This is a genomic window from Ensifer sp. R-19 (assembly GCF_049905105.1).
In the GTDB taxonomy this organism is placed as follows: domain Bacteria; phylum Pseudomonadota; class Alphaproteobacteria; order Rhizobiales; family Rhizobiaceae; genus Ensifer.
The window spans coordinates 2,577,270-2,802,775 of the sequence record NZ_CP184569.1 but is presented as its reverse complement, the minus strand read 5'-3'; the positions used below and the strand labels follow the sequence as shown (position 1 = coordinate 2,802,775).

The following is a 225,506-nucleotide window of genomic DNA, read 5'->3' as shown; positions in this document are numbered from 1 at the left end:
AACGCTTTTGCTCGCAAGCGACATTCAGCTCATCTCGCAGTATTCGCAGAAGCCGGGTTGAGCGTCCGCCCGCACTCGCCCAACGGGCACGAACGATCGATTTGAGATCTGCATCGGACATCCGCACACCGGCCTTGGCGACGGGACGCCTCCATGTGGACATCTCTGCTTCTGCGAGGCTTCGGTGGTCGTCGGTAGAAGCGGTCGGGGCCTTTGCGAGCACTTCTTCAGCGAAATGGCGTGCTGCACGGGAAGCGAAATCTGCTTTTGTCCCCGGTAGCGGGCTGTCAGGCCCATCAAAACGATCGTCATAGGGAAGCCGAAAGGCTTCAAGGCGCGGGTCCAAATCTGGAACGTCACGGCCTCCGACAATCCTCAGCTTGTTGCAGAGGTCATCCGAAAGAAGCGCCAAGGTCGGTGCGATCATTCGCAGATAGGGAGACGGAAGACCGATAATGACAATTGGGCTTGCCTTTTTGATCACCTGAAGAAGCGGATCAGGGCCGCCTAGCGCTCCCCACCAATCCGCCTCAGAGCACTCGCCATTAAGTTTGCTCAAAACGCAGTCGGCCGTCCCTTTTGAGACGGTGAGGTTGTAGGATGGCACATTGACATCGCCGGGAACGAGGCCAAGACCGGCTGATACGATGTGAAGTTCAGCCTGGATATTTTGAGCTGCCTTGACAGCCTCGGAGAAGGATCGGCCGCAATAGAGGTCCTTCGCTGGGCAGGTAGTCGCCGCCTGGCTCAGGCGATCGGCCCATGTTCCCGCCACGTCGGAAAGCTTACCCTCAGGTAGATGTCTCGCGCAGAGCAATGGGTTGTGGGAAACCCGCTTTCTCTGAGTGCAGGCTGTGAGGATCGCGGTCATATTGGTTGTCTCTTTGGTCGAAAACGGGTTACTGGAGCAACCAAATTTTAAGCACTAAATAACTGCACGGAGGCGTTTCGGTCAATACAGAAACTGCAGATCTCGGCGCGGAATCCCCAAATAACTGCAGTCTACGATGCTAATGGTACGCAGTTGTTTTTACTCTTACCAGTTGCCGACTTTGGCCTAATTTATCGGAGCAAGAATGGTGTTTGATGCGGTCGGAAAGGCCGTCACGGCTGCATGCATAACGCTCCAATGGACGATAGCGACAAGGGCGGCCTCTTGCTGCCGCTGGCTTTGAAAGAGGGATTCGATAAAGAAACGCGAGTTGCGATTTCAGATGGCAAACTCGTTTATTCGCGCGAACTTTGAAGGGGATGACGGTGGTGGAGTTGAAAGATGCGATCAAGCGATTGGTCGTGTAACGCGCGACCGGCGGGAATGAGTTCAGCACTCGGTGGTCGCAAGTGGAGTTTCCTGGCGGCTGACAATTAGGCCAACTGCCTTCATGCTTTGCTGCGGTCAACAGCGAAGCTTATTGTTTCACTCATCTTGCCAAGAGCGCCGTCCTTACGAAATCGCCTACCTGATATTGTAAACATAACACGTTCGTCAGTGGAGGAGAGCGAAACTGATTCCGCCGAAACACGAACGAGCGCACCATTCTGCTGTGCGGCAACGATGTCGCCTAACTTTACGCCGAGTACCGCTTGCGCCAACTGTGATCGCTCGGCCTCGATCTCCTGTTCCCAGCGTTCCAGATCTGTCTGGATATGGGCAAACGCTTCGCGGGCAGCCTGAAACGGCCGGTCAGCCCCAAACCAAATTCGATCAGCCATTGCCAAGATCTCGTTTGGAACTGACCTGTCCATCGCATAGGCAGCATTCGTGATCATTTCGTGGACGCGTTCAGCTTCATCGAGTGCCTGTAAACGTGACTGGTACGGTTTGATTTTCGCCTCGGGAATGGCTGGAGGCAGAAGCTTGCTCTCTTCCCCATCGAGAAAGTCGATTGGCATGACGTCACGCAATTTGATTTTGTTCGTCGAGTGCCGTTCTGGAGGGTTGTCCTCGCGCCACGATGGCCGATACCATTCGATCCAAGCGGCATCCGGCGATATGCATAGGTAGCTACTCAGAATGAAGTCTGATTCCGGTTGGTAGAGATGGGTGCTCGACCATGCGTGATCTGCGGCCGACAGTGGCTGCGCCACGTAACTGAGATCTTGATTCCGGGCGATCGCGGCGATCGCCGCGATTCTCGCCTGTAGTTCTGCCGTCCATCGAACGAATACGAGCGGACCTGCCGCCGAGAAGGAATGGCGTTTGCCTTCTGTCTCGAAGGCCAGCAACTGTGGACGGGCAAGCGGCATCAATCGCTCGACGAGTTTTCCGATGCTTGCCCTGACCGACGTCCCCCAGTTGACGGCAACCCGACCACTCTCCGCCCACTTTTGTGCTTGCCCCTGAATCAAAAGTAGCACCTGTGCGGCGACATCCTGATTGAGGGTCGAGATATGCTTCATGCGCGAAGTATCGGCCGAGTGGTCGACGCCGCGTTTGCGAAGTTCGTCGAGTGCAGCATTCAGGAATTTCGATTGAAGTTCCGTGAAATGTCCGGCTGTTCGGGCTTGTATTTTGCTTTTGCGTTGCGCTTCCAGTTCCTCTCGAAAGGCCTTCAAAGCCGGGCGCCGCGGCGTCTGACCTGCTTCCACGCGCGCCCAATAACCGCGAGGAGGCTTTGGAACTTGCATTTTCTCACAAAGCTTACCGACTGCGACGTCGGAGACGCCGAGTTCGATTGCAATCTCGCTGGTTGGGCGCTCCCATACCAATGCGAAGAGTTCTTCTCTCGACATCTCGCCCTTAGCCATTCGAAAATCCTACCAATCAAACTTTCGGATGGCAGCGGGCGCCTTCCCTGGGACCACGAACTCGTATGATTCGCACTACCGGCATAGGCCATCCAATACTAGCATCGCCTCATCCAGGGTCTTTATGCCGAGTCGGGCGATCGGCCTGGTTACAAACTGCGTGTATCCAGACAGGTTGCTGTTCGTATGGTCGAACTCTATGCCAATAGCCCGACGGCCACGCTTGCTTTCCCAAACTTCAAGATGCGCTCTCCGGCTTGTGTCGCGGGCGCTTGGCACTTCAGTGAAATCGCGGCGCAGGCGGGCACGCAAAGCGCCCTTAAGGTTCTCGATCTCGGTCTCAGACATATCGATCCGTTCTTTAGCGTGACTAGGAGAGAGTTAGGGTAAGGGTAAGGGTAAGGGTAAGGGTAAGGGTAAGGGTAAGGTGATAGGCGGAGCGTCCCGGCAAAGTCTGCCGAGGGGTGTCAACCAGAATATGTATTTTATGTGTGCCCCATGCCCTAGGGAGCATGGCAACGCGAACGATTCTACTCATTTTGCGCTGCTTTCCCAGCTTCATCCTCGGCATCAATGAGCCTATCATACGGCTCCATAAGCTCGCGAAAATCCTCCGGCTTGATGACGAGGTACTGGTTGCCATTCGGCCAAGCGACCCACTGCCCCTTGTTCAGCATAGCCATGAGGGCGTCGTACATCCCCAGCTTTGCTTCTACGACTTTATTCAATGTCTACTCCTTGGCACCACGGAGTTGCCATCCCGCCACCAGCTAATAATCCGAGGCGCTCGGTGGCACCGAGCACGACCGGGTCTTATTCTGCACAATGGTCTGTTGTGGTGTAAGCGGAAACTGTCAGCGCTCGGACGGCTTGAGGCTGAGATTTTACAAGTCTCCGTGGACTCAGGCCCCCGCAACCAAACATCCAAAAAGCCCGCGCGGAGAAATCCGCCGGGCTTTTGGCGTTCTAGCGCTACCCGGAGAGAACGGGCGAGGGCACGTGACCTGCCCCTGAGAATTCCCTCCAGAATGGATTAGAGTCCGGCCTATTAAAGGACGGACGAATGAAGAAGCAGCGATTTACGGAAGAGCAGATTATTGCGGTGCTGAAGGAGCAGGAGGCTGGCGCGAAGGTGGCCGACCTCTGCCGCAAGCACGGAATTTCAGAAGCAACGTTTTATAACTGGAAAGCCAAGTACGGCGGCATGGAGGTCTCCGAGGCGAAGCGGTTGAAGGCGCTTGAGGACGAGAATATCAGGCTAAAGAAACTGCTGGCCGAGCAGATGCTGGATGCAGCCGCACTCCGCGAGCTTCTTGCAAAAAAATGGTAGGGCCTGCCGCCAAGCGTGAAGCCGTCACGCATCTGAAGGCCGTCATGGGTCTTTCGGAGCGTCGGGCCTGTCAGATCATATCCGCCGACCGCAAGACGATCCGTTATCGGTCCCGTCGACCGCCGGAGGTCGATCTGCGAGCGAAGCTGCGCGACCTGGCCAACCAGCGGCGGCGTTTCGGCTACCGTCGCCTGTTCATCCTGCTTCGGCGAGATGGAGAGCGGTCGGGCGTCAATCGCATCTACCGTCTTTATCGCGAGGAAGGGCTTTCCGTTCGCAAGCGAAAAGCCCGGCGGCGTGCTGTCGGCATGCGTGCACCGATCCTGGTCGAAGCGAAGGCCAATGCCCGCTGGTCGCTGGATTTCGTCCACGACCAGTTCGCCTGCGGCAGGCGATTCCGGGTCCTCAATGTCGTTGATGACGTGACGCGCGAATGCCTGGCAGCGATCCCGGACACGTCTATCTCTGGTCGACGTGTCGCCCGAGAACTGACGACGCTGATCGAACGGCGAGGCAAACCCGGAATGATCGTCTCCGACAATGGCACCGAACTCACCTCGAATGCCATCCTTGCCTGGTCGAAGGATCACAAGATCGAGTGGCACCACATCGCGCCGGGAAAGCCGATGCAAAACGGCTATGTCGAGAGTTTCAACGGTCGGATGCGCGACGAGTTGCTCAACGAGAGCCTGTTCTTCGGCCTCGATCATGCCCGCAGCGCCATTGCTGACTGGGCTGCCGACTATAACCATTTCCGGCCACACTCGTCGCTCGGATACCAAACCCCGGCAGGCTACGCCGGGATCATCGCCGCAACCGGCTCCAACGCTGCGCAAGATGAAAGCTTCGCGTTTCCGCCGGTTGCTCCCGCCGCGCCATTTGGCGTATTCAAACCCGCCGAGACTCTAATCGCCGCCGGATGAAACTTTGGTGGCAGGTCACACGAAGCACAGCGAATATCAGGCGACGTCGGCGGCCTTGGCCCCTTCGCCATCCTCCGCCAAAAGCCAGCCGCGCGTCGCCTCGAGGATCTCGTTCGACATGGCCGGATCGTCGGTCATCCTGGCCAGGATCAGCGCGCCGATCATGCTCGCCGAATTGCCGATCGCGGCACGGCGCCGCTGCTCTTCGTCCAAGCCCGGCGCTATTTTACCCAGGCGCTCGAACTGACGTTTGAGAAACGCTGTCATTTCCGTGCGTGCTCCCTGGGGTTGCCGGCTCACTTCCGACGCCAGGGCGGCAAGCGGGCAGCCATGTGCGAAATCGTCTCGATGCTCCGCTGAAAGATAGCGCTGTGCGACGGCGGCCAAGTCCGTCGACTTTGGCTCGGCTTCTCCCCGGAGTCCGGCCAGGGTCTGGGCAATCAGATCATCCTTGGACTTGAAGTAGCCGTAGAAGCCGCCGTGGGTGAGCCCGGCCGACTTCATCACATCCGTCACTGTGACGGACTCGAAACCACGCTCCCGGAACAGCCGACCAGCCGCCTCCAGAATGGTTCGCTTGTTGTCTTCGACCTGCTGTCGGCTCACGCGCATCACCGTCTCCTAAATTTCGATTGACATTATACATGATGGCTGTCATATATCCAAATACATGATTACTATCATGAATAAATCAAAGGAGCACACCCGATGAGCAAGAAGCCTGCAGTCCTCGTAACCGGTGCTTCCACCGGTATCGGCGCCGTCTATGCGGAGCGATTTGCGCGCCGCGGTCACGATCTCATTCTGGTCGCACGCAATGCGGTGCGCATGGCAGAGACTGCCGAGCGGCTGCGGAGCGAAACCGGCGTGAATGTCGACGTTGTGCCCGCCGACCTGACGGACGAGCAGGATTTGGCCAAGGTCGAGCAGCGCCTGCGCGAGGATGAGCGCATTGGTGTTCTGGTCAACAATGCCGGCACATCGATCCCGCGCGGCTTCCTTCAGCAAAAGGGCGAGGACATTTCGAAGCTCATCTCGCTCAATATTACTGCCGTCACCAGGCTGGCCCATGCCGTAGCGCCGCGTTTTGCCGAGAGGGGTGAGGGGGCGATCGTCAACATCGCTTCCGTCGTCGGCCTTGCGCCGGAGATGGGTGCTACTGTCTATGGTGCGACGAAGGCCTTCGTGCTGTTCCTTTCCCAGGGGCTGAACGTCGAGCTGGCGCCCAAGGGCGTCTATGTGCAGGCGGTGCTGCCGGCTGCGACGCGCACCGAGATCTGGGATCATGCGGGCGTCGATGTCGAAACGCTTGCGGGCGTGATGGAGGCCGGCGATCTCGTCGATGCGGCACTAGTCGGCTTTGATCGCCGCGAGTTGGTGACGATCCCGCCGCTGCCGGACGCCGGCCAGTGGCATACGTTCGACGCCGCGCGCCAGGCGATGCTGCCGAATTTCGCACAATCCGAGCCGGCTGAGCGTTATCGGTCGGCTGCCTGATCAAACCGCTGGTCGTGGGCCGGGCGATCCTGTCGGCTCCCACGACAATAGGACAACAGCAAAGCGCTAGCGGGCAACCCGGCGCATTGCTCGTCTTCGCTACTCGCTTCGCACGATCGTCAACAATGCCCGAGGCGTTTGCCAAGCGCCCTCGGGCTGGTAGAGATTGAGGATCAAAGATTCGCTTCCGCAGCCAGTTGCGCCTGCGGGCGGAAATCCTCCTTCGAAACAATGTTGACGGTGCGAGCGTAATCCGATGAAAAAATTCAATCTGGGAACAACCGACCTCTCCGTTTCATCCGCCGTTCTCGGCCTGATGCGGATCGCCGATCTCAGTGATGACGCCATTGCCCGGCTCTATGGCAAGGCGCGGGACGTCGGCATCAACGTCTTCGATCACGCCGACATTTATGGCGGCGAACTGCATGCCTGCGAGCGTCGGTTCGGCGATGCGTTGCGGCTGAAGCCTGCCGAGCGTGAACAGATCGTTATCCAGAGCAAGTGCGGTATCCGGCGCGGCTATTTCGATTTCTCCCGCGACCATATCCTCCAGTCCGTCGACCGCTCACTTGCGGCGCTGAAGACCGACTATCTCGATCTTCTGCTGCTGCATCGCCCAGATGCCCTGGTGGAGCCGGAGGAAGTGGCTGACGCCTTCGACAAGCTGCAGGCGGGCGGCAAGGTCAGGCATTTCGGCGTGTCGAACCACACGCCACGGCAGATCGATCTCCTGAAGACGGCCGTTCGCCAGCCGCTCGTCGCCAATCAGATCCAGCTGAGCATTGCCCACGCCCCCTCGGTCGCGTTTGGGATTGCCGCGAACATGGCGGGTCTCGAGCAGTCGATCGACCGCGACGGCGAGGTGGTCGTCTATTCGCGGATCAACCGCATGACGCTGCAGGCCTGGTCACCGTTCCAGCAGGGCTTTTTCGGCGGTGTCTTCGTCGGCGACGAGACGAATTTTCCCGAACTCAACCGGGTGCTCGACGAACTCTCCGGCAAATATGCGGTGTCGCCGTCGGCGATTGCCTATGCCTGGATCGCGCGGCATCCGGCCAATATCCAGGTGGTCCTGGGAACGACGAGCCCGGAACGGCTGGCAGACATCGCGCCCGGCGCGGATATCACGCTGTCGCGCGAAGACTGGTACCGCCTCTTTACTGCGGCCGGGCACGTGCTGCCCTGACGGCAATCTGGGTAGACATACAAAAGGCCCGCTCGGATGTGAGCGGGCCTTTTCGTTTTTGGTGTCTGGTGCCGATCGATCAGGTGCGCGGCTTCAGGTTCTCGGGGTCGTAGAGCGGCTTGTAGCCGATACCGACGACTTCGACCGGATAGGTCTCGGCGAAGTATTCGACGTTCAACTTGCGGCCGACCTGGCAATGGGACCAGGGCAGATAGGCAAGCGCGATGTTCTTGCCGATCGTCGGCCCGAAGGCGATCGAGGTGGTGTAGGAACGGCGGCCGAGTTCGTCGACCAACACCGCGCCGGTTTCCGGGTCCATGACCGGCAGGCTGCCGACCGGGTATCGCTTCACGCCGTTTCTATCGGTGTTCTCCGTCAGAACGAGCGTGCAGAGCATGGCGGGCTGGTGTTCGCGTGCCTTGTATTCGAGGTGCTTGGCCTTGCCGCGGAAATCGACGTCCTTGACCTTCGGACGGGCAAGATCGGCCTCGATCAGGTTGTACTGGGTGAGAAGATCGGCGTTCTGCAGGCGCAGGCTCTTTTCCATGCGGCGCGAGTTGGCATAGGTCTCGACGCCGAAGGCCATGACGCCGGTTGCGCGCAGCGCGTCCCAGACGGCAAGGCCGTCCTCGTACTTCATATGCAGTTCCCAGCCCTGCTCGCCGACATAGGAGATGCGGAAGGCGGTGACTTTTTTGCCGGCGATTTCGATCGGCTTGATGGCGGCGAAGGCGAAGTTCTCGATATCGAGGCCAGCCGGATCGGCAACCACCTTCTTCAGCGTCTCGCGAGCGTTGGGCCCCCAGATGCCGATGGTGATGAACTTTTCCGAAACGTCGGTGATGGTGACGTCAAGGCCTCGGTCTTCGGCGACACGGCGCATGTACTGGAAGTCGCGCGGGCCGGCATCGGCGCCGTTCACGAGGCGGCAGCGGTCAGCCATGCGGAAGACGGTGAAGTCGGCCCGCACCATACCCTCGTCGTCGAGGAAGTGGGTGTAGATGCCCTTGCCGATGTTGCCGTCGCCGCCGACCTTGGCGGCGCAAAGCCATTCGAGAAGCTCGACATGATCAGGGCCTTCGATGTCGACCATATGGAAATGCGAGAGATTGACGATGCCGCAATCCTCGCTCATCGCCAGATGTTCGGCGTTGGACACGCGCCAGAAATGGCGGCTGTCCCACTCGTTCTCGCGCACCGGAACGCGGTCGCCGTATTTTTCGAGAAGATGTTCGTTGGCGGCGTAGCCGTGGGCGCGCTCCCAGCCGCCGAGTTCCATGAAGTAGCCGCCGAGCTCCTTCTCGCGCTCGTAGAAGGGCGAGCGCTTGACGTTGCGGCCGCTCGCATAGGGTTCGCGCGTGTGCACGGCGGGGTAATAGATCTTCTGCGCCGCCTCGAAGCAACGGCCCTCGATGAACTTCTCTTCCAGCTGGTGCGGGTAGAAGCGGGAATAGTCGATCGAGGCATGGTCGATCTCGGTGCGCCCGTCGGTCATCCAGTCGGCGATCAGCTTGCCGTAGCCGGGGCCGTCCTTCACCCAGATGGCGACGCAGTACCAGAGGCCGCGCACCTTCTGGCTCTCGCCGCAGGAGGGGCCGCCGGCGGCCGATACCTGAAGCAAGCCGTTGAACGAGTGGCTCTCGTTATAGCCAAGCTCGCCGAGGATCGGCGTCAGCTCCATGGCGCGCTCGAGCGGCTCGATGATCTGCTCCATCTCGAGGTCGCGCTGTGACGGCGACAGGCGCGCTTCGTGCTTTTCGAGAATATGCCGGGGATGGCAGAGGCGCGGATTGGTGGTCTCGTAATAACCCCACTCGATCTGGCCGCCTTCGGTGGTCTTCGGGTCGCCGGTGTCGCGCATATAGGCCGAGTTGCCCTGGTCGCGCAGCAGCGGGAAGCCGATCTCCTTGCCGGTGCCTTCGAATTCGTTATACGGGCCGAAGAAGGTGAGCGGATGGTCGACCGGCATGACCGGCAGATCCTCGCCGACCATTTCGGCGATCAGGCGGCCCCAGATGCCAGAGCAGACGATGACGTGGTCGGCCATGATCGTGCCGCGGTGGGTGACGACGCCCTTGATGCGGCCGTTCTCGACGATAAGCGACTTTGCTGGCGTGTTGCCGTAGACCTGCAGCTTGCCGGACTTTTCGGCCGCATCGACCAGCTTGCCAGCAACCGTCTGCGAGCGCGGGATGACGAGGCCGGCATCCGGGTCGAACATGCCGCCCATCACCTGATCCTCTTCGATCAGAGGGAACATCTTCTTGATTTCGGCCGGCGAGACATAGTGTGCGCGGGTGCCGAAGGCCTTGGCGGAAGAAAGCTTGCGCTTGATCTCCTCCATCCAGACATCATCGCCGGTGCGGGCGACTTCCAGGCCGCCGATGCGGGCGTAGTGGCCCATCTTCTCGAAGAAATCGATCGAATACTGCGTCGTCCAGACCGAAAGATAATCGTGGCTGGTGGTGTAGCAGAAGTCCGAGGCATGCGCGGTCGAGCCGATATCGGTCGGCACGCCTGACTTGTCGATGCCGACGATATCGTCCCAGCCGCGCTCGATCAGGTGGTGCGCGATCGAGGCACCCACTATGCCACCCAGCCCGATGATTACGACTTTCGCCTTTTGCGGAAACTCTGCCATTGATTGCGACCCTAGTTGGATTGGATGCCGGATTTTAGGGCGTGAGACGCGCCGACTAGAGCCTGTCTACGACATAATCATCAAACTGCACGACCAGAGCCGAGCAATCTGTGGATCGTAGAACGAGAGCTAGCGGGACGGTCATGCCACTGATTTCGTGAGAAAAAGCGTCGAAGAGCATCGAAGCGATTTCTCTTAGCATACAGAAGACGCGGGCGCATTCGAATGCGTCATCGCATGGGGCACGAATGTCGGTTTTGCGGCGACGCCACGATGCAGGCGATCTGCGACATCGTGCGGGCGGCTTGCTGCTTCACGATCACGGTGCCGCGCCGAAGAAGGCAAGGCGGGTGAAGAGCACGTAGTGCGATTCCGAGACCATCAGAGCGACGAAGACCAGCACCAGCAGCGGTGGCAGCAGGATCGCGTAGATCAGCGCCAGCCGCTCCCAGGCCATGTGCATGAAGATCGCGACGATGAGGCCGGCCTTCAGCACCATGAAGAGCAGGATCAGCGACCACCTGAGATAGCCCTGCAGCCCGACATAGTCGACGAGATAGGAGAAGGTGCTGAGCACGAACAGCAGCACCCAGACGACCAGGTAGAGGCCGATCGGATGCTGCTGGTGTTGTTCATGCGCCGGTGCCCGCGACCCTGCCTGCGGTATCGTGTCGGTGTGTGCCGTCGTTTCGGTCATGGCCATGCCTCACCACAGATAGAAGAATGCGAAGATGAAGACCCAGACGAGGTCGACGAAGTGCCAATAGAGGCCGGTGATCTCGACGATCTCGTATTGCCCCTTGCGGCTCGTGAAGAAGCCGCGCCTGCCGGTGTCGAAGTCGCCGCGCCAGACCTTGCGGGCGATGATCAGCAGGAAGATGACGCCAATCGTGACGTGTGTGCCGTGGAAGCCGGTAATCATGAAGAAGGTCGAGCCGAATTGGGCAGCACCCCAAGGGTTGCCCCAGGGGCGTACGCCCTCAGTGATCAGCTTGGTCCACTCGAAGGCCTGCATGCCGACGAAGGTGGCGCCGAAGAGCGCCGTCACCACCATGAGCAAAGCGGTTTTCCTTCGATCCTGGCGGTAGCCGAAGTTGACGGCCATGGCCATTGTGCCGCTCGAGGTGATCAGCACGAAGGTCATGATGGCGATCAGGATCAGCGGCACGTCGGAACCGCCGATGTGCAGCGCGAAGACCTCGCTCGGATTGGGCCACGGAACGGCCGTCGACATGCGCGCAGACATGTAGGCGATGAGGAAACAACCGAAGATGAAGGTGTCGCTGAGGAGGAAGATCCACATCATCGCCTTGCCCCAGGAGACGTTCTTGAACGTCCTTTGATCCGAAGCCCAGTCGGCGGCGAAACCGGCAAGTCCCGCCGGGCGGTGGAGCGGTTCTCGGACAGGCGAATGTGTCTCGACGGACATCCTTTGGCTCCCTCAAGTCAAGAGTTGCCGGCAGAGCTCGACGAAGTCGTTGGCCCAGCCGGAAAAGAGCGCGAAAAGCACCAGCCAAACGGCCAGCATGAAATGCCAATAGGTGGCGCAGAGCGTGATCGACAGCACGGCCCTCTCGTCCATCGGGCCGGCGCGCGTTCTCACGATCACTCGGGTGAGCGCGAAAAGGCCGCCGAGGATGTGCAGGCCATGCATGCCTGATATCATGTAGAAGAAGCTGTTGGCCGGGTTATCGGCGATGAGAAAGCCGGCATCGGTCAGTTCGCGCCAGGCGAAGACCTGGCCCGCGAGGAAGGCGAGCCCCACGGCAAGCGCGGCGATCAGGGCCGTGCGGCTTGCCTCGTCATGATGGCGCTCCGCGGTGACGCGCGCCGCATGCAGAAGCAGGCTGCCGAGCCCGAGGATGGCGGTGTTCAGCCAGAGGACTTTCGGCATTGGCGTCGACCACCAGTCGGTGGATACCATGCGCATGAAATAGGCGCTGATGAAAAGCGAGAAGAGCGCGGCGACGACGGCGAGGAAGACGCCGAGGCCGATTTTTGCGGGTGGGATCGAAGGACGACCATCTGGACGCGGGTCAAACGCGTGACCGATCTCCAGCCAGGGTTTTGAGAAGAGCCGCTGCCGGCTGAGCCACCAGCCGGCGATTGTGAGAATCACGGCCAGTAGGATCAAGGTGACATTCATGAGGCACCCTCCGGCGCATGACCTGCGGAGCCCGGCTGGTTCTGCGGAATGAAATCCTCGGCCGCTCCCGGCACGCTGTAGTCATAGGGCCAGCGGTAGACGACCGGCAGTTCCTTCCAGTTGCCGTGGCGCGGCGGCGTCTCCGGTGTCTGCCATTCGAGCGTTGTTGCCCGCCAGGGATTGCCGCCGGCCTCACGACCATGGCGAATGCTCCAGATGAGATTGAAGAGGAAGAGGAGCTGAGCGGCGCCGACGACCAGCGCCATGATGGTGATGAACTCGTTGAGCGTATGGGCAGAGGCCGGGACGAAGGCGGTTTCGCCCATTTCATAATAGCGCCGCGGCATGCCGATGAGGCCGAGATAGTGCATCGGGAAGAAAATCAGATAGGCACCGACGAAGGTGACCCAAAAATGGATCTGGCCCATCACCTCGTTGAGCATGCGGCCGGTGATCTTCGGATACCAGTGATAGATCGCGCCGAAGATGACGAGGATCGGGGCCACGCCCATGACCATATGGAAATGCGCGACGACGAACATCGTGTCGGAGAGCGGCACGTCGACGACGACGTTGCCGAGGAAGAGGCCGGTCAGCCCGCCATTGACGAAGGTGACGATGAAGGCGAGCGCAAACAGCATCGGCAGCGTCAGGTGGATATCGCCGCGCCAGAGCGTCAGCACCCAGTTGTAGACCTTGATCGCCGTTGGCACGGCGATGATTAGCGTGGTCGTCGCGAAGAAGAAACCGAAATAGGGGTTCATGCCGCTGACATACATGTGGTGCGCCCAGACGATGAAGGAAAGCGCGCCGATGATGACGATCGCCCAGACCATCATGCGGTAGCCGAAGATGTTCTTGCGGGCATGGGTGCTGATGAGATCGGAGACGATGCCGAAGGCAGGCAGCGCGACGATATAGACCTCCGGGTGGCCGAAGAACCAGAAGAGGTGCTGGAACAGGATCGGGCTGCCGCCGCCGTGCTGCAGCTGCTCGCCCATCTCGACGATCGCCGGCATGAAGAAGCTGGTGCCGAGCACCCGGTCGAACAGCATCATGACGCAGGCGACGAAGAGGGCGGGGAAGGCAAGCAGCGCCATGACCGTCGCGGTGAAGATGCCCCAGACGGTGAGCGGCATGCGCATCAGCGTCATGCCGCGGGTGCGCCCCTGCAGCACGGTGACGACATAGTTGAGGCCGCCCATGGTGAAGCCGATGATGAAGAGGATGAGCGAGGAGAGCATCAATATGATGCCCCAGTCCTTGCCGCCGGGCGTGCCAGAGAGAACCGCCTGGGGCGGGTAGAGCGTCCAGCCGGCTCCGGTCGGGCCTCCGGGGGCGAAGAAGCTTGCGACGAGCACGAGCACCGCGAGCAGATAGAGCCAGTAGCTCAGCATGTTGGCATAGGGGAAGACCATGTCGCGTGCGCCGAGCATCAGCGGGATCAGGTAATTGCCGAAGCCACCAAGGAAGAGGGCTGTCAGCAGGTAGATCACCATGATCATGCCGTGCATGGTGATGAACTGGTAGTAGCGCTCGGCGTCGATGAAGGCGAAGGCGCCGGGAAAGCCGAGCTGCAGCCGCATCAGCCAGGAGAGCACCAGGGCGACCATGCCGATCGCGATCGCGGTCGAGGCATATTGCACGGCGATGATCTTGGCATCCTGGCTGAAGACGTAGCGCGTCCACCAGCTATGGGGATGATAAAGCTCGACGTCCTCCACTTCCGCGGGGCCTATCGGTTCGCCCGTGCTATGCCGGATGTCGACCATCTGCGAGAACCTCCCAACACCGGATCATTTCGATCCAACGCTTTGAACCACGCAATTCCGGACGATTAACCGTGGAATTGCTTTCGCTCACAAGCGGGATGCGAGCGGAAAACCGCAAGCACTTTTCCTCATCCCGCTTTGGCCGTCGGGGCGCTTCTTACTGCGCCGGGGCGGCATTTCCTGCCTGCGCCGTTTCTTTCGTCCCTGCCTTTGCCTGCAATTGCGAGAAGGTCTGCTGGCTCGAAAGCCAGGTCTGGTAGTCGGCCGCACTGTCGACGATGACGGTGCCGCGCATCTGTGGGTGGCCGACGCCGCAGAGTTCGGCGCAAAGAACCTCGAACGTGCCAGTGCGTGTCGGCGTCAGCCAGAAGTAGGTGACCATGCCCGGCACCATGTCCATCTTGGCGCGGAACTCCGGCACGTAGAAATCATGCAGAACGTCGACCGAGCGCAACAGGATCTTGACCGGCTTGCCGATTTCGAGATGCAGCTCACCGCCTTCGATGACGTAATCGTCAAGCGCCGCTGCGTCATTGCGATTGAGGCCGAGCGAATTTTCCGGGGTGATGTCGCGGGTCTCGGAGGTGCCGAGCTTGCCGTCCGCGCCTGGGAGCCGGAAGCTCCACAACCACTGCTGGCCGACGACCTCGACCTCCGTTGCGCCATCCGGCACGGTCACGAACTGGTGCCAGACGAAGAGGCCGGGGGTCAGCATGGCGGCGACCCCGAGCGTCGTGCCGCCGGCAAGCCACCCTTCGAGCTTCCTGTTTTCCGGTTCATAGGCCGCTCGGTTTCCCGGGCGATGCCGAAAACGCAGGACGCAATAGGCCATGAAAAGCACCACGGCGACGAAAACGACGCCAGTAATCCAGAAGGTGATGATGAGCGTATTGTCTATGTAATTCCAGTTGGACGCGATCGGCGTCCACCACCACGGGCTCAACAGATGGAACAACACCGACCCAACGGCCAACAAAACCAGAATAACTACCACGGCCATTTCTGTCCCTCCTCGCCGCTGGCGGCTGTGGGCATGAATACGCAATCCGTAGAGCCAGCTGCATGTTTCCTTTGATCGTCTCCGATTAAAGGACAAAAACATGCAGGAATTCAAAGTTCTACAGCGACCTTTGCGCGTCTGATACGACGCGCGGCGCTGTACCTGCAATTATTGCACGAACGTCGAATAGTCGCAATTCGCCGTCTCCGTGCGGACGGCGCTTGCCTTTAGTCTTTTCAGCCTACTGCGAATACTGCTTGAGGTAGGCAATGAGGTTGGAGATATCCGTGTCGTCCTTCAGCCCGGCAAAGGCCATTTTCGTGCCTTTCACCTTGGTCTTTGGATTGTGCAGATAGTCGCGCAGATGCGCCTCGTCCCAGACGAGCCCACCCTTGCCGGCATCGATCATCGCCGGCGAGTAGCTGAAGTCGGCGTGGGTGCCGGCCGTTCGCCCGAACAGATGGTTGAGTGATGGTCCAACCTTGTTGGTATCGCTGTCGGCAACATGACAGACAGCGCATTTCTTGAAGACGGTGGCTCCGGCTGCGGCATCGCCCTCTTGCGCGAGGGTTGCGAACGGACAGAGCATCGTTGTCGAAAAGGCAAGGGCAACAACAAGAATTCGCATGACACTTCCTCAAAATCGCCGGGCGCAGGCAAGGAAGGCTATCGTCAATCTGTCGTTTTGGCGGTGCTTGCTTCTCTTAAGTTGGCGCCACGGCGGTTGATACTTGCGACAGGACGACCGTACGCCTCGCCTTGTGGAAGTCAACCGGCGCAGCCGGCAGGTCGCCGGTTGCGCCTAAATTTTCACCAGGGACGGTGCGCGCGATTAGACCCGATTGCCGGCGGCGTCGAAGAAATGCAGCCTGTCGACCGGCAGGCGCACGGCAAGCGAACCCGAAGCGGTGAGGAACCGGCGGTCGTTGGTAAAGGCCTTGAAGCCGGCGTGGCCGAAGGAGAGATGCAGGATGATGCCGAACCCGGTCGGCTCGACCAAGTCGACATTGGCGCTCAGCACATCCGGCCCTTCGACGCCGATTTCCACATGTTCCGGGCGAATGCCGAGGGTGGCGCGGGCGCCGTCGGCGAGCGCCGGATGCGGTTGTGCCGGGATGACAACGCCGCCTTCCGTCTCGAATCGCGGGGCGGTGCCGTTCAGGTAGGTGCCCTCGAAGAAGTTCATGCCGGGCGAGCCGATGAAGCCGGCGACGAAGAGGTTTGCGGGACGGTCGTAGAGATCGAGCGGGCTGCCGACCTGCTGGACGAAGCCGCCGTTCATGGCGACGATGCGGTCGGCAAGCGTCATCGCCTCGATCTGGTCGTGGGTCACGTAGATCGAGGTGGCGCCGAGGTCCTTGTGCAGCTTCTTGATTTCGGCGCGCATCTGCTCGCGCAGGCGGGCGTCGAGGTTCGACAGCGGCTCGTCGAACAAAAAGGCCTTGGGTTCGCGCACGATGGCGCGCCCCATGGCGACGCGCTGGCGCTGGCCGCCTGAGAGTGCTCGCGGCCGGCGTTCGAGCAGCGGATCTAGGCCGAGCTTGGCGGCGGCCCCTGAAACGATGCTCGCGATCTTCTCCTTGGCCGTCTTCCGGAGCCTGAGGCTATAGCTCATGTTCTTGGCGACCGACATATGCGGATAGAGCGCATAGGACTGGAACACCATGGCGATGTCGCGGTCCTTCGGCGCCAGCTCGTTGACGCGCTTTCCGGCGATGCGGATCTCGCCCGAGGTGACGCTTTCAAGCCCGGCGATCATGCGCAGCAGCGTAGATTTGCCGCAGCCGGATGGGCCGACGAGCACCACGAACTCGCCGTCGCCGATCTTGAGATCGACATCGTGCAGTACCGGGTGGATGCCGTAGGATTTCTGGATGTTGGCGATATCGATGGAAGCCATGAGAGCAATCCTCAGCCTTTGACCGCGCCGGCCGTGAGGCCCTGGACGAGATAACGTTGAATGAGCAGGAAGAAGAGGCAGGCGGGGATGAGTGCGAGCACGCCGGCCGCCATCATCTGCCCGAAGTCGACGGAGAACTTCGATACGAAGGACAACAAGCCGACAGGGAAGGTCGCCTGGTCGTTGCCGGAGATCAGCATCAGCGAGAACAGAAGTTCGCTCCAGGCGGCGGTAAAGACGAAGCCGAGCGTTGCGGCAATGCCGGGCAGCGTCAGCGGCAGGATGATCTGGCGGAAAGCGACGAATTGGGTGGCGCCGTCGATCATCGCCGCCTCTTCCAGATCCTTCGGGATGCCGTCGAAGAAGGACTGCATCAGGAAGGTGGCGAAGGGCACGTTGAAGGCGGTGTAGACGATGACGAGGCCGGTCAGGCTGTTGGTGAGGCCGAGCGGTGAGAGGATCTTGAAGATCGGCGCCACCAGCATCACCAGCGGGAACATCTGCGTCAAAAGCATCAGCGCCACCAGCCAGTACTTGCCGCGGAAGTTGAAGCGCGACAGCGCATAGCCCGAGAGCGAGGCGAGGATGGTGACGATAACGGCGGTGGAGCCGGATACGATCAGGCTGTTTTTGAAGAACACCGGAAAGGCGCTGTGGCGCAGCACGAAATCGAAATGTTCGAGGCTGGCGCGCGACGGCCACATTCGAATGCCTTCCGAGTAGAGCAGGTCGTTGGGCGTGACTGCAACCTTCAACAGCCAATAGAGCGGGAAGAGCGCGAAGGCGATGTAGGCAAGGATGGCCGATCGGTGCGCGATCATGAGGAAAAGCGGTTTGGCGCGCATCGGTCTCAATCCTTGCTCAACAGCCATTGCCGCAGGATGACGATCAGCATCGAATAGGCGAGCAGCAGTGCCAGAAGCACCAGCGCGATCGCCGAGGCGTAACCGAAATCCAGCCGCTTGAAGGCCTGGGTGAAGATATAGCTGGCGACGATCTGGGTGCGGTCGGCCGGTCCGCCATTGGTCATGACGATGATCAGGTCGGCGAAGTTCGAGATCCAGACGGTGCGCAGGAGGATGGTGATGGCGATGGTCGGCGCCAGGAACGGCAGCGTGATCGAGAGAAATCGCTGCACCGGGCCGGCGCCGTCGATGCTCGCGGCCTCATAGAGGTCGCGCGGGATCGCCTGAAGCGCTGCGAGCAGGGTGATCGCGAAGAAAGGAATGCCCCACCAGACATTGGCGATGATCGGCCCCCACATGGCAAGCTGCGGGTCCGAGAGGATGTTGTTCGGCTCACTCATGATGCCGAGCGCATAGAGCCAATGCGGCAAGGGACCAACGACCGGATTGAAAAGCCAGGCCCAGTTGAGGCCGGCAAGGAAGCTCGGCACCGCCCAGGGCAGGAAGACGAGCGCCTGGGCAAGGCCGCGGCCGTAGAAGGGCTTGTCGAGCAGCAATGCCAGGATCAGGCCAAAGACGAACTGAAAGAAGACCGAAGCGCCGGTCCACCAGAGCGTGTTGCGCAGCGCCCGATAGAAGGCCTGGTCCTCGGCAAGCGCGCGGAAATGATCAAGGCCGATATAGGCACCGGAGAACGGGTTTAAGAGCTGGATGTCGCGGAAGGCGTAGGAAACGCCAAGCACCAGCGGCACCAGCATGACGGTGACGATCAGGATCAGCGCCGGCGCGCTATAGAGATAGGGCGCGGCGCCGTCGGCGATGCGCTTCTTCAGCGGCGTCCTGCCTGCCGGCAGGCCGCTTTGGCGGGCGACATGGTCCATCGATCGAAATTTCCCCTGTGCGGCCGCCGGTTTTTTCGACGTGCCTCGTTTTCGTTCAGTCGGAGCGGGATGCGGGCGGAGACCGCGCCCACGTCATTCCGCTCAATGTCACGAGGGCCGGCGGCGGCGAACCGCCGCCGGCCGAAGGCTTACTTCTTGCTGGCGAGGAACTTCTGCTGCGCCTTGGTCAGGTAGTCGGCCCACTGGTTGGCGAGCTCTTCCGGCGTGATGTCGCCGAGCAGGGCTTCCTGAGTCGTCTTGATGGCGAGCGAATCCTTGAAGAAGGCGAATTCCTCGAGGTAGCTCGGCATCACCGTCAATACGACGTCCTTGTCGGCAAGCTCGTCGAACCAGCCCTTGAACTGCGCGCTCGCATAGAAGGGATCCTTCTCGGCCGACTTGTGCACCGGCAGCGCGCCCGTGCGCTTGTTCCACTCGATGTTGCCTTCCGGCCCCTCGAGCGTCTCGATCAGCTTCCAGGAGAGATCCTTGTTCTGACTTGCCGACAGCATCGACCAGCCGGCAAAGCCGATGGTGGTAAACGCCTTGCCGCTCGGACCCTTCGGCATGGTGGTGACGCCGAAATCTTCCGACTTCATGCGCTCGGCAATGGCGATCAGCGCATCCGGATCCTGGTCGAGGAAGGCGCAGGTGCCGCTGTAAAAACCGGCGACGATTTCGTTAAAGCCCCAGTTGACGCTGTCCTTCGGCGCCAGCCCCTTCTTGTAGAGGTCGATCACCCAGGTCAGGCCCTTGACCCAGCCTTCGCTGTTCATGGTCGAGGTGCCATCCTCATTGAAGAATTTGTTGCTGCCGGCCATGGTGGCGCCGAACATCACCCAGCCGTTGAGACCACCCGGTCCCCCGCGCAGGCAGTAGCCGGATTTGCCCGGAAGCTTGGATACGGCTTCCGATGCCTTGACGAAATCGTCCATGGTCTTCGGCGGTTCGCTGACGCCGGCTTCCGACAGAAGCTTCTTGTTGTAGAACATCGCCCGCAGATAGAAGCCGTAGGGCAGCATGTAGGCGGTGTCGTTGACGTCGCGGCCGAGTTCGAGCGCGCGTTCGGTCAGGCCGCCCGTGTGTTCCCACTTGGCGAGGTAGGGCTCCAGGCTTTCGAGCATGCCGTTGTTGGCATAGAGCGACAGCCAGGTGTCGGGCATTTCCATCACGTCAGGCAGTTCGCCGGCCGAAACCATGGTCGCGAACTTTTGGAATGCTTCGCCCCAGGGCAGCGAGATGATCTCGACCGTGGTGCCGGGGTTGGCGGCTTCGAACTTGGCAACGATCGATTTCAGCGTCTCGGTGCGCTCGGGGCTGGTGATGACCTCGACCAGTTTCAGCTTGGTATCGGCGAGTGCGCTTCCGGCCATCAGGCTGGCGAGAAGCGTGGCAGTGATCAGTTTCTTCATTCTTGTTCCCTCTTTTCTTCGTTGGTTTGGTTCAAAGTGGGGAGAGCGGGATGCCGGCGGAAAACCGCCTGCAGCCGCTCCTGTCAGCCAGTCGAAGCGACGGCGAGCGCCGCTTCAAGATCGCTCCAGAGGGCCTCCGTTCCCTCCAGGCCGACATGGAGCCGTACCGACCGCGGCGAGATGCCGAAGGCGGCCGCGGAATTGGGCTGGGCTTTCTGCGACAGCACGACTTCGCCCGGCACGATGAGGCTTTCATGTCCGCCCCAGGAAACGCCGAGCTTGAAGAGTTCGAGATGATCCGCAAAGCGCCTGACATCGACGCCCTCGCGGAAGATGAAGGAGAACAGGCCGGATGTGCCCGAAAGGCCCGGCGGCAGGGTGTTGCCGAGGCCGGGGTGGCAGACGGTCTCGACCAGCGGATGGGCCTGCAGCCGCCGCGCGACTTCAAGCGCCGAGCGCTCATGCGACTTCATGCGGATGGGCAGGGTGCGTAAGCCCCGGATCAGGAGCCAGGCGTCGAAGGGCGAGAGCTTGCCGCCGAGATAGGGATAGGCTTCGGAGCGGATGCGGCCGATCAGTTCCTTCGAGCCGGCAACCACGCCAGCAACCACATCGCTGTGTCCGCCGAGATACTTCGAAGCGGAATGGATGACGAGGTCGACGCCGAGCGAAATCGGCTGCTGGAAGATCGGGCTTGCCCAGCTGTTGTCGATGGCGGTGATGATGCCCTGGTCCTTGGCAAGGCGGGCGAGGGAGGCGACGTCGTGGGTGTCCATCACCCAGCTTGTCGGGCTTTCCATGTAGAAGAGCTTGGCGCCGGGAAGGGCCTTGGCAACTGCTTCCTCGTCGCGACCGTCGACATAGGTCACCTCGATCTTCATGCGCTTCAGATGCGTGCCAAACAGGCGGAAGGCGTCGGGATAGACATGATTGACGGCGACGATGCGGTCGCCCGGCTCGACGAAGGACAGCACGGTCGAGGAGATCGCCGACATGCCGCTGGCAAAACCGATCGCGTCTTCGCCGCCTTCGAGCTTCGCCAGCATCTCCTCGAACATGCGCACGGTCGGGTTGAGACCGCGGGTATAGATCGGTCGCACACGCTCGCCCCGGTAGGACGCGACCATGTCGTCATAATCCTTGAAGGTGAAAAGCGAGGTCTGAACGATCGGCGGCACGACGGCATCGAAGGCGTGGCCTTCGTCATGCGCGACGGTCAGCGAGGCGTGGTCGAACGGATCGAGGCCGTTGGTCATTTGGACATTTCCTTGATATCTTCCTCGACGATCGCGAGGATTTTCAGCGTTTCTTCGCGCGCGGTGTCAGGATCCTGGGCTGCGATCGCGTTGAACAGGGTACGGTGGAACGGGAAGGAGCGGCGGGCGAAGTCCGACCGATCGAACGGCTCCTCCCAGAAGCGCTCGAAGGCTTCGCGCATCTGTTCGAGGAGCTGGCGGAAGAGCGGATTGTGGGTGGCATCGTAGATCGCCAGATGGAAGGCAAGGTCTTCCGGACCTGACGTGCCCTTGGCGATATGCACCCGCTCCATCTCGTTGAGCTTCACTTCGATGATATCAAGGTCTTCGTCGGTGCGCCGGCGGGCCGCGACCATATTGGCCTCAACCTCGATGCCGCGGCGGACCTCGAGCGTCATCAAAAGCACGTCGCGCAGATGCGCAGCGTCGAGGGTGAGCGGCATATGGACGGTGGCGCCCGTGATCATGCGCAAGAGATAGGTGCCGCTGCCCTTGCGCGCCTCGACGACGCCGAGCGCCTGAAAGTGGCGGATGACTTCGCGAATAGTCGACCGACCGACGGCAAGCGCCGTCATCAGTTCGCGTTCAGCTGGCAGGCGTTCGCCGGGTCTAAGCCCCGATTGTTCGATGTAGTCAGCCAACGCGGCAATGACCTGCTGGGCCCGGTCGGCGGGCGGCAATGGCAGAAGCGCGGCTCTGGCTTGTTCAGTCATTCAGCCTCCCCCTCGGCGCCAAATTGGTCTGACATCTCACCACTATGGATAAGGCGCGAGAGGTCGTCAAGCAGGAACTGATGGAACTCGAAGGTGGTTGACCTCGCACGCTTCCGGCGTAGACAGGAGGCAAGGAGCTTGACGATGTTGAAATCGGGATATCTGTTTGCCATCGCCATGGTGGGCGCGGTCTTTGCCGTGACGAGCGTCGCGGGCGATGCGGAAGCGCAGATGCGCACCAGAAAGGGCGAGTATTACGAAGGCGTCCAGCGCAAGCCCTATGGCTATTACTGGATCTGGCCGCCGGTCGAACAGCGGCAGCCAGCCTACAGGCAACGTCCCGGCCAGGATGGTCCAGCCGGCAACACGACGACGAAACCCCGCAAGCGGCCGACCCAATAGGCATTGCTGTGCTGCCAAGCGAACCGGACAAAGAGAAGCGGCGCCAGAAGGCGCCGCAACTTTGATCAGATCTTGTTTGATCAGGCCTTGGCGACGTGAACGTCGCGGGGAAGGGAAGAGAGAACCTCCGGCCCGTCCTCGCGCAGGATGACGATGTCTTCCAGCCGGATGCCGAAGCGGCCGGGCAGATAAATGCCGGGCTCGATCGAGAAGACCATGCCTTCTTCCAGCACGGTTTCCGAAGTGGCGGTGATGTAGGGCGGCTCATGGCCGTCGATGCCCATGCCGTGGCCGGTGCGGTGAACGAAGTATTCGCCGTAGCCGGCATCGCTGATCACCTTGCGGGCGGCCGCGTCGACATCCTTGGCGAGCACGCCGGGACGGGCCGCCTTCAACGCTGCCTGCACGGCCCTTTCCACGATGGTGTGGATCTGGCCGTATCCCTCAGGCGCGCGGCCGACGATTGCCATGCGGGTGATGTCGCTCGGGAAACCCTGCTTGCGGCCGCCGATATCGATGACCACGGCATCGCCTTCCTCGATCACCCGCTCGCTCGCCGAGTGGTGCGGGAAGGCGCCATTGCCGCCTGCGCCGACGATCCAGAAGGCCGGTGCCGCACCTTCCGAGGAAAAGTGTCCGCGGATCTCGGCGGCCAGCTCTTTTTCGGTCATGCCCGGACGGATCTTGGAAAAGGCCGCTTGCATGGCGCGGTCGGCAATGCCGGCATTCATCTTCAAAAGGGCGTATTCGCTCTTGTCCTTGCGCATGCGAAGGCTTCCAAGCGTTGCCGGGGTGAATTCGCGCGCGGTATCCTCCGGCAGCGCATCGATCAGCAGCAGGGCGAAATCGGCGCGCATGGTCTCGTCGAGCACGACGCAGCCAGGTGCAGTCGCGCCGACATTGGCGAGGGCTGCGTTCAGGGCATCGGCCGGACCGGCATCATCGGCCCAGTTGTGGAAGGCGATGTCGGTATGTTCGCGCGTGCCCTCGGCGTTGAGCGCCGGCATCAGGAAGGCTTCCTTTTCCGGGCCGATCAGAAGCAGGCAGGGGCGCTCGTCCGGATGCGGATGGTAGCCGATCAGCCAATCCATGTGCGATCCCGGCGCGAGCGCGACGAGGCCGGCTTTGCTTTCGGCCATCTTGCGGCGGAGCGCAGCAAAACGGCTCTTGGTGAGTTCGTTCATGATGTTTCCAGTTCTGGCTTGAGGAAATGGGATGCGCTCGCCATTCACGCGACTGTAGCGCTCATCGACGGGCGGATGGGGTGGCCGGGCGGACCGGCGTGATGTGGCGGTTTTGGGGAATGCTATAGGCCGGCGCAGGTGTTACCCCAGGCTGAAAATCTTTGGCTCTTCAAGCGGACTCCTCCCCCTCGAATGCGCGGGCATTGGGCCGGAAGGCTCGCGCCTCCCGTCGCTATGCATCTGTATTTTCACGACTTTGGTGCCGTGCCTGAGCGTTGTCAATACGGAATTTTAGTCACACTAAAATTTATGAGGCCGTGGCCTGCCGTCGGCTCAGGCCGCCAGCCGCAGAAGGCGCGCGACCGCCTGCTGGTCGAAGCCGCCGATCCCTTCTCGGATGTCGGCGGCGATCGCATCGGCAACGGCATCTTCGTCGCGCCGCCGGAGGGCCTCGATCGCCTCGCGGTGCCGATCCACGACATAGAGTTCGGTGACGTGCTCCATGGCGATGCCGAGGATGGGCCCGAGTTGCAGCCACACGCTTTCGATCAGCGGCATGGCGACCGGATCCGGATTGGCCGTGTAGATCATCCGATGGAACGCCTGGTTGGCAATCAGCGCTGCCACCTTGTTCCCCTTGCGGATCTCCGTCTCGATACTGTCATCGATTGCCGTGATTTTCTCGATCTGGCGCTCGGAGAGATGGGCGACAGCCCGGCGGGCGGCATGGCTTTCGAGCGCGATGCGGAGCAAGATCAGTTCCTCGAACCGCGCGGGCGTGATGTGCGGCACGACGATACGGCGGTTTTCCAGGAACTGCAGCGCGCCGATCGACGTCAGCTGACGTAGCGCCTCGCGTACCGGCGTCGGGCTGCTTTCGAGCGCTTCGGCAAGGCCGCGGATGGTGACGGATGTGCCGGGGCGGAAAGCGCCGACCATGATCGCCTGGCGCAGCCGGTTGAAGGCATAGTCATGCGTGGTCATGCCGTCGGGTCGGGCAAGTGGCGGCAAAACAAGGGGTTTCACGATCGCATTCCTTCTGCCTGGCGTCCTTCATGCGCCTGATACCATTGCCGATGCTTGACTCCAATTCCTGAATTATGTCAACTATCACAAAATGTGATCACAAAAAGAGATTTGCGATATGTCGCTCGACGCGGAAGACCCCAGCGCATTCAAGGCATGGCTCGAGCAGAACGGGCCGATCGAAAGTATCCAGGCGGTGGTCTGCGACCTCAACGGCATCATGCGGGGCAAACGCGTGCCGGTGGAGCAGGCGGCGAAGGTGCTCGGCGGCGGCATCCGCATGCCGCTCTCGATCGTCGGGGTCGATGTCTGGGGCGAGGATATCATCAACAGCGAGCAGGTGTTCGCCAGCGGCGACCGCGACGGTATCTGCGGTGTCACCGGCCGCGGCGCGCTGCCGGTCAACTGGACTTCGCGACCGAGCGCGCTGGTGCCGCTCTGGCTGCAGCTTGAGGACGGCAAGCCGTTTCTTGCCGATCCGCGCCAGGCGCTGGCGGCGGTCGTGCGCGAATATCAGGAACTCGGTCTTCGCCCCGTCGTTGCGACCGAACTGGAGTTCTACCTGATCGATCCGGAGCCCGACAGCGCGGTGCCGCCGATCTCGCCCTATACCGGCAAGCGCCTCGATTCCGATGCGATCCTGTCGATCGACGAGCTCGACGATTTCGGCGAGTTCTTCTCGGACGTCTACAAGGAATGTGCCCGGCAGAACGTGCCGGCGGATGCGGCGATCGCCGAGAACGGCATCGGCCAGTTCGAGATCAATCTACTCCACACCGACGACCCGCTGAAGGCGGCCGACGACGCCATCTTCTTCAAGCGCATCGTCAAGGGTGTCGCGCGCAAGCATGGCCTCGCCGCCACCTTCATGGCCAAGCCCTACGGCACACGGTCGGGCAACGGCATGCATATCCATTTCAGCCTGCTCGACGAGGAGGGCAACAACGTCTTCAACGACGGCAGCGACGAAGGTTCGCCAATGCTGAAGAACGCCGTTGCCGGCCTCTTGCGCGGCATGGCCGAGACGACGCTGCTGTTTGCGCCGCATTTCAACTCCTACCGGCGGCTCAGGCCGGACACGCACGCGCCGACGGCCGTCTGCTGGGGCTATGAGAACCGCACCTCGGCAATCCGCATTCCAGGCGGCAATCCGGCCGCGCGCCGCATCGAGCATCGCGTCGCCGGAGCCGACGCCAATCCCTATCTCGTCATCGCCGCGATCCTCGGCGCTGCCCTCGTTGGCATCCGCAACAAGTGGAAGCCACCGGCGCCTGTTTCGGGTCGGGCCTATGCAGCGGAGAAACTGCCCAAAATTCCCTCGGAATGGGGGCAAGCGGTCGATAGCTTCGAGGCAGGACCGATTGCCGCCGAAATTTTCGATCCCGTGCTGCGCTCGATGCTGATCGCCTGCAAACGCCAGGAGATTGCAGGCTTTGCCGAGCAGGTCACGGATTACGAATTCAGCGCCTATCTGGAAATTGTCTGATGGTCACGAAACAGAACTCCTATGCCGGCGACGGCAGCTACCCGACCAGCTACTACGCCGCATCCCGCAACATCATCCGCACGCCGGTCCGACTTCAGGGCCGCGTCGAGACCGACGTGTGCGTTGTCGGTGCCGGTTACTCCGGCCTGTCGACGGCGATCCACCTTGCGGAAAAAGGCTACAAGGTCGTCGTCGTCGAGGGCGCCCAGGTCGGTTGGGGTGCTTCCGGCCGCAACGGCGGCCAGGTGGTCAACGGCCTCAACGCCAGCCTATCGACGATCCAGCGCCGCTACGGCGACGACGCCGCGCGCTTCATCGGCGGGCTGGTGCAGGAAGGCGGCAAGATCATCCGTCGTCTCGTCAGCCAGTATCAGATCGACTGCGACCTGAAGCCGGGCAACATCTATGCCGCCTATACGCCGGCGCATATGAAAGAACTCGAAGCCAAGCAGGCGCTCTGGCGCAAATACGGCATGGATGATCACCAGCTTCTCGATCGTGACGCGCTTCGCAAGCTCGTCACGTCGGATGCCTATTGCGGCGGCATGCTCGACACGACCGGTGGGCACATGCATCCGCTCAATCTCGTGCTCGGCGAGGCGCGCGCGCTCGAAAGCATCGGCGGCACGATCTACGAACAGTCGCCCGTGACGCGCGTCGACCACGAGGCGGCGCGGCCGACCGTCTATACCGAAGGCGGCGAGGTTTCGGCACGTATTGTCGTGCTTTGCGGCAATGCCTATCTCGGCGACGCGGTGCCGAAGCTCATCTCCCGGGTCATGCCTGTTTCGACGCAGATGATCACGACGGCGCCGCTCGGCGAAGAGCTGGCGCAATCGCTGATCCCGAGCGACATGTGCGTCGAGGACGTGCGCTATATTCTCGACTACTTCCGACTTTCCGCCGACAAGCGGATGATTTTCGGCGGCGGCACCGTCTATGGCGGCACCGACCCGGCCGATGTCGTCGCCAAGCTCAAACCCAATCTCGAAAAGGTATTCCCTGAGCTCAAGGGCGTGAAGATCGACTATGCGTGGAGCGGCAATTTCGCGCTCTCCTTCACGCGCGTGCCGCAGATGGGCCGGATCGGCAGCAACACCTATTTCGCCCACGGCTACAGCGGCCATGGGGTCACCGGATCGCATCTCTTCGGCCGCACGCTCGCCGAGGCGATCGATGGCGACACCACGCGCTACGACGTCTTCGAAAAGCTGCCCTGGTATCCGTTCCCGGGCGGGCGCATGTTCCGGGCGCAATATTCGACGATCGGTTCCTGGTGGTACCAGTTCAAGGACGCGGTCGGATTGTAGGGCAAAAGGCCGATGCTCTATGATGGGGTGGCTTGCCATAAAGGCGGCCACGCCCTTTGCGCGCGAGTCGAATGGTCGATTTCCCGCGGAGTGTAATTCCGCCTTGCCGGCTGATGCGCTAGTATTAATCCCCTACTGCACGGTTCCTCAAATCGTCGCCGATTTGAGGATCAGAAAATCAAAAGTGCTACAGCGACCTTTGCGCGTCCGATAAGACGCGCGGCGCTGTAGGGCATCGGTTCGCCCGTTCGAAGGGCCCGTTGCATCTTTGGCATGCGGCCAGTCTGTGGGAGCGGCTTTCGTATGCAAACGGATATACCAAAGAGGGCCCGCATTTCTGCGGGCAAGGCAGGCGGGGAGCATATGACTCCCGATTGATTTCCTGGAGGCCTCGAGATGTTCGTGCGCTTTGGCTATGAAATCGGCATTCGTTGCCCGCAGCCGACCCCGATGATGACCTATCTTTCCGTCGTGCCGGAACGGCGCGCAACTCTTCGGCGCGAACATGGGCCGGTTTCCATGCCAATCGTGAAGATGGAAGAGATCACCGATCCGCATGGCAATACATGTTTCCGGATGACCGTGCCCGAAGGCGACTTCAAGCTCTCCTATGACGCGGTGATCGAGGATGACGGCAGGCTCGACGCCTCCGATCCGCTGGCGGATGCTGTGCCGGTCGAAAACCTGCCGGCCGCTTGGCTACCCTATCTCGCGGCCAGCCGTTACTGCGAAACGGATCGGCTCGGTACCCTCGCGTGGCGACTGTTCGGAGATGTGCCTGCCGGTTGGCAGCGCGTGCAGGCGATTTGCGACTATGTGCATGAGCGCCTGGTCTTCAGCTACGGCTATGCCCAGGCAATGCGCACCGCGCTCGAAGCCCATGAGGATCGCGTCGGCGTCAGCCGCGACTATGCGCATCTGGCGATCACCTTTTGCCGCTGCATGAACATGCCGGCGCGCTATGTGAACGGCTACATGGCCGACATCCCGAAGAGCGATCATCCGGCGCCGATGGATTTCAACGCGTGGTTCGAAGTCTTTCTTGGAGATCGCTGGCATACGTTCGACGCCAAGAACAATCAGCGACGGGCAGGGCGGATTGCGGTCGCTCGCGGCCGTGACGCGGCCGACATTCCGCTGATCCAGACTTTCGGTAAACACGAACTGACCGCCTTCACCGTCTGGACCTGTGTCGAGGCCGACAGTGCGCTTACGCGCTCGCATCACGGCTCCGATGTTTCGTTGCTGACCCCGTGGTTCAGCGAAACCTGGTCGAAACACCTCCTGGACCGCGACCGCAATCGCCATTAACGACGGCGGTTTCGCCGAACCGATTTTTTACGACATGCGCATTTAGCGGAAAATAATATCTATAAACTCAATCGATAATATAGGAGAACAAGAGAGAAGGCGGACTAAATCCCGCGAGTGAATGACGGAGAGACGCGATGAACGCTTCGAGGCCGATGGTCCAATCCCGATACGCGGCTTATGCATCAGCACCCCAGCGCCGGTCGTTCGTCCACCTTGTCCCGCACGCAATTGCGATCGTGGCCGCATTCTCCTTCGTCAGCGCCGTCGTCGTGGGCGCTTTCTGATCTTTCTTGATTCAGCTTTGGCGAGACAGATGTTCGTGCACGGCGATCCAATCGCCTGACGATGCCCGCCGGAACACGATCGTTTCCCGTTCGTCCGCCGTCGCCGGTTCGCCATTGAATTCCAGTTCCGTCTCGACGCGGTGCGTGAAGACCGCGACATCACCCACCGCCTGCACATGCCGTTCGCTCGAACGGCAGGCGCGCACCCGAAAACCATCCCGTTCCTCCCAGAGGGCCCATTCCGCCTCATAAGCCGCACGGCTCAGAAGCGGCCGGTCCAGCGTGTGGAAGATGAAGGTGGCATCCGGCGCGAAGGCCGAAAAATAGGAAGCGCGGTCGTGCCGCGCGAAGGCGGCAACCAGCCGGTCGGCGGCGGAAAGCACCGACTGTTCGAGATCCTGCATCGTGTTTCCTCTTTTTCCGGGCGCAGATTTGCTCCGGTCGTGTTTTTGTGATGGTCAGCGGGCCGAGATCAGTGTCGCGAGCGGACGGTTCTGGCGGGAAACGCGGGCTTTCAGGTCGTCGAGCGTCATTGGTTCGCGCTTGGCGAACTCGGTGAACATCATATTGAGATTGTTGAAGAACATCTCGCCGACCGCCTCGGCGTCGATATCGAGCGCGACGACACCCTTGGCCTTCAGCTTGAGGATCAGGGTCGAGATCTGATCGCAGAGCCGGCGGTCGAGTTCCGTATAGCGCTTGCTGAACGGGCCATCGGGCTGCTGGATGGCAATTGCCATGGCGGTGCGCCACATCTCCTTGCTGAGATAGAAGAGCGAGTGGTCGTAGTATTCGCCGATCAGCGCGTCCAGGGCACCCATGACGGAGGCGGGCGGGTTGTCGACGATCGAGCGGCCGGCAGTGAGCACTTCCTCGACTTCCATCGACACGGTGGCAAGCAGGATGTCGCCCTTGTTTTCATAGTAGTTGTAAAAGGTCCCGACCGAGATCTCGGCGCGCTCGGCGATGTCCTCGATGCGCGCGCTGTCATAGCCGACTTCGCGAAAAAGCACGGCGGCGGCGTCAAGAATCCGCCGGTTCCGATCGGCTTTTTGCCGTGCGCGCAGTCCCGTCATCTGATGTTTCCCCGAATTATGAATTGGTTCAAAATTGAGATTGACTTAAAAAATGAATTCATTCAATCTTTTTTTGAAGACGCCGAAACGAGCGTCAAAGCCATGAGGGCAACAGCATGATGCAGTCAGTTCGTGACGGTGCGCCCCTGCGCCGTTTTCTCTCCTCCAGCGCCGCAATCGCGATCACCACGCTGTCGGCGGTTGCAGCGCCTGCACCCGTCTTCGCCCAGGAAGAGCTCAATGCGCTCGTCTGGTGCGACCACACCGATCCGGCGCTGCTCGAGCCGTTCGAGAAGGCCAATGACGTCAAGGTCAACGTCAAGGTCTATGAGGGCACCGGGGCAGGGCTCTCGATCCTCGACCAATCGCAGCCCGGCGACTGGGACGTGCTCGTCATCGACGGCGTTGATGTGCACCGCGCCATCGATCTCGATCTTCTCGCCGAAATGCCTGCCGATGCGCTGCCGACCGCCGACATCTTCCCGGAAGTCCGCATGGAGGCCAACAACACCAAGGACGGGAAGACCTACGCCGTCACCGAGAAGTTCGGCTACAACACGATTTCCTACGACAAGACCAAGGTCGACCCGAAGGACATGCAGGACCTGTCGGTCATCTGGTCGGACAAGTACAAGGGCCGCATCGCGCTTTATGACTACTATCTGCCGATGATCGGTCTCGTCGGGCTTGGCCTCGGCAAGAAGACCTCCGAGCTGACCGAAGCGGACATGCCGGCGATCAAGGAAAAGCTTGCGGCGATGCGCGCCGTGTCGAAACAGGTGAGCGACGTCGTGTCCTCGCAGACGGCGCTTGCGACCGGTGAAGTCGACATTCTCGTCGGCGGCGGCGAGTGGATCACCGCGGTTCTCTCGGCCGACAAGCCGAGCCTCGACTGGACCATTCCGGAGCAGGGTGCGGTGCGCTGGGCGCAATCGATCGGCGTCATGAAGGATTCGACCAAGCAGGATCTGGCGCTGAAATTCGTGCAGTACATCTTGAGTCCGGAAGGCCAGGCGCGGCTTGCGACCTCGTCCTGCTACTGGGCGATGCCGGCCAACGCCAAGGCGGGTGAATTCCTGAACGACCAGCAGAAGACGGCGCTGCGCTTCAGCGAGCAGGCCGAATACCTGAAGAAGACGCAGCTCTATCCGATCCCGTCGGCCGAACTCGACCAGCAGTTCCAGGACGCCTGGACGGAGATGCTGCAGCAGTAACGACAAGGGCGGATGCGATCGGCATCGCGTTCGCCTGATCAACGCCGCCTTGGCGGCGAACGAGGGCAAACCATGCCCCGCAACCCTTGAGCCCCGGGATAGCCATGGCAGACGCCGGAACCCTGACATCAGCGACAGCGCTCGAAGACGCCGACCGGCGCAAGGCCTGGGGCTTCGTTGCCCCGGCGCTGCTCTGGACCGCCGCCTTCTTCGTCGTGCCCTTCGCCTTCATGGCGGCGATGAGCCTCTGGAAGCGGGAAGGGCGGGAGCTCGTCCGCGTCTGGAACTTCGACAACTACGCGCGCTTCTTCTCCGAGAACGCGCTGTTCCAGGGGCTGGTCAATTCGCTGGAAATCACCGTCATCGTGACGGTGATCTCGGTGCTGCTTGCCTATCCGCTCGCCTGGATCATCGCCGAGCGGGTGCCGAAGCGGCTGCAGCGCATGGCGCTGATCCTGGCCATCCTACCGTTCTGGACCTCCTACGTGGTCCGCTCCTATTCCTGGCTGCTGGTTCTGTCGAAGAACGGCGTGATCAATCAGATGTTCATGAACATCGGGCTGATTTCCGAGCCGCTGGAGCTTGCCAGCACCCGCACGGCGACGGTCATCGGCTTCGTACATTTCTTCGTCATGCTTTTGACGCTGACGATCTATTCCAACCTGATCCAGCTGTCGCCCAACTACCGCCGCGCGGCCGCCGACCTTGGCGCCAATGCCTTCCAGACCTTCTGGCACGTGGTGCTGCCCTTGACCCTGCCCGGCATCATGACCGGCGCGTTTCTCACCTTCGTGCTCTGCATCGGCGACTATGTCACGCCGCAGATCCTCGGCGGCAACAACGAGCTGGTGCTGCCGCAGATCATCATGCTGCAGCTTGGGCGCAGGGCGGATTTCCCGATGGCCGCGGCGCTGTCGATCGTGCTGATGCTCGCCGTCACCGTCGCCTACGTTGCCTGCGCCCGCTGGCTGAAGATCGAGAGGGCCTGACGATGTTGCGCAAGATCTCCGCAAGCGTTCTGTCCTGGACCTATCTCGTCCTCGTCTACGCCTTCATCTTCCTGCCGGTTGCCGTGCTGGTGCTCTTTTCGTTCCAGGACGGCCGGCTGCCGGTGCCGCCCTTCAACGGCTTTTCGCTGCAGTGGTACGAGGCGGTTTTCGCCGACCGCAAGCTGATGGCAGCGCTCGGCAACTCAATGGTCGTGGCGCTTGCCTCCTCGGTCATCTCGGTGCTGCTCGGCTTCCTCGCGGCCTATGCGCTGGCGCGCTACAAGCTGCCGGGCTCGGCCCTGCAGCGCGGCTTGCTGATCGCGCCGATGACGGTCAGCTACCTGATCATCGCGCTTGGGCTGCTGTCAGTGCTCAATGCACTGCACGTTCCCTTGTCGCTGATGACGGTCGGGATCGGCCATGTGGTGATCAACCTGCCGCTCTGCTTTGCCATCATCTACGCCTCGATGGGCGACCATCACATCAACATCGAGCGGGCGGCGCGTGACCTCGGCGCCAACGATTTCAAGGTGATGGCGTTGGTGACGGCGCCGATGCTGATGCCGTCGATCCTCGCCGCCTTCTTCCTCTCCGTCACCTTCAGCTGGGACGAGTTCATCATTGCCTTTCTCTTGTCGCGCTTCGACGTGACGTTGCCTGTCGAGATCTGGAGCATGCTGCGCTCGGGTCTCAACCCCAAGACCAATGCCATCGGTTCGCTGGTGTTCCTGGCCTCTGTCGCCGTGCTCCTCATCCTTGAGCTTTCCCTGTTCGGAAGGACGAAAAAACAATGACCGCTTCCGTCACGATCGAAAACGTCAGCAAGATCTTCGGCGCCTTCACGGCACTGGACAACGTCTCGCTCGATATTCGGGCAGGTGAGTTCATCGTCCTGCTTGGACCGTCGGGCTGCGGCAAGACCACGCTGCTCTCGATCCTCGGCGGGTTCCAGTCGCCAAGCGCTGGCCGTGTGACCATCGCCGGCAAGGACATGACCTATGTGGCGCCGTCTAAGCGCCCGACGACGACGATGTTCCAGGACTATGCGCTGTTTCCGCATATGCGCCTCGTCGACAATGTCGGCTTTGGCCTCAGAATGCGCGGCCTTGCCAAGGCCGAGCGTGACGAAAAGGCACTGGGCTTCCTCGACCTCGTGGGCTTAAAGGCGTCCGCCGGCAAAAGGCCGCATGAACTCTCGGGCGGCCAGCGTCAGCGCGTGGCCCTTGCCCGTGCGCTGGCGGTCGATCCGGACGTGCTTCTGCTCGACGAACCGCTTGGCGCGCTCGATCTCAAACTCCGCCGCCAGATGCAGGACGAACTGAAGGCGATCCAGAAGCGGGTCGGCACGACCTTCGTGCACGTGACCCACGACCAGGAAGAGGCGATGGCGATCGCCGACCGCATCGTCGTGATGAACCAGGGGCGGATCGAGGATTTCGGCCCGCCCTCGGAGGTCTACATGCGGCCGCGTTCGCTGTTTTCCGCGGGCTTCATGGGCGAGGTCAACTTCGTTTCCGGCCGTGTTGCGGCGGCGGATGCGAGCTCCGCCCGGGTTGAGACCGCGCTCGGCAGCCTGGCGCTGCCTGCTCAGAATTTCACGGCATCGTCGCCGAAGGCCGGTGACCGCATCACGCTCACCATCCGGCCGGAGCATTTCCGCGCCGACGACCGGGCGGAAGGACCGACCGTGGCGCTCGGCGAGGCACGGGTCGCCGGCAGCGCCTTTTTCGGCACCCATTATCGCTGCCATCTGCAGCCCTGTGCCACGGATACCAGGGCGCTGGTGGCGCATCTGCCGCAATCGGCAAGCGTGCGCGAAGGCGAGATCGTGCCACTTGCAGTGCGCGCTGCCGACGTCGTAGCCTTGCCCGCCACAGGCGGACATGCGTAGCACCATGCAGAGAATTGCCCCCAAGGACTGGTATCGCGTGCGGCGGCTCGACGACGGCGTCACCGCCATCGACGAGCCCTACATCCAGGAGTTCTATCGCTGCAACATCTGGCACGTGCGCGGCCGCGACCGCGACATGCTTGTTGATAGCGGCATGGGCGTGGTGTCGCTGAAGGAATGGGTGCCGCTCGTCACCGAGCGTCCGCTGACCGCCGTCGCCAGCCACACCCACTTCGACCATATCGGCTGCCATCACGAGTTCGACTGCCGCTGCGTGCACGCGGCGGAAGCGCAGCTTCTCGCCCATCCGACGCGCAAGAACACGCTCGCCGACCCTTACGTCGCCGACGAGATCTTTGACGCGCTGCCGCCCGAACCCTATGCCTCCACCACCTACGCGGTGAAGGCGGCGCCGGCGGCGCGGCTTTTGGAAGACGGCGATCATATCGATCTCGGCGACCGGGTCTTCGACGTGATCCATACGCCTGGCCATTCGCCCGGCGGTATCGCGCTCTTCGAGGCGAAGACCGGCATCATGTTCTCCGGCGACATCGTCTACGATGGGCCGCTGATCGAGGACACCTATCATTCCAATGCCGACGACTACCTGGCGTCGATGGAACGGCTGCTGAAGGTACCCGCGCGTATCGTTCACGGCGGACATTTTCCGAGCTTTTCCGGCGAGCGTTACAGAGCGCTTATCCGCGACTGGCTTGCTGAAAAACAAAAGACAAACTGACGGGAAGGAGGAGCGAATGCTCGACAAACGCAAGTTCTACATCAATGGCGCCTGGGTGGATCCCATCGTCGCCAACGACCTCGAGGTCCTGAACCCGGCGACGGAAAAGCCTGTTGCGGTGATCTCGATGGGCACGGCCGAAGACATTGACCGGGCCGTGGCCGCCGCCAAGAAGGCCTTTGTCACCTATAGCCAGACAAGCGTCGAAGAACGGCTGGCGCTGCTCGAAAAACTGCTCGCCGTCTACACGCGCCGTTATGACGAGATGGTCGACACCATCACCATGGAACTCGGCGCGCCGAAGACCATGACCCGCGAGCAGCAGGCCGATGTCGGCGTCGGCCACCTGCAAGGCTTCATCGATGCGCTGAAGCGCCTGAAGACCCGCGACCGGCTGCCGAACGGCGACGTGATCCTGCGCGAGCCGATCGGCGTCTGCGGCCTGATCACGCCGTGGAACTGGCCGATCAACCAGATCGCGCTGAAGGTGGTGCCGGCGCTTGCGACCGGTTCGACCTGCGTCTTGAAGCCGAGCGAATTCACGCCACTCAACGCCATGCTCTATGCCGAGATGATCGATGAGGCGGGCTTCCCCGCCGGCGTCTTCAACCTCGTCAACGGCGACGGTATCAATGCGGGTGCTGCCCTTTCCAAGCACCGCGACATCGACATGATGTCGTTCACCGGCTCGACGCGCGCGGGCATCGCCGTCAGCAAGGATGCGGCCGAGACCGTCAAACGCGTGACGCTGGAACTTGGCGGCAAGTCGCCGAACATCGTCTTTGCCGATGCCGATCTCGAAGATCGCGTGACCGGCAGTGTGCTCGAATGCTTCAACAATTCCGGCCAATCCTGCGACGCGCCGACCCGCATGCTGGTCGAGCGCAGCGTCTACGACCAGGTGGTCGAGATCGCCAAGCGCGTCGGCCGCGAGGCAAATGTGGGCGATCCGACCAAGGAAGGCAGCCATATCGGCCCGCTCGTCAGCCACGTCCAGTTTGGCCGGGTGCAGGCGCTGATCGAGGCGGGCATTGCCGAGGGCGCGCGTCTGCTCGTCGGCGGTGCCGGCAAGCCGGAGGGCTTCGAGACCGGCTACTTCGTCAAGCCGACGATCTTTGCCGACGTCAACAATGACATGCGCATCGCCCGTGAGGAGGTCTTCGGGCCGGTGCTTGCGATCATCCCCTTCGACACCGAGGAGGAAGCGATCGCCGTTGCCAACGACACCAATTACGGTCTCGCCGCCTATGTGCAGACGGGCGACCCGAAGCGGGCGGAGCGCGTCGCTGCACGCCTGCGGGCCGGGATGGTGCATATCAATGGCGGACCGCACCGCTACGGCAGCCCATTCGGCGGCTACAAGCAGTCGGGCAATGGTCGTGAGGGCGGCATGTTCGGTCTTGAGGACTTCCTCGAAGTGAAGACCGTGCACGTTCCGGACGCTGCCTGAGCGGCGGTGGAGCGCCACGCATTGAAAATCGGCCGTCGCATCCAGCGGCGGCCGTTTTTTCTTTCGGGCTTTGTGGTAGCAGGGGTTGTCGCCGGCCGCGCCCATCTGATAGCTGCGAAGCGCTCAGGGCCTCTTGCCTCTGGCTACCAAGCCCCTTCCGGATATCTCCCGTGACCCACGCATCGCATTCCACAGCCCACAATCGCGTTGCCATGGCGGCACTCCTCATCGGCGGCGCTGCAATCGGCGGTTCGCCGATCTTCGTGCGGCTGTCGGAGGTGGGGCCGATGGCGACCGCTTTCTGGCGGGTGGCGCTGGCGCTGATCCCGCTGCTCGCGTGGTCGTGGTTTCGCGGGGAGAGTGCCAATGACCGGCGCCCGCAAAAGCTCTCGGAATATGCGCTGCTCATTCTGCCCGGCGTGTTTCTCGCGATCGATCTTGCGGCCTGGCACTATGCGCTGACCAAGACGTCGGTCGCCAATGCCACGCTGCTTGCCAACCTCGCGCCCGTCTTCGTGACGCTCGCAAGCTGGCTTCTGTTTCGGGCGCGTATTAGCACCGTCTTCGTCATTGGCCTCGTGACGGCCGTTGCCGGGGTGGTGACCCTCAAGGGTGGCCCGATGGCGCTGGGCGAGGGCAACCTCGTCGGCGACGGCGTCGCCGTCGTCGCGGCGATGTTCTATGCCGGCTATATCCTGGCGATCGGCCGGCTGCGCAGCCTCTTTGGCACCGTGCGCATCATGATCTGGAGCACCGCTTCGGCGGCGATCTGCATGCTGCCGATGGCGGTTGTCTTCGAACAGTCGCTGTTCCCGGTGACGGCCTTCGGCTGGGCGATGCTCTTCGGACTCGCCTTCGTCAGCCATGCCGGCGGGCAGGTGGCGATCACCTATGCGCTCGCGTATCTGCCGCCTGCTTTTTCGTCGCTAACCCTGCTCTTGCAGCCGGTGGTGGCGGCGATCCTCGCCTGGATACTGCTTGCCGAGCCGGTCGGCCTGATGCAGGCGATCGGCGGGGCGATCGTATTGATCGGCATCCTCATTGCGCGGCGCGGATAACGCCGCGCGCTTTCTGCTGACTTCTTAGAGGCCCGGCGGTGTGAAATTTGCCAGCCGCTCTTCGAGCTTGCGGATCGTCTCGGCGTCCGCATTGGCAAAGGCGAAGCGCAGGTAGTTCTCTTGGCCTTCGCCGAAATAATCGCCCGGTAGGCAGACGACGCCGGCGAGCTTTGCGAGCTTCTCGGCAATGAACTGTGAGTCGATATCGGGGAAGGGGTGGCGGACGTAGGCGAAATAGGCGCCGACCGCCTGCAGCTTCCATTTCGGCAACCGGCTCATGACATCGCGCAGCGCATCGGCGCGCGCGGCAATCTCGGCGCGGTTGGCCTGGCGCCAGTCGGCAAGCGCGGGGATGGCCTTGGCGACGGCGGCCTGGGCCGAGCGCGGCGCGCAGATCTGCAGGTTGTCCATGATCTTCGTCACCTGCTCGATGACAGCAGGGCCGGCGGTGATGGCACCGAGGCGATGGCCGGGTATGCAGAAGGACTTGGAGAAGCTGTAGAGGCCGATGAAGCTCTCCTGCCAGCCTTCGCTCGAAAGCAGGCCGTGCGGCGCGACGGACGCGTCGGGCAGGAAGTCGCGATAGGTCTCGTCGAGGATCAGCCAGACACCCTTGGCGCGGCAGGCCTCGTGGATGCGGGCGAGCAGCTCCGGCGGATAGACGGCGCCGGTCGGGTTGTTGGGCGAGACCAGCGCAAGTGCCCGGATGCCGGGGCGAAGCACTGCAGAAATCGCGTCGACCTCGGGCAGGAAGCCGGCACCGGCGTCGCAGGGTACGAGCTCGACATTGATGCCGAGCATCGAAAGCGTGGTTTCCTGGTTGAAGTAGTAGGGGTTGGTCATCAGGATCGTATCGCCCGCGCCGGCAATCGCCATCGCCGTGCAGATGAAGGCCTGGTTGCAGCCCGAGGTGATGTGAATGTTGTCGGCCGTCACCGCCGCGCCATAGAGCCCGGCGACATGAGCCGCATAGGCTTCGCGCAGCACTGCTTCGCCCTCGATCGCGCCATAGCCGGTATAGGCGGTGGAGGCGGCGGTCTCGCCGAGCCATGCCAGCATATCCGGATGCGCAGGATAGCCGGGCACGGCCTGCGACAGGTCGATCAGCGGGCCACGGGAGCCGTCGTAGGACTTCGCCCAGGCCAGCACCGAGGGCACGGGCGGCGGCGAGAGCTTTTCGACGAGCGGGTTGAAATGCGGCATGGCGGGTGTTCCTGCGTTAGATCACGATGGTTTGAAGCAGGATGCGGGCGGAAAACCGCGTACATTTTCCTCATCCTGCCTCAGGCCTTGGCTTTACGTTTCTGCGGGCGATCGGCGCGGCGGGCGCGGCTCGGCGCCGAGACCGGCTGAAAGCTGTCCTTGCCCGATTTACGATCTGTTGGCTCCAATTTCGAGGCCCGGCTGCGAATAATCGTGCGGGCCGAAGTCTGCAGTTCCGGCATAGGGTCGCTTTCGAGCGTCGAAAACATCCAGTCGATGAAGATGCGCACGATCGGGGCGGCCAGCACCTCGTTGCGGCAGGCGACGAAGAAGGCGTCGTTGGCAGGCACGGTCAGGTCGAAGGGGGCGATCAGTTCGCCGCGCGCGATCAGGCTGCCGGCGGTGATAGTGTCGCCGAGTGCCACGCCCTGATTGTGCAGCGCGGCTTCGGTCGAGAGCCGCGCATCGCTCATGAAATGCTGCCGCCCGCGCTGCAGGTCACTGGCATCGGCTGCGGCGAGCCAGGTGTTCCACTCGCGGCCGTCGTCGCCATGCAGCATCACGTGGTCGCGCAGATCCCGCACGGAGCGCAGCGGCCGCATGTTGAGCAGTGTCGGGCTCACGACCGGAAAAAGCTCCAGCCGACTCCAAAGCTTCGCCCACGCGCCCGACCAGTTGCCGTCGCCATAGATCAGGCAGACGTCGACATCGGGCGAATGCAGATAGGCCTCGTCATTGGAAGCGATCAGCGTCAGGCGCACGTCCGGATACTGTTCGGTGAAGAGATGCAGCCGCGGGATCAGCCAGAAGGAGAGAAGTGCGGGAACGCAGGTAATGCGCAGTTCGCCGCTCGTCGTCGGACGCGTCATCGCCGCCGTCGCCGCGGCGATCTCGGCAAAGGCATGGGTGACGGCCGGCAGGAGCAGCGCGCCCTGCGGCGTCAGCTTCAGCCGCTTGCCGCCCCGTTCGAAGAGGGCCGCCTTGACCGAGAGTTCAAGCGCGCGGATCTGGTGGCTGATCGCACCGTGAGTGACGTTCAGCTCACGCGCGGCAGCCGATACGGAGCCCCGTCGCGCCGTCGCTTCGAAGGCTCGCAAAGGGTTCAAGGGCGGCAGGCGGCTGGACAAATCGAGCGGTTCCGGCAATTGCTGTTATGTGAATTTTTCTCACACGAAACGCTATAACAATGTCAATTGATTTTCTAGGGGAATTGCCGCCTAATAATCGTCAACAAAGGCGAAAAAGCCTGGGGAACATGATCGCGCCGGACGAGCCGGCCCCATCCGCAGACAAAATTCTGTGGCGCCTCGCGCGCATGCCTCGGGCTATGGATGACGGAGGATTGAACCGATGGCCAGGGACGACAACAAGCTTGCCGAACTGAAGGCGAAATACGGCGAAAGCCATGGCGGCGAGCTGTTCGACCCCACCTTCCGCAAGGTTGCCGACAAGATCTTCAACAAGAGCGGAACGCGGCTTGCGCCTTACTCCGGCATCCCGACCTTCCTGACCGCGCCGCATATGCCGGTCGATGCGGAGAACCCGGATTTCGGCAATCTTCAGGTGGCGATTGTCGGCATTCCCATGGATCTCGGGGTCACCAACCGTCCGGGCTCGCGGTTCGGACCGCGGGCGCTGCGTACGATCGAGCGCATCGGCCCCTATAACCACGTGCTTGGCTGCACCCCGGTGCAGGAACTGCGTGTCGCCGATATCGGTGACGTACCGTTCCAGAGCCGCTACCGGCTGGAGCTCAGCCATGAGGATATCGAAAAGCGCATCAACCAGATCGTTGATGCCGGCGTTCTTCCGCTTTCGGTCGGCGGCGACCACTCGATCACCCATCCGATCCTGAAGGCGGTCGGCAAGAAGCGTCCGGTCGGCATGATCCACATCGACGCCCATTGCGACACCGGCGGCGCCTACGACCTCACCAAGTTCCACCATGGCGGCCCGTTCCGCAACGCCGTTCTCGACGGCGTGCTCGACCCGACCCGCGTCGTGCAGATCGGTATTCGCGGCTCGGCCGAATATCTCTGGGAGTTTTCCTACGAGTCCGGCATGACCGTCATCCATGCGGAGGAAGTCACAGGCCTCGGCATTCCCGCAATCATCGAAAAGGCGAAGAAGATCGTCGGCGACGGCCCGACCTATCTCTCCTTCGACATCGACAGCCTCGATCCGAGCTTTGCGCCGGGCACGGGCACGCCGGAAGTGGGTGGTCTCACGACCCGCGAGGTGCTGGAACTGATCCGCGGCCTCAAGGGCATCAATCTCGTCGGCGGCGACGTCGTCGAAGTGGCGCCGCAATACGATTCGACGACCAACACGGCCCATGCCGGCGCCCAGGTGCTTTTCGAGATCCTGAGCCTGATGGTCTATAGCCCGGCCATTACCGGCAAGTCCGCCTGACACAAACGTTTGTCGGCTGCCGGACCGGAAACGGCGGCCGACCACCAGACTGCACAACCACAAAGCTTCCGGGTAGGGGAATAACCATGACGATCCATTCGAAACTGAAGACAGCCTTCGCTGCCGCTTTGATGCTCGGTGCGGCCGCCGGCATCGCCAAGGCCGATACGCTTGCCGACATCAAGTCCGCCGGCCAGATCAATGTCGGCATCTTCTCCGACTTCCCACCCTTCTCCTCGGCCAGCGCCGACATGAGCATCAAGGGCTATGACGTCGACGTCGCGCAGCAGATCGCCGACGACCTCGGCGTCAAGCTCAACCTCGTCAGTGTCACCGGCCAGAACCGCATTCCCTATCTCAACGACAAGCGCGTCGACATCCTGATGAGCGTCGGCTTCTCCAAGGAACGCGCCGAGGTGATCGACTTCGCTGCGGCCTACGCGCCTTACTACATCGCCGTTATCGGCCCGGCCGAGCTGAAGGTCGCCGGCAAGGAAGACCTCGCCGAGAAGACCATTGCCGTCAATCGCGGCACGCTCGAAGACACCTCGCTCACCGAGGCGGCTCCCGCCAACGCCGACATTCAGCGCTTCGACAACTACAATGCCGTGATCCAGGCCTTCATCTCCGGCCAGGCCCAGCTGATGGTCGTCGGCAACGACGTGGGCGCCCAGGTGCTTGCGCGCCAGGAGGCGCTGAAGCCGGAGCAGAAGTTCCAGCTTTTGACCTCGCCGTCGCATATCGGCCTCAACAAGAACGAAGACGGCCTGAAGAAGGCGGTTAACGACGTGGTCGCCAAGATGCTTGCCGATGGCAAGCTGAACGCGAGCTCCGAGTCCTGGCTGAAGACGCCGCTCAACCCCGACAACCTCAAGGACTAACTAGAGCCTGATGGCCGCGAGGAGCCCTGCTTCTCGCGGACCTGTTGGAAAGGTTGCGACGATGGGCTACGGCCTCAGCTTCGGTTGGCTCAAGGACGCCGCGGGCGCAATCGCCCATGGCGCGGCCATGACCGTGTTCCTGATCGCCTGCACCACGGTGCTCGGCATCCTGATCAGCATTCTCTTCGCGGCCGCCCGCCGCAGCCGTTACGGTGTACTGCGCAAGGCCGTGGCCGTTTACGTCGAGGTCGTCAGGAACACGCCGTTTCTGGTGCAGCTGTTCTTCATCTACTTCGGCCTGCCGAGCCTCGGCATCCGCCTCGACCCGATCATCGCGGCAATCGTCGCGATGACGCTCAACATGGCCGCCTATACGACCGAGATCGTCGGGGCGGGGCTCGACGCGGTGCCGAAGGGGCAGAGCGAGGCGGCATTTGCGCTCGGGCTGAAACCGCGACAGGTCTTCATCAAGATCATCCTGCCGCAGGCGCTGAGGGTAATCTTCCCGGCGCTCACCAGCCAGGTCATCATCATGATGCTGGAATCGGCGGTCGTCTCGCAGATCGCGGTGCGGGAACTGGCGCACGAAGCGGATCTCCTGCAGGCGCGTACCTTCCGCTCGTTCGAGACCTATTTCGTCGTCACGCTGATTTACCTCGCCCTCTCGATGGCCGTCCGGCGGCTCTTCGTTGCCGGTGGCCGGCGTGTGCTGGGAGCCGGCGTGTCATGATCGAATTCACCTTCTGGGACATCCTGCGCAACCTGATCTTCGCCACCCGCTGGACCGCTCTTCTGTCGGCCGTCGCCTTCACCGGCGGTGCCGCGGTCGGGCTCGCGATCCTAGCGGCGCGCATCTCGGAACGTCCGTGGCTGCGCCGCTTCGGTTCCGGCTACATCGCGCTCTTCCAGGGCACGCCGCTCTTGATGCAGCTCTTCCTCATGTTCTTCGGCCTGCCGATGCTGGGCTTCCGCATCGAACCCTGGACGGCGGCCGCCCTCGGGCTCACCTTCTATGCCAGCGCCTATCTTGCCGAGATCTGGCGCGGCGGCGTGGAAGCATTGCCGCGTGGTCAGTGGGATGCCGGTGCAAGCCTCGGGCTGCATCGGCTTCAGGAACTGCGCCTCGTGATCCTGCCGCAGGCCTTTGCCATTACCCGACCGGCCGCCGTCGGCTTCCTCGTGCAGTTGATCAAGAGCACGGCGCTCACCTCGATCATCGGCTTCGAGGAGCTTCTCAGAACCGCCAATGCGATCAATAATGCAACCTTCGAACCTTTCACGGTCTATGGCCTGGTTGCGGTGATCTTCTTCGTGCTGTGTTATCCGCTGACGCAATATGCGCGCATGCTCGAGCGGAGGGCGCCGGCGCACTAGGCCACGGATTTTGGGACGCATCCTGATCGCGCCCCGGACTGAAAACATGTAAGGAATCAAATACAACAGGGAACGAGGCGGGCAACGCCGAAACAAAAAGGAGAACGAGAATGATCACCACTCCCATCAAGCGCCGCACGCTGCTTGGCGCCGGTCTTGCCGGCGCTTCCATGCTGGCGATGCCGTCGATCCTGCGGGCGCAGGACAAGTCGCTGAAGGTCGGCGTCTATGGCGGCTACTTCAAGGATTCGTTCGACAAGAACATCTTCCCGGAATTCACCAAGGCGACCGGCATCGCGGTTGAATCGATCGCCGAACCGACCGGTGAAGCCTGGCTGGTCCAGCTCGAACAGGCCGCCCGCGCCGGCCAGGCGCCGGCCGACGTCTCAATGATGTCGCAGGTGGCAATGCTGAAAGGCCAGTCGACCGATCTCTGGACGCCGATCGATACGGCGAAGATCAAGAACGCATCGGACCTGCTCGATCGCTTCGTCAACAAGTATCCGGACGGCCGCATTGCCGGCATCGGCGCCGTCTCCTGGTACATCACGCTGGTGACCAACACCGACGTCTACAAGGAAGCGCCGACTTCCTGGTCCGCCTTCTGGGATCCGGCGAATGCCGACAAGCTCGGCCTTCTGGCGCTCGTTTCCAACTCGTTCCTGCTCGAAGTGACGGCCAAGACGTTCCTCGGCGGCACCAATGCGCTCGACACGGAAGAGGGCTTGCTCAAGGCATTCGACAAGCTTGCCGAAGTGAAGCCGAACGTCCGCCTGTGGTACCGCGACGAGGCGCAGTTCGAGCAGTCGCTGAAGTCGGGTGAAATCCCGATGGGCCAGTACTATCACGACGTGACCGGCCTTGCCGCCGCTGATGGCCATCCTGTTCGTTCGACCTTCCCGAAGGAAGGCGGCATCCAGGATTCCGGTTGCTGGGCGCTGTCGCGTGCCTCGCAGAAGTCGGAAGAGGCCCATATCTTCATCGACTATATGTGCCAGCCCTCGATCCAGGCGACGCTGTCGCGTAAGGTCGGGACGTCGCCGACCGTCAAGCGCGAGGTCACGGATCTCACCGACAAGGAATTCGCAGCCGTCTCGTCGGATATCGAGCCGATCGTGCCGCGCTACGACCTCTACCAGACGAAGTCGGATTGGCTGAACCAGAAGTGGACCGAGCTGATCGTCGGCTGATCCTGCCTGCTCTCCGGTCATCGGGGAGAAACACCGACCTAACGACGGGGAGGGGCTGCCGGCCGCTCCCCGCCTGAACCCCTCCCATGAGGCGGAGGGGACTTTTCCGCGGAGAAACAATGTCCGGACTTGCCCTTCAAAACGTCGTCAAGGAATTCGGAACCTTCAGGGCCGTCAACAATGTCGACCTGACCGTGCCGCACGGCACCTTCGTCTGCATGCTCGGACCCTCCGGCTGCGGCAAGACCACGCTTCTCCGGATGATCGCCGGCCTTGACCTGCCGACCGGTGGGGCGATCCGGCTCGACGGCGAGGACATCACCCGGGTACCGACGCACAAGCGCAATCTCGGCATGGTGTTTCAGTCGCTGGCGCTATTCCCGCATCTGACCGTCGGCGAAAACATCGCCTATCCCTTGCGCATCCGCGGTGCGGCAAAGGAAGACCAGAAGAAGCGCGTCGACGAACTGTTGTCGATGATCCATCTGACTGGTTATGCCGACCGTCCGGTCGCCAAGCTCTCGGGCGGCCAGCGCCAGCGCGTGGCGATCGCGCGCGCACTGTCGATCTCGCCGAAACTGTTCCTGCTCGACGAGCCGCTGTCGGCGCTCGACGCCAAGCTGCGCGAGGCGATGCAGGTGGAACTTCGCCAGCTTCAGCAGAAGCTCGGCATCACCACCATCGTCGTCACCCACGACCAGCGCGAAGCGATGACCATGGCCGATACCGTCGTCGTCATGAGCGGTGGCGAAATCCGCCAGGCCGCGTCGCCGATCGAGATTTATCGCCGACCAGCCGACAGCTTCGTCGCCGACTTCATCGGCCAGACGAACCTGCTCGATGTTACGGGCGACAGCTCTGGCCGCGCCGTCGTTCTCGGCCAGGCGGTCCCCGGCCTTGAATTGCCGGCCGGTGCCGCCAAGGGCACCCTGTCGGTGCGCCCGGAAGACGTGCACCTGACTGCCCCTGGCGCCGGCGCGCTCACCGGCAAGGTCACCTTCGTGCGTGATCTCGGCGGCACGATCGAAACCTTCGTCGACATCGCCGGACATCAGATCGTCGCCGTCTCCACGCCGCGCGCCCGGCCCGACGTTTCGGTCGGCCAGGAGGTCGGCATCGCGCTTACTCCCGATGTCTGCGTGGTGCTGAAGAAATGAGACGCGAACCGCCCCAGACCCTCGGCGACTACGCGCCGCTCCTCTTTCCTGCAGCGATGCTGACGATCTTCTTCGTCGTGCCCTTCGGCACGATGATCGCCGTCAGCTTCTTCCAGCGCCAGCAGGGCGGCTTCTACACGCCGGCCTTCGTCTTCGACAATTACGCCCGCTTCCTCTCCGTCTTCTTCGGCGGGGTGCTCGGCTTCTCGCTGATGCTCGCCATCATCGTGGCGATCTGTTGCGTCGTGCTCGCCTTGCCCTTCACTTACATGCTGACGCGCATGGCGCGGAAGGTGCAGGTCGTCTGGCTGGTGGCGCTTCTGTCGATCCTGTCGCTGTCGGAAGTCATCATCGGCTTTGCCTGGTCGACGCTGTTTTCGCGCACCGCCGGCATCACCAATATCCTGGTCGCGCTCGGCATAATGGCCGAGGCCAAGGCGTTGACGCCGAGTTTTGGTGCGGTGCTGACCGGCATGGTCTACCAGGCCTTCCCCTATACGGTGCTGGTGCTTTTCCCGGCGCTTGTGCGTCTCGATCCGACCCTGACGGAAGCGGCGCGCACGCTCGGCGCCTCGCCGCTCAAAGCCTTCTTCACCGTGGTCGTGCCGGCGCTTCGCAACACCATCACAGCCACCTTGATCATGGTCTTCATCTTCGCGCTCGGCTCCTACCTGTTGCCGCAGCTTCTCGGCCGGCCGCAGCACTGGACGTTGTCGGTGCTGATCACCGACCAGGCGATCTACCAGTCGAACATGCCGTTCGCCGCCGCCATGGCCGTTTTCCTCGTGCTCGTGACGCTCGGGCTCGTGGCACTCACCGTGATTGCCGGACGCAAGGGAGAAGCGGCATGACCTCGATCTTCCGCAAGGCCTATTTCTTCCTGATTGGCCTGTTCCTGTCGTTGCCGCTGATCGTCGTTGCCGGCGTCTCGGTCAATCAGAAGCAGACGCTCGCCTTTCCACCCCAGGGCTTTTCGCTCTCCTGGTACGGCGAGATCTTCCTCAATCCGGAATGGCGCAACGCCCTTTTTGCCTCGGTGACGCTGGCGATGCTTTCGGCAGCCCTTGCGGTTGCGATCGCGCTGCCGCTCTCCTGGTTCCTGTGGCGGCGTATCGCGCCCTGGGCGAACATCTTCCAGCTTCTCGGCGTCGCACCCTTTACCCTGCCGCCGGTCATTACCGCGCTTGGCATGCTCACCTTCTGGGCGACGGTCGGCTTTTATGGCCAACCCTGGACGGCCGTGGTCAGCCACGCGATCTTCTTCGTGACGCTGCCGCTGGTGACCCTTTCGCTCGGCTTTACCTCGATCGACCGTTCGCTGGTCGAGGCAGCCTCGACCATGGGGGCCGACGAGCGCACGATCTTCCGCACCGTCGTGCTGCCGCTGATCCTGCCCTATATCGTCTCCGGCTATGCTTTCGCCTTCGTGCTGTCGCTCAACGAATACATCGTTGCCTACATGACGGTCGGCTTTACCGTGGAAACGCTGCCGATCAAGATCTTCAACGCGCTTCGCTACGGCTACACGCCGACCATGGCTTCGGTGACGGTTCTCTTCGTCACGACGGCTGCGGTGATCTTCGGTCTCGTCGCCCGCTTCGGCGACCTGCCGAAGCTGCTCGGTGCCATGTCGTCGGATGGAAAATGATGAAGCTCGCCGCTCTCCAGATGCAGTCGGCGGCGGGTGACGTCGTCGCCAATCTCGACCGCATCGCGCGCGCCGCCAAGGATGCTGCGGCCGAAGGCGCGACGCTGCTGCTGACGCCGGAGCTCGGCGTCACCGGTTATGGCGCCGGTGAGGCGCTGACGGCGCTCGCCGAGCTCGCAGACGGTGCGATCGTTCAGCGTCTCAAGGCGATATCGGCGGAGACCGGCATTGCGATCATCGCCGGCTTTGCCGAGCGCGACGGCAACGACGTCTACAACAGCGCCGTCTACGTCGACGGCGAGGCAACACCGGTCATCTACCGCAAGTCCCATCTCTACGGCGATTACGAGCGCGCGATCTTCCGGGCGCCGGAACCGTCGACCCGGCTCTTCGTGCACCGTGGCGTCACCTGCGGCATGCTGATCTGCTACGACGTCGAGTTTCCGGAGAACGTGCGACGGCTGGCTCTGGCTGGTGCAGAGGCCGTGCTGGTGCCGACGGCGCTTCCGGCCGGCTGGTCCGGTAATTTCATCGCCGAGCACATGATCCAGACGCGCGCCTTCGAAAACCAGGTGTTCGTCGCCTACATCAATCATCACGGCTCGGACCCGCTGTTTTCCTTCGCCGGCCTGTCGCGCATTGCCGCACCCGACGGGCAGTTGCTCGCCAAGGCGGGGGCAGGGCAGGAAACCATGCTGCTGGTCGAGATCGACCCGCGGGCCTATGCAATCTCCCGCCTTGAAAACACCTATCTCGGCGATCTCAATCGGCGTTGAGGGTGTGCGGGTTGCGCCCGATCTCACTGGTGGCAACCATGAAGTCGGTGCTTTTTCAGCGACGATGCGGGGGTGATTGTTCACCGTGAGGGAACGTTCCGTTCTTTATTGATCCACTGTCGGAAACGATCCGACATCCCATATGGTGCTCAACAGAAATGCCACGCTTTGGAGGCAATCATGAGCTTGCAACTGACTGGGATCCATCACCTGACGGCGATCACCGCGAACGCGCCGGAGAACCTGCGCTTCTATACCGAGACGCTTGGTCTGCGGCTGGTCAAGAAGACCGTCAACCAGGACGATACCACCGCCTATCACCTTTTCTACGCTGACGGCCGTGCCACGCCCGGAACCGACCTGACCTTCTTCGATTGGCCGGTCGGGCCCGAGGGCCGCGGCACGCACAGCATTTCGCGCACGGGCCTCCGGGTCGGCAGCGCCGAGAGTGTACGCTGGTGGAAGCGTCGTTTCGACGAGCTGAAGGTAACGGTCGGCGAAGTCTCCGAAATCGACGGACGCCTGTCGCTTGATTTCGAGGACCGCGAAGGCCAGCGCTTCCGGCTGATCGACGACGGCGGACTTCAGCCCTCGCATCCTTGGGAAAAGAGCCCGGTTCCAGCCGAACATCAGATCAAGGGCCTCGGGCCGATCACGATCAGCGTGCCCGACATCACCAACACAGAACTGGTCCTGACTCATGTGATGAACATGAGCGCGGCGCGGACCTATCCGTCGCCGGATGGTGAGGGTGAGGTCCATGTCTTCACGATGGGCGAAGGGGGACCAGCGGCGGAACTGCATGTCGCGGTCCAGCCGGGTCTGCCGATTGCCCGGCAGGGCGCTGGTGCGGTGCATCACGTCGCCTTCCGGGCGCCCGACAATGCGGCGCTGACGGAATGGACCGAACGTCTCAATGGCTTCCGCCTGCCGTCGAGCGGCGAGGTCGAACGCTTCTATTTCCGCTCGCTCTATTTCCGCGAGCCGAATGGCGTTCTCTTCGAGATCGCGACCGATGGTCCCGGTTTCGCCGTCGACGAGCCGATGGAAACGCTTGGCGAGAGCCTGTCGCTGCCGCCGTTCCTGGAGCCGAAGCGCGCCCAGATCGAGGCACGGCTGAAGCCGCTGGTCTAACAGTCTGGTCCGAACGACAAGCCGGGGGTTCGTCCCCGGCTTTTTTGTCTCTATCCCTCTGGTCCTGTTGGACATCGGTCGCGCACGGACCCATCATGACGGCTGTCGCGTTCTGCATCAGAGCGGGGTGAGGAAAACATGTGCAGCTTTCCGCCCTTAACCCGCCCTCACCTTGTCGAGGCGCGCCCGCAAGGACCTGTAGAGTAGGAAGGATCAGATCTCATGACGAAAATCCTCGGCATATCCGGGAGCCTGCGCAAAGCGTCGTTCAACACGGGCCTGATGCGGGCGGCCGCGGAAAATCTGCCGGATGACGTCAAATTCGACACCGCGACACTGCACGGTATTCCGCTCTATGATGGCGATATCGAAAAAGAGAGCGGTATTCCGCCGGCTGTGACGGTTCTGAAGCAGCAGGTGATGGCCGCCGATGGCGTCATCCTGTTCACGCCTGAATACAACAACTCCATTCCGGGCGTGTTCAAGAACGCGATCGACTGGTTGAGCCGGCCATCGGCCGATATCGCCAAGGTGTTTCGCAACCGACCTTTCGCGCTCGCCGGCGCCTCGCCCGGCAATTTCGGCACCATTCTCAGTCAGAACGCGTGGCTGCCCGTCATGCGCACGCTCGGTGCCGAGCTCTGGTCGGGCAAGCGGCTGATGTTGCCCAAAGCGGACACGCTTTTCGACGGCGAGGGGACGCTGACGGATGCGGCTGCCCGCGACCGACTGGCAGCCTTCGTCAAGGCGTTCGCGGATTTTGCCAGGGCGGAAAAAGAAGCGTAGGCGGCTGACATCGTCGTAACGCGACGCTCTCGTCATCCTCGGGTTCGACCGAGGATCCACGATGCGGCACCGGCTTGGCAATGGATGCTCGGGTGAAGCCCGACCAGAGGGGGTGCCGGACAGTCGGAGGCGGGGCGGGGGGACTTACAGCCCCTTCTCCTCCAGCCATTGCTGGATTGCAGCAATATCAGGTGCGCCGATCTCGTGCCCCATGTCGAGTTCTGTCGTCGTCAGATCCGCGCCGGTGCGTGACAGCTCCGCCTTCAGGCGAGGCGCGAATTCTCCGTAGCTGTCGTGCTGGCCCGTCAGCAGCAGGATGTTCGTGCCCGAGAGATCAGGAGGCGGCACATCGTCGAGCACGAGCATCGAGCGCATCAGCACGACGTTGCGGATCAGTCCCGGATGCAGGAGCATCAGCGCGACCAGCAGGTTGGCGCCGTTGGAGTAGCCGATGAAGACGGTCTTCTCGAGATCGATGCGGTAGCCGTCTTCGGCTCCCTCGACGAAGGCAGCGAAGGCATCGGCCTCCGCGCGCACGTCCTTCTGGTCGAAGGTCGTCGGTGAATAGCGGCGGAACCAGCGCGGCAAACCTTCTTCGTTCGCCCGGCCACGAATGCCGACGAGTGTCGCTTCGCGGTCGACCTGGTGCGCAAGATGGAGGAGCTGCGTCTCGTTGGCGCCGCTGCCGTGCAGCAGCATGAAGGTGCGGTCGTTCAGGTGCTCCGGATGGTAGAAACGGTGCACGAAGGGTAGATCCCTTTGCGTCAGGCGCGGTTCTCCCGGCAGTGCGAACTGCGGCATGGCGAGCAGCAATTCTTCCCTGGCGGCGCCGAAATGTGCGGGGACGAAGAGTTCGGTGCCGAGGGTTTCCTCGGGTTCGTCGACGGTGAAGCCGGGCACGTCGCTTGCCAGTTCGTAGAGCGAGCCGCCGGGCTCGCGCACGTAGAGCGAATAGAAGTATTTGCGGTCATGCGCGTTGATGGCGCCGGCGCCATCGCGTCGCAGGTCGACCCCCACTTGTTCCACGGCAGCCCGATCCGGCGCGCGGAAAGCAACGTGGTCGATCGTCCCGGTTCCAGGCGCAGACGTCCAGAAGCCAGTCGCGTCGCGCACGTCGATAACGTCGCCGGAGGCGGAGGTGAGGCGACGGATGGTATCGCTGGAGGCCGTTTCACTGTAACCGAAATGGGTCTTCAGGAAGCGAACGGATTCTGCCGGCTTCTCGGTAAGGATTGTGGCGCCGCGCAGGCGTCGGATCGCATCCTCTTCCGGGATATCGCGCGTGCTCCAGGGAGCCGTGGCCGAAACCGCCTCGGTGCCGACGAGCTTGACGATGACGCCGTCCGGATCCTTGAGGCGCAGCACCGGTTCGCCGAACTCCTGCGACGGCCCTGAGGTGGCGATGTTGAATTGCAGCGCCCGAGTCAGCCAGAAGCCGATGCTCTCCGGCCGGATAGCGAAGGCGATTTCGCTCGGCTGGCTGTGGCCCACCCGGCCGCGACCGCCGTCCTCCCACATCAGGAAGGTGACGAGCGATCCGGGCGAGCCCTCGGCGTCACCATAAAAGAGGTGCAGCTGGTTGGCGTCTTCGTATCCGCCCGTCCGCTTGACGAGGCGCAAACCCAGGAACCCCACATAGAAATCGACGTTTGCCTGGACCTTCCGGGCAATCAGGGTGATGTGGTGGATGCCGCTCGTCATTCTTGATTCCTCATTGGTCTCTGCTCACAAAACACGGAGCGCGGCGCCAGCACCAGAAGCGCTGCGGCGAACGCTGTGTTTACGTCCGGGGATCAGTCGCGATCCTTTTCGAGGAACGCCTTGAACGCTTCCGCGTACTTCGGATGCCAGCGAGACAGCGGCGGCCGGTTCTCGACGATGTCGCCGGCAGCCCAGAGAATGCGTCGCTCATCGGTGGCGCGGGCGACGTCGTTGTCGGGGCAGAGGATATAGAAATCGCCGCGGGCGAGACTTTCCATCATGAAGTCGACGGTCTGCTCGGCCGTCCAGGCGCCGGCGGGCTTCTCGGTGCGGCCATGGGCCGTCAGCGACGTATAGACGAAGCCGGGGATCAGGAGATGAGCATGAACCTGGCTGCCGGCGGTGTTGCGCAACTCGTGTTCCAGCGCTTCGGTGAAGACCTTCACACCCGCCTTCGAGACATTGTAGGCCGGGTCGCCCGGCGGCGTGGTGATGCCCTGCTTCGAGCCGGTGTTGATGATGACCGCCGCCTTGCCATGGGCAACCATGCCCGGCGCGAAGGTGCGGGCACCATTGATGACACCCCAGAGATTGACGCCGATCGTCGCCTCCCAGGCTGCCAACGCACCGAGCATGGCGCTGCCGGGCTGGATACCGGCATTGTTCATCAGCACGTGCACCTCTCCGAACCGTCGACGCGTCTCGCGTTCGAGCGCTTCCAGATCTTCGAGGCGCGAGACATCAGTCGGGACCGCAACGACGTGCTGCGCACCCGCCGGCGCGACGGCAGCGACCTCGGCGGCCGCTTTGTCCAATCTCTCGCCTGCGAGGTCGGCGAGCACGACGCGCAGGCCGAGCGAGGCGAAATGGCGCGATGCTGCCAATCCAATGCCGGAGGCGGCGCCGGTGACGACGGCAACATTGTTGGGGGCGAAGGCGGGGTGCAGCATGGCGGAAGCTCCAGCGGTGGGATCGAATGCAAGAGATAGGGCGCCAAGGACGGCCTGTCCATTGGCGTCTCGGCAAGAGGCTCCTGAAAACCATGTGTTTTCAAGGCCGTCCCTTGTCCCGGGCAGCTCCGGCGCTACTTGCAGTTTTGCATTGAACGCGTGGCCGAAGGCATTTTCGCGGATGGAACGATGAACGGAACTGCAACTCGAAACGAAAAACGCACACCTTGCGAAAGCTGTCCATTGCGGAAGCTCGACCATTTTCGCGCCTTCACAAATGAAGAACTCGCCTTTGTGTCGCAATTCAAGACCGGTGAACTCGCAGTCGATGGCGGCGCAACCATCCTCGTTGAAGGCGCGCACAGCGCCCACCTCTTCACGGTGCTTTCCGGCTGGGGCTTTCGCTACAAGATGCTCGATGACGGACGCCGCCAGATCCTGAATTATGTGATGCCGGGTGATCTGATCGGCCTGCAGGGCAGCCTGATGGGGGAGATGCAGCATTCGATTGAAGCGCTGTCGCCGGTGACCCTTTGCGTTTTCGAGCGCGGCAAGCTGAACCGCCTGTTCGCCAACTATCCCGAACTCGCCTATGACCTCACCTGGATCGCGGCGCGCGAGGAGCGCATTCTGGATGAGAACCTCCTGAGCATCGGTCGCCGCTCGGCGCTGGAACGGGCCGCCTACCTGCTTGCCTTTCTCTACCAGCGTGCAAAGGCACTCGACCTTTTCAGCAGCAGTCGCGTCGCCATTCCGGTCACGCAGCAGCATGTGGCCGATACGCTGGGTCTTTCGATCGTCCATACCAACAAGACGTTGAAGAAGCTTGCCGAGCGCGACCTGATCCGCTGGGCGGACAAGGGCTGCAATGTCCGCGATATCGATGGATTGCTTGCGATTTCGGGCTGGGAAGGGTTGAATGAACCCAAGCGGCCCTTCATCTGAAATGCCGTTGAAGGGAGCCGTATCCTTTCCTTTCCGATGCGGCGAACGTCGCCGCATCGATGCCGGACCCCGATAGGATCAGGCTGCGACGATCGCTCGCAGCATCCAAAGCGCCTTTTCGTGGAAGTTGAGGCGATCGGTCAGCATGTCCGTGGTGACAAGGTCGTCGTTCTCGTCCGCCTTGGTGCCGGCATCGCGCATGCGGCGCACGGCCGCCTCGTGATCGGCAATCAGGTCGGCCACCATGTCGGCCGCGCTCGCGTGGTTGACGGAGCCGCCGCTCGGGGCAAATGCCGCCGCCTCGGTGAGTTTGGCTGGGGCGAGGTGACCCAGTGCACGTATCCGCTCGGCAATCACGTCAGTCGCCTGAAAGAGCGTGTTGTAGTGCTCTTCCGTCAATTCGTGCAGCGGCTTGAACAATGGGCCGACCACATTCCAATGGTAGATGTGGCTCTTGATCACCAGCTTGTAGGTATCGGCAAGGATGTCGGACAGTGCCGCTGCCATCTGCTGACGGTAGGCCCTGGTCAGGCCGATGTCGAATTCTTCGTCCTTGACCTTCGGTTTAAGCACGGAGGCTGTCTGCTTCATTCTCCTGCTCCCGTTCTATCTTGAGAAAGCCGCGAAACAGCGATCGCTTGCGATCGTGATCCGCTACCGGTGTTGAACGTCAGTACCGGTCGGTTGTTCCGCGCTTGGCCCCAATCGACGCTACATGTCTTATTTAAATGCCGGGCCGCCTCGAGGCGCCTATAGCTTGCTCTTATCGGCGCAAATGCCCTGTCGGTGCGCGCAAAAGGTGGAGTAAGCTGGATGGACGAAGTTCCGCCGCAGGTCCGGACCGTTCTTGTTCTCGAAGACAATTTCCTCATTGCATCGGATGCCGAAGAAATCCTGACGTCGCTCGGTATTGCCGAGGTGACGATCGCGGCGAATGCGGACCAGGCGATGGAGATCCTGTCTCGACAGAGCTTTGACTTTGCAATCCTCGACGTCCGTCTCGATAACCATACGAGCTTCGGCGTTGCCGATGCGATGCTTGCACGCGGCATGCCGTTTGGGTTCACCAGCGGCTACAGCGACATGGAGCTTTTCCCAGGGCATCTGCGGGACGTCCCGCGGATAGACAAGCCGTTCAACGAGAGGACGCTCGGCCAGCTGATCGCGGCCGGAATTCGGCAAGAGTGATGGGTTCCCGGCGGGGTCCTTACGGCTTGCCGCGCGAAACGAACCAGGGGTTGGCGAAGTCGCTGTCGTTCTTTTGGTTGCGTTTGCCGTAGGTGAGCGGCGCACCGTCCATCGTCAGTGTTTCGCCGCCAGCCGCCCGGAGGATGGCATCGCCCGCGGCCGTGTCCCATTCCATCGTGCGGCTGAAGCGCGGATAGACGTCGGCGAGCCCCTCGGCGAGAAGGCAGAACTTGAGGGACGAGCCGACCGCTCTGTAGTCGGCTATGCCGTGCTCGGCGAGGTAGGCGATCGTCTCGGCGCTGTTGTGCGAACGGCTGGCTAGACCCACCATGCGATCGCCGCAACTGCGGCAGCCAATGATCGTTTCATGGTCGAGGCGAAAGGTCTCGTCGATGACCGCCTTCACTGCCTTGCCGTGGTTCGCCGCATAGAGGATGCCGAGCGCCGGTGCGTAAACGACGCCGGCCACGGGCGCGCCGTTTTCGATCAACGCGATATTGACGGTAAAGTCGTCATGCCGGCCGATGAATTCCTTCGTGCCGTCGAGCGGATCGACAAGGAAGAAGGATTTGCCGGCGATGTCAGGCACGAAGCCTGCGGCGACAGCCTCTTCGGCGACCACAGGCACCTCCGGGAAGGCGCGGGCGAGGTCCGCCAGGATGATGCGCTCGGCGCAGGCATCGGCGTCGGTGACCGGCGAAAAGTCCGGCTTGTAGGTGACCGCCGGGCCTGCGTTGTAGATGTCGAGAATGGCCCGACCCGCTGATATCGCCGATTGTTGCAGTATCTCCAGCATTCGCCCTTACTTTCCGTCCATCACCAAGCCCATAGCATATCGGGAACAGGATGGTACCCGTGCTTTTGGCGGTAGGCGCATTCGATTGGAGACGAACATCGATCCACTCCGCTGCGCAGCGAAGTGCACGATGAGCCAGCGAACGGTTTTTTGCACCTGCGCCAGGCTTGCGTCTTGGCTTCCGCCTCACGGCTGTGCAAATGTGCCGACGCAACTCACCTGGATGCCTTCATGCGTTATTCCGCCTTCTCGCTCGTCAGGAACGCCCTTTCCGGAAACCTGAATTGGAAGCCGCAATGGCGCCAGCCCCAGCCCAAACCGCATTACGACGTGATCATCGTCGGCGGCGGCGGGCACGGTCTTTCGACCGCCTACTACCTCGCCAAGGAATTCGGCGTGAAGAACGTCGCGGTGCTGGAGAAGGGCTATCTCGGCTCGGGCAATGTCGGGCGCAACACGACGATCGTGCGCTCCAACTACATGCTGCCCGGCAACGAACCCTTCTACGAGTTTTCGATGAAGTTCTGGGAAGGGCTGGAGCAGGATCTCAACTACAATGTGATGCTGTCGCAACGCGGCGTCATCATGCTCTATCACAGCGACGCCCAGCGCGACGCCTATATCAGGCGCGGAAACGCGATGTGGATGGAAGGCGTGGCGGCCGAGCTCATCGAGCGTGAACAATTGAAGAAGATGATCCCCTTTCTCAATTACGACCACGCCCGTTATCCGATCCTTGGTGGGCTGTTGCAGCGGCGCGCCGGCACGGCGAGACACGATGCGGTCGCCTGGGGCTATGCCCGCGGTGCCGACCGGCATGGCGTCGACATCATCGAGCATTGCGAAGTGACCGGCATCCGCCGCGAAAACGGCGTCGTCACCGGGGTCGAAACGACCAAGGGCTTCATCGGCTGCGGCAAGCTGGCGCTGGCTGCGGCCGGCAATTCCTCGCGCGTCGGCGAGATGGCGGACCTCAAGCTGCCGCTCGAAAGCCATGTACTTCAGGCCTTCGTGACAGAGGGGCTGAAGCCCTGCATCGACCACGTGATCGTCTATGGCGGCGGCCACTTCTACATCTCGCAGTCGGACAAGGGCGGCCTCGTCTTCGGCGCCGAGATCGACGGCTATTCCTCCTATGCTCAGCGCGGCAATCTTGCGACGGCGGAACACGTGATGGAGGAGGGGGTGACGATGATCCCCGGCCTGTCACGCGTTCGGGTGCTGCGCGCCTGGGGTGGGGTCATGGACATGAGCATGGACGGTTCGCCGATCATCGACCGCACCTCGATCGACAATCTCTACCTGAACTGCGGCTGGTGCTATGGCGGCTTCAAGGCGACGCCGGCCTCCGGTTATTGCTTCGCTCATCTGATCGCCAGGAACGATACCCATCCGGTGGCGCGCGCTCTCAGGCTCGATCGCTTCGCCCGCGGCTATGCCGTCGATGAGGCCGGCGCCGGCCCGCAGCCCAACCTTCACTGACAGCACTTTGCCGGCCCGCCCGGCAGTACGGAATGAACGGGGGCCGAGGTCGGCTTCAGGATACGGAAGAGAATGGCAAGCCTGATTACCTGCCCGCATTGCGGGGTTCGACCGAAGGAAGAATTCGCGGTCCGCGGCGATGCTTCGCGCGGCCGCCCCGAACCGATGGACTCTGACGAAGCCTGGCACGACTATGTCTATGTGCGCGCCAACCCGCGCGGCCGGACCTTCGAGCACTGGCATCACGTTGCCGGCTGTCGCCGCTTCCTGGTGGTCGAGCGTGATACGGCAACCCACGAGGTCTATTCCGTCGTCGATGCCGCCGAGTTTGCGCGGAGGGTTGAGCGATGACCGGCTATCGTCTCTCCTCCGGCGGTCTGATCGATCGCAGCAAAACGCTGAGCTTCACCTTCGACGGCAGTCCATTGCGCGGCTTTGCGGGCGATACGCTGGCCTCGGCTCTACTTGCCAACGACCAGCTGCTCGTCGGCCGCAGCTTCAAGTACCATCGGCCGCGCGGCATCGTCAGCGCCGGGCCCTCTGAGCCGAACGCGCTCGTCACCATCGGCTCCGGTGCCCGCACCGATGCGAACACCAAGGCGACCGTCGCCGAACTCTATGGCGGGCTGACGGCGCGAAGCCAGAACCGTTGGCCGTCGCTCGGCTTCGATATCGGGGCAGTCAACGGCGTGCTGTCGCCCTTCCTCGGCGCCGGCTTCTACTACAAGACCTTCATGTGGCCGAAGCAGTTCTGGGAGCGGATCTACGAGCCCTTCATTCGCCGTGCTGCGGGCCTCGGCCGGGCGGTGCTCGAACGCGACCCCGAGACCTACGAGAAATCCTGGGCTTTCTGCGATCTGCTCGTCGTCGGTGCCGGTCCGTCCGGGCTGATGGCGGCACTGACGGCCGGCCGCGCCGGCCTCCGGGTCATCGTTGCAGACGAGGATTTCCGGCTCGGCGGTTCCCTGCTTTCGACCAGCGAGACCATCGACGGTGCCCCGGCATCCGTCTTCGCCGACCGCACGGTCGCGGAACTGCAATCGCTGCCCAACGTCACACTGCTTTCGCGCACCACTGTCTTCGGCTGGTACGACGACAACGTCTTCGGCGCCGTCGAGCGCGTGCAGAAGCACGTCGCCGAGCCGTCGTCGAAGCTTGTGAGCGAGCGCGTCTGGCGAATCGTTGCCAAGCGCGCGCTGCTCGCAACCGGTGCCGAGGAACGGCCGCTGGTCTTCGGCGGCAATGATCGCCCCGGCGTGATGATGGCCGGTGCCATGACCACCTATGCCGAACGCTACGGCGTGGCCGCAGGCAAGACGGTTGCGCTCTTCACCAGCGGCAGCGCCGGCTATCGCACGGCGCGGGCGCTTTCTGCGAAAGGCGTCGCGATCGCAGCGATCGTCGATGCCAGGGCCGAGGCCAGCGATCAGGCGCCCGATGGTGTCCGGGTCATCCGTTCGGCCTCCATCGTCGATACCAAGGGCAGGCAACGCCTCAAGGGCATCGTCGTCGAGCGCTCCGGCTTCGAGGAACTGATCGCCTGCGATGCACTCGGCATGTCCGGCGGCTGGAGCCCGGTCGTGCATCTTGCCTGCCAGCGGGGTGCCAAGCCGGTCTGGTCCGAAGAGTTGAAGGCATTCGCCGCCCCCGATGTCGGCGGTGGTCTGCGCCCCGTCGGTGCTGCCAACGGTATCTATACGCTCGCCGGCTGCCTTTCCGATGGTGCGGAGAAGGCCGCAACGATTGCGGCGGATCTCGGTTTCAACGCCGTTTCGGCCGCCGTTCCTGTCGTCGATGCTGAAGAAGCCTCTTCCTTCACTGCGCTCTGGTATATCCCGGGTGCCAAGTCGAAGGCCTTCGTCGATTTCCAGAACGACGTGCATGCGAAGGATCTTGGCCTCGCGCTTCGCGAAGGCTTCGGCCATGTGGAGCATGCCAAGCGCTACACCACCAACGGCATGGCGACCGACCAGGGCAAGCTTTCCAACATCAACGCTGTCGGCATTCTCGCGGGCATGCGCGGTGTCAGCCCGGCGGAGGTCGGCACCACGACCTTCCGGCCTTTCTACACACCGGTCTCCCTTGGTGCGCTTGCCGGGACGGCACGCGACGAACACGCGGCGCCGGCACGGAAGTCACCGCTGCATGGCTGGGCGATGAAAAACGGTGCGACCTTCGTCGAGGCGGGGCTCTGGCATCGCTCGGCGTGGTTCCCGCGCGCCGGCGAGAAGACCTGGCGCGAAAGCGTCGATCGCGAAGTGCTGAACGTGCGAGCCAATGTCGGCCTCTGCGACGTCTCGACGCTCGGCAAGATCGAAGTTTTCGGCCCCGACGCCGCGGAGTTCCTCAACCGGCTCTACTGCAACCCGGTCTTGAAGCTGCCGGTCGGCAAGGCGCGCTATGGCCTGATGCTGCGCGAGGACGGGTTCGTCTTCGACGACGGCACGGTGAGCCGGTTCGACGAGGCGCATTTCTTCGTCACCACGACGACGGCGATGGCCGGCCCGGTCATGGCGCACATGGAATATTGCGCCCAGGCGCTCTGGCCGGAACTCGAAGTCCGTTTCACCTCGTCGACCGACCAATGGGCGCAGATGGCGATCGCCGGCCCGAAGGCACGCGCGGTGTTGCAGCAGATTGTCGACGGCGACATTTCAGACGGCGCATTTCCGTTCCTTTCCGCCCGGAAGATTGTTCTGAAAAGCGGCGTGGCCGCGCGGCTCTTCCGCATCTCCTTCTCCGGGGAACTCGCCTTCGAACTGGCCGTGCCGGCCGGCAACGGCGAAGCGGTGGCGGACCAGATCATGGAGGCCGGCGGGCCCCACGATATCTGCGCCTATGGCGTCGAGGCGCTCAATGTGCTGCGGCTCGAGAAGGGACTGCTGACGCATGCCGAATTCGACGGGCGCGTGACGCCCGACGACGCCGGCCTCGGACGGATGCTGTCGATGCAGAAGGCCGACTTCATCGGCAAGCGGCTGTCGACCCGCTACGGGCTGACGGCGGCCGACCGCATGCAGCTCGTCGGGCTGAAGCCCGTCGATACGGACAAGGACATGCGCGCCGGCGCCCATCTGCTGAAGGAAGGTACGAAGCCCTCGACGCTGAACGATCAGGGTTGGGTAAGCTCGGCCGGCTTCTCGCCCGTCCTGGGGCATGCCATCGCACTTGCCTTCCTGAAGTCCGGGCGTGAGCGGTACGGCGAGAAGGTCATCGTTTTTGACAAGCTGCGCGATCAGGAGATCGTCGCCGAGGTCTGCGATCCGGTCTTCGTCGATCCGCAAAACGCAAAGCTGAAGGCCTGAGGAGGCGGCGATGGTTCGCGACTACAACAACCGCCACGCACTGGAACGGAAACTGCGCTCTGCACCGAGGCCCGCGGCCGCCGATCACCTGATGATCGGCCATTGGCGTACGATGGCGACGGTTCTTGCCCGTGCCGGGCAGGCGGAGGCAGTGCGGCGGGCGATTGGTTCGGCGCCTGAGCTGTCGCTGCGCTTCTCAGGCCCTGGGGAATGGCTGGTGGTCTCCGAGGTGGAGGCGCCGAGCGGGCTCGTGCGTCGCCTCGAAGAGCTCTGCGACGGGGGCGCCTATGTCGTCGACCAAAGCGACGGGCGCGTCGTCTTCCGCCTCACCGGCCCGAACGTGCGCAGCATCCTTGCCAAAGGTATCGGCCTCGACGTTCATCCCGCGGCCTTCTCGCTTGGGGGGAGTGCCAATGTTCTGTGCGGCCACATCCCGGTCAATCTCGCCCGGACGGACGAGGATACGTTTGAACTGATCGTGCCGCGGAGCTACGCCGAATCGCTCTTCGACGACCTGATGCGGATGGGGCGGGCGTTCGATCTCACCGCCGCTTTTTCAGACTGAACGGCCTCTTTCGAGAGGCTGAAAACAAATGCGGCATGAAATGCCGCAAACGGGTCGCCGATCCGCCAGCAAACGGCGGAAATGGACAAGCGCCCTTCGCAGCCGTGTCTTTATCGGCGCCGCCTTTCTGACTAGGCTGCCATCATTCGCCGCCTGCGCTTCTGTCCGGAAGGCAAGCGGTCTTGATTTTCTTCCTGACAATTTGGCCATGCCTCCGCCGGAGCATGGAAAGACGGAGTGTACGCATGAAAAGCCATGCCAAGGTCGTCGTTATCGGAGGCGGTGTCGTCGGTTGCTCGGTGCTCTATCACCTGACGAAGTTCGGCTGGACCGATGCTGTCCTGCTCGAGCGGTCGGAGCTCACGTCCGGCTCGACCTGGCATGCGGCCGGCGGCATGCATACGATCAACGGCGACCCGAACGTCGCCAAGCTGCAGAAATATACGGTCGAGCTCTACAAGGAGATTGAGGAGTATTCCGGTCAGGACGTCGGCCTGCACATGACGTCGGGCATGATGCTGGCGGCCACCAACGAGCGCTTCGACTGGATGAAGTCGATCCTCGCCAAGGGGCGCTACATGGGGCTCGAGGCCGAGCTGCTGACGCCCAAGGAAGCGCACGACCTGATGCCGCTGCTCGATCCCGACCAGTTCGTCGGCGCGGTCTTCGATCCGGTCGAAGGCCATCTCGATCCCTATGGCACGACGCATGCTTACGCCAAATCGGCGAAGAAGAACGGCGCCGAGATCTATCTGCACACCAAGGTCGAGGACCTGGTGCAGCGGGAGGACGGCTCCTGGCGGGTGATCACCAACCAGGGCGAGATCGTCGCCGAGCACGTCGTCAACGCCGCCGGTCTCTGGGCGCGCGAAGTGGGCCGCATGGTCGGCCTCGAACTGCCCGTTCTCGCCATGGAGCACATGTATCTCATTACCGAGGACATGCCCGAGGTCATCGAATTCAATCAGACGCGCGGCAAGGAACTGATGCACTGCGTCGATTTCGACGGCGAGATCTACTTGCGCCAGGAGCGCAACGGCATGCTGATGGGCACCTATGAGAAGGCCTGCCGCCCATGGTCGCCGATCTCCACGCCCTGGGATTTCGGCCACGAACTGCTTGCCGAAGACATCGATCGCATCTCGCCGGAACTCGAAGTCGGGTTCCGGCATTTCCCCGCCTTCAACAGGGCCGGCATCAAGAAGATCATCAACGGCCCCTTCACCTTCTCGCCGGATGGCAACCCGCTGGTCGGTCCCGTGCGCGGTCTCAGGAACTTCTGGTCGGCCTGTGCCGTCATGGCCGGCTTCAGCCAGGGCGGTGGCGTCGGCCTGGCGCTCGCCAACTGGATGATCCATGGCGACCCCGGCTTCGACGTCTTTGCCATGGACGTTTCCCGCTACGGCGATTTCGCCACGCTCGCCTATACCAATGCCAAGGTGCGCGAAAACTATTCACGCCGCTTCTCGATCCGCTATCCGAACGAGGAACTGCCGGGTGCGCGGCCGCTGCTGACGACGCCGATCTACGACAGGCTGAAGGCGGCTGGCGCGGTCTTCGGCGCGTCCTATGGGCTCGAAACGCCGCTGTGGTTTGCGCCCGAAGGGGTGAAGGACGCCTTCTCCTGGCGGCGCTCGACGGATTTCGAGACGGTTGGCGCGGAAGCGCGCGCCGTGCGTGAGGGCGTCGGCCTGATGGAGACGTCGGGCTTTGCCAAATATGCGATCACGGGCGAGGGCGCTGAAGCCTGGCTCGACCGGCTGCTGGCCTGCCGTATTCCGCAGGTGGGGCGCATGACGCTGGCGCCGATGCTGAAGGACGACGGCAAGCTGATCGGCGACTTCACGCTTGCCAAGCTCGGGGAGGAAGACTTCCTGCTGATCGGCTCCGGCATCGCCGAGGACTATCACATGCGCTGGTTCGAGGCGCATCTGCCTGAGGACGGCTCGGTTTCGCTGAAGGCGCTGAAGCTGGAACTGGTTGGCCTGTCGATCGCCGGACCGAAGGCGCGTGACGTGCTTGCCGGTCTCACCCATCTCGACGTCTCCGACGCCGCCTTTCCATTCCTGGACATCCGCCGGATGGACCTCGGCATGGCGCCCGTGATCGTCGGCCGCGTGAGCTACACCGGCGATCTCGGCTACGAGATCTGGATGAAGCCCGAATACCAGCGTTATCTCTTCGAGCTGCTGATGGAGAAGGGGGCAGCGTCCGGGATCCGGCTGTTCGGCCTCAGGGCGCTGAATGCGCTGCGCGTCGAGAAATCCTTCGGCAGCTGGGCGCGCGAGTACCGTCCGCTCTATGGCCCGGTCGAGGCCGGCCTCGGCCGCTTCATCGCGACCGGCAAGGACGCGGACTTTATCGGCAAGGTGGCTGCAATGAAGGAGAAGGCGGACGGTGGCGCCCTGCGTCTCAGGACCTTCGTCCTCGAGGCCAGGGATGCCGACGTCATCGGCGACGAGCCGATCTATCTCGACGGAGTCGTGCGCGGATGGGTGACATCGGGCGGTTATGCGCACACGAGCGGCGTTTCGGTGGCCATGGGATACGTATCGAAGGAGATCGCCGATCGCAGCGATGGCTGGTCGATCGAACTCCTGGGCGAGATTCTGCCGGCACGTCTCCAGGCGAATCCCTTGTTCGACGCAAACGGGCAGCGGATACGCACCTGAGCGGCGAAGCAGCGCACCGGCCTGGCCATTTGGTGGCTAGGCCTCCAGGCTAATCCCCGGGCATTTACGGCTAAAGTTGATGATTTTGCGGGCGAAAGCTGCGGAAGTTTTGGTTTTTCTGGCTCTAAAAGCGTCAAATCGATTTTATCGGGGAAGTTTTTGCCGAAGTCGCGTTTTTTAGCTTTCCTTTTTGTTTGAAAAAGGTATGGAATCGATCAAACACAGCGCTCAAAATGAGCTCAAAAAACAAGAGACCGGACCTTCAAGGATCTGGTCCAGGGGAAGATTGATGGAGTATTTCGTCCAGCAGCTCGTCAACGGGCTGACTCTTGGGTCTATTTATGGTATGATCGCAATCGGTTATACCATGGTCTACGGCATTATTGGCATGATCAACTTCGCCCACGGCGATATCTTCATGCTCGGCGGCTTTGCTGCTTTGATTGTCTTTCTGCTTCTCACCTCATTTATAGCAGGCGTGCCGGTTGTACTTGCGCTTTTGCTTATGATGGTCGTGGCTATGCTCGCGGCGTCGCTGTGGAACTGGACGATCGAGAAGGTGGCCTACCGGCCACTGCGCGGGTCATTCCGGCTGGCGCCGCTGATCACCGCAATCGGCATGTCGATCGTGTTGTCGAACTTCATCCAGGTGACGCAGGGACCGCGCAACAAGCCGATCCCGCCGCTCGTCTCGTCCGTCTATGAGGTTTTCGGCATCTCCATTTCGCTGAAGCAGATCATCATCATCATCATCACGGCGATCCTGCTTTCCGTCTTCTGGTACATCGTCAACAGGACGCCGCTTGGTCGTGCACAGCGCGCCACCGAGCAGGATCGCAAGATGGCGGCTCTGCTCGGCGTCGACGTCGATCGTACGATCTCGGTGACCTTCATCATGGGTGCGGCACTCGCTGCTGTCGCGGGAACCATGTACCTGATGTATTACGGCGTGGTCGTTTTTACCGACGGCTTCGTTCCCGGGGTCAAGGCATTCACCGCCGCCGTTCTCGGAGGCATTGGCTCGCTGCCGGGCGCTGTTTTGGGCGGACTTCTGATCGGCCTGATCGAGTCCCTGTGGTCGGCCTATTTCACCATCGACTACAAGGACGTTGCGACATTCTCCATTCTCGCAATCGTTCTGATCTTCAAGCCGTCGGGTATTCTCGGACGACCGGAAGTCGAGAAGGTATAATTCAATGGCAAACATTGCTTCTACAACTGCAAGCGCCGGCACTGAGGTGACGGCGCGGGCCCTGCGCGAGTCTGTCTTCGCGGGCCTCATCACGCTCGGACTGTTCGTGCTGTTCGTCGGCCTCAAGACCGACCAGAACATCCGCAACGAGCTGATCCTGACACAACGTTGGGGCCTGCTGGCGATCTTCGTGATCATCGCCATGGTTGGCCGCTTCCTCATGGTCGCCTATGTCCAGCCGCGGCTTGCCCAGCGAAAGGCTGCCAAAGCGGCGGCGCCGGAAGTTGCCAAGGAGGAAAGCTTCTTCAGCCGCAATTTCTCGACGATTGCGATACTTGCCTTGATCCTTTATCCGCCGGTCATCGTCGCGCTAACCGGTGTTCAGGGCTCGCTGAAATGGGTGGACAATTTCGGCATCCAGATCCTGATCTATGTGATGCTCGCCTGGGGCCTGAACATCGTCGTCGGCCTCGCCGGCCTGCTGGACCTCGGTTACGTCGCTTTCTACGCAGTTGGTGCCTATTCCTACGCGCTGCTCTCCACCTATCTGGGCCTGTCCTTCTGGGTGTTGTTGCCGGTGGCCGGCCTCCTCGCCGCCTGCTGGGGCGTGGTCCTCGGCTTCCCGGTGCTGCGTCTGCGCGGAGACTATCTGGCGATCGTCACGCTCGCCTTTGGCGAAATCATCCGTCTTGTCCTGATCAACTGGACCGAGGTCACCAAAGGTACGTTCGGCGTGTCCGGCATTGCCAAGGCAACGCTGTTCGGCATCAAGTTCGATGCCTCCAAGGATGGCTTTGCCGCATTGATGGGGCTGCCGATCTCGTCGGTCTACTACAAGATCTTCCTATTCTACCTGATCCTCGGTCTTTGCTTGATCACGGCTTTCGTGACGATCCGCATGCGTCGGATGCCGATCGGGCGCGCCTGGGAAGCGCTGCGCGAAGATGAGATCGCTTGCAAGTCGCTTGGCATCAACACGGTTACCACCAAGCTGACGGCTTTCGCCATGGGCGCCATGTTCGGCGGCATCGCCGGGTCCTTCTTCGCAGTACGCCAGGGCTTCGTGTCGCCCGAATCCTTCGTGTTCCTCGAATCCGCAGTGATCCTCGCGATCGTCGTCCTCGGCGGCATGGGGTCGCTGACGGGCATTGCGATCGCAGCGATCGTCATGATCGGCGGTACCGAAATTCTGCGTGAGCTTGACTTCCTGAAGGCCGTCTTCGGACCGAACTTCACGCCGGAACTCTACCGCATGCTGATCTTTGGCCTGGCCATGGTCGTCGTCATGGTCTGGAAGCCGCGCGGCTTCGTTGGATCGCGTGAACCGACCGCGTTCCTGCGCGAACGCAAGGCCGTCTCCGGCAGCTTTACCAAGGAAGGGCATGGCTGATGGCCCTCGAGACCACGACGATGACAATGACACAAGATCCCATTCTCAAGGTTGAGCACCTGTCGATGCGCTTCGGCGGTCTGATGGCCATCAACGACTTCTCTTTCGAGGCCTATCGCGGCGACATCACCGCGCTGATCGGCCCGAACGGGGCAGGTAAGACGACGGTATTCAACTGCATCACCGGCTTCTACAAGCCGACGATGGGTATGATCACGATGAAGCAGAAGTCCGGAAAGGAGTATCTCCTCGAGCGGCTGCCGGACTTCGAGATCACCAAGCATGCAAAGGTGGCGCGTACGTTCCAGAACATCCGGATGTTCTCCGGCATGACCGTGCTCGAGAACCTACTGGTCGCGCAGCACAACAAACTAATGCTGGCGTCGGGCTATACCGTGCTCGGGCTCCTTGGATTTCCTGCCTACCGGCAGGCCTCCAGGGAGGCGACTGAACTCGCCAAGCATTGGCTCGAAAAGGCATCGCTGATCGACCGGGCAGACGACCCGGCCGGGGACTTGCCTTACGGCGCGCAGCGGCGGTTGGAGATTGCTCGTGCCATGTGCACGGGACCGGAGTTGCTGTGCCTCGATGAGCCTGCGGCTGGCCTCAATCCGCGCGAATCGCATGCCCTCAATGAACTGTTGCAGGGCATTCGCAGCGACACCGGCACCTCCATCCTGCTGATCGAGCATGACATGTCCGTGGTCATGGAGATATCGGACCATGTCGTCGTGCTCGAATATGGGCAGAAGATCTCCGACGGCACCCCGGATTTCGTGAAGAACGATCCAAGGGTCATCGCGGCCTATCTGGGTGTCGAGGATGAAGAGGTTGAACAGGTGATCGAACAAATCGAGGAAATCGAAGGCGGGCAGGGAGGCACCAAGCAATGACTGCGCCGCTGCTGCAAGTGAAAGCCGTCGAAACCTACTACGGCAACATTCGGGCGCTGAGCGGCGTCGATGTCGAGGTCCATCGCGGAGAAATCGTTTCGCTGATCGGTGCCAACGGCGCGGGCAAGTCGACATTGATGATGACGATCTGCGGCAGCCCGCAGGCGCGCACCGGCACGGTGATGTTCGACGGCCATGACATCACGCGCCTGCCGACCCACGAAATCGCGCGTATGAGGATTGCCCAGTCGCCGGAGGGACGGCGCATCTTCCCGCGCATGACGGTTTTCGAAAACCTGCAGATGGGGGCGAGCCTCGACAACCTGAAGCATTTCGACGAGGACGTGGAAAAGATCTTCAGGCTCTTTCCCCGGCTCAAGGAGCGTAAGGCGCAGCGCGGCGGCACGCTGTCAGGCGGCGAGCAGCAGATGCTCTCGATCGGCCGCGCGCTGATGGCCCGGCCGAAGCTGTTGCTTCTCGACGAGCCGTCGCTTGGTCTTGCGCCGCTGATCGTCAAGGGCATCTTCGAAGCGATCAAGAAACTCAACAAGGAGGAAGGCCTGACCGTCTTCCTCGTCGAGCAGAACGCCTTCGGCGCGCTCAAGCTTTCGGACCGCGGCTATGTGATGGTCAACGGACGGGTGACGATGAGCGGCAGCGGCAGGGATCTGCTCGCCAATCCGGAAGTGCGCGCGGCCTATCTCGAAGGCGGCCGTCATTGATCGGCCGCATCTGGAGCAAGTGACATGCAGGGAATTCTCTACGAAGAAGCGTCGATCTGGCAGTTTCTTTTCATAAGCTGCGTGCTTGGCGGCTGGACCGCCTGGCGCACGGGCAAGAGCGTGGCCGAAAGTTGGCATAACGTTCCGCGGCTGCTGCTCTACGTGGCGTTGCTCGGGCTGGCGATCCGTTTCATCCATCACGCCCTCTTCGGCGGCACAATGTTCAGCCTGCAATACTATATCGTGGACACGATCGTGCTTTTGTTGTTTGCTACCGTAGCTTTCCGGTACTACCGGACCAAGCAAATGACCAAAATCTACTATTGGCTCTACGAGAAGGCTTCACCTTTCTCCTGGAAGACCAAATAAAGGGAACAGCGCGTGCCGGTCCGCCGCGGCCGGTGCGAAGGAAACACCGGCGCAACTATGGTGGGCATTGCGCAGGTTGATAACGAGACCCGCTCGAATATTTGGGAGTAACAAGAATGAAAAAATCTCTTCTGTCGGCCGTTGCGCTGACGGCGATGGTCGCCTTCAGCGGCACCGCCTGGGCTGATATTCTCGTTGGTGTCGCCGGCCCGCTGACTGGCCCGAACGCCGCCTTCGGTGCGCAGCTCCAGAAAGGTGCCGAACAGGCCGCTGCCGACATCAACGCCGCTGGCGGTATCAACGGGGAACAGATCAAGCTTGTGCTCGGCGACGACGTTTCGGACCCGAAGCAGGGCATCTCGGTCGCCAACAAGTTCGTCGCTGACGGTGTGAAGTTCGTCGTTGGTCACTTCAACTCCGGTGTGTCGATCCCGGCATCGGAAGTCTATGCCGAAAACGGCATCCTGGAGATCACGCCGTCTGCGACCAACCCGCAGTTCACCGAGCGCGGTATGTGGAACACGTTCCGCACCTGCGGCCGTGACGACCAGCAGGGCGCAGTAGCCGGTGCCTACCTTGCCGCCAACTTCAAGGACGCGAAGATCGCCGTCATTCACGACAAGACCCCCTATGGTCAGGGCCTTGCCGATGAAACCAAGAAGTCGATGAACGAAGCCGGCCTCACCGAAGCCCTCTATGAAGGTGTCAATATCGGCGACAAGGACTTCTCCGCACTGATCGCCAAGATGAAGGAAGCCGGCGTTTCGGTCGTCTACTGGGGCGGTCTGCACACCGAGGCCGGCCTGATCATGCGCCAGATGAAGGACCAGGGCCTGAAGGCAACGATGATGTCGGGTGACGGTATCGTTTCGAACGAACTGGCCTCGATCGCCGGCGACGCCGTCGACGGCACGCTGATGACCTTCGCGCCGGATCCGCGCAAGAACCCCGCTTCCAAGGAACTCGTCGAGAAGTTCCGTGCTGCCGGCTTCGAGCCGGAAGCCTATACGCTCTATTCCTACGCCGCTCTCCAGGTCATCGCAGAAGCTGCGAAGGCTGGCGGCACGACCGATGCGCAGGCTGTTGCCGAAGCGATCAAGGCCAAGGGTCCGTTCAAGACCGCGATCGGCGAGCTCGGCTATGACGAAAAGGGCGACATCACCCGCCCGGACTACGTCATGTACACCTGGAAGAAGGGCGACGACGGCAAGTACACCTACTTCCAGAACGAGTAGTTCTGATTTCGGACCTTGCGTCCGATCTGTTGCGCCCGGCGAGCGATCGCCGGGCTTTTCTTTTTGGCGAGGCCGAGAGCATAACGCTTTCAAGTGGAACTGCTGGAAGCGGAAGGATGCTCATCTAAGCGATGGGGCTTTGGCGCAGCGATTGGCTATTTCAGCAAGGTGTCTCGCAGTGACGAGACTTCGGCGCGCAACCGCTCGAGATCATCGGCGCCGAGTTTTGTTGCCTCCGTGAGGCCGCGCGGCACATCGACCGCCTTCCGGCGCAGTGCCTTGCCCATGTCGGTCAATTGTACCCGGACCTGCCGCTCGTCCGTCTTATCCCGCACGCGGGCGATGTAGCCGGCCGCTTCGAGGCGTTTCAGCATCGGGGTGAGTGTGCTCGATTCCAGGAAGAGCCGTTCGCCGAGGCTGCCGACGGTCTGGTCGTCCTTTTCCCACAGCAGCACCATCACGAGATATTGCGGGTAGGTGAGGTCGAGTTCCTCCAGCAGAGGCTTGTAGATGCGCGTCAAGGCGTGGTTTGCGGAATAGACTGCAAAGCAGAGGAAACTATCGAGCGTCAGCATCGCATCGTCATCTTTGAGTTCGGTGCCAGTCATCGTTCTCTCCTGTCATTTCCTTAAAATAAATCGTTCGCGATATAATCGCAAGGCATTGACAGGTGTGCGATCACAATATAAAGAGTTGTGCACGATCTAATCGATGGCGATTTAAATGCGAATATATCGCGCACGATTTAATAGCTAGTTATTTACCGGCAGCGCGGCATGACCGCAGGCAAGAAGGAGCGTTTCCATGAGCAAGGCAGTCAGCAAGACCGAAACCAGCAGCATCTCCCGCCGTGATGTCCTCTCGGCCGCTTTCGGCGCTGCGGCGACCGCTGCAGCCCTATCGGCCGCCAACAGCCCGGCTAAGGCCGCCGACGCGTCAGCGGCAAGCAACAACCAGTCGAGCGCCGGTTCGCAAGGTGGGGGGATTTCGGGCAGCCGCATCACCACCCGCGATGGCGTCGAGATCTACTACAAGGACTGGGGTCCAAAGGATGGCCCGGTCGTCGTGCTCAGCCACGGCTGGCCGCTGTCGTCGGACAGCTGGGAAGCGCAGGCCTTCCACCTCGCCGCCAATGGCTTCCGCGTCATCACCCATGACCGCCGCGGCCATGGCCGCTCGTCGCAGCCCTGGGACGGCAACGACATGGACCACTATGCCGACGACCTTGCCGATCTGATCAATACACTCGATCTGAAGGGCATCTTCCTTGCCGGCTTTTCCACCGGCGGCGGCGAGATCAGCCGTTATATCGGCCGCCACGGCACGGGCCGTGTCGCCAAGGCCGGTTTGATCTCGGCGGTGCCGCCGCTGATGGTCAAGACCGACAAGACCCCCGGCGGCCTGCCGAAGGCGGTGTTCGACGGGCTGCAGGCGGCAAGTCTGAAGGATCGCTCGAAGCTCTACCGCGATATCGCCTCGGGTCCGTTTTTCGGTTTCAACCGCCCGGGTGCGGTCGCCTCTCAGGGCATGATCGACAGCTTCTGGTTGCAGGGCATGATGGGCGGGCACAAGAACACCTATGACTCGATCGTCGCCTTCTCGCAGACAGACTTTAGCGAGGACCTGAAGAAGTTCGACGTGCCGACGCTGATCATCCATGGCGACGACGACCAGATCGTGCCGATCGATGCGGCCGCCAGAGCTTCGAAGACGCTGGTGCCGCATGCCGAGCTCAAGGTCTATGCCGGTGCCCCGCATGGCATCACCGACACGCACAAGGACCAGCTCAGCGCCGACCTACTCGCCTTTGCCAAGGCCTGATGTGTCTGAAGTCACGGGAAGAGGCGCCTGCAACGGCGCCTCCTTCTCGCTTTTCGTGATAGGTGTTTCGCTTGTCAAGATGGCTGTCGTGTCGCGCCGTTTCGTGCACTATCTCCCGACGATTCTGTTCCGGAGGCAGGCATGAGCTCGAAACCCCGCATTCTCGTCACCCGTCGCTGGCCGGCGGCCGTGGAACAGGTGCTTGCAGAGCGGTTCGACGTCACCTTGAACGAAGGCGACGTGCCGATGACGGCCGAAGGGCTGGCCGATGCGCTCCGGACCTATGACGCAGTACTTCCAACCGTTTCCGATCGGCTTCCGGCCGAACTCTTCGCCGGCGGCCTCCGGGCGAAGATCCTTGGAAATTATGGCGTCGGCTACAACCACATCGACGTCGCTGCCGCCAGGGCCGCCAAGATCGTCGTGACCAACACCCCGGGTGTCCTGACCGACTGCACCGCCGACATTGCCATGACGCTGCTGCTTGCAGTCGCGCGCCGCGCGGGCGAGGGGGAGCGCCAGGTTCGGGCCGGCGAATGGACCGGATGGCGCCCGACCCACATGATCGGCAGCAAGGTCACCGGCAAGACGCTCGGCATCATCGGCTTTGGCCGCATCGGCAAGGTGATGGCCAAACGCTGTCATTTCGGCTTCGACATGGATGTCGTCTTCTACAACCGTTCGCGCATCGACCCGGCGGAAGCGAGCCGCTACGGCGCCCGGCAATTGGACACGGTCGAGGATGTGCTGAGAGCTTCGGACTTCGTGTCGTTGCATTGCCCCGGTGGTGGCGAAAACCGGCATCTGATCAATGCGGAACGCTTGGCGCTGATGAAACCGGGTGCTTACCTCATCAATACGGCGCGCGGCGATGTCATCGATGAAGCGGCCCTGGTTGCCGCTCTCGAAAGCGGCGTCATTCGCGGTGCCGGCCTTGATGTCTTCGAGGCGGAGCCGAATGTGCCGGAGCGTCTGCGCAGGCTCGAAAATGTTGTGCTGCTCCCGCATCTCGGCAGTGCCACGGAGGAAACGCGGGTTGCCATGGGTATGAAGGTGGTCGTCAACGTCACCGCTTTCTTCGAGGGCCGCGAGCCACCGGATCGCGTGGCGTAAGCGGCTGCCTGTTTTCTGCGCAGCGCCTGCATGGAAATGCAGCATCCTGGCGATTTTCTTTGCAAAACAATAACTTGACTTGTCGTTCCGCGATGCGGACGATAGCGCGAAGGCAAGGCGACCGACCCAATGGGTGCAGCGCCAGGAATTAAAGGACACCGCTCGGCGGTCGAAACATGAACAAGGCAGCAAGCATCGCCCCGCAACGGGCCTGGGGTAAGGGCCGGGTGGTCGCCAAGACGGCGCTCGGCCAAAGCCGCATTGCCGAGCTCTATCAGGAAGGCTGCGCCAAGATCCGGCTGCCGAAGACCTTCGACGCCTCCATGGAAGCGGTGCTCATCAATTCCTCCGGCGGCCTCACCGGCGGCGACCGCATGGTCTGGGAGGTTGCGGCAAGGGCCGGAACCGATGTGGCGGTGACGACGCAGGCCTGCGAGAAGATCTATAAGGCGAGCGCCGATACAGTCGAGGTGGCCACGCGTATCGAGGTTGCCGCCGGCGCGCGGGTCGACTGGCTGCCGCAGGAGACGATCCTTTTCGACCGTGCCTCCCTGTCGCGTTCGCTGGAGGTGGAGCTTGCCACGGATGCAACGTTCCTGGCGGTGGAGGCGGTCCTGCTCGGCCGCAAGGCGATGGGCGAGGTGGTGCAAACCGGGCTCTTCCGCGACCGCTGGCGCATCCGCGTCGAGGGCAAGCTGCTGCATGCGGATAATCTGGCGCTTGCCGGAGAGGTCGCCAGCCTCGGCCAGCGCCGGGCGGTGCTCGACGGCGCGGCCGCCTTTGCCACGCTCCTCTATGTCGGCCCCGATTGCGAGCCCTTGTTGCCGCGTCTTCGATCGCTCATTGACGGCGAGGCTGGCGTCGGCATCAGCCATTTTCAGGTCGATGGACGCGACAAGCTGGTTGCCCGCTTCGTGGCGTCGGATGGGTTCGCGCTCAGAAAAATCCTCATCCCGGTTATTTCGCACTTGCGCAAGCAGAAGACAGTGCCGAAAGTCTGGGTTCTCTAGGTCATTTCATATTTTTATTGAAACAGTGAAATGATCTAACACGTTGAAACTTTGTAATTCCTGGCGGAAAACCGCTTCGCAGATTTCCTGGGAATTGCTTCACGAACAACCGGTGGCGACGCATGAATCTTACTCCGCGCGAAAAGGACAAATTGTTGATTTCCATGGCGGCCATGGTCGCGCGCCGGCGCTTGGAGCGCGGCGTGAAACTCAACCATCCCGAGGCGATCGCGCTGATCACCGATTTCGTCGTGGAAGGCGCCCGCGACGGGCGCTCGGTCGCCGAGCTGATGGAGGCGGGCGCCCAGGTGCTGACGCGCGATCAGGTGATGGAGGGCATCCCCGAGATGATCCACGACATCCAGGTCGAAGCGACATTCCCCGACGGTACCAAGCTCGTCACCGTTCACGAACCGATCCGCTAAACGAAGGAAACGCGGCCCTTTCCGGCCGTATCCCTCCAACCCTGATCTCAGGAGGCAAGCATGCTGGCTTTGCGCCCCAATTGCGAGTGCTGCGACAAGGATCTGCCGCCGGATAGCCGCGAGGCGATGATCTGTACTTTCGAATGCACCTTCTGCGTCGATTGTGTCGACGGAAAGCTCGGTGGCACCTGCCCGAATTGCGGCGGCGAATTCACCAGCCGGCCGGTGCGCCCGGCGGCCCTGCTTGAAAAATATCCGGCCTCCACCGAGCGGGTGCTGAAACCGCAGGGCTGCGCCGGTTCGAAGGCGGCTTGAGGAGAGAACCATGATCCCAGGAGAAATCATCGCGGCTGCCGGAGAGATCGAGCTCAATGCCGGCCTCGACACGACAACCATCGAGGTTGCCAATACCGGTGACCGCCCGATCCAGGTCGGCAGCCACTACCATTTCGCCGAAACCAATGCCGGGCTGAAGTTTGACCGGAAGGCCGCCTACGGCCAACGGCTCGACATTCCGGCTGGCACCGCCGTGCGGTTCGAACCGGGGCAGACGCGTCAGGTGACGCTGATCCCTCTTTCCGGCAAGCGCGAAGTCTATGGCTTCCGCCAGCAGGTGATGGGCAAGCTATGAAGCGCCTCGCTGTACTTGCCATCGCTCTCGTTCTGCCGTTTGCGCCGGCTCTGGCGCAGGAGGACAAGGTCGACTGCCAGAATGCGGTGACGCAGATGGACATGAACATCTGCGCCAACAAGGATTACGAGGCGGCCGACACGGAACTGAACAAGGTCTACAAGCTGGCACTGGCAGCGACAAAGCAGCAGGACAAGGAACTCGCCGAGATCGATGCGAACTACGTTGGCGCGGAAGAGGCCCTGAAGAAGGCGCAGCGCGCCTGGATCGGTTACCGTGACGGCCAATGCGAGCTTTCGGGCTTCGAAGCCCGCGGTGGCTCGATGGAGCCGATGCTCGTCTCCGGTTGCCTCACCGAATTAACCAGGGCCCGGACGAAGGAACTCCAGGCCATTGTCGAGCCTGACGGAAACTAGACCTTGAGCGGCGGCCGCATCATCATGATCGTGGGCAATGGCGAAGTGCCTGACGGAGCTGGCACGGTGATCGATGCCGCCGATATCGTCGTGCGTTTCAACGATTGCCGTTCCGTCGGCCCCGGTGGCCACAAGACCGATATCGTCGCCGTCTGCAACACCGGGCGCCCCGGTCTCTCCATGCTCGGCGGTGGCCGCTGGAAGACGAGTGCGGCGGTGCGCCAGGCCCGCGAAATCTGGTGCGTCCGATCTGGCGCGAAGTTCGCCGCGATGCGGGCCGGGCTTGCCGAAACAAATCCGGATCTCGACGATTTCTGTGACGACTACACCATCGGTTTCGAAAGTTTCAGCCGCTCGACCAACCGCGGTTTTCGCGTCGTTCCGGTGGCAGTGCATGACCAGCTGGATCACGATCTCGGCGGCTTCTCACCTGATCCCTACGTCGTCCCATCCAGCGGCCTGATCGTCATTGCCGATATCCTGTCCAATATCGCGATGGCCGGTGACGACGTCGTTGTTGCCGGCTTCGGCCATGTCGGGTGGCAATGGCATCCCTTTGCCGCCGAGCGCCGCTATGTCGACGCGCTGGCGGCGAGCGGTCGCCTTCGCCGCCTCCACCCACTTTCTTCTTCGTCCCAAGGAGCCTGAACCATGCCCTACAAGATGTCGCGCGCGGCCTATGCCAACATGTTCGGCCCGACGGTCGGTGACAAGGTGCGGCTTGCGGACACCGAGCTCTTCATCGAGGTGGAGAAGGACTTCACCACCTATGGCGAGGAGGTGAAGTTCGGGGGTGGCAAGGTCATTCGCGACGGCATGGGGCAGAGCCAGACAACGCGCGCCGAGGGCGCCGTCGATACGGTCATCACCAATGCGCTGATCGTCGACCACTGGGGCATCGTAAAGGCGGATATCGGCCTCAAGGACGGGCGGATTGCGGGGATCGGTAAGGCCGGCAATCCGGATACGCAGCCGGGTGTCACCATCGTCGTCGGCCCAGGAACGGAAGTGATTGCGGGCGAAGGCAAGATCGTCACCGCCGGCGGCATGGACAGCCACATCCACTTCATTTGCCCGCAGCAGATCGAGGAGGCGCTGGTCAGCGGCCTCACCTGCATGCTCGGCGGCGGCGCCGGGCCGGGACATGGCACGCTTGCCACCACCTGCACCTCCGGCCCGTGGCATCTCGCCCGTATGATCGAGGCGGCCGACGGCTTCCCGATGAACATCGCCTTTGCCGGCAAGGGCAATGCCTCGCGCCCGGGCGCGCTGGTCGAGATGGTGCTGGCCGGTGCCACCTCGCTGAAGCTGCACGAGGATTGGGGCTCGACGCCGGCGGCGATCGATTGCTGCCTGGGCGTGGCCGACGAATACGACGTGCAGGTGATGATCCACACCGACACATTGAACGAGAGCGGTTTCGTCGAGGACACGATCGCGGCGATCAAGGGCCGCACGATCCATGCCTTCCACACCGAAGGCGCCGGGGGCGGCCACGCGCCCGACATCATCAAGATCTGCGGCCAGCCGAACGTCATTCCGTCCTCGACCAATCCGACGCGGCCCTACACCAAGAATACGCTCGCCGAACACTTGGATATGCTGATGGTCTGCCATCACCTGTCGCCGTCGATCCCCGAAGATATCGCCTTTGCCGAAAGCCGGATCCGCAAGGAAACGATCGCCGCCGAAGACATCCTGCACGACATCGGCGCCTTCTCGATCATCTCCTCCGACAGCCAGGCCATGGGCCGCGTCGGTGAGGTGGCGATCCGCACCTGGCAGACCGCCGACAAGATGAAGCGCCAGCGTGGGCCCTTGCCGCAGGAAACCGGTGACAACGACAATTTCCGGGTGAAGCGCTACATCGCCAAATACACGATCAACCCGGCGATCGCCCATGGTCTCAGCCACGAGATCGGTTCGCTGGAGGTTGGCAAGCGCGCCGATCTCGTCATCTGGAACCCGGCCTTCTTTGGCGTGAAGCCGGACTTCGTGCTGCTCGGCGGCTCGATCGCCATGGCGCCGATGGGTGATCCGAACGCGTCCATCCCGACGCCGCAGCCGGTACATTACCGGCCGATGTTTGCCGCCTACGGCAAGAACCGCACGAGTTCGTCGGTCACCTTCGTGTCGCAGGCATCGCTCGATGCCGGTCTTGCCGCCAAGCTCGGCGTTGCAAAGCAGCTGGTGGCCGTCAGGAACACCCGCGGCGGTATCGGCAAGGCGTCCATGATCCACAACAGCCTGACGCCGCATATCGAGGTTGATCCGGAGACTTATGAGGTACGCGCCGACGGCGAGTTGCTGACCTGCGAGCCGGCGACGATCGTGCCGATGGCGCAGCGCTATTTCCTGTTTTGAGCAAGCAGAGACGGAGGATGAAGCGCGGCCTGAAATGGGCCTTCTTCGGCCTGCTGGCTGCGGTACTTGCGGTCGTTCTCGGAACGCTGCTGCCGCGGCCGCTCTTGCCGGTTTCCGCCTCTGCGGCCGGGGCGGGCGCGACGCGCATCCTGGTGCTCTCGGGCCCCATCCACACCGATATCGCCGTGCCCTTGACGGAGGAAACGAGGGCGCGGTTCGGCTTCATCGAAGCGGCCGGCGTGCCGCTCAATCATCCGCAGGCACAATGGCTGATCTTCGGCTGGGGCGGGCGCTCCTTCTATCTGGAAACGCCGACCTGGTCGGAGCTGAAGGCCATGCCGGTCTTCAAGGCGCTGACGCTCGATCGCTCGGTGATGCATGTGGATATCGCCGGCCGGATCGTTGAGCCGCAGGCCTCCGTTGCCAGCTTCGAACTGGACGCGGCCGGATATGAACGACTGCTTGGCTTCATTGCCGAGAGTTTCATACGCGACGCCGGGACTGTCGTTCCGGTCGACGGCTTCTCCTACAATGGCAATGACCGCTTCTTCGAAGCCGAGGGCAGGTTCAACGCGCTCTTCGGCTGCAACACATGGACAGCGCGGGCGCTGCGTGAGGCGGGCTTGAGAACCGGCCTATGGAACCCGGTTCCGCCGAGCCTCGGACTATCCTTGCGCATCCACAATTGAGGTGTCACGCAGCCATGCGATCATCGCATGGCTGCCATGCCCGCATGTGAATCGAGGCCTTTCGTGCTGCGCCGCAGCGCAATATCCGATAGGAAAGCGGCTGATCGTTCTCGGTTGTCAGAAATCCTCCCAAGACCTGCCGACCGAGAGCCGAACGAGAGCGGGATGCGGAAACGTGTTTGCGGTTTTCCGCCGGCATCCCGCTCTAACTTGATGGATGTGATCACGTTCATGGTTTTGGGTCGAGCCGGTCCAAATTCATCGTGATCCAAAGGAGATGACGATGCTTGGCAGAAAAGTACCCGCTGTAACGTTCCGCACCCGCGTTCGCGACGAGGCCGTTGGCGGCCCGAATCCGTTCCGCTGGGAGGACGTGTCCTCCGACAATTACTTCGCCGGCAAGCGCGTCGTGCTGTTCTCGCTGCCGGGCGCGTTCACGCCGACCTGCTCGACCTACCAGTTGCCTGATTTCGAAAAGCTGACGGCCGACTTCCGCGCCGAAGGCATTGACGAAATCTACTGCATCTCGGTCAACGACGCCTTCGTCATGAATGCCTGGGGCAAGTCGCAGGGCCTCGAAAACGTCAAGCTGATCCCGGACGGTTCGGGCGAGTTCACCCGCAAGATGGGCATGCTCGTTGCCAAGGACAATCTCGGCTTCGGCATGCGCTCCTGGCGCTACGCCGCCGTCGTCAACAACGGCGTCGTGGAGCAGTGGTTCGAGGAAGAAGGCTACTCCGACAATTGCGACAGCGACCCCTACGGCGTTTCCTCGCCGCAGAACATTCTGGAGACGCTGAAGTCTCAGAAGCTTGCTGCCTGATGCGGCCAGAACGCTTCTTTTTCTGAATTGAAAAAGCCCGAAGATCGGATCCGGTCTTCGGGCTTTTTGTTGTTCGGGAGCTGCATGCCAGATGGTTGAAAACCGGCTCTGCGACTGGCGCAGAAGCGAATTCTTGATACACTGGCGGGCACAAAAGATATCGAGGGTTCAATGGTTTACATTATCGCCTACCTGACCGCGCACAAGGGCAAGGGAGATGACGTCGTGTCGCTGGCAGCACCGCTGATCGAGGCCACGCGCCGCGAGGCCGGCTGCATCAGCTACGACCTCTACCGCAAGCCTGCCGATCCGGACGCGCTGGTGTTCGTCGAGACCTGGAAGGACAAGGCGGCTGTCGATGCGCATTTCGAAGAGCCGCATCTGAAAGCCTTCCAGGCAGCCATGGCCGATCTGCTCATCGAGGCGCGCATCGAGCTTGTGTCGCCGGAAAAGGTCGAGGTGCTCTGAAGATGCCGTACCGCTCCACCCAGGTGCTTTCGCCGGGCCCAGCCGGCACGACTCCGCTTCACAGCGTGACGCTTGCGCACGACGCCCGTCATCTTCGCCGCAAGTTGCTGCACCTCGAAAACGACGATGTGGTGATGCTCGACCTCAAGGAAGCGGTGATGCTCGCCGATGGCGACCTTCTGGTGCTCGAAGGCGGCGGCTATATCCGGATCGTTGCCGCACCAGAAATGCTCTTCGATATCCGTCCGCGTGATCCGCTGCATCTCATCGAACTCGCCTGGCATCTCGGCAATCGCCATCTGCCTGCGCAGATCGAGCCGAACCGCATTCTGATTGCCCGCGATCCGGTCATCCGCCAGATGCTCGAAGGCTTGGGCGCGCAGGTGAGCGAGGTATCGGAACCCTTCCAGCCGCTGCGCGGCGCCTACCACGCCGGCGGTCACAACCATGGCCACAGCCATCACCATCATGGCTGAGCGGCTCGATACGCAAGCTCTGCTTCGCCTGGTCACCTGGATGTCCCCGGCCTTCCCGGTCGGTGCCTTCTCCTATTCCAGCGGACTTGAACAGGCGGTTCATGATCGCTTGGTCACGGACGCGATGGAGCTTCGCTCCTGGTTGGAGACAGTCCTCTGCCACGGCTCCGGCTGGAACGATGCGCTGCTTTTTGCCGAGAGCTATCGTGCCGTGAATGACAGCGTCCGGCTGGCCGCGGTCGCAGACCTTGCCGAAGCTCTGGCGGGAAGCCGCGAGCGGCATACGGAAACCATGCTGCAGGGCCAGGCGTTTCTGGCGGCCGCACAGTCGTGGCCGCACCCGGTTCTTGATGTGCTCCCGGAGACCGTCGCCTATCCGGTGGCGGTCGGTGCCGTGGCCGGCGCCCATGAAACGGGCCTCGAGCCTGCGCTTGCCGCCTTTCTCAACGCCACCGTTTCGAACGCCGTTTCAGTGGCGATCCGCTGCGGCGTCATCGGCCAGCGGGATGGCGTCGGCGTGATCGCGGCGCTCGAACCGATCATCGCGGCGGCGGCAGGCAAAGCGGCCAACGTCTCGCTCGACGATCTGGGCTCGGCCACGATCATGGCGGATATTTCGGCCTTGAAACACGAAACCCTGCATTCTCGGCTCTTCCGATCCTAAGAAGAGACCCCTTGAAAGGACATCCAGATGGCATCGAAGAACGGTCCCCTTCGTATCGGCATCGGCGGGCCGGTGGGCTCGGGCAAAACGGCGCTGACCGACAAGCTCTGCAAGGCGATGCGGGAGAAGTATTCCGTCGCCGTCGTCACCAACGATATCTATACCAAGGAAGATGCCGAAGCATTGGTGCGCATGCAGGCCCTGCCGTCCGACCGCATCGTCGGCGTCGAGACCGGCGGCTGCCCGCACACGGCGATCCGCGAGGACGCGACGATCAACCTGCAGGCAATTGCCGATCTCAACCGGCGTATCCCTGATCTCGACGTCGTCTTCATCGAATCCGGCGGCGACAATCTCGCGGCCACCTTTTCGCCCGACCTTGCCGATCTGACGATCTATGTCATTTCCGTCTGCCAGGGCGAGGAGATCCCGCGCAAGGGCGGGCCGGGCATCACGAAGTCCGATCTGCTCGTCATCAACAAGAAGGATCTGGCTCCCTATGTCGGGGCCGATCTCGACGTCATGCAGCGGGATGCGACGCGGATGCGGGCGGAAAAGCCCTTCGTGTTCACGGACATGAAACGCGGAGACGGCATCAACCGAATCGTCGATTTCCTGACGCTGCACGGCGGGCTGTGATGCCGCCAGGCTTCTGACAGCCGAATATCTTGGTCGGCGCGTCAGAAGCGTTCGAGCGCCTGCCGGTCGTGAATCTCGATCACGCGGCCCTTGACCGTCACGCCCGAGCGGCGAAGTGCCGAGAAAGCGCGCGAGAGTGCTTCCGGCGCCAGGCCGAGCTTGCCGGCCAGCACATTCTTCTGGAAGGGCAGGCGGAAGGAAAAGTTCGTGATGCCGTCCGGGCAGTTCCCGAGAATATAGCTCGCGACCCGCTGCGGGGCCGTCAGCAGCCGGTCTTCCGCCAGGCAATCTTCCGCCATTTGCGCGTGCCGGCACAGTAGCAGCATCAACGCGTCGGCGACTTCAGGCGTTTGCTCGGCGAGTTTGCGCAGCTTGCGGCTGTCGATGCGGGCGAGCATCGTCGTCTCGATCGTCTGGGCGTTGGCCGTGGCGCGGTTGCCGAGGAACATGGCGCTTTCACCGAAAAGCTCACCTCGCGGAAACACGGCGATATCCGCCTCGCGTCCGTCCTTGCCCAGCCGGTAGAGACGCACCAGGCCGGAAAGAACGAAAAAGACGTGATCGAGCGGCTCGCCTTGGCCAAAGAGGATGTCGTGCTCCTCGTGGGTTGAAACGACCACATCCTCCAGAATTGCGTTCGTTGCCGCCATCGGCAGCTTCCCGAAGAAGCAAGAACCGAGCAGCACCGCCCTATCGTTCGAGTTCAATCGCAACGTCTTCATCACACCCGTCCTGAGTAAGATCCAAGTGCAAGGTAATAAAGCTTGGCGGAAGGTGGTTTGACCTCGATCAAATAAGAATGACAAAAAGCCCGCGCTTGCAGGGCGCGGGCTCGTTCCTGGATTGTGACAGTCCCGGGCGAAGCGCCGCTTCAGACCTGGCCTATTCGGCGGCGAGCGCCGGATGGTTGATGACCTTGCCGCCGGGTCGTCCCTTGCTCTGGTCCGATTCCAGCGTCTTCAGCCGGTCTTCCAGGCCTTCGATCGTCTTGCTCTGCTCATGCACCAGACCCGTCAGGGCTTCGCGGTCGAGCGGAAGGTTCTCTTCGTCCTTCTGGCCGACGAACCGCCCGAAGAGGCGGGCGAGTAGCCGCGAGAGGTCGTCCATGATCAGGAAGAACGACGGCACGATCACCAGGCTCAGCACCGTCGAAACGATGATGCCACCGATCACGGCGGTCGCCATCGGCGCGCGGAACGAGCCGCCTTCGCCGACGCCAAGCGCGGAGGGCAGCATGCCCGCCGACATGGCGATCGAGGTCATGATGATCGGACGGGCGCGTTTGCGGCCGGCCTCGATCATTGCCATCTGGCGGTCCATGCCGTGGTGCATCATCTCAATGCCGAAATCGACGAGCAGGATCGCGTTCTTGGTGACGATGCCCATCAGCATCAGAATGCCGATCAGCACCGGCATGGACAGCGCGTTCTGCGTCAGGATCAGCGCCGCAGCAACGCCGCCGATCGCGAGTGGCAGCGAGAACAGGATGGTGAACGGCTGGATCACGTCCTTGAACAGCAGGATCAGCACCACCAGCACCAGCATTAGCCCAAGCAGCATGGCGTTGCCGAAGCTCTGCTGCATCTCCGCCTGAACCTCAGCGTCACCGCTTTCGAGGAACTCGACGGACTTCGGCAAACCGGCCTGGCCGGCGATCTGCTTGAAGCGGTCCGAGGCGGTATTCAGTGCGACGCCGACCGGCAGGTCCGCCCCAAGCGTCACGACGCGGTTGCGGTCGTAGCGCTTGATCGAGCTCGGACCTTCCGAATAGTTGATGTCGGCAACACTCGAGAGCGGCACCGTCGTGCCCGAAGCGGTCGTGATCTTCAGGTTGCGGATGGCGGCGATATCGGTGCGGAAATCGCGGTTGATCTGAACGCGGATCGGGATCAGGCGGCCGTCGAGCGCGATCTTGGTCAAAGCCGCATCGATATCGCCGATGGTGGCCACACGGATCACTTCGGAGATCTGCGCCGTGGTGATGCCGAGGCGCGACATCTGCTCGTCACGCGGACGGATCTGCAGTTCCGGGCGCGGAAGCGCCCCGTCTGGGCTGACATTGGCCAGCAGCGGGTCGCTCCGCAGCTTGCCTTCCAACGTCGCCACCGCCTGGTCGAGATCGGCCTCATTGTTGGAGAGCAGGTTGAAGGAGAGATCGCGCTCACCGCGGTCGTTGAGCTTGATGACCCGGACGTCCGGTATGTCACGGACGCGGGCGAAGATTTCCTTCTCGATCTGCGACTGCGGGATGATGCGACCAGCGGGGGCCATCTTCGGTAGGTGGGGGCCGATCAGTGGCGTGCGGCCGATGACGTCGTTGACGATCTTGTTTACGAGCGAATGGTCGAGCTTTTTCAGAAGCACCGTCACGGTCGCGCGGCGCAATTCCAGGTCGCCCTTCGGCGAAGCGCCACCAAGGACGAATATGTTGTCGACCCCTTCGATATTCTTGACCCGGTTGTAGATCTCCGTGGTCGTTCGGTCGGTGTCCTCGAGCATGGCGTCCGGCGGCAGCTCGATCGACAGGCTGACGCGCGAGGCGTCTTCCGGAGGCAGGAAACTGCCGGGCACATAGAGGATCAGCGCGAATACCGACCCAACGGAGAAGGCGATCGCGGCAAGCAGCGTCAGGTAGCGCGTGTACCAGTAGTGTGTCGTGGCGCGCACGAGACGCGTGTAGTTGCGCATCATGAAGCCGTCTTCGTCGTGGCGACTGCTGCCTGCGTCCGAGGGACGCATCAGGTAGGCCGCCATAACCGGCGTGATCAGGCGGGCGACGAGCAGCGAGAAGAACACTGCGACGGCAACCGTCAGACCGAACTGGATGAAGTACTGGCCAGGAATGCCCGGCATGAAGGACACAGGCACGAAGACGGCGATGATCGTGAAGGTCGTCGCGATAACCGCCAGACCGATCTCATCCGCTGCCTCGATCGACGCGCGATAGGGCGACTTGCCCATGTGGATGTGCCGCTCGATGTTCTCGATCTCGACGATCGCGTCGTCGACGAGGATACCGGTTGCGAGCGTCATCGCGAGGAAGCTGACGAGGTTCAGCGAGAAGCCGAGCAGGTCCATGATCCAGAAGGTCGGGATCGCCGAGAGCGGCAGCGCCACGGCCGAGATCAGCGTGGCGCGCCAATTGCGCAGGAACAGCATGACGACGATGACGGCGAGCAGTGCGCCCTCCATCAGCGTGTGCAGCGCTGCCTCGTAGTTGCCGTAGGTGAAGTAGACGGAATCGTCGACCATCTCGATGGTGACATCGGGATTTGCCGCACGGATCTTTTCGAGCGATTTGGCGACGGTCTCCGCGACGCTCACTTCGCTGGCGCCCTTGGCGCGGAAGACCGCGAAGGTCACGCCGGGATTGCCGTTGAAGCGCGAGAAGGAGCGTGGCTCCTCATAGGTGTCGGTGACCGTGCCGAGATCGGAAAGGCGAACGAAGCGGCCGCTCGGCACCGAGATCATCGTGTTGGCGAGCTGGTCGACATTGCGGGTGTCGCCGAGGGTGCGGATGGCCTGCTCGCTGCCGCCGACCTGGCCGCGGCCGGAGCCGAGGTCCATGTTCATGCGGCGGAGCTGGCCGTTGACGTCGGCGGCGGTGATACCGAGCGAATTCAGCTTGTCTTCGTTGAGCTCGACGCGAACCTCGCGGTCGGCGCCACCATAGCGGTCGACACGGCCGATGCCCTTCTTGCCCTGGATCTCGCGCTTGATGACGTCATCCACGAACCAGGAGAGCTCTTCCAGCGACATGCCGGGGGCGGAGACGGAGAAGGTCTGGATCGCCTGGCCCTCGACGTCGACCTTGGAGACGATCGGCTCCTCGATCGAGGTGGGGAGATCGCTGCGGATGCGGTCGATCGCGTCCTTGACGTCCTGCACCGCCTGGGTCGTCGGCACTTCCATGCGGAAGATGACGGCGGTCGTCGACGTGCCGTCATTGATCGTCGACTGGATATGGTCGACGCCGGTGACGCTCGCGACCGCGTCCTCGATTTCCTTGGTGACCTGCGTTTCAAGCTCGGCCGGCGATGCGCCGCTCTGCGTCACGTTGATCGAGACGATCGGCACATCGATGTTGGGGAAGCGGGTGATCGGCAGCGATACGAAGGACTGATAGCCGAGCACCATCAGAACGACGAAGGCAAGGATCGGTGCGATCGGATTGCGTATGGACCAGGCTGAGAAGTTCATGGTCACGGTTCCTGTCAGTTGGTCGCTGGTTCAGCGGACTTGACGGGGTTGATGCGGTCGCCGTCGCGGACATAGGCTCCGGCCCTCGCCACCACTTCCTCGCCAGCCTTCAAGCCTTCGAGGACTTCGATGAACTTGCCGTCGGAAATCCCTGTCTTGACTGGCAGGATGCGGATGACGCCGTTTTCGACCTTGCGGACGATCGTGCGGCCGTTCTCATTGGTGACGGCCGTTTGCGGCAGGACCACTGTCTGCTTCTGTTGGGCGGTGATCAGCGCGCTTGCATACATACCGGCGCGTGCCTTCTCGGTATCGACCAGGCTGATGAAGACGGTTCCGAGGCGGCTGACGGGATCGACGGTCGGGGCGATCAGGCGGATGGTGCCCTCGACCTTGGTGTTGCCGCCGGCGAGCGTCACGGTTGCCGGCTGGCCTACAGCGAGCTTGATGATGTCGGCTTCGGCGACGTCTGCCTTCATCTCGATCGCGCCATCGCGGATCATGGCGAAGAGCGGTTCGCTATTGCCGGTGGCGATCGCGCCGACCTTGGCGTTCTTGGCGGAGATCACGCCGGCGACCGGCGCCTTGACCTCGGTACGAGCGAGGCGAAGGTCGATGTCGTCGATCTGCGCTTCGGCCACCTTGATGTCGGCATTGGCGACGGCGACGGCCTGCTCCGCGGAAAGGACGCGTGCCTGCGTCGCAATCGCGAGCGCCCGCACCCGGTCGGCCTCAGCCGTCGAAACCGTGCCGTTCTTCGAAAGTCCCGCAGCGCGGTCGCTGACGCGTTTGGCCTCGTCAGCGTTCGCCCTGGTTTCGCTGAGCTGTGCGTTCAGTTGAGCAAGCCCGGCCTCCGCCTTGGCAAGCGACGCTTGGAGTTCGCTTTTTTGCAGGCGAAGGGCGTCGTCGTTCAGGACCACGAGCACGCTGCCGGCTTCGACCTTGTCGCCGACATCGACATTGAGGGTCCGGATGGAAAGGCCCTCGACCATGGGGGCGACGTAGACCTGCTCGACCGCCTGGATGGTGCCGGTCGCAACGACGCGGTCGCTGATCGATTGGTCGACCGCTGTGGTGACAACGATGGAGGGGAGGTTTTGCGTCGGCTTCGGTTGCGTCGCTTCCTCCGCCCAGACGGACGAAAGCGAACCAAAGGTCATCGCAGCGCACACGCTGAGAACGGGCAGTACTTTTAGAGCCATCGGCTTCACAGTCCCGGCAATGGAAACAACATCGAGCGGATCACCGCTCGATGCAGGATCCACGGGCAATCAGGCGATTTTATCACGCCGACATCTCGCCCCGGCGGATTGCGCGGGGACAGGAGACTGCGCTTTCCTCATTTCGCGCTCCGCGTGCACGGTATCAGACCGTAGACGCGGGCGGAACTGGGACCGGTTACCGCAGGCAAAACATCGGGAAAAGGGTGCCCTCCACCATGCCTGCCTCCAACAAACATCGGGGCCTATGTAATCTCGGCCTTCGACGCTTACAAGTGCGCATGAAGCGATGGTGCCTCAATATTCGACCTGTTCTGCGGTTATGGTTGCGATCTTGACACGATCTTGACAATGGCAAGCAAGGGTAGCGCCGTTGCTTCCAGGGTTACCACCCCCACGCCCGGTACCCGGCAGCAATTTGGCGGATGCGAACGGCCGCCGAGAAAACGGAAGAGGGCCGCACGATCGTGCGACCCTCTTCTGACGATTTGGCGATGTCTACTTCAGTGCGGCATCGGTGATCTCGTGCGTCCAGGCGCCTTCCGGCTCCTTGGAGATCACGGGATCGGAGCCGCCCGCGAGCAGCGATTGCACCGTGCGCTTGTAGTCGGCCTCATCCAGCGCGCCGTTCGAGCCGGCCGTGAGCTTGGCCACTTCGCCCATCATGCGCTTCTGGTGTTTTTCCGTCTGGGCGCCGGTGGAGTCGTTTTCGAGCACGATGCCTGCGGCTTCATCCGGGTTCTCTTCCGCGAATTTCCAGCCTTTCATCGAGGCGCGCACGAACTTGACCATCTTTTCCTTGAAGGCGGCGTCCTTGAGCTTGTCTTCAAGCACGTAGAGGCCGTCTTCGAGCGTCGCCACGCCCTGGTCCTCGTATTTGAAGGTAACGAGGTCGTCCGGCTTGATGCCGGCGTCGATGACCTGCCAGTATTCGTTATAGGTCATGGTCGAGATGCAGGCGGCCTGCTTCTGGATCAGCGGGTCGACGTTGAAGCCCTGTTTCAGGACCGTGACGCCGTTCGGGCCGCCATCCGTCGGGATCTTCAGATGCGCCATCCAGGAGAGGAACGGATACTCGTTGCCGAAGAACCAGACGCCGAGGGTCTGGCCCTTGAACTTGTCGGGGCTGGTGACGCCGGTTTCCTTGAGGCAGGTCAGCATCATGCCCGATTTCTTGAAGGGCTGGGCGATGTTGACGAGCGCGACACCCTTTTCGCGGGTGGCAAGGGCAGAGGGCATCCAGTCGACGATCACATCGGCGCCGCCGCCGGCGATCACCTGTGCCGGTGCGATATCAGGACCGCCGGGCTTGATGTCGACGTCGAGACCTTCCTCCTCGTAATAGCCCTTGTCCTTGGCGACGTAGTAGCCGGCAAATTGCGCCTGGGTCACCCATTTCAGCTGCAGTGTCACCTTCTCGACGGCCTCAGCCTGGAACGCTGCCAGCGAAAAGACGCCTGCGGCGAGAAGCGATGCAAGTCTTTTGTTCATGTCAGTTCCCTCTTGTTTTTGTTTCATTTTCTTTCAACTGCGCAATTCCGGACGGAAAACCGTTTCACACTTTTTCTGGAATTGCTCAGGCAGTATGCGTCAGGCGCGCCCTCCGCGGATGGAAGGATGCCAGAAGGTGACAGCGCGCTCGATGAGCGCGACCACCCCGTAGAAGGCGGAGCCTGCGACCGCCGCGACGGCGATCTCGGCCCAGACCATGTCGACATTCATGCGTCCCACTTCCGTGGAAATCCGGAACCCCATGCCGACGATGGGGGTTCCGAAGAACTCGGCGACGATGGCGCCGATCAGCGCCAGCGTCGAATTGATCTTGAGCGCGTTGAAGATGAACGGCCAGGCGGCCGGCAGGCGCAGCTTGACGAGCGTCTGCCACCAGGAAGCCGCATAGGTGCGCATCAGATCGCGCTCCATGTGGCTGGCGGCGGCAAGGCCGGCGACCGTGTTCACCAGCATCGGGAAGAAGGTCATGATGACGACGACCGCGACCTTCGACTGCCAGTCGAAGCCGAACCACATGACCATGATAGGCGCGACGCCGATGACGGGGAGGGCCGAGACGAAGTTGCCGAGCGGCAAGAGGCCCTTCTGCAGGAACGGCGAGCGGTCGATGAGGATCGCGACGGCAAAGCCGAGGCCGCAGCCGAGCGCGTAGCCAATCAGCACCGCCTTCAGGAAGGTCTGGCGGAAGTCGGCGCCAAGCGTCGGCAGCGAATTGATCAGCTTCTGCCAGATCATGGAGGGTGCCGGCAGCAGCACGGACGGCACGGAGAAGCCGCGAACGATGCCTTCCCAGAGAACCAGGATGGTGATGCCGAAGAGCAAGGGCACGGCAAATCGTGCGGCGCTGTTGGCGACGTCGCTTTGGAATTTTTGGCGCACCAGCCACTCGTTGAAGGCCCAGGCGGCGAGCCAGAAGATGATCGCTGCTGCAAGGACTGGCAGGTTCATGGCTTGGCTCCCATGCGCTTCAGGACGGCGGTGTGGGCAAAGCCGACGATCATGACGAGGACAGCGGCGAGTGCTGCCGCCATGAAGAGGGCCGCCCAGATCTGCACCGTCTGGCCGTAATAGGAACCGGCGAGCAGGCGGGCGCCGAGGCCGGCGACAGCACCGGTCGGCAGCTCGCCAACGATCGCGCCGACCAGCGAGATGGCAACGGCAACCTTCAGCGAGGTGAAGAGATAGGGCATGGACGACGGCCAGCGCAGCTTCCAGAAGGTCTGTGCCGATGAGGCGTAATAAGTGTGCATCAGATCGAGCTGGATCGTTTCCGGACTACGTAGCCCCTTCACCATGCCGACGACGACGGGGAAGAAGGAAAGGTAAGTGGAAATCAGCGCCTTCGGCAGCAGGCCCGAGATGCCGATGGCGTTCAAGACGACGATGATCATCGGCGCGATGGCGAGGATCGGGATCGTCTGGCTGGCGATCACCCACGGCATCAGCGAACGATCCATGGCGCGGTTGTGCACGATGCCGACCGCGAGCAGGATGCCGAGTGCTGCACCGATGCCGAAGCCGAGCAGGGTCGCCGAAAGCGTGATCCAGGCGTGGTAGACGAGGCTGCGTTTCGACGTGATTGCCTTGTTGAATGTCGTGTCCCAGATCTCGGCGATCACCTGGTGCGGCGCCGGCAGCACCGGGCGTTCCTGCGCCATGGTGTTGCGCATGATCTCGGAGAAGGTGATTTCGGTGCCGGCACGCGCGGCCGTGTCGCGCTCGAAGGGCGCGTTCAGGAAGACGACTGCGACGTACCAGAGCGCGATCAGCAGCACGACGACGGTGCCGACCGGCAGCAACTTGTCCCTGAGGAAGCTTGGTTCCTGCATTGTCACGCCTTTCCGCTTGCGGGCAACAACATCAGACCCATGGCGACGATGCCGAGAAGGACACCGGCGGCCTGTGTGAGGCTCAACCGTTCACCAAAGACCGCAAAGGCGATGATGTTGACGAGCACGAGCTGTACGATCGCCGAAAGCGAAATTGCGAGGCCGAGGCCACCTTCGCGCATCAGCTTCACCATGATGATGTTGCCGATGACGTAGAGCCCAAGCGCGAGGACGAGCATACCGAGGTGATTATTCGAAACATAGGCGCGCGAGGCGGTCGCGCCGCCGAGAAAGATCGTCGTTGCCAAGAGCATCCAGAGGCCAAAGGCGAGGTTCATGCCTGCATCTCCTTGGCCTGCCAGCGATAGTGGATATCCGGCAGCTTCTCTTCGTTGTCGCCGTCCGTGCGCCGCACGACTTCGAAGCCCTGGTGCTGGTAGAAGCGCTGGGCGTCACGATTGTGTTCGAAGGTCCAGAGATTGAGTTCTTCCGGAGACAAGTCCTTGGCGGCCTGCACGAGCTGCGAGCCGATGCCGGTGCCGCGGTGAGGCGCGTCGATGTAGAGCGCCGTGACGTAGCGGTCGTCGGAAAGCGCAAGGAAGCCGGCGACGTCGTTCTTCCGCTCCGCCACGATCACCCTGCGTTCGGCAAACACCGTGTCGGCGTAGTAGCGCTCGACGTCGGCATGATCGTGCACGCGCGGCATCCACGGTGTTGCGTCGATCCAGCGGTTGAGGATGCCGGCGCAGGCGGCCATGTCGGTCCGTTCGGCCGGGCGGATCACGGCACTATTCGTCATAGCTGTGTCCCGCGCGCAGGCCCTCGCGAACGCGATGGGCAATCTCCAAGAATTCCGGCGTCTCGCGAATGCCGAGCGGGCGTTCGCGCGGCAGCGTCGATTCGATGACGTCGGTGACGCGGCCGGGACGCGGGCTCATCACCACGATCTTGGTTGAGAGGTAGACGGCCTCGGGGATCGAGTGGGTAACGAAACAGATCGTCTTGTTGGTGCGGGCCCAGAGCTTCAACAGCTGTTCGTTGAGGTGATCGCGGACGATCTCGTCGAGCGCGCCGAAGGGTTCGTCCATCAAAAGCAGATCGGCATCGAAGGCGAGTGCACGGGCGATCGAGGCGCGCTGCTGCATGCCGCCAGACAGCTGCCAGGGATATTTCTTGCCGAAGCCCGTGAGGTTGACGAGGTCGAGCGTGCGCTCGATGCGCGCCTTCTTCTCTTCCCTCGAATAGCCCATGATCTCCAGCGGCAGGGCGATGTTGTTCTCGATCGTGCGCCAGGGATAAAGCGCTGCCGCCTGGAACACGTAGCCATAGGCGCGCTGCTTGCGCGCTTCCTCGGGCGTCATACCGTTGACGCTGATCTTGCCGGAGCTCGCCTTTTCGAGATCGGCGATCACTCTGAGAAACGTCGTCTTGCCGCAGCCGGACGGGCCGATGAAGGAAACGAAGTCACCCTTGGCGACGTCCAGATTGACGCCGGTCAGCGCATGCACCGGTCCATCGGCGGTTTCGAAAGTCAGGCAGAGGTCCCGGGCCGAAACCACGGATGCGGTATTGGACGTCATCGGCGAATACTCATTCTGGCTGGTCTGTGTCAGACTGCTATCCGGACCGGCAACATGCAATCGCGGATTTGGGTGCGGAGCCGTTTGTTGCTGGTTTTTCAGGGAATTCTGGAGAACAGTCATGTCTCGATCATCCAATCCGGGCTGTCGCGTGGTTCGTCCTGAAGGCGTGCAGGCCGGCCAGCAGGGGCTCAACTATTTCGAGGGCATTGCGGCGGAGACCGTAGGTGCGACTGGCCTCAGCATGCATATCGTCACGATCCCGCCCGGCGCGCGCGCCAAGGCGCATCTGCACGAGAGCCACGAGACGGCGATCTATGTGCTTTCGGGCGAGGCCTGGACCTGGTTTGGCGAGAAGCTGGAGGAACACGTCGTCGCCCGGGCCGGTGACATGGTCTATATCCCCGCCGGCATGCCACACCTGCCGGAGAACCGTTCGAATGAGCCCTGTTCGGCCGTCATTGCGCGCACGGACCCGAAGCAATTGGAAAGCGTCATGCTTCTGCCCGAGCTCGACGCGCTCGTGCCTGCCTGACGCCACCCGCGCCGAAGTGCCCCGCTGATCTGGCAGGGCATGTCCGGTGGGACAGAGCGGCGCGAAGACGTGCAAGCCGCGAAACATGAGGCCTCAGACGCCGGTCGCCGGAATGCCGGTGCGCTGGACGGCGCGCGGTGCCGTGACTTCCTTCCAGGTAGAAAGAGCGGAGCTGACGGCCGGGAATGGATCGCGGCGGACGAATTCGCCGTGGCCTTCGCGGGTCTTGATCGTGCTTTCCTCGATCGCGACGACGCCGCGGGTCAGCGTGTAGCGTGGCAGGCCCTTCACCTCCTTGCCCTCGAAGACGTTGTAGTCGATCGCCGACTGCTGGTTCTTGGCCGAGATGGTCTTGGTGCGCTTCGGGTCCCAGACGACCAGGTCGGCATCGGCGCCGACGAGGATCGCGCCCTTCTTCGGGTAGATGTTGAGGATCTTGGCGATGTTGGTCGAGGTGACCGCCACGAACTCGTTCATGGTGATGCGGCCGGTGTTGACGCCATGGGTCCAGAGCATCGGCATGCGGTCTTCGAGACCGCCGGTGCCGTTGGGGATCTTGGTGAAGTCGCCGAGGCCGGAGCGTTTCTGTTCGCTTGTAAAGGCGCAATGGTCGGTCGCGACCACCTGCAGCGAGCCCGAGGCGAGACCGGCCCAGAGTGAGTCCTGATGCAGCTTGTTGCGGAAGGGTGGCGACATCACGCGGCGGGCCGCATGGTCCCAGTCCTTGTTGAAATATTCGGTTTCATCCAGCGTCAGATGCTGGATCAGCGGCTCGCCGAAGACGCGCATGCCCTTGGCGCGGGCCCGGCGGATCGCCTCATGCGCCTGCTCGCAGGAGGTGTGCACGATATAGACCGGGCAGCCGGCCATGTCGGCGATCATGATCGCGCGGTTGGTTGCTTCGCCCTCGACTTCGGCCGGCCGCGAATAGGCGTGTGCCTCCGGACCGTTGTTGCCTTCGGCAAGCAGCTTCGCCTGGAGCTGGGCGACGACATCGCCGTTTTCCGCGTGCACGAGCGGCAGCGCGCCGAGGGCTGCGCAGCGCTGGAAGGACGAGAACATCTCGTCGTCGTCGACCATCAGCGCGCCCTTATAGGCCATGAAGTGCTTGAAGGTGTTGATGCCCTTGTCCTTAACGATGGTCTCCATCTCGTTGAAGACCTGCTCGCTCCACCAGGTGATCGCCATGTGGAAGGAATAGTCGCAGTTGGCGCGGGTAGACTTGTTGTCCCACATGGTGAGCGCTTCGAGCAGCGACTGGTTGGGGGAGGGCAGCGCGAAATCGACCACCATGGTCGTGCCGCCGGCAAGTGCCGCACGCGTGCCGCTTTCGAAATCGTCCGAGGAATAGGTGCCCATGAAGGGCATTTCGAGATGGGTGTGCGGGTCGATGCCGCCCGGCATGATGAAACAGCCGCTCGCATCCAGCGTCTCGTCACCGGAAAGATTGGGGCCGATCTCGACGATCCTGCCGCCCTCGATCTTGACGTCCGCCTTGTAGGTCAGGTCGGCCGTGACGATGGTTCCACCCTTGATGACAGTGCTCATGGTACTTGATCCTCGCGATTGCGCTTCCGGCGCCCACACGGCCGCCACGAAAAAGGGCGGAACTTTCGTCCCGCCCGCAAACTCATTCGACGATTTCAGCCGTTTCGACGACGGCGTGGAAGAGGACGTCGGCGCCGGCGCTGGCCCACTCCTTGGAGATATCCTCCGCCTCGTTGTGGCTGAGGCCACCGACGCAAGGGCACATGATCATCGTCGTCGGCGCCACCTTGGCGGCCCAGCAGGCGTCGTGGCCGGCGCCCGAGATGATGTTCATGTGGCTGTAGCCGAGCCGTTCGGCGGCATCGCGCACGGCGGTAACCAGTTTCGGGTCGAAGGTCACCGGTTCGAAGTGGCCTATCGCCTCGATGGAACAGCCGACGCCGAGCGGCTCGGTGATCTTTGGCGCTTCGGCCTCGATCCTGGCGCGCATGCGATCGAGCTTCTCCTTGTCGGGCGAGCGGATATCAACGGTGAAGACCACCTTGCCCGGCAGAACGTTGCGGGAATTGGGGGAGAAGACCACCTGGCCGACGCCACCGACGGCACCCGGCTGGTTCACCATGGCAACACTCTGGACCATTTCCATGATGCGGGCCATGGCGAGGCCGGCATTGACGCGCATGTTCATCGGCGTCGAGCCGGTATGGGCTTCGCGTCCCGTCAGCGTGAACTCCAGCCACCAGAGGCCCTGACAGTGGGTGACGACGCCGATGTCCTTCCCCTCGGCTTCGAGGATCGGGCCCTGCTCGATATGGTATTCGAAATAGGCATGCATCCTGCGGGCGCCGACCTCTTCGTCGCCGACCCAGCCGATGCGTTTCAATTCATCGCCGAAGGTCTTTCCTTCCGGATCCTTGCGGCCATAGGCGAAGTCCTGGCTGTGCACGCCGGCAAAGACGCCGGAGGCGAGCATGGCCGGCGCGAAGCGTGCGCCTTCCTCGTTCGTCCAGTTGGTAACGACGACCGGGTGCTTGGTCTTGATGCCGAGGTCGTTCATCGAGCGAATGACTTCGAGGCCGGAGAGCACGCCCAACACACCGTCGAACTTGCCGCCGGTCGGCTGGGTGTCGAGATGCGAACCGACATAGACGGGCAGAGCGTCCGGGTCGGTGCCGGCGCGTGTGAAGAACATGTTGCCCATACTATCGACGCCCATGGTGAGGCCGGCCGTCTCGCACCAGGACTCGAACAACCGGCGCCCTTCGGCGTCCGCGTCGGTCAATGTCTGGCGGTTATTGCCGCCAGCAACGCCAGGGCCGATCTTGGCCATTTCCATAAGTGAATCCCACAGGCGGTCGGCATTGACACGCATGTTCTCGCCAGGTGCAGCCACGGCGGTCTCCTCATCTTTTCAGGGCCTTGCCTCAATCGGCGCGCCCTTATGTTCCCTTGGTCAAATCCAGGCTTGGTTTTTTCTGGTGCCCTTCGATCAGCCGTTGCCTTTGGCGGTGAACTGGCTGATAATTTGACCGGTTGGTAAACATTACAACTTCCATTGCGGCACTCAAGCCGGAAAAGCAAAAAAACGAAGTTGTTGCCCAAGAAGATGGCGAGGCCGGAAATTGGGCAGATCGGTTCTTGCGCGGCGAGGCGCGCGGGGATCGCCAGGGGGACAGATGGTACTACCGAGAGCGGCCAGGACCCAGAGGCGGACACGCATCCAGGAAGAGAAAGAAGAGCGCATTCTGGAAGCGGCGCTTGAAGTCTTCTCCGCCAATGGTTTCCGCGGCGCGACCGTCGACCAGATCGCCGAAGTGGCGGGCATGTCGAAGCCCAATTTGCTTTATTATTTCCGCACGAAGGAAGCGATGCACCGGGCGCTGATCGACCGGGTGCTCGATACCTGGCTCGATCCCCTGCGCGAGTTCAATGCCGAGGGAAATCCGGTCGCCGAGATCCGCAGCTACATCCGGCGCAAGCTCGAAATGGCCCGCGACTATCCGCGCGAAAGCCGGCTCTTCGCCAACGAGGTGCTGCAGGGTGCTCCGCATATCGAGGACGAGCTCAAGGGGCCGTTGAAGGCGCTGGTCGACGAGAAGGCGGAGGTGATCCGCGCCTGGGCGAAAGCCGGCAAGATCGCCAAATGCGACCCCTACCACCTGATCTTTGCGATCTGGTCAACGACCCAGCATTATGCCGACTTCGACGTGCAGGTACGCGCCGTGCTTGGCCAGGGCAATGCCGGCGAGGGACGGTTCGAAGACGCAGCGCGCTTTTTGGAGCGGCTCTTTGTCGACGGGCTGCAGGTCAGCGAGCAGCCGGCGGCCTGAGCCGCCCGCACATCTTCAATCGGGCAGCAGCGCCATCAGGAGCAGGCCGCAGGCCGTGGTCAGCGCGCCGGCAAGAACCGGCAGGCTGGTCCAGCCGTGGCCGAGCAGCCCTTCGAGCAGAATGATGAAGCTCGGCGTCAAATAGCCATAGCCGAGCACCTTGGATGCCGGCAGCCGCATCGAAGCATATTGCAGCAGCAGGAAGGTGATGGCGGTGGTGACGACGGCGAGATAGAGGACGGCGACCCAGACGATCGCGGGAAGCGCTGTAAAGTCCGTGGTGATGAGACCGATGCCACCGGGCACCAGCAGCCAGGGCACGGTGAAGACCGCGACCCAGAAGCCGAAGGCGAAGGGGTTTTCCTGTCGGCCGAACTTGCGGATCAGCGGCACATAGATCGCGTGGCAGACGACGCCGACGAAGAAGATTAGCTCGCCCTGGCCGATATCGAAGGCAAGGATCGCCTGGATATTGGCGCGGAAGATCACCCAGACGGCGCCGAGGGCTGCGATGATGAGGCCCGCGAGCACGCCCGGGCGCGTGCGCTGGCCGAGCAGCAGATAGGCGAAACCGGCGCTGAGCAACGGCATCAGGGTGAAGACCGCGCCGGTGGAAACCGGGTTGGTGAATTCCAGCGCCTTGAACATCGTCAGCATGTAGACGGCGATCAGGCCGCCGAGGATCACGAAGCGCCACGATTGCTTGGGGAAGTGAAAAGGCACGCGCGCATAGCCGAAGGTCATCAGCCCCAACACGATGACAGTCAGCAGATAGCGCCAGAGCGTCAGCGGTCCGGCGCCCATGTGCTGGGTTGCAAGACCACCGAAAGAGAAGGAACCGGCGATCAAAATGGCAAAGCTCATCATCGCCAGATGTGCCCTCAGCTTCTCGATGCCTTTGGCGTGAACCTGATGGGGCGTTTTCGGGGATACGTCCTGCTTCATTCACGATTCCGGGGAGTATGAGGGCGGGGAATACCAACCTAAGCGTTTGACGGCGTTGGTTGCAAGGCCGCGGAGATTCGCGCGGCATCCTCGACGATCCAGGTTTCGAGTGTCGCCTGCCGGCCGCGCAGGCCGATGTCCAGCCGCTCGTGTCCTTCGATCACGAGACCCGCCCGATTGACGAGTTCGGCGGAGACGGCGAGCTGCACGTCGTGCTCTTTGGCGAGGCCTTCCAAGCGGCTGGCGGTGTTGATCGTGTCGCCGACCGCCGTCAGCGACGTCGCCTGGCCATAGCCGATCTCACCGATGATGGCGGGGCCGGAGTGCAGCCCCATCGCGATGCGCAGCGGTTCGTCGAGTTCGCCGCGGAAGGTCTGGTTGAGCGTCTCGATGCCCTTGGAGATCCGCACGGCGGCGGCGAGCGACTGCCGGCAGGCCTCGGTGTAGGAACTCTTGAGGCCGAAGATCGCGAGTGCGCCATCGCCGATGAACTTGTCGATGACGCCGCCGGAATCCTCGACCGCTTCGCCCACCATCTCGAAGTAGCGGTTGAGCAGGAACACTGTGTCGAAGGGCAGCTTGTGTTCGGCAATGCTGGTAAAGCCGCGCATATCGCAGAAGAGCACGGCGATGCGTCGCTCCCGGCCTTCGCCGCCCTCGCGTCCGATCTGTTGCTTGATGCCGAGGCTGTCGCTGTCGAGGATCGGCACAACGGTCACGTTGTGCACAGGGCGGAACTGGCAGGCGAGACGGACATTGTCGGGCGCGCCGATACGGGTCAGCGTCGCAAGCTCGGCGTCCTCAGGGGCAGGCTGGTCTTCCAATCCCTGGATGACGCGGACGCGGCAGGTCGAGCAACGCCCGCGGCCGCCGCAGACCGAGACATGCGGGATACCGGCGGCGCGGCTTGCTTCCAGAACGCTGAAGCCGAGATTGACGGTCGCGGTCCGGCCATCTGGATAACGGACGCGAATGCGGCCACCCTTCGGCATGGCCCGCAGCAGGAAGGTGCCACCGATCAGCCCACCGAAACCGAGATAGAGGCCGAGGCGGATGTCCTCGAGAAGCGTGAGATCGACCGCCGGCTTGGTGTAGGCCCTGTCGCCGTAGCCACCGTGTTCTTCATAGTTGCTCTCGATCGAGCGGGCGCCGCTGAGGAAGCCGAGCAGCGCGAAGATCGGCACGAGGATTGCGACTGTGTAAAGCAGGATTTCATAGCGCGGGAACCAGGGGCGACCGCGCATCCAGAACCAGGCGCCGAGGCAACCATGGCCCCAGACGAGCAAGAGGGCGACCGATTGCCTGATGGCGTTGACCGAGTTCGACCAGAGAATCCGGAGCATGTCCGGGTAATCCGTATCGACGCCTGTGAAGAGCGGTTCGACGCGCGCGGCGGTAACATGGCCGATCAGCAGAAACGGCAGGCTGAGACCGAAGATGATCTTCAGCGCTTCGCGCGCCGGCATTCTGAGCGTCTGCCGGCGGTAGATGCTTTCGAGCGCCATGGCGAAATGCAGCAGCAGGGCGCCGTAGAGGAGCACCGTGCCGGGGACGCTGTGCCAGATGAGATTGAAGGCCTTGCGGGCGGTTTCCATCGCTTCGATGGAAATGAGACCGAGCGAATGGTTGAAGAAATGGGCCAGCACGAACGAACCGAGTATCGCCCCGGAGACGAGGTGCATTCGCTTGCGTCGGTTGGCCGAAATGATCGTCAAGCAAAAGTCCGGCTCTGCCGGAGCTTTGTCCGGCCGCAGTTTCAAAACCGTCGGAAGATGCGTCGCCAATCCCTGATCGAACGTCGCGCGCCCCCGTGTGAGTTCTCCCTTATTATCCAGATCGCGCGGGCCGACAACTTACCATTTTTACACAATCTGTTTCGTTTTCGTGTCCTGTTCGTTATCGGCGGGGAACGCTATTCAGCGGGGTTCGGTGCCTGAGTTCGATCGGGCTGCCCTCCATGGCACGGCATTCTTGGCTTGTGGCGGCTGGGCCGGAAACGGCGGCTACTGCTTGCTTCATGCCATCATGGCCGGCAGGCGCGCGGCAAGCGTATCGATCAGCAGGCGCAGCTTTGGCGGCATGTATTGGGTTTTCGGCCAGACGACATAGGCGCCATAGGAGAGGGCAGGCGCATCGGCGAGAATCCGCACCAGCGAGCCGGCGGCGATTCGGTTTCCCACGAGCCAGCACGGCAGCCAGGCGATACCGAAGCCGTCAGCCGCCGCGTCGGCGATTGAGGTCAGGTCGTCGAGCCGCAGCCGCGCCGGCGGTGTGATGGCCTGGGGCTGGCCGGCCTTGACGGGAAAAGACCAGGCGAGGGGTTGACCGCTGCGCCGGTAGAGGATCGCCTGATGCGTCATCAGGTCTTCAATCGTCTTCGGTGCGCCGTTTGCCTCGATATAACCCGGAGAAGCGCATACGATCATGCGCTGGTCGGCGATCTTGCGCGTCATCAGTTCGGGATCGCTCCTCAGCGGGCCGGAGCGGACGGCGAGATCGAAGCCGTCCTCGATGAGGTCGACGTTGCGGTCGCTGAAGTTGAGATCGAATTCCAGGTGCGGATGCAGCCGCAGCAGTTCCGACAGCAGCGGCATGATGCATTGGCGGCCGAAATGCACAGGCATCGACAGGCGCAGGCGGCCCTGGATCTCCAGTTTGCCCGATTCCAGCAGCGCCTCTCCAGCTTTGATTTCGCCGAGCGCCCTCAGGCAGTTTTCGTAGAAGAGCTGGCCTTCGTCGGTCAGGCTCTGGGTGCGGGTAGTGCGATGGAAGAGGCGAACGCCCAGCCTCTGTTCCAGCTTGGCGACCGTTTTGCCGACTGCCGAGCGCGATAGGTTGAGCCTTTCGGCCGCTGCAGAAAAGCCGCCGGCGTCGGCCGCTTCCACGAACACCGAAACTCCGTTCAGGTAGCTCATATTTGTATCCTTGGTGGAACCAATATGGCGAAATCATATCGCAACTGGAGAGATAAATTCAACGCTATGGTTTCTTCATCAGCTCAAACCGATGAAAGGAAAGACCATGGCAAGACTGATGAAGGAATGGACGATCGATACGTTCGGCGCCTCGAACCTGAAGGTCACGGAGCGGCGCGTTCCTGAGCCGGGTGCGGGCGAGGTGCTCGTTCGCACGACCGCCGTGTCGCTCAATTTCCGCGACAAGCTGGTGCTGGAAAACGGCATGGGTATGCCGCTTGCCTTCCCTTTCGTGCCGGGTTCCGACATGGCCGGCGTGGTCGAAGCGGTCGGCCGCGGCGTCACGCGGTTTAAGCCGGGCGATCGTGTGATTTCCGTCTTCGATCCGACCTGGATTGATGGTCAGAAGCCGGGGACCGCCCGTCATCCGACGTCGTTTGCGCTTGGGGGCCTCAACCCGGGTGTTGCCTCCGAATATGTCGCCTTCCCAGAAGGCTGGTTCGTGAAGGCACCTGAGAGCCTCGACGATGGCGAGGCGAGTACCTTGCCCTGCGCCGGGCTGACGGCCTGGTTCGCTCTGGTCGAGAGGGGACATCCGAAAGCCGGCGACCGCGTCGTCGTGCAGGGCACCGGCGGTGTTTCCCTGTTCGGGCTGCAGATCGCCAAGGCGCACGGGGCCGAAGTGATCGTGACATCAGCCAGTCAGGAAAAGCTCGAACGTGCGCGCGCGCTTGGAGCCGATCATGGCGTAAACCGGCTGTCGGAAGACTGGGCGGAGCGTGTTCTCGAGATTACCGGCGATGATGGCGCTGACCATATCCTCGAGCTCGCCGGTGGCGCCAATCTCGGCAAGTCGTTGCAAGCGGTGGCCGTGCAGGGGCGGATCTCTATCATCGGCGTGCTCGAAGGCGGCGAGATCTCGGCGCCGGCGCCGTTTGTCCTGTTGAAGTCGCCGGTCATCCAGGGTATCGGCGTCGGCCATCGCCGGGCGCTGGAAGATCTGGTCGGCGCCATCGATCGGACCGGGATCAGGCCGGTCATCGATGCCCGCTACCGCTTCGCAGAGTTGCCCGAGGCGCTGGCGCATCTCGATCGCGGGCCGTTCGGCAAGGTGGTCGTCGAGTTCCAGGGTTGAAAGACAAAGCCGCCGGATGGATGTCCGGCGGCTTTGCTTGATGCAATCGCGGGCGAACCCGCTTGGGCGCCCTTACTCCGCGGCCTGGCGGGCCATCGGGTTGTTCGGGTGGGTCGTCCAGTTGGCGTAGTTCGGGTCGACCGGCTTGCCGGTGCGCTGGTCGATCGTGCCGGCCGGCAGTTCTTCCATGGTGATGCAGTTCTCGACCGGACAGACGCTGACGCAGAGGTTGCAGCCGACGCACTCGTCTTCCATTACCTCGAAGTGGCGCACGCCATTGACGAACTGGGTGATCGCCTGGTGCGAGGTGTCCTCGCAGACGATGTGACAGCGGCCGCACTTGATGCAGGAATCCTGATCGATCTTGGCCTTGGCGATATAGTTGAGGTTCAGATACTGCCAGTCGGTGACATTCGGCACGGCGCGGCCGGTGATGTCGTCGAGGTCGCGGTGACCCTTGGCATCCATCCAGTCGGAAAGGCCGGAGATCATTTCCTGGACAATCTTGAAGCCGTAGGTCATCGCCGCGGTGCAGACCTGCACGTTGCCGGCGCCAAGCACCAGGAATTCGGCCGCGTCGCGCCAGGTGGTTATGCCACCGATGCCGGAGATCGGCAGGCCATAGGTTTCGGGATCGCGGGCGATTTCGGCGACCATGTTGAGTGCGATCGGCTTGACCGCCGGGCCGCAATAGCCGCCATGAGTGCCCTTGCCGCCGACCGTCGGGTTCGGGGCGAAGTTGTCGAGATCGACTGACACGATCGAGTTGATCGTGTTGATCAGCGACACGGCGTCGGTGCCGCCGGCCTTGGCGGCGCGGGCAGGCTTGCGGATGTCGGTGATATTCGGCGTCAGCTTGGTGATGACAGGCATGCGCGTGTACTGCTTGCACCAGCGCACGACCATCTCGATATATTCCGGCACCTGGCCGACCGCAGCGCCCATACCGCGCTCGGACATGCCGTGCGGACAGCCGAAGTTGAGCTCGATGCCGTCGGCGCCGGTTTCTTCCACCAACGGCAGGATCGCCTTCCACGCCTCTTCCTCGCAGGGCACCATGATCGAGGCGATCAGGGCCCGGTCCGGCCAGTTCATCTTGACCTGCTTCATTTCGCGCAGGTTCACATAAAGGTCGCGGTCGGTGATGAGCTCGATATTGTTGAAGCCCAGCAGCCGGCGGTCGGCACCCCAGATCGCGCCGTAGCGCGGTCCGTTGACGTTGACGACCGGCGGTCCTTCTTCGCCGAGCGTTTTCCAGACGACGCCGCCCCAGCCCGCCTTGAAGGCGCGCTCGACGTTATAGGCCTTGTCCGTCGGCGGCGCGGACGCCAGCCAGAACGGGTTCGGGGATTTGATGCCGACGAAATTGTTACGAAGATCAGCCATTGGTTTCTCCTCCCGATCCTTTAGGCAACCGCGCTCGCATGCGGCGCTGCCGCGGCGAGGGCCTGGTTGATCGATTCAGCCGCATCGCGGCCCATGGCGACGGCCGAGACGGTGAGGTCTTCGCCGCCGAGCACGCAGTCGCCACCGGCCCAGACGTTGTCGATCGAGGTTCGCCCTTCGGCATCGGTGACGATACGGCCGCCTTCAAGCTGCAGGGCGCCAAGGCCGCTTCCGAGGAAGCTCTGGCCGATTGCCTTGAAGATCTGATCGGCGGCAATGATACCCGTTTCGCCGGTCGCCGTCAGCTTTCCGTCTTCAAGCGTGGTGTATTCCAGCTCGATGCCTGCGACCTTGCCGTCCTTTTCGGCAATGCGCTTCGGCTGCAGCCAATGGCGGATGGTGACGCCCTTGGAGGTGGCGAGATCCTGCTCGAACTCGGAGGCGTTCATGTGCTCCTTGCCGCGGCGATAACAGATCGTTACCTCTTCGGCGCCGAGCAGCTTTGCCTGGACGGCGGCGTCGATCGCGGTCATGCCGCCGCCGAGGACGACGACACGGCGCCCGACGGGGATGTCGGCCTTCGTCTTCGACTGACGCAGTGCTGCGATGAAGTCGACGGCATCTTCGACGCCCTCGGCGTTTTCGCCTTCCATGCGCAGGGCATTCACGCCGACGAGGCCGAGACCGAGGAAGACGGCATCATACTGCTCGGAGAGTTCGGCAAGACTGAACTCCCGCCCGAGTGCCTGGCCGTTGCGAACCTCGATGCCGCCGATCGACAGCACGTAGTCGACTTCCTTTTGGGCGAAGTCGTCGACCGACTTGTAGGCGGCAATGCCGTATTCGTTGAGGCCGCCCGACTTCGGACGGGCGTCGTAGATCACGACGTCGTGGCCCTTGACGGCGAGCCGATGGGCCGCCGCCAGTCCCGCCGGTCCGGCGCCGACGACGGCGACCTTACGGCCGGAGCTTTCTGCGCGGGTGTAGAACTGCTTGTTTTCCATCATCGCCACGTCGGTCGCATAGCGCTGCAGGCGGCCGATCTCGACCGGGCGCTCCTCGGCGGTGTTGCGAACGCAGGCCTGTTCGCAGAGCGTTTCGGTGGGACAGACGCGGGCGCACATGCCGCCCAGGATGTTCTGGTCGAAGATCGTCTTGGCCGATCCGATCGGGTTTCCAGTCGATATCTGTCGAATGAACAGCGGGATATCGATGGAGGTGGGACAGGCTGTCATGCACGGCGCGTCATGACAGAAATAACAGCGGTCGGAAGCGACGAGGGCCTCGTGCTTGTCGAGCGGCGGATGGAGGTCGGAGAAATTGCTCTCGTACTCCCCGAGCGGCAGGCGGCCGCCGAGGATCCCAGATTGTGTCGTTCCCATTTTTGGCTCCCAATGTTTTCTCAGGATGATGGAACGGTAACACGCTTTATTTTTTTATCAAACGGTAAAAGTTTGCGGTCGAAATCACCGGAAAGCCTTGTGATCCCGGGCTTTTCTGCCGGCGTGCCAAGCCATTGTTCTTGGCCGATGTTTGACAGGGCAGGGCAAATAGTGGCAGCAAATTAGAGCGGGATGAGGAATGGTGTTTGCGGTTTTTCGGCCGCTCCCCGCTCTAACTTAAGAGAATCGATCACGATGTCTTTGGGGAGTTCGACCCAAAATCATCGTCATCCGGGGGAACGGAGAACAGGCATGGCGCGCAGGGGCGAGGCGAACAACAGGCTTGATGATGCCGCCCGGGCGGGCTGGCTATACTATGTCGCCGGCCGCACCCAGGACGAGATCGCGACCGTCATGGGGATTTCGCGCCAATCGGCGCAGCGGCTCGTTTCTCTCGCCATGTCCGAGCGGCTGATCAAGGTTCGGCTCGACCATCCGATCGCCGCATGTCTGGAGGCGGCGGCGGGCCTGCGCGACAGATACGGGCTGAAGCATGTGGAGGTCGTGCCGAGCGATCCGGGGTCGACCTCGACGACCGTCGGCATTGCCGAGGCGGGTGCTGCCGAAATCGAGCGCTGGCTGAAGTTGCCGGAGCCGCAGGTGTTGGCGATCGGCACCGGACGCACGCTGAAGGCGGCGGTCGACCAGCTGCCGCCGATGGAATGTCCGCAGCACCGCATCGTTTCGCTAACCGGCAATATCGGCCTCGACGGCTCGGCCGCCTATTACAACGTCATCTTCAGCATGGCCGATGCGGTCAAGGCGCGGCATTTTCCGATGCCGCTGCCCGTGCTCGCCGCCTCGCCGGAGGAGAGGGAAGTGCTGCACAGCCAGAGCCTGGTTCAGGTGGCCCTGAAGCTCGGCGCAGAAGCCAATGTCGCCTTCGTCGGCGTCGGCGAACTCGGCCCGGACGCGCCGCTTTGCCAGGACGGGTTCCTGGCGCAGGACGAGATGGCCGGTCTTACCAGAGCTGGCGCGGCCGGCGAAATCTGCGGCTGGATGTTCGACCATGACGGCGTATTGCTCTCCGGCAGCTTCAACGAACGCGTCGCTTCGGTGCCGCTTCCCTCGCGGGACAAGGCGTCGGTGATCGGCCTTGCCAAGGGGCGGCGCAAGTACGAAGCGCTGTGGGCGGCCGTGAAGGGTGGAATCATCAACGGTCTTATCACCGATGAGGCGACGGCGCGCTATCTGCTCAACGCCTGATCGCAAAGAGCGTGTCCGTTAAAAGGCCGGCCCAGCGCCGGCCTTTCGCACTTGCGTAAAGAAAAAATCGGCAATCAAAACAATCTTCTAATGTTTCTGTGTGCGGCGCAGCAACGATTGCGCATTGACAATTTGTCATGAGAAGTGAGTAATTGCCCATGAGCGAGGCAAATGCTCAATTCTTCTGGGAGGAAGTCGATGAACTTGAGAACTTTCCTGCTGGGCACGTGCTCGGCAGTCGCGCTGTCGGGTCTGGCCCAAGCAGAAACCCTGACGATCGCGACCGTGAACAACGGCGACATGATCCGGATGCAGAAGCTGACGGAGGATTTCACGTCCAAGAATCCGGACATTCAACTCGAGTGGGTGACGCTCGAGGAAAACGTGCTGCGCCAGCGCGTGACGACCGACATCGCCACCAAGGGCGGCCAGTACGACATCATGACGATCGGCACCTATGAAGTGCCGATCTGGGCGAAGCAGGGCTGGCTGCTGCCGCTCGACAATCTCGGCGCCGACTACGACGTCGACGACCTCCTGCCGGCGATCCGCTCCGGCCTGACCATCGACGGCAAGCTCTATGCTGCGCCGTTCTACGGCGAAAGCTCGATGGTGATGTACCGCAAGGACCTGTTCGAGAAGGCGGGGCTCACCATGCCCGACGCGCCGACCTGGGACTTCATCGCCGACGCGGCGCGCAAGATCACCGACAAGAACAACGAACTCTACGGCATCTGCCTGCGCGGCAAGGCCGGCTGGGGCGAGAACATGGCCTTCCTGACGGCGACCGCGAACGCCTTCGGCGCCCGCTGGTTCGACGAGAACTGGAAGCCGCAGTTCGATCAGCCGGAATGGAAGAACGCACTCGACTTCTACGTCAAGCTGATGAACGACGCCGGACCGCCCGGCGCTTCCTCGAACGGCTTCAACGAAAACCTGTCGCTGTTCCAGACCGGCAAGTGCGGCATGTGGATCGATGCGACGGTTGCGGCCTCCTTCGTCACCAACCCGAAGGAATCGACCGTTGCCGACAAGGTCGGCTTCGCGCTCGCTCCGGACACCGGCCTCGGCAAGCGCGGCAACTGGCTCTGGGCCTGGAACCTCGCGATCCCCGCCGGCTCGCAGAAGGTCGCTTCGGCCGAGAAGTTCATCGCCTGGGCAACCGGCAAGGACTATCTGAAGCTCGTGGCTGACAAGGAAGGCTGGGCGAACGTACCTCCGGGCACGCGAACCTCGCTCTACGCCAACCCCGAGTACCAGAAGGCGGCGCCGTTCGCGAAGATGACGCTCGACTCGATCAACGCGGCCGATCCGAAGAACCCGGCCGTCAAGCCGGTGCCCTATGTCGGCGTGCAGTTCGTGGCGATCCCTGAATTCCAGGGTCTCGGCACGGCGGTCGGCCAGCAGTTCTCGGCGGCCCTTGCCGGTCAGATGAGCGTCGACGATGCGCTTGCCAGCGCCCAGAAGCTGACCGAACGCGAAATGACCAAGGCCGGTTACATCAAATAGCGCTCCCAAGGGCCCGGGGTGCCGGCCGCAAATGGCTGGCGCCCCGGTAATTCCCGGAGGCGGCCACTGGGCTCGTGCGGACAAACGCGCCGGCCCGGCCCGATCTCGAAACAGCATTGAATTCCTTCATTGGGGGGACGCCATGGCGACCTTGCACACCCGCTCCGCCGCGCGGCTGATGATCGCGCCTTCGGTGCTTCTGCTTCTGGCCTGGATGATCGTTCCGCTGGCCATGACCATCTACTTCTCGTTCCTGCGCTACAATCTGTTGATGCCGGGGATGGAGGAGTTCGCCGGCTTTTCGAACTACAGCTACTTCCTCACCGATCCCGCCTTCTTCCAGGCGATCTTCAACACGCTCGCGATCGTGCTCGGTGTGCTGTTCATCACCGTCGTCGGCGGCATCGCACTGGCGCTGTTGCTCGACCAGCCGATGTTCGGGCAGGGGATCGTGCGCATCCTGGTGATCGCGCCGTTCCTGATCATGCCGACGGTCGCCGCACTCGTCTGGAAGAACATGTTCATGAACCCGGTCAACGGGCTCTTCGCCTGGGTGGCCAAGCTCTTCGGGCTGCAGCCCTTCGACTTTCTCGCCAATGCACCGTTGATGTCGGTGATTCTGATCGTCGCCTGGCAGTGGCTGCCCTTTGCGACGCTCATCCTGCTGACGGCGCTGCAGTCGCTCGATGAAGAGCAGAAGGAAGCCGCGCAGATGGACGGCGCCGGCGCCTGGAGCCGCTTCATCTATCTGGTGCTGCCGCATCTCTCGCGCGCCATCACCGTGGTGATCCTGATCCAGACGATCTTCCTGCTCTCGGTCTTCGCCGAGATCCTGGTGACGACCAATGGCGGGCCGGGTACGCAGAGCACGAACCTCACCTTCCTCGTCTATGCGCAGGCCCTGCTGCAGTTCGACGTGGGCGGCGCATCCGCCGGCGGCATCATCGCCGTCATCCTCGCCAACATCGTCGCATTCTTCCTGATGCGCATGATCGGCAAGACGCTGGAGGCTTGAGAACCATGGCACGCAATGTCTCCACCCAAAGAAAGATCGTCGTTACCGTCGTCGCCTGGACGATCGGCATCCTGATCTTCTTCCCGATCCTCTGGACGTTCCTGACGAGCTTCAAGACCGAGGCCGAGGCGATCGCCTCGCCGCCGTCCCTGTTCTTCTTCGACTGGACGACGGAGAACTATCACGAGGTGCAGAGCCGATCGAATTACTTCCTGCACTTCATGAACTCGGTCGTCGTCTCCTTCGGCTCGACGCTGATCGGCCTGATAATCGCCATTCCGTCCGCCTGGGCGATGGCGTTCTCGCCGACCAAGCGCACCAAGGACGTCCTGATGTGGATGCTCTCCACCAAGATGATGCCGTCGGTCGGCGTGCTGGTGCCGATGTATCTGATGTTCCGCAACACCGGCCTGCTCGACACCCGTACCGGCCTCGTCATTGTGCTGACGCTGATCAACCTGCCGATCATCATCTGGATGCTCTACACCTACTTTAAGGAGATCCCCGGCGAAATCCTGGAGGCCGCCCGCATGGACGGCGCCTCGCTCTCCAAGGAGATCATCTATGTGCTGACGCCGATGGCGATCCCCGGCATCGCCTCGACGCTTCTGCTCAACATCATCCTCGCCTGGAACGAGGCGTTCTGGACGCTGAACCTCAGTGCCGCGAAAGCCGCGCCGCTGACTGCCTTCATCGCCTCCTATTCGAGCCCCGAAGGCCTGTTCTACGCCAAGCTCTCGGCCGCCTCGACCATGGCGATCGCCCCCATCCTCATACTCGGCTGGTTCTCGCAGAAACAGCTCGTACGCGGCCTCACCTTCGGCGCGGTCAAATAAGGGATACGACAATGGGAAGCATTACACTCAGCAAGGTTTCGAAGGTCTTCGGCGCCCATGCCGTCATCCCCTCGATCGACCTCGACATCAACAATGGCGAGTTCGTCGTCTTCGTCGGCCCGTCCGGTTGCGGAAAGTCGACGCTGCTCAGGCTGATCGCCGGCCTGGAAGATGTCAGCGACGGCGACATCGTCATCGATGGCAAGAACGCCACCGAACTGCCGCCGGCACAGCGCGGCCTGTCGATGGTGTTCCAGTCCTACGCGCTCTATCCGCACATGAGCGTGCGCTCGAACATCGCCTTTCCGCTGAAGATGGCGGGCGAGGACAAGGCCGTCATCGACAAGAAGGTGTCGGATGCGGCGCGCGTGCTGAACCTTACCGATTATCTCGACCGCAAGCCGCGGCAGCTTTCCGGCGGTCAGCGCCAGCGCGTCGCGATCGGCCGGGCGATCGTGCGCCAGCCGAAGGCCTTCCTGTTCGACGAGCCGCTGTCGAACCTCGATGCAGCGCTTCGCGTCAACATGCGGCTGGAGATCAGCCAGCTGCACCAGGACCTGAAGACGACGATGATTTACGTCACCCACGATCAGGTGGAGGCCATGACCATGGCCGACAAGATCGTGGTGCTCAATCGTGGGCGCATCGAGCAGGTCGGCTCGCCGCTCGACCTCTACCACAAGCCGGACAATCTGTTCGTCGCGGGCTTCATCGGTTCGCCGCGCATGAATATCGTCACTGGTCCTGCGGCTTCTGCCTATCAGGCGCATACGATGGGCATCCGCCCCGAGCATCTGGCGCTCTCCAAAGATAGTGGCAGCTGGCAGGGCACGGTCGGCGTCGCCGAACACCTCGGCTCCGACACCTTCCTGCACGTCAATGTCGACGACGGCATCGGCACGGTGACGGCGCGCGTCAGCGGCGACTTTGCCGTCACCCACGGCGATCGCGTGTTCCTGACGCCGGACCCACAGCGCGTCCACAGGTTCGACGACAAGGGATTGGCAGTGCGATGAGAAGGCTCGAAGGTAAAAGCGCGCTGATCACCGGGTCTGCGCGGGGGATCGGCCGTGCCTTCGCGGAGGCTTATATCCGCGAAGGCGCCACGGTCGCGATCGCCGACATCAATATCGAACGGGCACGGCAGACGGCCTCCGAGATCGGTGCCGGCGCCTACGCGGTCGAGATGGACGTGACGCAGCAGGCATCGATCGATGCTGCGATCGCAGCGGTCGTCAGGCAAGCGGGCGGCCTCGATATCCTCGTCAACAATGCAGCACTCTTCGACCTTGCGCCGATCGTCGAAATCACCCGCGAAAGCTATGACCGGCTGTTTTCGATCAATGTTGCCGGCACGCTGTTCGCGCTGCAGGCGGCCGCAAAGCAGATGATCGCCCAGGGCAGGGGCGGCAAGATCATCAACATGGCGAGCCAGGCGGGCCGCCGCGGCGAAGCGTTGGTCGCGATCTATTGCGCCACCAAGGCGGCGGTCATCAGCCTTACCCAGTCGGCCGGCCTCAACCTCATCAAGCACGGCATCAACGTCAACGCGATCGCGCCCGGTGTGGTCGACGGCGAGCACTGGGACGGCGTCGACGCGCTGTTTGCCAAATACGAAAACCGCCCGCTCGGCGAAAAGAAGAAGCTGGTTGGCGCGGAGGTGCCCTATGGGCGCATGGGAACGGCCGAGGACCTGACCGGAATGGCGATCTTCCTCGCCTCAGCCGAGAGCGACTACGTCGTCTCGCAGACCTACAACGTCGACGGCGGCAACTGGATGAGCTGAGCCTGCGCAGCCGGTGAAGCCTCGAAAGGATACGGGATCATGACGACCAAACTCTCACTTGCCGCCCTCGACACGATCAAGGCCAAGGCCGGCGTGCCGAACTACGACCGGTCGCAATTGACGGCGGGGATCGTGCATTTTGGCGTCGGCAACTTCCATAGGGCGCACCAGGCCGTCTATCTCGACGATCTCTTCAATGCCGGCCACGACCGGGATTGGGCCATCATCGGTGCCGGCGTACTTGCCTCCGATGCAACGATGCGGGCGAAACTCGCGGCGCAGGATTTCCTGACGACGGTCGTCGAGCAGGACAACAACCGCACCGGCGCCCATATCACCGGCGCGATGATCGACTACCTGGAACCAGGCGACATCCCGGCGATCATCGCGAGGCTGACCGATCCGGCGATCCGCATCGTGTCGCTGACGATCACCGAAGGCGGTTATTTCATCGATCCGGCGTCGGGTGTATTCAACCCGACCCATCCGGCAATCGTCGCCGACGCGCGGAACCCGGCTGCTCCGAAGACCGTGTTCGGACTGATCGTCGCCGGCCTGAAAGCGCGCCGCGACAAGAACGTTCCGCCCTTCACCGTGATGTCCTGCGACAACATTCCCGGCAATGGCGAGGTCACGCATGCCGCTGTTTCCGGCCTTGCTCGGCTCGTCGATGCTGATTTCGCTGACTGGATCGATGCCAATGTCGCTTTCCCGAACGGCATGGTGGACCGGATCACGCCGGCAACCGGCACACGTGAAATCGGCATTGTCGCCGACGATTACGGCATAGAGGACGCCTGGCCGGTGTTCTGCGAGGAATTCAAGCAATGGGTGCTTGAAGACCATTTCCCGCTCGGCCGTCCGGCGCTGGAGAAGGTCGGCGTCCAGTTCGTGCCCGACGTCGCGCCGTACGAACACATGAAGATCCGCATCCTCAACGGCGGCCATGCGGCGATCGCCTATCCGGCGGCTCTGCTCGACATTCATTTCGTGCATGAGGCGATGGAAGAGCCGCTGATCCGTGCCTTTCTTGCCAAGCTTGAACATGACGAGATCATTCCGGTCATTCCGCCCGTGCCGAACACCGATCTCGGCGATTACTACAAGCTGATCGAGACGCGCTTTGCCAATCCGAAGATCGGTGACACGATCCCGCGTCTGGCGCAGGACGGTTCCAACCGCCAGCCGAAATTCATCCTGCCGTCGACGGCCGATCGCCTAGCGCGCGGCGAAGATGTCGTCGGTCTGTCGCTGGTTTCGGCACTGTGGTGCCGCTACTTCGCCGGCACGTCCGACAGCGGCAAGGCGATCGTCTTCAACGACCAGAGCGCCGACCGGCTGAACAAGGCGGCGCTTGCTGCCAAGAACGATCCGGTGGCCTTCCTGGAGCTCGGCGATATCTTCGGCGATGTCGCGCGCTCCGATCTCTTCCGCCGCCGTTTCAGCCATGCATTGAAAACCCTCTGGGAAAGGGGTACGCGCGCTACGCTCCAGCTTTATCTGGACGACAAGCTCACCGCATAATTCCCTGGATCACATCGAACCAGGGACGAGATTATGCGCCAATTCAAAGCGTTACAGCGACCTTGGCGCCTTCTATCGCGCGTAGCTGTAAGGGGTAGGGTGCGATGGCGGACACAGCGTCCAGGCTGGTGATTTTCGATTGCGACGGCGTGCTTGTCGATAGCGAGCCGATCTCGCTGGAAGTGCTGGTGGACGTGCTCTCGGCCGCCGGCGTTCCGATGACCGCCGAAGAAGCGACGGAACGATTTCTCGGGCGCAGCCTGAAAAGCATGTCGGCGATCCTCCACGACGAATATGGCCTTGCCACCGACGATGCCTTCCTCGAGGGCATGCGCCTTCGTCTGTATCAGCGCTTCCGCACCGAATTGCAGCCGATTGCAGGTATCCGCGAAGCGGTCGAAGGGCTCGAGGGTGCGTGTTGCGTCGCCTCGTCCAGCCAGCCGGAACGCATCCGCCTGTCGCTGACCGTCACCGGGCTCATCGACCTCTTCGAGCCCAATATCTTCTCCGCCACCATGGTGAAACACGGCAAGCCGGCGCCTGATCTCTTCCTGCATGCGAGCAGCGAAATGGGTTTCGCGCCCAGGGATTGCGTCGTCGTCGAGGACAGTCCGGCGGGTATCGAAGCGGCGAAGGCGGCGGGCATGCGGGTCTTCGCCTTTGCCGGCGGCAGCCATGCCCGATCCGACCGGCACCGCCAAAGTCTCGCGAATCTCGGTCCCGACGTGCTGTTTGACGACATGGGCGAATTGTTACAGTTTGTCCGCCGATAGCAGGGACAAGAGGGGCGGGACTTTCATTGATGCGTGAATTCGTCGTTGCGGTCGATGTCGGCACCGGCAGTGCGCGCGCCGGTATCTTTGACCGGAAGGGCACGCTGCTCGCGCGTGCCGACCTGCCGATTGCCATGAACCGGCCGGAAGAAAACCACGCCGAACATGATTCCGAAGATATCTGGCGCGCCGTCTGTGGCGCGGTCCAGGCGGCCAAGGACAAGGCCGGGATCGCCGCTGAAAGCGTTGCCGCGATCGGCTTCGACGCCACCTGCTCGTTGGTGGTACGCGACCGCGAAGGCGAGCCGCTATCCGTCAACCGCAAGGGCGAGGCGCGCTGGGACACGATCGTCTGGCTCGACCATCGGGCGCTCGCCGAGGCAGATTTCTGCACGGCGACCGGCCATCCGGTGCTCGACTTCTCCGGCCGCGTCATGTCGCCGGAAATGGAAATGCCGAAGCTGATGTGGCTGAAGCGCAATCTGCCGCAACAATGGCAGAAGGCGGGCTTCTTCTTCGATCTGGCCGACTATCTTTCCTGGCGGGCGACGGGGAGCGCTGCGCGTTCGCGCTGCACGCTGACGGCGAAGTGGAATTATCTGGCGCATGAGAAGCGCGGCTGGCAGCCGGACTATCTCGAAAAGATCGGGCTTGAAGATCTCATCGAACGCGGCGGACTACCGGAAGAAACGCTGCCGATCGGAAGCTCGATCGGTCATTTGAGCGCTGCGGCCGCCGCAGAGCTTGGGCTCGACGAAGCCTGCCAGGTGGCGCCGGGTCTGATCGACGCCTATGCCGGTGCGCTCGGCGTCGTCGGCGAGTTTATCGGGAAGCCGGAGAAGCTCGAAAAACAACTCGCGTTGATCGCCGGTACATCGAGCTGCATTGTCGCCTTTTCCAAGGATATGAAGCCGGGCTTCGGCATGTGGGGCCCCTATTACGAAGCGGTTCTTCCGAGCGCCTGGCTGATCGAGGGCGGGCAATCGGCGACAGGTGCGCTGCTCGACCATATCGTGCGGCTGCATGGCGGCGGCTTTGAACCGACGGCAGAGACCCACGGCCGGATCATCGCCCGGGTGCAGGAACTGCGCGCCGAGCAGGGCGCCGCTTTTGCCGATCGCCTGCATGTGCTTCCCGATTTCCACGGCAACCGCTCTCCGCTCGCCGACCCGCATGGGCTCGGTGTTATCAGCGGCTTGCCGCTCGATTCCTCCTTCGATGCGCTCTGCCGTCTCTATTGGCGCACCTGCGTCGCGATCGCGCTCGGCATCCGTCACATCCTGGAGATGATGCGCGAGGTCGGCTACCAGCTCGACACGCTGCACGTCACCGGCGGCCACGTGCGCAACGCGCTTCTGATGGAGCTCTACTGCGATGTGACCGGCTGCCGCGTGGTTGCGCCGCAGGCACCGGACGCGGTGCTGCTCGGTACGGCTATGGCAGCTGCGGTTGCCGGCGGCATCCACCGGGATCTCGCCGCCGCAGGGGCGGAAATGGCGTCGGAGGGGCACGAGCGCCTGCCGAACGCAAGTGCTCGCGGCACCTATGACCGCGATTACCGCCGCTTCCTGGCGCTCTACCGCCATCGTGACGAACTCGACAAGATGCAGTGAAGCGGTAGGCCGAAACGGTCAGGGCGGGTGCTTGGAACCTTTTGCCCCGTCGCGCATTCTGTTTGCGACCGGACGGTGGCGCGCATAGCCCCCAATGCCGCGCCGGAGGCAGACCGCCGGCCTACAACTCACACTCCCCGAGTGAGTTGCACATACCAGCCAGTGCCTTCCCTCGGCACTGGCTGTCGTGTTTACGGGGTAAGCCAAAGAGATGCTGCGGGAAATGTGAAACGGCGGGATGAGGCCGGTTGACATGAAGTCGCGCCGGCGAGTGTGCCTCCGCGCGAATATCGGGAACTGGCGCAAATATCAGGAACGGCTGATGTCGGGAAAGCCGGTCATTTCGCCGCTTCGACGAAACGGTAAAATGAACTACGGCGTCGCGGCCCTTTGTGACGCGCGACGCTGTAGCACTTGAATGACCTGCATGTTCTTGCCTTTGGCCGGCTGCGATCAAAGGAAACATGCAGGTTGCACTCAGGCCGCCGCCTTTGTCGATTCGTTGAAGAACAACGCCTGACTGATCAGTGCCTTGACCATATCCGGGTTGAACGGCTTGGTGACCAGGAAGGTCGGTTCCGGCCGCTCGCCGGTCAGGAGCCGTTCCGGGAAAGCGGTGATGAAGATCACCGGAATGGCGCTCGTCTTCAGGATGTCGTTGACCGCGTCGATGCCCGAGCTGCCGTCGGCGAGCTGGATATCGGCAAGCACCATGCTTGGACGCGTCCTCTTGTAGAGGGCGATCGCTTCGTCGCGCGTCCGGGCGATGCCGGTGACCCGATGGCCGAGGCTTTCGACCATCTGTTCGATATCGATGGCGATCAGCGGTTCGTCCTCGATGATCATGATATCGGTCGCGACCTGGCGCGAGATTTCCTGCGAGGCGCGGTCGAGCAGGCTGCCGACCTTATCGGTGGACACGTCGAGAACCTCGGCGGCCTCCTCGGGACGGAAACCTTCGACCGAGACCAGCAGGAAGGCCTGGCGGGCAAGGGGCGAAACGGTTGCGAGATTGATCGATGCGCGCTGTTCCCAGGCAAAAGGCGAGATCGGTTCTGGCACAAGCACGGACGAGGAACCGAAAAGTGAGGTGAAGAGCCGGAACAGGCCAACGCGATCATTGCTCGCTTCCGGGAAAATCGACGTGTCGGCGATCAGCGCTTCGAGAACGGCAGCGACATAGGCGTCGCCTGATGTCTGCGAGCCGGTCAGCGCGCGCGAATAGCGGCGCAGATACGGCAGAAGCGGTGCTATCCGCGTGGACAATGTCATAGGGGAACTCCCTCGGGTATCTTTCTACGGTGACGTTGCGAGAACGCCGGACGTAAAAAAAGGTTCCGCGAGGGAACATTTCAATTTTCTGCTGCGTTATGGCGGCTATGGACACTCGAAGGCGACAGTTTGACAATGAAATATAAAACAGGGGCAGGGCGGACTACCGGCACGACCTTATGGACAGAAGACCCAAATGCGCAGATCGCAGCAAAGCTGAAAGCGCTTTATCAGTCCGTGCAGGAAGAGGCGATACCCGCGCGTTTTCTCGATCTTCTGGAAAAGCTCGACGCAGCCGAGCAGCAATCGGCGCTGCAGGGCAGGGAGTAAGTGCCAGAATGTCGTCCGAAAAAAATGATTTCAAGCGAGAGATGCTTGCCGCCTTGCCGAGCCTGCGTGCCTTCGCCATGTCGTTGATCGGTCGCCACGACCGTGCCGACGATCTGGTGCAGGACACGATCATGAAGGCCTGGGCGAAGCAGGACCATTTCGAGATGGGCACCAATATGAAGGCCTGGCTCTTCACGATCCTGCGCAACGAGCTCTACAGCCAGATGCGCAAGCGCGGGCGCGAGGTGCAGGACACCGACGGTCACTTCACCGAGTCGCTGGCCCATCATCCCGAGCAATACGGCTCGCTCGACCTGCAGGATTTCCGGCGCGCGCTCGAGATGCTGCCGCCGGACCAGCGCGAAGCGATCATCCTGGTCGGAGCTTCCGGCTTCTCCTACGAGGAGGCGGCGACGATCTGCGGCTGTGCCCTTGGCACGATCAAGAGCCGGGTCAACCGCGCGCGTCAGCGGCTGCAGGATATCCTGCAGGTGAAGGGTGAAAACGACTACGGGCCGGATGAAACCTCGGCTCCGATCACGTCGCGGGCCTTCATCTCCTGAGGGAAGAATTTCGGGCAGGACACCGTTGCAAAAGTGGCGGTGTCCTGCTTTCACTGGTGGCTTGAGCCCAAGGGGGACACGCCGTGACGGCTGGCATCGACTGACGAATGCGCAGTGATGACGATTTTGGGGCGAGACGCTCCAGAATCGAGCGGGATGCGGGTGGATCGCCAGGGCTTCCTCATCTCGTTCAGATTGAGAATTGAGACCGTATGCACGTGAGGACAGAGAAAACGGACCCGCCCGTGACGAAGCTGCTCGACGCGCCCGAGCGTCTTGGCGTTCTGCATGCGACCGTCCCCGACATGGCCATCCCGGATCGGGATTTCGACGGGATCGTCGAAATTGCTGCCGGGCTTTTCGACGCTCAGATCGCACTGGTGACGCTGATCGACCGCGAATGGCAGTGGTTCAAGGCGGCTGTCGGCACCGATGAGACCCGTGCCCCATCCGAAGACGCGTTTTGCCCGCATGTGACCGCTGCGGCCGACTCCAGCCTCGTCGTGCTCGACGCTTCGACCGATCCGCGGTTCGCGCGTCACCGACAGGTCAAGGGACCGCCATTTCTGCGCTTCTATGCCGGTGCGCCGATCGTGCTCGACGGGCAGGCAGTGGGCACGGTTTGTGTGTTCGACGACAAGCCGCGCGCTGAGGTGTCGCAACCGCTCATCCACCAATTATGCCGGCTTGCCGCGCTCGCAGCCTCGCTCTTCAAGGTCAAGGACGAAGCCCGTCGGCGCGCTCTGAAGGAGGCGGCGTTGTCGCGTGAGGAGCAGCGGCACGCGATGGCGCTCGAAGCGGCCAACATCGGCAGCTGGCTTTGGGATATCCGCTCAGGTGCGATCGCCGGCAACAGCGCATTGAAACGTATGTTCGGACTTTCGGCCGAGCGTTCGGTTGGCGTCCGGGACATCTTCGGCGCGATCCACGTCGACGACCGCGGCGCGACTTTCGCCAAGCTTCGCCAGGCGATGAAGGCTGACGATGAATATGACGGCATGTTCCGCATTGGCGATACCGGTCGCTGGCTGCTTGGCCGCGGCCGCGTGCACGACCGTGACGGCAAGGGCAATCCGCTTACGTTCATCGGCGTGACGATCGATGTCACCGACCAGCAGGCTTCGGCGCAGCGCACTCGGCTCCTGCTCAAGGAGCTCAATCATCGGGTCAAGAACACACTGGCCATGCTGCAATCGCTTGCGCGCCAGACGCTTCGCCAGACGAGCGACCCGGCCGAATTCATGACCGCGTTTGCCGGCCGCTTGCAGGCGATCTCCGAGGCGCATGGTCTGCTCTCTGATCACGAGTGGGGCACCATCCGGCTTGCCGACCTGATCGCCAAGCAACTGCTGCCGCATGTGAGCGCCTATGCGGACCAGATCGAACTGCACAAGGACGAAGTGTCGCTTGGTCCCGACCAGGCCGTCGGCCTCGGGCTGGTCCTGCACGAGCTTGCAACCAACGCCGTGAAATACGGATCGCTGTCGGTGCCGAAAGGCAAGGTGGTATTGACGGCGCGAAACGTCGTCGAAGACGGCGACACCGTTCTTCATCTCACCTGGACCGAGGTTGGTGGGCCGCCGGTGCGCGAGCCAAAGCGGCGCGGCTTCGGCTCCATCCTCATCGAGCGCAGCCTCGACAAGGTGCTGGGTAGTTCGGTGAAGGTGGAGTATCTCCCCGCCGGGGTCACGGCGCTGATCCGGTTGCCGCTCTAACGGGATCGCACCCGCCATTGAGACGACTGGCTTGCTGCGTGCATCAGTCGTCGTGTTTGCGTCCGCGTCGCTTGCCGGCGCCGAGAAGCGCGCCGATCGCAACAGCCGTCGCGACGGCGAGAAGCGGCTGTTTGCGCAGGATGCCGGCGGCCGCGAGCAGGGTCAGATTGGTCTGCATTTGCGTGCGACGGCGGCGTTCTTCCTGGCGCCGCCGGTCACGGTTCTGCAGAGACATGAGGATGCCAACCAGCACCAGCGCGGTGACGACCAGAGCCCCGGCGATTGCCGCCGCGGCCGCGACCGGGGAATAGCGCGCGCTGAGATAAAGAAAGGCTGCGGCTAGCGCGAAGACATAGGCGGTGACGAGCAACAGCCCTATGACGCTCCATAGGGCTGCGTTGCGCTTCACACGAGAGGCGGCGGCGCTGATATCGGCGGCCAAGAGGCTGGCCAGGGCGGCCGTCAATGGTCCCATGCGTTACTCCCCGTCGTGATAGGGCCTCTTAGGCTAGGTCGGGATACGGGCGGAAAACCTATATGCTTTTTCTCATCGCGTTCGAAACCGCGAGCCGTTGCCCGCGGGTCCGGTTCGACCGACCGCAAGTCAGCGCCGAAGCAGCGCCGCCACCGCGAGCCCAATCAGGGCGGCGGCGCCGAGCGTGGCGATGGGATGCTCGCGAACGGCGTGGCGGACCTGTTTTTCTGTGCCGGCATAACGGTCGCGAAGTTCGGCCAGCAGGTCTTCGCCGCTTGCCAGCAATTCGCTGATGCCGGCTTCGGCCTGTTCACGGGCGTCCTGTGCCTTGCCACGTGCCTGCTTTGAGGCGGCCGCTCCACGATCGGCCAGCAATGCGACGAGCGTTGCCACATCACTGCGCAACTCGCCCAGTTGTTCTTCGATGGAGATATCGGCGAGCTTGCCGTTGCTTTTTGTCGATCGCGAGCTCGAGCCGGAGAAGAGGCTAGGCGCCATGATGGATACTCCCTTTCACGCATGCGCCGGCCGCGAACGGTCGGCGCTGTCTGACGGTACCGGCGAGCACAACTAGAGGCCCTTGCCGGCGCTTCGGGAGAACAACGCACAAGTGCGGAAATTGTTTCGATAAATCTTGGTGCTGAGGCTTGAGAAATCCGGAAGCCCAACAGGCATCTACCGGGTCCTCGGGCGTGGCGTCAGAGCGATGCTGTCTGCGGCAGGACGAACGGCACGTGCGGCGCCGGTGCGACACCCACCTGCATGCGGCAGCCGAAGACGGCTTCCATCGTCTCGTCGGTCAGAACCTCGCGCGGCGTGCCGCAGGCGCGGACCTTGCCGGCTTTCATCATCACCATTCGGTCGGCGAACATGGCCGTCAGGTTGAGGTCGTGCATCACTGCGACGACCCCGCCGCCGCGTTCGCAGAACTTGCGGGCGAGCTGCATGATCCCGAGCTGGTGGCGGATATCGAGGCTCGACACCGGTTCGTCGAGCAGCAGGTAGCGCGGCTCGCCGTCGATGACCGGATCGGTGATCTGGCAGAGGACGCGGGCAAGCTGCACGCGCTGCTGCTCGCCGCCCGACAGTTCCTGGTAGAAGCGTCCGGCAAAGCCGGCCAGGTCCACCGCTTCCAACGCCTCGGCCGTGACCCGGTCGTGCACGGCGGGATCCACATTGGCACCGGCGGCAAGACCCAATCTCACGACCTCGCGCACGGTGAAGGGGAAGGAGATGACCGTAGACTGGGGCAGCACGCCGCGCATCAGCGCGAGCTCCCATGGCTTCAGCCCCCGCAGGTCGCGGCCATTGATGCGGATCGTTCCGCTCGACGGCGAAAGCTCCCCGGAGATCGCCTTCAGCGTCGTGGTCTTGCCGGAGCCGTTCGGGCCGACGATGGCGGTCAGTGCGCCGGGCAGCGCCTCGAGCGAGACGCCGTGGATGACGGGTCGCCCGCCAAGGCGAACGGAGAGATTGGAAACGTTGATCATGGTTTCGCTCAGAGTCCCATGTTCGAACGGCCGCGCAGCAGGATCCAGAGGAAGAACGGCGCGCCGATAAAGGCGGTAACGATGCCGATCGGCAGTTCCGCCGGAGAGACGATGGTGCGGGCGATCATGTCGGCGAGGATCAACAGCGTGCCGCCGAGCAGCGCCGAGGTGGGCAGCAGGTAGCGATGATCGGGACCGATGACGAGCCGCAGCAGGTGCGGAACCACGATGCCGACGAAGCCGATGCCGCCGCTGACCGCAACGGATGCGCCGGTCGCCGCGGCGACACTGACGATCGCAATGTTCTTCAGCCGCTGGACAGGAATGCCCATATGGAAGGCGGCCGCTTCGCCGAGCGTGATGGCATTCAGCCCGCGCGCCAGGAAAGGGGTAACCGCGAGCGAAGCGAGGATGATCGGCGCTGCAGCCAGGATCTTAGTCCAGTTGGCGCCGGCGAGCGAACCGAGGCCCCAGAAGGTCAGGTCGCGCAATTGCTTGTCGTCGGCTCTGAAGACGAGAACGCCGGTGACCGCACCGGTCAGCGCGCCGAGCGCAATGCCGGCGAGCAGCAGCGTGGCAATCGACGTCTGGCCGCCGCGGGTGGCGATACGGTAGAGCAGCAGCGTCGTGACGAGGCCGCCGACGAAGGCTGCTACCGGCAACGCATAGAAGCCGAACAGCGCGAAGAGCGGCCCGAAGGCGGCGGTTCCGAGCACAATCAGCAGCACGGCGCCGAGGCTCGCGCCTGAGGACACGCCGACGAGGCCGGGATCGGCCAGCGGATTGCGGAAAAGGCCCTGCATGACGACGCCGGAAACCGCGAGCGAAGCGCCGACGAGCATGCCGAGCACGGCGCGCGGCAGGCGGATATCGAGAATGATGATGCGGTCGCGGATGCTCAGGGCCTGATCGGCCTCACCCATCAGCCAGCGCCAGACGTTGGCGAGCGATGCATCGGCGGCACCGGTCATGATCGAGCCGACGAAGGTCGCGACCGCAAGCGCGATGAGGGCGACGATGACGAGACGTGCCAGCCGGGACCGGTTGCCCGAGCGCCACTCGTTGCGGATATCGGCGGCAAAAGCGGTCAGGCGCATGCCGCGGGCCAATGCCTCACTGCGAGGCATTGGCCTTCTTCCCGTAGATTGCGGCATTCAGTTCGCGGACGGCGCTTGCGGTGCGCGGGCCGAAGCCGAGCAGGTGCAGGCCGTCCATGCGGATCAGCGCCTTGTTCTTGGCGGCAGGGGTAAGGCTGAGCGCCGGCAGGGCGAAGAGTTCGTCCGCCTCGGCGGAATGTTCGCCGCCGCGGTCCATCATCAGGACGACATCTGGCTTGGCCTCGATTATCGCCTCGTCGGTCAGGGCCTTGTAGCCGGGGAAGGTGCCGACCGCGTTGATGGCGCCCGAGAGCTCGATGATGCCGTTGGCCGCGGTTCCCTGTCCCGATGCCATGACCTTGCCGCCCTGCGTGCTCAGGATGAAGAGCACACGCTTGCGTTCGGCTTCCGGGCGGGCGGCATTCTCGGAGACTGCCGCATCGAGATCGGCTTCGACGCTCTTTGCCAGGGTTTCGGCCTTTTCCTCGACACCGAGGAAGGTGCCGACCGCACGGATCTTGGCGGGGATGCCGGCCTTGTCAAAGGCCTCGGGCACGCTGGTAAAGGCGATGTTCGCTTCCTTTAGCACCGCCAACGCCTCCGGCGGACCGCTGCCTTCGACGGCGATGATTGCGCTCGGGTTGGCAGCGATGATGCCTTCCGGTGCGAGCTGGCGCATGTAGCCGACATCCGGCAGCGCCTTTGCCGCTTCCGGATAGGTGCTGGTGGAATCGCGACCGACGAGGCGACCTTCCTCGCCGAGCGCATAGATGATCTCGGTTATCGCTCCGCCGACCGATACGACGCGCGAGACGTCGGCCTTCTGCATGTCCTCGGCCATCGCCGGCCGGATGAAGGAGGGGGCACCGGGTGCCACCGCTGGCAACAGGAAGGGAGCCGAAAGCGCGAAGGCGGCGAGCGCCAGTTCCCAGCGGCGAAGGCGACGGAAGTCGAGACCCTTGATCATCTGAGTGTCCTATCCTGTCCTCAGGCGGCGACAGTCGTGTCGAGACGCGGCAGGCCTTCGGCGATGGAGCGCCATTCCGGCCGTTCCGCGAGACCCTCTTTCCGCTTGCCGAAGAACTGGATGATCATCTCGCCCTTGGCGTCGAGCGCCTCGATCGAAGTGACATGGCCGTCGGCCGTCGGCTTGCGTACGGCCCAGAGTTCGGCGATGTGATCGGTGCGCAGATGCAGATGGAAAGTCGGGTCCATGACGTTCAGCCACGGGCCCATCGGCGCGATCTTGGCAATCGGACCGGAATGGATCTGGATCATGCCGCGGTTGCCGACAAAGCACATGATCGGCAGTTCGATTTCGGCGCTCGCGCGCATCATCGCTTCGATGCTGTAGGGGTCGAGCTGCCAGGCGAAATCCTCGCCGATGTTGCTGAGCGCCTGGCGCCGGCCGATCTTCAGCTTGCGCAGCATGCCGTGGAACTGGTGCGTGTCCGTCATCTTCGTCCAGCGGTCGCGCAGTTCGACGACATCGACCACGGTTTCCGGCTTGTCGTCGGCTGCCGGCACGCTCACGTCGGCGCTGAAGTCCTGCGTCTGGTCGGCAAGGCGGAAGTCCGAGACGATCTTGTCATAGGCCGCAACATCCGATTCCGGGCGCAGATGCACCTTGTGCACGGCATTGCCCCACTTGTCGAAGAACTGCAGGCTCTTGCGGGCTTCACCCTGATCGTCGGTCTTCGTCACGGCGAAAGCGTGTGCCCAGGCGCTCGGGAAGACCCGGAGGTCGATCTGCTCGCCGAGCACGATGCTCGCCATCTCGCCGGTGGTGATCTTCTCGTAAACGCCGATCTTCTCGTGGACCGCGCTTTCGTTGCGGGTCAGCGCCATGACTTCGCCGAGTTCCTCGACGCGCGACAGGAAGCGGTTGGCGTCGGCATCGATGCGCACGGCGGTCAGCCCACATTCGGCAGCAACGAGAGCGGCTTCGGAAACACCGAGCTGGGCTGCGATATCACGCTCGCGCATCTTCGGGTTTTCTGCGCGGTAGGCGCGGATCTCGGAAGGAGTGGGGCGGAGGCTCTCGGTCATTTTCATCTGCCTATTTGTTCAGGATCAGTTTGCCTTGGCGGGTGATCTTCATGCGGTAGATCGCGCCGTCGTGGGAAATGAGGATCTCGTTTTCGCTGCCGAAAAGTTCGCGACTTTCGATAATCCGCTGCGCGCGCCCGGCCTGGATCGGCGGCTCGGAGGGGCGTGCAAGGTCACTGTCGTTGGTCACTGCGTTTGGCCGTTTCGAGAGGGCAGGCCGCGCTGTTGTTCCAGCATTTCCTGCCGTGCAATTCGTTTACTATCTTGACTTCATTACTCATATTTATTTATGGACGCAATACCGGACTTATGCACTCAAGTTAGTTGTTGCCGGCTTGTGGACAAGGGCGTGCGGGTCTCGTTCGGTGGTTCGCTGCAACCTTTGGGGTGATGTCGATATGAAGTTTTCCAGCCTTCCAATTGTTTCCGTTGCGCTTGCGGCCTTCATTGCTGCGGGCAGTGTCAACGCTCAGGAGGCTGTGCCCGCCCTCGGGCTGACGATCGAGTTGAACGACGTCGCGCCGTCGCAGAAGGGCTGCAAGCTCACCTTTGTCGCCGGCAACGCGCTTGCGCAGTCGCTGAGCAAGGTTTCCTTCGAGTTCGTGATCTTCGACCAGAAGGGCCTCGTCGAGCGCATGGCCGTGCTCGACTTCCGCGATCTGCCCGCCGGCAAGACCAAGGTTCGCCAGTTTGATCTCCCCGGCACCAACTGCGATGCGGTGAAGAGCCTGTTGATCAATGATGCGCCGGCCTGCGTCGGCAACGGCGTGCAGCCCGGCGCCTGCATGAGCGGGATCAAGACCGGCTCGAAATCGGCGGTGGAACTCAAGGGCTAAGTGAGGCCGCTCCTTCGGAGCGTGAAGTTTGCGCCGCCCGGTGCGGCGAAGGTAAGGCTGTAATGAAGCGTATCGTCATCTGGGCTGGGGCCGCCATCATCTCGCTTGCAACGCATGGCGTCGTGCTTGCTACCTTGTTTGGCCCAAGGCCGCCGGAAAAAGAGCATGCCCTCATGCTCGGCGGAGAGGCGACCGAGGTCGCGATCCTTGGCGATGCCTTTGAAGAGACACTACAATCCGGCGATCCCGCGGAGATCGTCGAGCCGACCGAGGACGTTCCGGATGAGGTCAAGCCGGAGGAGATATCGCCCCTCGAAGATCTCACGTCGACAACTCAGGAAATCGTTGCCGAACAGCCGCATGATCTGACCGCGACCGAGGCTGACGTGATTTTGCCGGCTGAAGAGATGCCGACCCTTCAGGTCGCCGAGGCCGTCGTGACGGCGAGTGTTGCGCCGGTCGAAACCGTGGTGCCTGAAGAAAAGCCCGAGATCGAAGAGCCCAAGAAGGAGAAGGTTGAAAAGCCGGAACCGAAGAAGGAGCCGGTCAAGAAGAAGAAAGTGACCCGCAAGAAGACGGGTGACAAGGGCGAGCAGGCGCAGAACCAGGTCAAGGGCAAGCAGGACGGCCAGGAAAGCGGCAGTGCCGCAGCCGCGACCGGCAATAGCCGCGCATCCGAGGTCGGCAATGCCAATATGGAAAATTATGACGGCAAGGTCCGCAGGAAGATCATGCGGAGATTCAAGGTGCCGTCTTCGGCAAGGCGCGAAGGCGTTTCCGGCACGGCGACCGTCCGCTTCACATTGACCGCCAACGGTGAATTGACGCGGGTAAACGTCGCCGGCAGCTCAGGTTCTCCCGCCATCGACGACGCAGCCGTCGATGCCGTGCGCAATGCGGCGCCGTTCCCGGCCTTTCCTGCCGGGGGGCCGAGCTCCAAATCCTTCATCGTTCCGATGGTTGCCAGCGTCCGCTGAGGCGGGCGCCGTTCCGTACGCCTTGTCGTGCGGGCCGGGATTTGGCGAAAGAAATATGATGAAAAAACTCATGTTTATACTTTACTCGGATTATCAAGTTTAATAGGTTGCCCTCGTCACGCAGCCGAAGGGCGTGTGTCGAGATGATGTCCCGATGCGACCGGCTGCCTGTGAAGGCCCTTGTCGCACGATCACGCGGAGAGGATTGCATGCGCGGCAAGCGTCACCAGAATGCGGCGAAAAATGGCAAGGGTCGTTCGGGTTCAGAACCGACCGAAGCCCGCCAGGAGGCCGGCAAGGCAACGCTCGAAGGGCGCAGTTTTCTCTATGTCGGCGGCCGCGATTGTCAGGTGGCGCACTTACGCGAAATCGCCAGCTCGTTTGGCGCTGAGCTGCTTCACCATGATGGCGGCCTGCGCGAAGCCGTTTCCCGCATCGACCGGGTGCTGCCGTCGGTCGACTGCGTCTTCTGCCCGATCGACTGCATCAGCCATGACGCGTGTCTTCGCGTGAAGACCGGCTGCAAGAAGTGGGGCAAGGCCTTCGTGCCGCTGCGCAACGGCTCGAAATCGAGCCTGGAGCGGGCACTTCAGGACCTCACCGCCAGCCGCGACGAGCGGTAACCCTCCCAAGACAAGACGAGAGTTTGCACAATGAACGAAGAACGTCCTGACCTGTGCATGATGATCGGTCTGCACAAGCTGGCGGCGCAGCATGGCGATGGCCTGGTGCCTGAACTCTACGAGATCCTGACGCGCCGCGCGCGCATGCTGGACGACGCCAACGTCGCCGAGTTTCCAACCTGGCAGACGCGCCCGCCGGTTCGCGACCCTCTCGGTCTTGCAGAGCCGAAGGAAGGAACTATTCTCGCCTTTCCGCGGGCTGCAAACGATGCCGCCCGCAAGAAGGAAAGCGCATAAGAGCAATTCCAGGAAAAGTGCGAAGCGGTTTTCCGTCCGGAATTATGCAGTAGTTCAAGGTCGCTGTAGGAGACCAAGATGTACGTTGCCATGAACCGTTTCCGTATCGCCATCGGCCATGAAGAGGCCTTCGAAGCCGTGTGGAAGGGGCGCGATTCCAGCCTTTCGGAAATGCCCGGCTTCGTTTCCTTCCACCTGCTGCGCGGCGACAGCGTGCCGGAGGAGGGCTATACGCTCTTCGTTTCGAATTCGGTCTGGAAGGACAGGGATTCGTTTTCAGCCTGGACGAAGTCTGAGAATTTTCGCGCGGCGCACAGGAATGCCGGCGAGAATAAGGCGATGTATCTCGGTCCGCCGAAGTTCGAAGGTTTTTCGGCCGTCGAAGGCGCCTGATCAGGCGGCCTCGCGCGTGATAGGCCGCGTAAATTTTTGATTTTATATGCCATTCACCTCCCAAATGGGTCCATTCGGGAGGTGAATTTTTTTCTCAGGCTGTCTTTCGCGGCAGGAAGGCGCCGAGGGAAACGGCAAGCCAGCCCGCCATGATCGTCGTGCCGCCGAGCGGAGCGGACATCGGGAACAGGCCGTGACCCGAGATGTGGCGCATGGCGAGATCCGCCGAGAACAGCGCCGTTCCAACTGCAATCAGCAAGGCCGCAGCGGCCGCCGTGCGAAAGCTCGGCCAGGCTGCGTAGAGCGCGATCAAGGCCGGGGCATGCGCCAGGCACATCGCGGAAATGCCGGCGAGCAATCTTGGATCGTCGCCGTGCGAAGCGGCGGCCGCGCTGACAACGCCGGTCAGGCCCATCAAACCGGCAACAAAAAGCGTCGTTGCGCGAAATCCGCTGTGCGACATCACGGCTATTCCTTGTTCTGCATATGAAGGGCGAGGCGGGTGATCGGGTCGAGAATGATCTGCCTCAGCTTCGGATGGGCGATCGCTTCTTCAAGCGCTCGGGTAAAGCAGAGCAGCCATTCGTCCCGCTCCTCGGGGCCGATCTCAGCGACGAAATGGCGGCGGCGCAGCATCGGATGGCCGCGCTTCTCGACATAAATAGGCGGTCCGCCAAGCCAGCCGGTCAGGTACTCGTAGAATTTCTCTTCACTGCCCGAAAGGTCGGGCGGATGCACGGCGCGGCATCGTGCCGCTTCCGGCAGCGTGTCCATCAACTCGTAGAAGCGGCGGGTCAGCGCGCGAACTGTCGGGTCGCCGCCGATCGCTTCGTAGAGGGTCGTGGTTTCCGTTTCCGCCATGCTCGCGTCCTTCATTCCCTGCGGTCCTAGCGTGCGGCGACGGGGCGGACAACGATTTTCAGAGCACCGGTTTGCGGCGTTTCATCGCGGTCGACCAAGGTCCCTCTTGACAAACCGTCCAGACGGTATCTTTATGGAGCATGACCGAAGCTCATCGTCGCAAGAAACAGCCGGAACAGGTGCGCCAGCAATTGCTGGAGGTTGCTGCACGCCTTTCGCATGAGCAAGGCGTTGCGGGCATCACCCTCGATGCCGTGTCGCAGGCGGCGGGCGTCAGCAAGGGTGGGCTGCTGCACCACTTCCCGAACAAGCTCGCTCTGCTGGACGGGCTGTTCGACGACCTGGTGACGCGGTTCGATCGTGAGATCGAGGCGGCGATGGCGCACGATCCGGCGGCGAAGGGGCGCTTTACCCGTGCCTATATCGACGTCTGCTTCGCGCTTGATCCCGCCACCGACGTGCCGGGCTGGCGCATGCTGACGATCGCCCTCATTGCCGAGCCGCATCTGAAGAGCCGCTGGCGCGATTGGGTCAGCCGGCGATCAACGGAGTTCGCAGAAACGGACGCCTCGACCGGCTGCGTGCTTGCCCGCTTTGCCTGCGACGGCGTCTGGCTGGCGGATCTGATGCAGAGCCACGATCTCGATGCCGAGGCGCGGGCCGGTCTGGCTGAAAATCTCAAGGCGCTTTCGGCGCAGTAACCCGGATGGAGTCCCCGATGAACCCCGCCATGCTCTATACCGTCCTGGTTGCGGCGATCGTTTTCGAAGTGCTCGGCACCTCGGCGATGCAGGCAGCGCAGCATTTCACCCGCCTGGGGCCGACGGTCCTGATGGTGGTCTGCTACGCGATCGCCTTCTTCTTCCTGTCCTATACGCTGCGCTTCATCCCCGTCGGTATCGCCTATGCGGTCTGGAGCGGGCTCGGGATCGTCTTGATTTCGCTCGTCGGTTACTTCGCCTTTGGGCAGAAACTCGACCTAGCGGCGATCCTGGGACTGGGCCTGATCATATCCGGCGTGGTTGTGCTCAACCTGTTCTCCAAATCCACCTTCCACTGAGGCGGTCAGCAGCCTGTCCTCAGGCGCTCTCTGGCGGGGGTGCGGTCGATTCCCGCAAGATCAGTTCCACTGGCCAGAGTTCGTGAACCTCCTCGGTCGGCCGGCCCGAGAGAAGCTGCAGCACGAGATCGGCCGAGCGTGCGCCGGCCGCGCGCATCGAAGACCGCGTCGCCGAGAGCGACGGCACCATGTTCTCCGCGGTGAGATAGGGGAACACGTCGTCATGGGCGATGACCGAGACTTCGCGCCCGATCTCCAGGCCCATCGACCGCGCCGCCCGATAGATACCGAGCGCCGTCATCATCGAACCGGCGACGAAGGCGGTGGGGCGCGGCGTCTGCTCGAGGAACGAGCGTGCAAAGCGAAAGCCGAGCTCGTCGGTGAAATTGCCGTGGGCGACGAGGCGCGGATCGAATGGGAGGCCGCGCGCCTGGAGTGCGTCGCGGTAGCCCTTGTCGCGGTGAAGCGAGAAGGTGCGTCCTTTCCGGCCGTTGATCATGGCGATGCGGCGATGGCCAAGATCGATCAGATGCGAGGTCGCGCGGCGGATGGCGCCCTCGTTGTCGATATCGAGCCACGCATGCGGCACGTCGATATCGGATCGGCCGTGGACGAGAAAGGGCATGCCGAGCTTATGCAGGAGGGCGATGCGCTCGTCGTTCGGCTCCGGTGAATGCACGATCACGGCGTCGACGCGGCCGCTGACGGCGAGCCGGGTGTAAAGCTGGATCTCGCCCGTAGGGTTCTTGTCATCAATCGGGCTGACGAGGATGTCGATGTCCTCGGTGCCGAGCCGCTCGGCCAGGCCGCCCATGAACTCGGAGAAATGGAATTCGCCGGAGCGCCCCATGACGACGCCGATGGCGCCGGCGCGACCGGTGGCGAGCCTCACGGCATTGATGTTCGGACGATAGCCAAGGCGAGTTGCCTCTTCGGCCACGCGCTTGCGCGTCTTTTCGCTAACCTCGGGATAGCCGCTCAGCGCTCGGCTGACGGTGGTCGGCGAAAGGCCCAGTTGTTGTGCGAACTCCCGCAGTTTCATTCGGTATGCGTTTCCTCAGCCTAGCCCGGTCCCAGAAGTATACACCTTCGTTGCCGGTAACAATCGGTTTGTCAGGGGCGTCCTGCGTACCGGCCTGCGATGGAGTTTTACCAAACCGTTTTAAATTAATGCAGTTCCCCTTTGATTTTATGGGTTGCTGCGCGATGTTGGTGAAAACTCCTCCTCCTTCGCTATATTATTGAAATTTAATAATTATTTTTAACAATTCACGGAAGAATGACTTTTTCTGATCCATGGATTGACAGTTTTTCCGTCTTCTGCCAACTTTTTTCAATCCAAACCGCTTTCGAATTTGCTGAGGAGCTTTCGTGCGGTGGAGGGGGAACAGGAGGAGTCGACCCAATGACAACCATGCTCAATGCCCTGAGTTTTTGTGCCGCGATCGTTGCAGCCGGAACGGCCAGCGCCGCCGAGCTCTCGCTTGCCGCCAACACGACCGGCAAGAACGTCAATTTCATCCGCGAGCAGCTCGACATCTTCGAGAAGCAGACGGGGCACAAGGTGAGCCTGGTCACCATGCCGCCGTCGAGTAGCGAGCAGTTCAGCCAGTACCGCCTGTGGCTCGCCGCCGGAAACAAGGATGTGGACGTCTACCAGACCGACGTCGTCTGGGCGCCGCAGCTTGCCGACCAGTTCGTCGACTTGACAGAGGCGGCGAAGGATGTCGCCGGACAGCACTTCCCGTCGATCATCGCCTCGCAGACGGTCAACGGCCGTCTCGTGGCCCTGCCTGCTTTCACCGATGCGCCGGCGCTCTTCTATCGCAAAGACCTCCTGGAAAAGTACGGCAAGGCGCCGCCGAAGACCTGGGATGAACTGGCGACGACCGCCAAGGAAATCCAGGAGAAGGAACGTGCCTCCGGCCAGGCCGACCTCTGGGGCTACGTCTTCCAGGGCAACGCCTATGAAGGGCTGACCTGCAATGCGCTCGAATGGATCAAATCGTCCGGCGGCGGCCAGATCGTCGAGCCCGATGGCACGATCTCGATCAACAACGAGAAGGCGGCCGCAGCTATCGACCGCATCAAGGGGTGGGTCGGCACGATTTCGCCGCAGGGCGTGCTCGCCTATCAGGAAGAGGAATCACGCGGCGTCTGGCAGACCGGCAACGCCGTCTTCATGCGCAATTGGCCCTATGCCTATGCGCTCGGCAATGGCGCCGACAGCGCGGTGAAAGGCAAGTTTGCCGTTGCGCCGCTGCCGACAGCGACCGATGGCGACCAGCCGTCCTCGACGCTCGGCGGCTGGAACGTCGCCGTCTCCAAATATTCCGACGACCAGGAAGCAGCGATCGCGCTTGCCAAATTCCTCTCCTCGGCAGAGGTGCAGAAGCGCCGAGCGATCGAGCTCTCCAACCTGCCGACGATTGCCGCACTCTACGACGACGCGGAGGTCGCCAAGGCCCAGCCGTTCATGCCGGCGTGGAAGCCGATCTTCGAGAGCGCCGTGCCGCGCCCGTCAGCCGTCACCAAGGTCAAGTACAACGAGGTTTCGGCCAAGTTCTGGAATGCGGTCCATAACTCGCTCTCCGGCAACGGCACGGCTGCGGAAAACCTGGAGCTGCTCGAAGTCGAGCTCACCGAGATGAAGGGCGATAGCTGGTAATCCTCCCGGGAGCGAGGGGAGCGCCTGCGGGCCTTCCCTCGCTCCACCGAGCAACCGCCGACGATGCCCAGCGCTCTGAACAAGTGCTTTGAAAGCAAGCAATTCCGGATGGGAAAACGCTTCACCCTTTCCTGGAATTGCCTAGTGGCGTCGTTCCTCTCGGGCCAACCGCTCGGCCGCGCGCCGAATGGCAAGAGTGAGCCAAGACAATGACCGATCTTTCACTCGCAGATCCCCCTTCCGTCCTCGGACAACAGGCAGGGATCCGTTCCGACCTCAACGCCAGCCGCATTCGCTCCGCCTGGATCTTTCTCGCGCCGACCTTGCTGGTGCTCGCGCTCGTCGCCGGCTGGCCGCTCATACGCACCGTCTATTTCAGCTTCACCAACGCATCGCTGACCAATCTTGAAGGTGCCGAGTTCGTCGGCTTCAAGAATTATCTGAGCTGGATCACGCTGAAGAGCGGGCGCACGGTTTATAATGGCCTGCTTGCCGATCCGGCCTGGTGGAATGCCGTCTGGAACACGCTGAAGTTTTCCGCCGTCTCCGTCACCATCGAGACGGTGCTCGGTCTGATCGTTGCTCTGGTGCTGAACGCCCATTTCCCGGGCCGCGGGCTGGTGCGCGCCGCGATCCTGATCCCCTGGGCAATCCCGACCATCGTTTCCGCCAAGATGTGGGCCTGGATGCTCAACGACCAGTTCGGCATTCTCAACGATCTTTTGCTCGGCCTCGGCCTGATCAGCCAGAAGATCGCCTGGACGGCCAATCCGGAGACCGCGATGGTCGCGGTGCTGATCGTCGACGTCTGGAAGACGACGCCGTTCATGGCGCTACTCATCCTTGCCGGCCTGCAGATGGTGCCAACGGATATTTACGAGGCGGCCAAGATCGACGGCGTGCATCCGCTGAAGGTCTTCTGGCGGCTGACGCTGCCGTTGATCCGTCCGGCGCTGATGGTCGCGGTGATCTTCCGCATGCTCGATGCGCTGCGCATCTTCGATCTCATTTATGTGCTGACGCCCAACAACGCCCAGACCAAGACGATGTCGGTGCTGGCGCGCGAGAACCTGTTCGACTTCGACAAGTTCGCCTATGGCGCCACTGCCTCGACGATGCTGTTCCTGATCATTGCGGCGATCACGGTCGCCTACATGTGGTTCGGCCGCGTCAACCTCGAAGGAGGAGAGCGCTGATGGTTGCCACCTTTGCCAAGCGCACGGCGTTCTACGCCCTCGTCGCCGCCATCATCATAATGGCCGTCTTCCCGTTCTACTACGCGGTGCTGACAAGCTTCAAATCCGGAACGGCGCTGTTCCGGGTCGACTACTGGCCGACCGAGATCTCCTTCGACAACTACGCCGGCATCGTCACGAGCAGCGGCTTCCTGCGCAACCTCGCCAACTCGCTGATGGTCGCGACCATCGTAGTCTGCGTGTCGCTGCTGCTTGCGGTTACCGCCGCCTATGCGCTGGCGCGGGTGCGGTTTCGCGGGCGCGGACTTCTGCTCCTGACGATCCTGTCGGTGTCGATGTTTCCGCAGATTGCGGTGCTTGCCGGCCTGTTCGAGTTGATCCGCGCCGTCGGCATCTTCAACACCCCCCTGGCGCTGATCTTTTCCTACATGATCTTCACGCTGCCCTTCACCGTCTGGGTGCTGACCACCTTCATGCGCGATCTGCCGGTCGAGATCGAGGAGGCGGCGATCGTCGATGGTGCGACGCCCTGGGTGATCATCACGCGCGTGTTCATGCCGCTGATGTGGCCGGCACTGGTGACGACGGGGCTGCTCGCCTTCATCGCCGCTTGGAACGAGTTCCTGTTCGCGCTGACCTTCACGTCATCAGACAGCCAGCGCACCGTGCCGGTCGCGATCGCGCTGTTGTCCGGCAGCAGTGAGTACGAAGTCCCTTGGGGCAACATCATGGCCGCATCGATCATCGTCACCGTGCCACTGGTTATCCTCGTGCTGATCTTTCAGCGGCGGATCATATCCGGGCTCACGGCCGGCGGCGTCAAAGGATAAAGGGAAAAAACATGGCAGAGCTTCAATTGCGCAACATCCGCAAGTCCTTCGGTGCCTTCGAGGTGATCAAGGGCGTCAGCATGGATATCCGGGCCGGCGAGTTCATGGTCTTCGTCGGACCTTCCGGCTGCGGCAAGTCCACGCTGCTGCGCCTGATCGCCGGGCTTGAAGACATCTCTTCGGGCACGCTTTCCTTCGACGGACAGGTGGTCAATCAGTTGACGCCGTCCAAGCGCGGCATCGCGATGGTGTTTCAGTCCTATGCGCTTTACCCGCATATGACCGTCTTCGAGAACATGTCCTTCGGCATGCAACTCGCCGGCAAGGATAAGGAGCAGTGCAGGAAACGCGTCGAGGCGGCAGCGGAGATGCTGCAACTGACCCCCTATCTCCAGCGGCTGCCGCGGCAGCTCTCGGGTGGCCAGCGCCAGCGCGTCGCCATCGGTCGTGCGATCGTACGCGATCCCAAGGTCTTTCTCTTCGACGAGCCGCTCTCCAATCTCGATGCAGCGCTTAGGGTTGCGACCCGGATCGAGATCGCGAAACTGCATCGCAGCATGCACAACACGACGATGATCTATGTCACCCACGACCAGGTCGAGGCGATGACACTGGCTGATCGCATTTGCGTGCTACGAGATGGCCGGGTCGAACAGATTGGCACGCCGCTCGAACTCTACGAGAGCCCGAACTCGGTCTTCGTCGCCGGCTTCATCGGTTCGCCGAAGATGAACTTTCTCTCTGGTGCTCTTGCTGCTCCCTATGACGCCCACACGATCGGCATCAGGGCCGAGCATCTGGAGATCAGGTCGGGCGACGGCAGGTGGTCAGGGACGGTGGTGCACTCCGAGATGCTGGGATCCGACAGTTATATCTATCTCGACATCGGTGCCGCGGAACCGGTCATCGTCCGGGAAGGCGGCACCTCGCACCACCAGCCGGGAGACACAGTGCAGATCTCGCCGGTCGGCGACAACATTCACCGCTTCGATGCGGCGGGGCTGGCTTTGGGTCGTGCGCCCATGAGAGGGGCTGCCTGAAAGCTCAGGCGAACCTGGAGCTTCGGGGTCGCCAATTCCTGGCGACCCCATCAATCGCAGGACGACATGCCCGTGAGGGCAAACGCTAAGGAGAATGAACGTGCCTATCAGAACAGTTGTTTGGGGCGAGAATATCCACGAGCAGACCAACGAGGTGGTCCGCAGCATCTATCCGAACGGGATGCACAACACGATCGCGGCGGCGCTGAACACGGAAAGCGCGATCGAGGCGACGACGGCGACGCTGCAGGAGCCGGAGCATGGTTTGAGTGTCGAGCGCCTTGCCAATACCGATGTGCTTCTGTGGTGGGGTCACAAGGACCACGGCGCCGTCAGCGACGAAATCGTCGAGCGGGTCGCCAAGCGCGTCTGGGAAGGCATGGGTCTGATCGTGCTGCATTCCGGCCACTTCTCCAAGATCTTCAAGCGCCTGATGGGAACGCCCTGCGCACTGAAGTGGCGCGAGGCAGGCGAACGCGAGCGCGTCTGGGCGATCAACCCGCGCCATCCGATCGCCGAGGGGCTTGACGAGAACTTCGTACTTGAGAACGAGGAGATGTATGGCGAGCAGTTCTCGGTGCCCGAGCCGCTCGAAACCGTGTTCATCTCCTGGTTTGCCGGCGGCGAAGTGTTCCGTTCGGGGCTCACCTGGCGCCGTGGCGCCGGCAACATCTTCTATTTCCGCCCCGGTCATGAGACCTACCCGACCTATCACGACGCCAATGTCCAGAAGGTGCTGCGCAATTCGGTGAAGTGGGCCTACAACGCCGATAACCGCTACACGGCGATCCACGATGCGCCGAACGTGCCGGTCGAAAAGGCGCTGGAGCCGATCGTCGAGCGTGGCCCCCGGCTGCACCAGGCCGGCGAAGCAGGATACAGGTGAGCATCATGCGTCTTCTTGTAGTTGGAACCGGCGGCATGGCGAACAGCCATGCCCAGGCCTTTGCCAAAATCGAAGGCGTCGAGATGGTCGGCGCGGTCGATGTCGACCCCAAGCGTGCGCGTGCCTTTGCCGACAAGCACGGCATTGCCGAGACCTTCACCTCGCTCGACGAGGCGATCGCTTGGGGCAAGTTCGATGCGGCGACGAACGTGACGCCCGACAAGGCGCACCACCCGACGACGCTAGCATTGCTTGCCGCCGGCAAGCACGTGCTTTGCGAAAAGCCGCTTGCGGAAAACTACGCCAAGGCGGCGGAGATGGCGGACGCGGCCGAGCGTTCCGGCCTGGTGACGATGGTGAACCTCACCTATCGCAATGTCGCGCCGCTGCAGAAGGCACGGGCGATGGTGCTCGCAGGTGATGTCGGCCAGTTGCGGCATCTGGAGGCGTCCTATCTGCAGAGCTGGCTCGTCTCCAAGGCCTGGGGCGACTGGGCAACGGAATCGCAATGGCTGTGGCGACTTTCGACCAAGCACGGCTCGAACGGCGTGCTCGGCGATGTCGGCATCCACATTCTCGACTTCGCCGGCTACGGCGCCGGCACCGACGCGTCGCGGGTTTTCGCCCGTCTGAAGACCTTCGACAAGGCACCTGATAACCGCATCGGCGAGTATGATCTCGATGCCAATGACAGCTTCGTCATGACGGCGGAGTTCGGCAACGGCGCCATGGGCGTCGTCCATGCCAGCCGATGGGCGACCGGGCACTTGAACGAGCTCAGGCTCAGGCTGCACGGCGACAAGGGTGCGCTCGAAGTGGTGCACACGCCCGATGGCTCGACGCTCCGGGCCTGCCTCGGCACTGACGTTGAAACCGCGACTTGGCGCGATGTCGACGCGGGTACGGTTCTGACCAACTATGAGCGCTTCGTTGCGGCAGTCCGCGAGGGCAAGACCGAAGAGCCCGGGTTTCGTCACGCGGCGAACCTGCAGAAGGTGCTCGACCTCGCGATGGTGACGGAAGCCGAGCGGCGCGAGCTGCCCGTCTAACGTGAGTGACGGTCGGGGGAGCTGCTTTTGGCAGCTTCACCGCCCTCCGGCGGTACCCAAGGGGTCACTGCCGAGCCGACGGTGTTTTCCATCGATTGACCCAGACGGCGCAGCTGCGCGTCGTAGTTCTTGCGGGTGTTGGGATCGAAGATCATGATCGGCGTCGAGACCGCGAGACTTGCGGCACTGCCGACGGTCTGCGTTGCGCCGAGCGTGACGGCGCCCAGACGTTCGCCGAGCCCGACATCGGAATCGGTCACGGTCTGGCCGGCGATCAGCCGGTTGCCAAGCAGGCGCACGACTTCCGGGCTTTCGGCGAACTTGCCATGGTTCAGCTTGTCGCCGCCCTTCAGCGCCGTCAGATCGATGACGCTGATACCTGCCTGTTCGAGTTGTGTGCGATAGGGCTCGGCGGTCGGATCGATCTGGCCAAGACGGTCGACATTGCCGGAAATGCGCCTGGAGAGCGTCAGCGCCCGGTCGTCGCGCGACACGAACAGCGTGAATTTCGGGCGCTTGTCGCCCATGGCGCGGATCTGCTGGCCGAAGACGTCGACGTCGAGATCGGGCGAGGCCAGGATGACGTCGGTGATCTTGGGCGCGATGCGTCCGTCGCGGATCGCCATCTGGCGCAGAGCTTCGACCGTCACCCATGAGCCCATCGAATGGGCCATGACGGTGATTTCGCCGACCTGAGGATTGCTCGACGCACGCCGAAGCAGTTCCTCCAGCGCGTCACGCGAATAGTTGGTGCTTTCCTTGTCGTAATTGTAGTCGAAGATGCTGGCCCGCGAGGGCCAGGTGAAGATGACGGGGGCGACGTCCGTGCCGCTATCGTGGACGATCTGGGCAAAGCGGTAGACCGCGTCCTCGTAGCGGTTGTTGAAACCGTGAACGAAGATCAGCACGCGCCGGCTCTTCGGCAGGTTACCCTTCAGCCAGCTTTGGACGTCGTTGCCCTCACGCAATGGCGTGACGCTGACCGTGGAGAAGTCGCGCTCCGGATTGGCCGGAAGCTTCTTCGGCCATTGCACCTGGCCGACTTGCCGGTTTTTCTCCGGCGGAATTGAAACGACGATTTCCGTCAGGGAAAGCTGGTCCGACCGTTCGCCGCTGAAAAGCACGCCCGGTTCCGCCGTGGGCGCGCGCGTTGTCGCGACCATCAGGTCGACCTGGGAGGCGCCACCCGTCGTGCCCGAAGGAACGAGCACGCCGACCGGCCGGCCGGCACAGGCCGCAAGGGTTACGGCGAGGAGGAGCGTGGCGGCGATGCGGCTCCAATGCCCTTGCGAACCTGCGAGTGAAAACGGACGCAGCAACCAAACCCCCAGTACCGCATCATGCGGTGCGACATCCCTGCGAGCGGGACCGAGCCAATTCCTTGCATTAGAAACGCCAGATTTTCATCCCTTGATCGGCATTGCACACCTGTCGCCGCTGTGTTTGACGGCGAGATTGCGACAATCATGCAACATTTCGCTACAGGCAGCCCTGGGTAAAACCCCCTGATATTCATTGAAAAGGCTTTGGCCTTTCACTAGCATCGCCACAACCTTTCCCCGGACGCGGCCGTAGGTGCTCCGTTCGATCTCCCTGAAATGATGAAGGAATTCAGGAATGCAGGCGGTTTTCGATGGCCATAACGACGTGCTTCTGCGCCTGTGGCAGAACGCCCGAAAGGGGGCTGACCCGGTCCGCGAATTCGTCGACGGTATCGGCGAGGGCCACATCGACGCGCCGCGCGCCAAAGCGGGCGGCCTCATCGGCGGCATTTCGGCGATCTACGTGCCCTCGGGCGATCTGGTCCTGCAGCCGCCGGATGAAAACGGCCATTACGAAACGCCGCTCTCCGCGCCCCTCGAACACTTGCCGTCGCTGGCGATCGCCATCGAGCTCGCCGACATCGCCGTTCGCCTCGACCGGGCAGGGGCCTGGAAGCTTTGCCGCTCGACCGCCGAAATCCGCGGAGCGGTCGAGAAAGGTGTCTTCGCCTCGGTGCTCCACATGGAAGGCTGCGAGGCGATTGGTGCGGATCTGTCGGCGCTCGAAACCTTCTATGCCGCCGGCCTGCGCTCGCTTGGGCCGGTCTGGAGCCGCCACAACGTCTTCGGCCATGGCGTGCCGTTCTCCTATCCGAAGTCGCCGGACACAGCGCCGGGGCTGACGGATGCGGGTTTCGAACTCGTGCGTGCCTGCAACCGGCTGGGCATCCTGATCGACCTCGCCCACATCACAGAGCAGGGCTTCTGGGACGTCGCGAAAACCACGGACCAGCCGCTGGTTGCCAGCCATTCGAACGCGCATGCGCTGACGCCGGTTGCGCGCAACCTGACGGACAAGCAGCTGGACGCCATCCGCGAAAGCAAGGGGCTCGTCGGGCTCAACTATGCGACAACGATGCTGCGCGCCGACGGCCAGGAAAATGCCGCGACGCCGCTTTCCGACATGGTTCGCCATGTCGACTACATGGTCGAGCGCATGGGCATCGAATGCGTGGCGCTCGGATCGGATTTCGATGGCGCAACGATCCCCGTGGGGATCGCTGACGCAGCCGGTAACCATGCGCTCGTTACTGCGTTGAGAGGCGCCGGATATGGTGACGCCGAACTGGCAAAGATATGCCGGGAGAACTGGTGGAGAGTTCTGGGGCAGGCTTGGCACGAGGCCGCCTGAACCCATGAAGAAGGGCCCAAAAGGGCGCAAACGAGGGAACTGCAAAAAATGATGCACAAGCTCAATGGACGTCTTCGTCTTCTGACCGCTTCTGCGGCGCTTGCCATGGTGATGGCCGCGACCGCACCGGCCTTTGCCGAAACGCCGAAGGACACGCTGGTCGAAGCCTTTGCGATCGACGACGTCATCTCCATGGATCCGGGCGAAGCCTTCGAGCTGACCGCGGCCGAAATCACCGGCAACACCTACAGCATGCTGGTGCGCCTCGACATCAACGACACAACCAAGGTCGTCGGCGACCTCGCCGACAGCTGGACCGTGTCCGATGACGGCCTGACCTATACGTTCAAGCTGAAGTCCGGCCTTAAGTTCGCCTCCGGCAACCCGGTAACCGCCGAGGACGTCGCCTGGTCGTTCGAGCGCGCCGTCAAGCTCGACAAGAGCCCCGCCTTTATCCTCACCCAGTTTGGCCTCAACGGCGACAACGTGACGGAAAAGGCCAAGGCTACCGACGAGACGACCTTCGTCTTTACCGTCGACCAGCCCTATGCTCCGAGCTTTGTTCTGAATTGCCTGACGGCGACCGTGGGCGCAGTCCTCGACAAGAAACTCGTTCTCGAACACGTCAAAGTGGTCACGCCGAGCGACGACTTCAAGTACGACAACGACTTCGGCAACGAATGGCTGAAGACCGGCTACGCCGGCTCCGGTCCGTTCAAGCTGCGCGAGTGGCGCGCCAACGAGGTTATCGTGCTCGAGCGCAACGACAACTACTATGGCGAACAGGCCAAGCTCGCCCGCGTCATCTATCGCCACATGAAGGAAAGCTCGGGCCAGCGCCTGGCGCTCGAAGCGGGCGATATCGACGTCGCACGCAACCTCGAGCCGGGCGATTACGACGCCGTTTCGAAGAACGCCGACCTCGCCACGACGAATGCGCCGAAGGGCACGGTCTACTACATCAGCCTCAACCAGAAGAACGCCAACCTCGCCAAGCCTGAAGTGCGTGAAGCCTTCAAGTATCTGGTCGACTATGATGCGATCGGCTCGACGCTCATCAAGGGCATCGGCGAGATCCACCAGAGCTTCCTGCCGAAGGGCGTTCTGGGTGCCCTCGACGAGAACCCCTACAAGCTCGACGTCGCCAAGGCGAAGGAACTGCTGACGAAGGCCGGCCTTGCCGACGGCTTCACCGTCACCATGGACGTTCGCAACGGCCAGCCGGTCACCGGTATTGCCGAATCCTTCCAGCAGACGCTAGGCCAGGCCGGGGTGAAGCTCGAAATCATCCCGGGCGACGGGAAGCAGACGCTGACGAAGTATCGTGCTCGTAACCACGACATGTATATCGGCCAGTGGGGCATGGACTATTTCGATCCGAACTCCAACGCTGAAACCTTCACCAGCAACCCTGACAATTCCGACGAAGGCAAGAACAAGACGCTTGCCTGGCGCAATGCCTGGGACGTTCCGGAGCTGACGAAGAAGACCAAGGACGCTCTGCTCGAGCGCGACAGCGCCAAGCGTGCCGAGACCTACAAGGAACTGCAGAAGACCGTTCTGGGCGAAAGCCCGTTCGTCATCATCTTCCAGCAGACCGAAGTCGCCGGCTACCGCGGCAACGTCAAGGGCCTGAAGCTTGGTCCGAGCTTCGACACCAACTTCGTCGCCGGAATTTCGAAAGAATAAGCCGTCTCGAAGGAATAAACCGAAAGGATCGTTCCCTTGAGCATGAGCGCAACAGGGACAGTGGACGGGCGCAAACGCGCCCGTCCCGGCAAGATCGTGTCAGCCGTGCTGCGCTTTCTTGTCGTTGTCGTCACCACCTATCTCGGCCTTCTGGCCGTCACCTTCTTCATCGGCCGGGTGATCCCGATCGACCCGGTTCTGGCCGTTCTCGGCGACCGGGCGCCGACGCATGTCGTCGAAAGGACGCGCGAGGCGATGGGGCTGAACCTGCCCCTCTACCAACAATTCTTCATCTATGTCCGCCAGGCGCTGACCGGCGATTTCGGCGTTTCGGTGCTGACCACGAACCCCGTCATGACCGACATCCGCCGCGTCTTCCCGGCGACCATGGAGCTTGCGACGCTCGGCACCCTCATCGGCGCCATCTTCGGCGTGCCGCTCGGCGTTCTCGCCGCCGTCAAGCGCGGCAGCATCGCCGACCAGATCGTCCGCGTCATCGGCCTCGTCGGCTACTCGGTGCCGATCTTCTGGCTGGCGCTCCTGTCGCTGCTCGTCTTTTACGCGCGGCTGAAATGGGTCGCCTATCCCGGCCGCATCGACATCGTCTTCGAATATACGTTCACGCCGATCACCGGCTTCTACCTGTTCGATGCGCTCTGGCAGCGGCAGTGGGACGTGCTGTGGGACGTCTTCCGCCACATCATCCTGCCGGCGTCGCTGCTCGGTTACTTCTCGCTCGCCTATATCAGCCGCATGACGCGCAGCTTCATGCTCAACGAGTTGCAGCAGGAATACATCGTCGCGGCGCGCGCCAAGGGATTGTCCGAGACCCGCATCATTTGGGGCCATGCGCTTCGCAACGCGGCGGTGCCGCTCGTGACCGTCATTGCGCTCTCCTATGCCGGCCTGCTTGAAGGCTCGGTGCTGACCGAAACCGTGTTCGCCTGGCCGGGCCTTGGCCTCTACATCACCAACTCGCTGCAGAATGCCGACATGAACGCCGTGCTTGGCGGCACCATCATCATCGGATCGGTCTTCATCGGCATCAATCTCCTGTCCGATCTTCTCTACCGGACGCTCGACCCGAGGACGCGCCAGCGATGAGCACCGTTACCGAAACACGTCCCCCGACACGCCCGATGACGCGGCGCGAATGGCTGCTGTCCGATCGCCCGCAGTCGCGCACCCAGGCCCGTCTCGGCCGCGCCTACATGACCTGGCAGCGCTTTGCCGCCAACAGGCTTGCCGTTCTAGGCCTCATCATCCTGCTGGCGCTGGTCTTCGTTGCGGCCTTCGCCGATGTCCTGGCGCCGCACTCGCCCTATATCGGCGATCTTGCCAACGCCCGGCTGCAGCCGCCAGGAAGCCCCGGTTACCTGCTTGGCACCGATGATCTCGGTCGCGACATCCTCTCGCGGCTGATCCACGGTTCGCGGCTGACGCTTGCCGTGGTGCTGCTCGTCGCTGTTATCGCCGCGCCGATCGGCCTGATCGTCGGCGCGGTCGCCGGCTATGCCGGCGGCTGGGTCGATGCGGTGCTGATGCGCATCACCGATATCTTCCTTGCCTTCCCGAAGCTGGTGCTGGCGCTCGCCTTCGTCGCGGCGCTCGGACCGGGGATCGAAAACGCCGTCATCGCGATCGCGATCACCTCCTGGCCGCCTTATGCACGCATTGCCCGCGCCGAGACGCTGACGGTGCGCAACTCGGACTATATCTCGGCGGTGCAGCTCATGGGCGCGTCGCCGATCCGCATCGTCTTCCGGCACGTGATGCCGATGTGTATGTCGTCGCTGATCGTGCGCGTCACGCTCGACATGGCCGGCATCATTCTGACGGCCGCAGGCTTGGGCTTTCTCGGCCTCGGCGCCCAGCCGCCCTTGCCGGAGTGGGGTGCGATGATCGCGTCGGGCCGCCGCTTCATCCTCGATCAGTGGTGGGTCGCGACCATGCCCGGCATTGCGATCCTGATCGTCAGCCTCGGCTTCAACCTGCTCGGCGACGGCCTGCGCGACGCGCTCGATCCCCGGGAGAGCGGCCAATGAGTACGCTTCTGACGGTAGAAGACCTCAAGGTCTCGTTCCCGACCCGCACCGGCCTCGTCGAGGCCGTGCGCGGCGTCTCCTTCACGCTTGGCCGCGAACGCCTCGGCATCGTCGGCGAAAGCGGCTCCGGCAAGTCGCAGACGGGCCGGGCGATCATGGGGTTGACGCCGGGTCATGCGCAGGTGACGGCAAAGCAACTGTCCTTTGACGGTATCGATTTGCTCTCCGCATCGCCAAAGGTCCGTCGGGACCTCCGGGGCAAGCGCATCGCGATGATCCTTCAGGACCCGAAATATTCGCTGAACCCGGTCATGAGCATTGGCCGGCAGATCGTCGAGACGCTCAGGCAGCATGAGAGTGTCAGCCGCGGCGAAGCCCGGGAGCGGGCGCTCGACATGCTGGCGGCCGTGCAGATCCGCGATCCGAAGCGCGTCTACGATCTCTATCCGCACGAGGTTTCGGGCGGCATGGGGCAGCGGGCGATGATCGCCATGATGCTGGTTGCGGGGCCAGAAATTTTGATCGCTGACGAACCGACATCGGCGCTCGACGTGACGGTGCAGCTCGAAGTGCTTGGTATCCTCGACAAGCTGGTTGCCGAGCGCGGCATGGGCCTGATTTTCGTCTCGCACGACCTGCGCCTGGTCTCGTCCTTCTGCGACCGGGTGATCGTCATGTATGCCGGCAGGATCGTCGAGGAACTGGCGGCGTCCGAACTCGCCAATGCCAAGCATCCCTATACGCAAGGTTTGCTGAACTGCATGCCGGCGATCGGATCCGATCGCCATCCCCTGCCGGTTCTCGACCGCAAGCCGGAGTGGGCTCAATGACATCAGCCGTTTCCGTTTCGAACCTCTCCGTCACCTATGACGAGTTCAAGGCGCTGAACGACGTCAGCGTCGAGATTGCGCCGGGCGAATCCCTCGGCCTCGTCGGCGAGTCCGGATCGGGCAAGTCGACCTTGCTACGGGCGATCGCCGGTCTTGCGCCGGTCACGGGCGGCACCATCCGGGTCCATGATCGTGTGCTCAAGGGGGCCAAGCGCGACAAGGCCTTTTATCGCGCCGTGCAGATGGTGTTCCAGGATCCCTACGGCTCGCTGCATCCGCGCCAGACGATCGACCGGCAACTGCTCGAACCGCTGGCGATCCACGGCGTGGCGGACGGCGAACGCCGCATCCTCAAGGCGCTCGACGAAGTCGGTCTCGGGTCGGGGTTCCGGTTCCGCTATCCGCACCAGCTCTCGGGTGGTCAGCGTCAGCGTGTCGCTATCGCCCGCGCGTTAATCCTCGAGCCCTCGATCCTGCTGCTCGACGAACCGACTTCGGCGCTGGACGCCTCGGTTCAGGCGGAGGTGCTGAACCTGTTGGAACAGGTGCGGCGTGACCACAAGCTCACCTTCATCATGGTCAGCCACGATCTTGGCGTCGTCACCCATATGTGCGACCGGCTGGCGGTTATGCAGGGTGGACGCGTGGTCGAACGATTGTCCTCGGCGGATCTCGTCACCGGGCGCATCGGCGAGGACTATACGCGCAGCCTGATGGTGGCGAGCAAGGGGTTCCAGCGCAAGGACGCTGTTGCAACCGCGTGACGATAGCAAAGCAAGCGGGACGAGCATCCCGCTTGCTTAACCCTTGGTGGGAGGGAACCGCGCCTACAGCGCCGCGCGTCTTATCAGACGCGCAAAGGTCGCTGTAGCACTTTGAATTGCTGCATGTTTTTGTCCTTTAATCGGGTACGATTGAAGGAAACATGCAGTAGAGCCGACGCGTTTACGCGCTTTGCCGCCAAATCGAGGTCGAGTCGGTGATCACCTTCTGGATACGGCGCTGTTCACGCCATTCCCGCCCGATGTCCTTGATGACCGGGCGGGCCTCAGGCGAGAAGATGTAGTTCCGGCACCGGGCGACGTAGGTTTCCATTGCCGGATTTACGCCGGAATAGAACTGCTTCTCGGGGTCGCGGGAAAAATCCATCAGCCCGGCGCAATGGCGCGCAAAGCCGCCGCGAAGGATGGACGGAGACGTCGTGAATTTCGGGAAGGTGCGAAACAGCGGGATCTTGATTCCGAGGAAACGCGCATACTCGTTTCGCCGGTGGAAGTGGCCCTTACGGCGGATATCCCAGTTCTGGTCCGCCGTATGGAATGACACCTGGGTGGTCGCCGGATCGGCAAAGGGGGCCAGCAATTCCTCTCCCATGTCCCTCAGGGTAATCCAGTCGTCCTCGAGATGGAAAACCCAGTCGGCGCTGGTCGCCGACCAGAGTCTCGCGACGGCCGCACAGAAGCCGGGGTTCTCCGGCTGGAAGACGATGCCGTCGGGGAAGTGTCTCCGGAAGATCTCCACGCAAGCGCTGTGATCCTCGGGCGATCCGAAGATCGGATCAAGGTTGAGATAGGCGCCGCGCAGCTCGAGCCTGAGAAAGATCCTGTCCCGGAAGCTGGCCAGCGTCTGGGCAAGCAGGTCCGGTCGCCGGGTGGCGACAAGGCATAGGTCAATAGTGGACATTGCACCTCCTTAGGGTGCTAATTTGCAACTGTTGGAACCCACGCCATCGCTGAATTTCAATCTGAACACGTCAAATTTGGGGCAGACCAACCCCAGGCGACATACATTATGGATTTTCGCTGCTTGGTGTGCGGTCCGGGCGGAAGCATGTCCACATTTTCTCCGCCCGGCGCCGGGAATCAGAAGATTTTCAGCTCCGGAATTGCAACGACGAACTGTCCACCCCAGTCGCGGATGGCGGCATTGTCCGCAACGATTTCCGTGGTCAGGTTCCACGGCAGGATGACGAGATAATCGGGCTTCGCAACCTGGAGATGGGCCGGTGCATGCACCGGAATATGGGTGCCCGGCAACAGCTTGCCCTGCTTCAAATCGTTGCGGTCGACCGCGAAGGCAATGTCGCCCGGCTTTACGCCGCAGACATTGAGGAAGGTGTTTCCCTTAGCGGCGGCGCCATAGGCGGCCACCGTCTTGCCTTCGGCCTTGGCACGCGCCAGGAACTCCTGGAACCCTTTGCAGACGGCGGCGATCCGGTCGTCGAAGGCAGCGTAGGTTTCCATCCGCATCAGGCCGGCAGCGGCTTCCTTCTCGCGGACGGCTGCGAGCCTTTCGGTCGCTTCGCGCGCACCGGAGGCCAGTTGAGCAAAGACGCGCAGCGAACCGCCGTGGGTCGTGAGTTCCTCGACGTCGAAGACCTTCAGGCCCGAGTTTGCGAAGATGCGCTCGACGGCGGCCAGCGACAGGTAGGAATAGTGTTCGTGGTAGATCGTGTCGAACTGCACGCCTTCCATGAGACGCAGCAGATGCGGAAACTCGAATGTCGCCACGCCGTCAGGCTTCAACAGAATGGCAAAGCCGCCCACGAAATCCGCGATGTCGGGCACATGCGCCAGCACGTTGTTGGCGGCGGTCAGGTCGGCGCGGATGCCGCGATTGACGAGCGCCGTCGCGGTTTCGCGGCCGAAGAAGGCCACCTCGGTCGGAACGTTGCGGTCTTCGGCGATCCGTGCCGCATTGGCGGCGGGCTCGACGCCGAGCACGGGCACGCCCTTGGCGACGAAATATTGCAGCAGGTAGCCGTCATTCGAGGCGATCTCAACGACCTGCGACGCGTTGCCGAGTCCGAAGCGCTCGGTCATGGTCTCGGCGTAACGGCGGGCGTGCTCCAGCCAACTGGTCGAGAACGACGAGAGATAGGCGTAACCGTCGGTGAAGATCTCGTCGGCCGGCACTGTCTCCGTTGTCTGCACCAGCAGGCATTCGGAGCAGACCATGGCCTTCAGAGGAAACGAGCGTTCGCGCGCGATTGCTTCCTCTGTCGGCTCCAGGAACGAATTCGACCAGGGCGTCGATCCCAGGTCGGCGACGACGGTCGTGAGCGGCGTCGAACAGAAACGGCAGTTGTGGGGCATCGAAGTCGTTAGCCTCTCATGAAAGCGTCGATTTGGCCGAGCGTCAGGTCGCGGGCGGAGCCGCCGCGACGCCAGCCGTCATACCAGTGCGCGGTCCAGGCGATCGCCTGATCCTGCGAGAGCCGCGCGGTCCAGGACAAGGCCTTCAGCGCAAGGGCCGGATCGAGGCCGAGCGTCTGCATTTCGCGGGGCCGATCCTCAGACGAACTGTCGCGCCATCCTGTCTGCAGACCCATGGCGATCTGGATTGCGCCGGCGACATCGCGCACGGGGATCTGCCGTTCTGCGGGGGAGGGGCCGAAATTCAGTGCTGCAACATCGGTTTGGCCCTCGTGCAGCGCTTCGGCATAGACGAAGTAACCGTTGAGGCAATCGAGCACGTGCTGCCAGGGCCGGGTCGCCATGGGGCTGCGGATATCGAGCATCTCGCCCGATAGTGCAGCTCGGACGATATCGGGGACCAATCGGTCGACGGAGAAGTCGCCACCGCCCAGCACATTGCCGCCGCGGGCGGTCGCGACCCGGATGCCGCGCTCGCGCAGGAACGAATCCCGCCAGGTCGAAACGACCAGTTCGCAGGCAGCCTTCGAGCCGGAGTAGGGGTCATGGCCGCCGAGTGCGGCCTCTTCCGGAAAATGCCGGCCGCTTTCGTCGTTGCGGTAGACCTTGTCGGTGGTCACGACGACGATCGTTCTGAGCGCGGGCGCCGTGCGGGCCGCCTCCAGCAGGCGCACCGTGCCCATGACGTTGACATCGAAGGTCTCGGCCGGTGTCCGGTAGCTTTCGCGCACCAGCGGCTGGGCCGCCATATGCAGGATGATTTCCGGGTCGAACTGGCGGATGGCCGTCGCAAGCGTATCGCCGTCGCGGATATCGCTCAGATGTTCGCCTGCGGTTTCGCTTGGCCCGAGCAGGGCGTGCAGAGACGGCTCAGCGGCAGGCGGCAAGGCATAGCCGGCAACGCGGGCGCCCATCTGCGCCAGCCAGAGCCGCGCCCAGCTTCCCTTGAAGCCGGTGTGGCCCGTCAGAAGCACGCGTTTGCCGGCCCAGAAGGCGGGGTTGGCAAGCCGGCTCATGACCAGACTTTCCAGGGCGCCGAACCGTGTTGCCAGAGTTCTTCGAGCTGGTTCTTGTCGCGCAGCGTGTCCATCGGTCGCCAGAAACCGTCATGCGGGAAGGCCATCAACTGGCCGTCACTGGCCAGGCCTTCGAGCGGCGTGGTTTCGAACGAGGTGTGGTCGCCCTCGATGCGATCGAGCACGGACCGGTTGAGGACGAAGAAGCCGCCATTGATGCGGTTGTTGTCGCCGGCGGGCTTCTCGATGAAGCTCTGAACCCGCCCGTCGCTGACGGCAAGCGCGCCGTAACGCCCCGGCGGAACGACGCTGGTCACGGTCGCTTCGCGGCCGTGGCTGCGATGGAAATCGGTAAGCGCCTTGATGTTCACGTCAGCAACGCCATCGCCGTAAGTGAGGCAGAAGGTATCGCCCAGGTGATCGGCGACGCGCTTCAGGCGCCCGCCGGTCATTGAGTCCGTGCCGGTGTCGACGAGCGTCACGCGCCACGGCTCGGCCTTGTTGGAATGGAAGAGTGTCTCGCCGGTCGCCATGTCATAGGTGACGTCGGAAGAGTGCAGGATGTAGTTGGAGAAGTATTCCTTGATCATGTAGCCGCGGTAGCCGAGGCAGATCACGAAATCCGAAAAGCCGTAGTGGCTATAGATCTTCATGATGTGCCAGAGGATCGGCCGCCCGCCGATTTCGATCATCGGCTTGGGTCTCAGATGGCTCTCTTCCGAGATGCGCGTGCCGTAACCACCGGCGAGTATGACGACTTTCATGCAGCTACCTCACAGTGACGCGCGTACAGCGCGCGACGCATTCCTCCCGTTGAGATAACCCATGCTACCTTGCGCGTGGATCGCTCGTGCGATGTTGACAATCCAGGCGATCGAATTATCACAGCCGGAAACGCGACTTTCGGGGCGGACGCGCACGGTTCATTGCACGATTTGCCGGCTCAATCAATTGCCGGGAAGGATACGGAAATGGCGCGGGTGGGTATCGGGCTGCCAACGTATAACGGCGCGGATTTCATCGCTGAGTGCCTCGCCTGCCTTCGGGACCAAACGTTCGAGGATTTTGAGGTCTTCATCTCGGACAACGGATCGACCGACGGCACCTCCGACATCTGCGCGGATTTCGTGAAGACCGACACGCGGTTTCGGCATGTATTCTACCGTGAGACGGTTTCGGCAACTGAGAACTTCCACAGAGCGCACGCTATGAGCAGCGCTCCTTATTTCTGCTGGCGTGCCGACGATGACCTTGCCGATCCGAACCACATTGCCGGTCTCGTCGCGGCGTTGGACAGGGAGCCGCATGCCTCGCTTGCCGTTTCGCCGGTGTTGAGGATAGTAGAGCTGCCGGAGCGGATCGAGCGACTTTACGGCCTGCCGTCTCAGCTATCGGGGGAGCGAGCGCTGCGCATTCGCGACATCCTTCTCGGCTGCCACCCGAGCTGGTTCTACGGCCTATGGCGCCGAGAGGCCACAGGCGTGGCCCTGCGGCGTCTTCCCGACTACGGGTTCGCGTGGGCTGCGGACCATCTCGCGCTGCTGCCTGCGATTTTCGACAATGCGGTCGCCCTGTCACAGGAAGGGCGTTTCATTCAGCGCATCAAGCGCCAGGCCGACTACCACCTGCCGCCGCTAGACCTGCTGGAAGCGCGCAGGCGCTACAAACGAATTGCACTTGAGATGATTGCAGAACGACAATGGTCGGCCGCCGAGCTGAAGGCGATGAAGCGCGCGCTTGAGCTGCACATGGACCTCCGGGTCGCCCCCTGGTTCAAGACGCACAAACGGGCGCTCAGGCAGAAATTCCGGTCTGCCTTATCGCTTCGCTGAGTTCGGCCATCAATGTGCTGCGCAGTCGCGCAGGACCTGCACGACCCGGCCGATCTCGTCAGACGTCATGTCGTGATAGCTCGGCAAATTGATCGCCCGGCCGGGAAGGTCATAGGCAACGGTGTTTGCCGACGCACCTTCGAAGGGCGGCAGCGAGCTCAGCGGCCAGAAGAAGACGCGGGCGTCGATGTTTTCGGCGGCGAAAGCACCCTGAAGCTTCTCGCGCGTGACGTCGGTTTCCGGCGCGAAGACGACCGTCGGCATCCAGAAGCCGTTCTTCGTGTCTTCCGGTTCCGGATTCATGGAGATGGAGTTCACGCCCGCGAGCTGTTCCCTGTAGGCGTAGAAGATCTCGCGCTTGCGCTCGACCAGTTCGTTGACGCGTTCGATCTGCGCCAGGCCGACGGCCGCCTGAAGGTTCGACATCTTGTACTTGAACCCGACTTCGTCCGGCCAGAACTGTTTCTTTTGTCCGCGTGCCCGGCCGTGATTGGAAAGGGTCAGCACCTTTTCATAGAGCTTGCTGTCACTGGTGACGAACATGCCGCCTTCGCCCGTCGTCATGGTCTTGGTGCCGTGGAAGGAAAATGCGCCGAAGGCGCCGAGCGAACCGGCCTTGCGTCCGCGCCATTCCGATCCGAGTGCTTCGGCTGCGTCTTCGACAACGGGGATGTTGTGCCGCGTGCCGATTTCGAGCAGGCGGTCCATGTCGCAGAGATTGCCGTAGATATGCACGGCCATGATCGCCTTGGTCTTCGGCGTGATGGCCGCTTCGGCCTTGTCAGGGTCGATGCACCAGCTGTCGGCGAGCACATCGACGAAGACCGGTTTTGCTCCGAGGTGGACGATCGGGGCGGCGGATGCGGTCCAGTTCGTGTCAGCCAGGATGACTTCATCACCCGGCCCGACGCCGAGAGCGGCAAGGCCCATGTGCAGCGCGCCGGTGCAGCTCGATGTCGAAATCGCATGGGTGACATCGAGATGTGCGGCAAAGGCAGACTCGAAGCGATTGATGTAATCGTAGCAGCGCTCGCCCCAGCCGTTCGCCGCTGCATCGGTGGCATAGGCGACTTCGCGTTCGGTGATTGAGGGCTTGGTGTAGAGAATGCGAGGTTTCGTCATGTGGGTCGCCTGTGCTCAAGCCGATCGGTCGTTGGTTGCGTCTGCGGCAACGATCTTGTCAATCCGGCCGCCGATCTGCGCGCCGAGATAGAGGTTTTCGTAAAAGCGCTCCGGGAAGCCCGCCTGCCGCATGTGGTGGGCCGTCCTGTCGATGTCGTAGGCGACACGGTGGAGTTCGATGCCTGCCGGCGAGAGCGTCGCAAAGGCGGCGCGCGGGTCGCCGTCGCGCGGTTGCCCGACCGAGCCGGGATTGCAGAAGACCTTGCCGCCGATCTCCAGGCGCACCTGCACATGGGTGTGTCCGGCAAAAAGCCGTTCGCAGCCGTCGGGAAACTGCGCCTCCGAAACCTTGTAGAGATATTCGTCGATCGGATCCTGCCAGCTGCCGTGAACGAAATAGGTCGATCCATCGACGACGTAGGTTTGCGATCCGGCGAGCCAGGCGCGTTGATCGGCCGAAATGATGCCTCTCTGGTACTCGATGATGTCATTGACCATCTTCGATCGCGGGCAGCCTTCTCCGCTGACGATGTAATAATCGTGATTGCCCAGGATGTTTGCGATGCCGCGTGCCTTCAGCACGTCTACGCACTCGCCCGGCTGAGCGTAGTATCCGACGACGTCACCCAGCGACAGGATCGAGCTGCAGCCGAGTTCGTCGATGCGTGCGAGCACCGCCTCGAGTGCGGGAAGGTTGCCATGAATATCGGAAATGATGGCGATCATAGAACCACCAGGTCCTCGGAGTAGCGCCAGGCCCGGCCCGTCTTGATCTCCGGTGCTTCGGGTTTTCTCCCGTAAACGTAGTAGTCGAGCGCCATCGCCGCCTCGTTGTAGCCGAAGGCGGCACGCAGTGAGGTACTGCTCGAGAAGCGAGGATTGATTTCGAGCAGGTAGGGGATCGTGCCTTCCAGCCGGAACTGATAGTTCGTCGGTCCGAGCGGCTTGAAGTGTTGCGATAGCCTGCGCACGGCCTCGGTCAGGAGCGGCTCGTCGACGACTTCGGCATATTGGGTGTTGCCGGCGACGGACAGCTTGCGCTTGAAGACGATCGGCGGCAGCGTCGTGCCATCACCAAATCCGAACGCGCCGACCGTGTATTCCTGGTCGTTGCTGCCCACAAATTTCTGGATGAGGAAATCGTCCGCGCTCTTCAGGGTCCAATAATCGAAATCGGCCGCGTCCCGCAGGAGTGCTATTCCCCGGGAGCCGTTGCCGCGACGGGGCTTCAGCAGCAGCGGCAAGGGGCCGAGCTCGCGGGTGCAAGCTTCCAGGCTGCGGCTAAGCGTGCTCGGAATGGCCGGAAGGTCCGCTTGCAGCAGTGCCTCGCCCATGTCCCATTTGTCCTGCGCCAGCGCGATCAGCGGCGAGCTGTTCAAGACGACGCGCGTCTCGGTCGCCTCGAAGCATGCACGGTTGTCATTGAAGAACAGGACATCGAGTTCCAGGCCGGGTAGCACCAGTGCGACGTTTTCTCGCCGAAGCAGTTCCAGCCAGAACTCCAGATATACGGGAGAGGTCTCATCGCATGATGGCTTGGCGACGAAGTCGTCGCAGAAGTGTCGACCGATGCCATTGGCATCACGATCGATGCCGATGATACGGATCGGTGCTTCCAATCGGCGGAGCGACGCGACGATACCCTGGCCGATGATTGCGCCTACCGCAGTCACCACGACCGTAATCGGCTGTTTCGATTGCTTTGTGTCGTCGTGCATTACTTGACGTCCATCGGGCCGAATGCTTCGGCGGTTCCGGCTGATTTGATCATGGCAATCCCGTCTCGCATCGTGATCAGAGGCGGCATGCCCAACTCGGCCAGTGTTTCCGCACCATCAGGAAAATTCACCTTCCGAAAGGGAGCCTTCTCCGCCGCGATCACGACATTGCCCCCGAGCCCAAAGGTTTCATAGGCGATTTCAGCGATCCTGTCGCAGGTCATCGCCTCCGTGTGAACCGCATTGCAAACACCGGATATGCCCGTTTCGGCCGCGCGGATCATCATATCTGCCGCGTCCTGCACGTGCAGGAAGTTGCGCACACCATGGGAAGCAGGCATGCGAAGGTCGAGCCCACGGGACGCGTAGGCGATGATACGCCCCATCCACGGCTGGTGGGCGCAGCAGCGGCCCTCCACGTCATAAAGCTGCGAGAAGCGAAGGCTGCAGAAGCGAAAGCCCAGTTTCTGCGAGCTCCATTCCAGCATTTGCTCTGCCAGTTGCTTGGTGAGTCCGTAGGATGTCAGGGGTGCCGCATCCAGCGTCGCGTCCGAGGAAAGCGATCCGGCGTATATGACCGCCCTGGTCTGCAGCCGTTTGGCGAGCTCGGCGACGTGAAGCGCGCTTGCGGCATTTGCCGCAAAGTTTTGCTGTGTCCCCGATGGACCGTCGTCGGCGAAGCTCGCTGCACAATGGAACAGCACGTCCGCGGTCAGGCCATCCGGTGCCTTTGCCGAGCCGCCTTCGATGTCGAAGAAGATGTCATCTGTCTTCGCCCGGCCGACACTGATGGTCTCGACGCCCATGTTCCGCAGGCGCGCGACAAGCTGGCCCCCCAACATCGAGCGCGTGCCGATGATGGCGGCGGTCTTCATGCCAGTTCTGCTTCCATCAACAGGCCGACGCAAAGATCGGGGAACTCAATGCCGACCTTGAGCATGGCATGCAGATTGGCCTCGAAATCGGGCAGCGTCTGCAACACGGGCAATGGCAAAGGCTTCAGATAGATGCCTTCCTCGTGCACCACGCGGAAGCCATGATTTTCGAGTTCGGCGCGGAAAGTGTCCCGGCAATATTGGCGCTTGTGGCCGAGCGCCAGATCGTTGGCGTTCAGGCTGTAGATGTCGTCGATCTTGCCGAGTTCCACGCCCAGTCGTCTGTTCAACGACTTGGCATTCGGCACCGCGGCGAACAGACGGCCATTGGGTTTCAGGAAGCGCCGGAACCGGTCGAGGACGAGGCCCGGATCGTCGACATGCTCGAGAACGAAACCCATGATGATGACGTCGAAGCGCTCTTCCGTTTCGAAGTCTTCGAAATAGGAGAAGACGATCTCGCCGGAAAAGTCCGGGCTGTTCTTCTTGAAAAGATCAATGACGAACTGCGAGCCTTCCACGATTACGTGGCGGTCGCAGACCTTGTTGAAAAGGTGAGGGGTGTAGCCGTGGCCAATTCCAAGATCGAGCAGCGATTGGCATTTGCCAAAGCGTTCGACCATGCGCTGCGGATACCAGTTGAGAATGAGATTGTTCTCGATCGATGTGACTGCGTTTGGAAGATATTCCGACGCCACGTTATCCAGGTTCTCGGATTTCACTTGGTAAACTCCCTCCAATCGACAGTTCCGGAATGCACGACACTTGCGCCCTTGGTACCGCAATTGGCGACGAGGTCCAATGCCGTCACATAAGGGGTGAACTCTCCGTGCATCTGCGGGTAGGGTGTACGTTCGTAGTTCATGTACTGAACCGATATTCCGTTGCGATTGAAGAGATCGTGATCGAGATAGTTCCGTGCGCCGTGGCCGGTGATGTAAACCGTCCCTTCGAGATGCGCAGTGATGTCGTATACTCTCTCGCTGCTCGCACCGCCAATGGTCAGCGTGTCCGACGAGACGAACTTCGGTCTGTCCAGATTGAAGTAGGCAGCAAGCGCGAGCATGGAATTGCGTGCAACATCCGCAATCGTCGATGCGTCCTTTGCGAACACATCGTCGACCAGTTCCAGCATATCCTTGGCGAAGGGGGCCTTCATATAGGCCTGCCGGAGGATATCGCGGTGGCGGGCCCGCCAGTCGTCTCGATTGTCGATCAGCACTTCATCGATCCGCTGCCCCATGCGAAGGTCTTTCAAGGGCACGGTCAGCCAGCGGACGCCGTTCTGGGTCTTGATCTGTACGCGGTTTGTGAAGCTGCCGCGCGAGAACTGCACATCGTCGTAGTGGACGAACACGTCCGCCAGTTTGATCTGCTCCAGCATCCCAACCCAAGGAAAGTACATGGATTGTGAGATGACAATATTCCGAGTCATCCGGTACTTGCCTAGTGTTCGTGTTTTCGCGATCGAGAGTTGGCGAGCGGCACGAAGGCCTGGTCGAGCCGCTCTTTTCGTGCCCCTACTTTTCGATGCAGCGAAGATAGCCGCGCGGCGAACTTGAAAGGACAAGCTTGCCGTTCAGGGCCTCATCGGTCTCGAAGCGGGTCGATTCTTCCATATACGCCTTGAGCGCCGCATAGGGCTCGTCGCCGGCGCGCCAGATTTTCGAGCGTTTGGTGGGTGTTTGCGATGAATCGGCCCATCCAAGGACCGTATCCGCCACCACCATGTACTGGCCTTCGGTGACCAGCGGGCCATAGGTGCGCAGTTCATCCAGCACGTGGTCGCGGCTGTGGTCGCTGTCGAGCACGACCATGACCGAGGCGCCCTCAGGAATTTCCGCCTTCACCTTCGCCAGCGTCTCGGCCGCCGTCGAGGGGCCTTCGATCAGTGTGATGCGCGACGACATCGGATGCTTTTCGATCGAATCCCGATTGTGCGCACGGATGTCGATATCGACGCCGATGACCTTGCCCTTGCCGATCAGTTGCAGCATCGCGGCCATGAAGATCACCGAACCGCCGCGGGCGACGCCCGTTTCGATGATGACGTCCGGCTTGGTGTTCCAGATCACTTCCTGGGTTGCCATGACATCGGCCGGCATCTGGATGATCGGCACGCCCATGAACGACCAGAGATAGGCATAGTCGTATTTGTCGAGCGTCACCAATGTCTCGAGCGACTGGCGAAAGGCGTCCTCGTCCTTGCCGAGCGCGAGCGACATTTCCTTCTTGTGAGCCTCGAATGCGAGACGATCGTCTGCTGCTGCCATAACTGCTACCCTTTATTCGGATACGCCGCAGGTCACGATTCGCGATCTTGCAGCCTCGTCGATTCGTAACGCTTTCCTGTGAACGCTTTCATGTCGACAATTGCAAATACGGTCAAGGCCGGTTTCTTAAGGGGGGAAAGCGGGGGCGCCTCGCTCACTCGTGGAAGTTTCAATGTCGCGTTTTGACCGTATTCCTACACCCCTGTCGGGTCTCGTTGTTGTCGAACGCCAGCGCTTTGGCGACGACCGCGGCTTCTTTTCACGTTTCTTCTGCCGCGAGGAACTCGCCGATTTTGGCGCCGGCGGCTCTATTGCCCAGATCAATCATACGCTTACGCGGGTGGCAGGCACGGTTCGCGGCATGCATTTCCAGCGCGCGCCGCATGACGAGACGAAATTTGTCTCCTGTCTCGCGGGCAAAATCTTCGATGTCGCCGTCGATATGCGGCCGGACTCTCCGACCTATCTTCAGTGGCATGGCGAGGTGCTGAGCGCCGAGAACGGCCGGTCGATGATGATCCCCGGTGGTTTCGCGCATGGATTCCAGACGCTTTCCGCTGATTGTGAGCTGATTTATTTGCACGACAAACCCTATGCGCCCGATGCCGAGGGCGGGCTCAATGCCCTGGATCCGCGGCTCGCGATCGCCTGGCCGCTGCCGGTCGCCCAGATGTCGGCGCGTGACCAGGCCTTTGCTATGCTGAAGGACGAGCGCTGATCGTCGGTCCCGTCCGTCGTTGACTTCGTGGTGGATGGGAGGACAATAACCTTTCCGCGCCACCACGGAAGAAGGGGTGTCGACGATGACGATCGCCAGAAAACTACAAGACTATATCGATGGTGCGGGTGTCGCCTATGACACCGTCGCCCATCACCGCACAGCCACCACCAGCCAGACGGCGAGAGCGGCACATGTGCCCGGCAGCAGGCTTGCCAAGTCCGTGGTCGTCCACCACGAGATGGGGTACGTGCTTGCCGTTGTGCCGAGCACGCACCGGGTTGAGCTCTCCACCTTGCAGGACGTGATGGACCGGCGCCTCGGTCTCGCTTCGGAAGAGGAAGTCTGCAACCTCTTCGCCGATTGCGATATCGGCGCGGTGCCGCCCATCGGCTCGGCCTATGACGTACCGGTGTTGCTCGACGAAAGTCTGGGCGACGTAAACGACGTCTACTTCGAGGGCGGCGACCACAGGACGCTGGTGCACATGAGCGGATCGAACTTCCGCAACCTGATGAAGGGTGCGCAGATCGCGCGCTTCAGCCACCCGGCCTGACGACCGCTCAGAGAATTTGCCAAGCCGGCGGTTCGCCGGCAGCCGCGTTCGCGCGCCGTTCTCTTGGCCGGAGTTGACAGCCCACCTGCGGTCGAACATTGCCGAGTTCGAATGCAGCCTGTCGGGCTTGTCAAAGCGGGAGCTTGGCGTCACCATCCTTTCCGACGGACACCTTATCTATACCGGGTTGGGGGGATCGATGGTGCGCATACGCTCTACGAATATGTCCAAATCTCTGACACTGCTGCTGGTTGCGGCCAGCGCTCAAGCTTTCGGATCCGTTGCCCTCGCGGAGGGTAATCTGTTCGATCAGTTTCCGTTCGCTGTCGCCTGCGAATACAAGGGCACGCAGCATGCCTTTTACCTGTCGAAGGTAACGGCCGATGGCACGGCGACCTACTTGGCCTCGGACAACTTCGCCGGGACGATTACCCTGGGCGGAGGGGCAAAGGCCGTAGGCACCGAACAGGGCGGAAGCTGCCTCGGCAAGACGGTCGAAGAGCTGAGAGAATCGGGCCAGGCGCGGGACATCAGGGCCAACTAAAGCGCGTCGCGATCTTTCAGATTCGCTCCTTGCGCTTCAAGTTTTTGATATTTCGCGTGTCGTTATCGCAAAACCGCTGCGCACTTTTGCGCGACAGGCTTTAGGACCGCACTCGCCAACGAGCCTGTTGCAGGTGACGTGATCGACAACCGCTGCCTTGGTTCCCAAGATGCCGCGAGGGTATGTTCGCCCAAATGTCGTCACCCAATGTTGTCAAATTCGACAATAACCAATGTGCCATTGTTGCGACTACTGAGAAGAGCCAATCGATTATGGCGCTTCGCAAGCGTCACTTGCCGGTGTTGCTCACGGGGGCGATCGATCCGGCGATAGACCCTATCCCCTAGACCTGCAGAGCAGGCAAAATCGCGTGATAGTCTGCAACTATCGGCGAAACGCTTCTTGCAAAACAGTCATTGAAAGAATCGGTGCCTGATAATTTTCCGTTGTGGCAAATGAAAAATCTGATTTACTGCGGCTCGCTGCTTGGCTTTTCGGGGGATATTGCCGATGGAATGCACCCGCAGGGATATTATGCTTGGTGGTTTGGCGCTGCTTAGCGCAGGCGCAGCCCAGAAACCGGCCTTCGCTGCCGGGGCGTCCTATTTTTCCGACCCCGCAGTCGATAATGGCGTGACCTACCGAAGCACGAATTTCGCCAAGATCGACAGGAAATGGCAGCGTCAGGTCGTCAAGTATTTCAGCACCGAGCCGATCGGCACGGTCGTCGTCGATACCCGGCACCATTTTCTCTACCTGATCATGGAGAACAAGACAGCTATCCGCTATGGCGTCGGCGTCGGGCGCGAGGGCTTCAAATGGTATGGCCGCGCTACGATCGACCGCAAATCGCTCTGGCCGCGCTGGACGCCGCCGCCGGAAATGCGCGAGCGTCACCCCGAACTGCCTGAGTTCGTCGAGGGGGGCTCGCCGAAGAACCCGCTTGGCCCGCGCGCCATGTACCTGCTTCGTGATGGCGTCGATACCGGCTATCGCTTCCACGGTACGCTGGAGCCGGGCAGCATCGGCAAGGATGCTTCCAGCGGCTGCATCCGCATGTTCAACGAGGACGCGATCGATCTTTATCAGCGGTGCCCCATCGGCACCGCCGTGCAAGTCCTGCCGCACATTGCCGACAAGGCCCCCGAGGTCAGCCAAGCAACCCCGGTCGCAACCCAGGTCGAATGAGGAATACCACCCCGATGCCCGCTACGCCCGGATATACGAGGCTGCTTTCTGCTGCGGCCATTCTGCTGACGCTGACCGCCTGCAACACCACCGAGATTGCCGCGGTCGAAGAACCGACCGTGGTGCCGATGACCGGAAAAACCGACGATCCGGCGCCCGGCTTCGAGACTGTCTCGGCCGGCAGCGAAGAGGATTTCATCCTCAATGTCGGCCGCCGGACCTATTTCACCCAGGACTCGGCCACGCTCGATCCCGTCGCCAAGGCAACCTTGGACAAGCAGGCCATCTGGCTCAACAGCAACCCGCGCTGGCTCGTCAAGCTGCAGGGCTTTTCCGACGACAGCGGCTCCGCATCGAAGATGGCCACGTTGTCGCAGCAGCGCGCCGATGCAGCGATGGCCTATCTCGCCTCGAAGGGCGTGGACCCAAACCGCATGTGGGCCAAGGGGTATGGAAACGACCGCGAGGTGCGCGACTGCACGGAGCGCTCCTGCAAGGTACAGAACCGCCGCGTCGTCTCCAATCTGCGCACGGAGCGCGACGCGATTTGATCGCGCGTCGCCTCGGCGTCTCTTGGCCAGCCGAAATCGGACCCTTCGCGTTCATGGCAGAGGCTTGAGGAACAGGTGGGCCGTTCGCTATTGAACGGCAGTTGCCTGCGACCAGACCACCATCCATTGCCCGTCTCTGCATTCATACGTGTCCGTGTGCCAGTAGGCACTGAGCGGCACTTTGTGCCCGCCGAAGATCACTTCAAGCTGCGCGCAATAGCGGATCACGGCGAGTCTCCGTGCACCCGCACGGCGATCGTTTCGGGCTCCCAATGCAGGTAGTTGATGTGTCCGACTGCGATCGACACAGCGTCGCGATACCCCTTCAACGAAGTCCGCCGTAGGTGATCGTACCCGTTGCGTCCCAGTATTCGCACGCGGCGGGAACGTCGCCTTGCCGATGCGTGCGCGAGACTAACCTCGCCAGCCTCACCATCGATCCAGTCGCCAACAGCGCCGTCATTCGACGGCGCCCGCTTGACTGGTCCAGAGCGTATCAATCGAACGGAACGGCAGGCAGACATTATCCGGCCGATTGCTGCACCCTGTCGGCGGCCTCGCGGATCACCTCGTAGACGCGGCGGGGTTGAGACAGCATCGGGACGTGGCTAGAGGCCAGTTCCGTCACCTTTGCATTCATGCGCTTGGCGAGGAAGCGTTGCAGGTCGGGCTGAACTGTCCGGTCTTCGGTACCGACGATGTAGTATGTCGGCTTTGTTTTCCACGCCGCACCCGGAACGGGTTGATCGAACAGGTCTGCCAGTGGCCCCATCTGCGTGGCCCAGACGAGCCTCTGTTCTGCTTCAGGCAGATCGCCGGCGAATTCCGGGATCCCCGAAGGACGAAGAAACAGCCGGCCGTCCGCCACCTCGATATGCTGGAAGACGGGGGCCTGGGGGAATTTTGTCTGGTCGGCCGCCGTCGTTTCACCGTTCTCCGGCGCCAGCGCGCAGATATAGACGAGCGCCTTGACGCGATCATCGGTGCCCGAAGCGGTGATGACGGTACCTCCATAGGAATGTCCGACCAGAACAACCGGACCGCGCACACGGCCCAGCGACGTGCGAACTGCCGCGGCGTCGTCGGCGACGGTATTCAAGTGGTTTTGCGTCGCGATCACTTCGTAGCCGTCGGCAACCAGCAGTTCGATGACCTTGCTGAAACAGGATCCGTCGGCCCAGAGGCCATGTGCGAAGACAATGCTGGGTTTGTTGGGCATGCCACACCTCCAGGGGAAGCAACTTTCCCGAACGACATCCGTATGTTCGGCCGGCGGGTCAGGAAAGGGCGGACGAACTTCCTGCTGGAAGCTCGGTCGCCGAGTTTAAGCCGCTGCCGGTGTTTTTCAAACTTGCTATGTCGGGCGAAGCGCGTCTTTCGCCTGCGGCGGGCCCTACAGCGCCACGCGTCTTACTGACGCGCAAAGGTCGCTGTAGCACTTTGAATTGCTGCATGTTTTTGTCCTTCAATCGGCTACGATTAAAGGAAACATGCAGTAGGCCCTTGAATAGAACAGGCGCGAAGCGCTCAGGAAGAGCAGAGTAACGCCCTTCGCCGCCGAACATCGCCTTTCATGCGACAACGAATTTTGTCAGATGGCCTGCGCGTAGCCGATCGCGAGAAGTCGTAAATTCGGCAAAAATGGCGCACCCGACAGGATTCGAACCTGTGACCTTTGGAATCGGAATCCAACACTCTATCCAGCTGAGCTACGGGTGCATCCGTTGGCGGCAGGGCCGCCGAAGCAGGCTGTGAGCGGTTCATAGCTTAGCTTTGGCGCCGCATCAATGGTGAAAAGGCGGAGTTCGCAGGGGAATTTGTGGTTGCTGCTGAAAATGCAACTGCTTGCCCTGCTTCTGCCGGTCGACAAAAAGGGCTCGGCGGCGGGCGTGAGGCGCGCCGCCGAGTATTGGTTCATGCCACCTGCATGGCGCCGGGGCCGGGGATCGCCTTTGGCGGCACCTTGCCCATGATGATCATGCCGAGCACCTCGTCCTTGGTCACGTCCTCGGTGCGGGCCTGGCCGACGACCTGGCCGTTCTTCATCACCGATACACGGTCGGCGAGGTCGAAGACGTCGTGGATGTCGTGGCTGATCAGGAAGATGCCGATGCCTTCGCGCTTCAGTTGCTTGATGAGGTCACCGACCTGGGCGGTTTCCTGTGGCCCGAGCGCTGCCGTCGGCTCGTCCATGATCAGGATGCGGGCGTCGAAGAGGATCGCGCGCGCGATCGCCACCGATTGCCGCTGGCCGCCGGAAAGCGCCTTCACCGGTTCCTTGAAGCGCTGGAAGTTGGGATTGAGGCGCCCCATGACTTCGCGGGCCTTGGCCTCCATCGCCACGTCGTCGAGCGTGCCCCAGGGGGTCCTGAGCTCGCGACCGAGATAGAGATTGGCGGCGGCATCGACATTGTCGGCGACGGCGAGCGTCTGGTAGATCGTCTCGATACCGTATTTCTTGGCGTCGCGCGGGTTGTTGATGTCCGCAGCCTCGCCATTGATCAGGATCTCGCCGGCATCGCGCTTGTAGGCGCCGGAGAGGATCTTGATCAGGGTCGACTTGCCGGCGCCGTTGTGGCCGAGCAGCGCCACGACTTCGCCGGGGTAGAGATCGACGGAGGCGTTGTCCACCGCGTGGATGCCGCCGAAGGAGATGGAAATGTTCTTCATTTCCACGAGCGGAGTGCGTTGGTCTTTCATGGATCGTACTCCTTACTTGGCGCGGGCGCGGTAGATGGTGTCGAGCCAGACGGCGACGACGAGAACCACGCCGACGACGATGCGCTGGAACGGACTGTCGATCCCCAGGAGCACCATGCCCGACTGTAGTGATTGCATGACGAGCGCGCCGATCATGGCGCCGGCAATCGTGCCGACGCCGCCGGCAAGCGAGGTGCCGCCGATGACCGCGGCGGCGATCGTATAGAGCTCGTCGAGCTCGCCCTGCGCATTGGTCGCCGCATTGAGGCGGGCGGTCGAGATTGCCGCGGCGATGGCGCACAGTATGCCCATCAGCGTGAAGATCTTGACGGTGACCCAGCGCGTCTTGATGCCGGCAAGTTCGGCTGCTTCCGGGTTGCCGCCGAGCGCGAATACGTAGCGGCCGAAGCGCAGCCGTGTGGCGATGAAGGTCATGACGATGCCGACGGCGATGGCGACGAGAACCGGAATGGCGATGCCGTGCGAGATCTGCAGTCCGCCTTCCGGCCAGGCGATGCCGTTGGCGTCGGCATATTTGCGGGCGATGTTGGTCGGCCAGTAGTAGCTATTGGCGACGGTGATTGCGCCCAGCACCAGGATACAACCGAGGATCGCCAGGAAGTACTCCGCCCAGACCGGGCGCAGCGGGAAGCGGAAGCGCTTGCGCTGCTTTCGCGAATTGAGGATGGCAGCGACGATGGCGATGCAGGCGAGGATGCCGACGATCCAGCTTGCCGTTGCGCCGATCGAGCCTTCTGTGCCGCCGCCCATCAGGCGGAAGGTGGTATTCATCGGCGCAACCGTCTGGCCGCTGGTCACGAACCAGGTGGCGCCGCGCCAGACGAGCAGGCCGCCGAGCGTGACGATGAAGGCGGGCACGTTGAGGAAGGCGACGATCGAGCCCTGGAGGGCGCCGATGGCGGCACCGACGGCGATGCCGCTCAAAAGCGTGATGATCCAGATGGCCGGATGTTCCAGGCCGAGATACTGCGGCAGGAATTTTACCTGCATGACGCCCATGACCATACCGCAGAAGCCCAGCACGGAGCCGACGGAAAGGTCGATGTTGCGGGTGACGATGATCAGCACCATGCCGGTCGCCATCACGGCGACGGAAGACGTCTGGACCGTCAGGTTCCACAGGTTGCGCGGCGTCAGGAACAGGCCGCCGGTCATGATCTGAAAGCCGATCCAGATGATGACGAGCGCGCCGACCATGCCGAGCAGCCGGGTGTCGATTTCGGTGGCGCGGAAGAAGCGCTTCACCGGGTTTTCGTCCGCTGTGCGGGCGCGGTTTGCTTGTGCGCCCTGCGTATTGCCTTGTGTGATGTCGGCCATGGACGTGCCTTCCCCCACTTTTTGTGTTGATGTCGTCGCGTCAGGTGGCACCAAGAGCCGGGATCGACGCGACAAGTCCGGTGCGACGGCAGAGATCGAGCGTTTTCGTTGAGCTGCGCTGGTTGTGCATCTGGCATTGTCCGCCCGGCACACACCTTGCGCAAGCGCCGCAACGGGTTGCGTTGCGGCGCTTGTCTGACGTCAGCGCTCAGTTCTGCTGATGCGGTTTATTTGCAGGCCGCGACGTCGCCCTTGACGCCCTGGCAGGCTTCTTCCTTGGAGATCCAGCCTGCGTCGATCACGACGTTCAGGTTGTCCTTGGTGATCGGCAGCGGTGCGAGGAAGACCGACTGCATGGCCACACCCTTCGGTCCGCCGTTGAAGGTGGTGACGCCGGCGACTTCTTCCATCTTCTTGCCGCCGGCAAGTTCGACGGCGACTTCTGCGGCGCGCTTGCCGAGTTCACGGCTATCCTTCCAGACCGAAACGGTCTGCGTGCCCAAGGCAACGCGGTTCAGCGCCGCCTTGTCGGCGTCCTGGCCGGAGACCGGGACCGAGCCTGCGAGGCCTTGCGCATCGAGGGCAGCGATGGCGCCGCCGGCGGTGCCGTCGTTGGAGGCGACGACCGCATCGACCTTGTTGTCGTTGGCGGTCAGGAACTGCTCCATGTTCTTCTGGGCGTTTTCAGGCTTCCAGCCATCCGTGTAGGCTTCGCCGACATTCTTGATCTTGCCGGCATCGACGGCTTCCTTCAGCACTTCCATCTGTCCGGAGAAGAGGAAGTCGGCGTTCGGGTCAGCCGAAGAACCCTTGATGAAGACGTAGTTGCCTTCCGGCTTCACCTTGAACACTTCGCGGGCCTGCATGCGGCCGACTTCCTTGTTGTCGAAGGTGATGTAGAAGGCGGCCGGGTTTTCGATCAGGCGGTCGTAGCCGACGACCGGGATGCCTTCGGCAGCGGCCTTTTCGATCGCCGGGCCGATGGCGTCGCTGTCCTGGGCAAGCACGATCAGTGCATTGGCGCCCTGGGCGATCAGCGACTCGATGTCGGTCAACTGCTTGGCGGCCGACGACTGTGCGTCAGCGGAGATGTACTTGTCGCCGGAGGCTTCGAGTGCGGCCTTGATCGCGGCTTCGTCGGTTTTCCAGCGCTCTTCCTGGAAGTTGGACCAGGACACGCCGACGACCAGGTCCTTTGCCTGGGCAACGGAATGCAGGGAAACGATGACGGCAACACCTGCCATCAGCTTCAAAACGGATTTCATTTCATCCTCCCGAGTGAGGGCCGGCTGAGCGTGCGAACCTCCCGCACATCCTCCGCCAGCCTTGGAACGCTGTCGTAGATCGTGCCGCTACACCGTGCGGAATTATTTTCTCGACAGTCGAGAAAATGAATGTCATGGATTTTTGAGGCTGTCAACACGGCGTGAATGCGGTGGTTGCGGCATCAACAAGGTGCTTAGCGAGCGGTCGCGTCCGTTGTTTCTCGGCCGCCGATAAAATCCGTGCCACAAGGCTGTCGACAAGGCGTCCGGCGCCTTGTCTTGCCGTTCAACAGATGCTTTGGGAGGGGCATGTGTTCGAAGGATCCGCCACTGACAGGGACGTCTCATGCTGACCAAGTCCAGCACTGAGCTCGTGCGTCAGCAAAACAGCGCGCTGGTCCTTGCGGCGCTCAGGCGTGCCGGCAATCTCTCCCATACGGAAATTTCTGCTGATACGGGGCTTGCCTCGGCGACCGTTTCCGCGATCACGGCGGAGCTGGAAAAGGCGGGGGTGCTCGCCAAGGCCGAGCACCAGGTGCAGGGTGGGCGAGGGCGGCCGCGTGTGCTCTTCACACCGCGGCGCGACTACGGCCATCTCGTGGTCGTCAGGATCTCCTCCGACATCGTGCAATATTCGCTGATCGATTACGGCGGCACGCTTCTCGACCGCTTCGACGAATCGCGAAACCACGACGAGCGCGGCACGGTCCCTTTCGCCCGCGCATTCGTGGATGCGCTCGAACGTCTGCTGCAGCGCTCAAGGCTGGAGCGGGATCGCGTGCTCGCCGTTTCGATCAGCAGCAAGGGGCTGGTCGACAGCGACACGGCGCGGCTTTTGTGGTCGCCGGTCTTCGGTCGGGAAGAGCTGGATTTCGCTGCACTGCTTGCGCCGCAATGGCGCGCGAAAGTCATGCTCAGCAATGAGACGCTGCTGGTTGCGCAGGCGCTCGCAGCGCAAGCCGAACGGAAGCCGGAAGGTGGGTTCAGGGCGCTTGCGGCGATCTCTCTCGGCCACAGCATCGGCCTTGGCGTTGCCCGCAAGAGCCAGAGCGGCGAGATGGATGTCAGCGCGCCGAATTTCGGCCACATGCTGCACGCGCCGTCGGCGGGCCTTTGCCGTTGCGGCGCCTATGGCTGCATCGAGGCGGCAGCCGGGTTCTATGGGATTCTGCGTGCCGCCTTCGAGGTGCCGGCGGATACCATCCCCGCCAAGTTCGTTCCCGTCGCCGAGCTCGACAAGATCGCGGCCAGCGCGCGGCAGGGACATCGCATGGCCGGCTACGCGTTCCGCCAGGCGGGCATTGCGCTCGGCAACGGCATCTCGCGCATGCTGAGCCTTTACGAGCGCATGCCTGTCCACGTCACCGGGCCTGGCATCCGATACTTCGATCTCATGCTGCCGGGGATCGAAGAAGGACTTGCCCAGTCCATGCAGGTCCGCCTCCAGGGCGCTCCCGAAATATCGGTCGCGCCCGACGAGCAACGCCTCGTCTTCGAGGGGCATCTGGAGCGGGCGCTGGGCGCGATCGACGGCGATATTACCGCCACCGGCGTTTCCTGATGCACGGTTGAAGTGCATCGCCTGACGCAACCTTTTTTGGGGTTGTATCGAAGGTGAGCACCTCTAGTAATGCAATTTACAGTTATTTAGCGACTCCTTGTCAATGTGGCGGTGACGCGGGAGACACTCATGTTTTCAGTGATTGCATGCATACGTGATGACCATGACTGGCGCCTTATCGTGGCCGCCGCGATCGTCTGCCTGGCGGGCAGTGTCGCAACGATGTTGCTGCTGCTGCGCGCCCGGCGAAGCGAAGGTAGCCAGCGCAGCCTCTGGATCGCGGCCAGCGGTTTTGCCTGCGGTGTCGGTGTCTGGTCGACGCATTTCATCGCCATGCTGGCCTATGATGGTGGTGTGCCGGTTGCTTACGGCCTCTGGGGCACCGCTCTGTCGGTGGTCGTCGCCATAGCCGCGTCGTGGGTCGCCTTTGCAATCGGCCTCGGTGGTGGTTCACGTCTCTCGATGTCCTGCGGTGGCTTCGTGCTTGGCGCCGGCGTCGCGGCGATGCATTTCACCGGCATGCAGGCGATCGAGATCCACGGGCACATAAGCTACGATCCGCAAGCGACTGTTTCGGCGCTCGTCGTGGGAACGCTGCTGGCGGGTGCCGCGCTTCATGCTTTTCATGCCTTGCGCAGCATGCGGCGGCTGGTCGTCTCCTCCTTGCTGCTGGTGCTGGCAATCTGCACCATGCACTTCACGTCGATGAGCGGCGTGACGCTCATGCCGGAGGCCAATGTGGCTGTCGCCGGCACCATTCATCCCGCCTGGCTCGCCGGCGGGGTCATCGCAGCCTCCACGACATTGATCGTGCTCGCCTTCGGCGCCCTCTTCGTCGATCGGCAGCTGACCGATCTCAGAGGGCTCGCCAACGCCTCGCTCGAAGGCATGGCGATCGTTTTCGATGGCGTCATCGTCGAAGCCAACGAGCGCTTCTCCGGCCTCACCGGTCGGACGTTTTCCGATCTGTCCGGGCGCCGCCCGTCGGAGATCTTCGTCTTCGGCGAGGAAGGGCTCGAGGGACACAGGCGCGGGGATGGTCCCGGCGAGATCGATCTTCTCAACGCCGATGGGCGCACCATTCCGGTGGAATTCATGTGCCGGACGATCGAGTATCGTGGCCGCGAATGCGAAGTGATCTTCGTGCGCGACTTGAGGGCACGGAAGGAAGCCGAGCGCACGATCGAGCATCTGGCCCATCATGATGCGCTCACCGATTTGCCGAACCGCGCCTTCTTCGACCGCAGGCTGGCCCAGACGCTGGCGGCGGCCTCTGCGCGGGGCGAAGAGTTGGCGATCCTCTGCCTCGACCTCGACCGCTTCAAGGCAGTCAACGATATCTTCGGCCACGGCGAAGGCGACCGCATCCTGAAGAAGGTTGCCGATATCCTGCGCCAGGCTGCCGGAGAGCACGACACGGTCGCCCGGCTCGGCGGTGACGAGTTCGCAATCATCCACGTGGGCGGCAAGCGGCCGGTGGCGGCGCGCCAATTGACGGACCGCATCCTGGCGCTGTTTGCCGCGGAAATGGATACCAATCGCGATCCGACCGCCGTCGGCGTCAGCATTGGTGCTGCGCTCTATCCGGTCGACGGGCAGACGGCAGATCAGTTGCGCAACAATGCCGACACGGCACTCTACCGCGCCAAGCAGAGCGGCAAGGGCATCGCCTGCTTCTTCGACCGGGGAATGGATGAGGCGGTTCGCACCCGCCGGCAGATCGAGAACGACCTGCGCCATGCGGTGCTTCGCCGCCAGTTCTTTCTAGAATACCAGCCGCTGGTCGAAGTCCAGAGCGACAGGATCATCGGCTACGAGGCATTGCTGCGCTGGAACCATCCGCAGCGCGGGCTGATCGGCCCTGACGTGTTCATCCCGATCGCGGAGGAAAGCGGCTCGATCATCCAGATCGGCGAGTGGGTGCTGGAACAGGCCTGCACGGAAGCGGCAAAATGGAACGAGCCGCTGCCGATTTCCGTCAATATCTCGCCGGTCCAGTTCCTTCTGCCCAATCTCTTCGACCAGGTCGCGAGCATATTGCGTCGGACCGGCCTTGATCCCTGGCGGCTGGAGCTCGAAATCACCGAGGCGGCGCTGATGCACAATCGCGAGGATGTGCTGGCGGTGCTGGTTCGCCTGCGCGTCCTCGGCGTCCGGATCGTCATGGACGACTTCGGCACCGGACATTCTTCGCTGAGCAACCTGCAGACCTTCCCCTTCGACAAGCTGAAGATTGATTGCAGCTTCACCGCCGCCCTCGAAAGGGACCCTTCCGCACAGGCGATCGTCCGCGCCATCATCGCGCTCGGCCATAGCCTCAGGCTCGCGGTCGTGACCGAAGGCGTCGAAACCGAACGGCAGAGGCAGATCCTGGCGGAGGAGGGCTGCCTGCAGATCCAAGGTTATCTCTCCGGCCGACCGGGCGCTGCGCCCAGCACTGGCCGGGAAGCGCCGCGATGGGAGAAGATGCCGGTGTGCGCCGAGGGCTGAGGCACCTGCGCGGATGCCGGTTTGCCAGAGTGGTGGCATGAAAAAAGCCGGGCGTGTGGCGCCCGGCCTTTCCATTTGATGTGTTACCGGCCGTAGCCTCAGGCGACGCTGATCTGACGCTTCTCGATAACCGACTTCACGGCGGCGTCGGCGAGCGCCAATGCGGCGAGACCATCCTTGCCCGACGGCGTGATTTCCGCACCCTTTTCGATCGCGGCGATGAAGCTCTCGATCTCGTTGGCATAGGCTTCGGTGTAGCGCGTCATGAAGAAGTCGTGCAGCGGCGGGCGGGTGTAGCCTTCGCCATTGGCGATCTCGATCGAGACCGGACGCTGGTTTTCAGCCGAGACGACGCCCTTCGAGCCGTGCACCTCGATGCGCTGGTCGTAGCCATAGGTGGCGCGGCGGGAGTTGGAGATGATCGCCTGCTTGCCGGAAGCCGTCTGCAGGATGACCGAGACGCTGTCATAGTCGCCGGCTTCGCCGATCGCCTTGTCGACGAGAACGGCGGCGGTTGCCGTCACGGAGACCGGCTCCTCGCCGAGCAGGAAGCGGGCCATGTCGAAGTCATGGATCGTCATGTCGCGGAAGATACCGCCCGAACGCTTGATGTAATCGACCGGCGGGGCGCCCGGATCGCGCGAGGTGATGGTCACCATTTCCACGTCGCCGATCTTGCCGGCGTCGATCGCCTTTTTGACGGCCATGAAATGCGGGTCGAAGCGGCGGTTGAAGCCGACCATCAGCTTGGCCTTGGTTTCGCCCACCACCTTGAGGCAGGCCTTGACGCGCTCGGCATCCAGATCGACAGGCTTTTCGCAGAAGATCGCCTTGCCGGCGCGCGCGAAACGCTCGATCAGGTCGGCGTGGGTGTCGGTCGGGGTGCAGATGACGACGGCGTCGATGTCGTCAGCCTTTTCGATCGCCTCGATGGTGCGCACATCGCAGCCATATTGCTTGGCGATGGTTTCGGCGGCGGCAGGGAAGGCGTCGGCAACGGCGACGAGCACGGCATCCGGATTGCCGCTGACGGCTTTCGCGTGAACCTTGCCGATGCGTCCGGCGCCCAGAAGACCAAATCTGACTGTCATCTCAGTTTCTCTCGAATTCCGGCTCGCGACCGGGAAGGGGCGTGATGATCGGCGCTCATCGCGCAAAGGCGCCGCGGAACACTGATTCCGCGAATCGATCGGAGAATTGCCACGAAAAATCGCGTGTTGGAACGCTGCGCCGGCGCCTCTCCCTTGGTACCTCCGCACCCAGTCGGCCCGTCCATTCATTTGGAATGAAGTAGCCGACGTGGGTCATTTCGGAATTTTTATTCCATTTTAGTTGCGTCCGTCAAGGGGCGTGAGGACCGCTGGACTTGCTGTCTTCAATGAATATCCCGTAAATGGGGCGCACATGATAAGGCCACCAGAGGACAGAATGCTCAAGTTCATCGACCCGGACCACCCCTTTTACCGCCCGCTATGGGTCCGCCTGCTGATCGTGGCCTTCTGCGCCGTCTGGACGGTGGTCGAGTTCCTGGGCGAACAGGCGATGTGGGGCATGATCTTCCTGGCCATGACGGCCTATGCCTCGGCAGCGCTGCTGGTCTTCTATAAGCCGAGCGAGAAGAGCGTGGATAAAGCCGCGGACGAAGAGCAGGGCAAGAGCGACGGGGACGGCGCCGCGGGCTGACGATCACGCCGCCGGGTTGATTGCGCGTATCTGCTGCGAGGCTTCGTCGATCAGCATGTTGGCGAGTTTCATGCGCACGGTCGCATTGGCGCGGAAAGCGGCCGGCAGCCGGTCTGGATGGTTCAGGGCGGCGAAGGCACGCCGCTTTGCCGCGAGCGTCATTTGTGTTTCGCCGTCGGCAAGCGCCAGCTCCGCAGCAACCTCGACAAGGCTGGTGCGATCGAGATAGTCGGGCATGACCGGCGGAGGCGGCGGCTCGACGAAAGAGGCGTCGCGATAGGCGCGCTCGACCGCGCCGAAGGAGGCCGCGCCGACGCTTTCGGCCGAAAGAGCGCTGGCAAACACCGGCGCGTACGGCGTCGTGACACGGGACGCTTCGGCCGGATCCGGCTCGCTTTCCTCTTCCGTCTTCAGTCGCTCGAGCACCGACTGAAACACCGACATTCCGAACATGATGCCTCCAATTGGAAGGAAACCATGACAGCCGGAGGTTATCCCGGGCTGATCACATGATCATGCCCGGGCTGATCACTTGATCATGCCGGGCTGATCACGCACGGCCCTGCTTCAGGATGAGATCGTAGAGCAGCTTGGCGCTCGGCGGCAGCGCGCGGCCCTCGGCGGTGATCAGCCCATAGGGCTTGATGCGGATCGGGATTTCGGTCTTGAGGATGCGGATCTCGCCGGCCGGTGTGCCGTTGCCGGCAATCAGGTTGGCGACGTCGAGCGCCACCGGCGCGATCGCATTGGTGTGGCGCACGATCGACAGCGTCAGGATGATCGAAGAGGTGTTGATGACGGTCGCCGGCAATCTCACGCCGGCCGCCACGAAACTATCCTCGACGGCGCGCCTGAGCAGCGTGCCCGGCGGCTGGAACACCCAGTCGTAGGAGGGCAGATCCTCGGCGCCGACCACAGGTTTGTCGAGCAGCGGATGGCCGTCGCGCACGATCAGGCAGACTTCTTCAAACCCGATCTCCACCATGTTGAAGAGCCGCGGCGGCTGGTCGTCGGGGATGCGCCCGATGATGAAATCGTGGCGCGCGGCAAGCAACTCCCTTGCCAGAACGTTGCTGTTTTCGATCTGGACGTTGATCTCGATGCCGGGATAGGCGGTGATCACCTGGCGAATGGCGGGGACGGCGAGATTGAGCGCCGGGCCGGTGACGGAACCCAGAGAGACCGAGCCGCCGCTGCCCGTCTTGAGCTCGTTGATCTCGCGCGAGGCTTCTCGAAGCTCCAGAAAGATCGTGCGCGCCCGCCGTGCCAGCGCTTCGCCGTAAGGCGTCAGTTCGACGCCACGGGCAATGCGTTCGCAGACCGGCGCCTTCAGCATCGTCTCGATTTCCGACAGCATACGCGAGGCTGCCGGCTGCGAAGTCCCGAGGGCTTCCGCGGCGGCGCTGATGCGCCTGTGGTCGTCAATTGCAAGAATCAGCCGGAGGTGGCTGATCTTCAAGCCGGAGCGAAAGAGTGCTGAATCGAAGAGTTCGCCGGCCGTCCCGGTGGCGCTTGCCTTCTGGTCACGCATTTCCAACCCCTGTGGTTTTTTTGGTTTTCAAATATTTTCAAAAATCACACTGTTCGCACGTGCTATAACAATTTTGGTATGCGTTCAAAGTAATATTGTATTTGACAGTTATATGTTTTGATTCCAGTTTTTGCTCATGTGCCAGCGCATGTAGGAGCATGCGAGGCGGGGAGGCCTCTCCTTCACCTTGATCCGCGGCCGGAGACGAGATCCCGGTCCGCGGATTGCTGCGCATAGACGGAAAGGCTCTGCCTGCCGGCTTCAACTTTTTTGGGAGAGAACTGATGAAATTGATGACTTCGCTTCTCGCAGCCGCTGCGATTTCGATCGCGTCCTTCGCTGCGCCCGTATTTGCGCAGGACAAGGGCACGGTCGGCATTTCCATGCCGACGAAGACGTCGACCCGCTGGATTTCCGACGGCGAGACGATGGAGAAGCTGTTCAAGGAAGCCGGCTACACCCCGGACCTGCAGTTCGCTGACGACGACATCCCGAACCAGCTCGCCCAGATCGAGAACATGGTGACCAAGGGTGCCAAGGTTCTGGTCATCGGCGCCATCGACGGCACGACGCTCTCCGACATCCTGCAGAAGGCCCATGACGCCGGCGTCAAGGTTATCGCCTATGACCGTCTGATCCGTGACTCTGGCAATGTCGACTACTACGCCACCTTCGACAACTTCCAGGTTGGCGTGCAGCAGGCGACGTCGCTGGTGCAGGGCCTCAAGCTCGATGGCGCAACCGAGCCCAAGAACATCGAGCTCTTCGGTGGTTCGCCTGACGACAACAACGCCTTCTTCTTCTACGACGGCGCGATGTCAGTTCTGCAGCCGCTGATCGACAGCGGCAAGATCGTCGTCAAGTCCGGCCAGAAGGGCATGGACCAGGTCGGCACGCTGCGTTGGGACGGTGCTGTCGCCCAGGCCCGCATGGAAAACCTGCTGTCGTCGAACTACACCGACGCCAAGGTCGATGGCGTGCTTTCGCCCTATGACGGCCTCTCGATCGGTATCATCTCGGCGCTGAAGGGCGTCGGCTACGGCTCGGGCGACATGCCGATGCCGGTTGTCACCGGCCAGGACGCCGAGCTGCCGTCGGTCAAGTCGATCCTTGCCGGCGAACAGTATTCGTCGATCTTCAAGGACACGCGCGAACTCGCCAAGGTAACGGTCGGCATGGTCAACGCGATCATGGAAGGCAAGGAGCCTGAGGTGAACGACACCAAGACCTATGAAAATGGCGTCAAGGTCGTTCCGTCCTACCTGCTGAAGCCGGTTGCCGTCGACAAGTCCAACGTCAAGGACGTGCTCGTCAGCTCGGGCTACTACACCGAAGACCAGATCAACAACTGATCTTTTTCAACGGGAAGGGCCCGTGCAAGCGCGCGGGCCCTTTTATCCAGAAGACGGAGCCGGTACTCTCTCGCAGACTGCCGCTGGAATGACTGAACATGGACAATATCATTCTTGAAATGCGGGGCATCACCAAGACGTTCCCGGGCGTCAAGGCGCTGGACAATGTCAGCTTCAAGGTCCGCGAAGGCGAGATCCACGCGCTCGTCGGCGAAAACGGCGCCGGCAAGTCGACGCTGATGAAGGTGTTGAGCGGCGTCTATCCCGCCGGCACCTATGAAGGCGAGATCCACTACGGTGGCGAAGCGCGTCGCTTCTCGACGATCTCCGACAGCGAAGACCTTGGCATCATCATCATCCACCAGGAACTGGCGCTGGTGCCGCTGCTGTCGATCGCCGAGAACATCTTCCTCGGCAACGAGATCGCCAGCAACGGCGTGATCCACTGGCCGCAGACCTTTGCCCGCACCCAGGAGCTCCTGAAGAAGGTGGGCCTCAGCGAGAGCCCGGCAACGCTCATCACCGACATCGGCGTCGGCAAGCAGCAACTGGTCGAGATCGCCAAGGCGCTTTCGAAGAAGGTGCGGCTCTTGATCCTCGACGAGCCGACCGCCTCGCTCAACGAAACCGATTCCGATGCGCTTTTGAAGCTCCTGATGGAGTTTCGCACGCAGGGAATGACCTCGATCATCATCTCGCACAAGCTGAACGAGATCCGCAAAGTCGCCGACCAGATTACCATCCTGCGCGATGGCGGAACCGTCGAAACGCTCGACTGTCAGACCGAAGATGTCGGCGAGGACCGGATTATCAAAGGCATGGTCGGCCGCGCCATGGAAGACCGCTACCCGCCGCGCGAGCCCAAGATCGGCGAGACGCTGCTGGAAGTGAAGAACTGGAACGTCTTTCACCAGCACCACCGCGACCGGCAGTTCCTGCACGACGTCAATTTCACCGTGCGCGCCGGCGAAGTGGTCGGCATTGCCGGGCTGATGGGGGCAGGGCGCACCGAGACGGCGATGAGCATCTTCGGCAAGTCCTGGGGCCACAAGATCACCGGCGACGTGACGATGCGCGGCAAGCCCGTCGATGTCAGCACGATTCCGCGGGCGATCGATGCGGGTCTCGCTTACGTCACCGAAGACCGCAAGCAGCTCGGCCTCGTGCTGATCAACAACATCAAGGAGAACACGACACTCTCCAACCTGAAGGCGGTTGCCGCGAACGGCGTCATCGACGACCGCAAGGAAGCGAAGGTCGCCTCCGACTATCGCTCGAAGCTGCGCATCCGTTCGCACTCGATCTATCAGGAAACGGTCAACCTCTCGGGCGGCAACCAGCAGAAGGTCGTGCTGTCCAAATGGCTGTTCACCAATCCGGAAGTTCTCATTCTCGACGAGCCGACACGCGGCATCGATATCGGCGCGAAGTATGAGATCTACACCATCATCAACCAGCTTGCCGCCGAGGGTAAAGGCATCCTGATGATCTCATCGGAAATGCCGGAGCTGCTTGGAACCTGCGATCGCATCTACGTCATGAACGAGGGCCGCATCGTCGCCGAGCTCTCGAAGGCGGAAGCGAGCCAGGAATCCATCATGCGTGCCATCATGCGTTCAGGGGAGAAACACTAATGGTCGCCGATACGAGCACCCAAAACAACAAGCCCTCGATCGGGGACTATCTCAAGAACAACATCCGCGAATACGGCCTGCTCGTCGCGCTCGTGGTGATCATGCTGTTCTTCCAGTTCGTGACCAACGGCGTGCTGTTCAAGCCGGTCAACATCACCAACCTGGTGCTGCAGAACTCGTTCATCGTCATCATGGCGCTCGGCATGCTCTTGATCATCGTCGCCGGCCATATCGACCTGTCGGTCGGCTCGATCGTCGCCTTCATCGGCGCGATCTCGGCGATCATGCTGGTCAAATGGGGGCTGCCCGCCTTTGTCGTTATCCCGGCCTGTCTGATCGTCGGCGGCATCATGGGGGCGGCCCAGGGCTATTGGGTTGCGTACCAGAAGATTCCGTCCTTCATCGTCACGCTTGCCGGCATGCTGGTGTTCCGCGGGCTCACCTATGTGGTGCTCGGCGGACGTCCGATCGGCCCGTTCCCGAAGGAGTTCCAGCTGCTTTCGACGGGCTTCGTTCCGGATTTCCTCTATTTCCTCAACCCGGCGCCCGAGACCATTCAGAACATGGTGGCGCTCGTCGCCGTCATAGCTCTGGTCGGCTACGCGATCTATGCGGGCATTCGCGACCGCAAGATCAACGAACAGCACGGCACGGAGAACGAGCCATTCGTCTTCTTCGCCGTACAGATGGCGGTCATTGCCGTCGTTGCGTTGTTCATCGGCTTCCAGCTTGCGACCTATCGCGGCCTGCCGAACGTGCTGATCGCCATGGCCGTGCTGATCGCGCTCTATACCTTCATCACAACGCGCTCGACCATCGGTCGCCGCATCTACGCCATGGGCGGCAACGTCAAGGCGACCAAGCTCTCGGGCATCAACACCGAACGGCTCACCTTCTACACCTTCGTCAACATGGGCGTGCTTGCGGCACTGGCCGGCATGATCATCACCGCCCGCCTCAACTCGGCAACGCCGAAGGCCGGCGTCGGCTTCGAACTCGACGTTATTGCCGCCTGCTTCATCGGCGGCGCCTCGGCGTCCGGCGGCGTCGGCAAGATCATCGGCGCGGTGATCGGCGCCTTCATCATGGGCGTGATGAACAACGGCATGTCGATCATGGGTATCGGCATCGATTACCAGCAGCTGATCAAGGGCCTCGTGCTCCTCGCTGCCGTGTTCTTCGATGTCTACAACAAGAACAAGGGTTGAGCCGAAAGCCATAAGACCCGACGCGAACCAGTAACATTCACCGGCAGCCGCGGCTGCCAGGATCGGCGGATTGGCCCGCCGGAATTGGGTGGCGAAAGCCAGCCACGGGGACGCTTTTGCCTTGAGAAGGCGAAGACCGCGACCCGAACGACGACAGGAAGGACAGGATCGTGCTGATTTCGCAGATCACGAACGAAGACGGATCGATAACGGTTGCGGTGCGTTTGCCCGGTGAAACCGCGCGTGCGGTCAATGGTGCTGCAAGCGTCTACGCTCTGGCGATGGAAGCGGCCAATGCCGGGCGCAGCCTGAAGGAGACGATCGAGACCAAGGGGCTTGGCGCCGCCGTCGACCTCGACAAGGCCTATGCGGAGGGACGTTTCCTGCCGCCGATCACCCATCCGGATCCGGCGCATCTGCACCTGACCGGCACGGGCCTCACCCATCTTGGTTCGGCCGCAACCCGCGACGCCATGCACAAGAAGACGAGCGAGGCGGCCGAGGAAACCCTGACGGACTCGATGAAGATGTTCCGCATGGGGCTCGAAGGCGGCAAGCCGAAGGCCGGCGAGACCGGCGCGCAGCCGGAGTGGTTCTACAAGGGCAACGGCACCTCCGCCGTGGCGCCAGGTTCGGCACTCATTTCGCCCGCCTTTGCCGAGGATGGCGGCGAGGAGCCGGAAATGGCCGGCATCTACGTGATCTCCGACACGGGCGTTCCGTTCCGTATTGGTTTCGCCGTCGCCAACGAGTTTTCCGACCACAAGACCGAGCGGGTCAACTATCTCTGGCTGGCGCACTCGAAGCTGCGCCAGGCGAGCTTCGGCCCGGAAATCCGCATCGGAGTTGCGCCTGAGGATATCCGCGGCATGTCGCGCATCCTGCGCGGCGGCAAGGTGCTGTGGGAGAAGCCGTTCCTGTCAGGCGAATCCAACATGTCGCACAGTTTTGCCAATCTTGAGCATCACCATTTCAAATACGGCCTGTTCCGCCAGCCGGGCGACGTCCATGTGCACATGTTCGGCACGGCGACGCTGTCCTTCGGCGACGGCATTCGCACAGAAGAAGGTGACGTGTTCGAGATCGAGGCTCATGGTTTCGGCCTTCCGCTTCGCAACACGCTAGCGATCGCTGCGGAAGAACAGGTCGCCATTCGCCAGCTCTGACACATCTCCTAAGCGCACCGTTCGCGAGGGACGGTCATGCGCGTTTATGAGGGAGGCTCGAAGCCTATGACATTGTACCAGAACCTGATTGCCGGCGAGTGGGTCGGCGGTGACGGGGTTGCCAACATCAACCCGTCCGACACCAATGACGTTGTGGGCGAATATGCCCGTGCGTCTGCCGACGATGCCCGCGCCGCGATCGCCGCTGCCAAGGCTGCGTTTCCGGCCTGGTCGCACTCCGGCATCCTCGAGCGCCACGCGATCCTGAGGAAGACCGCCGACGAGATCTTCGCGCGCAAGGACGAGCTCGGAAGGCTGTTGTCGCGCGAGGAAGGCAAGACGCTGGTCGAAGGCATCGGCGAGACGGTGCGTGCCGGCCAGATCTTCGACTTCTTCGCCGGCGAATGCCTGCGACTGGCGGGCGAAGTTCTGCCGTCGGCGCGACCCAATATCGGCGTCGAGATCACCCGCGAGCCGGTCGGCGTCGTCGGCATCATCACGCCCTGGAACTTCCCGATCGCCATCCCCGCCTGGAAGATCGCGCCGGCGCTTTGTTACGGCAACACCGTCGTCTTCAAGCCGGCCGAACTGGTGCCCGGCAGTTCCTGGGCCATCGTCGACATCCTCCATCGCGCCGGCCTGCCGAAGGGTGTCCTGAACCTCGTCATGGGCAAGGGCTCGGTCGTCGGCCAGGCGATGCTCGACAGCCCCGATATCCACGCCATCACCTTCACCGGCTCGACCGGCACCGGCAAACGGGTGGCGCTCGCCTCGGTCGAGCACAATCGCAAATACCAGCTGGAGATGGGCGGCAAGAACCCCTTCGTCGTGCTCGACGATGCCGATCTGTCGGTGGCGGTCGAAGCGGCGGTCAACTCCGCCTTCTTCTCCACCGGCCAGCGCTGCACCGCCTCCTCGCGCATCATCGTCACCGAGGGCATCCACGATCGCTTCGTGGCCGCCATGGGCGAACGGATGAAGGGGCTGACGATCGATGATGCGCTCAAGGCCGGCACCCATATCGGCCCGGTGGTCGATGAGAGCCAGCTCAACCAGGACACCGACTACATCGCCATCGGCAAACAGGAGGGCGCGAAGCTCGCCTTCGGCGGCGAGCTCCTGAAGCGCGACACGCCCGGCTTCTACCTGCAGCCAGCGCTGTTCACCGAGGCGACCAATCAGATGCGGATTTCGCGGGAAGAAATCTTCGGGCCGGTCGCGTCCGTCATCCGCGTCCGCGATTACGACGAGGCGCTCACTGTGGCCAACGACACCCCCTTCGGCCTGTCCTCGGGCATCGCCACCACCAGCCTCAAGCATGCGACCCATTTCAAGCGCAATGCCGAGGCCGGCATGGTCATGGTCAACCTGCCGACGGCCGGCGTCGATTTCCACGTGCCCTTCGGCGGCCGCAAGGGCTCGTCCCATGGCTCGCGCGAGCAGGGCCGCTACGCCGCCGAGTTCTACACAACCGTCAAGACGGCCTACACGCTCGCTTAACGGGCGCCGTCACAGGCCCGCGTGACTGCGCGGGCCGCCTAAGGAAGGATAAGATGAAGAAGAAAGCTGAATGGCCGCGCAAGCTGCGTTCGCAGGATTGGTTCGGCGGCACCGGCAAAAATGCCATCATGCACCGCTCCTGGATGAAGAACCAGGGCCTGCCGGCGGACACGTTCGATGGTCGACCGATCATCGGCATCTGTAACACCTGGTCGGAACTGACGCCGTGCAATGCGCATCTGCGTGATCTCGCCGAGCGGGTGAAGCGTGGCGTCTATGAGGCCGGCGGTTTCCCGGTCGAGTTTCCGGTGTTCTCCGTCGGCGAGAGCACGCTACGTCCGACGGCGATGATGTTCCGCAACCTTGCAGCGATGGACGTCGAAGAGGCGATCCGCGGCAATCCGGTCGATGGCGTCGTGCTGCTCGGCGGCTGCGACAAGACCACGCCGAGCCTGCTGATGGGGGCTGCCAGCGTCGATATCCCGGTTATTCTCGTCTCCGGCGGCCCGATGCTGAACGGCAAATGGCGCGGCAAGGATGTCGGCTCGGGCACGGCGATCTGGCAGTTCTCCGAGATGGTGAAGTCCGGCGAGATGTCGCTGGCGGAATTCATGGATGCGGAGCAGGGCATGGCCCGTTCGGCCGGAAGCTGCATGACCATGGGCACGGCTTCCACCATGGCCTCGATGGCCGAAGCGCTCGGCATGACGCTGCCCGGTAATGCCGCGATCCCCGCGGTCGACGCACGCCGGCGAGTGATCTCGCAGCTCTCCGGCCGCCGCATCGTCGACATGGTCAAGGAAGATCTGAAGCCGTCTGACATCCTGACGAAGCAGGCCTTCGAGAATGCCATCCGCGTCAACGGCGCCGTCGGCGGCTCGACCAATGCGGTGCTGCACCTCTTGGCGCTCGCCGGCCGCATCGGCGTCGATCTCAGCCTCGACGACTGGGATCGCCTCGGCCGTGACGTCCCGACGATCGTCAATCTGCAGCCGTCGGGCAAATACCTGATGGAGGAGTTCTACTACGCCGGCGGTCTCCCGGTCGTGATCAAGGCGGTCGGCGAAATGGGTCTCCTGCACAAGGATGCCTTGACCGTCACCGGCGACACGATCTGGAACGACGTCAAGGACGTCACCAACTACAATGACGACGTCATCGTGCCGCGCGAAAAGGCCTTGACGCAGTCGGGCGGTATCGCCGTGCTGCGCGGCAATCTGGCGCCCAAGGGCTGCGTGTTGAAGCCATCGGCCGCCTCGCCGCATCTGATGCAGCACAAGGGCCGCGCCGTGGTCTTCGAGAGCATCGAGGACTATCACGCCCGCATCAACCGCGACGATCTCGACATCGACGAGACCTGCGTGATGGTGCTGAAATATTGTGGCCCGAAGGGTTATCCGGGCATGGCCGAGGTCGGCAATATGGGCCTGCCGCCGAAGGTGCTGAAGAAGGGCATCACCGATATGATCCGCATTTCCGATGCGCGCATGTCCGGCACGGCCTATGGCACGGTCATCCTGCATACCGCACCGGAAGCGGCCGATGGTGGCCCGCTGGCGCTGGTCGAGAACGGAGACATGATCGCCGTCGACGTGCCGGCCCGCACCATTCACCTCGACATTTCGGACGAGGAACTCGCCCGTCGTCGTGCGGCCTGGGTGTCGCCAGTCAAGCCACTAGCCGGCGGCTATGGCGGTCTCTACGTCAAGACGGTCATGCAAGCCGATACGGGGGCGGATCTCGACTTCCTTGTCGGCCCGCGCGGCTCGGAAATCCCTATGAACCGCGACAGCCACTGACTTTTCTGTTTGCTGGCGTGCAATGCCGCACCGCTCGTCGGTGCGGCATTTCCATTCGCGCTCCGGCCAGTCGTTTCAAAAAGAAGCGCAATCTTTGCACGTCTTCGGTTTGTATTATCTACAACCTCCGAAACGTTTGGCTTCCGGTAGAGTCAGCGCAACCAGACTTGATCTTCCGACGTCTCCTCTAGCCTGGGTCATTCCGGCCCTACGCTTGAGAAGGAGGACGATCATGCGGAAGAATGTGCTTGCGTTGTCGCTGGGTCTTCTTGCGACGGTGGCGTTATCCGCGCCGGCATTTGGCCAAAGCGCGGAGCGCGATGGTCTCGGTGTCGGGCTGTCCGTCGGCGCAGCGAACGGGCTGAACACCAGTGTGGGGCTCGGAGGATCGGACGGCGTGAATGCCGACGTCGACGCGTCGCTGGGCGGTGCCAACGGCGTCAACGCCGCCGCCAATGCCACGGTCGGCGGTTCGCGCGGCGTCAACGCCGATGCGCAGGCGAGCGTCGGTGGCAGCAATGGCATCAACGCGGATGCCGATATCGGTCTCGGCGGTGACAACGGGCTCAACTCTTCCGTTGACGCCAGTGTTGGTGGCCGACGTGGCCTGACTGCCGGCCTCGACGTCAATACCGGCGGTGGCGACAACGGTGTCGATGTCGGGGTGGGCCTGGGGCTTGGGACCGGCACAGGCAGTTCCGGCGGAAGCAGCAGCAGTGCGGGCGGTGGCGGTGCAGGTGTTGGTTCCGGTGGCGCAGTTTCTCCAGGCGCCTCGCTCACGGCGTTCAACAAGCTGTCGAGCGCCGAACGGGTCAAGCTCATCAAGCGTTGCCGCGACGTGGTCAGTGGCGGCTATGACGGCGGACTGGTTTCGCTCTGCCGCATCCTGCAGGCGAGCGCCTCGCGCTAGAGCAATTCCAGGAAAAGTGCGAAACGGTTTTCCGTCAGGAATTGCGTAATTTCAAAGACTTAGATCACTTCAGTGTTTCGATGAAACATTGAAATACAAACGACCGGGCGGGCGTCTGCGGCTTTCATGCCGGGAGATCCAGCTTTCGATGGGGTGTTTATGGCGCCCCATCGAAGAGGTTACTGGCGCAGAGGCTACTGGCTTTGTGACTGGCTCTGACTCTGGCTTTGCTGCTTTTGCTCGACGGTTACCGAAACTTTCAGCGTTTCCTTGGCTTCGCCATGGATCAGGCCGGAGATCGGCGCGGCGTCGCGGTAGCAGAGGCCGGAAGCTATGCGAACGTAGCGATCGTCGGGGCAGATCTTGTTGGCGGCGTCGAAGCCGACCCAGCCGAGCCCGTTCAGATGCACTTCGGCCCAGGCGTGGCTCGCCGTCTGATCCGGCTGGCCTTCCATCATCAGATAGCCCGAGATGTAGCGCGCCGGCAGGTCGAGCGAGCGCGACGCTGCGATCAGGATGTGGGCGTGGTCCTGGCAGACGCCGCTGCCGCTTTCGAGCGCATCCTCGGCCGTCGTCTCCGCGTGGGTCTCGCCGGGTTTGTACTCAACCGCCTTGTGGATTGTCTCCATCAGCGCATGCATGCGGGCAAGGTCGGTGTCGCCTTCGGCGGATTTTGCGAGTTCGCGGATCAGCTTGCCGGCCTTGGTCAAAGGCGTTTCGCGGGCATAGAGCCAGAGCGGTACGTAGGACTGGTGCGGCCCGAAGACGCCGGCGCGGTCCTCCGTATGGACCTCGCCGGAGGCGGTGATGCGGATCGCGTCGCGGTCGCCGTCGACGCTGACGAGATGAACCCGGTTGCCGAAGTGGTCGTCGTAGCTCACTTCGATTGCCGCGCCATCGACAAGGGTATCCCAGCCGAGAACGGTCTGGCCGGCCTGGGTCAGTGGCGTCAGCCGCAGACGCTGCAGCGCGTATTGCACGGGTTCGTCATAGTGGTATTCGGTCGTGTGGCTGATCTTCAGGTGCATGCCATTCTCCCGAACTCAGTTGAACCGGTAACCGTCGGAGATTTCCTGTCCCAGACGGTTGTTGTGGCTGATGAAGTCTTCGAGATATTCGTGCAGGCCCACATCCATGATGTCCTTGATCGACTGGCTGCGCAGCGACGCGAGCGTGCGGTCGGCCGTGTCGTGGGCGGCGTGGCGCTCGCCATATTCCCGTTCGAGGTAACCGAGATTACTGGCGATCTTCTCGTAGCAATAGGCAAGCGAGCGGGGCATGCGGCCGTTGGAAATCAGGAAGTCGGCGATGTTGGCGGGGCGGAGCTCGGCATCATAGACCCAGCCATAGGCGCGGTGGGCCGAGACCGAGCGCAGGATCGATTCCCACTGAACATTGTCCATCGACGAGCCGACGGCGGCGACTGCCGGCAGGAGCACGTAGTATTTCACGTCGAGGATGCGGGCGGTGTTGTCCGCTCGCTCGATGAAAGTGCCGATGCGCGAGAAGTTGAAGATCTCGTTCCGGAGCATCGTGCCGTGGAAGGCACCACGGATGAGGCCGGCGCGGCGCTTGATCGTATCGATGATCTCGGGCATGTCGGTCGGACGGGCCTTCCTGGAGAGGATCGTCTTCATTTCGAGGTAGCATTCGTTCGTCGCTTCCCAGGTCTCGCGCGTCAGCGCCGTGCGGACCATGCGCGCATTGTGGCGTCCCGCCTCGATGCACGACATCACGCTCGACGGATTGGCGCGGTCGCGCAAAAGGAAATCGATCGCGTCGATGCTCGTCAGCGTCTCGTGCACTTCGTCGTAGAGTTCGCGCACGCCCGCACTTTGCAGCACGCCGTCCCAGTCGCCCTCCGTGGCTTCGCTGCGGGTCAGCGCCATGCGCAGTCCGGCATCGATCAGTCGGGCGCTGTTTTCGGCGCGTTCGATGTAGCGGAACATCCAGTAGAGACCGTTTGCAGTTCTTCCCAACATGGTCTCAGTCCTCCAGTACCCAGGTGTCCTTGGTCCCGCCACCCTGGCTGGAGTTCACGACGAGCGAACCAGCCTTGAGTGCCACGCGCGTCAGGCCGCCGGGAATGATCTGCACCTTGTCGGAGACGAGGACATAGGGGCGAAGGTCGACGTGCCGGGGCGCGATACCCTTGTTGACGAGGATCGGCACGGTGGAAAGCGAAAGCGTCGGCTGGGCGATGTAGTTGGTCGGGCGGCTCTTCAGCTTTTCGGCAAAGAAGGCGCGCTCCTTCTTGCTGGCGGTCGGGCCGACCAGCATGCCGTAACCGCCGGATCCGTGCACCTCCTTGACCACCAGCTCTTCCAGATGTTCGAGCACGTATTTCAGGCTCTGTGGCTCGGAACAGCGCCAGGTCGGCACGTTTTCAAGCAGTGGCTTGCGGCCAGTATAGAACTCGACGATCTCGGGCATATAGGAATAGATCGCCTTGTCGTCGGAAATCCCGGTGCCGGGCGCATTGGCAATTGTGATGTTGCCGGCGCGGTAGACATCCATGATGCCGGGAATGCCAAGCGCCGAATCCGGACGGAAGGTGAGCGGATCGAGGAAGTCGTCGTCGACGCGGCGGTAAAGCACGTCGATCGCCTCGTAGCCGCGGGTGGTGCGCATCTTCACCTTGCCGTCGATGACGCGCAGATCCGAACCCTCGACCAGTTCGACGCCCATCATGTCGGCGAGGAAGGCATGTTCATAGTAGGCGGAGTTGTAGATACCGGGCGTGAGCACGGCGACGCGCGGCTTGCCGCTGCAGCCGAGGGGTGCCAGCGACGCCAGGCTCTGGCGCAAGAGATTCGGGTAGTTCTCCACCGGGCGCACGCGGTTCTGATGGAAGAGTTCGGGGAACATCTGCATCATCGTCTCCCGGTTTTCCAGCATGTAGCTGACACCGGATGGCGTGCGCGCATTGTCCTCGAGCACGTAGAACTGATCTTCACCTGTTCTCACGATGTCGGTGCCGACGATATGGGTGTAGACGCCGCCCGGCGGCCTGAAGCCGATCATCTGCGGCAGGAAGGCGACGTTCTTCTCGATCAGCTCTCGCGGCACGCGTCCGGCGCGGATGATTTCCTGCTTGTGGTAGATGTCGTCGAGAAAGGCGTTGAGCGCGATGACCCGCTGTTCGATGCCTTGGGCGAGCTTGCGCCATTCGCGGCCGGAAATGATGCGGGGGATGAGGTCGAAGGGGATGAGCTTTTCGGATGAGTCTGCGTGTCCGTAGACCGCGAAGGTGATGCCGGTTTTCCGGAATATGTTCTCGGCTTCCCTGGATTTGGCTATGAGCCGATTTTTGTCCTGGCTGGCATACCATTCATGATAGGTCGAATATGGCTGGCGCGGACTGCTATCCGCATTCATCATTTCGTCAAATGCCAAAGGCGTGGTCCCCTTATTTTTGACCATTTGAGTACAACGCTGGTTGCAATGCAAGAAGCGTGCTCAGTCGCCGGAAAAGAAAATTGGCATCGATCTTCTCGCCCATTCACGGGGAAAACTGCCCAACAACCCGGCAGCGGGATCCGGCCGCCGAAAGGTGTGGCGGCCGAGCGGCTGCAAAATATGCATATGCTCTAAAATTGGGCGCGGATTTTCGGTGCTAGCCGAGGCCCAGGCAAGCGATCGCGAGCGCTGACAGGATGCAGAGCACGAGAAGCGAGAGCAGGGCAGCGGCACTGGCGCGCGGGCCGGCATTGGCGAGCGTGCGGACGTCGACCTCGAGGCCGAGAGCGGCCATGGCGATGACGGTCAGCCAGGTGGAGACCTTCACGGCGCCTGTCGCGACCGGGTCGGGGACTACGCCGCTATTGCGGGCAATGGCGACGACCAGGAAACCGAGGATGAACCAGGGGACGAAGTGGGCGACAGGAGTGAGGCGCGATCCCACTGTGCGGCGTTCGCTCGGTTCGGCTTCAGGTTCAGCATCGCGGCCGCCGATCAGCGAGAAACAGAAGACGACGGGGCCGAGCATCAGCACGCGCACGAGCTTGACGAGCGTGCCGACCTGAACCGAGAGCGAACTGAAAGGGCTGGCAGCGGCGAGAACCTGCGGCACGGCATAGACGGTCATGCCGGCAAAGACGCCGTAGCCCTGCGGCGTCATGCCGAGCCAGCCGCCGACGAAGGGTAGAGACAGGACGACGGCGATGCCGAGAATGGCGGTAAAGGAAATGGCGGCGGCAACCTCTTCGCCGCGGGCGCCGATTGCCGGAGCGACGGCGGCGATGGCGGAATTGCCGCAGATGGCGTTGCCGCAGGCGATCAAGGTCGCGAGCCGCTTCGGCAGGCCGAGCAGCCGTGCGATCAGGTAGCCGGTGGCGATCGACATGACAACCATGGCGACGATGGTGACAAGCAGGGTCGGCCCGCTTTCGGCGAGCGCATCGAAGCTCAGCATGGCGCCGATCAGGACGATTGCGGTCTCCAGCAGAACCTTGGCGGAGAAATGGATGCCGGAGAGGAAGCGGGCGCTGGGCGTCCAGATCGTGCGGACGATGGTGCCAAGCAGAATGGCAAGAACGAGGGCCTCCAGCCATGCCCGGCCCGTCCAGCGCCACTCGATCCATTCAAGGCCGATGGCCGCGAGCGCGACGAGGCAGCAGAGGAAAAGGCCCGGAAGAATGCAGGTCAGGCGGGAGGAGGCGGAGCAAAATGCGGAGCGAAATGTGGGATGCGATCTGGACATGGCGGGCAACCTACGCCGATCCATGAATCAGTCTAACGGATTATTCTTGTCATTCTGATCGATTTTTGCGATTGATTTGCCATGACACTCGATCAACTTAGAATCTTCGTCGCGGTCGCCGAGCGCCTGCACATGACGAAAGCCGCCGAGGCGATGAACGTCACCCAGTCGGCCGCAAGTGCTGCCATCGCGGCGCTCGAAACCCAGCACGACGTGCGTCTGTTCGATCGCGTCGGCCGTGGTCTGGCACTGACGGACGCGGGCAAGACGTTCCTGCCGGAGGCGAGGGCGGTTCTCGCTCGGGCGATGGCCGCGGCGGCCTGCCTCAACGATCTTTCCCAGCTTCGCCGCGGCGAACTGTCGATTGCCGCTAGCCAGACGGTTGCGAGCTACTGGCTGCCGGCGCGTCTGGCGCGCTTCACCCACGACTATCCGCAGGTCGACGTGAAACTCACCGTGCGCAACACCGCCGTCGTTGCCGAGGCGGTAGAGGAGGGGACGGTGCAGCTCGGCTTCGTTGAAGGGCGGGTCGATGGTGCCAAGCTCGACCACCGCCGCGTCGCGGTCGATCGCATCGCGGTCTATGCTTCGCCCGCGCATCCGCTTGTCGGCGCCCCGGTCAATCTGGAGATGCTGCTTGCCGCGCGCTGGGTGCTGCGTGAAGAGGGCTCCGGCACGCGGGCAATGTTCCTGCAATCGATGGGGGATTATGGAGCGGAGCTTGACGGGTTGAAGATCGAGCTCGAGCTGCCTTCGAACGAAGCGGTACTGACGGCCGTCGAAAGCGGTCCTTTCGTCACGGCCGTGTCCCGGCTCGCCGCCCAGCCCTTCGTTGATAGCGGCCGGCTGGTCGAGTTGCCGTTTGAACTGGCGGAGCGCAATTTCGAACTCTTGACCCATCGCGAGAGGCAGTTTAGCCACGCGGCCCGCGCCTTCGTGGAACTGCTTTGAGGCAAATTCCGTTCTACTCCTGCGATTGGCCTTCGTGTGACAGGCCAAAAATTGCAGGACCTTCGTTTGATGAGGTGGTCATGGCGTTCGAAATCGTTGAAAGACCGGCCCAGCGCATAGCCGGCTCGTTTTGGGAAGGTACCTTTGGCGAGGCGGCCGAAGGGGCCGTGCGCCGACTGATCGCCGAGATGCAGGGGCACCACCAACACCTTCATCCCGGGGACCATGCAGCTCTCGTCGGTATTTCCTGGAACGATCGCCCTGACGGCTTCCGCTATCTTGTCGGTTATGTCGCCGACAAGGCCGAGACCTCGGTTCACCCTGGACACGTCGACCTGCCGGCCATGCGTTTCGTCACCGCCTTGCATCATCCGGAAAGCGGCGACGCCTTTGCTCATTACCAGAAAATGTTCGATTGGATGGCGGCCGAAGGACATGCGGCCGATACCGCCTTGCTGCACTATCGCGAGGAGTACGAGCCCGGCTTCGTTTCGCTGTCGCTTTCCTCGCTCCGGCTGATGGTTCCGATTGGCTGATGCTTGCCATCAGAAAAATTGCTTTGACCATCAGTGTGGTCGCGTCTACTTGCCTCAATGCCTAAATCGCAATGATTAGGCTCGAAATCATCCGGTAGATCAGAGTATTCAGCGACTTGAGGCCGCCTTCCGTTGAGCGGGCTGTACGCCGCCGCTCTGCCGCCGTTATCCGATAGGCCCATCATGCTCGCCCGCCTGGCTCCCGCCATCTTCGTTCTGCTCTGGTCGACCGGCTGGGTCGTCGCGAAATATGCGGCTGCCTACGCGGATCCGCTGACCTTTCTGGTTTTGCGTTACACGCTGGCGATCGCGCTCTTCATCCTGTTTTGCATCGTCACCGGCGCCCGGTGGCCAAAGTCCTGGTCGGTGGCCGGCCATGCCGTGGTGTCAGGCATGTTTTTGCACGGGCTCTATCTCGGCGCCGTCTGGTGGGCGATCGGTGAGGGTGTTCCCGCCGGTATCTCCGGCATCATTGCCGGCCTGCAGCCGTTGATGACTGCCGTCGCGGCGGCCTTCGTGATCGACGAAAAGCTGACGACCCAACAGAAGCTCGGACTGGTGCTCGGTTTCTTCGGCATTGCGCTAGCCGTGCTGCCGAAGGTGCTGGCGATAGATACCGGCGCGACGCCGATCCACCTCCTGCCTGTCATCGTCAACGTGCTCGGCATGGCCGCCGTCACCTATGGCACGCTCTATCAGAAGCGCCATCTCCAGAGCGGCGACATCCGCAGCATCGCAGCACTGCAATATCTCGGCGCGCTGATCGTGACGATCCCGCTGGCGCTGCTGCTGGAAGATCTGCACGTCACCTGGAACCTCCAGGTCGTGCTCGCACTCGCCTGGTCGGTCCTAGGGCTTTCGATGGGCGCGATCGCGCTGCTGCTCTATCTCATCCGCCGCGGCCAGGTGTCGCGCGCAGCCTCGCTCATCTATCTCGTGCCGCCGCTTGCCGCAGTGCAGGCGTGGCTCTTCTTCGGCGAAGCGCTGACGCTGCCGATGGTCATGGGGACGGTGATCGCCGTCGCGGGCGTCTATCTTACCAACCGCAAGCAGCGGGCATAAAAAAACGGCGGGTCGCTTAGGCCCGCCGTTCATTTCAGCGATTTTTAGAAATCAGCCCTGGTGGCCGCGGTTGCCGCCGTTGCCACGACGCTGGCCCTGGCCGCCTTCGCGACGCTCGCCACCACCGCGGTTTTCGTTGCGGCCGCCATGGTTGCGGTCGCGACGGTCGCCCTGCTTCTGGCCGGGACGTCCGTGGTGCTTCTTGCCCTCATGGTTGCGGTTGCCTTCGCCACGGCCGTCGTTCTGCGGATGGCCGTGATCGCGGCGCTCCTGGCGCTGCGGGCGGCGCTCGTCGCGCAACAGGTCATCGCCGGTAAAGCCGCTGGTCGCTGCCACCGGCTCGCCGGCCGGGCGTTCGCGACGCGGAGGACGGCCGCCGTTCTGGTGCTGGCCGCCGCCATTGCCCTTGCGATGGCCGGCGCCGTTGTTGCCGCGGCCGCTGCGACTCTTGGAGGGGCGGGCCTGGTCGGCCGGCGCTTCGCCGCTGGCAACAGCAATGTTGATGCCCATCAGCTTCTCGATGTCGCGCAGCAGGCGGATTTCGTCCGGAGCGCAGAAGGCTATCGCGATGCCGTCGCGGCCGGCGCGCGCGGTGCGGCCGATGCGGTGAACATAGGCATCAGGCACTTCCGGCAGGTCATAGTTGTAGACGTGGGTGACGCCGGGGATGTCGATGCCGCGGGCGGCGACGTCGGTGGCGACAAGCACGCGGATCTCGCCATCACGGAAGGCCTTCAGTGCCCGCTCGCGCTGGCCCTGGCTCTTGTTGCCGTGGATCGAGGCGGCCTTGAAGCCCACGTGGTCGAGGTGCTTCATCAGCTTCTCGGCACCATGCTTGGTGCGGCTGAAGATCAGCGACAGGCCGTCCGGATTGTCGGTCAGCGTCTTCTTGAGGATGGTCGTCTTCAGGTCCTTGCCGGGAACGAAGTGAACATACTGTTCGACCTTGTCGGCGGCCTTGCCCGGAGGTGTGACTTCAACCTTGATCGGGTTGGTCAGGTACTCGCCGGCAAGCTCGGCAATCTGCTTCGGCATGGTGGCCGAGAACAGCAGCGTCTGGCGGTTCTTCGGCACGAGCTTGGAGATCTTGCGCAGGTCGTGGATGAAGCCGAGGTCGAGCATCTGGTCGGCTTCGTCAAGGACGAGGTAGCGCCCTTGCGTCAGCGTCACGGCCTTGCGGTTGACGAGATCGAGCAGGCGGCCCGGTGTTGCGACCAGGATGTCGACGCCGCGGGCGAGCTGCTCGGTCTGCTTGTTGATCGAGACACCGCCGACGACAACGCCGATTTTCAGCGGAGACTTCTTGACGAAGAGCTTGAGGTTGGCAGCGATCTGGTTGACCAGTTCGCGGGTCGGGGCAAGTACGAGGGCGCGGATGTTGCGCGGATCGGGGCGCTTGCCTTCGGCAACGAGCTTTTCGATCATCGGCAGGCCGAAGGCGGCCGTCTTGCCGGTGCCGGTCTGGGCGAGACCGATGAGATCGTTGCCCTTCAGCACCTGAGGAATGGCCTGCGCCTGGATCGGCGTCGGTTTTTCGAAGCCGTTGGCGGACAGGGTCTCCAGAATGTGCTCGGAGAGGCCGAGATCTTTAAAGGTGGACAAATGCATATACCTTTTGGGGGCGCCAAACGCATTCGCCGGAACCGCATCCTTGCTGTTCCGGTGTCGTTTGGCGTCAAGAACCCCGCGTGAATTGGGAACTTGTGGGTTAAGAAAAAAGTCGTCAAGCGCCTGTGCTGTCGCCGCTTACGGCGTATGGGTGCGCTTTTCCTTCTTCACGGCTTTCTGTGTTGCCGAGGGCGCGCTCACGCGGCGGCCTGAAGGTGACGCTGGGCACCATGTCGTCGTTTTGGGCGAAAAAGTCAAGGTGCATCTTTTCGCAGGTGCGAAATAAGATCTACTCCAGCGCGAGATCAAAGCCGGCTTCAGCCGCTTCCTGGCCGTTGACGAGGATGACGATGCGGTGCGCGCCCGGATAGTAACGCCGGGTGGTGATCGGTCGGATCGCATGGCGTTTTTCGATCTCGATCGAGCGGCCGGGCGCAAGCGTCGCCGAGGTCCATTTGAACACTTTCGGCGATGACGCGCCGTTCGCCTTGCGGTGATGCACGGCGTAATCGATCATCACCTTCTGGCTCGTCTCGGCGTCATGACTGACGGCCAGGCGCAGGCCGAGGCTTTCGCCGAGCACGATCTCGGAGCGGTCGAGCGAGAACCTGGCATTGATGCCGGCCGGGGGAGCGAAGCCGAAATTGCCAAGCGCGTCCGGGTGGCCCTGCTTCAGGAGCGTGCGCGAGGCATGGCGCAGCAACTGGCGGCGCTCCGGCGCCGCGTCGCCGATATGCCCGGCGACGAAAGCCACCACCAGATCCGGATGGTCCTTGGCGATGTCGTTGAGGCTGTTGGCGACCGAGCGGCGCACATAGTCCTCGGGGTCGTCGAGAAGGGCCGTCAGGATCGGCAGGATCGGCTTCGGATCGCGGATGAGTTTCGGCAGCCGCATTGCCCAGGGCAGGCGCGGGCGCGTGCCTTCGCTCGCCAGCCGGCGGACGTGATGGTTGGTGTCTTGGGTCCAGGAGTGGATCGTGGCAAGAGCGCGCTCCTGATCGCGATCGATGAAGACGCGAATGCCGAACTCGGCGGTGAAATGCGGCGTCAGTGCACGCAGCAGCGACAGCGACAGGTCGAACTCCCCAAGGCCGCGCAAGGCAACGTACTGGCTGAGGGGGAGCAATGCCCAGCCGCTGAGACCGGGCGCATCGTCTCGGGGCAGGCAGGCCGCAAGAATGGCGGCCGCTTCAGGGAACGGCTGCGGCAGCGTTTCGACCAGCGCATCACGGATCTTGAGCGAACGCTGCATCAGTTCCAGCGTTTCGAGGCCATCGCCCGCTAGCCGCAAGAATTTCTCCCGATCGAAGGCGCTGGCGCCACGGGCGATCCGGTCGGCGATATCGGTGACGACGCCGGGGTGCAGCAGGTTCTTCAGTGGTTCGGCCATCGCTAGGCAGTCCTTCGCTCGTTTCTCTGGCCGCTCAGATCTTCTGGCCGTCGGTAAAATGCTGCACCAGCATTACCGCGCTGATTGTCGCCGCGTAAGGCGCAAACTCCGGATCGACACGAACGCGCTCACCGGCCGATTGGGCGGCCTCAAGCGTCTCCCATTCGACCAGGTCCGCAAACATGCCCGAGGTCTCGCAGGAATCGACGGCGCGCCAGGAGACGAACCCGGGATAGCGGGAAACGGCCTGCATCGCCCGGCGGCGCGTGGCTGTCGCCGCGGGTTTGTCGAGAACGATGCAAACGGCAAGCTCAAGGATGTGGTCGCTGGTCATGTTCATGCTCCATGTCTGTTGGAGCTTGATTTAGCATAGGGCAACTGACAGCCTTATGGCCATAGTCGACACCGGCATGCTTGTGCCTGCCGGACGGTCGCTATAGCCCTTTCAAACGTGGGAGAGAATGGCGAAGGGAGACCACGGATGAGACCCGCCGACCGGCTGTTTCGCATTATCCAGCTCCTGCGCGCGACCGGCCGGGCGATGACGGCGCGGGAGATCGCCGAGAAGATGGAGGTCGCGCAGCGGACGATCTATCGCGACATGGAGCATCTGATCGCTTCCGGTGCGCCAATCGATGGCGAGCGTGGTGTCGGCTATCTGCTGCGCGGGGCCTTCGACGCGCCGCCGCTCGCCTTCACCTTCGAGCAGCTCGAAGCGCTCGCCTTCGGTGCCAGGGCCGTGCAGATGCTGGGCGACGGGCGACTTGCTCGATCGGCGCGCGAGGCGATGGAGAAGATCGCCCACGGCTTGCCTCCCGAACACCGGCAGCGGCTGATGGCGGCACCACTTCGCGCCTTCCGCTCGGCGCTCCAGCCGGAACCGCCGGCACTGCTCGGCGATCTGCGCCAGGCGATCGCGGAGCGGCGCAAGCTTCGCCTCAGCTATGACAGCCTCAAGAACGAGCACTCAGAGCGGATCATCTGGCCGCTGGGCTTAAGCGTCTTCGGCCACTTCTGGCTGCTGACGGGCTGGTGCGAGCTGAGGTCGGATTTCCGCGATTTCCGCGTCGACAGGATCAGCTCCGTTCACGTCGAGCGCGAGCGTTACGAGGTGACAGCGGAGCGCAGCTTCGAGGCCTATGTCGCGCGGATGTGATCGCCGTTACAGGCCGAAACAATTGCTGCTGAGCGGCGTTTTGATGGAACCGAACCGAGCCTCGCGCGTTTCCTTCCAGGGCCTTTTCGGCCCGCCACGATCAACACCTTTCACTGGGAGACAATCGTGCAGAACCGGACATGGATACTGGTCGCGGACGGCAACACCGCGCGCATCGTCAAGGGCGTGAACCTGTTGAAGGAGGAACGCCAGCGGCCGGACGAGGAAACCTTTCACACCGAACCGAAACGCGTTCAGGACATCATGGCGGATAAGCCGGGCAGAGCGCACTCGTCCGACGGGCACGGCCGCTCCGCCATGGAATACAAGAGCGATCCCGTTCGCGAGGAGCAGCAGCGCTTCGTCGCCGACGTTGCTGAAAGGCTGGAAAGTTACGCGGCCGACCACGCTTTCGACAGCCTGGTGATCTGCGCCGCCCCAAGGACGCTCGGCGATTTCAGAAAACAGCTCTCCGCGCATGTGAGGGAGCGGACGGTCGCTGAGATTGACCGCAATTGTGTCGCTGCAACGACGGAGCAATTGATCGCCACGGCGCGGGCTGCCGTCTTTCCCTGAGCCCGGCTTGTAGGGCTCGCCTCCATACTAGCGGCTGCTCGTGCAATCAGCCAACGCGGCGCTCCGTCAGAAGTCCGTCGGGACGCCGCCCTCTGCCTTACGTCTGGCGACAAAGGCATCAAGTTCCTCTTCGATCGCCGGATCGAGCGGCGGGCGCTCATATTCGTTGAGCTTCTGCTTGAAGATCCGGTTGGCATGATCGTAGGTGGTCGGCCGTCCGGCTTCTGTCCAGGTCTCGAAGTTGCGCCAGTCGGACAGGATAGGCGAATAGAAGGCGGTCTCGTAGCGCTGCAGCGTGTGCAGCGTGCCGAAGTAATGGCCGCCGGGGCCGACGTCGCGCACGGCGTCGAGGCCTAGCGCATCCTCGCTGACATCGAGCGGCGTCAAATATTCCGCCACCATCTGCAGCATGTCGACGTCGAGAATGAACTTCTCGAAGGAGGCCGTGAGCCCGCCCTCGGTCCAGCCGGCTGCATGCATGACGAAGTTGCCGCCGCCCTGGGTCAGCGCCCAGAGCGACATGGCGGACTCGTAGGCGGCTTGAGCGTCGAGCGTGTTGGCGGCATTGGTGTTCGAGGTGCGGTAGGGGATGTTGTAGCGGCGGGCGAGCTGGCCGCCGGCGACCACCGCCTTCATGTATTCCGGCGTGCCGAAGGCGGGTGCGCCGGTCTTCATGTCGACGTTCGAGGTGAAACCGCCATACATGACGGGTGCGCCGCGCCTGACCATCTGGGTGAAGGCGATGCCGCACAGTGCCTCGGCGTTCTGCTGAACCAGTGCGCCGGCGATCGTCACCGGTGCCATCGCGCCGGCCAATGTGAAGGGCGTGACCACCACCACCTGATTGCGCGAGGACATCTCGATGATGCCCTGCAGCATCGGTCCGTCGAGGCGGAGCGGAGAGGAGGTGTTAATGATGGTGAACAGCGAAGGCTCGCGCTCCATCTGCTCCATGGAGATGCCGCGGCCGATGCGGGCGATCTCGATGCCGTCGGTGTTGCGCTGCTTCCCAAGCGAATAGGCGTGGAAGACCTTGTCGGTAAGCTTCACCATGTCGGAGAGGCAGTCGAGGTGGCGGACTGAGGCATGCAGATCGACCGGCTCGACCGGATAGCCGCCGGTCGTGTGCACGATGTCGTAGGACTGGGCGAGCTTTACCAGCTTGCGGAAGTCTTCATGGTTGCCGGTGCGGCGGCCGCCATCACGATCGGCGACGAAGGGCGCGCTGGCGATCTGGGCGAAGACGAGATTGTTGCCGCCGATCGCGACGTTGCGCGCCGGGTTGCGGGCGTGCATCGTGAAGGCCGGAGGCACGGAGGCGATCATGTCCATGATCAGCCCGCGGTCGAAGCGCACCCGGTCGGTGCCGGGCGTCACATCGGCGCCTGCGGCCTTCATCCGGTCGCGTGCTTCCGGCAGGATGATGTCCATGCCGATCTCTTCGAGGATGGTCAGCGACGCGTCATGGATCGCTTCGAGCGCATCTTCCGAAAGCACCGTGGACTTCGCCAGCGTATTGACAAGATTGAGGTATTTTCCGCCCGCGGACTTGCGGGACCGCTCGGCGCCGCGGCCGCCTGGCCTGCGTCGCCGCTCCAGCGGGGTCGAGGCCGCATCACCGGTTGCTGCATCGGGAAACTGATCGTCGTTCATGAAGGACCCACCGTGTTGCCGATGGGGTTGTGTCGCAGATCCGCAGGCGCGATGGCCCGCCATTTGCGACAGTTCAGTTCTCTTGTGGAGTAAATCGTTCCCGCTGACGCATTTTCGCAGGGCGATGGCGCAACCGTTCAAGACACGTTGAAATCGGGGGGAGCGCCTACAGCGCCGCGCGTCTTATCAGACGCGCAAAGGCCGCTGTAGCACTTTGATTTTCTGCATGTCTTTGTCCTTAAATCGAGGTCGATTTAAGGAGACATGCAGTAGGGGCGGTCGCCCCGCAGCATCTCGCGCTTGCCGGCGAAACCCTTGCGTTTTTCGACGACGAAGCCGGCGGCCTGAAGATTGCGGCGGACGAAACCGGCGGCGGCATAGGTCGCGAAGCTACCGCTGGGCGCGGTTTTTTCGAAGACGTGCCGCATCAGCTCTTCCGACCACATGTCGGGATTGCGCGAGGGGGCGAAACCGTCGAGATACCAGGCGTCGAACGGATGTTCGGTGCGGGCGACACCTTCGAGCGCCGGACCGCAGACGACCGTGAGGGTGACGCCGTCGCCAAAGTCGATGCGGACGTCACCGTCGGGGTCTGCCGGCCAGCGGGAGATCAGGGCCAGCCGTTCCGCATCGATTTCCGGCCAGTGGCTGAGCGCACGGGAAATCTCGTCGGCGGCCATGGGAAATCGCTCGAATGAGACGAAATGCAGGCGGTCGCCGGCTCCAGCGGTTGCCTTCCACTGGCGCCATGTCTCGCAGAAATTGAGCCCGGTGCCGAAGCCCAGTTCGCCGATGCGGAAGGTGCCCGTACCGACCCAGCGCTCCGGCAGGCCGTTGCCCGAAAGGAAGACGTGACCGCATTCCAGCCGCCCATCGGTGCGGCAATAAAAGTGATCGCCAAACTCCCGGGAATAGGGCATATCGGCCTCGTGCCAATCAAGGTTTTGGTGCGCTGGCGGGTCGATCGGGTCTGCTGGTCCTGTCATGGCAAAGGCGATAATCCGCCGGCCGGAGAAGGTCAATCGATGAGCGAGCTTTTGGTCGTCGGCGGCGGTATCATGGGGCTGTGGGCCGCCCTTTCCGCCGCGCGCAAGGGCATGACGGTGCGGCTCGTCGAGCAACAGGCCATCGGTGCCGGCGCGAGCGGCGGCCTACTGGGCGCGCTCATGCCGCATATGCCCGACCGCTGGAATGCCAAGAAGCAATTCCAGTTCGAAGCGCTGGTGTCCCTCGAAGAGGAGATCGCGCAGCTCGAAGCCGAGGCGGGGGTGTCGACCGGCTATCGCCGCACCGGGCGGCTGATGCCGCTCGCCAAGCCGCACTTACGCGACATTGCGCTCCGGCATGAACAGGACGCACGACAGCAATGGCGCGCGGGCGACCGGCAATTCTTCTGGCATGTCCAGGAGGAAGGCCCGCAGGGTTGGCCAGGCACGGAGGCAACGGCGCATGGCGTCGTTTTCGATACGCTGGCCGCGCGGGTGTCGCCGCGCCGCACGCTGTCGGCCCTGCGTGCCGCCCTGTTGCAGTTGCAGAATGTTCAGATCGATGAAGGCTCGGGCGTGCGCGCCATCCTTCCGGCGCACGGCAGGGCCGAGCGTGACGATGGCAGCCGGCTCAGCTTCGACCATTGCATCATCGCTGCCGGCATCGGCAGTTTCCCGCTGATCGATGCTGTGTCGGGGCCGCTGAAAGCGACGAGCGGCACGGCGGTCAAGGGCCAGGCCGCGCTCTTGAGGGCGGATGTCGATCCAGGCCTGCCGGTTATTTTCACCGATGGCGTCTACATCATCGCTCATGACGATGGCCATGTGGCGATCGGCAGCACCAGCGAGAACAGCTTTGCCGATCCACTGTCCACGGACGAACAGCTCGACGATCTCCTTCGACGCGCCACGTTGCTGGCGCCGTGTCTGGCGGATGCGGAGGTGGTCGAGCGCTGGGCCGGGCTCAGGCCAAAGTCGGCGGGGCGCGAACCCATGGTCGGGCGGCACCCTGATCATTCGAACATTTCCGTGCTGACCGGCGGCTTCAAGGTGAGCTTCGGGATTGCGCATCGGTTGGCGCGCTTCGTTGTCGACGAGATCGCCGGTCTCGCGACGCTCGATCTGCCGGAATCCTTCCTGTGCCGGAACCACATTGCGGCGCTTCGCGAGAAGCATCTCTAGAGCATCCCGCTCTCAAGTGGAATCACTGGAAGCGGAAAGATGCTCTAGATTCAAAGTGCTAGAGCGTCCTTTGTGCGTTCACTTGAACGCACGGCGCTCTAGGATCGGGCATAGGAAAGGCCCCGCCGCTGGCGGAGCCTCGAATATTCAGACATTCGAAAGTCCGACCTTACATCCAGTAGGGCGGTACGCCGTAGTAGTCGTAGACGCGACGGCCGTTTTCCTCGTTCCAGTTGTATTCCTCGTTGCCGCGATATTTCGGTGCGCGCTCGACCTGATCGCGCGTCACGTCGGTGCGATAGCCGCCGAGGTTTTCGTCATAGGTCAACTTCGCCCAGGGCAGCGGATAGTGGTCTTCGCCGAGGCCGAGGAAACCGCCGAAACCGAGCACGGCGTAGGCAACGCGACCGCTGCGTTTTTCGATGATCACGCGCTCGATCGAGCCGATGTGCTTGTTGTCGGAGCCATAGACCTTCGTGCCTTCAACCTTGTCGCTTCCGATCAGGTCATGGGTTTCCTTGATCCGGGCATCCTGCAGGTTTGCGTTGTGATAGCTCACGCTTCTTCTCCATCCTTGATTGTTACCTTGAGGGAACGGCCGTTGGGCTGGATGGTTCCGAAAATCCGGCGCAAGCCGGCGGGATCGCGTGGTTTTGCAGGATCCACTTCGTCAATCTGTCACGCAAATCACCTAAGACGCGGCCAATAGATCACGATGATCCCGAGCCGGATCGGCACTCATAAGCGTGATCGATCTCATTGGAGCGGGGCGGAAAACCGCAGGCATTTTTCCTCATCCCGCTCGAACGGATACCGGAGCCAGACATGCGCTACGCCATTTGTTTTACGCCGCCGATGGCCGACCCGCTTTCCGCGGTTGCCGCAAGCTGGCTTGGGCGCAACGTCTATTCCGGCGAACCGACGGAACTGCCTTCGGTTGCGGGCCTGAGTTCTGCCGACATCGCCTACCATACGGCCGTACCGCGCCGCTTCGGTTTCCATGCGGTGATGATGTCGCCGTTTCGTCTGCATCCGGATATGACGGAATCACAGCTCCTGAAGGCGCTGATGCATTTTGCCGGCGCGCAGACACCGTTCGAAATCGATCGCCTGGAGGTCGCCCGCATCGGCCGGTGCTTTGGCCTGATGCCGCAGGTCCCGAGCACCGCGATGCATCTGCTGGCCGCCAATATCGTTCAGGAGTTCGATGCTTTTCGTGCGCCACTCAGCGAAGACGAGATCGAGCGCTCCGATCCGGATCGGCTGACCGCACCGCAGTTTTCCAACCTGCACCGCTGGGGCGATCCTCATGTGATGGACGAGTACCGCTTTCACATGATGTTGACTGGCCCGCTCGCGTCGGACGCGATACGCCAGGTCGAGGCGCCGCTTCGCGACCTGTTCGAGCCATGCCTGGCGACGCCGCTTGCCATCGGCAGCCTTGCCCTCTTCGTCGAGCAAGAGACCGGCGCGCCCCTGCGCGTGCATTCGCAGCACCCGCTCGGCAAGATCTCCACGAATGCGCGCGCCGAGCGCGCCAAGCGCGTTGCCGCCGATCCCTCTCTTGGTTCGGGATCGATCCGGCCCTTGCCGCTCATCGTCGCGGCATTGATGGCGCATCGCTAGTGAGAGCGCAGAATTCAGCCTTCGTCTCATTCCGAACTCGTCGCCCAGCAACCCTTCGCGGGTAGATTTCGGTATCGACAATCCGGTCGGCGGTGATACCGTTCTGGAAAAATCGAAGGGTGATTTGATGTCTGAGACTAAGTATCCGCGCGACCTCGTTGGCTACGGCCGCAATCCGCCGAAGGCAAACTGGCCGGGCGATGCGCGCATTGCCGTGCAGTTCGTGCTGAACTACGAGGAGGGCGGCGAGAGCTGCATTCTCGATGGCGACGCGGCGTCCGAATGTCTGCTGTCCGAGATCGTCGGCGCGCAGCCCTGGCAGGGACAGCGTAATCTCAACATGGAATCGATCTACGAATATGGCGCACGCTCCGGTTTCTGGCGGCTGTGGCGCATGTTCACGAGCCGTAACGTTCCGCTGACGGTCTACGGCGTGACGCTCGCCATGGCGCGCAATCCGGAAGCGGTTGCGGCCATGAAGGAAGCCGGCTGGGAAATCGCCAGCCACGGCCTGCGCTGGCTGGAATACAAGGATTTTCCGGAGGAGGTCGAGCGCGAGCATATCCGCGAAGTCGTCCGTCTGCATACGGAACTGACCGGCGAGCGCCCGCTCGGCATCTACCAGGGCAAGCCTTCGGCCAATACGCTGAAGCTGGTGCTGGAGGAGGGCGGCTTCCTCTATTCCTGCGACAGCTACGCCGACGAACTGCCCTATTGGGTGCGGGGGCTGCCGGCCGACAAGCCGCATCTGATCATCCCCTATACGCTCGATGCCAACGACATGCGTTTTGCCACCAACCAGGGCTTCAACTCCGGCGACCAGTTCTTCACCTATCTCAAGGACAGCTTCGACGTGCTCTATGAGGAAGGCCGTCAGGGCGATGCCAAGATGATGAACATCGGCCTGCACTGCCGGCTCGTCGGCCGCCCTGGCCGCGCCGCAGCCCTTGCCCGGTTCATCGATTACGTGATGTCGCACGATAAGGTCTGGGTGCCCAGGCGCATCGACATCGCCAAACACTGGTACCAGCACCACAAGCCGGAAGGGACGCTCTGATGTCCGACCGCGACGCCTTCGTCGCCCGTTTCGGCGGCGTGTTCGAGCATTCGCCCTGGGTGGCCGAACGCGCTTACGATCGCGCCGCGGCGGCGGGTTTGATGGCGGGCAACGTGCATTCGGCGCTCTGCCAGGCTTTTCGTGCGGCGTTGCCGCGCGAAAAGCTGCAAGTGCTGCGCGCCCACCCGGATCTCGCCGGCAAGCTGGCGATCGCGGGCAAGCTTACGGCAGACTCGACCACCGAGCAGGCGTCTGCCGGCCTCGATCGGTTGACGCCCGAGGAGCATCAGCGCTTCACGGCGCTGAACGATGCCTACACGAAGAAATTCGGCTTCCCCTTCATCATCGCCGTGAAGGGGCTCACCAAGGGCCAGATTCTCGCCTCGTTCGAAAGCCGCATTGACAATTCGCCCGAAGAGGAATTTGAAACCGCTTGCGCGCAGGTGGAAAAAATCGCCCGCCTGCGGCTGCAGTCGATGCTTCCTGGAGACGAAAATGCCTGACAAAACCGTTCGATACGCGTCCTCGCTCTTTCGGAGGACCGTCGAACTGGAGTTGACATTGTCGAATGCCGTGGAAACCTGCGAGGTCCACGCCTGATGTCGCGCCTGCTTACCATCGAACCGCTGACGCGCGACGCCTTTGCACCCTTCGGAACCATCATCGAAGCCGATCCGGCGACGATGCGCTACATCAACGGCGGCAACACGGAACGTTTCCACGGGCTGGCGCGCGCCGATGTGGTCGGCGACGGCGCCAATGTCATCATCAATATCTTCCGCGGTCAGCCGCGCGCTTTTCCCTATGCAGTGACGATGATGGAGCGCCACCCGCTCGGCAGCCAGAGCTTTTCACCGCTCGACGATCGCCCCTGGGTCGTCGTCGTCGCGGAAGACGAGGACGGGCGTCCGGGCACGCCGCGGGTATTCCAAGCGAGCGGCAAGCAAGGAGTCAATTACGGCCGCAACGTCTGGCATCACCCGCTGATGTCGATCGGCGCCGTCAGCGATTTCCTGATCGTCGATCGCGATGGGCCGGGCAACAATCTTGAGGAATACTTCTACGACGAGCCCTTCGTCATTGAGAGCCCCAATCTGGCGGTATGAGGAAATCGTGTGCGGTCTTCCGCGCCCATCCCGTGCCAACTGATGAATGAGAGGATAGGATGAGCAGCACCGGCAGACTGACGACCCACGTTCTCGACACCGCGCTCGGCAAGCCGGCCGAGGGGCTGCGCATCGATCTCTACTGGCTCGAAGGCGAGGAGCGGCAGTTGATCCGCACCGTTCATACCAACAGCGACGGGCGCGTCGACGGGCCGATGGTCGAAGGCGTCGGCTTCATGGTCGGCAATTACGAGCTGGTCTTTTATGCCGGCGACTATCTGCGCCGGTCAGGCGCGACGCTGCCGGAACCGGCCTTCCTCGACCGCATCCCATTGCGCTTCGGCATCGCCGATCCGGCGAGCCACTATCACGTGCCGCTGCTGCTTTCGCCCTATGGGTACTCGACCTATCGGGGGAGCTGAGGCGTAAGGGGTCTTGCGCTCGCTTCGCGTTTTGCCGAAAGGGTCACTCCAAGCTCCCTCATCCTCGCCCTTGTTGTTCAGTCCGGGGAGATACCTGACAGGTGTTCGGGGAGATAGCTGACACATCATCGGCTGGATTTGGTCTTGAGGAGATCGGTCCATGCCCTGGCGAGAGGTGTCGGCGATGGAAGAACGTCGCGAGTTCGTTCGTCTGGCGATGATGGAAGGAGCGAACCGGCGGGAGCTTTGCCGTCAGTTCGGCATCAGCGCGGATGTTGGCTACAAGTGGCTGGCGCGATGGGCGGCAGGCGATGGCGATCTGGGGACCGGTCGCGTCGTCCTCATGCCAGTCCCGGCCGCTGCAGCGAGAGGATCGAAGCTGCGGCGCTTTCGGTGCGCGACGCTCATCCGGCCTGGGGCGCCCGCAAGATCGCCGCCTGCCTGCGGCGCGACGGGCTGGAGCCGCCGGCGGTCTCGACCGTCCACGCGATATTGCGCCGTCACGGCCGGATCGATGGCTTCCCGACTTGTCCCGGCAAGGCCTGGCAACGCTTCGAAAAAGCCGAACCCAATCAGCTCTGGCAGATGGACTTCAAGGGCTGGGTCAAGCTGACGGGAGGCGAGCGTTGCCATCCCCTGACCATCGTCGACGATCATTCCCGCTTCTCGCCCTGCCTGAGGGCGTGTGCCGACCAGCAGGGCGTGACGGTCAAGGCTGAGCTGACGCGGACCTTCCGGCGCTATGGCCTGCCCCAGGCCTTCTTCGTCGATAACGGCCAGCCCTGGGGCGAACCGGGCGGCGAGCGGTGGACCCGCCTGTGCGTCTGGCTGCTCAAGCTCGGCGTCGAGGTGTGGCACAGCCGGCCCTACCATCCCCAGAGCCGCGGCAAGATCGAACGCTTCCACCGAACTCTGGAGGCCGAAGTCCTCGATCTGCGCGGCTTCAGCGATCTGGGCCAGGCCCAGATCGCCTTCGATCGCTGGCGTGAGATCTACAATCACCAACGGCCCCACGAAGCCCTGGGCCAGAACCCGCCAGCCAGCCGTTACCGACCGAGCGCACGGGCCATGCCCGGCTGCCTCCTCGACCCGCATTACGACAGCGGCGAGATCGTCCGCGTCGTCTCCACCACCAAGGCCTATGTCAGCTTCAAGGGCAGGCTATGGCGTGTGCCAAGAGCCTTCTGCGGAGAACGCCTCGCTATCCGCCCCCTGACCCGGGACGGCACCTATGGCGTCTTCTTCGCCTCACACAAGGTCGCAACCATCGACTTGACCAAACCCAAAACTGTCAGTCATCTCTCCGAACAGGTGTCCGCTATCTCCCCGGACTGAACACTTGTGGCGGGGATCCAGCGGCCCGGCGTCTGCCGGGTCAAAAGTCCTTTCAGCCCAAGGACTTGGGCTGGCTAGATTCCTGTGACAAGCACAGGAATGAGGGCGGGAGTGGCTGATGCCGTGGCCTATTCCGCCAGGATGCTGCGGTCGACGTCGTTGATGTTGCGTTTGCCGCAGAGCGCCATGGTGATGTCCATCTCCTTGCGGATGATTTCCAACGCCTTGGTCACGCCGTCCTTGCCCATGGCGCCGAGGCCATAGAGGAAGGGGCGGCCGATATAGGTGCCCTTGGCGCCCATGGCGACGGCCTTCAGCACATCCTGGCCGGAGCGGATGCCGCCGTCGAGATGCACTTCGATCTGGTGGCCAACGGCATCGACGATGCGCGGCAGCATGCTGATGGAGGAGTGGGCGCCGTCGAGCTGGCGGCCGCCATGGTTGGAGACGATAATCGCATCGGCACCGGTCGCCGCCGCCATCTTGGCGTCTTCGGGATCGAGAATGCCCTTGAGGATCAGCGGTCCGCCCCAACGCTCCTTGATCCACTCGACGTCCTTCCACGAAAGCTGCGGGTCGAACTGTTCCGCCGTCCAGGCGCCGAGCGAAGACAGGTCGGTAACGCTCTTTGCGTGGCCGACGATGTTGCGGAAGGTGCGGCGCTTGGTGCCGAGCATCTTCATGCACCAGCCGGGGCGCGTCGCCATCTGCCAGAGATGCTTGGGCGTCATCTTCGGCGGCGCGGAGAGGCCGTTGCGCAGGTCCTTGTGACGCTGGCCGAGGATCTGCAGGTCGAGCGTCAATACCAGCGCCGAGCACTTCGCCGCCTTGGCGCGGTCGATAAGGTTCAGCACGAATTCGCGCTCGCGCATGACGTAAAGCTGGAACCAGAAGGGCTTGGTGGTGACGGAGGCGACGTCCTCGATCGAGCAGATGCTCATGGTCGAGAGCGTGAAGGGGACACCAAAGGCTTCGGCGGCCTGGGCAGCCAGCATCTCGCCATCGGCGTGTTGCATGCCGGTGAGGCCGGTTGGGGCAAGCGCCACCGGCATCGAAACCTTTTGACCGATCATCGTCGTTTCGAGCGACCGGTCGGTCATGTCGACCAGCACCCGCTGGCGCAGCTTGACCTTGGCGAAATCCTCCTCGTTGGCGCGATAGGTGCCTTCGGTCCAGGCGCCGCTGTCGGCGTAGTCGAAGAAGAGCTTCGGCACGCGACGTTTGGCGAGCGCCTTGAGATCGCTGATTTCGAGGATTTGCGTCATGAAAACGGCCTTCGTCCAACGGATATTGAACGAGCCATTACCATGTTTGCCGGAGGCTTGTTAATAGCCAGAACGCAGAGAGGTCAATTTTCTTGACCTCTCTGGATTTGGACGGTCACGCGGCGGCGAGTGCCGATTTCACCGGCTTGCCGGCGACATAGGTTTCGACGATTGCGCGGTCGTCGCCCATGGTCTGTAGCAGGAAAAGCTCGTCGGCGAGCGAATTGACCACTTCTGCCCGAAGCGCCATTGCCGGCGTCGCCGCCGTGTCGAGCACGATGAAGTCGGCATCGGTTCCGGCTTCGAGCGTGCCGATCCTGTCGACGAGCGAGAGCGCCTCGGCATTGCCGCGGGTCATCATGAAGAAGCTGTCGAAGGGGTTCAGCCGCTCGCCCTGCAACTGCAGGATCTTGTAGGCCTCATCGAGCGTCTTCAGCATGGAATAGCTGGTGCCGCCGCCGATATCGGAGGCGACCGAGGCGCGCACCGGCTTGTCCCTGCGGGTAAGCGCCCGCAGCGGAAAGAGGCCGGAGCCGAGGAAGAGGTTGGAGGTCGGGCAGAAGACGGCGACCGAGCCGGTCTCGCTCATGACATCCGCCTCGCGCTCGGACAGATGGATGCAGTGGCCGAACAGGCTTTTCGGCCCGAGCAGGCCGTAGCGGGCGTAGACGTCGGTATAGTCCTTGGCTTCCGGATAGAGCTCGCAGGTGAAGGTGATCTCGTCGCGATTTTCCGACAGATGGGTCTGTACGTGCAGGTCGGGAAACTCGCGTACGAGCGACTTGGCAACGTCCATCTGCTCCGGCGTCGAAGTGATGGCGAAGCGCGGCGTGATCGCCACGTGGTTGCGGCCCTTGCCGTGCCATTCGCGGATCACCGCGCGGGTTTCGTCGTAGCCCATCTGCGGCGTGTCGAGCAGGCCTTGCGGGGCGTTGCGGTCCATCATCACCTTGCCGGCGACCATGCGCATGTCGCGGCGCAGCGCCTCGGCGAAGAAAGCGTCGGCGGACGCCTTGTGCACCGAGCAATAGGCCGTCGCCGTCGTCGTGCCATGGCGGACCATCTCGTCGAAGAAGCGCTTCGCAATCCGCTCGGCATGGGCGGTTTCGACGAAACGGCACTCCTCCGGGAAGGTGTAGGTGTTCAGCCATTCGAGCAGGTTGGCGGCATAGGAGGCCATCACCTGCATCTGCGGGAAATGCAGGTGCGTGTCGATGAAGCCGGGCACGATCAGGTGCGGGCGATGATCGATTTCCGCCACACCTTCAGGAGCGTCTGCCTTCACCGCGGCGTAAGCGCCACTCGCAAGGATCTGGCCACCCTCGACCAGAAGTGCGCCGTCGCTCTCATAGCCATAGGCGGCGCTGTCGTCGATCGACGTGGGGGCGCGGTGGAAGCTCAGCAATCGGCCGCGGAGGAGGGTGGTGGTCATTGTGTCTTGCCTTCCTCGACGGCGCTTTCGAACCAGGCTGTCAGCAGCTGGCGCTCGTCCGTCGTCATGTCTGTCACGTTGCCGGGCGGCATCGCATGGCTGCACCCGGCCTGGATATAGATTTCGCGGGCATGGGCGGCAATCTCCGCGTCGCTTTCAAGCATCACGCCCTTCGGCGCCTGGGTGATGCCCTCATAAACGGGTTCTACCGCGTGGCACATGGAACAGCGGGTCGAGATCGTATCCTTGACGGCGGGGAAGTGCGCGTTCGCGGCGAAGCGCGAAAAGACCGGTGCGACCTCGGCCTTCTCGCCGCCGGTCAGCACCTTCGGCACGGTCGAAAGCCACATGATCAGGATGAAGAGAAGCGCAGTCACAAGCCAGGTCCAGGTTGGCTTGCCCTTGCGGGCATGGGTGGTGTTGAACCAGTGGCGAATAGTGACGCCCATCAGGAAGACGAGTGCTGCGATGATCCAGTTGAATGCCGTCGCGAAGGCCAGCGGATAATGGTTCGACAGCATGAAGAAGATGACCGGCAGCGTCAGATAGTTGTTGTGCAGCGAGCGCTGTTTCGCCTGGGCGCCGAGCTTCGGGTCCGGCGTGCGCCCGGCGATGAGATCCGCGACGACGATCTTCTGGTTGGGGATGATGATGAAGAAGACGTTGGCCGACATGATCGTCGCGGTAAACGCGCCAAGATGCAGGAAGGCGGCGCGGCCGGTGAAGACCTGGGTGTAGCCCCAGGCCATGACGACGAGCGCCACATAGAGCAGCGCCATCAGCCCCCAGGTGTTGCCCCCGATCGGCGACTTGCAGAGCAGATCGTAGAAGATCCAGCCGATGCCGAGCGAGGCAAGCGAGATCAGGATCGCTGTGGTTGCGGAGATATCAAGCACATGGCGGTCGATCAGGAAAAGATCGGCGCCGCCGTAATAGACGAGACAGAGCATGGCGAAGCCCGAGAGCCACGTCATGTAGGATTCCCATTTGAACCAGGTGAGATGCTCAGGCATCGAGGCCGGCGCCACCAGGTATTTCTGGATGTGGTAGAAGCCGCCGCCATGCACCTGCCACTCCTCGCCATAGGCGCCGACCGGCAGGTGGTCGCGCTTCGTGAGGCCGAGGTCGAGCGCGATGAAATAGAAGGATGAGCCGATCCAGGCGATGGCCGTGATCACGTGCAGCCAGCGGACGGCAAAGGCCAGCCATTCCCAGGCAATGGCGAACTCGTACATTCAGATCCCCTTTTGTCTCTATCGCTGCACCTTGCGCAAAAACGACGGAGGGGAAAAGGGGGCAGGGCTCTCGTCAAGCGCTATTTGCGTGCAGGAAGCTCGGCGGACAAAGCTCGCCGAGGATCCAGTCGCGGAAAATCCGGATCTTGGGCGTGTTGCGGCGCGCGTGCGGATAGGCAAGCCAGTAGTCGCAGCCGTCGCTGCAGCGCAGATCGAACGGCTGGTAGAGCCGGCCGAGCGCCACGTCGTCGGGGTAAAATTCTGGCGTCAGGATGGCGACACCCTGGCCGGCGACGGCTGCGCGTGCCTCGAAGGTCTGTGCGCCAAGCCGGCTGTGCGGCCGTCCCTCGAGATCGGGATCGTCGACCCCGGCGGCCTTGAACCACATCGGCCACCAGGGATCGCCGGCATCGATGATGCGAAGCTTCAAGAGGTCGCGTGGTTCGTGTACGCCGCCGATGGTCTCGGCGAGCGCCGGGCTCAGCATCGGGCTGAACTCGACGCGCATCAGCGGATGGGTGTCGAGGCCGGGCCAGACGCCCCCGCCGGAGCGGATCGCGAGGTCCGCGGGCTCGCGGCTAAAATCGGTGAGCGAGTCACTCGTCGTCAGCCGCACGGCAATGTTGGGATGGGCGAGTTGGAAGCTGCCGATGTTGCGGGCAAGCCATTGCGAGGCGAAGGTCGGGGTCGAACTGATGAGGAGCGCGCTGTCGATATCGCCGCGGGCATTGGAGACGGCTTCCTGCAGCATCTCGAAGGCTTCGGTCACACGCGGTGCCAGCCGCTGGCCGACGTCGGTCAGCGAGATCTGACGCGGGCGCCGCAGGAAAAGCGGTTCGCCGACATTCTCCTCGATCAACTTGATCTGGTAGCTGACGGCGGTCTGGGTCATGCCCAGTTCTTCGCCGGCCTTGGTGAAACTGCCGAGCCTGGCGACCGCTTCGAAGACCCGCAGCGCATTCAGCGGAAACTGCTTCGACATCTTCATGGATAAGTTCTCTTGATGCATGCAGACGGATGTTCGATTGGATTTCGATCCTCCTCCACGGCATCCTCCAAGTCAACTTCCCAAGACGAACAGGTGCTGAAATGACTTGCGACACATTCGAACGTACTGAAAGAAAACCATTTCTTTCACTCGAGCCGGTCATTCGGCTCACGGCCGCCCTGTTCGGGGGGCTCGTCGCCGCCAAGCCGATGCTGGATGTCAACGCTCTCTCCGACCACATGAAGAGAGATATGGGTTTCATGGATGTTCATAGCCCCCACAGCGACGACGAGGAGGCGATGGCCAACGCCCGTCGCCTGCTCAGCATCAATGAGCTACCGCGGATCTGAGGTAAATCCCGATGGCCGTCAGCGATCTCGCAGACGCTCGACGGCCATCAGCACGCGCTCCGGTGTTGCCGGGGCATCGAGCCGCGGACACTCGCGATAATCCGCGACACTGGCGACCGCCATGGAAAGCGCCTCCAGAACCGAGATCGGCAGCATGAAGGGCGGCTCTCCCACCGCCTTCGAACGGCGGATGGTTTCTTCTCGGCTTGCTCGACCATTCGGCAAGCCGTGTCACATTGAAGACTCGTGGCCGATCCGACGCAAGCGGGATCTTGTAGGTGGAGGGGGCGTGGGTGCGAAGCCGGCCCTTGTCGTCCCACCACAGTTCCTCCGTCGTCAGCCAGCCCATGCCCTGCACGAAGCCGCCCTCGATCTGGCCGATGTCGATCGCCGGGTTGAGCGAACGGCCGACATCGTGCAGCACGTCGACACGGTCGACCATGTATTCGCCGGTCAGCGTATCGACAGACACTTCCGAAACCGACGCGCCATAGGCGAAATAGTAGAAGGGCGTGCCGCGGCCACTGGCACGATCCCAGTGGATCTTCGGTGTCTTGTAATAGCCGGCGGCCGACAGCTGGATGCGGCCCATATAGGCCTGCTTGATGAATTCGGGAAAGGGGATGAGCTCTTCGCCGATCTTCACATGGTTGGGCACGAAGCTGACATGATCAGGCGTCGTCTGCCAGCGCTCGCAGGCGAAGGCGACCAGCCGCTCCTTGATCTGGCGTGCGGCGTCATGAGCCGCCATGCCGTTCAAGTCAGAGCCCGAGGAGGCGGCGGTCGCAGAGGTGTTCGGCACCTTGCCGGTGGTCGTTGCGGTGATGCGCACCCGGTCGAGGTCGACCTGGAAACTGTCGGCAATCACCTGCGCAACCTTGATATAGAGGCCCTGGCCCATCTCGGTGCCGCCATGGTTCAGGTGGATCGAGCCGTCCTGATAGATGTGCACCAGAGCACCCGCCTGGTTGAAGGCGGTCATGGTGAAGGAGATGCCGAATTTCACCGGCGTCAGCGCGATGCCCTTGCGGATGATGCGGCTCGTCTTGTTGAAGTCGAGGATCGCCTGGCGACGCGCCTGATAGTCGGCGCTCTCCTCAAGCTCGGCGACGATGCGGGCAATGATGTTGTCTTCGACCCTCTGGTGGTAGGGCGTGAGGTCCCGGCCCGAGCCGTTCTCGCCATAGAAGTTCAGCTTGCGGATCTCCAGCGGATCCTTGCCGAGCTGGTAGGCGATTTCCTCGATGATGCGTTCGCCGCCGACCATCCCTTGAGGCCCGCCGAAGCCGCGATAGGCGGTGTTGGAGACCGTGTTGGTCTTCAGCGGCTGCGAGGTGAGCTTCACATGCGGGTAGAAATAGGAGCTGTCGGCATGGAAGAGTGCCCGGTCGGTGACGGGGCCGGAGAGGTCCGACGAAAAGCCACAGCGCGCCGCATAGTTGGCATGAACCGCATGGATGCGGCCGTCGTCGTCGTAGCCGACGTCGTAGTCGACGAGGAAGTCATGGCGCTTGCCGGTTGCCGTCATATCCTCGTCCCGGTCGGGGCGGAACTTGACGGCGCGATTGAGCTTCTTTGCCGCAACCGCGGCAAGGGCGGCGAACTGGTTGCCCTGCGTTTCCTTGCCGCCAAAGCCGCCGCCCATGCGGCGGACGTTCACCGTCACCGCATTTGAGGGCACGCCGAGCACATGCGAGACCATGTGCTGGATCTCGCTCGGATGCTGGGTCGAGGACCAGACGGTGACCTCGTCGTCCTCGCCGGGTATGGCGAGCGCGATATGGCCTTCGAGGTAGAAGTGCTCCTGGCCGCCGATGCGCATTTGCCCTTTGAGCCGGCGTGGGGCCTTTTCCAGCTCCGCCTCGGCGTCGCCGCGCTGCAGGGTCAGCGGCTGGGTCACCAGCTCGCCGCCATGGGCGACCGAGTCGAGAATGTCGGTGAAATGCGGCAGGTCGCGATAGGTGATATTCGCCAGCCGTGCGGCCCGGCGGGCGATGTCGCGGGTCTCGGCGATCACCGCAAAGGCGGGTTGCCCATGAAACTGCACGAGACCATCGGCAAGCACTGGCTCGTCATGCAGGTGGCTCGGGCTGATGTCGTTGGAATGCGGCATGTCCCTGGCGGTGAGCACACAGACGACCCCGGGTACGGCGGCGACGGCCGAGAGGTCCATCGCGGTGATCTCCGCATGCGCCCGGTCGGTCATGCCGAGTGCGCCATGCAACGTGCCCACGGGTTCCGGCATGTCGTCGATATAGTCGGCGGTGCCGGCGACATGTTTGTGGGCGCTGTCGTGGCGCTGCGCCGCGTGCATCTCGCCCCGGATTGCCTTGCGTTCCTCGAAGGTGGACTTGTCCATGATCATCTGTCTCCCGCGGCGTAGCGCACCAGTTGCGGATCGGCCGCTCGCCACTGCGTTTCGAGGAAGAAACGGCATGAAGCAGGTTTTTCGCCGCCAGCATGCGGTAGTCGCTTGTCGCCCGCCAGTCGGTGAGCGGCTGGTAGTCGGTCTCGAAGGCGACTTGTGCTGCGCGAACCGTCTCCTCGGTCCAGGGCTTGCCGATCAGCGCCGTTTCCACATTCGTGGCGCGCTTCGGCGTGCCGGCCATGCCGCCGAAGGCGATGCGGGCGGAGCGGACCACTCCGCCGTCTACCGACAGGCGGAAGGCGCCGAGCAGGGCGGAAATGTCCTCGTCGCGGCGTTTTGAGATCTTGTAGGCGGCAAAGAGATCGCCGGCCGGAAGACTTGGCACGAAGATGCTTTCGACGAATTCGCCCGGCTTACGGTCCTGTTTGCCATAGGCGATGAAGAATTCTTCGAGCGGCAGCGTCCGGCGACCCTCCGTCGAGCGCAGCGTCACGGTGGCGTCGAGCACGATCAAGGGCGGCGGGCTGTCGCCGATCGGCGAGCCGTTGGCGATGTTGCCGCCGATCGTGCCCATGTTGCGCACCTGCTCGCCGCCGATCCGGTCGATCAGCGGGCCGAGGCCGGGAAAGGCTTTGCCAAGCGCGGCATAGGCCATCGTGTAGCTAACGCCGGCACCGATCGTCAGACCCGGCTCCGTCTCCTCGATGCGCTGCAACTCGGCAATGCCGTTGATGAAGATGGCCGGGTTGATCGGCCGCATCTGCTTGGTCACCCAGAGGCCGACATCGGTGGAACCGCCAACCACGGTCGCCCCCGGATTGTCGGCAAGCGCTGTCGCCAGGCCGTCGCCGTCCGCAGGCACGATCAGACAGGTGTCGCCCTGGCGAATGGTGATCGTCTCGGTCGGCGCCAGTGCCTTCAGCCGGGCGGTGATCGTTTCGCGTTCTCGCGTGATCGGGTCGAAGATTTCGGAGGGGCGCGCCTTTGCCGCCGCTTCCGCGGCGCGCACGATCGGCTCATAGCCGGTGCAACGACAGAGGTTGCCCTGCAGCGCCTTTTCGATATCGGCGCGGCTGGGATCGTCATTTGCGAGCCACAGGCCATAAAGCGACATGACGAAGCCGGGCGTGCAGAAGCCGCATTGCGAGCCGTGGAAATCGACCATGGCCTGCTGCACCGGATGCAGCGTCCCGTCCTGGCCGGCAAGATGCTCGACGGTGACGACATGGGTTGCCTGCAGCGAGCCGAGGAAACGGATGCACGCGTTGACGGCTTCATAGACGAGCCTGTCGCCGGCAAGCCTTCCGACGAGCACCGTGCAAGCGCCGCAGTCGCCCTCTGCACAACCTTCCTTGGTGCCGGTCAGCCGACGTTCCAGCCTCAAGTAATCGAGCAGGGTCGCGGTCGGTGCGATGTCGGAAAGCGCGACCTCGCGATCGTTGAGGATGAAGCTGATGCTTCCGTTCGGCTGGGGCATGCCACTCATTCCCTGCTGCTGCATATTACCTGAAATCACTTTGATCTTAGGTGGTTATGCAGAAAAGCAAAGGGCCGTGGAAATTTTTGGCTGTGTCCGTGCGTGTGGCTACTGTGCCGTCCAGCCGCCGTCCATCGACACATGCGTGCCGGTGATCTGCGCCGCATCCTCGCCGGCGAGATAGACGGCAAGCGCTGCCACCTGTTCGACGGTGATGAACTTCTTGGTCGGCTGGCCCTTCAGCATCACGTCGTTGATGACCTGCTGTTCGGTGATGCCGCGGGTACGCGCCTGATCGGGGATCTGCTTTTCGACGAGCGGCGTCAGCACGTAGCCCGGGCAGATGGAATTCGCGGTGATGCCGTTTTCGGCGACTTCGAGAGCGACGGTCTTGGTCAGGCCAAGAACGCCGTGCTTGGCGGCGACATAGGCGGCCTTGAAAGGCGAGGCGACGAGGCCATGGGCGGAGGCGATGTTGATGATGCGGCCCCAGCCCTTCGCCTTCATGCCGGGAATGGCGGCGCGGATCGTGTGGAAGGAGGAGGAGAGGTTGATCGCGATAATCCGATCCCATTGCTCGACCGGAAAATCCTCGACCTTCTCGACATATTGGATGCCGGCATTGTTGATGAGGATATCGACGCTGCCGAAGCGCTCGGTTGCTGTCACGATCAGATCGGCGATCTCGGCGGGTTTCGTCATGTCGGCGCCGTGATAAAGCACCGTTCCGCTCGTCAGCGCGCTGACGTCGTCCGTCGCTTGTCTGATCTCATCAGGACTGCCGAAGCCGTTCAGCACGATGTTGGCACCGCCCTTGGCGAAAGCCTTGGCGATCGCAAGCCCGATGCCACTCGTCGAACCGGTGATGACCGCTGTTTTCGTCATTGCTGCTCTCTCCCTTTGTGCCGCTTCGGACTGCTTTGTTGCGGCGCAACAGCGCCAGCCTACGCGTAAAACGGGCGCACTGACAATTGTGTTTTTGAGCTCCGGGCCGCAGAGTTGCCGCGGGGGCCAGCGAAGCCGATCGGTTGCGTTTTGTTTTCGTTTGACATTCGTTTTTCCATCGTATTGAAGTTTTCGAAATGAGATCCCGCCCTTGAGGACGGGTGAATAAACATGCGTGTGGCCGGGGAGGGGCATATGGGCGGATACATTCTCGCGATCGATCAGGGTACGACCTCAAGCCGGGCGATCGTCTTCGACGGTCAGCAGCAGATCGTCGGCGCCGGCCAGAAGGAATTCAAGCAGCACTTCCCCAAATCCGGCTGGGTCGAGCACGATCCCGAGGAAATCTGGCAGACGGTCCTTTCGACGGTCCAGGAAGCGATCGCCAAGGCGGGCATCACCGCCGGCGAACTTGACGGCATAGGCATCACCAATCAGCGCGAGACCGTCGTCGTATGGGATCGCGAAACCGGCAATCCGATCCACAATGCCATCGTCTGGCAGGACCGCCGCACTGCGTCCTATTGCGACAGGCTGAAGAAGCAGGGGCTGGAAAAGACCTTCACCAGGAAGACCGGTCTGCTGCTCGATCCCTATTTCTCCGGCACCAAGCTCAACTGGCTGCTGACCAACGTCGACAGGGCCCAGGCGCGCGCTTCCAAGGGTGAGCTCTGCTTCGGCACGATCGACACCTTTCTCATCTGGCGGCTGACCGGCGGCAAGTCCTTCGTGACCGATGCCACCAACGCCTCGCGCACGCTCCTCTACAACATCTCGGAGAATGCCTGGGACGACGAACTGCTGAAGATCCTGAAAGTGCCGCGCGCCATGCTGCCGGAGGTCAAGGACTGCGCCGCCGATTTCGGCGTCACCGGCCCGGCAATCCTTGGCGCCGCCATCCCGATCCTTGGCGTTGCCGGCGACCAGCAGGCGGCGACGATCGGCCAGGCCTGCTTCAAGCCGGGCATGCTGAAATCCACCTATGGCACCGGCTGCTTCGCGCTGCTCAACACCGGCAAGGACATGGTGCGCTCGAAGAACCGGCTGCTGACCACCATTGCCTACAGGCTCGACGGCGAAACGACCTATGCGCTGGAAGGTTCGATCTTCGTTGCCGGTGCTGCCGTGCAATGGCTGCGCGACGGGCTCAAAGTCATCAAGGCGGCACCCGACACCGGGACGCTCGCTGAAAGCGCCGATCCGACGCAGGAAGTCTATCTGGTCCCGGCCTTCACAGGGCTTGGCGCGCCGCACTGGGATCCGGATGCGCGCGGCGCGATCTTCGGCATGACCCGCAACACCGGCCCGGCCGAGTTTGCCCGCGCCGCGCTCGAAGCGGTCTGCTACCAGACGCGCGACCTGCTCGAGGCGATGCACAAGGACTGGCGCAACAACGGCAAGGAAACGGTGCTGCGCGTCGATGGCGGTATGGTCGCCTCCGACTGGACGATGCAGCGGCTGTCCGATCTGCTCGACGCGCCGGTCGACCGGCCCGTCATTCTCGAGACCACCGCGCTCGGCGTTGCCTGGCTTGCCGGCAGCCGTGCTGGCGTCTGGCCGAAGCAGGAGCAGTTCGCCCAGTCCTGGGCGCGTGACCATCGCTTCGAGCCGGCCATGGACGAGAAGACGCGCAAGGCAAAGCTCAGGGGCTGGCGCAACGCCGTCAAGCGCACGCTGAGCTGAGAACCCGGACGGGGCGGTTTTCGCCCGCATCATCCGGTTCCTGCCAATCATCCGACACAGGCTCCATTCATTCTCATCCGGGAAACACAGCGTTTCCCGGATGAGCATTTGCTGCCCACGCGCGCGGCAACTATCTGTTGTCCCAACAGAAATAGGACGGGCATCATGGAACTCGGGCTTTACACATTTGCGGATGTCGATCCGAATGCGGCAGACAAGGGCAAAGAGGGGCAGCGGCGCCTCAAGAACCTTCTCGAAGAGATTGAGCTTGCCGATCAGGTCGGCCTCGACGTTTTCGGTCTTGGCGAACATCACCGCCCTGACTATGCGGCCTCGGTACCCTCGGTCATTCTGGCGGCTGCCGCCGCCAAGACGAAAAACATCCGGCTGACCAGCGCCGTGACGGTGCTGAGCTCGGATGATCCGGTGCGCGTCTTTCAGCAGTTCTCGACGCTGGACCTGCTCTCCAATGGCCGCGCTGAAATCATGGCGGGCCGTGGATCGTTTATCGAATCCTTCCCGCTCTTCGGTCAGTCTCTCGACGATTACGACCAGCTCTTTGCCGAGAAGCTCGATCTGCTGATGGCGGTGCGGGAAAGCGAGAAAGTCACCTGGTCGGGCGAAATGCGGTCGGCGATCCACGATCGCGGCGTCTATCCGCGGCCGCTGCAGGAGGTGCTGCCGCTCTGGATCGCCGTTGGCGGCACGCCGCAATCGGTGGCGCGGGCCGGCGCGCTTGGTTTGCCGGTAGCGCTTGCCATCATCGGCGGCGAGCCGCGCCGTTTTGCGCCGCTCTTCGATCTCTACCGCGAGGCCGCGCGCCGGGCCGGCCAGGATGCGACCAAGCTGAAAACCAGCATCAATGTGCACGGCTTCATCGCCGACACGACCGATCTCGCCGCCGACCAGTTCTACGGCCCGCAGGCAGAGGTGATGAACCGCATCGGCCGCGAGCGCGGTTGGGGGCCGACGAACCGGGGGCATTTCGAACAGGCGCGCAGCCCTAGCGGCAATCTCTTCCTTGGCGACCCGGAGACGGTGGCGGAAAAGATCGTCGAGAACTGGAAGCTGTTCCGCAACGATCGCTTCCTGCTGCAGATGGCCATCGGGCCGATGCCGCATGACCAGATCATGCGCGGCATCGAGCTCTACGGCACCAGGGTGGCGCCGCTGGTGCGCAAGGCACTGGCCGAGGAAAAGGCAGTTGCGTCAGCCGCCGTCTGACGTTCCGGAGCCGGGGGTAACGTTTGCCCCCGGCCGTCCCGTTCGGTGCTGGCATAACGTATAGCGACACGCTACATGTGAGCGCGAAAGCGAGACACGGATGACCCTTAACAACGAAGAAGATCTGCTGCGGCTGAAGGAAATCGGCCGCATCTGCGCCAATGCCTTGCAGGCGATGGGCGAGGCGCTGGAGCCCGGCATCACCACGGCGGAACTGGACGCGATCGGCCGCAAGGTGCTGGAAGAGGCCGGCGCGCGCTCGGCGCCCGAGCTCTGCTACAAGTTTCCCGGCGCCACCTGCATCAGCGTCAACGAGGAAATCGCCCACGGCATTCCCGGCAGCCGGGTGATCAAGGCCGGTGATCTCGTCAACATCGACGTCTCGGCCGAGAAGGACGGCATCTTCGCCGATACCGGCGCCTCGTTCCCGGTGCCACCGGTTACGGCCGTGGTCGACCGGCTTTGCCGCGATGGCAAGCGGGCGATGTGGGTGGGCCTCAAGCAGGTGCGTCCCGACCAGCCGCTGGCGGCCATCGGCAACGCGATCGGCGACTTTGCCCGCAAGAACCGCTATTCGCTCGTCACCAACCTCGCCAGCCACGGCATCGGCCGCTCGCTGCACGAGGAGCCGACCGAGATCGCCACCTGGCCTGATCCACGCGAACGGCGCCGGATGACGGACGGCATGGTCTTCACCGTCGAACCCTTCCTGTCGATGGGCGCGCAATGGGCCGAAGGCGGCAACGACGATTGGACGCTCTACAGCGATCCAAGGGCGCCAACGGTGCAATACGAGCACACCGTCGTCGTCACGCGCGGCGGGCCGTTGGTCGTGACGCTGCCGGGCTAGATCAGGGATGCGATTGCGGGCCGCGGCCGTCATCGCTCCTCTAACCCATTGAAATCGGCGATCGTTCGATTTCTTCAATAGGTCGTTCAATTATTGTCGTTTGTGGCGCGTCGTGTTGCGGTGCAATAAACTGACATGACCACGCTCGACAGACCGCTTCAGGCCAATATCTCCGCCACGGCAACCGCCGGCGCCATTGCCATGGCCGTCGCCATGGGGTTCGGCCGATTCTCGTACACGCCGATCCTGCCGGCGATGATGACCGATCTTGGTCTCTCGCCCGGCGATGCCGGCCTCATCGCCTCGGCCAATTTCATCGGGTATCTCGCCGGTGCCATTCTCGCCGCCTATGGCTGGGCGCACGGGCACGAGCGCCGGATCGGTCTTCTATCGCTCATCGCCACGACGGTGCTGCTTGCGGCGATGGGGCTCTCGTCCTCTGTCGTCGTGCTGGCGCTGATCCGCTTTCTGGCCGGCCTTGCCAGCGCCTTTGCGATGATCTTCATCTCCGGCATCGTGCTTGGCCACGGCCTGCTTGCACGATCGGAGCATGTGCCGGCCGTCCATTTCGGCGGCGTCGGCCTCGGCATCGCATTTTCGTCGCTCTGCGTCTGGGCAAACCCGCTTGCGGGTCATGCCGGCCTGACGACCTCCATGGGCGACTGGTTCACCGGGGCTCTGGTTGGATTGATCGGGACCATTATCGTCGCAGGACTTCTGCCCGGCGTTCCTTCGTCCGGTGCGGGCACGGTGCGCGAGAAGCCGCTTCGCTGGACGCGACCGCTCACGGTGGTGACGTTCACCTACGCACTCTTCGGCTTCGGTTACGTGATCACTGCCACCTTCCTCGTCGCCATGGCGCGTGACCCAAGCGGCGGCCACGGCATCGAGTTTCTCGCCTGGTTGCTGACGGGCCTTGCCGCCGCACTGTCCGTCTATCTCTGGCGCTTTGCCGTGCCGCGCTTCGGCCTTGCCGGCGTCTACGCAATCGGCCTTCTGGTCGAGGCGGTCGGGCTGGTTCTGACGGTCAGCCTGCCCTTGCCCTATGCGCCGCTTGCCGGCGGGCTGATGCTTGGGGCGACCTTCATGATGATCACGGCTTACGGGCTGCAGATCGGCCGGCAGCTCGCGCCGGAAAGCCCGCGCAAGGCGCTGGCGCTGATGACCGCCGCCTTCGGCATCGGTCAGATTATCGGTCCTCTGGTCGCCGGTTGGCTGGCCGACCGCACCGGCAGCTTCTCCGCGCCAACCTTGATTGCGGCAGCCGTGCTCTTCCTCTGCGGCGGCGTCATCCTTGCCGAACTAAAGCGGATATCTGCAGCACTGAAGGGCTGACGGGTGCCATGGGCTGCGGCGGAAAAAGGTCTTGTTCGCCGTGGTTTGCCCGGATGAAATAACAGTAACGTTTATATTATCCGATTGTTGACGACGGCGCTTTGCCCTAGTTTCGGCGCTTCGAGCGGTGACACATCGCCTTACCGAAACGTGAGTAGACCCTTTGTTCCATTCCTTCTTTCCGAAGCCGAAGCTGTTCTTCACCTCCGGTGCCCTCTGGTCGATTATCTGCATTCTCGTCTGGTACACGGTCGGCCCGCAAATCGGCGCCGCGGTTGGCCTGCCGCCATTGGCCCCGGGCGAAAAGCCACCGATCGGCCTTGCGTACTTCTTCACCCCGGACAATCTCTGGTTCTATCTCTACTTCACCATCTTCGTGGCGATATTCGGCGGTGCCTGGAAGATCATCGCCAAGGATCACCCTTGGGCGAACTGGTCGATCTGGGGCTCGGCCTTTATCATCTTCATCGCTTACTTCGCTGTGCAGGCGTCAGTGGCGCTCAACAATTGGCGTGGTCCGTTCTTCGATCTCTTGCAGGATGCGCTTGCCGGAAAGCCCGGCATTACCACCACTCAGTTCTACACGCTGCAACTGCGCTTCCTTGAAATCGGTTTCGTCGGCGTCACGTTGAACGTCGTCACCGCGTTCTTCACCAACCACTATGTGTTCCGTTGGCGCACCGCCATGAACGATTTCTACATGTCGAAGTGGGACAAGCTGCGCCACATCGAGGGGGCGTCGCAGCGTGTGCAGGAAGACACGATGCGCTTCGCCAATATTCTCGAAGGGCTCGGCGTTACCTTGATCAATTCGGTGATGACGCTGGTGGTGTTCCTGCCTTTGCTGTTCAACATGTCGCAGCACGTCTCCGACCTTCCGATCATCGGCGCAGTCCCGCACGCGCTCTTCTGGCTGGCGATCGTGTGGTCGGTGTTCGGCACGGCGCTGCTGGCGCTCGCCGGTATCAAGCTGCCGGGGCTGAACTTCAAGAACCAGCGCGTTGAGGCAGCCTACCGCAAGGAACTGGTCTACGGCGAGGACAATGAGGATCGCGCGCAACCGGTCACGGTGAGGGAGCTTTTCGGCAACGTTCGCCGAAACTACTTCCGCATGTATTGGCACTATCTATATTTCAACATCGCGCGCTATTCCTATGGCCAGCTCGATGCGATTTTCCTGAACTTCATCCTGATCCCGACATTCGTCGCCGGGAAGATCACGATGGGTATCTGGCAGCAGATCGCCACGGCCTTCGGCGAAGTCAGCAACTCGTTCCAATATCTGGTGAATTACTGGTCGACGATCATCGAGCTGCTGTCGATCCACAAGCGCCTGAGAGCCTTTGAGGCGGCAATCTCCGACGAACCGCTGCCGGAAATTGACCAGCGCTATCTGGAGCGCGGCGCTGCAGAAGACGCGCAGCCGGCCTAAGGCCGGCGCTCTCTACGGCAATCAGAAGGCGGAGCGACCCGCCTTCTTTTTTGCCTGCTCGATGACAGGCAAGGCCTGGGCATAGCTGACACAGGCAACGTCGGGTTTTCCGCAGACTTCCGAGAGCAGTCGATCGAGCGCACGCCAGTAGGCGCCGCCGTTCATTTCGACGAAGTGGAAGCCGAGCTGCAGGGGAATGCGGTCGCCGCCATATTCGCGGTCGAAGGCTTTCCGGTAGGCCTCGTAGGTGCGCTCCTCGAAGCGGGCGCTGTCCTTCTTGTTCTCGACACCCATCGAGTGGCGGACGAAGAGATTGTAGTCCATGCCGATGACAGGGCGCTGCGACGGTCCCTCGGGGATCAGCGGCAGGCCGAAGCGCGGCAGCCCGTCCTTCGTTGCCGGCCAGCCCGGACCCTTGGTCACCAGGCTTGCGTCATAGGTGAAGTTGTCCGCCTTCAGCGCCGGCAGCAGGCCGTCGCTTAGCGATAGATAGGGGGCACGGAAGCCTTTGACGCCGGTCTTAGCGAACTCCGCCCAGCCGGCCGGTTCCGCCTCAGGCTTGCCGGCTTTCTTCCAGGCGTCGCTGAGCGCCGCATTGAAAGTCGAGAATTCGCTCTGCCAATCGGCCTTGCTCCAGCCCTTGCCGTCGAAATGACCGCAGGCGTGGCTGGCGATGTCGTGACCATCAAGATGGGCCTGCCAGATATGGCCGGCGCGTGCTGCAATCTCCTCGCGGCTCTGGGCGAAGCCGACATTGGAGCGGCCGGGCTTCTGGCCCGGCGGCCTGTAGATCTCCTTGCCGTCGGCCCGGGTCATCAGGAAGGTGCAGGACAGGAAATAGGTGAAATGCGCGCCGGTGCGCTTGGCCATCGCCAGGCTCTTTTCCCAAAGCGCGTTGTCATGGGCACCGTCGAAGGAGACGATGACCAGCTGCCGGTCAGCGGCGGGGACGGTGGCCGGCGTCGCCGGTTCGGCCCGCGCAAGCGCAGGAACCAGGGCAAGGGAAAAGGCGAGAAATGTTCGGATCATGATCAACTGCAGCAATGAATTTTTGTCGCAGATGGTTCGAAATTGCGGCATTCCTTTGATCGGGCTGGAAAAAAGGCGCCATCAAGGCTACTCCATAGCAACCTGGACTGGAATCGGTCCAAAGGCGAATGGCATAGAAAATCAAAGAGCTACGGCGACTCAAGCGCGCCAGATCCGGCACGCGACGCTATCTCCGATATCTCGAACAAAGCGGTGGCCCCATGGCGATACTCGTTCTCGGCATCATCATCTTTCTCGGCATGCATCTCATCCGCGTGGTTGCGCCCGGCTTTCGCGCCGGCATCATCGAGCGTCGCGGCAAGGGCACCTGGAGGGGGATCTATGCGATCCTCAGCCTCATTGGCCTCTGTCTGATCATCTATGGTTTCGGCCAGGCCCGCACTGAAACGGGCATGCTCTACGATCCGCCGGTGTTCCTGCGCCACATAGCGCTGCTCCTGATGCTCTTTGCCTTCGTCTTCCTCGCTGCAGGCTTCCTGCCGGCGGGCCGCATTGCGGTGGCAGTCAAGCATCCGCAGATCCTGTCGATCAAGACCTGGGCTTTGGCGCACCTGCTGGCGAACGGCGAGACGTCCTCGGTCCTGCTTTTCGGATCGTTTCTCGCCTGGGCGGTGATCCTGCGCATCTCGCTGAAGCATCGCGAGCGGGCAGGGGAGCGCGTGCTGCCGGTGTTCAAGTCATCGACGAACGACGTGCTGGCCATCGTCATCGGTCTCGTCGCCTACGGGCTCTTCGTCTGGAAGCTTCACGAGTGGTTGATCGGGGTTGCCCCCGTGGTGATGGGCTAAGGCAATTCCAGCAAAAGTGCGCAGCGGTTTTGCGTCCCGACTTGCGTGTAACAAAAAAATTTAGAGCGACGGAGGTGACCTCGTGTCGACCGTAGGCGCTCTAAATAACGTCGGCCCCCTTACAAGCGCCGCAAAATCGGGTAGAAGGCGCAAAATCCATGAGAGCGTGATGCGTGCGCTAGAACGCGTCGTGCATGCTCGAACAGTTTGAGATTGTGCGCTGTTCCCGTCGATGACGGTCGGAATGGCGTACCAGTGGGCAGGCAAGGCCGGGGCAGTAGATGGCGAACCAAGACGACAGCTTTATCCGCGAGGTCAATGAGGAACTGCGTTCCGACCAGATGAAGAGCATCTGGGCTCGTTTCGGCGGTCTCATCGCGGCGATCGCCGTGCTTATCGTTCTCGGCACTATCGGCAAGGTCGGGTTCGAGTACTGGCAGGAGGGAGCTTCCTCGAAGTCGGGCGACGCCTTCCTGCAGGCGCTCAATCTGGCGAAGGAAAACAAGACGGACGAGGCGCTCGCTGCCTTGAACGCGCTTGAGAAGGATGGCTACGGCGCCTATCCGGTGCTGGCTCGTCTGCGCGCTGCAACGCTTCAGGCCCAGAAGGGCGACACCGATGCGGCGGTGAAGGCATTCTCCGCCATCGGCAAGGACGGCAGCGTTCCGGCTGCCATTCAGGAAGCGGCGCGACTGCGTGCAGCCTATCTGCTCGTCGATACCGGCAGCTACGATCAGGTTTCGGCTGAAGTCGAGCAGCTTGCGACGCCGCAGAACAATATGCGCCACTCGGCGCGCGAAGCGCTTGGTCTCTCGGCCTACAAGGCCGGCGACTACGCCAAGGCGAAGACCTGGTTCCAGCAGATCGTCGACGACACGCAGAGCCCGCGCAACATCACCGGTCGCGCCCAGATGCTGCTCGACGTGATCACGGCCAGCGGCAAGGCCTAAGGTTTCCGCCCATTCCACGTGGATGGGCACAGGGTGCACGACCCTTTCGAATCAGCGCATGATCCCAAAATCGATCTCGATCTTGGGGTTGTGCGCTAAAGCATTTAAAGCAGTTCCAGCAAAAGTGCGTAGCGGTTTTGCGTCCGGAACTGCGGAAGGCAGACAAGCAGTTCCAGCAAAAGTGCGCAGCGGTTTTGCGTTGCGAATTGCAGGCAAACAATCAGATAGGGCAGTTCCTCTACGGAAACGCTCGCGAGCCGCCTGAATGCGGCACAGAACGAAATTACGAGCGCGGCCCGCCCATCGGCTGCGGCGCTCCAAGCGGAAACGGATAGATCCATGAGCTTCACCGTCGCCATCGTCGGGCGTCCCAATGTCGGCAAGTCCACCTTGTTCAATCGCCTGGTCGGCAAGAAGCTGGCGCTCGTCGACGATACGCCGGGCGTCACCCGCGACCGTCGTCCGGGCGAGGCAAAGCTGATCGACCTGCGCTTCCGCATCATCGACACGGCCGGTCTCGAGCAATCGGGGCCCGACACGCTGCAGGGTCGCATGTGGGCGCAGACGGAAGCCGCGATCGACGAGGCGGATCTTTCGCTGTTCCTGGTCGACGCCAAGGGCGGCCTGACGCCGGCCGACGAAACCTTGGCCGAAATGCTGCGCCGGCGCGGCAAGCCGGTGGTGCTGGTGGCCAATAAGTCCGAGGCGCGCGGCTCCGATGGCGGCTTCTACGATGCGTTTACGCTCGGCCTTGGCGAACCTTGCCCGATCTCGGCCGAACACGGCCAGGGCATGCTGGACCTGCGCGACGCGATCGTCGCTGCGATCGGCGAAGAGCGGGCCTATCCGCCGGAAGACGACGTGGCCGAGACCGATATCGATCTGCGCCCGACGTTCAAAGACGAAGAGGGCGAAGAGGAAGAGGCGGAGACAGTCTATGACGAGACCAAGCCATTGCGCGTGGCGATCGTCGGTCGTCCGAACGCCGGCAAGTCGACGCTGATCAACCGCTTCCTCGGCGAAGACCGACTTTTGACCGGGCCGGAAGCCGGCATCACCCGCGATTCCATCTCGGTCGAATGGGACTGGCGCGGCCGTACCATCAAGATGTTCGACACCGCCGGCATGCGCCGCAAGGCGAAGGTGCAGGAGAAGCTGGAGAAGCTCTCGGTCGCCGACGCGCTGCGCGCCATTCGCTTTGCCGAAACGGTTGTCATCGTCTTTGACGCGACCATTCCCTTCGAGAAGCAGGACCTGCAGATCGTCGATCTCGTGCTGCGCGAGGGGCGCGCGGCGGTGCTCGCCTTCAACAAGTGGGATCTGGTCGAGGACTGGCAGGCGGTGCTCGCCGACCTCCGCGAAAAGACCGAGCGGCTCCTGCCGCAGGCCCGCGGCATCCGCGCCGTGCCGATTTCCGGCCACACCGGCTATGGCCTCGATCGGCTGATGCAGGCGATCATCGAAACGGACAAGACCTGGAACCGCCGCATCTCGACCGCGCGGCTCAACCGCTGGCTGGAATCGCAGACGGTTCAGCATCCGCCACCGGCCGTGTCCGGTCGCCGCCTGAAGCTCAAGTACATGACCCAGGTGAAGGCTCGCCCGCCGGGCTTCATGATCTCCTGCACACGTCCCGACGCGCTGCCGGAATCCTACGTGCGCTACCTGATCAACGGCCTGCGCAACGATTTCGATCTGCCGGGTGTGCCGATCCGCATGCATTTCCGCGCGGGCGACAACCCCTACGAGTCCAAGGCGAAGAAGCGCCGATAGGCGCTTCGTCCTGCCGCTCAAGCGGCAGGTAGCCTCTCCCTGGCGACCAGTGCGCCATGATGACCGATGACGCCGGCGGCGACACTTGCCGCAAAGGCGGCGGCCTTAGCCGGTTGATCACCGGCGACAAGGCGGGCAACGAAGGCGCCGTTGAAGCTGTCGCCGGCGCTGGTGGTGTCGACGACGCGTTCGACCGGTGTTGCCGGTACGTGCTCAATCGGCGCATCGCCGAAGGCGAGCGTCACGCCCTTCTCGCCATCTTTGACGACGACATTGGTGGCGCCAAGGCCCCTGTAACGCGCGATCGTCGCCTCGATGGAGGCGTCGCCGAAATGCGTGACCTCGTCGTCGAAGCTCGGCATGACGAGGGTTGCGGCGCGGGCGCCATCGGTCAGCGTCCGGCGCATGCGCTCGGCGTCGTCCCAGAGGCGCGGGCGGATGTTCGGGTCGAAGACCACTTGGCTGCCGGCCGCTTTCGCACGGCGCAGTTCCGACAGCAGCGTTTCGACCGCGTCGGGTGCAAGGATCGCCAGCGTGATGCCGGAATAGAGGATCAGGTCCGAGCCCTCGATCGCGCTTCTCAGATGATCGGCATCGTCGGCGAGCAGCTTGGCTGCCGAGTGCGAACGCCAGTAGGAGAAGCTGCGCTCGCCGTCCTTCAGATGGATCATGTAGAGCCCGGCCGAGCGGCTCTCGATCCGGCGCACGGCTGACGTGTCGATCGCCTTTTCCGCCATGAAGGCCAGCATCTCGTCGGAAACCGTGTCGGTGCCGACCGCGGAGCAATAGCCGACGGTCCAGTCATCAGGCATGAACAGCCGCGCATAATAGGCGGCGTTGAAGGTGTCGCCGGCATAACCTTTACGCAGCAGCCCGCCTTCCGCCTGCATGAGCTCGACCATGCACTCCCCGATCGCAAGCATCTTCCCGGCCAACGACTTTCCTCCTCACAAGATTTCGCCTGAGACGGGATAAGGGGCTCAGCCGATCTCGGCAAGAGATTGTTTCTGGTGAAGGGCTCGCGGCGGACCGAGAGGAAGGAACGGCGTTTACTCCCGCGCCGGGCGGCGATACACCTTGGTTCCTCATCATCCCGCTCTGGCGTGGAGCATCGGTCTTCAAGGGGCATTTCATGACGTCTCGGCAGGCATCGAATGACGATTGGTGGCGCGGCGCGGTGATCTACCAGGTCTATCCGCGCTCCTTTCAGGACACCGACGGCGACGGCATCGGCGATCTCAAGGGCGTTACCCGGCGGCTGCCGCATATCGCCTCGCTTGGCGTCGACGCGATCTGGCTGTCGCCGTTCTTCACTTCGCCACAGGCCGACATGGGCTATGACGTATCGGACTACTGCGACGTTGATCCGATGTTCGGCACGCTCTCGGAGTTCGACGAGATGCTTGGTGAGGCCCACCGTCTCGGCCTCAAGGTGATCATCGACCAGGTGATTTCCCACACCTCCGATCGCCACCCCTGGTTCGCTGAGAGCCGCTCGAGCCGGACGAACGGGAAAGCCGACTGGTATGTCTGGGCCGATCCGAAGCCGGATGGCACTGCGCCCAACAACTGGCTGTCGATCTTCGGCGGCCCCGCCTGGGAGTGGGACGGGGTGCGCAAGCAGTACTACATGCACAATTTCCTCGGCTCGCAGCCGGACCTCAACTTCCACAATCCGGCGGTACAGGACGCGGTGCTCGATGCCGCCCGCTTCTGGCTCGATCGCGGCGTCGACGGGTTCCGCCTCGACACGGTGAACTTCTATTTTCACGACCGGTATCTGCGCGACAACCCGCCGCTCGTTCCCGATCCGGACGCCACCAGCAACGACGCTCCCGACGTCAACCCCTATGGCATGCAGGACCATCTCTACGACAAGAGCCAGCCGGAAAACATCGCTTTCCTGAGGCGGTTCCGGGCGCTGCTCGACCGCTACGAGGGCCGCATGACGGTCGGCGAGGTGGGCGACGGCGCCCGCTCGTTGAAGACCGTGGCTGCCTATACCGGCGGCGGCGACAAGCTCAACATGTGCTACACCTTCGACCTGCTCGGTCCGGACTTCACCGCGGCCCATATCCGCCGCTGCGTCGAGAATTTCCAGAAGGCCGTCACCGACGGCTGGGTCTGCTGGGCTTTCTCCAACCACGACGTGACGCGCCACGTCAGCCGCTTCGCTCGGAACGAAGCAGAGCGGGAGAGGGTGGCGCGGCTCGCCATCACGCTGCTTTCGAGCCTACGCGGGTCGATCTGTCTCTATCAGGGCGAGGAGCTGGGACTTCCGGAGGCGGAACTCGCTTTCGAGGACCTGCGCGACCCCTATGGCATCCGCTTCTGGCCCTCCTACAAGGGCCGCGATGGCTGCCGGAC

At 62.4% G+C, this 225,506-nt stretch carries 216 protein-coding genes, 1 tRNA gene and 3 pseudogenes (2 of these 220 cut by a window edge); 125 read left to right on the top strand and 95 right to left on the bottom strand.

Going from position 1 to position 225,506, the window contains the following annotated elements:
* The 3 genes from ACN9MO_RS13750 to ACN9MO_RS13740 all read right to left on the bottom strand — a co-directional run.
* Positions 1–871, bottom strand: the 5' portion of a protein-coding gene (locus tag ACN9MO_RS13750; RefSeq protein ID WP_425985235.1) for a DUF6884 domain-containing protein. 44 nt of this gene lie to the left of the window's left edge; the window shows 871 of its 915 coding nt (coding positions 1–871); it begins with the start codon at positions 869–871; its stop codon lies off the left edge, out of view.
* A 509-nt stretch (positions 872–1,380) separates the two neighbouring features.
* Positions 1,381–2,748 (bottom strand): hypothetical protein, encoded by a 1,368-nt coding sequence (locus tag ACN9MO_RS13745; protein WP_425985232.1) that lies wholly within the window; start codon positions 2,746–2,748, stop codon positions 1,381–1,383.
* A gap of 530 nt (positions 2,749–3,278) precedes the next feature.
* Complete coding sequence (locus ACN9MO_RS13740) at positions 3,279–3,476, bottom strand: hypothetical protein (protein WP_425985229.1); 198 nt, start codon at positions 3,474–3,476, stop codon at positions 3,279–3,281.
* A 335-nt stretch (positions 3,477–3,811) separates the two neighbouring features.
* On the opposite strand from ACN9MO_RS13740, the gene ACN9MO_RS13735 reads away from it, so the two are divergent.
* Positions 3,812–5,001 (top strand): IS3 family transposase gene (locus ACN9MO_RS13735; RefSeq protein ID WP_112994671.1). Its coding sequence is split into 2 segments (ribosomal slippage): positions 3,812–4,064 and positions 4,064–5,001, totalling 1,191 coding nucleotides; the frame shifts between segments, so codons are not numbered across the junction.
* A 36-nt stretch (positions 5,002–5,037) separates the two neighbouring features.
* Here ACN9MO_RS13735 and ACN9MO_RS13730 read toward each other — a convergent pair.
* On the bottom strand, positions 5,038–5,613 hold the full coding sequence (locus ACN9MO_RS13730) for a TetR/AcrR family transcriptional regulator (protein ID WP_113132150.1): 576 nt from the start codon (positions 5,611–5,613) through the stop codon (positions 5,038–5,040).
* Between the two features lie 96 nt (positions 5,614–5,709).
* Here ACN9MO_RS13730 and ACN9MO_RS13725 point away from each other — a divergent pair, with 96 nt between their 5' ends.
* Together ACN9MO_RS13725 and ACN9MO_RS13720 are read left to right on the top strand one after the other, a co-directional pair.
* Positions 5,710–6,498: an SDR family NAD(P)-dependent oxidoreductase gene (locus ACN9MO_RS13725; RefSeq protein ID WP_113132151.1), complete on the top strand. Its 789-nt coding sequence runs from the start codon at positions 5,710–5,712 to the stop codon at positions 6,496–6,498.
* Between the two features lie 256 nt (positions 6,499–6,754).
* On the top strand, positions 6,755–7,684 hold the full coding sequence (locus ACN9MO_RS13720; protein WP_112994668.1) for an aldo/keto reductase: 930 nt from the start codon (positions 6,755–6,757) through the stop codon (positions 7,682–7,684).
* A gap of 79 nt (positions 7,685–7,763) precedes the next feature.
* On the opposite strand, the gene ACN9MO_RS13715 is transcribed toward ACN9MO_RS13720, so the two are convergent.
* The 13 genes from ACN9MO_RS13715 to ACN9MO_RS13655 form a co-directional block, all read right to left on the bottom strand.
* Complete coding sequence (locus ACN9MO_RS13715; RefSeq protein WP_113132152.1) at positions 7,764–10,325, bottom strand: FAD-dependent oxidoreductase; 2,562 nt, start codon at positions 10,323–10,325, stop codon at positions 7,764–7,766.
* Positions 10,326–10,644: 319 nt separating this feature from the next.
* A complete protein-coding gene (locus ACN9MO_RS13710) occupies positions 10,645–11,022 on the bottom strand; it encodes a cytochrome C oxidase subunit IV family protein (protein ID WP_057248974.1) in 378 nt (125 codons plus the stop codon).
* Positions 11,023–11,031: 9 nt separating this feature from the next.
* Positions 11,032–11,754 (bottom strand): heme-copper oxidase subunit III family protein, encoded by a 723-nt coding sequence (locus ACN9MO_RS13705; RefSeq protein WP_057248975.1) that lies wholly within the window; start codon positions 11,752–11,754, stop codon positions 11,032–11,034.
* 12 nt (positions 11,755–11,766) lie between these two features.
* Positions 11,767–12,471 carry a cytochrome c oxidase subunit 3 gene (locus ACN9MO_RS13700; protein ID WP_112994666.1) on the bottom strand — a complete coding sequence of 235 codons (705 nt, stop codon included), beginning with the start codon at positions 12,469–12,471 and terminating at the stop codon, positions 11,767–11,769.
* The gene (ctaD, locus tag ACN9MO_RS13695) at positions 12,468–14,243 is read right to left on the bottom strand and encodes a cytochrome c oxidase subunit I (protein ID WP_093235622.1); all 1,776 of its coding nucleotides are present in this window, start codon (positions 14,241–14,243) and stop codon (positions 12,468–12,470) included. The genes ACN9MO_RS13700 and ctaD overlap by 4 nt, the downstream gene beginning before the upstream one ends.
* A gap of 157 nt (positions 14,244–14,400) precedes the next feature.
* Positions 14,401–15,243 (bottom strand): cytochrome c oxidase subunit II, encoded by an 843-nt coding sequence (locus ACN9MO_RS13690; protein ID WP_112994665.1) that lies wholly within the window; start codon positions 15,241–15,243, stop codon positions 14,401–14,403.
* A gap of 241 nt (positions 15,244–15,484) precedes the next feature.
* Positions 15,485–15,871 carry a c-type cytochrome gene (locus tag ACN9MO_RS13685; protein ID WP_058320726.1) on the bottom strand — a complete coding sequence of 129 codons (387 nt, stop codon included), beginning with the start codon at positions 15,869–15,871 and terminating at the stop codon, positions 15,485–15,487.
* A gap of 204 nt (positions 15,872–16,075) precedes the next feature.
* Positions 16,076–17,143 (bottom strand): ABC transporter ATP-binding protein, encoded by a 1,068-nt coding sequence (locus ACN9MO_RS13680; RefSeq protein WP_093235625.1) that lies wholly within the window; start codon positions 17,141–17,143, stop codon positions 16,076–16,078.
* A gap of 11 nt (positions 17,144–17,154) precedes the next feature.
* On the bottom strand, positions 17,155–17,988 hold the full coding sequence (locus ACN9MO_RS13675) for a carbohydrate ABC transporter permease (protein WP_057248981.1): 834 nt from the start codon (positions 17,986–17,988) through the stop codon (positions 17,155–17,157).
* A gap of 5 nt (positions 17,989–17,993) precedes the next feature.
* A complete protein-coding gene (locus ACN9MO_RS13670; RefSeq protein WP_057248982.1) occupies positions 17,994–18,929 on the bottom strand; it encodes a carbohydrate ABC transporter permease in 936 nt (311 codons plus the stop codon).
* 149 nt (positions 18,930–19,078) lie between these two features.
* Positions 19,079–20,341: an ABC transporter substrate-binding protein gene (locus tag ACN9MO_RS13665; RefSeq protein WP_113132153.1), complete on the bottom strand. Its 1,263-nt coding sequence runs from the start codon at positions 20,339–20,341 to the stop codon at positions 19,079–19,081.
* Positions 20,342–20,424: 83 nt separating this feature from the next.
* Complete coding sequence (locus ACN9MO_RS13660) at positions 20,425–21,597, bottom strand: PLP-dependent transferase (protein ID WP_112994664.1); 1,173 nt, start codon at positions 21,595–21,597, stop codon at positions 20,425–20,427.
* Complete coding sequence (locus tag ACN9MO_RS13655) at positions 21,594–22,310, bottom strand: FadR/GntR family transcriptional regulator (protein ID WP_057248985.1); 717 nt, start codon at positions 22,308–22,310, stop codon at positions 21,594–21,596. Before ACN9MO_RS13655 ends, ACN9MO_RS13660 begins: the two co-directional genes overlap by 4 nt.
* Positions 22,311–22,454: 144 nt before the next feature.
* Here ACN9MO_RS13655 and ACN9MO_RS13650 point away from each other — a divergent pair, with 144 nt between their 5' ends.
* A complete protein-coding gene (locus ACN9MO_RS13650; RefSeq protein ID WP_162727990.1) occupies positions 22,455–22,712 on the top strand; it encodes a hypothetical protein in 258 nt (85 codons plus the stop codon).
* 80 nt (positions 22,713–22,792) lie between these two features.
* Here the strand turns inward: ACN9MO_RS13650 and ACN9MO_RS13645 are convergent, their stop codons facing one another.
* A complete protein-coding gene (locus tag ACN9MO_RS13645) occupies positions 22,793–23,896 on the bottom strand; it encodes a M24 family metallopeptidase (RefSeq protein WP_112994662.1) in 1,104 nt (367 codons plus the stop codon).
* A gap of 333 nt (positions 23,897–24,229) precedes the next feature.
* Entirely contained in the window at positions 24,230–24,922 is a 693-nt protein-coding gene (locus ACN9MO_RS13640; RefSeq protein WP_112994661.1) for a GntR family transcriptional regulator, read from the bottom strand.
* A 118-nt stretch (positions 24,923–25,040) separates the two neighbouring features.
* On the opposite strand from ACN9MO_RS13640, the gene ACN9MO_RS13635 reads away from it, so the two are divergent.
* The 3 genes from ACN9MO_RS13635 to ACN9MO_RS13625 all read left to right on the top strand — a co-directional run bounded on the left by ACN9MO_RS13635 (position 25,041) and on the right by ACN9MO_RS13625 (position 29,029).
* Positions 25,041–26,408: a glutamine synthetase family protein gene (locus ACN9MO_RS13635; protein WP_057248989.1), complete on the top strand. Its 1,368-nt coding sequence runs from the start codon at positions 25,041–25,043 to the stop codon at positions 26,406–26,408.
* Complete coding sequence (locus tag ACN9MO_RS13630; protein WP_162727992.1) at positions 26,405–27,718, top strand: NAD(P)/FAD-dependent oxidoreductase; 1,314 nt, start codon at positions 26,405–26,407, stop codon at positions 27,716–27,718. Before ACN9MO_RS13635 ends, ACN9MO_RS13630 begins: the two co-directional genes overlap by 4 nt.
* Positions 27,719–28,114: 396 nt before the next feature.
* Positions 28,115–29,029: a transglutaminase-like domain-containing protein gene (locus ACN9MO_RS13625; protein WP_057248991.1), complete on the top strand. Its 915-nt coding sequence runs from the start codon at positions 28,115–28,117 to the stop codon at positions 29,027–29,029.
* Positions 29,030–29,327: 298 nt separating this feature from the next.
* Here ACN9MO_RS13625 and ACN9MO_RS13620 read toward each other — a convergent pair whose 3' ends face one another.
* Together ACN9MO_RS13620 and ACN9MO_RS13615 are read right to left on the bottom strand one after the other, a co-directional pair.
* Entirely contained in the window at positions 29,328–29,720 is a 393-nt protein-coding gene (locus tag ACN9MO_RS13620) for a YybH family protein (protein ID WP_057248992.1), read from the bottom strand.
* Between the two features lie 54 nt (positions 29,721–29,774).
* Entirely contained in the window at positions 29,775–30,392 is a 618-nt protein-coding gene (locus ACN9MO_RS13615; protein WP_057248993.1) for a TetR/AcrR family transcriptional regulator, read from the bottom strand.
* Positions 30,393–30,511: 119 nt separating this feature from the next.
* Between ACN9MO_RS13615 and ACN9MO_RS13610 the strand changes: the two genes are divergently transcribed.
* The 7 genes from ACN9MO_RS13610 (at position 30,512) to ACN9MO_RS13580 (ending at position 37,733) form a co-directional block, all read left to right on the top strand.
* Complete coding sequence (locus ACN9MO_RS13610) at positions 30,512–31,606, top strand: ABC transporter substrate-binding protein (protein WP_057249122.1); 1,095 nt, start codon at positions 30,512–30,514, stop codon at positions 31,604–31,606.
* A gap of 104 nt (positions 31,607–31,710) precedes the next feature.
* Complete coding sequence (locus tag ACN9MO_RS13605) at positions 31,711–32,595, top strand: ABC transporter permease (RefSeq protein WP_112994659.1); 885 nt, start codon at positions 31,711–31,713, stop codon at positions 32,593–32,595.
* A gap of 2 nt (positions 32,596–32,597) precedes the next feature.
* Positions 32,598–33,389, top strand: a complete 792-nt coding sequence (locus ACN9MO_RS13600) for an ABC transporter permease (protein ID WP_093235635.1) — start codon at positions 32,598–32,600, stop codon at positions 33,387–33,389.
* Entirely contained in the window at positions 33,386–34,486 is a 1,101-nt protein-coding gene (locus ACN9MO_RS13595; protein WP_112994658.1) for an ABC transporter ATP-binding protein, read from the top strand. Before ACN9MO_RS13600 ends, ACN9MO_RS13595 begins: the two co-directional genes overlap by 4 nt.
* 4 nt (positions 34,487–34,490) lie before the next feature.
* Positions 34,491–35,225 carry an MBL fold metallo-hydrolase gene (locus ACN9MO_RS13590; protein WP_112994657.1) on the top strand — a complete coding sequence of 245 codons (735 nt, stop codon included), beginning with the start codon at positions 34,491–34,493 and terminating at the stop codon, positions 35,223–35,225.
* Positions 35,226–35,241: 16 nt separating this feature from the next.
* Entirely contained in the window at positions 35,242–36,675 is a 1,434-nt protein-coding gene (locus tag ACN9MO_RS13585) for an aldehyde dehydrogenase family protein (protein ID WP_057248998.1), read from the top strand.
* A gap of 212 nt (positions 36,676–36,887) precedes the next feature.
* A complete protein-coding gene (locus ACN9MO_RS13580; RefSeq protein WP_082615760.1) occupies positions 36,888–37,733 on the top strand; it encodes a DMT family transporter in 846 nt (281 codons plus the stop codon).
* Between the two features lie 24 nt (positions 37,734–37,757).
* On the opposite strand, the gene ACN9MO_RS13575 is transcribed toward ACN9MO_RS13580, so the two are convergent.
* Complete coding sequence (locus ACN9MO_RS13575) at positions 37,758–38,936, bottom strand: aminotransferase (RefSeq protein WP_057249000.1); 1,179 nt, start codon at positions 38,934–38,936, stop codon at positions 37,758–37,760.
* Between the two features lie 80 nt (positions 38,937–39,016).
* Complete coding sequence (locus tag ACN9MO_RS13570; protein ID WP_057249123.1) at positions 39,017–40,063, bottom strand: LysR substrate-binding domain-containing protein; 1,047 nt, start codon at positions 40,061–40,063, stop codon at positions 39,017–39,019.
* 223 nt (positions 40,064–40,286) lie between these two features.
* Between ACN9MO_RS13570 and speB the strand changes: the two genes are divergently transcribed.
* The 11 genes from speB to ACN9MO_RS13515 all read left to right on the top strand — a co-directional run bounded on the left by speB (position 40,287) and on the right by ACN9MO_RS13515 (position 50,294).
* Positions 40,287–41,348 carry an agmatinase gene (gene speB, locus ACN9MO_RS13565; RefSeq protein WP_113132155.1) on the top strand — a complete coding sequence of 354 codons (1,062 nt, stop codon included), beginning with the start codon at positions 40,287–40,289 and terminating at the stop codon, positions 41,346–41,348.
* An 86-nt stretch (positions 41,349–41,434) separates the two neighbouring features.
* Positions 41,435–42,229 (top strand): transporter substrate-binding domain-containing protein, encoded by a 795-nt coding sequence (locus ACN9MO_RS13560; protein ID WP_112994654.1) that lies wholly within the window; start codon positions 41,435–41,437, stop codon positions 42,227–42,229.
* Positions 42,230–42,290: 61 nt separating this feature from the next.
* Positions 42,291–42,959 carry an amino acid ABC transporter permease gene (locus ACN9MO_RS13555; protein ID WP_112994653.1) on the top strand — a complete coding sequence of 223 codons (669 nt, stop codon included), beginning with the start codon at positions 42,291–42,293 and terminating at the stop codon, positions 42,957–42,959.
* Positions 42,956–43,603 carry an amino acid ABC transporter permease gene (locus tag ACN9MO_RS13550; protein ID WP_425985204.1) on the top strand — a complete coding sequence of 216 codons (648 nt, stop codon included), beginning with the start codon at positions 42,956–42,958 and terminating at the stop codon, positions 43,601–43,603. The genes ACN9MO_RS13555 and ACN9MO_RS13550 overlap by 4 nt, the downstream gene beginning before the upstream one ends.
* A 110-nt stretch (positions 43,604–43,713) precedes the next feature.
* Positions 43,714–44,793 (top strand): ABC transporter substrate-binding protein, encoded by a 1,080-nt coding sequence (locus ACN9MO_RS13545; RefSeq protein ID WP_112994652.1) that lies wholly within the window; start codon positions 43,714–43,716, stop codon positions 44,791–44,793.
* Positions 44,794–44,912: 119 nt separating this feature from the next.
* Entirely contained in the window at positions 44,913–45,950 is a 1,038-nt protein-coding gene (locus ACN9MO_RS13540; RefSeq protein ID WP_112994651.1) for an ABC transporter ATP-binding protein, read from the top strand.
* Positions 45,947–46,801: an ABC transporter permease gene (locus tag ACN9MO_RS13535; RefSeq protein WP_058320742.1), complete on the top strand. Its 855-nt coding sequence runs from the start codon at positions 45,947–45,949 to the stop codon at positions 46,799–46,801. Before ACN9MO_RS13540 ends, ACN9MO_RS13535 begins: the two co-directional genes overlap by 4 nt.
* Positions 46,798–47,598, top strand: coding sequence for an ABC transporter permease (locus ACN9MO_RS13530; protein ID WP_112994650.1), 801 nt, complete (start codon positions 46,798–46,800; stop codon positions 47,596–47,598). The genes ACN9MO_RS13535 and ACN9MO_RS13530 overlap by 4 nt, the downstream gene beginning before the upstream one ends.
* Positions 47,595–48,374 carry a carbon-nitrogen hydrolase family protein gene (locus ACN9MO_RS13525; RefSeq protein WP_113132156.1) on the top strand — a complete coding sequence of 260 codons (780 nt, stop codon included), beginning with the start codon at positions 47,595–47,597 and terminating at the stop codon, positions 48,372–48,374. The genes ACN9MO_RS13530 and ACN9MO_RS13525 overlap by 4 nt, the downstream gene beginning before the upstream one ends.
* Before the next feature lie 180 nt (positions 48,375–48,554).
* Complete coding sequence (locus ACN9MO_RS13520) at positions 48,555–49,508, top strand: ring-cleaving dioxygenase (RefSeq protein WP_112994648.1); 954 nt, start codon at positions 48,555–48,557, stop codon at positions 49,506–49,508.
* A gap of 222 nt (positions 49,509–49,730) precedes the next feature.
* Positions 49,731–50,294: an NADPH-dependent FMN reductase gene (locus ACN9MO_RS13515; protein WP_113132157.1), complete on the top strand. Its 564-nt coding sequence runs from the start codon at positions 49,731–49,733 to the stop codon at positions 50,292–50,294.
* 144 nt (positions 50,295–50,438) lie between these two features.
* Here ACN9MO_RS13515 and ACN9MO_RS13510 read toward each other — a convergent pair whose 3' ends face one another.
* Both ACN9MO_RS13510 and ACN9MO_RS13505 read right to left on the bottom strand, forming a co-directional pair.
* The gene (locus ACN9MO_RS13510) at positions 50,439–51,995 is read right to left on the bottom strand and encodes a VOC family protein (protein WP_113132158.1); all 1,557 of its coding nucleotides are present in this window, start codon (positions 51,993–51,995) and stop codon (positions 50,439–50,441) included.
* Positions 51,996–52,087: 92 nt separating this feature from the next.
* A complete protein-coding gene (locus tag ACN9MO_RS13505) occupies positions 52,088–52,945 on the bottom strand; it encodes an SDR family NAD(P)-dependent oxidoreductase (RefSeq protein WP_112994645.1) in 858 nt (285 codons plus the stop codon).
* 189 nt (positions 52,946–53,134) lie between these two features.
* Between ACN9MO_RS13505 and ACN9MO_RS13500 the strand changes: the two genes are divergently transcribed.
* Complete coding sequence (locus tag ACN9MO_RS13500; protein WP_057249124.1) at positions 53,135–53,890, top strand: Crp/Fnr family transcriptional regulator; 756 nt, start codon at positions 53,135–53,137, stop codon at positions 53,888–53,890.
* Positions 53,891–53,968: 78 nt separating this feature from the next.
* Here the strand turns inward: ACN9MO_RS13500 and ACN9MO_RS13495 are convergent, their stop codons facing one another.
* The gene (locus ACN9MO_RS13495; protein WP_058320748.1) at positions 53,969–54,481 is read right to left on the bottom strand and encodes a Dps family protein; all 513 of its coding nucleotides are present in this window, start codon (positions 54,479–54,481) and stop codon (positions 53,969–53,971) included.
* Positions 54,482–54,703: 222 nt separating this feature from the next.
* On the opposite strand from ACN9MO_RS13495, the gene ACN9MO_RS13490 reads away from it, so the two are divergent.
* The gene (locus ACN9MO_RS13490; RefSeq protein WP_058320749.1) at positions 54,704–55,078 is read left to right on the top strand and encodes a response regulator; all 375 of its coding nucleotides are present in this window, start codon (positions 54,704–54,706) and stop codon (positions 55,076–55,078) included.
* Positions 55,079–55,097: 19 nt separating this feature from the next.
* On the opposite strand, the gene cysQ is transcribed toward ACN9MO_RS13490, so the two are convergent.
* The gene (gene cysQ, locus ACN9MO_RS13485) at positions 55,098–55,874 is read right to left on the bottom strand and encodes a 3'(2'),5'-bisphosphate nucleotidase CysQ (RefSeq protein WP_058320750.1); all 777 of its coding nucleotides are present in this window, start codon (positions 55,872–55,874) and stop codon (positions 55,098–55,100) included.
* 231 nt (positions 55,875–56,105) lie between these two features.
* On the opposite strand from cysQ, the gene ACN9MO_RS13480 reads away from it, so the two are divergent.
* The 11 genes from ACN9MO_RS13480 (at position 56,106) to ACN9MO_RS13430 (ending at position 69,699) form a co-directional block, all read left to right on the top strand.
* Positions 56,106–57,356 carry a sarcosine oxidase subunit beta family protein gene (locus ACN9MO_RS13480; RefSeq protein WP_112994644.1) on the top strand — a complete coding sequence of 417 codons (1,251 nt, stop codon included), beginning with the start codon at positions 56,106–56,108 and terminating at the stop codon, positions 57,354–57,356.
* Between the two features lie 72 nt (positions 57,357–57,428).
* A complete protein-coding gene (locus ACN9MO_RS13475) occupies positions 57,429–57,707 on the top strand; it encodes a sarcosine oxidase subunit delta (protein WP_058326469.1) in 279 nt (92 codons plus the stop codon).
* Complete coding sequence (locus ACN9MO_RS13470) at positions 57,704–60,661, top strand: sarcosine oxidase subunit alpha family protein (RefSeq protein ID WP_112994643.1); 2,958 nt, start codon at positions 57,704–57,706, stop codon at positions 60,659–60,661. Before ACN9MO_RS13475 ends, ACN9MO_RS13470 begins: the two co-directional genes overlap by 4 nt.
* 10 nt (positions 60,662–60,671) lie before the next feature.
* Positions 60,672–61,226 (top strand): sarcosine oxidase subunit gamma family protein, encoded by a 555-nt coding sequence (locus ACN9MO_RS13465; protein WP_112994642.1) that lies wholly within the window; start codon positions 60,672–60,674, stop codon positions 61,224–61,226.
* Between the two features lie 245 nt (positions 61,227–61,471).
* Positions 61,472–63,898 carry an FAD-dependent oxidoreductase gene (locus ACN9MO_RS13460; protein WP_112994641.1) on the top strand — a complete coding sequence of 809 codons (2,427 nt, stop codon included), beginning with the start codon at positions 61,472–61,474 and terminating at the stop codon, positions 63,896–63,898.
* Between the two features lie 289 nt (positions 63,899–64,187).
* Entirely contained in the window at positions 64,188–65,090 is a 903-nt protein-coding gene (locus tag ACN9MO_RS13455) for a branched-chain amino acid ABC transporter permease (RefSeq protein ID WP_053248038.1), read from the top strand.
* A 4-nt stretch (positions 65,091–65,094) separates the two neighbouring features.
* The gene (livM, locus tag ACN9MO_RS13450) at positions 65,095–66,480 is read left to right on the top strand and encodes a high-affinity branched-chain amino acid ABC transporter permease LivM (RefSeq protein ID WP_057249022.1); all 1,386 of its coding nucleotides are present in this window, start codon (positions 65,095–65,097) and stop codon (positions 66,478–66,480) included.
* Positions 66,480–67,373, top strand: a complete 894-nt coding sequence (locus ACN9MO_RS13445; protein WP_057249023.1) for an ABC transporter ATP-binding protein — start codon at positions 66,480–66,482, stop codon at positions 67,371–67,373. Before livM ends, ACN9MO_RS13445 begins: the two co-directional genes overlap by 1 nt.
* Complete coding sequence (locus ACN9MO_RS13440; RefSeq protein WP_057249024.1) at positions 67,370–68,095, top strand: ABC transporter ATP-binding protein; 726 nt, start codon at positions 67,370–67,372, stop codon at positions 68,093–68,095. Before ACN9MO_RS13445 ends, ACN9MO_RS13440 begins: the two co-directional genes overlap by 4 nt.
* Before the next feature lie 24 nt (positions 68,096–68,119).
* On the top strand, positions 68,120–68,464 hold the full coding sequence (locus ACN9MO_RS13435) for a DUF6867 family protein (RefSeq protein ID WP_057249025.1): 345 nt from the start codon (positions 68,120–68,122) through the stop codon (positions 68,462–68,464).
* A gap of 116 nt (positions 68,465–68,580) precedes the next feature.
* Complete coding sequence (locus ACN9MO_RS13430) at positions 68,581–69,699, top strand: branched-chain amino acid ABC transporter substrate-binding protein (RefSeq protein ID WP_058320754.1); 1,119 nt, start codon at positions 68,581–68,583, stop codon at positions 69,697–69,699.
* 155 nt (positions 69,700–69,854) lie between these two features.
* On the opposite strand, the gene ACN9MO_RS13425 is transcribed toward ACN9MO_RS13430, so the two are convergent.
* Entirely contained in the window at positions 69,855–70,307 is a 453-nt protein-coding gene (locus tag ACN9MO_RS13425) for a MarR family winged helix-turn-helix transcriptional regulator (protein ID WP_057249027.1), read from the bottom strand.
* Positions 70,308–70,503: 196 nt separating this feature from the next.
* Between ACN9MO_RS13425 and ACN9MO_RS13420 the strand changes: the two genes are divergently transcribed.
* From ACN9MO_RS13420 to ureG, 15 genes are all read left to right on the top strand, one after another.
* Positions 70,504–71,520 carry an alpha/beta fold hydrolase gene (locus ACN9MO_RS13420; RefSeq protein ID WP_112994640.1) on the top strand — a complete coding sequence of 339 codons (1,017 nt, stop codon included), beginning with the start codon at positions 70,504–70,506 and terminating at the stop codon, positions 71,518–71,520.
* Positions 71,521–71,661: 141 nt separating this feature from the next.
* Positions 71,662–72,633, top strand: coding sequence for a 2-hydroxyacid dehydrogenase (locus ACN9MO_RS13415; RefSeq protein ID WP_112994639.1), 972 nt, complete (start codon positions 71,662–71,664; stop codon positions 72,631–72,633).
* A 176-nt stretch (positions 72,634–72,809) separates the two neighbouring features.
* Entirely contained in the window at positions 72,810–73,643 is an 834-nt protein-coding gene (locus ACN9MO_RS13410; RefSeq protein WP_112994638.1) for an urease accessory protein UreD, read from the top strand.
* A gap of 122 nt (positions 73,644–73,765) precedes the next feature.
* Complete coding sequence (locus ACN9MO_RS13405; RefSeq protein WP_057249031.1) at positions 73,766–74,068, top strand: urease subunit gamma; 303 nt, start codon at positions 73,766–73,768, stop codon at positions 74,066–74,068.
* 60 nt (positions 74,069–74,128) lie between these two features.
* Positions 74,129–74,383: a DUF1272 domain-containing protein gene (locus ACN9MO_RS13400; protein ID WP_057249032.1), complete on the top strand. Its 255-nt coding sequence runs from the start codon at positions 74,129–74,131 to the stop codon at positions 74,381–74,383.
* A gap of 10 nt (positions 74,384–74,393) precedes the next feature.
* On the top strand, positions 74,394–74,699 hold the full coding sequence (locus ACN9MO_RS13395) for an urease subunit beta (protein WP_057249033.1): 306 nt from the start codon (positions 74,394–74,396) through the stop codon (positions 74,697–74,699).
* On the top strand, positions 74,696–75,115 hold the full coding sequence (locus tag ACN9MO_RS13390; RefSeq protein ID WP_058320760.1) for a lysozyme inhibitor LprI family protein: 420 nt from the start codon (positions 74,696–74,698) through the stop codon (positions 75,113–75,115). The genes ACN9MO_RS13395 and ACN9MO_RS13390 overlap by 4 nt, the downstream gene beginning before the upstream one ends.
* 3 nt (positions 75,116–75,118) lie before the next feature.
* Positions 75,119–75,763 (top strand): Urease operon accessory protein, encoded by a 645-nt coding sequence (locus tag ACN9MO_RS13385; protein WP_093234875.1) that lies wholly within the window; start codon positions 75,119–75,121, stop codon positions 75,761–75,763.
* Between the two features lie 3 nt (positions 75,764–75,766).
* A complete protein-coding gene (gene ureC, locus ACN9MO_RS13380; protein ID WP_112994637.1) occupies positions 75,767–77,479 on the top strand; it encodes an urease subunit alpha in 1,713 nt (570 codons plus the stop codon).
* A gap of 17 nt (positions 77,480–77,496) precedes the next feature.
* Positions 77,497–78,168, top strand: coding sequence for a TIGR02117 family protein (locus tag ACN9MO_RS13375; RefSeq protein WP_058320762.1), 672 nt, complete (start codon positions 77,497–77,499; stop codon positions 78,166–78,168).
* Between the two features lie 283 nt (positions 78,169–78,451).
* The gene (locus tag ACN9MO_RS13370; protein ID WP_057249037.1) at positions 78,452–78,991 is read left to right on the top strand and encodes a peroxiredoxin; all 540 of its coding nucleotides are present in this window, start codon (positions 78,452–78,454) and stop codon (positions 78,989–78,991) included.
* Positions 78,992–79,162: 171 nt separating this feature from the next.
* Positions 79,163–79,459 carry a putative quinol monooxygenase gene (locus ACN9MO_RS13365; RefSeq protein ID WP_082615759.1) on the top strand — a complete coding sequence of 99 codons (297 nt, stop codon included), beginning with the start codon at positions 79,163–79,165 and terminating at the stop codon, positions 79,457–79,459.
* 2 nt (positions 79,460–79,461) lie between these two features.
* Positions 79,462–79,935: an urease accessory protein UreE gene (gene ureE, locus ACN9MO_RS13360; protein ID WP_113132160.1), complete on the top strand. Its 474-nt coding sequence runs from the start codon at positions 79,462–79,464 to the stop codon at positions 79,933–79,935.
* Positions 79,928–80,599: an urease accessory protein UreF gene (locus tag ACN9MO_RS13355; RefSeq protein ID WP_113132210.1), complete on the top strand. Its 672-nt coding sequence runs from the start codon at positions 79,928–79,930 to the stop codon at positions 80,597–80,599. Before ureE ends, ACN9MO_RS13355 begins: the two co-directional genes overlap by 8 nt.
* Before the next feature lie 27 nt (positions 80,600–80,626).
* Positions 80,627–81,238: an urease accessory protein UreG gene (gene ureG / locus ACN9MO_RS13350; RefSeq protein WP_057249040.1), complete on the top strand. Its 612-nt coding sequence runs from the start codon at positions 80,627–80,629 to the stop codon at positions 81,236–81,238.
* Between the two features lie 41 nt (positions 81,239–81,279).
* On the opposite strand, the gene ACN9MO_RS13345 is transcribed toward ureG, so the two are convergent.
* From ACN9MO_RS13345 to ACN9MO_RS13305, 9 genes are all read right to left on the bottom strand, one after another.
* Positions 81,280–81,960 carry a Crp/Fnr family transcriptional regulator gene (locus ACN9MO_RS13345; RefSeq protein ID WP_057249041.1) on the bottom strand — a complete coding sequence of 227 codons (681 nt, stop codon included), beginning with the start codon at positions 81,958–81,960 and terminating at the stop codon, positions 81,280–81,282.
* 160 nt (positions 81,961–82,120) lie between these two features.
* The gene (locus tag ACN9MO_RS13340; protein ID WP_113132161.1) at positions 82,121–85,438 is read right to left on the bottom strand and encodes an efflux RND transporter permease subunit; all 3,318 of its coding nucleotides are present in this window, start codon (positions 85,436–85,438) and stop codon (positions 82,121–82,123) included.
* Positions 85,439–85,452: 14 nt separating this feature from the next.
* Positions 85,453–86,640 carry an efflux RND transporter periplasmic adaptor subunit gene (locus ACN9MO_RS13335; RefSeq protein WP_110879285.1) on the bottom strand — a complete coding sequence of 396 codons (1,188 nt, stop codon included), beginning with the start codon at positions 86,638–86,640 and terminating at the stop codon, positions 85,453–85,455.
* A gap of 516 nt (positions 86,641–87,156) precedes the next feature.
* Positions 87,157–88,149: an ABC transporter substrate-binding protein gene (locus tag ACN9MO_RS13330; protein WP_113132162.1), complete on the bottom strand. Its 993-nt coding sequence runs from the start codon at positions 88,147–88,149 to the stop codon at positions 87,157–87,159.
* A 99-nt stretch (positions 88,150–88,248) separates the two neighbouring features.
* On the bottom strand, positions 88,249–89,118 hold the full coding sequence (locus ACN9MO_RS13325; RefSeq protein ID WP_058326456.1) for an ABC transporter permease: 870 nt from the start codon (positions 89,116–89,118) through the stop codon (positions 88,249–88,251).
* Complete coding sequence (locus tag ACN9MO_RS13320) at positions 89,115–89,999, bottom strand: ABC transporter permease (RefSeq protein ID WP_057249045.1); 885 nt, start codon at positions 89,997–89,999, stop codon at positions 89,115–89,117. Before ACN9MO_RS13320 ends, ACN9MO_RS13325 begins: the two co-directional genes overlap by 4 nt.
* Before the next feature lie 2 nt (positions 90,000–90,001).
* Complete coding sequence (locus ACN9MO_RS13315; protein WP_058326455.1) at positions 90,002–90,337, bottom strand: hypothetical protein; 336 nt, start codon at positions 90,335–90,337, stop codon at positions 90,002–90,004.
* A complete protein-coding gene (locus ACN9MO_RS13310; RefSeq protein ID WP_057249047.1) occupies positions 90,334–90,798 on the bottom strand; it encodes a GNAT family N-acetyltransferase in 465 nt (154 codons plus the stop codon). The genes ACN9MO_RS13315 and ACN9MO_RS13310 overlap by 4 nt, the downstream gene beginning before the upstream one ends.
* Entirely contained in the window at positions 90,788–91,579 is a 792-nt protein-coding gene (locus ACN9MO_RS13305) for an ABC transporter ATP-binding protein (RefSeq protein WP_057249048.1), read from the bottom strand. The genes ACN9MO_RS13310 and ACN9MO_RS13305 overlap by 11 nt, the downstream gene beginning before the upstream one ends.
* 121 nt (positions 91,580–91,700) lie before the next feature.
* Here ACN9MO_RS13305 and ACN9MO_RS13300 point away from each other — a divergent pair, with 121 nt between their 5' ends.
* Positions 91,701–92,114, top strand: coding sequence for a cupin domain-containing protein (locus ACN9MO_RS13300; protein ID WP_058326453.1), 414 nt, complete (start codon positions 91,701–91,703; stop codon positions 92,112–92,114).
* A 93-nt stretch (positions 92,115–92,207) separates the two neighbouring features.
* On the opposite strand, the gene hydA is transcribed toward ACN9MO_RS13300, so the two are convergent.
* Complete coding sequence (gene hydA / locus ACN9MO_RS13295; protein WP_057249050.1) at positions 92,208–93,662, bottom strand: dihydropyrimidinase; 1,455 nt, start codon at positions 93,660–93,662, stop codon at positions 92,208–92,210.
* Between the two features lie 82 nt (positions 93,663–93,744).
* A complete protein-coding gene (locus tag ACN9MO_RS13290) occupies positions 93,745–94,995 on the bottom strand; it encodes a Zn-dependent hydrolase (protein WP_093234882.1) in 1,251 nt (416 codons plus the stop codon).
* 283 nt (positions 94,996–95,278) lie between these two features.
* On the opposite strand from ACN9MO_RS13290, the gene rutR reads away from it, so the two are divergent.
* The gene (gene rutR / locus ACN9MO_RS13285) at positions 95,279–95,932 is read left to right on the top strand and encodes an HTH-type transcriptional regulator RutR (RefSeq protein WP_057249052.1); all 654 of its coding nucleotides are present in this window, start codon (positions 95,279–95,281) and stop codon (positions 95,930–95,932) included.
* A 15-nt stretch (positions 95,933–95,947) separates the two neighbouring features.
* Here the strand turns inward: rutR and ACN9MO_RS13280 are convergent, their stop codons facing one another.
* The 3 genes from ACN9MO_RS13280 to ACN9MO_RS13270 form a co-directional block, all read right to left on the bottom strand.
* The gene (locus ACN9MO_RS13280; RefSeq protein ID WP_058320774.1) at positions 95,948–96,877 is read right to left on the bottom strand and encodes a DMT family transporter; all 930 of its coding nucleotides are present in this window, start codon (positions 96,875–96,877) and stop codon (positions 95,948–95,950) included.
* A 38-nt stretch (positions 96,878–96,915) separates the two neighbouring features.
* On the bottom strand, positions 96,916–98,592 hold the full coding sequence (locus tag ACN9MO_RS13275; RefSeq protein WP_113132211.1) for an adenylate/guanylate cyclase domain-containing protein: 1,677 nt from the start codon (positions 98,590–98,592) through the stop codon (positions 96,916–96,918).
* 300 nt (positions 98,593–98,892) lie between these two features.
* Positions 98,893–99,792: a LysR family transcriptional regulator gene (locus ACN9MO_RS13270; protein WP_110879271.1), complete on the bottom strand. Its 900-nt coding sequence runs from the start codon at positions 99,790–99,792 to the stop codon at positions 98,893–98,895.
* Positions 99,793–99,898: 106 nt separating this feature from the next.
* Here ACN9MO_RS13270 and ACN9MO_RS13265 point away from each other — a divergent pair, with 106 nt between their 5' ends.
* Positions 99,899–100,927 carry a zinc-dependent alcohol dehydrogenase family protein gene (locus ACN9MO_RS13265; RefSeq protein WP_112994631.1) on the top strand — a complete coding sequence of 343 codons (1,029 nt, stop codon included), beginning with the start codon at positions 99,899–99,901 and terminating at the stop codon, positions 100,925–100,927.
* 72 nt (positions 100,928–100,999) lie between these two features.
* On the opposite strand, the gene preA is transcribed toward ACN9MO_RS13265, so the two are convergent.
* Both preA and ACN9MO_RS13255 read right to left on the bottom strand, forming a co-directional pair.
* Positions 101,000–102,313 (bottom strand): NAD-dependent dihydropyrimidine dehydrogenase subunit PreA, encoded by a 1,314-nt coding sequence (gene preA / locus ACN9MO_RS13260; protein WP_058320777.1) that lies wholly within the window; start codon positions 102,311–102,313, stop codon positions 101,000–101,002.
* Between the two features lie 20 nt (positions 102,314–102,333).
* Positions 102,334–103,695, bottom strand: coding sequence for an NAD(P)-dependent oxidoreductase (locus ACN9MO_RS13255; RefSeq protein WP_093234886.1), 1,362 nt, complete (start codon positions 103,693–103,695; stop codon positions 102,334–102,336).
* A gap of 312 nt (positions 103,696–104,007) precedes the next feature.
* Here ACN9MO_RS13255 and ACN9MO_RS13250 point away from each other — a divergent pair, with 312 nt between their 5' ends.
* The 9 genes from ACN9MO_RS13250 (at position 104,008) to ACN9MO_RS13210 (ending at position 114,017) form a co-directional block, all read left to right on the top strand.
* Positions 104,008–104,961 carry a sugar-binding transcriptional regulator gene (locus tag ACN9MO_RS13250; protein ID WP_057249058.1) on the top strand — a complete coding sequence of 318 codons (954 nt, stop codon included), beginning with the start codon at positions 104,008–104,010 and terminating at the stop codon, positions 104,959–104,961.
* Between the two features lie 198 nt (positions 104,962–105,159).
* On the top strand, positions 105,160–106,470 hold the full coding sequence (locus ACN9MO_RS13245) for an ABC transporter substrate-binding protein (RefSeq protein WP_057249059.1): 1,311 nt from the start codon (positions 105,160–105,162) through the stop codon (positions 106,468–106,470).
* 142 nt (positions 106,471–106,612) lie between these two features.
* Positions 106,613–107,485, top strand: coding sequence for a carbohydrate ABC transporter permease (locus ACN9MO_RS13240; RefSeq protein ID WP_057249060.1), 873 nt, complete (start codon positions 106,613–106,615; stop codon positions 107,483–107,485).
* Positions 107,486–107,490: 5 nt separating this feature from the next.
* A complete protein-coding gene (locus tag ACN9MO_RS13235; protein WP_057249061.1) occupies positions 107,491–108,321 on the top strand; it encodes a carbohydrate ABC transporter permease in 831 nt (276 codons plus the stop codon).
* A gap of 11 nt (positions 108,322–108,332) precedes the next feature.
* A complete protein-coding gene (locus tag ACN9MO_RS13230; protein WP_057249062.1) occupies positions 108,333–109,337 on the top strand; it encodes an ABC transporter ATP-binding protein in 1,005 nt (334 codons plus the stop codon).
* Entirely contained in the window at positions 109,334–110,107 is a 774-nt protein-coding gene (locus ACN9MO_RS13225; protein WP_057249063.1) for an L-iditol 2-dehydrogenase, read from the top strand. The genes ACN9MO_RS13230 and ACN9MO_RS13225 overlap by 4 nt, the downstream gene beginning before the upstream one ends.
* 39 nt (positions 110,108–110,146) lie before the next feature.
* Positions 110,147–111,631 carry a mannitol dehydrogenase family protein gene (locus ACN9MO_RS13220; protein WP_113132163.1) on the top strand — a complete coding sequence of 495 codons (1,485 nt, stop codon included), beginning with the start codon at positions 110,147–110,149 and terminating at the stop codon, positions 111,629–111,631.
* Positions 111,632–111,735: 104 nt separating this feature from the next.
* Complete coding sequence (locus ACN9MO_RS13215; protein WP_113132164.1) at positions 111,736–112,404, top strand: HAD family hydrolase; 669 nt, start codon at positions 111,736–111,738, stop codon at positions 112,402–112,404.
* Between the two features lie 29 nt (positions 112,405–112,433).
* The gene (locus ACN9MO_RS13210) at positions 112,434–114,017 is read left to right on the top strand and encodes an FGGY-family carbohydrate kinase (RefSeq protein WP_113132165.1); all 1,584 of its coding nucleotides are present in this window, start codon (positions 112,434–112,436) and stop codon (positions 114,015–114,017) included.
* 477 nt (positions 114,018–114,494) lie between these two features.
* Here the strand turns inward: ACN9MO_RS13210 and ACN9MO_RS13205 are convergent, their stop codons facing one another.
* Positions 114,495–115,289, bottom strand: coding sequence for a response regulator (locus ACN9MO_RS13205; RefSeq protein WP_057249067.1), 795 nt, complete (start codon positions 115,287–115,289; stop codon positions 114,495–114,497).
* Positions 115,290–115,424: 135 nt separating this feature from the next.
* Between ACN9MO_RS13205 and ACN9MO_RS13200 the strand changes: the two genes are divergently transcribed.
* The 3 genes from ACN9MO_RS13200 (at position 115,425) to ACN9MO_RS13190 (ending at position 117,897) form a co-directional block, all read left to right on the top strand.
* Positions 115,425–115,619, top strand: a complete 195-nt coding sequence (locus ACN9MO_RS13200; protein ID WP_058320782.1) for a NepR family anti-sigma factor — start codon at positions 115,425–115,427, stop codon at positions 115,617–115,619.
* Positions 115,620–115,627: 8 nt separating this feature from the next.
* Positions 115,628–116,182: an RNA polymerase sigma factor gene (locus tag ACN9MO_RS13195; protein WP_057249069.1), complete on the top strand. Its 555-nt coding sequence runs from the start codon at positions 115,628–115,630 to the stop codon at positions 116,180–116,182.
* Positions 116,183–116,394: 212 nt separating this feature from the next.
* A complete protein-coding gene (locus ACN9MO_RS13190; RefSeq protein WP_058320783.1) occupies positions 116,395–117,897 on the top strand; it encodes a sensor histidine kinase in 1,503 nt (500 codons plus the stop codon).
* Positions 117,898–117,940: 43 nt separating this feature from the next.
* Here the strand turns inward: ACN9MO_RS13190 and ACN9MO_RS13185 are convergent, their stop codons facing one another.
* The 7 genes from ACN9MO_RS13185 to hemP all read right to left on the bottom strand — a co-directional run bounded on the left by ACN9MO_RS13185 (position 117,941) and on the right by hemP (position 123,198).
* On the bottom strand, positions 117,941–118,372 hold the full coding sequence (locus ACN9MO_RS13185) for a hypothetical protein (RefSeq protein ID WP_113132166.1): 432 nt from the start codon (positions 118,370–118,372) through the stop codon (positions 117,941–117,943).
* Between the two features lie 129 nt (positions 118,373–118,501).
* Positions 118,502–118,870: a DUF883 family protein gene (locus tag ACN9MO_RS13180; protein WP_057249072.1), complete on the bottom strand. Its 369-nt coding sequence runs from the start codon at positions 118,868–118,870 to the stop codon at positions 118,502–118,504.
* A gap of 200 nt (positions 118,871–119,070) precedes the next feature.
* Positions 119,071–119,862, bottom strand: a complete 792-nt coding sequence (locus ACN9MO_RS13175; protein ID WP_057249073.1) for a heme ABC transporter ATP-binding protein — start codon at positions 119,860–119,862, stop codon at positions 119,071–119,073.
* Positions 119,863–119,870: 8 nt separating this feature from the next.
* Positions 119,871–120,989: a FecCD family ABC transporter permease gene (locus tag ACN9MO_RS13170; RefSeq protein ID WP_057249074.1), complete on the bottom strand. Its 1,119-nt coding sequence runs from the start codon at positions 120,987–120,989 to the stop codon at positions 119,871–119,873.
* The gene (locus tag ACN9MO_RS13165; protein ID WP_058320788.1) at positions 120,976–121,926 is read right to left on the bottom strand and encodes a heme/hemin ABC transporter substrate-binding protein; all 951 of its coding nucleotides are present in this window, start codon (positions 121,924–121,926) and stop codon (positions 120,976–120,978) included. Before ACN9MO_RS13165 ends, ACN9MO_RS13170 begins: the two co-directional genes overlap by 14 nt.
* A 20-nt stretch (positions 121,927–121,946) precedes the next feature.
* A complete protein-coding gene (locus ACN9MO_RS13160) occupies positions 121,947–123,008 on the bottom strand; it encodes a ChuX/HutX family heme-like substrate-binding protein (RefSeq protein WP_162733568.1) in 1,062 nt (353 codons plus the stop codon).
* Positions 123,009–123,018: 10 nt separating this feature from the next.
* Positions 123,019–123,198 (bottom strand): hemin uptake protein HemP, encoded by a 180-nt coding sequence (hemP, locus tag ACN9MO_RS13155; RefSeq protein WP_176907420.1) that lies wholly within the window; start codon positions 123,196–123,198, stop codon positions 123,019–123,021.
* Positions 123,199–123,406: 208 nt separating this feature from the next.
* On the opposite strand from hemP, the gene ACN9MO_RS13150 reads away from it, so the two are divergent.
* The 5 genes from ACN9MO_RS13150 to ACN9MO_RS13130 all read left to right on the top strand — a co-directional run bounded on the left by ACN9MO_RS13150 (position 123,407) and on the right by ACN9MO_RS13130 (position 126,134).
* Complete coding sequence (locus ACN9MO_RS13150; protein ID WP_093234896.1) at positions 123,407–123,844, top strand: hypothetical protein; 438 nt, start codon at positions 123,407–123,409, stop codon at positions 123,842–123,844.
* Between the two features lie 62 nt (positions 123,845–123,906).
* Positions 123,907–124,821: a cell envelope integrity protein TolA gene (locus tag ACN9MO_RS13145; protein WP_057249077.1), complete on the top strand. Its 915-nt coding sequence runs from the start codon at positions 123,907–123,909 to the stop codon at positions 124,819–124,821.
* A gap of 209 nt (positions 124,822–125,030) precedes the next feature.
* Positions 125,031–125,444 (top strand): DUF2325 domain-containing protein, encoded by a 414-nt coding sequence (locus tag ACN9MO_RS13140; RefSeq protein ID WP_057249078.1) that lies wholly within the window; start codon positions 125,031–125,033, stop codon positions 125,442–125,444.
* 30 nt (positions 125,445–125,474) lie between these two features.
* On the top strand, positions 125,475–125,741 hold the full coding sequence (locus tag ACN9MO_RS13135) for a hypothetical protein (protein WP_093234897.1): 267 nt from the start codon (positions 125,475–125,477) through the stop codon (positions 125,739–125,741).
* Positions 125,742–125,819: 78 nt separating this feature from the next.
* Positions 125,820–126,134 (top strand): antibiotic biosynthesis monooxygenase family protein, encoded by a 315-nt coding sequence (locus ACN9MO_RS13130; RefSeq protein WP_113132168.1) that lies wholly within the window; start codon positions 125,820–125,822, stop codon positions 126,132–126,134.
* Between the two features lie 94 nt (positions 126,135–126,228).
* On the opposite strand, the gene ACN9MO_RS13125 is transcribed toward ACN9MO_RS13130, so the two are convergent.
* Both ACN9MO_RS13125 and ACN9MO_RS13120 read right to left on the bottom strand, forming a co-directional pair.
* A complete protein-coding gene (locus tag ACN9MO_RS13125) occupies positions 126,229–126,597 on the bottom strand; it encodes a DUF423 domain-containing protein (protein ID WP_058320792.1) in 369 nt (122 codons plus the stop codon).
* Between the two features lie 5 nt (positions 126,598–126,602).
* Positions 126,603–126,995 (bottom strand): globin, encoded by a 393-nt coding sequence (locus ACN9MO_RS13120; RefSeq protein WP_057249082.1) that lies wholly within the window; start codon positions 126,993–126,995, stop codon positions 126,603–126,605.
* A gap of 140 nt (positions 126,996–127,135) precedes the next feature.
* Here ACN9MO_RS13120 and ACN9MO_RS13115 point away from each other — a divergent pair, with 140 nt between their 5' ends.
* Both ACN9MO_RS13115 and ACN9MO_RS13110 read left to right on the top strand, forming a co-directional pair.
* On the top strand, positions 127,136–127,696 hold the full coding sequence (locus tag ACN9MO_RS13115) for a TetR/AcrR family transcriptional regulator (RefSeq protein WP_113132169.1): 561 nt from the start codon (positions 127,136–127,138) through the stop codon (positions 127,694–127,696).
* A 17-nt stretch (positions 127,697–127,713) separates the two neighbouring features.
* Positions 127,714–128,055, top strand: coding sequence for a DMT family transporter (locus ACN9MO_RS13110; protein WP_057249131.1), 342 nt, complete (start codon positions 127,714–127,716; stop codon positions 128,053–128,055).
* A gap of 19 nt (positions 128,056–128,074) precedes the next feature.
* Here ACN9MO_RS13110 and ACN9MO_RS13105 read toward each other — a convergent pair whose 3' ends face one another.
* Positions 128,075–129,097 (bottom strand): substrate-binding domain-containing protein, encoded by a 1,023-nt coding sequence (locus tag ACN9MO_RS13105; RefSeq protein WP_113132170.1) that lies wholly within the window; start codon positions 129,095–129,097, stop codon positions 128,075–128,077.
* Positions 129,098–129,460: 363 nt separating this feature from the next.
* Between ACN9MO_RS13105 and ACN9MO_RS13100 the strand changes: the two genes are divergently transcribed.
* From ACN9MO_RS13100 to ACN9MO_RS13075, 6 genes are all read left to right on the top strand, one after another.
* The gene (locus tag ACN9MO_RS13100; protein WP_113132171.1) at positions 129,461–130,723 is read left to right on the top strand and encodes an ABC transporter substrate-binding protein; all 1,263 of its coding nucleotides are present in this window, start codon (positions 129,461–129,463) and stop codon (positions 130,721–130,723) included.
* Positions 130,724–130,932: 209 nt separating this feature from the next.
* Complete coding sequence (locus ACN9MO_RS13095; protein WP_093234900.1) at positions 130,933–131,919, top strand: carbohydrate ABC transporter permease; 987 nt, start codon at positions 130,933–130,935, stop codon at positions 131,917–131,919.
* On the top strand, positions 131,919–132,749 hold the full coding sequence (locus ACN9MO_RS13090) for a carbohydrate ABC transporter permease (protein WP_057249087.1): 831 nt from the start codon (positions 131,919–131,921) through the stop codon (positions 132,747–132,749). The genes ACN9MO_RS13095 and ACN9MO_RS13090 overlap by 1 nt, the downstream gene beginning before the upstream one ends.
* A gap of 11 nt (positions 132,750–132,760) precedes the next feature.
* Positions 132,761–133,789, top strand: a complete 1,029-nt coding sequence (locus tag ACN9MO_RS13085) for an ABC transporter ATP-binding protein (RefSeq protein ID WP_057249088.1) — start codon at positions 132,761–132,763, stop codon at positions 133,787–133,789.
* A gap of 94 nt (positions 133,790–133,883) precedes the next feature.
* Entirely contained in the window at positions 133,884–134,675 is a 792-nt protein-coding gene (locus ACN9MO_RS13080) for a ThuA domain-containing protein (RefSeq protein WP_210334454.1), read from the top strand.
* 5 nt (positions 134,676–134,680) lie between these two features.
* Positions 134,681–135,724 carry a Gfo/Idh/MocA family protein gene (locus tag ACN9MO_RS13075; protein ID WP_057249133.1) on the top strand — a complete coding sequence of 348 codons (1,044 nt, stop codon included), beginning with the start codon at positions 134,681–134,683 and terminating at the stop codon, positions 135,722–135,724.
* Here the strand turns inward: ACN9MO_RS13075 and ACN9MO_RS13070 are convergent.
* Positions 135,721–136,995, bottom strand: a complete 1,275-nt coding sequence (locus ACN9MO_RS13070) for an alpha/beta hydrolase (protein WP_375293062.1) — start codon at positions 136,993–136,995, stop codon at positions 135,721–135,723. The genes ACN9MO_RS13075 and ACN9MO_RS13070 overlap by 4 nt on opposite strands.
* A gap of 346 nt (positions 136,996–137,341) precedes the next feature.
* Here ACN9MO_RS13070 and ACN9MO_RS13065 point away from each other — a divergent pair, with 346 nt between their 5' ends.
* The 6 genes from ACN9MO_RS13065 to ACN9MO_RS13040 are packed head-to-tail and all read left to right on the top strand — an operon-like array spanning position 137,342 to position 143,725.
* The gene (locus tag ACN9MO_RS13065) at positions 137,342–138,397 is read left to right on the top strand and encodes a dipeptidase (protein ID WP_057249089.1); all 1,056 of its coding nucleotides are present in this window, start codon (positions 137,342–137,344) and stop codon (positions 138,395–138,397) included.
* Positions 138,398–138,445: 48 nt separating this feature from the next.
* On the top strand, positions 138,446–140,086 hold the full coding sequence (locus ACN9MO_RS13060; protein WP_057249090.1) for an ABC transporter substrate-binding protein: 1,641 nt from the start codon (positions 138,446–138,448) through the stop codon (positions 140,084–140,086).
* A 42-nt stretch (positions 140,087–140,128) separates the two neighbouring features.
* On the top strand, positions 140,129–141,190 hold the full coding sequence (locus tag ACN9MO_RS13055; protein WP_162733569.1) for an ABC transporter permease: 1,062 nt from the start codon (positions 140,129–140,131) through the stop codon (positions 141,188–141,190).
* Positions 141,187–142,131 carry a nickel transporter permease gene (gene nikC, locus ACN9MO_RS13050; RefSeq protein WP_057249092.1) on the top strand — a complete coding sequence of 315 codons (945 nt, stop codon included), beginning with the start codon at positions 141,187–141,189 and terminating at the stop codon, positions 142,129–142,131. The genes ACN9MO_RS13055 and nikC overlap by 4 nt, the downstream gene beginning before the upstream one ends.
* The gene (locus ACN9MO_RS13045) at positions 142,128–142,961 is read left to right on the top strand and encodes an ABC transporter ATP-binding protein (protein WP_113132174.1); all 834 of its coding nucleotides are present in this window, start codon (positions 142,128–142,130) and stop codon (positions 142,959–142,961) included. The genes nikC and ACN9MO_RS13045 overlap by 4 nt, the downstream gene beginning before the upstream one ends.
* Entirely contained in the window at positions 142,958–143,725 is a 768-nt protein-coding gene (locus ACN9MO_RS13040; RefSeq protein WP_113132175.1) for an ABC transporter ATP-binding protein, read from the top strand. Before ACN9MO_RS13045 ends, ACN9MO_RS13040 begins: the two co-directional genes overlap by 4 nt.
* Positions 143,726–143,906: 181 nt before the next feature.
* Here the strand turns inward: ACN9MO_RS13040 and ACN9MO_RS13035 are convergent, their stop codons facing one another.
* The 4 genes from ACN9MO_RS13035 to rfbF all read right to left on the bottom strand — a co-directional run bounded on the left by ACN9MO_RS13035 (position 143,907) and on the right by rfbF (position 147,896).
* Positions 143,907–144,644, bottom strand: a complete 738-nt coding sequence (locus tag ACN9MO_RS13035) for a glycosyltransferase family 2 protein (RefSeq protein ID WP_425985137.1) — start codon at positions 144,642–144,644, stop codon at positions 143,907–143,909.
* A gap of 179 nt (positions 144,645–144,823) precedes the next feature.
* Positions 144,824–146,056 (bottom strand): class I SAM-dependent methyltransferase, encoded by a 1,233-nt coding sequence (locus ACN9MO_RS13030; protein ID WP_113132176.1) that lies wholly within the window; start codon positions 146,054–146,056, stop codon positions 144,824–144,826.
* A gap of 8 nt (positions 146,057–146,064) precedes the next feature.
* Positions 146,065–147,132: a CDP-glucose 4,6-dehydratase gene (gene rfbG / locus ACN9MO_RS13025; protein ID WP_057249096.1), complete on the bottom strand. Its 1,068-nt coding sequence runs from the start codon at positions 147,130–147,132 to the stop codon at positions 146,065–146,067.
* Positions 147,129–147,896: a glucose-1-phosphate cytidylyltransferase gene (gene rfbF, locus ACN9MO_RS13020; RefSeq protein WP_057249097.1), complete on the bottom strand. Its 768-nt coding sequence runs from the start codon at positions 147,894–147,896 to the stop codon at positions 147,129–147,131. Before rfbF ends, rfbG begins: the two co-directional genes overlap by 4 nt.
* Before the next feature lie 207 nt (positions 147,897–148,103).
* Between rfbF and ACN9MO_RS13015 the strand changes: the two genes are divergently transcribed.
* Positions 148,104–148,964, top strand: coding sequence for a glycosyltransferase family 2 protein (locus ACN9MO_RS13015; RefSeq protein WP_058326432.1), 861 nt, complete (start codon positions 148,104–148,106; stop codon positions 148,962–148,964).
* A 9-nt stretch (positions 148,965–148,973) separates the two neighbouring features.
* On the opposite strand, the gene ACN9MO_RS13010 is transcribed toward ACN9MO_RS13015, so the two are convergent.
* From ACN9MO_RS13010 to ACN9MO_RS12980, 7 genes are all read right to left on the bottom strand, one after another.
* Positions 148,974–150,086 (bottom strand): DegT/DnrJ/EryC1/StrS family aminotransferase, encoded by a 1,113-nt coding sequence (locus tag ACN9MO_RS13010; RefSeq protein ID WP_113132177.1) that lies wholly within the window; start codon positions 150,084–150,086, stop codon positions 148,974–148,976.
* 15 nt (positions 150,087–150,101) lie between these two features.
* Positions 150,102–150,812, bottom strand: coding sequence for a metallophosphoesterase family protein (locus ACN9MO_RS13005; protein WP_058326431.1), 711 nt, complete (start codon positions 150,810–150,812; stop codon positions 150,102–150,104).
* A complete protein-coding gene (locus ACN9MO_RS13000; RefSeq protein WP_057249101.1) occupies positions 150,809–151,804 on the bottom strand; it encodes an ATP-grasp domain-containing protein in 996 nt (331 codons plus the stop codon). Before ACN9MO_RS13000 ends, ACN9MO_RS13005 begins: the two co-directional genes overlap by 4 nt.
* Positions 151,804–152,679 (bottom strand): NAD-dependent epimerase/dehydratase family protein, encoded by an 876-nt coding sequence (locus ACN9MO_RS12995; RefSeq protein ID WP_057249102.1) that lies wholly within the window; start codon positions 152,677–152,679, stop codon positions 151,804–151,806. The genes ACN9MO_RS13000 and ACN9MO_RS12995 overlap by 1 nt, the downstream gene beginning before the upstream one ends.
* On the bottom strand, positions 152,676–153,401 hold the full coding sequence (locus ACN9MO_RS12990) for a class I SAM-dependent methyltransferase (protein WP_057249103.1): 726 nt from the start codon (positions 153,399–153,401) through the stop codon (positions 152,676–152,678). Before ACN9MO_RS12990 ends, ACN9MO_RS12995 begins: the two co-directional genes overlap by 4 nt.
* Positions 153,398–154,114, bottom strand: coding sequence for a WbqC family protein (locus ACN9MO_RS12985; protein WP_057249104.1), 717 nt, complete (start codon positions 154,112–154,114; stop codon positions 153,398–153,400). The genes ACN9MO_RS12990 and ACN9MO_RS12985 overlap by 4 nt, the downstream gene beginning before the upstream one ends.
* A gap of 85 nt (positions 154,115–154,199) precedes the next feature.
* Complete coding sequence (locus ACN9MO_RS12980) at positions 154,200–154,952, bottom strand: CmcI family methyltransferase (RefSeq protein ID WP_113132178.1); 753 nt, start codon at positions 154,950–154,952, stop codon at positions 154,200–154,202.
* Positions 154,953–155,124: 172 nt separating this feature from the next.
* Between ACN9MO_RS12980 and rfbC the strand changes: the two genes are divergently transcribed.
* The 5 genes from rfbC to ACN9MO_RS12955 all read left to right on the top strand — a co-directional run bounded on the left by rfbC (position 155,125) and on the right by ACN9MO_RS12955 (position 158,509).
* Positions 155,125–155,670: a dTDP-4-dehydrorhamnose 3,5-epimerase gene (gene rfbC, locus ACN9MO_RS12975; protein WP_058326427.1), complete on the top strand. Its 546-nt coding sequence runs from the start codon at positions 155,125–155,127 to the stop codon at positions 155,668–155,670.
* 85 nt (positions 155,671–155,755) lie between these two features.
* Complete coding sequence (locus ACN9MO_RS12970) at positions 155,756–156,226, top strand: aminoacyl-tRNA deacylase (protein WP_057249136.1); 471 nt, start codon at positions 155,756–155,758, stop codon at positions 156,224–156,226.
* Positions 156,227–156,425: 199 nt separating this feature from the next.
* A complete protein-coding gene (locus tag ACN9MO_RS12965) occupies positions 156,426–156,770 on the top strand; it encodes a hypothetical protein (protein WP_425985126.1) in 345 nt (114 codons plus the stop codon).
* A 510-nt stretch (positions 156,771–157,280) separates the two neighbouring features.
* Positions 157,281–157,958 (top strand): L,D-transpeptidase, encoded by a 678-nt coding sequence (locus ACN9MO_RS12960; RefSeq protein ID WP_113132179.1) that lies wholly within the window; start codon positions 157,281–157,283, stop codon positions 157,956–157,958.
* A complete protein-coding gene (locus ACN9MO_RS12955) occupies positions 157,955–158,509 on the top strand; it encodes an OmpA family protein (RefSeq protein ID WP_057249108.1) in 555 nt (184 codons plus the stop codon). The genes ACN9MO_RS12960 and ACN9MO_RS12955 overlap by 4 nt, the downstream gene beginning before the upstream one ends.
* Positions 158,510–159,032: 523 nt before the next feature.
* Here ACN9MO_RS12955 and ACN9MO_RS12950 read toward each other — a convergent pair.
* The 5 genes from ACN9MO_RS12950 to xylF form a co-directional block, all read right to left on the bottom strand.
* Complete coding sequence (locus ACN9MO_RS12950; RefSeq protein WP_058326424.1) at positions 159,033–159,728, bottom strand: alpha/beta fold hydrolase; 696 nt, start codon at positions 159,726–159,728, stop codon at positions 159,033–159,035.
* 423 nt (positions 159,729–160,151) lie between these two features.
* Positions 160,152–160,228, bottom strand: a tRNA-Arg gene (locus ACN9MO_RS12945).
* Between the two features lie 195 nt (positions 160,229–160,423).
* Positions 160,424–161,209, bottom strand: coding sequence for an ATP-binding cassette domain-containing protein (locus tag ACN9MO_RS12940; RefSeq protein WP_034793927.1), 786 nt, complete (start codon positions 161,207–161,209; stop codon positions 160,424–160,426).
* A gap of 12 nt (positions 161,210–161,221) precedes the next feature.
* On the bottom strand, positions 161,222–162,547 hold the full coding sequence (locus tag ACN9MO_RS12935; protein ID WP_057249109.1) for a sugar ABC transporter permease: 1,326 nt from the start codon (positions 162,545–162,547) through the stop codon (positions 161,222–161,224).
* Positions 162,548–162,774: 227 nt separating this feature from the next.
* On the bottom strand, positions 162,775–163,812 hold the full coding sequence (gene xylF, locus ACN9MO_RS12930) for a D-xylose ABC transporter substrate-binding protein (RefSeq protein ID WP_057249110.1): 1,038 nt from the start codon (positions 163,810–163,812) through the stop codon (positions 162,775–162,777).
* Positions 163,813–164,158: 346 nt separating this feature from the next.
* Here xylF and ACN9MO_RS12925 point away from each other — a divergent pair, with 346 nt between their 5' ends.
* Together ACN9MO_RS12925 and ACN9MO_RS12920 are read left to right on the top strand one after the other, a co-directional pair.
* Complete coding sequence (locus ACN9MO_RS12925; protein ID WP_058320819.1) at positions 164,159–165,373, top strand: ROK family transcriptional regulator; 1,215 nt, start codon at positions 164,159–164,161, stop codon at positions 165,371–165,373.
* Between the two features lie 129 nt (positions 165,374–165,502).
* On the top strand, positions 165,503–167,863 hold the full coding sequence (locus tag ACN9MO_RS12920) for an EAL domain-containing protein (RefSeq protein WP_113132205.1): 2,361 nt from the start codon (positions 165,503–165,505) through the stop codon (positions 167,861–167,863).
* Between the two features lie 98 nt (positions 167,864–167,961).
* Here ACN9MO_RS12920 and iolG read toward each other — a convergent pair whose 3' ends face one another.
* Entirely contained in the window at positions 167,962–168,954 is a 993-nt protein-coding gene (iolG, locus tag ACN9MO_RS12915; protein WP_113132206.1) for an inositol 2-dehydrogenase, read from the bottom strand.
* A gap of 337 nt (positions 168,955–169,291) precedes the next feature.
* On the opposite strand from iolG, the gene ACN9MO_RS12910 reads away from it, so the two are divergent.
* The gene (locus ACN9MO_RS12910) at positions 169,292–169,546 is read left to right on the top strand and encodes a hypothetical protein (protein ID WP_057249114.1); all 255 of its coding nucleotides are present in this window, start codon (positions 169,292–169,294) and stop codon (positions 169,544–169,546) included.
* Positions 169,547–169,549: 3 nt separating this feature from the next.
* On the opposite strand, the gene ACN9MO_RS12905 is transcribed toward ACN9MO_RS12910, so the two are convergent.
* Both ACN9MO_RS12905 and ACN9MO_RS12900 read right to left on the bottom strand, forming a co-directional pair.
* Positions 169,550–169,999, bottom strand: coding sequence for a hypothetical protein (locus ACN9MO_RS12905; protein WP_113132207.1), 450 nt, complete (start codon positions 169,997–169,999; stop codon positions 169,550–169,552).
* A 97-nt stretch (positions 170,000–170,096) separates the two neighbouring features.
* On the bottom strand, positions 170,097–171,077 hold the full coding sequence (locus tag ACN9MO_RS12900; protein WP_058320822.1) for a LysR family transcriptional regulator: 981 nt from the start codon (positions 171,075–171,077) through the stop codon (positions 170,097–170,099).
* A gap of 284 nt (positions 171,078–171,361) precedes the next feature.
* Here ACN9MO_RS12900 and chvE point away from each other — a divergent pair, with 284 nt between their 5' ends.
* The 7 genes from chvE to ACN9MO_RS12865 all read left to right on the top strand — a co-directional run bounded on the left by chvE (position 171,362) and on the right by ACN9MO_RS12865 (position 180,646).
* Positions 171,362–172,429, top strand: coding sequence for a multiple monosaccharide ABC transporter substrate-binding protein (gene chvE, locus ACN9MO_RS12895; RefSeq protein ID WP_057249117.1), 1,068 nt, complete (start codon positions 171,362–171,364; stop codon positions 172,427–172,429).
* A 98-nt stretch (positions 172,430–172,527) separates the two neighbouring features.
* Positions 172,528–174,063, top strand: coding sequence for a multiple monosaccharide ABC transporter ATP-binding protein (gene mmsA, locus ACN9MO_RS12890; RefSeq protein ID WP_057249118.1), 1,536 nt, complete (start codon positions 172,528–172,530; stop codon positions 174,061–174,063).
* Complete coding sequence (gene mmsB / locus ACN9MO_RS12885; protein ID WP_058326419.1) at positions 174,063–175,271, top strand: multiple monosaccharide ABC transporter permease; 1,209 nt, start codon at positions 174,063–174,065, stop codon at positions 175,269–175,271. Before mmsA ends, mmsB begins: the two co-directional genes overlap by 1 nt.
* 170 nt (positions 175,272–175,441) lie before the next feature.
* Positions 175,442–176,437 (top strand): AraD1 family protein, encoded by a 996-nt coding sequence (araD1, locus tag ACN9MO_RS12880; RefSeq protein ID WP_113132208.1) that lies wholly within the window; start codon positions 175,442–175,444, stop codon positions 176,435–176,437.
* Positions 176,438–176,503: 66 nt separating this feature from the next.
* A complete protein-coding gene (locus ACN9MO_RS12875) occupies positions 176,504–177,937 on the top strand; it encodes an aldehyde dehydrogenase family protein (protein ID WP_425985112.1) in 1,434 nt (477 codons plus the stop codon).
* Between the two features lie 53 nt (positions 177,938–177,990).
* Entirely contained in the window at positions 177,991–179,736 is a 1,746-nt protein-coding gene (gene araD / locus ACN9MO_RS12870) for an L-arabinonate dehydratase (RefSeq protein ID WP_112994308.1), read from the top strand.
* Positions 179,737–179,968: 232 nt separating this feature from the next.
* Entirely contained in the window at positions 179,969–180,646 is a 678-nt protein-coding gene (locus ACN9MO_RS12865) for a hypothetical protein (protein WP_110879329.1), read from the top strand.
* A 194-nt stretch (positions 180,647–180,840) separates the two neighbouring features.
* On the opposite strand, the gene ACN9MO_RS12860 is transcribed toward ACN9MO_RS12865, so the two are convergent.
* From ACN9MO_RS12860 to ACN9MO_RS12845, 4 genes are all read right to left on the bottom strand, one after another.
* Positions 180,841–181,674 carry a transglutaminase family protein gene (locus ACN9MO_RS12860; RefSeq protein ID WP_112994310.1) on the bottom strand — a complete coding sequence of 278 codons (834 nt, stop codon included), beginning with the start codon at positions 181,672–181,674 and terminating at the stop codon, positions 180,841–180,843.
* A 15-nt stretch (positions 181,675–181,689) separates the two neighbouring features.
* On the bottom strand, positions 181,690–182,628 hold the full coding sequence (locus ACN9MO_RS12855; protein ID WP_057252951.1) for an alpha-E domain-containing protein: 939 nt from the start codon (positions 182,626–182,628) through the stop codon (positions 181,690–181,692).
* A gap of 4 nt (positions 182,629–182,632) precedes the next feature.
* Positions 182,633–184,027 (bottom strand): circularly permuted type 2 ATP-grasp protein, encoded by a 1,395-nt coding sequence (locus tag ACN9MO_RS12850; RefSeq protein WP_162733537.1) that lies wholly within the window; start codon positions 184,025–184,027, stop codon positions 182,633–182,635.
* 235 nt (positions 184,028–184,262) lie between these two features.
* Positions 184,263–185,348, bottom strand: coding sequence for a YeiH family protein (locus ACN9MO_RS12845; protein ID WP_425985107.1), 1,086 nt, complete (start codon positions 185,346–185,348; stop codon positions 184,263–184,265).
* A gap of 81 nt (positions 185,349–185,429) precedes the next feature.
* Here ACN9MO_RS12845 and ACN9MO_RS12840 point away from each other — a divergent pair, with 81 nt between their 5' ends.
* The 3 genes from ACN9MO_RS12840 (at position 185,430) to ACN9MO_RS12830 (ending at position 187,897) form a co-directional block, all read left to right on the top strand.
* Positions 185,430–186,299 (top strand): LysR family transcriptional regulator, encoded by an 870-nt coding sequence (locus ACN9MO_RS12840; RefSeq protein ID WP_113131786.1) that lies wholly within the window; start codon positions 185,430–185,432, stop codon positions 186,297–186,299.
* Between the two features lie 80 nt (positions 186,300–186,379).
* Complete coding sequence (locus tag ACN9MO_RS12835) at positions 186,380–186,835, top strand: GyrI-like domain-containing protein (protein WP_057252957.1); 456 nt, start codon at positions 186,380–186,382, stop codon at positions 186,833–186,835.
* A 183-nt stretch (positions 186,836–187,018) separates the two neighbouring features.
* A complete protein-coding gene (locus tag ACN9MO_RS12830; RefSeq protein WP_113131785.1) occupies positions 187,019–187,897 on the top strand; it encodes a DMT family transporter in 879 nt (292 codons plus the stop codon).
* A 51-nt stretch (positions 187,898–187,948) separates the two neighbouring features.
* Here the strand turns inward: ACN9MO_RS12830 and ACN9MO_RS12825 are convergent, their stop codons facing one another.
* The 3 genes from ACN9MO_RS12825 to ACN9MO_RS12815 all read right to left on the bottom strand — a co-directional run bounded on the left by ACN9MO_RS12825 (position 187,949) and on the right by ACN9MO_RS12815 (position 191,229).
* Positions 187,949–189,499, bottom strand: coding sequence for a DEAD/DEAH box helicase (locus ACN9MO_RS12825; RefSeq protein WP_112994362.1), 1,551 nt, complete (start codon positions 189,497–189,499; stop codon positions 187,949–187,951).
* A gap of 295 nt (positions 189,500–189,794) precedes the next feature.
* Positions 189,795–190,895, bottom strand: coding sequence for a DNA alkylation repair protein (locus tag ACN9MO_RS12820; protein ID WP_113131784.1), 1,101 nt, complete (start codon positions 190,893–190,895; stop codon positions 189,795–189,797).
* Between the two features lie 34 nt (positions 190,896–190,929).
* Complete coding sequence (locus ACN9MO_RS12815; protein WP_057252963.1) at positions 190,930–191,229, bottom strand: hypothetical protein; 300 nt, start codon at positions 191,227–191,229, stop codon at positions 190,930–190,932.
* Positions 191,230–191,376: 147 nt separating this feature from the next.
* Between ACN9MO_RS12815 and ACN9MO_RS12810 the strand changes: the two genes are divergently transcribed.
* Complete coding sequence (locus tag ACN9MO_RS12810) at positions 191,377–192,051, top strand: helix-turn-helix transcriptional regulator (RefSeq protein ID WP_058321186.1); 675 nt, start codon at positions 191,377–191,379, stop codon at positions 192,049–192,051.
* Positions 192,052–192,177: 126 nt separating this feature from the next.
* Positions 192,178–192,627, top strand: coding sequence for a host attachment protein (locus ACN9MO_RS12805; protein ID WP_057252966.1), 450 nt, complete (start codon positions 192,178–192,180; stop codon positions 192,625–192,627).
* Positions 192,628–192,693: 66 nt separating this feature from the next.
* On the opposite strand, the gene ACN9MO_RS12800 is transcribed toward ACN9MO_RS12805, so the two are convergent.
* Entirely contained in the window at positions 192,694–194,280 is a 1,587-nt protein-coding gene (locus tag ACN9MO_RS12800; RefSeq protein ID WP_113131783.1) for a trimethylamine methyltransferase family protein, read from the bottom strand.
* Between the two features lie 254 nt (positions 194,281–194,534).
* Positions 194,535–195,266, bottom strand: coding sequence for a tRNA (5-methylaminomethyl-2-thiouridine)(34)-methyltransferase MnmD (mnmD, locus tag ACN9MO_RS12795; RefSeq protein ID WP_113131789.1), 732 nt, complete (start codon positions 195,264–195,266; stop codon positions 194,535–194,537).
* 39 nt (positions 195,267–195,305) lie between these two features.
* Between mnmD and ACN9MO_RS12790 the strand changes: the two genes are divergently transcribed.
* On the top strand, positions 195,306–196,448 hold the full coding sequence (locus ACN9MO_RS12790; RefSeq protein WP_113131782.1) for an NAD(P)/FAD-dependent oxidoreductase: 1,143 nt from the start codon (positions 195,306–195,308) through the stop codon (positions 196,446–196,448).
* Between the two features lie 169 nt (positions 196,449–196,617).
* Here the strand turns inward: ACN9MO_RS12790 and ACN9MO_RS12785 are convergent, their stop codons facing one another.
* Complete coding sequence (locus ACN9MO_RS12785; protein WP_058321182.1) at positions 196,618–197,007, bottom strand: PRC-barrel domain-containing protein; 390 nt, start codon at positions 197,005–197,007, stop codon at positions 196,618–196,620.
* A gap of 266 nt (positions 197,008–197,273) precedes the next feature.
* Between ACN9MO_RS12785 and ACN9MO_RS12780 the strand changes: the two genes are divergently transcribed.
* The 6 genes and pseudogenes from ACN9MO_RS12780 (at position 197,274) to ACN9MO_RS12755 (ending at position 201,994) form a co-directional block, all read left to right on the top strand.
* Positions 197,274–198,074: a DUF1045 domain-containing protein gene (locus tag ACN9MO_RS12780; protein ID WP_058321181.1), complete on the top strand. Its 801-nt coding sequence runs from the start codon at positions 197,274–197,276 to the stop codon at positions 198,072–198,074.
* 127 nt (positions 198,075–198,201) lie between these two features.
* Positions 198,202–199,131 carry an allantoinase PuuE gene (puuE, locus tag ACN9MO_RS12775; protein WP_113131781.1) on the top strand — a complete coding sequence of 310 codons (930 nt, stop codon included), beginning with the start codon at positions 198,202–198,204 and terminating at the stop codon, positions 199,129–199,131.
* Positions 199,131–199,634 carry a 2-oxo-4-hydroxy-4-carboxy-5-ureidoimidazoline decarboxylase gene (gene uraD / locus ACN9MO_RS12770; RefSeq protein WP_112994317.1) on the top strand — a complete coding sequence of 168 codons (504 nt, stop codon included), beginning with the start codon at positions 199,131–199,133 and terminating at the stop codon, positions 199,632–199,634. The genes puuE and uraD overlap by 1 nt, the downstream gene beginning before the upstream one ends.
* Before the next feature lie 96 nt (positions 199,635–199,730).
* Entirely contained in the window at positions 199,731–200,237 is a 507-nt protein-coding gene (locus tag ACN9MO_RS12765) for an ureidoglycolate lyase (RefSeq protein WP_058321180.1), read from the top strand.
* A 59-nt stretch (positions 200,238–200,296) separates the two neighbouring features.
* Positions 200,297–200,659: a hydroxyisourate hydrolase gene (gene uraH / locus ACN9MO_RS12760; protein ID WP_058321179.1), complete on the top strand. Its 363-nt coding sequence runs from the start codon at positions 200,297–200,299 to the stop codon at positions 200,657–200,659.
* A 160-nt stretch (positions 200,660–200,819) separates the two neighbouring features.
* Positions 200,820–201,994: pseudogene (locus ACN9MO_RS12755) on the top strand (IS481 family transposase).
* 128 nt (positions 201,995–202,122) lie between these two features.
* On the opposite strand, the gene ACN9MO_RS12750 reads toward ACN9MO_RS12755, so the two are convergent.
* From ACN9MO_RS12750 to ACN9MO_RS12735, 4 genes are all read right to left on the bottom strand, one after another.
* A complete protein-coding gene (locus ACN9MO_RS12750) occupies positions 202,123–203,259 on the bottom strand; it encodes an alpha-hydroxy acid oxidase (protein ID WP_057252982.1) in 1,137 nt (378 codons plus the stop codon).
* Between the two features lie 115 nt (positions 203,260–203,374).
* Positions 203,375–204,691: a guanine deaminase gene (guaD, locus tag ACN9MO_RS12745; protein ID WP_112994318.1), complete on the bottom strand. Its 1,317-nt coding sequence runs from the start codon at positions 204,689–204,691 to the stop codon at positions 203,375–203,377.
* Positions 204,688–205,926, bottom strand: a complete 1,239-nt coding sequence (locus ACN9MO_RS12740) for a urate hydroxylase PuuD (protein WP_112994319.1) — start codon at positions 205,924–205,926, stop codon at positions 204,688–204,690. Before ACN9MO_RS12740 ends, guaD begins: the two co-directional genes overlap by 4 nt.
* Positions 205,927–205,999: 73 nt before the next feature.
* The gene (locus ACN9MO_RS12735; protein ID WP_057252987.1) at positions 206,000–206,914 is read right to left on the bottom strand and encodes a LysR substrate-binding domain-containing protein; all 915 of its coding nucleotides are present in this window, start codon (positions 206,912–206,914) and stop codon (positions 206,000–206,002) included.
* Between the two features lie 29 nt (positions 206,915–206,943).
* On the opposite strand from ACN9MO_RS12735, the gene ACN9MO_RS12730 reads away from it, so the two are divergent.
* The gene (locus ACN9MO_RS12730; RefSeq protein WP_065374293.1) at positions 206,944–207,264 is read left to right on the top strand and encodes a hypothetical protein; all 321 of its coding nucleotides are present in this window, start codon (positions 206,944–206,946) and stop codon (positions 207,262–207,264) included.
* A gap of 18 nt (positions 207,265–207,282) precedes the next feature.
* On the opposite strand, the pseudogene xdhB reads toward ACN9MO_RS12730, so the two are convergent.
* The 3 genes and pseudogenes from xdhB to ACN9MO_RS12715 all read right to left on the bottom strand — a co-directional run bounded on the left by xdhB (position 207,283) and on the right by ACN9MO_RS12715 (position 211,994).
* Positions 207,283–209,623, bottom strand: a pseudogene (gene xdhB, locus ACN9MO_RS12725) (xanthine dehydrogenase molybdopterin binding subunit).
* Positions 209,624–209,625: 2 nt separating this feature from the next.
* A pseudogene (gene xdhA, locus ACN9MO_RS12720) lies at positions 209,626–211,109 on the bottom strand (xanthine dehydrogenase small subunit).
* Between the two features lie 108 nt (positions 211,110–211,217).
* Positions 211,218–211,994, bottom strand: a complete 777-nt coding sequence (locus ACN9MO_RS12715; RefSeq protein ID WP_425985092.1) for a 3-hydroxybutyrate dehydrogenase — start codon at positions 211,992–211,994, stop codon at positions 211,218–211,220.
* Positions 211,995–212,249: 255 nt separating this feature from the next.
* Here ACN9MO_RS12715 and glpK point away from each other — a divergent pair, with 255 nt between their 5' ends.
* The 5 genes from glpK to sbmA all read left to right on the top strand — a co-directional run bounded on the left by glpK (position 212,250) and on the right by sbmA (position 218,578).
* Entirely contained in the window at positions 212,250–213,737 is a 1,488-nt protein-coding gene (gene glpK, locus ACN9MO_RS12710; RefSeq protein ID WP_113133443.1) for a glycerol kinase GlpK, read from the top strand.
* Between the two features lie 165 nt (positions 213,738–213,902).
* A complete protein-coding gene (locus ACN9MO_RS12705; RefSeq protein WP_113133444.1) occupies positions 213,903–214,961 on the top strand; it encodes an LLM class flavin-dependent oxidoreductase in 1,059 nt (352 codons plus the stop codon).
* A 100-nt stretch (positions 214,962–215,061) separates the two neighbouring features.
* The gene (gene map / locus ACN9MO_RS12700) at positions 215,062–215,811 is read left to right on the top strand and encodes a type I methionyl aminopeptidase (protein ID WP_112994324.1); all 750 of its coding nucleotides are present in this window, start codon (positions 215,062–215,064) and stop codon (positions 215,809–215,811) included.
* 135 nt (positions 215,812–215,946) lie between these two features.
* The gene (locus tag ACN9MO_RS12695; protein WP_425985087.1) at positions 215,947–217,146 is read left to right on the top strand and encodes an MFS transporter; all 1,200 of its coding nucleotides are present in this window, start codon (positions 215,947–215,949) and stop codon (positions 217,144–217,146) included.
* Between the two features lie 163 nt (positions 217,147–217,309).
* Positions 217,310–218,578: a peptide antibiotic transporter SbmA gene (sbmA, locus tag ACN9MO_RS12690; RefSeq protein WP_058321173.1), complete on the top strand. Its 1,269-nt coding sequence runs from the start codon at positions 217,310–217,312 to the stop codon at positions 218,576–218,578.
* 21 nt (positions 218,579–218,599) lie between these two features.
* On the opposite strand, the gene ACN9MO_RS12685 is transcribed toward sbmA, so the two are convergent.
* Positions 218,600–219,607, bottom strand: coding sequence for a polysaccharide deacetylase family protein (locus tag ACN9MO_RS12685; RefSeq protein ID WP_112994365.1), 1,008 nt, complete (start codon positions 219,605–219,607; stop codon positions 218,600–218,602).
* A 221-nt stretch (positions 219,608–219,828) separates the two neighbouring features.
* On the opposite strand from ACN9MO_RS12685, the gene ACN9MO_RS12680 reads away from it, so the two are divergent.
* Positions 219,829–220,416 carry an NnrU family protein gene (locus ACN9MO_RS12680; RefSeq protein ID WP_112994325.1) on the top strand — a complete coding sequence of 196 codons (588 nt, stop codon included), beginning with the start codon at positions 219,829–219,831 and terminating at the stop codon, positions 220,414–220,416.
* Between the two features lie 281 nt (positions 220,417–220,697).
* The gene (locus ACN9MO_RS12675; protein ID WP_057253003.1) at positions 220,698–221,366 is read left to right on the top strand and encodes a tetratricopeptide repeat protein; all 669 of its coding nucleotides are present in this window, start codon (positions 220,698–220,700) and stop codon (positions 221,364–221,366) included.
* 104 nt (positions 221,367–221,470) lie between these two features.
* Here ACN9MO_RS12675 and ACN9MO_RS12670 read toward each other — a convergent pair whose 3' ends face one another.
* Positions 221,471–221,725: a hypothetical protein gene (locus ACN9MO_RS12670; RefSeq protein ID WP_162733708.1), complete on the bottom strand. Its 255-nt coding sequence runs from the start codon at positions 221,723–221,725 to the stop codon at positions 221,471–221,473.
* Between ACN9MO_RS12670 and der the strand changes: the two genes are divergently transcribed.
* Positions 221,706–223,139 carry a ribosome biogenesis GTPase Der gene (der, locus tag ACN9MO_RS12665; RefSeq protein WP_112994327.1) on the top strand — a complete coding sequence of 478 codons (1,434 nt, stop codon included), beginning with the start codon at positions 221,706–221,708 and terminating at the stop codon, positions 223,137–223,139. The genes ACN9MO_RS12670 and der overlap by 20 nt on opposite strands.
* A gap of 17 nt (positions 223,140–223,156) precedes the next feature.
* Here der and ACN9MO_RS12660 read toward each other — a convergent pair whose 3' ends face one another.
* Positions 223,157–224,074: a sugar kinase gene (locus tag ACN9MO_RS12660; protein ID WP_112994328.1), complete on the bottom strand. Its 918-nt coding sequence runs from the start codon at positions 224,072–224,074 to the stop codon at positions 223,157–223,159.
* Positions 224,075–224,271: 197 nt separating this feature from the next.
* Here ACN9MO_RS12660 and ACN9MO_RS12655 point away from each other — a divergent pair, with 197 nt between their 5' ends.
* Positions 224,272–225,506: the 5' portion of an alpha-glucosidase gene (locus ACN9MO_RS12655; protein WP_113133445.1), read on the top strand. It continues 400 nt past the right edge of the window; 1,235 of the gene's 1,635 nt are visible here — the first part of the coding sequence; the start codon lies at positions 224,272–224,274; its stop codon lies beyond the right edge, outside the window.

Coding starts and splice junctions, on each gene's coding strand:
- ACN9MO_RS13745 (WP_425985232.1), bottom strand. CDS start 2,748: ATGGCTAAGGGCGAGATGTCGAGAGAAGAACTCTTCGCATTGGTATGG.
- ACN9MO_RS13730 (WP_113132150.1), bottom strand. CDS start 5,613: ATGCGCGTGAGCCGACAGCAGGTCGAAGACAACAAGCGAACCATTCTG.
- ACN9MO_RS13725 (WP_113132151.1), top strand. CDS start 5,710: ATGAGCAAGAAGCCTGCAGTCCTCGTAACCGGTGCTTCCACCGGTATC.
- ACN9MO_RS13720 (WP_112994668.1), top strand. CDS start 6,755: ATGAAAAAATTCAATCTGGGAACAACCGACCTCTCCGTTTCATCCGCC.
- ACN9MO_RS13715 (WP_113132152.1), bottom strand. CDS start 10,325: ATGGCAGAGTTTCCGCAAAAGGCGAAAGTCGTAATCATCGGGCTGGGT.
- ACN9MO_RS13710 (WP_057248974.1), bottom strand. CDS start 11,022: ATGACCGAAACGACGGCACACACCGACACGATACCGCAGGCAGGGTCG.
- ACN9MO_RS13705 (WP_057248975.1), bottom strand. CDS start 11,754: ATGTCCGTCGAGACACATTCGCCTGTCCGAGAACCGCTCCACCGCCCG.
- ACN9MO_RS13700 (WP_112994666.1), bottom strand. CDS start 12,471: ATGAATGTCACCTTGATCCTACTGGCCGTGATTCTCACAATCGCCGGC.
- ctaD (WP_093235622.1), bottom strand. CDS start 14,243: ATGGTCGACATCCGGCATAGCACGGGCGAACCGATAGGCCCCGCGGAA.
- ACN9MO_RS13690 (WP_112994665.1), bottom strand. CDS start 15,243: ATGGCCGTGGTAGTTATTCTGGTTTTGTTGGCCGTTGGGTCGGTGTTG.
- ACN9MO_RS13685 (WP_058320726.1), bottom strand. CDS start 15,871: ATGCGAATTCTTGTTGTTGCCCTTGCCTTTTCGACAACGATGCTCTGT.
- ACN9MO_RS13680 (WP_093235625.1), bottom strand. CDS start 17,143: ATGGCTTCCATCGATATCGCCAACATCCAGAAATCCTACGGCATCCAC.
- ACN9MO_RS13675 (WP_057248981.1), bottom strand. CDS start 17,988: ATGCGCGCCAAACCGCTTTTCCTCATGATCGCGCACCGATCGGCCATC.
- ACN9MO_RS13670 (WP_057248982.1), bottom strand. CDS start 18,929: ATGGACCATGTCGCCCGCCAAAGCGGCCTGCCGGCAGGCAGGACGCCG.
- ACN9MO_RS13665 (WP_113132153.1), bottom strand. CDS start 20,341: ATGAAGAAACTGATCACTGCCACGCTTCTCGCCAGCCTGATGGCCGGA.
- ACN9MO_RS13660 (WP_112994664.1), bottom strand. CDS start 21,597: ATGACCAACGGCCTCGATCCGTTCGACCACGCCTCGCTGACCGTCGCG.
- ACN9MO_RS13655 (WP_057248985.1), bottom strand. CDS start 22,310: ATGACTGAACAAGCCAGAGCCGCGCTTCTGCCATTGCCGCCCGCCGAC.
- ACN9MO_RS13650 (WP_162727990.1), top strand. CDS start 22,455: ATGTTGAAATCGGGATATCTGTTTGCCATCGCCATGGTGGGCGCGGTC.
- ACN9MO_RS13645 (WP_112994662.1), bottom strand. CDS start 23,896: ATGAACGAACTCACCAAGAGCCGTTTTGCTGCGCTCCGCCGCAAGATG.
- ACN9MO_RS13635 (WP_057248989.1), top strand. CDS start 25,041: ATGTCGCTCGACGCGGAAGACCCCAGCGCATTCAAGGCATGGCTCGAG.
- ACN9MO_RS13625 (WP_057248991.1), top strand. CDS start 28,115: ATGTTCGTGCGCTTTGGCTATGAAATCGGCATTCGTTGCCCGCAGCCG.
- ACN9MO_RS13620 (WP_057248992.1), bottom strand. CDS start 29,720: ATGCAGGATCTCGAACAGTCGGTGCTTTCCGCCGCCGACCGGCTGGTT.
- ACN9MO_RS13615 (WP_057248993.1), bottom strand. CDS start 30,392: ATGACGGGACTGCGCGCACGGCAAAAAGCCGATCGGAACCGGCGGATT.
- ACN9MO_RS13610 (WP_057249122.1), top strand. CDS start 30,512: ATGCAGTCAGTTCGTGACGGTGCGCCCCTGCGCCGTTTTCTCTCCTCC.
- ACN9MO_RS13605 (WP_112994659.1), top strand. CDS start 31,711: ATGGCAGACGCCGGAACCCTGACATCAGCGACAGCGCTCGAAGACGCC.
- ACN9MO_RS13600 (WP_093235635.1), top strand. CDS start 32,598: ATGTTGCGCAAGATCTCCGCAAGCGTTCTGTCCTGGACCTATCTCGTC.
- ACN9MO_RS13595 (WP_112994658.1), top strand. CDS start 33,386: ATGACCGCTTCCGTCACGATCGAAAACGTCAGCAAGATCTTCGGCGCC.
- ACN9MO_RS13590 (WP_112994657.1), top strand. CDS start 34,491: ATGCAGAGAATTGCCCCCAAGGACTGGTATCGCGTGCGGCGGCTCGAC.
- ACN9MO_RS13585 (WP_057248998.1), top strand. CDS start 35,242: ATGCTCGACAAACGCAAGTTCTACATCAATGGCGCCTGGGTGGATCCC.
- ACN9MO_RS13580 (WP_082615760.1), top strand. CDS start 36,888: ATGGCGGCACTCCTCATCGGCGGCGCTGCAATCGGCGGTTCGCCGATC.
- ACN9MO_RS13575 (WP_057249000.1), bottom strand. CDS start 38,936: ATGCCGCATTTCAACCCGCTCGTCGAAAAGCTCTCGCCGCCGCCCGTG.
- speB (WP_113132155.1), top strand. CDS start 40,287: ATGGCCAGGGACGACAACAAGCTTGCCGAACTGAAGGCGAAATACGGC.
- ACN9MO_RS13560 (WP_112994654.1), top strand. CDS start 41,435: ATGACGATCCATTCGAAACTGAAGACAGCCTTCGCTGCCGCTTTGATG.
- ACN9MO_RS13555 (WP_112994653.1), top strand. CDS start 42,291: ATGGGCTACGGCCTCAGCTTCGGTTGGCTCAAGGACGCCGCGGGCGCA.
- ACN9MO_RS13550 (WP_425985204.1), top strand. CDS start 42,956: ATGATCGAATTCACCTTCTGGGACATCCTGCGCAACCTGATCTTCGCC.
- ACN9MO_RS13545 (WP_112994652.1), top strand. CDS start 43,714: ATGATCACCACTCCCATCAAGCGCCGCACGCTGCTTGGCGCCGGTCTT.
- ACN9MO_RS13540 (WP_112994651.1), top strand. CDS start 44,913: ATGTCCGGACTTGCCCTTCAAAACGTCGTCAAGGAATTCGGAACCTTC.
- ACN9MO_RS13535 (WP_058320742.1), top strand. CDS start 45,947: ATGAGACGCGAACCGCCCCAGACCCTCGGCGACTACGCGCCGCTCCTC.
- ACN9MO_RS13530 (WP_112994650.1), top strand. CDS start 46,798: ATGACCTCGATCTTCCGCAAGGCCTATTTCTTCCTGATTGGCCTGTTC.
- ACN9MO_RS13525 (WP_113132156.1), top strand. CDS start 47,595: ATGATGAAGCTCGCCGCTCTCCAGATGCAGTCGGCGGCGGGTGACGTC.
- ACN9MO_RS13520 (WP_112994648.1), top strand. CDS start 48,555: ATGAGCTTGCAACTGACTGGGATCCATCACCTGACGGCGATCACCGCG.
- ACN9MO_RS13515 (WP_113132157.1), top strand. CDS start 49,731: ATGACGAAAATCCTCGGCATATCCGGGAGCCTGCGCAAAGCGTCGTTC.
- ACN9MO_RS13510 (WP_113132158.1), bottom strand. CDS start 51,995: ATGACGAGCGGCATCCACCACATCACCCTGATTGCCCGGAAGGTCCAG.
- ACN9MO_RS13505 (WP_112994645.1), bottom strand. CDS start 52,945: ATGCTGCACCCCGCCTTCGCCCCCAACAATGTTGCCGTCGTCACCGGC.
- ACN9MO_RS13500 (WP_057249124.1), top strand. CDS start 53,135: ATGAACGGAACTGCAACTCGAAACGAAAAACGCACACCTTGCGAAAGC.
- ACN9MO_RS13495 (WP_058320748.1), bottom strand. CDS start 54,481: ATGAAGCAGACAGCCTCCGTGCTTAAACCGAAGGTCAAGGACGAAGAA.
- ACN9MO_RS13490 (WP_058320749.1), top strand. CDS start 54,704: ATGGACGAAGTTCCGCCGCAGGTCCGGACCGTTCTTGTTCTCGAAGAC.
- cysQ (WP_058320750.1), bottom strand. CDS start 55,874: ATGCTGGAGATACTGCAACAATCGGCGATATCAGCGGGTCGGGCCATT.
- ACN9MO_RS13480 (WP_112994644.1), top strand. CDS start 56,106: ATGCGTTATTCCGCCTTCTCGCTCGTCAGGAACGCCCTTTCCGGAAAC.
- ACN9MO_RS13475 (WP_058326469.1), top strand. CDS start 57,429: ATGGCAAGCCTGATTACCTGCCCGCATTGCGGGGTTCGACCGAAGGAA.
- ACN9MO_RS13470 (WP_112994643.1), top strand. CDS start 57,704: ATGACCGGCTATCGTCTCTCCTCCGGCGGTCTGATCGATCGCAGCAAA.
- ACN9MO_RS13465 (WP_112994642.1), top strand. CDS start 60,672: ATGGTTCGCGACTACAACAACCGCCACGCACTGGAACGGAAACTGCGC.
- ACN9MO_RS13460 (WP_112994641.1), top strand. CDS start 61,472: ATGAAAAGCCATGCCAAGGTCGTCGTTATCGGAGGCGGTGTCGTCGGT.
- ACN9MO_RS13455 (WP_053248038.1), top strand. CDS start 64,188: ATGGAGTATTTCGTCCAGCAGCTCGTCAACGGGCTGACTCTTGGGTCT.
- livM (WP_057249022.1), top strand. CDS start 65,095: ATGGCAAACATTGCTTCTACAACTGCAAGCGCCGGCACTGAGGTGACG.
- ACN9MO_RS13445 (WP_057249023.1), top strand. CDS start 66,480: ATGGCCCTCGAGACCACGACGATGACAATGACACAAGATCCCATTCTC.
- ACN9MO_RS13440 (WP_057249024.1), top strand. CDS start 67,370: ATGACTGCGCCGCTGCTGCAAGTGAAAGCCGTCGAAACCTACTACGGC.
- ACN9MO_RS13435 (WP_057249025.1), top strand. CDS start 68,120: ATGCAGGGAATTCTCTACGAAGAAGCGTCGATCTGGCAGTTTCTTTTC.
- ACN9MO_RS13430 (WP_058320754.1), top strand. CDS start 68,581: ATGAAAAAATCTCTTCTGTCGGCCGTTGCGCTGACGGCGATGGTCGCC.
- ACN9MO_RS13425 (WP_057249027.1), bottom strand. CDS start 70,307: ATGACTGGCACCGAACTCAAAGATGACGATGCGATGCTGACGCTCGAT.
- ACN9MO_RS13420 (WP_112994640.1), top strand. CDS start 70,504: ATGAGCAAGGCAGTCAGCAAGACCGAAACCAGCAGCATCTCCCGCCGT.
- ACN9MO_RS13415 (WP_112994639.1), top strand. CDS start 71,662: ATGAGCTCGAAACCCCGCATTCTCGTCACCCGTCGCTGGCCGGCGGCC.
- ACN9MO_RS13410 (WP_112994638.1), top strand. CDS start 72,810: ATGAACAAGGCAGCAAGCATCGCCCCGCAACGGGCCTGGGGTAAGGGC.
- ACN9MO_RS13405 (WP_057249031.1), top strand. CDS start 73,766: ATGAATCTTACTCCGCGCGAAAAGGACAAATTGTTGATTTCCATGGCG.
- ACN9MO_RS13400 (WP_057249032.1), top strand. CDS start 74,129: ATGCTGGCTTTGCGCCCCAATTGCGAGTGCTGCGACAAGGATCTGCCG.
- ACN9MO_RS13395 (WP_057249033.1), top strand. CDS start 74,394: ATGATCCCAGGAGAAATCATCGCGGCTGCCGGAGAGATCGAGCTCAAT.
- ACN9MO_RS13390 (WP_058320760.1), top strand. CDS start 74,696: ATGAAGCGCCTCGCTGTACTTGCCATCGCTCTCGTTCTGCCGTTTGCG.
- ureC (WP_112994637.1), top strand. CDS start 75,767: ATGCCCTACAAGATGTCGCGCGCGGCCTATGCCAACATGTTCGGCCCG.
- ACN9MO_RS13375 (WP_058320762.1), top strand. CDS start 77,497: ATGAAGCGCGGCCTGAAATGGGCCTTCTTCGGCCTGCTGGCTGCGGTA.
- ACN9MO_RS13370 (WP_057249037.1), top strand. CDS start 78,452: ATGCTTGGCAGAAAAGTACCCGCTGTAACGTTCCGCACCCGCGTTCGC.
- ACN9MO_RS13365 (WP_082615759.1), top strand. CDS start 79,163: ATGGTTTACATTATCGCCTACCTGACCGCGCACAAGGGCAAGGGAGAT.
- ureE (WP_113132160.1), top strand. CDS start 79,462: ATGCCGTACCGCTCCACCCAGGTGCTTTCGCCGGGCCCAGCCGGCACG.
- ACN9MO_RS13355 (WP_113132210.1), top strand. CDS start 79,928: ATGGCTGAGCGGCTCGATACGCAAGCTCTGCTTCGCCTGGTCACCTGG.
- ureG (WP_057249040.1), top strand. CDS start 80,627: ATGGCATCGAAGAACGGTCCCCTTCGTATCGGCATCGGCGGGCCGGTG.
- ACN9MO_RS13345 (WP_057249041.1), bottom strand. CDS start 81,960: ATGAAGACGTTGCGATTGAACTCGAACGATAGGGCGGTGCTGCTCGGT.
- ACN9MO_RS13340 (WP_113132161.1), bottom strand. CDS start 85,438: ATGAACTTCTCAGCCTGGTCCATACGCAATCCGATCGCACCGATCCTT.
- ACN9MO_RS13335 (WP_110879285.1), bottom strand. CDS start 86,640: ATGGCTCTAAAAGTACTGCCCGTTCTCAGCGTGTGCGCTGCGATGACC.
- ACN9MO_RS13330 (WP_113132162.1), bottom strand. CDS start 88,149: ATGAACAAAAGACTTGCATCGCTTCTCGCCGCAGGCGTCTTTTCGCTG.
- ACN9MO_RS13325 (WP_058326456.1), bottom strand. CDS start 89,118: ATGAACCTGCCAGTCCTTGCAGCAGCGATCATCTTCTGGCTCGCCGCC.
- ACN9MO_RS13320 (WP_057249045.1), bottom strand. CDS start 89,999: ATGCAGGAACCAAGCTTCCTCAGGGACAAGTTGCTGCCGGTCGGCACC.
- ACN9MO_RS13315 (WP_058326455.1), bottom strand. CDS start 90,337: ATGAACCTCGCCTTTGGCCTCTGGATGCTCTTGGCAACGACGATCTTT.
- ACN9MO_RS13310 (WP_057249047.1), bottom strand. CDS start 90,798: ATGACGAATAGTGCCGTGATCCGCCCGGCCGAACGGACCGACATGGCC.
- ACN9MO_RS13305 (WP_057249048.1), bottom strand. CDS start 91,579: ATGACGTCCAATACCGCATCCGTGGTTTCGGCCCGGGACCTCTGCCTG.
- ACN9MO_RS13300 (WP_058326453.1), top strand. CDS start 91,701: ATGTCTCGATCATCCAATCCGGGCTGTCGCGTGGTTCGTCCTGAAGGC.
- hydA (WP_057249050.1), bottom strand. CDS start 93,662: ATGAGCACTGTCATCAAGGGTGGAACCATCGTCACGGCCGACCTGACC.
- rutR (WP_057249052.1), top strand. CDS start 95,279: ATGGTACTACCGAGAGCGGCCAGGACCCAGAGGCGGACACGCATCCAG.
- ACN9MO_RS13280 (WP_058320774.1), bottom strand. CDS start 96,877: ATGAAGCAGGACGTATCCCCGAAAACGCCCCATCAGGTTCACGCCAAA.
- ACN9MO_RS13270 (WP_110879271.1), bottom strand. CDS start 99,792: ATGAGCTACCTGAACGGAGTTTCGGTGTTCGTGGAAGCGGCCGACGCC.
- ACN9MO_RS13265 (WP_112994631.1), top strand. CDS start 99,899: ATGGCAAGACTGATGAAGGAATGGACGATCGATACGTTCGGCGCCTCG.
- preA (WP_058320777.1), bottom strand. CDS start 102,313: ATGGCTGATCTTCGTAACAATTTCGTCGGCATCAAATCCCCGAACCCG.
- ACN9MO_RS13255 (WP_093234886.1), bottom strand. CDS start 103,695: ATGGGAACGACACAATCTGGGATCCTCGGCGGCCGCCTGCCGCTCGGG.
- ACN9MO_RS13250 (WP_057249058.1), top strand. CDS start 104,008: ATGGCGCGCAGGGGCGAGGCGAACAACAGGCTTGATGATGCCGCCCGG.
- ACN9MO_RS13245 (WP_057249059.1), top strand. CDS start 105,160: ATGAACTTGAGAACTTTCCTGCTGGGCACGTGCTCGGCAGTCGCGCTG.
- ACN9MO_RS13240 (WP_057249060.1), top strand. CDS start 106,613: ATGGCGACCTTGCACACCCGCTCCGCCGCGCGGCTGATGATCGCGCCT.
- ACN9MO_RS13235 (WP_057249061.1), top strand. CDS start 107,491: ATGGCACGCAATGTCTCCACCCAAAGAAAGATCGTCGTTACCGTCGTC.
- ACN9MO_RS13230 (WP_057249062.1), top strand. CDS start 108,333: ATGGGAAGCATTACACTCAGCAAGGTTTCGAAGGTCTTCGGCGCCCAT.
- ACN9MO_RS13225 (WP_057249063.1), top strand. CDS start 109,334: ATGAGAAGGCTCGAAGGTAAAAGCGCGCTGATCACCGGGTCTGCGCGG.
- ACN9MO_RS13220 (WP_113132163.1), top strand. CDS start 110,147: ATGACGACCAAACTCTCACTTGCCGCCCTCGACACGATCAAGGCCAAG.
- ACN9MO_RS13215 (WP_113132164.1), top strand. CDS start 111,736: ATGGCGGACACAGCGTCCAGGCTGGTGATTTTCGATTGCGACGGCGTG.
- ACN9MO_RS13210 (WP_113132165.1), top strand. CDS start 112,434: ATGCGTGAATTCGTCGTTGCGGTCGATGTCGGCACCGGCAGTGCGCGC.
- ACN9MO_RS13205 (WP_057249067.1), bottom strand. CDS start 115,289: ATGACATTGTCCACGCGGATAGCACCGCTTCTGCCGTATCTGCGCCGC.
- ACN9MO_RS13200 (WP_058320782.1), top strand. CDS start 115,425: ATGAAATATAAAACAGGGGCAGGGCGGACTACCGGCACGACCTTATGG.
- ACN9MO_RS13195 (WP_057249069.1), top strand. CDS start 115,628: ATGTCGTCCGAAAAAAATGATTTCAAGCGAGAGATGCTTGCCGCCTTG.
- ACN9MO_RS13190 (WP_058320783.1), top strand. CDS start 116,395: ATGCACGTGAGGACAGAGAAAACGGACCCGCCCGTGACGAAGCTGCTC.
- ACN9MO_RS13185 (WP_113132166.1), bottom strand. CDS start 118,372: ATGGGACCATTGACGGCCGCCCTGGCCAGCCTCTTGGCCGCCGATATC.
- ACN9MO_RS13180 (WP_057249072.1), bottom strand. CDS start 118,870: ATGGCGCCTAGCCTCTTCTCCGGCTCGAGCTCGCGATCGACAAAAAGC.
- ACN9MO_RS13175 (WP_057249073.1), bottom strand. CDS start 119,862: ATGATCAACGTTTCCAATCTCTCCGTTCGCCTTGGCGGGCGACCCGTC.
- ACN9MO_RS13170 (WP_057249074.1), bottom strand. CDS start 120,989: ATGCCTCGCAGTGAGGCATTGGCCCGCGGCATGCGCCTGACCGCTTTT.
- ACN9MO_RS13165 (WP_058320788.1), bottom strand. CDS start 121,926: ATGATCAAGGGTCTCGACTTCCGTCGCCTTCGCCGCTGGGAACTGGCG.
- ACN9MO_RS13160 (WP_162733568.1), bottom strand. CDS start 123,008: ATGACCGAGAGCCTCCGCCCCACTCCTTCCGAGATCCGCGCCTACCGC.
- ACN9MO_RS13150 (WP_093234896.1), top strand. CDS start 123,407: ATGAAGTTTTCCAGCCTTCCAATTGTTTCCGTTGCGCTTGCGGCCTTC.
- ACN9MO_RS13145 (WP_057249077.1), top strand. CDS start 123,907: ATGAAGCGTATCGTCATCTGGGCTGGGGCCGCCATCATCTCGCTTGCA.
- ACN9MO_RS13140 (WP_057249078.1), top strand. CDS start 125,031: ATGCGCGGCAAGCGTCACCAGAATGCGGCGAAAAATGGCAAGGGTCGT.
- ACN9MO_RS13135 (WP_093234897.1), top strand. CDS start 125,475: ATGAACGAAGAACGTCCTGACCTGTGCATGATGATCGGTCTGCACAAG.
- ACN9MO_RS13130 (WP_113132168.1), top strand. CDS start 125,820: ATGTACGTTGCCATGAACCGTTTCCGTATCGCCATCGGCCATGAAGAG.
- ACN9MO_RS13125 (WP_058320792.1), bottom strand. CDS start 126,597: ATGTCGCACAGCGGATTTCGCGCAACGACGCTTTTTGTTGCCGGTTTG.
- ACN9MO_RS13120 (WP_057249082.1), bottom strand. CDS start 126,995: ATGGCGGAAACGGAAACCACGACCCTCTACGAAGCGATCGGCGGCGAC.
- ACN9MO_RS13115 (WP_113132169.1), top strand. CDS start 127,136: ATGACCGAAGCTCATCGTCGCAAGAAACAGCCGGAACAGGTGCGCCAG.
- ACN9MO_RS13110 (WP_057249131.1), top strand. CDS start 127,714: ATGAACCCCGCCATGCTCTATACCGTCCTGGTTGCGGCGATCGTTTTC.
- ACN9MO_RS13105 (WP_113132170.1), bottom strand. CDS start 129,097: ATGAAACTGCGGGAGTTCGCACAACAACTGGGCCTTTCGCCGACCACC.
- ACN9MO_RS13100 (WP_113132171.1), top strand. CDS start 129,461: ATGACAACCATGCTCAATGCCCTGAGTTTTTGTGCCGCGATCGTTGCA.
- ACN9MO_RS13095 (WP_093234900.1), top strand. CDS start 130,933: ATGACCGATCTTTCACTCGCAGATCCCCCTTCCGTCCTCGGACAACAG.
- ACN9MO_RS13090 (WP_057249087.1), top strand. CDS start 131,919: ATGGTTGCCACCTTTGCCAAGCGCACGGCGTTCTACGCCCTCGTCGCC.
- ACN9MO_RS13085 (WP_057249088.1), top strand. CDS start 132,761: ATGGCAGAGCTTCAATTGCGCAACATCCGCAAGTCCTTCGGTGCCTTC.
- ACN9MO_RS13080 (WP_210334454.1), top strand. CDS start 133,884: ATGAACGTGCCTATCAGAACAGTTGTTTGGGGCGAGAATATCCACGAG.
- ACN9MO_RS13075 (WP_057249133.1), top strand. CDS start 134,681: ATGCGTCTTCTTGTAGTTGGAACCGGCGGCATGGCGAACAGCCATGCC.
- ACN9MO_RS13065 (WP_057249089.1), top strand. CDS start 137,342: ATGCAGGCGGTTTTCGATGGCCATAACGACGTGCTTCTGCGCCTGTGG.
- ACN9MO_RS13060 (WP_057249090.1), top strand. CDS start 138,446: ATGATGCACAAGCTCAATGGACGTCTTCGTCTTCTGACCGCTTCTGCG.
- ACN9MO_RS13055 (WP_162733569.1), top strand. CDS start 140,129: ATGAGCGCAACAGGGACAGTGGACGGGCGCAAACGCGCCCGTCCCGGC.
- nikC (WP_057249092.1), top strand. CDS start 141,187: ATGAGCACCGTTACCGAAACACGTCCCCCGACACGCCCGATGACGCGG.
- ACN9MO_RS13045 (WP_113132174.1), top strand. CDS start 142,128: ATGAGTACGCTTCTGACGGTAGAAGACCTCAAGGTCTCGTTCCCGACC.
- ACN9MO_RS13040 (WP_113132175.1), top strand. CDS start 142,958: ATGACATCAGCCGTTTCCGTTTCGAACCTCTCCGTCACCTATGACGAG.
- ACN9MO_RS13035 (WP_425985137.1), bottom strand. CDS start 144,644: ATGTCCACTATTGACCTATGCCTTGTCGCCACCCGGCGACCGGACCTG.
- ACN9MO_RS13030 (WP_113132176.1), bottom strand. CDS start 146,056: ATGCCCCACAACTGCCGTTTCTGTTCGACGCCGCTCACGACCGTCGTC.
- rfbG (WP_057249096.1), bottom strand. CDS start 147,132: ATGAGCCGGCTTGCCAACCCCGCCTTCTGGGCCGGCAAACGCGTGCTT.
- rfbF (WP_057249097.1), bottom strand. CDS start 147,896: ATGAAAGTCGTCATACTCGCCGGTGGTTACGGCACGCGCATCTCGGAA.
- ACN9MO_RS13015 (WP_058326432.1), top strand. CDS start 148,104: ATGGCGCGGGTGGGTATCGGGCTGCCAACGTATAACGGCGCGGATTTC.
- ACN9MO_RS13010 (WP_113132177.1), bottom strand. CDS start 150,086: ATGACGAAACCTCGCATTCTCTACACCAAGCCCTCAATCACCGAACGC.
- ACN9MO_RS13005 (WP_058326431.1), bottom strand. CDS start 150,812: ATGATCGCCATCATTTCCGATATTCATGGCAACCTTCCCGCACTCGAG.
- ACN9MO_RS13000 (WP_057249101.1), bottom strand. CDS start 151,804: ATGCACGACGACACAAAGCAATCGAAACAGCCGATTACGGTCGTGGTG.
- ACN9MO_RS12995 (WP_057249102.1), bottom strand. CDS start 152,679: ATGAAGACCGCCGCCATCATCGGCACGCGCTCGATGTTGGGGGGCCAG.
- ACN9MO_RS12985 (WP_057249104.1), bottom strand. CDS start 154,114: ATGACTCGGAATATTGTCATCTCACAATCCATGTACTTTCCTTGGGTT.
- ACN9MO_RS12980 (WP_113132178.1), bottom strand. CDS start 154,952: ATGGCAGCAGCAGACGATCGTCTCGCATTCGAGGCTCACAAGAAGGAA.
- rfbC (WP_058326427.1), top strand. CDS start 155,125: ATGTCGCGTTTTGACCGTATTCCTACACCCCTGTCGGGTCTCGTTGTT.
- ACN9MO_RS12970 (WP_057249136.1), top strand. CDS start 155,756: ATGACGATCGCCAGAAAACTACAAGACTATATCGATGGTGCGGGTGTC.
- ACN9MO_RS12965 (WP_425985126.1), top strand. CDS start 156,426: ATGGTGCGCATACGCTCTACGAATATGTCCAAATCTCTGACACTGCTG.
- ACN9MO_RS12960 (WP_113132179.1), top strand. CDS start 157,281: ATGGAATGCACCCGCAGGGATATTATGCTTGGTGGTTTGGCGCTGCTT.
- ACN9MO_RS12955 (WP_057249108.1), top strand. CDS start 157,955: ATGAGGAATACCACCCCGATGCCCGCTACGCCCGGATATACGAGGCTG.
- ACN9MO_RS12950 (WP_058326424.1), bottom strand. CDS start 159,728: ATGCCCAACAAACCCAGCATTGTCTTCGCACATGGCCTCTGGGCCGAC.
- ACN9MO_RS12940 (WP_034793927.1), bottom strand. CDS start 161,209: ATGAAAGACCAACGCACTCCGCTCGTGGAAATGAAGAACATTTCCATC.
- ACN9MO_RS12935 (WP_057249109.1), bottom strand. CDS start 162,547: ATGGCCGACATCACACAAGGCAATACGCAGGGCGCACAAGCAAACCGC.
- xylF (WP_057249110.1), bottom strand. CDS start 163,812: ATGAAATCCGTTTTGAAGCTGATGGCAGGTGTTGCCGTCATCGTTTCC.
- ACN9MO_RS12925 (WP_058320819.1), top strand. CDS start 164,159: ATGCTGACCAAGTCCAGCACTGAGCTCGTGCGTCAGCAAAACAGCGCG.
- ACN9MO_RS12920 (WP_113132205.1), top strand. CDS start 165,503: ATGTTTTCAGTGATTGCATGCATACGTGATGACCATGACTGGCGCCTT.
- iolG (WP_113132206.1), bottom strand. CDS start 168,954: ATGACAGTCAGATTTGGTCTTCTGGGCGCCGGACGCATCGGCAAGGTT.
- ACN9MO_RS12910 (WP_057249114.1), top strand. CDS start 169,292: ATGCTCAAGTTCATCGACCCGGACCACCCCTTTTACCGCCCGCTATGG.
- ACN9MO_RS12905 (WP_113132207.1), bottom strand. CDS start 169,999: ATGTTCGGAATGTCGGTGTTTCAGTCGGTGCTCGAGCGACTGAAGACG.
- ACN9MO_RS12900 (WP_058320822.1), bottom strand. CDS start 171,077: ATGCGTGACCAGAAGGCAAGCGCCACCGGGACGGCCGGCGAACTCTTC.
- chvE (WP_057249117.1), top strand. CDS start 171,362: ATGAAATTGATGACTTCGCTTCTCGCAGCCGCTGCGATTTCGATCGCG.
- mmsA (WP_057249118.1), top strand. CDS start 172,528: ATGGACAATATCATTCTTGAAATGCGGGGCATCACCAAGACGTTCCCG.
- mmsB (WP_058326419.1), top strand. CDS start 174,063: ATGGTCGCCGATACGAGCACCCAAAACAACAAGCCCTCGATCGGGGAC.
- ACN9MO_RS12875 (WP_425985112.1), top strand. CDS start 176,504: ATGACATTGTACCAGAACCTGATTGCCGGCGAGTGGGTCGGCGGTGAC.
- araD (WP_112994308.1), top strand. CDS start 177,991: ATGAAGAAGAAAGCTGAATGGCCGCGCAAGCTGCGTTCGCAGGATTGG.
- ACN9MO_RS12865 (WP_110879329.1), top strand. CDS start 179,969: ATGCGGAAGAATGTGCTTGCGTTGTCGCTGGGTCTTCTTGCGACGGTG.
- ACN9MO_RS12860 (WP_112994310.1), bottom strand. CDS start 181,674: ATGCACCTGAAGATCAGCCACACGACCGAATACCACTATGACGAACCC.
- ACN9MO_RS12855 (WP_057252951.1), bottom strand. CDS start 182,628: ATGTTGGGAAGAACTGCAAACGGTCTCTACTGGATGTTCCGCTACATC.
- ACN9MO_RS12850 (WP_162733537.1), bottom strand. CDS start 184,027: ATGATGAATGCGGATAGCAGTCCGCGCCAGCCATATTCGACCTATCAT.
- ACN9MO_RS12845 (WP_425985107.1), bottom strand. CDS start 185,348: ATGTCCAGATCGCATCCCACATTTCGCTCCGCATTTTGCTCCGCCTCC.
- ACN9MO_RS12840 (WP_113131786.1), top strand. CDS start 185,430: ATGACACTCGATCAACTTAGAATCTTCGTCGCGGTCGCCGAGCGCCTG.
- ACN9MO_RS12835 (WP_057252957.1), top strand. CDS start 186,380: ATGGCGTTCGAAATCGTTGAAAGACCGGCCCAGCGCATAGCCGGCTCG.
- ACN9MO_RS12830 (WP_113131785.1), top strand. CDS start 187,019: ATGCTCGCCCGCCTGGCTCCCGCCATCTTCGTTCTGCTCTGGTCGACC.
- ACN9MO_RS12820 (WP_113131784.1), bottom strand. CDS start 190,895: ATGGCCGAACCACTGAAGAACCTGCTGCACCCCGGCGTCGTCACCGAT.
- ACN9MO_RS12815 (WP_057252963.1), bottom strand. CDS start 191,229: ATGACCAGCGACCACATCCTTGAGCTTGCCGTTTGCATCGTTCTCGAC.
- ACN9MO_RS12810 (WP_058321186.1), top strand. CDS start 191,377: ATGAGACCCGCCGACCGGCTGTTTCGCATTATCCAGCTCCTGCGCGCG.
- ACN9MO_RS12800 (WP_113131783.1), bottom strand. CDS start 194,280: ATGAACGACGATCAGTTTCCCGATGCAGCAACCGGTGATGCGGCCTCG.
- mnmD (WP_113131789.1), bottom strand. CDS start 195,266: ATGACAGGACCAGCAGACCCGATCGACCCGCCAGCGCACCAAAACCTT.
- ACN9MO_RS12790 (WP_113131782.1), top strand. CDS start 195,306: ATGAGCGAGCTTTTGGTCGTCGGCGGCGGTATCATGGGGCTGTGGGCC.
- ACN9MO_RS12780 (WP_058321181.1), top strand. CDS start 197,274: ATGCGCTACGCCATTTGTTTTACGCCGCCGATGGCCGACCCGCTTTCC.
- puuE (WP_113131781.1), top strand. CDS start 198,202: ATGTCTGAGACTAAGTATCCGCGCGACCTCGTTGGCTACGGCCGCAAT.
- uraD (WP_112994317.1), top strand. CDS start 199,131: ATGTCCGACCGCGACGCCTTCGTCGCCCGTTTCGGCGGCGTGTTCGAG.
- ACN9MO_RS12765 (WP_058321180.1), top strand. CDS start 199,731: ATGTCGCGCCTGCTTACCATCGAACCGCTGACGCGCGACGCCTTTGCA.
- uraH (WP_058321179.1), top strand. CDS start 200,297: ATGAGCAGCACCGGCAGACTGACGACCCACGTTCTCGACACCGCGCTC.
- ACN9MO_RS12750 (WP_057252982.1), bottom strand. CDS start 203,259: ATGACGCAAATCCTCGAAATCAGCGATCTCAAGGCGCTCGCCAAACGT.
- guaD (WP_112994318.1), bottom strand. CDS start 204,691: ATGACCACCACCCTCCTCCGCGGCCGATTGCTGAGCTTCCACCGCGCC.
- ACN9MO_RS12740 (WP_112994319.1), bottom strand. CDS start 205,926: ATGTACGAGTTCGCCATTGCCTGGGAATGGCTGGCCTTTGCCGTCCGC.
- ACN9MO_RS12735 (WP_057252987.1), bottom strand. CDS start 206,914: ATGAAGATGTCGAAGCAGTTTCCGCTGAATGCGCTGCGGGTCTTCGAA.
- ACN9MO_RS12730 (WP_065374293.1), top strand. CDS start 206,944: ATGTTCGATTGGATTTCGATCCTCCTCCACGGCATCCTCCAAGTCAAC.
- ACN9MO_RS12715 (WP_425985092.1), bottom strand. CDS start 211,994: ATGACGAAAACAGCGGTCATCACCGGTTCGACGAGTGGCATCGGGCTT.
- glpK (WP_113133443.1), top strand. CDS start 212,250: ATGGGCGGATACATTCTCGCGATCGATCAGGGTACGACCTCAAGCCGG.
- ACN9MO_RS12705 (WP_113133444.1), top strand. CDS start 213,903: ATGGAACTCGGGCTTTACACATTTGCGGATGTCGATCCGAATGCGGCA.
- map (WP_112994324.1), top strand. CDS start 215,062: ATGACCCTTAACAACGAAGAAGATCTGCTGCGGCTGAAGGAAATCGGC.
- ACN9MO_RS12695 (WP_425985087.1), top strand. CDS start 215,947: ATGACCACGCTCGACAGACCGCTTCAGGCCAATATCTCCGCCACGGCA.
- ACN9MO_RS12685 (WP_112994365.1), bottom strand. CDS start 219,607: ATGATCCGAACATTTCTCGCCTTTTCCCTTGCCCTGGTTCCTGCGCTT.
- ACN9MO_RS12680 (WP_112994325.1), top strand. CDS start 219,829: ATGGCGATACTCGTTCTCGGCATCATCATCTTTCTCGGCATGCATCTC.
- ACN9MO_RS12675 (WP_057253003.1), top strand. CDS start 220,698: ATGGCGAACCAAGACGACAGCTTTATCCGCGAGGTCAATGAGGAACTG.
- der (WP_112994327.1), top strand. CDS start 221,706: ATGAGCTTCACCGTCGCCATCGTCGGGCGTCCCAATGTCGGCAAGTCC.
- ACN9MO_RS12670 (WP_162733708.1), bottom strand. CDS start 221,725: ATGGCGACGGTGAAGCTCATGGATCTATCCGTTTCCGCTTGGAGCGCC.